Consider the following 229,510-nt stretch of genomic DNA (forward strand, 5'->3'; position numbering starts at 1 on the left):
ACAACATCGCGATGGAGGTGCACCTGATCGTGCCGATCGCGATGGAGGAGAAGCTGCGCTTCGCGATCCGCGAAGGCGGCCGCACCGTCGGCGCAGGCGTCGTCGCAACCATCATCGAGTGAGCTGAACCTTCTTGATTTGACCGCGGCGGGGCGCGCCGGACCATCCGGCGCCGCCCAGTCTCGTGGAGACTGACGAACATGAACGGCCAGAACATTCGGATCCGCCTCAAGGCGTTCGACCATCGCATCCTCGACACGTCGACCCGCGAGATCGTGTCGACGGCGAAGCGGACCGGCGCGACGGTCCGCGGGCCGATCCCGCTTCCGACCCGCATCGAGAAGTTCACCGTGAACCGATCGCCTCACGTCGACAAGAAGAGCCGCGAACAGTTCGAGATCCGGACGCACAAGCGTCTTCTCGACATCGTCGATCCGACCCCGCAGACCGTGGACGCGCTGATGAAGCTCGACCTCGCGGCCGGCGTGGATGTCGAGATCAAGCTCTGAACGGATATTTGGGAAGGGCGACGCAAATGCGGTCCGGACTCATCGCACAGAAGCTGGGCATGACCCGCGTCTTCACGGACGCCGGGGAGCATGTTCCGGTCACGGTGCTCAAGGTTGACCAGTGCCAGGTTGTCGGCCATCGCACGGTTGAGGCGCAGGGTTATGTCGCGCTTCAGCTCGGCGCTGGCTCGCGCAAGCCGAAGAACGTGAACCGCGCCGAGCGCGGCCACTTCGCGAAGGTGGAAGTCGAGCCGAAGCGGAAGCTCGTCGAGTTCCGCGTCAGCGACGACGCGGTGATCCCCGTCGGCGCCGAGATCACGGTCGACCACTTCCTCGTCGGCCAGCGCGTCGACGTGACGGGCACCTCGATCGGCAAGGGCTTCGCCGGCGCCATGAAGCGCCATAACTTCGGCGGCCTGCGCGCCACCCACGGCGTGTCCGTGTCCCACCGTTCGCACGGTTCCACCGGCGGCCGTCAGGATCCCGGCAAGGTCTTCAAGAACAAGAAGATGGCCGGCCATATGGGCGACGTCCGCGTGACGACGCAGAACCTGAAGATCGTGTCGACCGACGTCGACCGCGGCCTCATCCTCGTCGAGGGCGCCGTTCCCGGCGCCAAGGGCGGCTGGATCCTGGTTCGCGACGCCGTGAAGACCCGCCTTCCGGAGGGCGTTCCGATGCCGGGTTCGTTCCGCGCTCGCGGCGCGGCCGACGAAGCTGCTTCGACCCCGGTCGAGACCGCCGCGCCCGAAACCGCCGCAGAGACGGAGAACGCGTGATGGTTGAGATCGCGATCACCAATTCCGACGGCAAGGCCGGCGAGAAGATCACGTTGTCGGACGACATTTTCGGCCTCGAGCCCCGGACCGACATCCTGCACCGGATGGTGCGCTGGCAGCTCGCCAAGCGCCAGGTCGGCTCGCACTCGACGCTCGGCCGCTCGGACATCGCCCGCACGGGCAAGAAGATGTACAAGCAGAAGGGCACGGGCCGCGCCCGTCACGCCCAGGCTTCCGCGCCGCAGTTCCGCGGCGGCGGTCGCGCCTTCGGCCCGGTCATCCGCTCCCATGCGCATGACCTGCCGAAGAAGTTCCGCGCACTCGGCCTGAAGCACGCGCTTTCGGCCAAGGCCCGCGACCAGCAGATCGTCGTGGTCGACGCTTTCGCGCTGGCCGAGGGCAAGACCAAGGCGTTCAAGCAGCACATCGAGACGCTCGGCTTCTCGAATGCGCTGGTCATCGACGGTGCCGAGGTCGACGCCAACGTCAAGCTCGCGGCCCGCGCGGTCCACACCGTCGACGTGCTGCCCGTTCAGGGCATCAACGTCTACGACATCCTTCGACGCGACGTCCTCGTTCTGACGAAGGCGGCCCTCGATGCGCTGGAGGCGCGTTTCAAATGACGGATCTGCGCCACTACGACGTCATCCGGTCGCCGATCATCACGGAAAAGGCGACCTACGCGTCCGAGCAGAACAAGGTCGTGTTCCGCGTTGCGGACACGGCCACCAAGCCGCAGATCAAGGCGGCTGTCGAAAAGCTGTTCGACGTCAAGGTCGTCAGCGTCAACACGCTGGTCCGCAAGGGCAAGACCAAGCGTTTCCGTGGCCGCCTCGGCCAGCAGGGCGACGTCAAGCGCGCGATCGTGACATTGGCCGAAGGTCATTCGATCGACGTGACGACGGGTCTTTGAGGCAGGACGGGGAGGGAGCCTAAGCCATGGCGCTGAAGCATTATAATCCGATCACGCCGAGCCTTCGCCAGCTCGTGATCGTCGACCGGTCCGCGCTCTACAAGGGCACGCCGGTGAAGCAGCTGACCGAGGGGCTCTCGTCCTCCGGCGGCCGCAACAATCACGGCCGCATCACGGTGCGGTTCCGCGGCGGCGGTCACAAGCGGACGTACCGCCTGATCGACTTCAAGCGGCGCAAGCTGGACGTGCCGGCCAAGGTGGAGCGGATCGAGTACGATCCGAACCGTTCGGCCTTCATCGCGCTGATCCGCTATGCCGACGACGAGCTGAGCTACATCCTGGCGCCGCAGCGCCTCGCGGTGGGCGACAGCGTGGTCGCCGGCGCGCAGGTCGACGTGAAGCCGGGCAACGCGATGCCGCTGGGCGTCGCGCCGGTCGGCACGATCGTCCACAACGTCGAGCTGAAGATCGGCCGCGGCGGGCAGATCGCGCGCTCCGCCGGGTCCTACGCGCAGATCGTCGCCCGCGACCAGGGCTACGTGACGCTGCGCCTGAGCTCGGGCGAGCAGCGCATGGTGCATGGCCATTGCTTCGGCACGGTGGGCGCGGTGTCGAACCCCGACCACTCCAACATCAGCCTGGGCAAGGCCGGCCGTTCGCGCTGGCTCGGCCGCAAGCCGCATAACCGCGGCGTGACGATGAACCCTGTCGACCATCCCCACGGCGGCGGCGAAGGCCGCACCTCGGGCGGCCGTCACCCGGTGACCCCCTGGGGCAAGCCGACCAAGGGCAAGCGTACGCGCAGCAACAAGGCGACCGACAAGTTCATCGTGTCGAGCCGCCACGCCCGTAAGAAGAAGTAAGGAGAGCCGGCCATGGCGCGTTCAGTCTGGAAGGGTCCCTTCGTCGACGGGTACCTGCTCAAGAAGGCCGACAATGCGCGGTCTTCGACCCGCAGCGAGGTCATCAAGATCTGGAGCCGTCGCTCCACGATCCTGCCGCAGTTCGTGGGCCTCACCTTCGGGGTCTACAACGGCCACAAGCACATCCCCGTGTCGGTCAATGAAGAGATGATCGGCCACAAGTTCGGCGAGTTCGCCCCGACCCGTACCTTCTACGGTCACGCGGCGGACAAGAAGTCGAAGAGGAAGTAAGGTTATGGGCAAGCAGGCACGCGAGCGCGCGCTTCCCGACAACGAGGCGAAAGCTGTGCTGCGGATGGTTCGCATCTCGCCGCAGAAGCTGAACCTCGTCGCGCAGCTCATCCGCGGCAAGAAGGTCGACAAGGCGCTCGCCGACCTCACCTTCTCCCGCAAGCGGATCGCCGGCCAGGTGAAGAAGACGCTCGAGAGCGCCATCGCCAACGCCGAGAACAACCATGACCTCGACGTCGACGATCTCGTCGTCGCCCAGGCCTTCGTCGGCAAGTCGATCGTGATGAAGCGTTTCAGCCCGCGCGCCCGTGGCCGCGTCGGCCAGATCCAGAAGCCGTTCTCGCACCTGACGATCATCGTTCGTCAGGTCGAGACGGAAGCGGCGAAGGCCTGAGGAGAAGACGATGGGTCACAAGGTCAACCCGATCGGGCTTCGGCTCGGCATCAACCGCACCTGGGATTCGCGCTGGTTCGCGAGCGGCGGCGAGTATGTGAAGCTCCTGCAGGAGGACATCGCGATCCGCGACGCCCTCCTCAAGGATCTGAAGCAGGCCGCCGTCTCCAAGATCGTGATCGAGCGTCCGCACAAGAAGTGCCGCGTCTCTATCTACTCGGCCCGTCCGGGCATCGTGATCGGGAAGAAGGGCGCGGACATCGAGAAGCTTCGCAAGAAGGTCGGCTCGATGACGGCGTCGGAGGTCCACATCAACATCGTGGAAGTCCGCAAGCCCGAGATAGACTCGACGCTGGTCGCGGAGTCGATCGCCCAGCAGCTCGAGCGTCGCGTGGCGTTCCGCCGGGCGATGAAGCGCGCGGTTCAGTCGGCGATGCGTCTCGGCGCCGAGGGCATCCGCATCAACTGCGCGGGCCGTCTCGGCGGGGCGGAGATCGCCCGCACCGAGTGGTATCGCGAAGGCCGGGTGCCGCTGCACACGCTGCGCGCTGACGTCGACTACGGGGTCGCCACCGCGAAGACCGCGATGGGCACCTGCGGCGTCAAGGTCTGGATCTTCAAGGGCGAAGTCATGGAGCACGATCCCATGGCGCAGGATCGCCGCCTGAACGACGGCGACGGCGGTCGTCCGTCACGCCGCGACCACGCGTGAGCGGGGCGCCGGGAGTTTAAGTCATGCTGCAACCGAAGAAGACCAAGTTCCGCAAGCAGTTCAAGGGTCGCATCAGCGGCGCTGCGAAGGGCGGATTCAATCTCGACTTCGGCGCGTTCGGCCTGAAGGCGCTCGAGCCGGAGCGCGTCACCGCGCGTCAGATCGAAGCCGCCCGCCGCGCTCTGACGCGTCACATGAAGCGCGCCGGCCGCGTCTGGATCCGCATCTATCCGGACGTTCCGGTGACGTCGAAGCCGACCGAAGTCCGCATGGGCAAGGGCAAGGGCGCGACGGACTACTGGGCCGCCAAGGTGAAGCCGGGCCGCATCATGTTCGAGATCGACGGCGTCTCCATGGAGACCGCCAAGGAAGCCCTCGCGCTCGCCGCCGCCAAGCTTCCGATCCGCACGCGCTTCGTTCAGCGCATCGCCGAGTAAGGAGACACGTCATGGCAAAAGCGCAGGACTTCCGCGCAATGACCGTCGACCAGCTCGACGACGAACTCCTCAAGCTGAAGAAGGAGCAGTTCAACCTGCGCTTTCAGAAGGCGACGGGACAGCTCGACAACACGTCACGGGTTCGGCTCGTGCGCCGCGACATCGCGCGCATCCGCACCGTCGTGACGACCAAGCGCGGCGAAGCCGCCGCGAAGGTCTGAGGAGGACATCATGCCGAAGCGAGTCCTCCTAGGGACTGTCATTTCCGACAAGAACGCCAAGACCGTCGTGGTCAAGGTGGAGCGTCGGTTCACGCATCCGCTTCTGAAGAAGACGGTGCGGCGGTCCAAGCACTACCACGCCCATGACGAGGACCGCCGCTACAAGGTCGGCGACCTCGTGTGGATCGAGGAGAGCAAGCCGATTTCGAAGCTGAAGCGCTGGGTGGTGCGGGCCGACGTCACTGTCGATCCCGACGTCGCCGCTCCCGCGCCGTCCGCTTCCGAGTGAATTTCATCTGAAGAGTAAGGCCCGCCGGGCCAGGTCCGCCGAATAGCGGAAACCGGCTCCGAGCGAGAAAGAAAGGTTTACGGCCATGATTCAGATGCAGAGCAACCTCGACGTCGCCGACAACTCCGGCGCCAAGCGAGTGATGTGCATCAAGGTTCTGGGCGGCGCAGGCCGCCGCTACGCCGGCGTTGGCGACATCATCGTGGTGTCGATCAAGGAGGCGATTCCGCGCGGCCGCGTGAAGAAGGGCGACGTCATGAAGGCTGTCGTCGTTCGCACCGCCAAGGAAATTCGTCGCGTCGACGGCTCTGTGATCCGCTTCGACCGCAATGCGGCCGTTCTGATCAACAATCAGAAGGAGCCCGTCGGCACGCGCATCTTCGGGCCGGTTCCGCGCGAGCTGCGCGCCAAGAACCACATGAAGATCATCTCGCTCGCGCCGGAGGTGCTGTAATGGCCGCGAAGATCAAGAAAGGCGACAAGGTCGTCGTTCTCGCCGGTCGCGACAAGGGCAAGACCGGTGAAGTTCTGCAGGTGATGCCGAAGGACGAGCGCGCCATCGTGCGCGGCGTGAACCTTATCTCGCGTCACCAGAAGCAGACGCAGTCGCAGGAGGGCGGCATCATCCGCAAGGAAGCCACCATCCACCTTTCCAACATCGCGCTCGCCGATCCGAAGGACGGCAAGGCGACGCGCGTCGGCTTCAAGGTCCTGGACGACGGCCGCAAGGTGCGCGTCGCGACCCGTTCGGGGGAGCAGATCGATGCCTGAGGCAGTCTACACGCCGCGTCTCAAGCGGCATTACGACGAAGTCGTCCGGCCGCAGCTGATCGAAGAGTTCGGTTACAAGAACCCAATGGCGGTTCCGACGCTCACCAAGATCGTCGTGAACATGGGCATCGGCGAGGCTGTCGCCGACTCCAAGAAGGCGGCGATCGCAGCCGGCGAGCTCGCCAAGATCGTCGGCCAGAAGCCGGTGATCACGAAGGCCCGCACCTCGATCGCGACCTTCAAGCTGCGCGAGGGCCAGTCGGTCGGCGCCAAGGTGACGCTTCGTCGCCAGCGCATGTACGACTTCGTCGACCGCCTGGTCACGATCGCGCTGCCGCGCGTCCGCGACTTCCGCGGCCTGAACCCCAAGAGCTTCGATGGCCGCGGCAACTTCGCCATGGGCATCAAGGAGCACATCATTTTCCCCGAGATCGAGTACGACAAGATCGATCAGGTCTGGGGCATGGACGTCATCGTCTGCACGACGGCGAAGTCCGACGACGAGGCGCGCGCGCTGCTGCGGGCCTTCAACTTCCCCTTCAGGCAGTGACGGGAGGATCGCATGGCTAAGAAAAGCGCGATCGAAAAGAACGAACGTCGCCGCAAGTTGGTGGCCCGGGACGCTGCGAAGCGCGCCGAGCTCAAGGCGATCGCCAAGAACCCGAACCTCGACCTCGAGGATCGCTTCGCTGCGCGCCTGAAGCTCGCCGAGCTTCCCCGGAACGGCTCGAAGATCCGCATACGCAACCGTTGCGAAATCACGGGACGGCCGCGCGCGTACTACCGCAAGCTCGGCATCTCGCGGATCGCGATCAGGGACCTCGGCTCCAAAGGCCTGATCCCTGGTCTCACGAAATCGAGCTGGTGAGGAGGAGGGGCACATGTCAATGATCGATCCCCTCGGCGATATGCTGACGCGAATCCGCAACGCGCATATGCGGAGCAAGTCCACCGTGTCGACGCCCGGCTCGCGCCTGCGCCAGCACGTGCTCGATGTGCTGCAGTCGGAAGGCTACATCCGTGGCTACACGGAGACCGAGCTGACCAACGGCCGCACCGAGTTCGAGATCGAACTCAAGTACTACGACGGCGCGCCCGTCATCCGCGAGATCCAGCGGGTGTCGAAGCCGGGCCGGCGTGTGTACGCCTCGGTCAAGAACCTTCCGCGCGTGGCGAACGGCCTCGGCATCTCGATCCTCTCCACGCCGAAGGGCGTGATGGCGGATCACGACGCTCGCGACAACAACGTGGGCGGGGAGATCCTCTGCCGCGTCTTCTGACGCTGGCGGACGGGTCTTTCACGGAACAGGATACGGAGAGCGATCATGTCGCGCATCGGCAAGAAGCCGGTCGACGTGCCGTCGGGCGTCACCGCGGCGGTCGAAGGCCAGGATATCAAGGTCAAGGGTCCGAAGGGCGAGCTCGCCTTTCGGGCGCATGACGACGTCGTCGTCGAGTTCAAGGACGGCAAGGTTTCGGTCACGCCGCGCGAGCAGACGAAGCGCGCCCGGTCGATGTGGGGCATGTCGCGCACGATGGTGCAGAACCTCGTGACCGGCGTGACCCAGGGCTTCGAGAAGAAGCTTGAAATCACCGGCGTCGGCTACCGCGCGTCGGTTCAGGGCAAGAACCTCGTTCTCGCTCTGGGTTATAGCCACGACGTGATCTATCCGGTCCCGGAAGGGATCCAGATCACGTGCGCCAAGCCGACGGAGATCTCGATCTCCGGTATGAACTGCCAGCGGGTCGGCCAGGTGGCCGCAGAGATTCGCGACTTCCGCAGGCCGGAGCCCTACAAGGGCAAGGGCGTGAAATACGCGGGCGAATTCATCTTCCGCAAGGAAGGCAAGAAGAAGTAAGGGCCGGGACCATGGCGAAGAATCTTCAGACCGGGGCCCGCCGCAAGGCGCGCGTTCGCCGGGCTCTTCTTTCCGCTGCGAACGGACGTCCGCGCCTGTCGGTGCACCGTTCGTCGAAGCAGATCTATGCGCAGGTCATCGACGATGCGAAGGGCGTGACGCTTGCGTCCGCCTCGACGCTCGACAAGGACTTCCGCGCCGAGAAGAAGACCGGCGCCGACATCGCGGCGGCTCAGGCCGTCGGCAAGCTGGTGGCGGAGCGCGCAGCGGCCGCCGGCGTGAAGGACGTCGTGTTCGACCGCGGCAGCTACATCTATCACGGCCGGGTCAAGGCCTTGGCCGAGGCCGCCCGCGAGGGCGGGCTCAACTTTTGAAGCCCGCTCTGGCTGAGAGGATTTAAGACATGGCTCGTGAGCCTAGAGACAATCGCCGGAACGACCGCGATGACCGCGACAGCGAGTTCGTCGACAAGCTGGTGCACATCAACCGCGTCGCCAAGGTGGTGAAGGGCGGCAGGCGCTTCGGCTTCGCGGCGCTCGTCGTCGTGGGCGACCAGAAGGGCCGCGTCGGCTTCGGTCACGGCAAGGCCCGTGAAGTGCCGGAAGCGATCCGCAAGGCGACCGAGTCGGCCAAGCGCGGCCTGATCCGCGTGCCGCTGCGCGAAGGCCGCACGCTGCATCACGACGTCGACGGCCGCCACGGCGCCGGCAAGGTCGTGCTCCGCGCGGCTCCGGCCGGCACGGGCATCATCGCCGGCGGCCCGATGCGCGCCGTGTTCGAAACGCTCGGCGTCCACGACGTGGTCGCCAAGTCGCTCGGCTCGTCGAACCCCTACAACATGGTGCGCGCCACCTTCGACGCCCTCAAGGGCGAAGACAGTCCGCGCTCGGTCGCCGCTCGCCGCGGCCTCAAGGTTTCGACGCTGCAGGCTCGTCGCCGCGATGTCGACGCCGATGCGGTCGCCGAAGGCTGATCGGAACCTAAAGGAGCTTGATCATGGCAGACGCCGCCAAGAAGAAGAACGCCAAGGCTGGCAGCGTGACGGTGGTCCAGACCGGCTCGTCCACCCGTCGCCCGGCTGACCAGCACGCGACCCTCGTCGGCCTCGGCCTCGGCCGTATCGGCAAGAGCCGCGAGCTTAACGACACGCCTGCCATTCGCGGCATGATCGCGAAGGTCGCGCACCTCGTGCGCGTCGAAGCCGCCGCGGGAGAGAAGTGATGGTGAAGCTCAACGATCTCCGGGACAATCCCGGCGCCACCAAGGACCGGATCCGCGTCGGACGCGGCATCGGTTCGGGCAAGGGCAAGACCGGCGGCCGTGGCGTCAAGGGTCAGAAGTCCCGCACGGGCGTTCGTGTGAAGGCTTTCGAGGGCGGTCAGATGCCGCTTTATCGTCGTCTCCCGAAGCGCGGCTTCCACAATCTGTTCGCGACCGACCTGAACGAGGTCAATCTCGCCCGGCTCCAGCAGGCGGTGGACGCCGGCAAGCTGGACGCGACGAAGCCCGTGACGGAGGCCGCGCTGATCGAGGCCGGCGTGCTGTCGAAGAAGCGGGATGGCGTGAAGGTGCTCGGCCGTGGCGAGTTGAAGACCAAGCTCGACCTCGAGGTCTTCGCGGTGTCGAAGTCGGTCGCCGACGCGATCGAGAAGCTCGGCGGCAAGGTGACGCTGCTCGCCCCGACGAAGGATGCGGACGCGGTCTGACGTCCCTATCTGAGGATCGTCTCGATGACGCCCCGATCTTCGGGGCGTCATGACGTCCTTTAGGGGGCGGCGCGTGCACTCTTTCCCTGGACGAACCCCATGGCTTCCGCTGCTGAGCAGCTTGCTGCGAACCTGAACTTCTCCGCCTTCTCCAAGGCGGGCGAACTCAAGAAGCGCATCTGGTTCACCCTTGGCGCGCTGCTCGTCTACCGGCTCGGAACCTATATCCCGATGCCGGGGATCAATCCTGGCGCGTTGGCCGAGGTGTTCCGCCAGCAGTCGACGGGCATCATCGGCCTGTTCAACATGTTCTCGGGCGGCGCTGTCGGCCGGATGGCGATCTTCGCGCTCGCCATCATGCCCTACATCTCCGCCTCGATCATCGTTCAGTTGATGACGACGGTCTCGCCGCACCTGGAGGCTCTCAAGAAGGAGGGCGAGCAGGGTCGGAAGATCATCAACCAGTACACCCGCTATGGCACCGTGCTGCTCGCGGCTGTGCAGGCCTACGGCATCGCCGCGGGGCTTGAGGGCCAGCAGGGGGTGGTCGTCGATCCGGGCTGGTTCTTCCGGCTCTCCACCGTGATCACCCTCACCGGCGGCACGATGTTCCTGATGTGGCTCGGCGAGCAGATCACCGCGCGCGGCATCGGCAACGGCATCTCGCTGATCATCTTCGCCGGCATCGTCGCCGAGCTTCCCCGCGCCGTCGCCGGCACGCTTGAGCTGTCGCGCCAGGGCGCGCTGTCGTCGGGTCTGATCCTCGCGATCCTCGTAATGGCGATCGGCGTCATCGCCTTCATCGTCTATATGGAGCGCGCGCAGCGGCGCCTGCTGATCCAGTATCCGAAGCGGCAGGTTTCGCAGAACCGGATGACGGGCGGCGAGTCCTCGCATCTGCCTCTGAAGCTCAACACCGCCGGCGTCATCCCGCCGATCTTCGCCTCGTCGCTGCTGCTTCTGCCGACGACGATCGCGAACTTTTCCGCCCATGGCGGCGGTCCGGCCTGGCTGGCCGCGATCACGACCTATCTCGCGCACGGCCGCCCGCTCTACATGGTGCTGTACGTCGCCCTGATCCTGTTCTTCTCGTTCTTCTATACGGCGATCGTGTTCAATCCGACCGAGACCGCCGACAACCTGAAGAAGTATGGCGGGTTCATCCCTGGCATCCGTCCGGGCGAGCGCACCGCGGAATATATCGACTATGTGCTGACGCGCATCACCGTGGTTGGCGCGATCTACATCGCGCTAGTGTGCGTCATTCCGGAGATTCTGATCTCCTACGCCGCGGTGCCGTTCTATTTCGGCGGGACCTCGCTGCTGATCGTCGTGTCGGTCACGATGGATACTGTGGCGCAGGTCCAGGGTCATCTCTACGCTGCGCAATATGAGGGCCTCATCAAGAAGGCCAAGCTCAGAGGAAAGCGCAGATGAGACTCATCCTGCTTGGCCCCCCCGGAGCCGGGAAGGGCACTCAGTCCGAGCGGCTGGTCGAGAAGCACGGTTTGGTCCAGCTCTCGACCGGCGACATGCTGCGCGCAGCCGTCGCCGCAGAGACGCCGATCGGCCTCGAGGCGAAGGATCTGATGGCGCGTGGACAGCTCTGTCCCGACAGCCTCGTCGTTCAGATCGTCTCGGACCGCATCGAGCAGCCGGACGCCCATAACGGCTTCATCCTCGACGGCTTCCCGCGCACGCTGAAGCAGGCCGAGGCGCTCGACCGCATGCTCGAAGGCAAGCATTACGGACTCGACGCGGTGATCGAGCTGACGGTCGACGAGCGCTCGTTGCTCGATCGGGTCGAGCGTCGGGCACGCGAACTCGCCGCCGCCGGCAAGCCCGTCCGCACGGACGACGCGCCGGAGGTCGTGCACCGCCGGATCGCCGACTACAATGCGGTCACCGCCCAGTTGCGTCCGTTCTACAAGCAGCGCGGCATCTACTCCTCGGTCGACGGCATGGCGCCGATTGACGAGGTGGCGCGGTCGATCGACAGCGTTCTCTCCGACGTGAAGGCGTCCGTCTGAGGGCCGTCTTCACGTTTTTGGGTTGACGCCGGGCCGTTAAGGCGCTACGCGCACGTCTTCACCGAGAGCAAACGGGGACTCAGGCGCTGAGGCGCGCCTTGCCTTCGTTCCGCTTTTCAAAGCGCGCAAGGGCCGGACTCCACCGGACGCGCGCTCTTCCCGGCCATGCGCCGGACATTATGGAGAATGCCTCGTGGCACGTATCGCCGGCGTAAACATTCCGACGAACAAGCGCGTCGTCATCGCGCTTCAGTATATTCACGGCATCGGCGCCCAGAAGGCGACGGAGATCTGTGAGAAGGTCGCGATCCCGGCCGAGCGTCGCGTCAACCAGCTGACCGACGCCGAAGTCATCCAGATCCGCGAGACGATCGACCGCGATTATATCGTGGAGGGCGATCTTCGCCGCGAAGTCACGATGAACATCAAGCGGCTGATGGATCTCGGCTGCTATCGGGGTCTGCGTCACCGTCGCGGCCTGCCGGTCCATGGCCAGCGCACGCACACCAACGCCCGCACCCGCAAGGGCAAGGCGAAGCCGATCGCCGGCAAGAAGAAGTAATTCGTTTTATAGAGCGGCGCGTCGTCCCATCGTGGACGGCGTCCTGTCCCGAGCGCCTGGCATTACGGGCGCGCCTGAAGGATCGAGATCGATATGGCTAAAGAAGCCCAGCGCATTCGCCGTCGCGAGCGCAAGAACATCGCGTCGGGCGTCGCCCATGTGAACGCGACGTTCAACAACACGATGATCACCATCACTGACGCGCAGGGCAACACGGTGTCCTGGTCGTCCGCCGGCGCGCAGGGCTTCAAGGGCTCGCGCAAGTCGACGCCCTACGCCGCCCAGGTCGCGGCCGAGGACGCCGCCAAGAAGGCGGCCGAGCACGGCATGCGCACCCTCGAGGTCGAGGTCCGCGGTCCGGGTTCGGGCCGCGAGTCGGCGCTTCGGGCTCTTCAATCGGCGGGCTTCATGGTGACGTCGATCCGCGACGTGACGCCGATCCCGCACAACGGCTGCCGGCCGCGCAAGCGCCGGCGCGTCTGAGCCGACGAGCATTTGCGTGCGCCCCTCCGCTCTCGGGGCGCGTGTCCGTTTCAGGCCCCCGCACCGGCGGCGAGGCCTTCTCTGTGGCGACGCCGGCGCGTTTCCGCGGTGACTGACGAAGGATGCAGTCCGTGATCCAGAAGAATTGGCAAGATCTCATCAAGCCGAACAAGCTCGAGGTCGCCGCGGGAGGCGACGGGAAGCGCACCGCGACCATGGTCGCGGAGCCTCTCGAGCGCGGTTTCGGCCTGACCCTCGGCAACGCGCTGCGCCGGGTGCTGCTGTCGTCGCTGCAGGGCGCCGCGGTGACGTCGATTCACATCGACGGCGTGCTGCACGAGTTCTCCTCCATCCCCGGCGTCCGTGAGGACGTGACCGACATCGTCCTCAACATCAAGGACGTCTCGATCAAGATGCAGGGCGAAGGCCCGAAGCGGATGGTGCTGCGCAAGCAGGGCCCCGGTCAGGTGGTCGCGGGCGACATTCAGGTTGTGGGCGACGTCCAGATCCTGAATCCGAACCTGCCGATCTGCACGCTCGACGACGGCGCCGAGATCCGCATCGAGTTCACCGTCGACACGGGCAAGGGCTACGTCCCCGCCGACCGCAATCGTCCCGAGGACGCGCCGATCGGCCTGATCCCGGTCGACAGCCTCTATTCGCCAGTGAAGAAGGTCTCCTACCGCGTTGAAAACACGCGTGAAGGCCAGATCCTCGACTACGACAAGCTGACGCTTTCGGTCGAGACCAACGGCTCGATCTCGCCGGAGGACGCGGTCGCCTACGCCGCCCGCATCCTGCAGGATCAGCTCGAGGTGTTCGTCAACTTCGAGGAGCCGAAGAAGGAGAGCGTCCAGTCCGCCATTCCGGAGCTGGCCTTCAACCCGGCGCTGCTCAAGAAGGTCGACGAGCTCGAGCTTTCGGTCCGCTCGGCGAACTGCCTGAAGAACGACAACATCGTCTACATCGGCGACCTGATCCAGAAGACGGAAGCCGAGATGCTCCGGACGCCGAATTTCGGCCGGAAGTCGCTGAACGAGATCAAGGAGGTGCTCGCCCAGATGGGTCTGCACCTCGGCATGGAGGTCGGTGGTTGGCCGCCGGACAACATCGACGAACTCGCGAAGCGTTTCGAAGAGCATTACTGAGGTCGCCGGACCTGCAGCCGTTAGCGGCGCGGGCCTGAAGGAGAAGACGAAATGTCCATGCACGCCCGGCGGGGACGCCGTTTCAACCGGCTCCAGAGCCATCGTAAGGCGATGTTCGCGAACCTCGCGCTCTCGCTGATCGAGCACGAGCAGATCGTGACGACGCTGCCCAAGGCCAAGGACCTGCGTCCGGTGGTCGAGAAGCTGGTGACGCTGGCCAAGCGCGGCGATCTGCACGCACGCCGTCTGGCGCTCGCTGAGCTTCGCCATGTCGCGACGGTCCGCAAGCTGTTCGACACGATCGGCCCCCGCTACAAGGAGCGCCAGGGCGGCTACCTCCGCATCATCAAGGCGGGCTTCCGCCATGGCGACAACGCCGCGGTCGCGGTGATCGAGTTCGTCGACCGCGACGTCAGCGCCAAGGGCGCCGCCGATCGCGCCCGCGTCGAAGCGGAAGGCGCCGAGGCGGCTTGAGTCGCTGAGGCTCGCTTGATCTGACTGAAACGAGCGGCCGGCGACGGCCGCTTTTTTCGTTTCGGCGCGCGAACGACCTGCGGCAATGTCGGCCTCCGGCTTTCGGCGGGGCATGATCGACGTTATCTCAAGCGCCGCCTGACCGATCTCAGCAGGAGCATTCTCCCATGCGTCGCGTCGCCGTCATCGCGCTGATCGCAGCGGCCGTTCTAGCGCCGGCCGCCGGCGCCGAAGAGCGCCGTCTCCCGGAAAGCCGGCAGGAGGTGAAGCTCTCCTTCGCTCCCGTCGTGCACGCCGTCACTCCAGCGGTCGTCAATATCTATGCGAGCCGCACCGAGAAGCGGCAACGAAACGCGCTGTTCGACGATCCGTTCTTCCGTCAGTTCTTCGGAGAGGGCGGCCCGATGCCCCGCGAACGGGTGCAGCGCTCGCTCGGCTCCGGCGTGATCGTGGGCGACGACGGCCTGGTCGTCACCAACAACCACGTCGTCGAGGGCATGACGGAGGTTCGCGTCGCGCTTTCGGACAAACGCGAGTTCGAGGCGAAGATTCTGCTGAAGGATCAGAAGGCCGACATGGCGGTTCTGAAGATCGGCGACGGCTCCGAGAAATTCCCGAAGCTCGATTTCGCGGATTCGGACGCGGTGCAGGTCGGGGATCTCGTGCTGGCCGTCGGCAACCCGTTCGGCGTCGGCCAGACCGTGACGTCCGGGATCGTCTCGGCGCTCGCCCGCACTCAGATCGGCATCGACGACTTCCAGTCCTTCATCCAGACCGACGCGTCGATCAATCCCGGCAACTCGGGCGGCGCGCTGGTCGATCTCGAAGGCAAGCTGGTCGGCATCAACACCGCGATCTTCTCGCAGTCCGGCGGGTCGGTCGGCATCGGCTTCGCGATCCCGGCCAACATGGTGCGGGTGGTGCTGTCCTCGGCTCGGTCGGGGGCGAAGTCGGTCGTGCGACCGTGGTTCGGCGCTTCGCTGCAGCAGGTGACGCCCGAAATCGCGGAAAGCCTCGGGCTCAAACATCCGAGCGGCGCTCTCGTCTCGAACGTCGCCGCCGGCTCGCCGGCGGCGACTGCGGGCGTCGAGCAGGGCGATCTGCTGACCGCCGTCGACGGCCAGCCGATCGATGGCGTCGAGGGGTTCAACTACCGCTTCGCGACCCGGCCGATCGGCGGCAAGGCGGAAGTCACGGTCACCCGTCAGGGGGCCGAGAAAAAGTTCGCCGTGGCGCTCAGCCCCGCGCCTGAAGTTCCTCCCCGCGAGACCCGGACGCTGAAGGGCGAGTCGCCGTTCACCGGCGCGACGATCGCGAACCTGTCGCCTGCGCTGACCGACGAGATGTCGCTCGACCAATCCTTGCGCGGCGTCGTCGTCATGGACGCCGCGGACGGCTCGATCGCCCAGCAGCTCGGCTTCCAGAAGGGGGACATCGTGCGGGCCGTAAATGACAGGAAGGTGCAGAGCGTGCGGGATCTCGTGATCATCGCGGGGTCGCAGCCCAGCGCCTGGAAGGTCACGATCGAGCGCGACGGCCGCACCATCACCTCCGTGTTCGGGGGCTAGAGCCATCGTGGCGAACCTGTTCGAGGCGGCGGGACTGGAGCGCGAGGCGCCGCGTCCGCTGGCGGACAGGCTGCGTCCGCGGACGCTCGACGAGGTCATCGGGCAGGAGCACCTGCTCGGCGCCGACGGCGCGCTCGGCCGTCTGGTGGAGGCCGGCAGCTTGGGAAGCCTGATCTTCTGGGGGCCGCCGGGCACCGGCAAGACCACCGTCGGGCGTCTGCTCGCCGACGCGACGAACCTCGCCTTCGAGCCGATCTCGGCGATCTTCACGGGCGTCGCCGACCTCAAGAAGGTGTTCGAGGCCGCGCGCGGCCGCCGCGCGATGGGGCAGGGCACGCTGCTCTTCGTCGACGAGATCCACCGCTTCAACAAGGCCCAGCAGGACAGTTTCCTGCCGGTGATGGAGGACGGCACCGTCACGCTGGTCGGGGCGACGACCGAAAATCCCTCCTTCGCGCTCAACGCCGCTCTGTTGTCGCGGGCCCGTGTGCTGGTGTTCCGGCCGCTTGACGCCGAGGCGCTGGAGAAGCTGCTCGCGCGCGCCGAGGAGATCGAGGGCAGGGCGCTCCCGCTCGACGAGGAGGCGCGCGCCTCGCTGATCCGGATGGCGGACGGCGACGGCCGGGCGTCTCTGACGCTTGCCGAGGAGATCTGGCGCGCGGCGCGCAAGGGCGAGGTGTTCGACGCCGCCCGCGTTCAGGACGTCGTGCAGCGCCGCGCGCCGATCTACGACAAGTCGGCGGACGGCCATTACAACCTGATCTCGGCGCTGCACAAATCGGTCCGCGGCTCGGATGCGGACGCCTCGCTCTACTGGCTTGCCCGGATGCTGGACGCGGGCGAGGACCCGCTCTACCTCGCGCGCCGGCTGATCCGGATGGCGTCGGAGGACATTGGCCTCGCCGACCCGCAGGCGCTCGTCGTCGCGATCGCCGCGCGTGACGCCTATGAGCAGCTCGGCACGCCGGAGGGGGAGCTCGCGCTCGCCGAATGCGTGGTGCACCTCGCGACGGCGCCGAAGTCGAACGCGATCTACGTCGCCTACAAGCGCGCGCGGGCCGCCGCCAAGGAGCACGGCTCGCTCGTGCCGCCCAAGCACATCCTCAACGCCCCGACCAAGCTGATGAAGTCCGAGGGCTACGGCTCCGGATACGCCTACGACCACGACGCGCCCGAGGGGTTCTCCGGCCAGGACTACTTCCCCGAGGAGATGGGCCGCCGCGTGTTCTACGACCCGCCCGACCGCGGCTTCGAGCGCGAGCTCCGGAAGAGGATCGACTACTGGGCGAAGCTGAGGGCCGAGCGGGAGTAGGGCGGCTGTGGCGGGTCCAGCTGCGACGGTGTAGTTTTGGCGAAGCGATCGAGGACGGTCCGATGACTGAACTTCTCAGCAAGGCCTTCGAAGAGCTTTCCAAGCTGCCAGCCGCCCGCCAGGACGAACTGGCTTTGATGCTGATCGACGTCGTCGAGAACGATCGGCTGCTTTCAGAGGGCGAATCCCGCCTGACGCCCGAGCAGAGGGCGGAGGTCGACGCGGCGCTCGCGGAAGATGGGCCTTACGCGACGGACGAAGAGATGGAGGCGTTCTTCGCACGATACCGGGCGTGAAGGTTCGTTACACGATCCGGGCGGAACGCCACCTCAAAGCCATCGCGGAGCATATCGCGCAGGACAGTCCGGCCGCAGCCGGCAAAGTCGTTTCAGGAATCAAAGCGTCCGTCGAACGCCTCGAACGATTTCCTGAGAGCGGGCGCGTCGGCGGACAAGGCGCCTGGGAGCTTCCTGTTCCCGACTGCCTTACGTTGTGATCTATCGTATCCGCTTCGAACATGTGGACATTCTCGGCGTCTTCCACACGTCCCGGGATCCCTCCGTCCGGAACCGCCCATGATCCCCGTTCTCCTCGTAGCTGTCGGCGGCGCGCTCGGCTCGGTCGCGCGCTACCTGGTCAATGTCTGCGCGACGCGCATGTTCGGGCTTGGCTTTCCATGGGGCACTCTGACGGTGAACGTCGTAGGCGGCTTCGTCATGGGCATGCTCGCCGCTCTGCTCGCGCTGAAGGGCGGCTCGCAGGAGCTGCGGGTGTTCCTGCTGACAGGCGTGCTCGGCGGATTCACGACGTTTTCCGCCTTCTCGCTCGATACGGTCACGCTCTGGGAGCGAGGTGAGATCGGGCTGGCGGGCGCCTATGTGGCGGCGTCCTTCGCGCTCTCTATCTGCGCTCTCGTCGCCGGCCTCGCTCTTGGGCGCGCGCTGGGGTAAAAGGCCGGTTCTGCTCAATCGAAACGTAAGTCGTCGACGCGCCGCGAGCGGGCGTCGCGGCCGTATCGGCGAACCGAAAGCACGTCCCCGATGGCCGACCGCCCCTCCCGCGGACCCAGGAAGACTGGAGCCCGACCTCCGGTCCGAACCAAGACCGGCCGGCCCACCAAGGCCGCGGCGCGCGCCGCGGCCGGAGCCGCGTTCCGCAACCCCGTTAAAAAGCCCGTCGCGCAGAAGTCTCCGGGCGCGCCGCGCTCTGCGGTCGAAAAAAGCATCGCGATGGCGGCGAAGCCGCTGCCCGCGCTGCCGGGCAAGGCCGCCGGGGTCCAGATGATCCCGGTCCGCGAGGCCGAAGAGGGCATGCGGCTCGACCGCTGGTTCAAGGAGCGTTTTCCCGCGCTCGCCTTCGGCCATCTCCAAAAGCTCTGTCGCACCGGCCAGATCCGGGTCGATGGCGCGCGCGCCAAGACCGCCGCGCGACTTTCCGTCGGCATGACCGTTCGCGTGCCGCCTCTGAAGGCCGAGGGCGACGTTGGTGAGGATGGCGTAGCCGCCCCAGCCGTCCGGCGACCGAACGAGGACGACAAGGACGCGAAGTTCCTCAAGGACATCACGATCCACGAGGATCGCGACATCCTGGTGCTCAACAAGCCCTTCGGCCTCGCGGTGCAGGGGGGCTCGGGGATCGCGCGTCATGTCGACGGTCTCCTGGAATCGCTGCGCGACCGGCAGGGCCAGAAGCCCCGTCTCGTCCACCGCATCGACAAGGACACCGCAGGCGTCCTCGTCGTCGCCAAGACGCGGCTCGCTGCGTCGGAGCTCGCCCGAGCCTTCCGCTCGCGGCTGACGCGGAAGATCTACTGGGCGCTCGTCCAGGGCGTTCCCCGCGTCCGCCAAGGCCGGATCTCGACCTATCTCGCCAAGGGCGAGGGAGAGGGCGCCGAAGGCGAGCGGATGCGGGTCGCCGAACACGGCGACGACGGCGCAGCCCATGCGCTGACCTATTACGCCGTGGTCGACCAGGCCGCGCAGAAGCTCGCCTGGCTGTCGCTCAAGCCCGTCACAGGGCGGACCCATCAGTTGCGCGCACATGCCGCTCATATCGGCCACCCGATCATCGGCGACCCGAAATACTTCGACGTCGAGAACTGGGAGTTCCCCGGCGGCCTGCAGAACCGGCTGCATCTGCTCGCGCGCCGGCTCGTCGTGCCGATGCCGAACGGCGACGTCCTCGACGTCTCCGCGCCGCTGCCGCCCCACATGGCGCAGTCCTGGGCGGTGCTCGGCTTCGACGCCTCCGACTACGACCCGATCGTCGACGCGCCGGAGTGACGGCCCCGCTTGTGCGCCTGCCCACCGCGACATAGTTCAGCGCCATGAAGCTGATCATCTTCGACGTCGACGGCACCCTCCTCGACAGCCAGCACGCGATCGTGGCCGCGATGGCGGAAGCCTACACGCAGCATGGCCTGCCCGCGCCTTCGCGCGAGGCGGTGCGCGCAATCGTCGGGCTGTCGGTCGCCGAGGCCGTCGCTGAGCTGTCGGCCGAGGCCGCGGACCATCCGCAGGCCGAGATCGGCGAGGCGTTCAAGCTCAGCTTCATGCAGAGCCGCGCGCGCTCGCCGGACGGCATGGCGCTCTATCCGGGCGCGCTGCAGATCATCGAGCGGCTCGCCGCCCGCGGCGACGTCACGCTGGGCCTGGCCACGGGCAATTCGCGGCGCGGCGTGGCTCATTTCATCGAACGTTTCGGGCTCGAGAATCATTTCGTCACGCGCCAGACCGCCGACGACGCTCCCTCGAAACCACATCCCGGCATGATCCTCCAGGCGGCGGCGGAAGCCGGCGTACGCCCGGAGGAGGCCGCGATGGTCGGCGACACCACCTTCGACATGGCGATGGCGCGCGCCGCGGGCGCCCGCGCCATTGGGGTGGCCTGGGGCTACCACCCCAGAGACCGGCTTATGGCGGCGGGCGCGGAGACCATCATCGAAGGCTTTGCGGATCTGCCGGCGGCGCTCGGCCTTCCCGAAAAGGCCATGGCGTCATGAGCGAGCGGCCTGACGCCCTGATCGAGAAGCCCAGGTTTCCGAAGCGCTTCTACAAGACCGCCGAAGTGCTGGAGGAGGGCGGCGTCTTTCTTCTGACGCTCGACGGCCTCAAGGCGCGCACCCCCGGCAGAGCCCTTCTCGCCTGTTCCTCGCCGGCGCTTGGCGAAGCGCTCGCGCACGAATGGCGTGAACAGGGCGAGTTCATCGACCCGACGACGATGCCGCTGACGCGTCTCGTCAACGTCGCGATCGACGGCGTGGCGGCCGCGCGCGAGGCGGTCGCGGCGGAGATCGTAAAATACGCCTCGAGCGACCTCGTCTGCTATCGCGCCGAGGGGCCGGAGCGGCTGGTCGGACGTCAGGGCGAGCACTGGGACCCGGTGCTCGCATTCGCCCGCGACGAGTTAGGCGCACGCTTCGTGCTGGCCGAGGGCGTGATGTTCGTCGAGCAGCCGGAAGGAACGCTGGAGGCGGTCCGCCACGCCGTGCCCAAGGACGATCCTTTCGTGCTGGCGGCGCTCAGCACCATCACCACGCTGACAGGCTCGGCGCTGCTCGCGCTCACGGTGCATCGCGGCAGGCTGTCGGCGGAGCAGGCTTGGCTCGCCGCCAATGTCGACGAGGACTGGAACGTCGAGCTTTGGGGCGAAGACGCCGAGGCGACCCAGCGCCGCGCCGGGCGCTGGCGTGAGATGGAGGCCGCCGCCCGGCTGATAGCGCTCGCGACCGACAGGTGACGGCGGTGCCCCAGGTGATCTTCCGGCCACATGCTGTGGAAAGGGACGGCGCGTAAAGGGTTCTGCGGACGCCAAAAGGCCGCAGGCCCATCCAGAACGTGACGCGTCCACCGATGGAGCCGTCATGCGATTCGCCGTTTATCCCGCCCTACCCGTCGTCGCCCTCGCGCTCTCATTGTCGGGGGTCTGAGTAGTAACGGAGCAGAAAACCTATTCTCAGCCTTCTAGCCACAAAGTGGAGAAATATTCTTTGATCCAAGCTCTAAATAATACCTCACCCGTTGCCCTCGTGACCGGTTCCACGTCCGGCATCGGCGCCGCGATAGCCCGCCGGCTATCCAGCGAGGGGTATGCCGTAGTCCTGCACTCGCGCAATTCCGCTGAAACTGGATTCGCGTTAGCCGCTGAATTGGGAAAAGCTACGTACATCCAAGCCGATTTGGCCGATGACGCTGACAGGATCAGGCTTGTGCGGGAGGCTATATCCTGGGGAGGTCGGCTTGATGTCCTTGTCAACAATGCCGGCACCAGCCGCGTTATTCCCCATGCCGATCTTATGGCCGCCTCGCCTGCCGTCTGGAACGAGCTGCATGAGGTCAACGTGGTAGCCCCATTTCGCCTCGTGGCGGAAGCCGCAACAGCCTTGAGAGATGCAGCCCGACGCGGCCGACCGGCCTGTGTCGTCAACGTCAGCTCACATGCTGGCGTCCGGCCCAAGGGCGCATCAATCCCTTATGCCGCATCCAAAGCCGCGTTGAACCATGTCACTCGCCTGCTCGCCGTATCGCTTGCACCGGATATCAGAGTGAATGCCGTTGCCCCTGGTTTGGTGGATACGCCTCTGACGGCGGATTGGACCGCTGCCCAACAGTTGTGGCGGGAGCGCTCGCCCATGCGCAGAGCCGCCAGACCGGAGGATATCGCCCAAATCGTCGCTATGCTGGTAGCCTCGGACTACCTGACCGGCGAAATTTTGCTGTCGGATGGCGGGCTGAACCTGACATAGCGCACCATCAGATATGCATGACAGCGAGCTTATGTAGGTTTTCTGTTCCGTTGCTACTCAGACCCCTTGTCGGCCTGCGCCACTTACCCGGCGATAGTCCCGCAGGCGTCGTTCGTCGACAAGGTGGACGTCGAGCTGAAGCAGGACGTCACGTCGCACACCAGCGCCGGCATCGTCGCCTCCAAGACGTGACGGGAGTCGACGCGCTACGGCCATGACGGCGCGCCCAAGCAGCTGCGCATCGCGATTCCTCGTCTGCACTACAAGAACGCCCTGCAGTCCGCGCTGATCGGCGACGCCAACTCGTTGGCGCGCACGTCGCGGTGTTCGACGCCGAGAGCGGCAAGCCGAACGGCAAGTTCGACGTGGTCGCGATCGATCAAGCGGCGCTCAATGGCCTCGCGGGCGTCATGATCTCCGCCATGAAGGACAAAACGAGGCCGATCAGCGCCTCGCCCAGCAAATCGCTGCGGACGTCATGGAGCACGTCTATGGCTCGGCCGTCGCCAGGGAGGCCAGCCAGCGCCCTGTCGTCGAGGCTCCCGAGCCGCCTCCGGCCGTCGCGCCGGCAGCGCCCAAACCTGCGCCTGCGAAGGCCAAGACCCACCAAACGGCGATGCTCGCGCCGCCCGCCGCCCGCTGAGGTTCTCGGACCTTCGTCGGCGTTGCGGCGCCGCACACACCGCTATACGGCTCTCCGATCGGTTGTGAGAGGACGGGAGCTGCGGCGCGATGAAGGACGTTCTGATCGAGCTTGAACAGCGCCGCGCGACGGCCCGCCTCGGCGGCGGGCAGAAGCGCATCGACGCCCAGCACGCCCGGGGAAAGCTCACAGCGCGGGAACGGCTGGAGATCCTGCTCGATCCAGATTCGTTCGAAGAATACGACATGTTCGTGGAGCATCGCTCCAGCGACTTCGGCATGGAGAAGCAGAAGATCCCGGGCGACGGCGTCGTCACCGGCTGGGGGACGGTTAACGGCCGAAAGGTGTTCGTGTTCGCGAAGGACTTCACGGTGTTCGGCGGCTCGCTCTCCGAGGCGCACGCCCAGAAGATCATCAAGATCCAGGACATGGCGATCCGCAACCGCGCGCCTGTCATCGGCCTGTTCGACGCCGGCGGCGCGCGCATCCAGGAGGGCGTGGCTGCGCTCGGAGGCTATGGCGAGGTGTTCCAGCGCAACGTGCTGGCTTCGGGCGTCATCCCGCAGATCTCGGTGATCATGGGGCCCTGCGCGGGCGGCGACGTCTATTCGCCGGCGATGACCGACTTCATCTTCATGGTGCGCGACCGCTCCTACATGTTCGTCACCGGGCCGGACGTGGTGAAGACCGTCACCAACGAGACGGTGACCTCCGAGGAGCTCGGCGGCGCGAAGATCCACACAACCAAGTCGTCGATCGCCGACGGCGCTTACGACAACGATGTCGACGCGCTGATCGACATGCGCCGGCTGATGGATTTCCTGCCCGGCAACAACATCGAGGGCGCGCCGGAATGGCCGTCGTTCGACGATCCCGACCGCTACGACCCATCGCTCGACAGGCTCATCCCCGACAATCCGAACAAGCCCTACGACATCAAGGAGCTGATCCTGAAGACTGTCGACGAAGGCGACTTCTTCGAGATCCAGGAGGCCTTCGCCCGCAACATCGTCACCGGCTTCGGCCGGCTCGAGGGCCGCACCGTCGGCGTCGTGGCGAACCAGCCGATGGTGCTGGCGGGCGTCCTCGACTCGGACGCCAGCCGCAAGGCTGCGCGCTTCGTGCGTTTCTGCGACTGCTTCGAGATCCCGATCGTCACCTTCGTCGACGTGCCGGGCTTCCTTCCCGGAACCGCGCAGGAATATGGCGGTCTCATCAAGCACGGCGCGAAGCTTCTATTCGCCTACGCCGAGGCGACGGTTCCGAAGGTGACCGTCATCACCCGAAAGGCCTTCGGCGGAGCCTACGACGTCATGGCGTCGAAGCATCTGCGCGGCGACGTGAATTACGCCTGGCCGACGGCGCAGATCGCGGTGATGGGCGCAAAAGGAGCGGTCGAGATCATCTTCCGCGGAGCCGACGCCGAGGGAATCGCGAGCAAGACCAAAGAGTACGAGGACCATTTCATGTCGCCCTTCGTGGCGGCCGAGCGCGGCTATATCGACGAGGTCATCCAGCCGCGCTCGACGAGGCGACGGGTCGCCCGGGCGCTGGCGATGCTTCGAGGCAAGCGGCTCGAAAACCCCTGGAAAAAACACGACAACATACCGCTCTAGGATCGACTTCTGACCCGCAGGGCTGACGCGCGCGCGATCCGCAGCTAGTCTCTCATTAGAACGCAGCTAAGGAACGGTCCGACTGACCGCGTCCAAGCGCGTCGTCGGGAGGCGGCCGGTCTGACACTCGAAGAGCAGGACGATGACGGCGCGGCGCCCCCGCTGGAAGATTGCGAGGCCACGCAGGCGGTTCGTCGTCGTCATGTCCTCTTCATCCCAGGTTATCTGCCGCAGGCGCCCGTGCAGCAACGCAGGTTGGCCGGCCTTAATCTGAGGCGCTTCGCCAAGCTCTGGAATGTCGAGGTTGATGCAGGCCGGGAGCTGACCGAACACCCGGAGACGCCGAGCGCTTCCTGGCAGATCGAGATGCGTTCAGGGGACGCTCGGGTGTCGGTGGTCTACGAGATCCTGCGGTGGGACGATCTTGTCGCTCGGGATTTTGCGGTCCCCTTGGCTCATAAATTTCTGCAAGGCTTCGGAACGCTCTGGCTGGTCGTGACGTCCGGCCTGCTGTGGCGTCTGTGGCGCACCGCTCCATGGTATGCCGGGGCCTGGCTCTACCCGATCGCAGTCTTCATCGGCGCGGGCGCCCTCGGCGCCGCCGGAGGCAGTCTCGTCGAGGCTGGAGCGGTTGAACTGGAGTTCGAGGAAATCAGCGTGCTGCTCGGCGTCGCGACCTGGGCGTTGAGTTGGCTTGGCCTGCTGCATCTCCTGCGCCGATCGGGCGGTTTCGTCGTGCATCTGATGGACGACGGTCGATCGCAGCTTCGTTACGCCCGCCAGAAAGAGGCCGACCTTCACGATAGGGTCGGCGCCTTCGCGGATCGCATCCGCGCCGTCGTCCAGGAGGGGGCCGCCGACGAGGTGCTCGTCGTCGGGCACAGCAGCGGGTCGTTCCTCGCGATAGACGCGGTGTCGCGCGCCTATGAGGCCGAGCCCGGCTTCAGCCACACGGCGCCGTCATTCGCGCTTCTGACGGTCGGCGCGACGGAACTGATGGTCGCGCTCCACCCGGCGGCGGGCTGGTTCCGCGAGCGGATACGCCGTCTCGCCGTCGAACCCGCGCTGTTCTGGGCGGAGGTCGTCGGGCCGTGGGACGCTCTGAACTTTCCGCGCCGGGATCCGGTGTCAGAGCTCGGACTACAGACGCCGCCTGACAGACCCAATCCGGTCTTTCGACGAGCCTTCCTCACGAAGATGCTCAAGCCAGCGACCATCAAGTCTCTAAGACGCGGGATCAAGGTGTTCCGCCTGCACTTCCAGTTCATCATGGCGAACGAAGTGCAGGGGCCATACGACTACTTCGGCCTCGTCTGCGGCCCGCACTTCGCGCGAACCCAGTTCGCGCGGACAGCCATCGGCGGCGCGACCCGCATGAGTCCGCATCTGCAGGCGCTTGGCGACGATCGAGGTCCCGTTTTGGAACGGCGACCGACCCAGGACGCCACCCTCTGAGGGACGCTTTGATCGATCAGTAAGATTCGACTCGATTTCATCGTCTGTTTACGCTTCCTTAACCATTAGCGGGTCGTGCGGCTGCAGCGACGCTCGGGAGTTCGATCCCGGCGTCGGCGCCTTTGCGACCACTGGGCGGTGACAGGAACGGCAGATGGTCGCACTCGATTTTGCGCCGCTTGGCGGCGAAACAGCCGAAATCATCCATCCGCGCGCAGGCGTGAAGGTGGGCGGCCCGGCCGCGCTGAGGAAGCGGATCGAATACGGAACGCTGGTCGGCAGCATGGCGACGGGGTCGCTGTTCGCCGTCTGGTGGCTTCTGAACCATTCCATGACGTGGATAGAGTGGACCTCGCTCGGCGTCGGCTATGTCATCATAAATGTCGGCGTTGGAATGGGTTACCACCGCTACTTCACGCATAAGAGCTTCGAGACATCGAAGCCGATGCGCTACGCGATCGGCGTTCTGGCGCAGCTCTGCTGCCAGGGTTCGGTGCTCCGCTGGGTGGCCGATCATCGCCGCCATCACGCCCACGCCGATCACTGCGGGGACGTCCACAGCCCGGTGGTCGATGGCATGTGCAACAATGAAGGCACGCTGAAAGGCCTCTTCCACAGCCACATCGGCTGGCTGATGGACCCGACCACGACGGATCTCGACGTCTTCGCCCGCGACCTGCAGCAGGATCCCGTGGTGATGTGGTGCCATCGCACCCGCTGGTTCTGGGCGTTCTTCTCGCTGGCCGGCGCCCCGTTCGCGTTCGGCTACGCCTTCGGCGGATGGGAGCACGGCGTCGGATCGATGCTGGTCGGCGGTTTTCTCAGGACCTTCCTGTTCCTCAACATGGTGCTCGCGGTGAACTCGATCGGGCACACCTTCGGCACCGAGCGCTTCGACAATCACAGCCACGCCAAGAACAACTGGGTGCTGGCGCTGCTCACCTTCGGCGACGGCTGGCACAACAACCACCACCGCCATCCGCGCAACGCCTATGCCGGCCTCACCTGGTGGGAGATCGACGTCAACGGCTACATCATCTCCGGGCTGGAGAAACTCGGGCTGGTCTGGAACGTGGTCCGAATCCCCGCCGCCGCGAAAGCGGACTGATCGTCCGGATCAGACGCGGAAGCGCCGTTGAACCCTCGCGGATTTGTGGTCCGCAAATGAATCCGGTCGCGTCCGGGGCTGTGGATCTGCTGGGATCCGCAGCCCCTTTTTTTAGCCGCCGGCCTGGAGCCGCCTTGCGACGGCGGGGGCGAAGTAGGTCAGCACGCCATCGGCGCCTGCGCGCTTGAACGCCATCAAGCTCTCGAACATCGCGGCGTCGCCGTCGATCCAGCCATTGTCGGCCGCCGCCCGGATCATCGCGTACTCGCCGGACACCTGGTAGGCGTAGGTCGGCATCCGGAAGCGCTCCTTCAGCCGCCACACGATGTCGAGATAAGGCATCCCTGGCTTCACCATCAGCATGTCGGCGCCTTCGGCGACGTCGAGTTCCGCCTCGCGCAGCGCCTCGTCGCTGTTCGCCGGGTCCATCTGATAGGTCTTCTTGTCGCCGATCAGCGCCTTCCTGGTGCCGATCGCATCGCGGAACGGCCCATAGAAGGCGGACGCGTACTTCGCGGCGTAGGACATGATCTGGACGTCAGCCCGCCCGGCGTCGTCGAGCGCGCCGCGGATTGCGCCGACCCGACCGTCCATCATGTCGGAAGGAGCGATAACGTCCGCGCCGGCCTCGGCCTGCGTCAGCGCCTGACGGACCAGCGCGGCGACTGTGGCGTCGTTCAGGATTCGCTCCCCCGCCATCAGGCCGTCATGGCCATGGCTGGTGTAGGGATCGAGCGCGACGTCGGTGATCAGACCGATCTCGGGGACCGCGGCCTTGAACGCTCTTAAAGCCGTGCAGACGAGATTGTCGGGGTTCTCGGCCTCCGACCCCTGTGCGTCGCGAAGCGCCGGATCCGTGTAGGGGAACAGGGCGATCGCGGGGATGCGGAGCTTCGCCGCCATTTCGACGTCGCGGACGGCCTCGTCGACCGTCAGGCGTTCGACGCCCGGCATCGCCGACACCGCCTCGCGGCGCCTCTCGCCGTCGATCAGGAAGATCGGCCAGATCAGATCGTCGACGGTCACCTGGTTCTCGCGCACGAGCCGCCGGGACCAGTCCGCGCGGCGATTGCGCCGGAGCCGCGTGGGGAGATCGAGCGCGCCGTCGGGCGTCCGGTTGTCGCTCGTCGCGCGAAGATTTCCGATCGCGTCGTGCATCGATCGAGTCCTCCAAACCAGGGACGCCGGCGGCGGCCGCACCCCCCGCCCGCGTTTGTAGGGCCATATCACCTGGAGCACCTGATGGACATGGCGAGCGCGCAGACGCGCCATCTCAGGCGCGCAGGCGTCGGCCGTTTGCGCCATCGGCGGGAGTCGGGGAGATTGCCCCCGGACGTCGCAGCGTTGCGACCGCCCCAGATGCGGATCGGAGAGGCCATGGCGGCTGAGCAGGACAAGGCGGGCCTTCCCGGCATCTCGCTGATCGACACGGTGCTGTCGGGGGATCGCGTCGCGCGGCCCTGGAGCTACCGGCTGGTTCTGATGGTGCGTGGGCTGGCGGTGTTCGAACTGCTCAAGGGTCTGGCCTATTGGGCTGCTCTGATCGGAGCGGGCGGTTCGCCCGATCCGCTTTCCGGGATGACGACGCCGTGGCTCGTCGCCTGCCTGTTCTTCGCGGTCGCTGATCCGGTGGCCGCGGTCGGACTGTGGCTTGGAGCGGCGTGGGGGGTCGCGATCTGGCTGCTCGCCGCCATCGGCCAGATCGTTGTCGCGTCGGTAGAGCCGGCGGCGTCCGGCGGTCGCTGGTTCATGACGGCGTTCACGCTGCTGGCTATGGCGGCCTACGTTTTTCTCTCTATGAACGCTCGGCGGGAAGCCCCTTGAGCCCAAGACGATCAGCGCCTTTCCCGCTCTGCGCAGTCACCGTTTATGGCCATTCAGATTTCAGAAGGCAAAATGAAGATCGATTCACGTTTATCCAGGTAAGATCTTGTTGACTTACGCAGGAAACGGTTTGTTCAGTCTAAGAAATAAATACAAATTTCATCACGTCATTTAAGCGCATTTTCACGTGCCCGGACTATCTTCGGTATCAACGAGGCGCGGGACAGGACGACGCCTCAAGTTGATCTGGAATATAGGAAGGCGTCTGCCATGAAGAACGTTGCCCGCCGGGCCGAGCCCGCCGCCGCCGATCCTCGTCAGGGTGAAGTCCGCCCGCTTTATCTTGAGGCGCTCACTTTGGTCGAGCGGCTTCATCGCAGGCTGCTGGACGTCATCAAGGATGAGTTCGACCGGCGCGGCCGCTCCGACATCAACAGCGTCCAGGCGCTTCTTCTCTATAACATCGGCGACGCCGAGCTCACCGCCGGCGAACTCCGGACCCGCGGCTACTATCTCGGCTCCAACGTCTCCTACAACCTCAAGAAGCTCGTCGAGATGGGCTACCTGCACCACCAGCGTTCGCGGATGGACCGCCGCTCGGTCCGGATCAGCCTGACGGAACAGGGCCGCGAGATCCACGACGTGGTCGACCAGCTCTACGCCAAGCACGTCCGCACGATCGAGCAGGTCGGCGGCGTCAACGCGGAAGACTTCAAGACGCTGAACGTCGCTCTGGTTCGCCTCGAGCGCTTCTGGACCGACCAGATCCGCTTCCGACTTTGATGACGGCCGGCGCCTGTCGCGCCGCGAAACAAAAAGCCCGCCGCAAGCGCCTGCGGCGGGCTTTTTGTTTGCCGCTAGACTCTGCGCGGGCGACCCTCAGGCGCTGGGTCGAAGCAGGACGTGCTTCTTGCGACCGAGCGATAGCTTGATCACGCCTTCCGGCGTCAGATCGGCTTCCGTCAACTGCGCTCTCTCGTCGGCGACCGGCTTGTCGTTCACACGAAGTCCGCCGCCCTTGACCTGACGGCGCGCCTCGCCGTTCGAGGCCACGAGGCGCGCGAGCTCCGCAAACGCCGACAGGACGCCGATGCCCGAAGTCAGCGCGTCGCGCGCGACCTCGACTGTGGGCAGCGTCTCAGCGAGAGAGCCTTCCTCGAAGGTCTTCCGGGCGGTCGCTTCGGCTTCTTCAGCCGCTGCGCGGCCATGGACGATGGCGGTCGCCTCGGTCGCCAGAACCTTCTTGGCCTCGTTGATCTCCGCGCCGTCCAAGGCGCCGAGCCGCTTAATCTCGGCAAGCGGCATGTCCGTGAACAACTTGAGGAAACGGACGACGTCGGCGTCTTCGGTGTTCCGCCAGTACTGCCAGAACACGTAAGGCGAGGCCATGTCGGCGTTGAGCCAGACCGCGCCGCCGGCGGTCTTGCCCATCTTGGCGCCGGACGACGTCGTAATCAGCGGGCAGGTCAGCGCGAACAGGCTCGCGCCGTCGACGCGGCGGCCGAGCTCGATGCCGTTGACGATGTTGCCCCACTGATCCGAGCCGCCCATCTGCAGCCGGCAACCGTAGCGGCGCTGAAGCTCGAGAAAGTCGTAGGCCTGCAGGATCATGTAGTTGAACTCGAGGAACGAGAACGGCTGGTCCTGCTCGAGCCTCGACTTGACGCTGTCGAAGGACAGCATGCGGTTGACCGAGAAGTGCCGGCCGATCTCGCGCAGGAACGGCACATATTCGAGCCTGTCGAGCCACTCGGCGTTGTCGACCATGATGGCGTCGGCGACGCCGTCGCCGAACGTCATGAACTGGGTGAAGACCGATTTGATGGTCTCCTTGTTCGCTGCGATCTGGGCGTCGTCCAGCAGCGGTCGCTGGTCGTTTCGGAACGACGGGTCGCCGACCTTTGTGGTGCCGCCGCCCATCAGCACGATCGGCTTGTGGCCGGTCTGCTGCAGCCGCCGCAGCATCATGATGTTCGCCATATGCCCGACATGCAGGCTCGGAGCCGTCAGGTCGTAGCCGATATAGGCCGTGACTTTTCCCTCGGTCGCCAGCGTGTCGAGCGCCGCCGGATCGGAAACCTGGTGGATCTGGCCGCGCTCGTCGAGAAGGCGCAGGAAATCGGAACGGTAGGTCGTCATCGGGTCAGGCGGCTCTTCCGGACGGTTCGGCGAATAGGCGCGGGGATGTAGCAGGTTCACGTTTCACGTGCCATCGCACGTGACAGTCCGCCCGACGCCGCAGTGCGGACCCGCCGGAGGCGCGCAGGCCGACGCGCGCAGCCTCGAAGTCGCTTTGAAGACCTCGGTAAGATGGTTAACGACTTTGGCGCACACTCCAAAGCAACATCGCTTCAAGGCAAGGCGCGCTGAGGCGCCGAAGTCCGCCGCGATGTCTCGTGTGTAACCGACCGCGCCGTTGGCGTTTTGGGGAAGCCGGTCGATGAGTGTAAGCGTTCGCGTCGCGCGCCGAGGCCGCCTGTTCCGCCGAGGGGCTGTCCTGTTTCTGACGGCCGGCGCCTCGGTGACGGCGTCGCTCAGCGTCATGTCCATCGCGGCGAGCGGTCTCGCGACCCTCGCGACGAACCGCCCCGGCGTGCTCGACGACTGGCGCGAGCCTCCATTCCAAAAGGACGCCGCCCTGCGGGCCGCTCAACGCGGCGCGGCGCTCGCCTCGCTTTTCGCTGAATATGACGCGGCGTTCGGCGCCTCTGACGTGGCAGGGCTTGGCGACCGGCTCGCCGCGCTGGGCGCGAAGCTCAGGGGAGCGGAGCCGATGGTCGTCGCGTCCGGAAACGCCTCGACCGTCGCGTCCGCCACGCCAAGGTCGGAGCGCGCGGCCGTCCCGACGCCCCGAGTGATCGCGATCCCCGACGAGGTAGAACTCGCAGGCTCGATCCCGCAACCGTCGGTCATCCGGCTCGCGTCCCTCGAAGACACGCCGCAGCCGTCGCCGGGGGGCGCCCCGGCCGAGGTCTCCGCCGCGCCCGCGGACGTCTCCGCCGAAGCCGCTCCCGCTCCCGTCGTGCCGCTGCCGCCGCTGCGGCCGGCCGATCTCACGCGCATGGCGCAGGTCCGCGAGCTCGCGCGGTCTCCGGCCTCGCCGCTCCGGCTCGACGCCGCGGCCCCCGCGCCGCGGCCCGCGCGACCGATCGCGCTCGCCTACGCGCCGTCGCCGGAAGCCGAGGGCGGACGTGGCGCCGGGGATTTTCTGCGGAACCTGTTGAGCCCGGGCGACGTCGCGAGGCCGCTTGGCGGACATGGCGGCGTCGCGGTCTACGACATCGAATCCGCCACCGTGCGATTGCCGGACGGCGAGCGGCTCGAGGCGCATTCCGGTCTCGGCCACAGGCAGGACGATGCGTCATACGTCCGGGAGAAGAACCGCGGACCGACGCCGCCTAACATCTACGATCTCCGGATGCGCGAGGCCCGTTTCCACGGCGCCGAGGCGATCCGCCTGCTCCCGCGGGACCAGAAGAAGGTCTTCAACCGCGACGGTCTGCTCGCGCATCCCTACATGTATGTGGGCGGCGGCGACCGCTCTCAGTCGAACGGCTGCGTGGTGTTCAGGAACTACGATCGCTTCCTGAGAGCCTTCAAAGCCGGCCAGATCGCACGGCTGATCGTGGTGCCGAGCATGAGGGAGCTGCCGACCTATCTGGCGGCGCTGTGATCCGGGTGCGCGGCCGGTCGCGGTTGGCGTAAGGTGGACCGACGGATTCTCGAACGCGGGACGGTCCCTCGATGCGTGCGATCGGACTAATGAGCGGGACATCCTGCGACGGCGTCGACGTTGCGCTGGTCGAAACGGACGGGGAGCGGATCGAGCGCTTTGGCCCGACCAGCTACCAGCCATACGGCGCCGCCGAACGCGCGGTGCTCGCGCGGGCGCTCGGCGACGCCGCCGCGCTCACTGACCGCACAGCGCGACCCGGATCGCTTGCGATCGCGGAGGCGATCGTCAACGGCGCGCACCGCATCGCCGTCGAGAGCTTTCTATCGGGAAACGACATCGACATGGCGAGCATCGACGTCGTCGGCTTCCACGGTCAGACGGTGCTGCACAGGCCTGAGCGGCGTCTGACCGTGCAGATCGGCGACGGCGCCGCGCTCGCCCGCTCGCTCGGACGACCGGTCGTCTATGATTTTCGCGCCGCGGACGTCGCCGCCGGCGGGCAAGGCGCGCCCCTCGCCCCGACCATTCACCCCGTGCTGATCCGCGACCTCGACCTGCCTCGGCCGCTCGCGGTGCTGAATCTCGGCGGCGTCGGCAACGTCACCTTCATCGGCGAGGATGACGCGCTTGTCGCTTTCGACACGGGCCCGGCGAACGCGCTGATGGACGATCGGCTGGCCCGCGAGACCGGCGAGGCGTTCGACCGGGACGGCGCGATCGCAGCGTCCGGACGGGTCGATGAGGAGATCGTGCGAAAGCTGATGTCGCACGCCTATTTCGACGCGCCCCCGCCGAAGTCGCTGGACCGCAACGCCTTCGACGCAATGGCGACGGATGGTCTGCCGCTCTCCGACGCGCTTGCGACGCTTGCCGCCTTCACCGCCCAGTCGGTCGCGCATGGCGCGCGGCATCTGCCGGCTCCGCCGGCGCTCTGGATCGTTGCGGGAGGAGGGGCTCGTAATCCCACGCTGCTCGGGATGCTCCGGGAGCGTCTTGGCGCCGACGTCATGACCGCTGACGAGGTCGGCCTGTCGTCGGACGCGATGGAGGCGCAGGCCTTCGCGGTTCTCGCCGTGCGCAGCCTGAGAGGCCTGCCGCTCACCTATCCCGGCACGACCGGCGCGCCGCGGCCGATGACGGGCGGGGTTCTGGCGCAACCGTAAGCGTCCGCTGACTTTCCAGAACCATGTCGCCCGAAGAGCCTTGAGCTCGAACATCGTCCTCCGGTCAAGCTGGAGGACGATGAGCGTTTTGGCCCCATGCGCTCAGGCGGCGTCTTCGCCGCCCGACGTGATCGCCGGAACCGGGGCGGGCGCCGGCGCCGGCTCGACCGCGCCGAGGCGCTTGTCGAGATAGGTGTTCACTTCGACCAGCAACTCGTCGATGCGGTTCTCGAAGAAGTGGTTGGCGCCGGGGATGACCGCCTGGTCGATGACGATGCCCTTCTGCGTCTTCAGCTTCTCGATCAGCACCTGCACGTCGCGCATCGGGGCGACGCGGTCCTGGTCGCCGTGGACGAACAGGCCCGAGGACGGGCAGGGGGCGAGGAACGAGAAGTCGAAGCGGTTCGCAGGCGGGGCGATCGAGATGAAGCCTTCGACCTCGGGGCGGCGCATCAGAAGCTGCATGCCGATCCAGGCGCCGAACGAGACGCCGGCGATCCAGCAGGCGCGGGCGTCCGGGTTCAGGGTCTGCGCCCAGTCGAGCGCGGAGGCCGCGTCGGACAGCTCGCCTGAACCATGGTCGAACGCGCCCTGGCTTCGGCCGACGCCGCGGAAATTGAAGCGAAGAACGGAGAACCCGCGGTTCAGAAACGCGTAATAGAGATTGTAGACGATCTGATTGTTCATCGTGCCCCCGAACTGCGGATGGGGATGCAGGATGAGCGCGATCGGAGCGCGACGCGTTTTCGCGGGGTGGTATCGGCCCTCGAGCCGGCCAGCCGGTCCGCTGAAGATCACCTCGGGCATAGTGGGTCCTTCATGGTCGCCGCGCGGGCCTGGGGTAAGCCGTTCAGGCCCGGAAGCATCCGCTGCTTCCGGGACGAGACCAGCGCTGCCCACCGGGGCGGTCTTGCGTGTTTAATCGCCTGTCTCTAGCACGGAAGGGCTCACCAAAAGCAAGGATCACGAGAGCCTGGTCCGGCGTTACGGCAGAGACAGGAGGCTGGAGGATCGATGACTGAGCCTCGCGTCTATCTTGACCACAACGCCACGACGATAGTGCGTCCGAACGTGATCGCGCTGATCGCCGAGACGCTTGGCGCGACCGGAAACCCGTCCTCCATCCACGCGGAAGGCCGCGCGAAACGCAGGATCGTCGAAAACGCTCGCAAACAGGTCGCGGCGCTGGTGGGCGGTTCCCCGTCCTCCGTGACATTCACGAGCGGAGGCACAGAGTCCTCCAACATCGCGCTCACTCCGTCGATCCGCGACGCCCGCGACCCGCGGCCGGTGACGCGCCTCCTGGTCTCGGCCGTCGAGCATCCGGCGGTCGCGGCCGGCGCCCGCTTCCGCTCCGCGGCGGTCCAGAGCGTCCCCGTTGACCGCCGAGGGGTGGTGGACCTCGAGAGCGTCGAGGCGGCCTTCGGCCGGCACGCTGTGGCTCGCCCGGACGAGCGCGCCATGCTCGCGCTGATGCTCGCGAACAATGAGACGGGCGTGATCCAGCCGGTGGCCGAAGCCTGCCGCATCGCCAGGCGGTTCGGGGGCCTCGTTCACGTCGACGCCGTGCAGGCCGCGGGCAAGATCCCCGTCGACATTGGCGAACTCGGCTGTGACTTCCTCGCGCTTTCCGCCCACAAGTTCGGCGGACCGCAGGGCGTCGGCGCGCTGGTGCGGGCCGAAGAAGGGCTGCACGTCGAGGAGCCTCTGATCCGCGGCGGCGGCCAGGAGCGCGGTTGGCGCGGCGGGACCGAGAATGTCGCCGGCGTTGCAGGGCTCGGACTGGCCGCCGAGGAGGCGAGGGCGGGCCTCGACGCCTTCGGGGGTCTGTTTGTCCTGCGCGACGCGCTCGAGCGCGGAATCCGGGCGCTCGACAAGGTCGTGGTCTTCGGCGAGGGCGCCTCGCGGCTGCCGAACACGTCCTGCTTCGCAAGCCCCGGCGTCGCCTCGGATCGCGCGATCATCGCGCTCGACCTCGCCGGGATCGCGGTTTCCTCGGGATCGGCCTGCTCTTCCGGCAAAACCAAGGCCTCTGCAGTGCTTGAAGCTATGGGGATCGAACCCAATCTGTCGTCTGGGATGATCCGCGTCAGCTTCGGCTGGTCGTCGAAAGCGACGGACGTGGAGCGTTTCCTTTCGGCATGGTCGGACATCGTCCGCAGAAGTGCGCGGAAGCCATCGGTCTCCGCCGCTTAAGTTAGCCGGAGGCGTTCCGCAGACGCCGAAGCCCTGCTAGAAGGTTTCCAACAAACGCCGCGGTCGCCCGCGGCGCCATGGAGCAAGGAATTATGCCGGCAGTTCAGGAGACAGTCGCTCGCGTCCGCTCGATCGACGTCGACCAGTACAAGTACGGCTTCGTGACCGAAATCGAATCCGATCGCGCCGATAAGGGCCTGTCGGAGGATACGGTGCGCTTCATTTCGGCCAAGAAGGGCGAGCCGGAGTGGATGCTGGAATGGCGGCTCGACGCCTACCGCCGCTGGCGGACGATGGCGGAGCCGAAATGGGCGCGCGTCGACTATCCCGCGATCCCCTATGAAGAGCTCTATTATTATTCCGCGCCTAAGGGCTCCTCGGGCCCGAAGACGCTCGCCGACGTCGATCCCGAACTGCTGCGGACCTACGCCAAGCTCGGCATTCCTCTCCAGGAGCAGGAGATTCTGGCAGGCGTCGAGCAGCGCCGCGTCGCGGTCGACGCCGTGTTCGACTCCGTCTCCGTCGCGACAACCTTCAAGGAAGAGCTCGGCCGGGCCGGAGTGATCTTCTGCCCGATCTCCGAGGCGTTGCGCGATCATCCTGAACTTGTACGGAAGTATCTCGGCACGGTGGTGCCGGCGACCGACAACTTCTTCGCGACGCTGAACGCAGCGGTGTTCTCAGACGGCTCGTTCGTCTACGTGCCGAAGGGCGTCCGCTGCCCGATGGAGCTCTCGACCTATTTCCGCATCAACGAGCGCAACACCGGGCAGTTCGAGCGCACGCTGATCATCGCCGACGAGGGCTCCTATGTCAGCTATCTCGAAGGCTGCACGGCGCCGATGCGCGACGAGAACCAGCTGCATGCGGCGGTCGTCGAGCTCGTCGCGCTCGACGACGCCGAGATCAAGTACTCCACCGTCCAGAACTGGTACCCAGGCGACGCTGAGGGCAAGGGCGGCATCTACAACTTCGTGACCAAGCGCGGCGATTGCCGGGGCAGGAACGCCAAGATTTCCTGGACCCAGGTCGAGACCGGCTCGGCGATCACCTGGAAATATCCGAGCTGCATCCTGCGCGGCGACAACTCTCGCGGAGAGTTCTACTCGATCGCGATCTCGAACGGCCGCCAGCAGGTCGACTCGGGCACCAAGATGATTCACCTCGGCAAGAACACGAGCTCCAAGATTATCTCGAAGGGGATCTCGGCCGGCCGCTCGCAGAACACCTATCGCGGGCTGGTGTCAGCCCACCGCAAGGCGACCAACGCGCGCAACTTCACGAACTGCGATTCTTTGCTGATCGGCGACAAGTGCGGGGCCCATACGGTGCCCTATCTCGAAGCCAAGACATCCACCGCGGTGTTCGAGCATGAGGCCACGACGTCGAAGATCTCCGACGACCAGATGTTCTATTGCCAGCAGCGCGGACTGTCGTCCGAGGAGGCGGTGGCGCTCATCGTCAACGGCTTCGTCAAGGACGTGCTTCAGCAGTTGCCGATGGAGTTCGCGGTGGAGGCGCAGAAGCTGATTTCGATCTCGCTCGAAGGCAGCGTTGGCTAGCGCAGGAGACGATCCCGGACGGCTTTCACGCCGAGCCGACATCGTGCGCCCTATATTCGGATGACGATCCCGGCGCTCGCTTCGCTCGGCCGGGATGATGAATGGAACCGGACGTAAAAATGTTGCTCTCGATCAAGAACCTCCACGCCTCCATCGAGGACAAGCCGATCCTTCGCGGGCTGGACCTCGATGTGAAAGCCGGCGAGGTTCACGCCATCATGGGCCCGAACGGGTCGGGCAAGTCGACGCTGAGCTATGTGCTCGCAGGCAAATCCGACTACGACGTCACGGAAGGCTCGGCGACGCTCGACGGCGCCGATTTATTCGCAATGGAGCCCGACGCGCGGGCCGCCGCCGGGCTGTTCCTCGCCTTCCAGTATCCGCTGGAAATTCCTGGCGTCGCAACGATGACCTTCCTGAAGACCGCGCTCAACGCGCAGCGCCGCGCGCGCGGCGAGGCGGAGTTGCCCACGCCGCAGTTCATAAAGCTGGTGCGTGAGAAGGCCGATGGCCTCGGCATCTCGACCGACATGCTCAAGCGCGGTCTGAACGTCGGGTTCTCCGGCGGCGAGAAGAAGCGCAACGAGGTCCTGCAGATGGCGCTGCTCGAGCCCAAACTCTGCGTGCTCGACGAGACCGACTCCGGCCTCGACATCGACGCGCTGAAGATCGTGGCCGAGGGGGTCAATGCGCTGCGCGCCAAGGATCGCGGCTTCGTGGTGATCACCCACTACCAGCGCCTGCTCGACCACATCGTACCCGACGTCGTCCACGTGATGGCGAAGGGCCGCATCGTTCGCACCGGCGGCAAGGAACTCGCTCACGAGCTCGAAGCCCGCGGATACGCCGATTACGTCGAAGAAGCCGCTTGAGGACCGACCACGCGATGAACGCGGATGTCCGCCCCATACGAACCGCCGCCGAGACCGGCCTGATCGAAGCCTTCGAGGCGGTTCGCGCCGCGCTGCCTGGCGGTGAGCGGGGAGCGCAGCTGCGCGACGACGCCTTCGCGACGATCGCGAGCCGCGGCCTGCCGAACCGCCGCGTCGAGGAATGGAAGTACACCGACCTTCGCGCCCTGATGCGCGAGGCGCGTCCCTTGGCTGGGCCGGTGACGCCCGCCGAGCTCGCTGCGGCCGAGGCGCTTCTGCCGATGGCGGACGTGGAAGCGCTGCGGATCGTCTTCGTGAATGGACGGCTGGCGCCCAGCCTGTCTCAGCTCGCCGGCGCGCCGTCCGGCGTGGCCATCTCGCCGCTCTCCGACGCCCTTGAAGGCGACGCGCCGCATGCTCTCGTCCTCGAAGGCGCGCCCGCGGACAACGCCCTGGTCGCGCTCAATACTGCGTTCGTGGCGGACGGTCTGATGATCGCGGTCGATGAGGGCGTCGCCGCCAGCCGTGCGATCCATGTCGCGAACGTCCAGACCGGGGCGGCGCATTCGTCCTACGGACGCCTTCTGGTGTCGGTCGGGAAGGGCGCCTCGGTGACCCTGATCGAAAGCCATTCCGGCGACGCCGCAGGCCACCAGACCAACACGCTTGTCGGCCTTGATCTTGCGGACGACGCCAAGGCCAATCTCGTGAAGCTGCAGGACGAGGGGCTCGGCACGCTGCACCTCGCGACGCTCGCGGTTCGGCTGGGCCGAAAGGCGGAGCTGAATTCGCTCGCGCTTTCAGCCGGCTCGCTGGCTGCGCGCCAGCAGATCTTCCTCGCCTTCAAGGGCGACAAGGCGACGGCGAACGTCAGCGGGGCCGGTTTCGCCGGCGCCAGGCGCCACCTCGATACGACGTTGGTCATCGATCACGAGGGGCAGGGCTGCGTCAGCCGCGAACTGTTCAAGACCGCTCTCGACGGCCAGGCGCGCTCGGTGTTCCAGGGCAAGATCGTGGTGCGCCCAGGCGCGCAGAAGACCGACGGCAAGATGATGGCGAAGGCGCTGCTGCTGTCCGAAGGGGCCGAGGCCGACGCCAAGCCGGAGCTCGAGATCTTCGCCGACGACGTCGTCTGCGGGCACGGGGCGACTGTCGGGGCCATCGACGATGAGCTGTTGTTCTACCTCAAGTCCCGCGGCCTGCCGCAGGTGGAGGCCGAGGCGCTGCTCGTCCAGGCCTTCGTCGGCGAGGTGATCGAGATGATCGAGGACGAGCCGCTGCGCGACGCGCTGACCGCCCGAGCCGAACGGTGGCTGCGGGAGCGCGACTGAACGGTCGACCACGTTACGGCCTTGCGTTCGCGACGGCAGCGGTTAGATCAGGGATATGTCCTTCGCCGAAGAGCTCTCGCCTGTCGCCGCGCCCTATGATGTGGAGCGGCTGCGCGCCGATTTTCCTGCGCTCAAGATGCAGATCCACGGCAAGCCGCTCGTCTATCTCGACAATGGCGCGTCGGCGCAGAAGCCGGTGCAGGTTCTCGACCGGATGCGGCGGGCGTACGAAACCGAATACTCCAACGTCCACCGTGGCTTGCACTATCTTGCGAACGCCGCGACTGAGGCGTTCGAGGGCGGCCGCGAGAGCGTCCGCGATTTCCTCAACGCAGCCTCGATCGACGAGATCGTTTTCACCCGTTCAGCGACGGAGGCGATCAATCTTGTCGCGAACGGCGTGGGACTCGCGGGGATCGAGGAGGGCGACGAGATCGTGCTCTCGATCATGGAGCACCATTCCAACGTCGTGCCGTGGCATTTCCTGCGCGAGCGCAAGGGCGCGGTGCTGAAATGGGTGCAGGTCCGCGAGGACGGATCGTTCGATATCGAGTCCTTCGAGGCCGCGCTGACTGAACGCACCAAGTTCGTCGCGATCACGCATATGTCGAACGTGCTCGGCACCGTCGTGCCGGTGAAGGAGGTCGTACGGCTCGCCCATGAGCGGGGGATCCAGGTCCTCGTCGACGGCAGCCAGGGCGCGGTCCATCTGGCTCCGGACGTTCGCGACATCGGCTGCGACTATTACGTGTTCACGGGCCACAAGGTCTATGGGCCGACCGGGATCGGCGTCCTCTACGGAAAATCCGAGCGGTTGCAGGAGCTTGCGCCGTTCAATGGCGGCGGCGAGATGATCCGCGACGTGACGGAGGAGAACGTCACCTATGGCGACCCGCCTCACCGTTTCGAAGCCGGTACGCCGCCCATCGTCCAGGCGATCGGGCTCGGCGCCGCGCTGGCGTACATGAAGACAGTCGGGCTTCCCGCGATCGCGGACCACGAGGCTGCGCTCGGCCGCTATGCGCAGGAGCGGTTAAGCGCGATTAATTCTGTGACAATTTTCGGTAAAGCGCCGGGTAAGGGCGCGATCGTCTCGTTCAATGTGCAGGGCGCTCACGCCCATGACGTCGCGACGGTGCTCGACCGATCGGGCGTCGCGGTCCGCGCCGGCACCCATTGCGCCCAACCGTTGCTGAAGCGGCTCGGGGTCACGTCGACCTGCCGGGCGTCCTTCGCCCTTTACAACACGACCGACGAGATCGATCGTCTCGCGGACGCCCTGACCAAGGCGCGAGACCTGTTCGCGTGAGAAAGGCTCGACCATGAGCGACGCTGCGACGGCCTCCAAGCCGGAAGAGACCTCCGCGATTCCCGCGGACGAGCTTGCGCGCCTGACGGACGAGATCGTGGGCGCGCTGAAGACGGTCTACGATCCCGAAATCCCGGTCGACATCTACGAGCTCGGTCTCGTCTACCGGATCGACATCGCTGACAGCCGCGACATCGTGATCGACATGACGCTGACCGCGCCCGGTTGCCCGGTCGCCGGCGAAATGCCGGGCTGGGTCGAGAACGCCGTCGGGGCCGTGCCGGGCGTCGGCAAGGTCGACGTCAACATGGTGTTCGACCCGCCGTGGGATCAGAGCCGCATGTCGGACGAGGCCCGCGTCGCGCTCGACATGTGGTGAGGCGTGGAGCCGCTGGCGGAGGCGAGGCCGTCGATCGACGGCGTGGTCGAGACGGCGGTCTATGTCGACGACCTCGATTGCGCCTCCGCGTTTTACGACGCTCTCTTCGGCTTCCCGCATCTTTTCGCCGACCAGACCATGGTGGCCTACGACGCCGGCCGCCGCAGCGTGTTCCTGCTGTTCAGGCGGGGATCGTCGGCGGAGGCCAAGCATCAGCCCGGCGGCGGCGTGATACCCGGCCATGACGGGACGGGGTCCCTGCATTTCGCCTTCGCGACGTCGGCGGACGACATTCCGAGATGGCTGCGGCGTCTGGAAGACCATGGCGTCGCGCTCGAGGGCCGGGTCGACTGGCCGCGCGGCGGCGTCAGCCTCTATTTCCGCGACCCCGACCGCAACCTCGTGGAGATCGCCTCGCCGGGGCTTTGGGCGAGTTATTGAAGGCGGCTCGATTTTCGCCGCGCCTCGGCTTATCTATGTCAGGTCGAAAAAGGAGTTCAGGCCGCCATGGCGTCCCGTCCGCGTCCCGCAGTGATGACCCTCACCGAACGCGCCGCCGCGCGCGTGCGCTCGATCGTTGAACGCTCCGACACGCCGCTCACTGGCCTGCGCATCGGCGTGAAGACTGGCGGCTGCGCCGGCATGGAATACACGCTTGATTACGCGGCCGAGCCCCAGCCTCTCGACGAGGTCGTGGTCGACAAGGGCGCCACGGTGCTAATTGACCCCAAGGCGATCCTCTATCTGCTCGGGACCGAAATGGATTTCGTCACCGAGAAGCTGACGCAGCGCTTCGTGTTCAACAACCCGAACCAGACTTCGGCCTGCGGTTGCGGCGAGTCGGTCGCGATCACGCCGGCGCGGCCGGAGACCTACGTCCCCGCCGCCTGATGCTGGACGTCGAACGGGCGGGGGAGCTGTTCGAAGCTTTCGGCCCGGTCCGCTGCCGGCCGATGTTCGGCGGGACCGGCGTCTACGCGCGGGATGTCATGTTCGCGCTCGAGGTTCGGGACGTCCTCTATCTCAAGACCGACGCGTCGACCCAGGCCGCCTTCCAGGCGGAAGGCTGCGGCCCGTTCAGTTATGACACAGCCAGAGGACAGCGGACGATCGCTTCGTATTGGCGCGCGCCTGATCGCCTGCTCGACGATCCAGAAGAGTTCGCGGTGTGGGCGAGGAGGGCGCTCGCCGTGGCGCTGTCGCGCAAGCAGCAGGCCCCGCGCAAGCAGTCGAAAAAGACCTGACGCGTTCGCGCCGCTGCAAGTCGCCTCGTGCGCGTCGAACAAGCCCATGAGGGGTGCGGCGCAGCATGGCCGACCCTATGTCTTAGTCAGACGATGGCCGGCCGACGCCGGCGTTCATAGTGCGGAGCCGCTTTCCCATGTCCCAGACCAATGTCGACGTCCTGTTCAAGCCGTTCACGCTTGGATCCCTCACGCTTCCCAACCGCATCGTCATGGCGCCGCTGACCCGCTCGCGCGCCGACCACAAGACCCTCGCGCCGCGGCAGATGAACGCCGACTATTACGCCCAGCGCGCCAGCGCCGGTTTGATCATCGCGGAAGCGACGCAGATCATGCCTGAGGGTCAGGGCTACGCCTGGACGCCCGGCGTCTATTCGGACGAACAGATCAAGGGCTGGAGGCTCGTGACCGACGCCGTCCACGCCAAGGGCGGACGCATCGTCCTGCAGCTTTGGCACGTCGGCCGCATCTCGCATCCTGACCTTCAGCCAGGCGGCGTCCTGCCCGTCGCGCCGTCGGCGATCAAGCCGGAGGGCCAGGCCTTCACCGAGACCGGCTTCAAGCCGCACGTGACGCCGCGCGCGCTTGAGACCGACGAGATTCCCGGGATCGCCGCCCAGTACGGCAAGGCGGCCTCGAACGCGATCGCGGCGGGCTTCGACGGCGTCGAGGTGCATGCGGCCAACGGCTACCTGCTCGACCAGTTTCTGCGCGACAAGACGAACAAGCGCACGGACCGTTATGGCGGCTCCATCGAGAACCGCGCACGCTTCCTGATCGAAGCGACCGAGGCCGCAGCCAAGGCGATCGGCGCGGATCGGGTCGGGGTGCGCCTGTCGCCGCTGAGCCCGTTCAACGACATCTCGGATTCGAACCCTGAGCCGCTCTTCACCTACGCCGTGGAGCAGCTTTCAAAGCTGGGCGTGGCCTATATCCATGTGATCGAGGGCGAAACCCAGGGGAACCGCGCGCCGGAAGGCGGCTTCGATCTTTCGGTTCTGCGCCGGGCCTTCAAGGGCGCCTATATCGGCAACAACAATTACAACTCGGCGCTCGCCGCCGAGCGCATCGCCTCGGGCGAGGTCGATCTCGTCGCGTTCGGTCGTCCCTTTATCGCCAACCCCGACCTTGTCGAACGCATCCGTACGGATGCGCCGCTGGCCGAAGGCGACAAGGCGACCTTCTATGGCGGGGACGAGCAGGGCTATACCGACTATCCGTCTCTTGCGGAGACCGCTGCTTCGAAGGTGGCCTGAGGGCTCGAACCAGCGCTGGCCCTAGTAATCTCGGCGCGGGCGACAGCGACTTGCCCGGCCATGATCCCGGAGTGATCCCGCTCAGGCGACCTTCGCGCGAAGGTCGCCTGAGCGCGCGGCTCGGCGTCGGCGTGAGATCTGCGTCGCGCGGGGATCGTCTTCGGTGACGACCAGGTTTCGGCCGTCGCGCTTTGCGGCGTACATGCAGCGGTCCGCCCGGTCGAGGATGGTCTGGGCGCTGTCGCTGCGTCGCCATTTGGCGACGCCGATCGGTTAAGTGGAGCGGAGACGGAAGTTCAGGCGCTGTTGCGCGTCGATCGCAGAAGAAAAGCCGGAACATGGTCGCCGAGCCCGAGCACACGCTCCTCGGCGCCCTGTGGAACGGGACGACGTTCGGCCGGACGGCGGCTTTCGACCTTGGCGGGAGCAACGGGCTCCTTCTCTGCAGCGACCCGCGCGGGACGACGCGGAGTCTTCGGCGTACGGACGGGAGCGGGGACGTCCTCCACCGCCACGGCTTCGACCTCGACAGGGACGGGGACTGGCTTGGAGGCGCGCGGAGCGGCGCGATCGGCCCCGCCGCGACGGGGTCCGCGAGCGGGCGCCGCGCCGCCTTCGGCGCCGCGGGAGGCTCCGCCGCGGGAGCGACCACCGCGCGGGCGGGCTTCGGAGGCCGCCTCGGGATCGAGCGCCGCGCCCTGCCAGGTGATCGAGGTCTTGGTCAGGCTTTCGATCGCCGCGAGGTTTTTCGCGTCGGCCGGCGTGACGAGGCTGATCGCGACTCCGCTGCGTCCGGCGCGGCCGGTCCGGCCGATGCGATGGACGTAATCCTCGGCGTGGATCGGGATATCGTAATTGATGACGTGGCTGACGTCCGGAATGTCGAGGCCGCGGGCTGCGACGTCGCTCGCGACCAGCAGCGCCACCTCGCCCGTCTTGAAGCTGTCGAGCGCCGCCATGCGGGCGCGCTGATCGAGATCGCCATGCAGCGCCGCGACCTTGAAGCCGTGCTTCTCAAGCGACTTGTGCACCACGCCGATGTCGCGCTTGCGGTTGCAGAATACGATCGCGTTCTTGAAGTTCTCGGCGCCGTCGACCGCGCGCCACAGCGCGTCGCGTTTCTCGGCGGGATCGTCGCTGACGGAGATCAGCAGCTGTTTGACCAGAGCCGCCGTCGTCGAGGGGCGAGCCACCTCGATCCGCTCCGGGTTGCGCAGGAACTGCTGGGTCAGGCGCTGGATCTCGGGCGGCATCGTCGCGGAGAAGAACAGCGTCTGCCGCGACGGCGGGATCAGCTTGCAGATGCGCTCGATGTCCGGGATGAAGCCCATGTCGAGCATGCGGTCGGCCTCGTCGATGACGAGGATCTCGATGCCGGTGAGCAGCAGGCGGCCGCGCTCGAAATGATCGAGCAGCCGGCCCGGAGTCGCGATCAGCACATCGACGCCGCGGGTGAGCTTGGCGTCCTGATCGCCGAATGACACGCCGCCGATCAGCAACGCCATCGAAAGCTTGTGATTCTGCCCGTATTTGCCGAAGCTTTCCTCGACCTGCGCGGCGAGTTCGCGCGTCGGCTCGAGGATCAGCGTGCGGGGCATGCGGGCGCGGGCGCGGCCCTGTTCCAGGCGCGTGAGCATCGGCAGCGTGAACGATGCGGTCTTGCCGGTTCCCGTCTGGGCGATGCCGAGCACGTCGCGGCCGGCGAGCACATGCGGGATCGCAGCCGCCTGAATCGGCGTGGGCTCCGTGTAGCCGGAGGATTCGACGGCGGCGAGCACCTTCGCGCTCAGTCCGAGTTCTGAAAAGGTCATGACGTCCTTGAAACGGCCGACAGCTAGATGGCGCGACGCGAGGCTCCGCGTCCGTCGCCTGGATCCCGCGCGTGTCATACCGCGGCGTCCATAATTTACGTTGGGAAATGAGGCTTTCGGCGCGGTTTGTCAATCGCCGGGCCCCGCGAACGCCTCATCGTCACCCAACCTGCGGCGTCATGGACGCGGCGGCTGCGGTGAAGATCCGCCGCTGGTTTGCGCAATGCGAACCGCGGAACGCCGCGAATTTCTTCGGCGGTTCAGTTCGTGGCGGGCCCGAAACGCACGTCGCCCGGCTCTCCGATCACCATCACCCAGGTGTCGCGCATGCCGTCCTTGTCGGGAACGGTGTCAAGGAACACCGTCACCCCCTCGTCGCCCGGCTCGGTGCGGACGTCGCCGAACGTGACCTTGGCGGCTTCGTCGTCGACCACTTCCTTGGTCGCGACCACCTGGCCGTCCGGCTCACCCAGCCACTGGACGTAGAAGTGCTGAGCGCCGTCCTGCGTCACGCCGACGACCCGCGAGAACCCTTTCTTGCCGTCGGCCTGCCACGGCCCGGCGACCCGGACCGCGAACACCCTGGCGGGCACGTCGAGCGTGTCGGCTGAAGGCGTCGCCTCCTTCGCCTGGGAGCCGCCTTCCGGCGGCGCGGGAGTCTCGGGCCGGACCGGGCCCGGATCGATCTTGTCGGGGGGCGTCGTCACCGGCGGCGCCTGCGCGAAGGCGGGCGCGGCGGCTGCTGTAAGGAGGAACGACAGGATCAGTCCCGAGCGGCGTCGCATGATCGGCTCTGGTGCTCTTGTGCGCATCACCCGGATATAGGGCCGCCCTGCGCAAAGGCACGGGCTGCCCGCCTCACACGTCGATGAGGTCGCCTGCGAACGGCGCGCGCTCCTGGATGAAGCGGAAGCGAGCTTCCGGCTTTACGCCCATCAGCCGGTCGACAGCGTCGCGGGTCGATTCCGCATCGCCTTCCGGAATCGCGACCCGGAGAAGCGTGCGGCGGGCCGGCGCCATCGTGGTGTCGCGCAGCTGCGCCGGCATCATCTCGCCAAGGCCCTTGAAGCGGCCGATCTCGACCTTCTTGCCCTTGAAGCGCTTGGCGAGCAGCTCGTCCTTGTGGGCGTCGTCGCGGGCGTAGACCGTGTCGCCGCCGTGGCTCAGCCGGTAGAGCGGCGGCACGGCCAGGAACAAATGGCCGTTGCGGATGATCTCCGGCAGCTCGCGGTAGAAATAGGTCATCAGCAGCGAGGCGATGTGGGCGCCGTCGACGTCGGCGTCGGTCATCACGATCACGCGGTCGTAGCGCAGGTCGGATTCGACGTAGCGGCCGCGGGCGCCGCAGCCGAGCGCGAGCAGCAGGTCGGAGAGCTGCTGGTTCTGGGCGAGCTTGTCGGCGCCGGCGCTCGCGACGTTCAGGATCTTGCCGCGGAGCGGCAGCACGGCCTGGGTGGCGCGGTCGCGGGCCTGTTTCGCCGAGCCGCCGGCCGAATCGCCCTCGACGATGAAGAGCTCCGAGCCCTTGGAGCCGGCCTGGCTGCAGTCGGCGAGCTTGCCCGGCAACCGGAGCTTGCGCGTCGCGGACTTGCGCTGGACGTCCTTCTCCTGGCGACGGCGGAGCCGGTCTTCGCCGCGCAGGATGATGGTCTCGAGCAGCCGGTTCGCCTGCTGGGGGGAGGCGGCGAGCCAGTGGTCGAAGGCGTCCTTCACCGCCGCCTCGACGATGCGCGAGGCCTCCTGCGTCGCGAGCCGCTCCTTGGTCTGGCCCTGGAACTCGGGTTCGCGGATGAAGGCCGAGAGCATGGCGGCGGCGCCCGCCATCACGTCGTCGCCGGTCAGGATCGCCGCGCGCTTGTTGCTGACGCGCTCGGCGTAGGATTTCAGCCCGCGCAGCAGCGCGATGCGCAGACCCTGTTCATGGGTGCCGCCCTCGGGCGTCGGAATGGTGTTGCAGTAGGAGCGACTGAAGCCGTCCTCGCCGTCGTCGGCCCAGGCGATCGCCCATTCGACCGAGCCGTGGCCGCCAGGCTTTTTGTGCGATCCCGCGAAGATCTCGGCCGTCAGCTCGCGGCCTGCGAGGCTCGCGGCGAGATATTCCTTCAGACCGCCCGCGAAGTGCAGCGTGGCGCGCTCCGGCACGTCCTCGAGATTTGCGAGCAGCTCGGGCGCGCAGGTCCAGCGGATCTCGACGCCGGAGAACAGGTAGGCCTTCGAGCGCGCCATCCGGAACAGCCGCGCCGGCTGCAGCCGCGCGTCCGCGCCGAAGATCTGGCCGTCGGGCAGGAAGCGCACCCGCGTGCCGCGTCTGTTGTGGACGGGGCCGACCTCTTCGAGCGGCCCCAGCGGAACGCCGCGCGAAAACGACTGGCGATAGAGCTTCTGGTTCCGCGCGACCTCGACGTCGAGCTTTTCCGACAGCGCGTTCACCACGGAGACGCCGACGCCGTGCAGGCCGCCTGACGTCTCGTAGACCTTGCTGTCAAATTTTCCGCCGGAATGCAGCGTCGTCATGATGACTTCGAGGGCGGACTTCTGCGGAAATTTCGGGTGCGGGTCGATCGGCACGCCGCGGCCGTTGTCGGTGACCGCGACCGAGCCGTCGGCCATGACGTCGACCGCGATGAAGCTGGCGTGGCCGGCGACCGCCTCGTCCATCGCGTTGTCGATCACCTCGGCGAACAGGTGGTGCAGCGCCTTCTCGTCGGTGCCGCCGATATACATGCCCGGCCTGCGCCGCACCGGCTCCAGGCCTTCGAGAACCTCGATGTCCGCCGCGGTGTACCCCGCCTCGGGCTCCGGAGGGGAGGCGGGCGGGATGCGAGGGCTTCTGGCGGCCGGGGATCGCCTGGGACTCTCCGGCGCCGCGCCTGCGAAAAGGTCGTTCGACTTAGCCATTCTTCGCCTGATCGTATGATTCGCGGCCGACATGCGACGGACGTCATTCTTGCATAAGCGAAGGGATCGCGCCGCCACAGGCGGCGTTTAAGACCCGAGGCCCTCGAATTGCCGCCAATCTGCGTTTGGATGCATAAGAGGCGGGCGGGCTGCAAGGACGAGTTTCGATGACGTCACACGTCAGCGGTCGCGCGCATCTGCTTCGCTTCTTCATGCGGCACGCGATCAAGACCCGCATGCACGCGACCCCGGATATCGATCGTATCCGAGCGTCGATGGAACGCGTGGCGCGATTCGCGCCGGATCGACCCAAGGGCGTAACCGTCAGAAAGACCGTGATCTCGGGCGTCGCGGCCGAGTGGAGCGCTCCCGTTGCGACCTCGACCGACCGGCGTATCCTCTATCTCCATGGCGGCGGCTTCGTCTCCGGTTCGCCGAGGACGCATCGCGGCATCGCGGGCCGGCTCGCTCGCGGAGCAGCGGCCCGGGTCGTAGTGCCGGACTACCGGCTGGCGCCTGAGCACCCGTTTCCGGCGGCTCTCGACGACGCCGCCGCGGTCTATCGCGCGCTGCTCGATCACGGCGTGCCGCCTGCGCGGATCGCCGTCGTCGGCGATTCCGCCGGCGGCAATCTGACGTTCGCCTTGCTTCTGAAGCTCAAGGCGGAGGGCGCGCCGATGCCGGCAGCCGCGGTCGGCATGTCGCCCTTTGTCGACATGACCGGGAGCGGAGAGAGCCTGCTCACCAACGCCGCGCTCGACCCGTTGCTCCACGCCGCCGGCTTCCCGTCCGTCGTCAGCGCCTATGCGCCGGGCCTCGATCCCGCAAATCCGCTGCTCTCGCCATTGTTCGGCGACCTCGCGGGGCTGCCTCCCTGCCTCATCCAGTGCGGCAGCGACGAGATCCTGCTCGACGACGCGGTGCGCCTCCAGCGCGCGCTGGAGGCCGCAGGGGTTTCCGCCGAACTCGAGGTCTGGACCCAGATGCCGCATGTCTGGCAGGTCTTCGCGCGCCTGATCCCGGAAGCGAAGACGGCGATCGACCGCATCTCTCAGTTTCTGCGGGCGCGGCTGGGCGAGGGCGAGCACATGGGCAAGGCGGCCTGAGCGGAGCGCCGGCGTCTTCGAAGTCGAAACGGAGAGCTTCGAAAAGGCCGGGCCGCTGAGGGCCTGCTAGCTCGGTTTCCCGGTCGGCTTGTCGGTCGCGACAGCGACCGCGAGATTATCGGCGAGGTCCCGCAACACCAGAATAAGGTCTTCGAGCTGCCTGGCCGTCGCCACCAGCTGGACCGCGTCGCTGGTCCGCATCGTCGGGTCGAGCGCGAACTCGATCCTGAGCATTCCGGCCATGCCGTCGGTCATGGCGGCGGTTTCGTAGCCGACGATCGGATTGATCGCGAGGCCCCCGCCGGGATGCCGCTTCCAGTCCTTGAGAGCCACTTGGCAAATCCGATCACGATGAACGTGGCGGACGTAATCAGGGATGGCTCGCGGCGGCAAGGAGACGGCTGGCCGGGGCGGCTTCTGATGCACTACTGCGAGCGCCTGGGCCTCGCTCCTACGCCGCACCGCGATTCATTCAGCGGCTCTGCGCTCGGCCGCCTTCGCCTCGTTCCACAGCCCGTCCATCTCGGTGAGGTCGCTGTCGGCGGGGGTTCTGCCCTCCGCCGCAAGGGCCCGCTCGATCGAACGGAAGCGGCGCTCGAACTTGGCGTTTGAGCGGCGGATCGCCGCTTCCGGATCGACGCCGGCGTGACGGGCGAGGTTCGCGACCGCGCACAGAAGGTCGCCGATCTCGTCCTCGATCGCGTCCGTGTCCCCGGAGGCCACGGCCTCGGCGACCTCGTCGGCCTCCTCGCGGACCTTGCCGACGACGAGCGCGACATCGTCCCAGTCGAAACCGACGGCTGCGGCCTTCTCCTGCAGCTTGGTCGCGCGCGTGAGGCCGGGCAGGGCGACCGCCACCCCGTCGAGCAGACTTCCGGGGCCGTCGGCGGTCTCGCCACGGGCGGTCTTCTCTCCGGCTTTGACCGTCGCCCAGAGGCGCTTCACCTCGTCGGCCGAGAGATCGCGCGCGTCGCCGAAGACGTGCGGATGGCGGCGGATGAGCTTGGCGGTGATCGCCTCGACCACGTCGGGGAAGGAGAACGAGCCCTGTTCCTCGGCCATGCGCGCATGGGACACGACCTGCAGCAGCAAGTCGCCCAACTCGTCGCGGAGTTCGGAGACGTCGCCGCGGGCGATCGCGTCCGCAACCTCGTAGGCCTCTTCGACCGTATAGGGCGCGATGGTCGCAAAGGTCTGTTCGAGGTCCCACGGGCAGCCGGTGCCCGGCGTTCGAAGCGCGGCCATGATCTCGATGAGACCGGCAATGTCCCTGGACGGCGTCATGAGGAGCTCCGGCTGGATGCGCCGAGGTGGCGCCGCTGCGGCCCAGGGGTCAAGACCCCGATCCGCCGTTCGCGCGGCTCCCTCACTTTTTTGCTGCGCCAAGCGGCCGCCATGTTATAGACGCCGCGCGTTCGGAGGCCTCAACCGCCGAGGGGCGCATGCGCCCGGCGCGGGCGTGGTGGAACTGGTAGACACGCGGGATTTAGGTTCCCGTGGCGCAAGCCGTGGGGGTTCGAGCCCCTCCGCCCGCACCAAACCGGACCGACAAGCCCGCCGCCACCCGTTTATCTTTCAGCGCGGGCGCGCGCCTCGAAGGCGCGGCGTCCGGCAGAGATTCGAACAAAAGAGAACGACGCCATGCAGGTGACGCAGACGCTCGACGAAGGCCTCAAGCGCGAGTTCAAGATCGTCGTCCCCGCAGCCGATCTCGACACGCGACTGATTGAGCGGCTCAACACCCTCAAGGACCGCGTCAACATCAACGGCTTCCGCAAGGGCAAGGTGCCGCTCGCGCATCTCCGCAAGCTCTACGGCCGCTCCGTGATGGCGGAAGTGGTCGAGCAGGTGGTCGCCGACGCCAACCGCAAGATCATCGACGACAACGGTCTCAAGCTCGCGATGCAGCCGAAGGTCAGCCTCGCCGAGGACGAGGAGAGCGTCGAGGGCGTGATCGCCGGCAAGCACGATCTCGCGATGACGGTTGCGATCGAGGTGCTGCCGAAAGTCGAGCTGAAGGAGCTGTCGGAGCTCAAGGTCGAGAAGCTGACGGCCGAGGTCACCGACGCCGAGGTCGACGATGCGGTCGAGCGGGTGGCCAAGTCCAACCGCAGCTTTGCGCCGAAGGCGGAGGGCGAGGCCGCCGCGAACGGCGACCGCGTGATCATCGACTTCGTGGGCAAGATCGACGGCGAACCCTTCGAGGGCGGCGCCGGCGAGGATCAGCCGCTGGAGCTCGGCTCCGACACCTTCATCCCCGGTTTCGAGGGACAACTCGTCGGCGCCAAGGCGGGCGACAGCAAGGTCGTGTCGGTCAGCTTCCCCGAGGGCTACAGCGCGTCGCATCTCGCGGGCAAGGCGGCGAAGTTCGACGTCACCGTGAAGGCCGTCGAGGCCGCAGCCGAGGCCAAGATCGACGACGAACTCGCCAAGAGCCTCGGCATGGCCGACCTCGCGGCCCTCAAGGACGCGGCGCGCTCGCAGATCGCGGCCGAGTTCGACCGGGTCTCGCGCCAGCGCGTGAAGCGCCAGGTGCTCGACGCCCTCGACGCGCAATACGCTTTCGATCTGCCGCCGACGCTGGTCGAGCAGGAGTTCGAGAACGTCTGGCGCCAGGTCACCGTCGACCTCGCGCAGTCCGGCAAGACGTTCGAGCAGGAAGGCACCACCGAGGACGCGGCTAAGGCGGACTACCGCAAGATCGCCGAGCGTCGCGTGCGTCTCGGCCTCGTCCTTGCGGAGCTCGGCGAGAAACACGATGTGAAGATCACCGAGGACGAGGTCCGCGACGCTCTCATCGCCCGCGCCCGCCAGTTCCCCGGTCAGGAACAGCAGGTCTGGGACTACTACCGCAAGAATCAGGAAGCGATCGCCGAGCTCCGCGCGCCGATTTTCGAGGACAAGGTCGTCGACCAGATCCTCGCCGGCGCGACGGTCACCGAACGCTCGGTGTCGAAGGACGAGCTGCTTGCGTCCGACGACGAGGACGCGGACAAGTCGTCGAAGGAATGAGATTCGGCGGGCGGCGCCACGGCGCCGCCCTCGCCTACGAGGAGGGAAGACCACAATGGACATCTACGCCCAGGCGACGAACTTCCTCATCCCGATGGTGGTCGAGCAGACCAATCGCGGCGAACGCTCCTACGACATCTACTCGCGGCTGCTGAAGGAGCGCATCATCTTCCTGTCCGGCCCGGTCCACGACGACATGGCGGCGGTGATCTGCGCCCAGCTGCTGTTCCTCGAGGCCGAGAATCCGAAGAAGGAAATCTCGCTCTACATCAACTCGCCGGGCGGCGTGGTCACCTCCGGCCTCGCGATCTACGACACGATGCAGTACATCCGCCCGCCGGTCGCCACGCTCTGCATGGGGCAGGCGGCGTCGATGGGCTCGCTGCTGCTGACCGCGGGCGAAAAGGGCATGCGGGCCGCGCTGCCGAACGCGCGCATCATGGTCCACCAGCCCTCCGGCGGCTTCCAGGGCCAGGCGAGCGACATCGAGCGCCACGCCGAGGACATCGTGAAAATCAAGCGCCGGCTGAACGAGATCTACGTCAAGCATTGCGGCCGCTCCTACGAGGAGATCGACCGCACGCTCGACCGCGACACGTTCATGACCGCGGACGTCGCGAAAGAGTTCGGGCTGATCGACCAGGTGTTCGAGCGTCGCCCGACGGACGGCGAGTCCGAGCCGAAGGCGGCGTGACGAAAACGCATCGTCCCCGATGTTCGACAAGCGCAGCCGCCTCAGGCGGTTGCTGCGCGCGCACAATCGCCTATCATCGAGCCACGGCGTTGCGTCGCGGGCTTCCTGTCCTTACGTGACGGCGCCGATTGGTTAAGGTCGGTCGGCGTATGACGTCATGATGAAGCGGCGCGAGGTCTCTGCGGCGGCTTCGACCCGAAAGGGACTTTAGAGATGAGCAAGGTCGGCGGCGGCGACGCCAAAAACACCCTGTACTGTTCCTTCTGCGGCAAAAGCCAGCACGAGGTGCGCAAGCTCATCGCCGGACCCACCGTCTTTATCTGCGACGAGTGCGTCGAGCTGTGCATGGACATCATTCGCGAGGAGAACAAATCCTCGCTGGTGAAGTCGCGTGACGGCATCCCGACTCCGAAGGAGATCCGCAAGGTCCTCGACGATTACGTCATCGGGCAGGACCACGCGAAGAAGGTGCTCTCGGTCGCGGTCCACAACCACTACAAGCGGCTGAACCACGCGACCAAGCACAACGACGTCGAACTCGCGAAGTCCAACATCCTGCTGATCGGCCCGACCGGTTGCGGCAAGACGCTGCTCGCGCAGACGCTCGCCCGCATCCTCGACGTGCCGTTCACGATGGCGGACGCCACGACTCTGACCGAAGCCGGCTATGTCGGCGAGGACGTCGAGAACATCATCCTGAAGCTGCTGCAGGCCGCCGACTACAATGTCGAGCGGGCGCAGCGCGGCATCGTCTACATCGACGAGATCGACAAGATCAGCCGCAAGTCGGACAACCCCTCGATCACCCGCGACGTTTCGGGCGAGGGCGTCCAGCAGGCGCTGCTCAAGATCATGGAAGGCACTGTGGCCTCCGTGCCGCCGCAGGGCGGCAGGAAGCATCCGCAGCAGGAGTTCCTGCAGGTCGACACGACGAACATCCTGTTCATCTGCGGCGGCGCGTTCGCAGGCCTCGACAAGATCATCTCGTCGAAGGGGCAGGGCACGTCCATCGGCTTCGGCGCCAAGGTGAAGGGTCCCGACGATCGCAAGACCGGCGAGATCTTCCGCCACGTCGAGCCCGAGGATCTGCTGCGCTTCGGCCTTATCCCCGAATTCGTCGGACGTCTGCCGGTTCTGGCGACGCTCGAGGATCTCGACGAGGCGGCGCTCAAGACGATCCTGACGGAGCCGAAGAACGCGCTGGTGAAGCAGTATCAGCGGCTGTTCGAGATGGAGAACGTCGAGCTCTCGTTCAACGACGAGGCCCTGACGGCGATCGCGAAGAAGGCGATCGACCGCAAGACCGGCGCCCGCGGCCTGCGCTCGATCATGGAGCAGATCCTGCTCGACACGATGTTCGACCTCCCCGGTCTCGAGGGCGTCGAGCAGGTGGTGATCTCTGGCGACGTCGCCGACGGCAAGGGTCGGCCGCTCTACATCTACGCCGACCGCGCGAGCGAGGCCGGCGGCGCCAGCGCCTGACGTCAGGCTCCTTGAAGGTTCGGACGCCCGCGGCGCAAGTCGCGGGCGTCTTCGTTTGTGGAAGACCCATTCTCTCGGGCCGCGACGACGCCCGGATAGTCCCCGGATTTTCAATCCCCCGGCGCCGCGTCTGCTGCGGCGCGAAAAGGGCGGGCTTCGGCGTCCTTGACACCCCCCCGCCGGGTGGCCACCTAATCAGCGCGACGCGCCGACGCACCCCGTGAGTCCAAGGGGCGCGGCGAGCGCACCCCCCTCGGGCGGCCGTTCGCGAGGCCTCAAAAGGCTCGCGAGAGCGCCGCGCCGGCAAAGGCCTGTTGCGTCACCCTCCCTGACGTCGCAAGCGCAGTCGAAAGGACATGAGCATGACCGCCGCCAAATCGCGCGCGCCCGGCAAATCGGGCGAAGCCTCCGTCCATCCCGTGCTGCCGCTTCGCGACATCGTGGTGTTCCCGCACATGATCGTCCCGCTGTTTGTGGGGCGGGAGAAGTCGATCCGCGCGCTCGAAGAGGTGATGAAGGCAGACAAGCCGATCCTCCTCGCGACGCAGAAGAACGCCACCGACGACGAGCCGACCCCGGACGCGATCTACGAGCTCGGGACGCTGGCCACCGTGCTCCAGCTGCTGAAGCTGCCCGACGGCACCGTGAAAGTGCTGGTCGAAGGGCAGTCCCGCGGCCGCGTGGTCGGCTACACCGACCGCGCCGATTTCTTCGAAGCCGAGATCGCTCTGGTCGACGACGTCATCGAGAAGCCGGTTGAGGTCGAGGCGCTCGCGCGCTCGGTCGTGTCCGACTTCGAGAACTACGTGAAGCTGAACAAGAAGGTCTCGCCCGAAGTGGTGAGCGCCGTCAGCCAGATCGAGGATCCCTCGAAGCTCGCCGACACCGTCGCCTCGCATCTCGCGGTCAAGATCCCGGAGAAGCAGGGCGTGCTGGAGCTGGTCGACGTGTTCGAGCGGCTGGAGAAGGTGCTCTCGCTGATGGAGAGCGAGGTCTCGGTCCTTCAGGTCGAGAAGCGCATCCGCACGCGCGTCAAGCGCCAGATGGAGAAGACCCAGCGCGAGTACTACCTGAACGAGCAGATGAAGGCGATCCAGAAGGAGCTGGGCGACGACGACGGCCGCGACGACCTGGCCGAGCTCGAGGAGCGCATCGCCAAGACCAAGCTCTCCAAGGAGGCCCGCGACAAGGCCGAGGCTGAGTTCAAGAAGCTGCGCCAGATGAGCCCGATGTCGGCGGAAGCGACCGTCGTGCGGAACTATCTCGACTGGCTGCTGTCGATCCCGTGGGGCGTGAAGTCGAAGGTCAAGAAGGACCTGCCGGCGGCCGAGAAGATCCTCGAATCCGATCACTTCGGCCTGGAGAAGGTCAAGGAGCGGATCATCGAGTATCTCGCGGTCCAGAGCCGGGCGAACAAGCTGACCGGACCGATCCTGTGCCTCGTCGGGCCTCCCGGCGTGGGCAAGACCTCGCTCGCCAAGTCGATCGCGAAGGCGACCGGCCGCGAATATGTCCGCATGTCGCTCGGCGGCGTGCGCGACGAGGCGGAGATCCGCGGTCATCGGCGCACCTATATCGGCTCGATGCCCGGCAAGGTCATCCAGTCGATGAAGAAGGCGAAGAAGGCCAATCCGCTCTTCCTGCTCGACGAGATCGACAAGATGGGCATGGATTTCCGGGGCGACCCGGCGTCCGCGCTGCTGGAGGTGCTCGACCCCGAGCAGAACAGCTCCTTCAACGACCATTATCTCGAGGTCGACTACGACCTGTCGAACGTGATGTTCGTGACGACGGCGAACACGCTGAACATCCCCCCGGCCCTGATGGACCGGATGGAGGTGATCCGCATCGCCGGCTACACGGAGGAGGAGAAGGTCGAGATCGCCCGTCGTCACCTGCTGCCGGAGGTGCTGAAGAAGCACGGCCTGGCGGAGAAGGAGTTCTCGATCGACGACGAGGCGCTGCTGACCGTCATCCGCCGCTACACGCGGGAGGCGGGCGTCCGCAACCTGGAGCGTGAACTGGCGAACCTCTGCCGCAAGGTCGTGAAGGAGCTGATGCTCGCGACCCGCAAGAAGTCGGTGAAGGTGACCGAGGCCAAGCTCGCCGACTATCTCGGCGTGCAGCGCTATCGCTATGGCGAGGCCGAGGCCGAGGACCAGGTCGGCGTCGTCACCGGTCTCGCATGGACCGAGGTCGGCGGCGAGTTGCTGACGATCGAAGGCGTCATGATGCCGGGCAAGGGCAAGATGACGGTGACCGGCAACCTCAAGGACGTGATGCGGGAATCGATCTCCGCGGCGGCGTCCTATGTCCGCAGCCGGGCGATCGACTTCGGCATCCAGCCGCCGAAGTTCGAGAGCCGCGATATCCACGTCCACGTGCCGGAAGGCGCGACGCCCAAGGACGGGCCATCGGCGGGCGTGGCCATGGCGGTCGCCATCGTCTCGATCATGACGGGCATTCCCGTCCGCAAGGACGTCGCGATGACCGGCGAGATCACGCTGCGCGGCCGGGTGCTGCCGATCGGCGGCCTGAAGGAGAAGCTGCTCGCCGCGCTGCGCGGCGGCATCAAGACGGTGCTGATTCCGGAGGAGAACGCCAAGGATCTGGCGGACATTCCGGACAGCGTGAAGAACCGGCTCGAGATCGTTCCGGTGCGTGTGGTGGACGACGTGCTGCAACGTGCGCTCGTCCGCCAGCCGGAGCCGATCGAATGGGACGAGGATCAGGCCGCGCCGCCGCCGGCGGTGGCGGTGGTCGAGGAAGACGGCGCCGCGATCAGGGCGCACTGAACGGCGGTCCCATTCTGGGACAGCCACTACCGACTGAACAAAGGCCCGGGATCGCATCCCGGGCCTCTTTTATTGATCGTCCGATCGCTGAATCTGGTCGAAATAGACTGATTTTTCGGGTTCCGTCCTTGCGCCCGCAGCGTTTTCGCGAAAGGGTGCGCGCCTTATTCGGGGGGAGCCGCTGAACGTGGCGAATCCCCTCGCGCTCATGGAGGTAACGATGAACAAGTCCGATCTCATCGCCGAAGTCGCCGAGACGTCCGGTCTTACGAAGCTCGATGCGGCCAAGGCCGTCGACGCGACGTTTGACGCCGTCATCGCCGCTCTCAAGAAGGGCGACGAAGTCCGTCTCGTAGGCTTCGGCACCTTCGCCGTCGTTCAGCGCGCCGCCGGCGTCGGCCGCAACCTGCGCACCGGCGAAACCATCAAGATCCCGGCCTCCAAGACGCCGAAGTTCAAGGCCGGTCAGGCCCTGAAGGACGCCGTCAACGGCTGACGAGGACCGGGGCCCGGGCGTATTTCCTTCGAGGGGAAGCGCATCCGGGCCGCTTCGTTCGTTCGGTCGGCCCCTTCGCGGCGGACCGGGCGACCGTCCAGTCGGAAAGCCCGCTGGCGCGGCTTCGGGCGGTTAGCTCAGCTGGTAGAGCATCTCGTTTACACCGAGAGGGTCGGCGGTTCGAGCCCGTCACCGCCCACCATTCCGAGCGATCAGATCGCATTCCAATAGTGTCGCGGGCCGGGTGCGGCCCCGACGACGCATGTCCGGACCGCCGTTTGCGAACCATCGGATAATGCGTTGCGGGCGGAGGTCCGTGAGCTTGACACGACCTGTCGGCTCCCGTACCAACCGCCCACTTCGTCGGGGCTTCGCGGCCCCGATTGGGGGTGTAGCTCAGTTGGTTAGAGCGCCGGCCTGTCACGCCGGAGGTCGCGGGTTCGAGTCCCGTCACTCCCGCCAAGTTATTCTTGGCTTCATTGCGACAGGCGATCGAGGAGTTTGAGCTCTTCGAATCGCAAAGTCTCAGATTTTCTTATTCTTCAGTTTGTTTTCTATGTCGCGCGGCACTGGATGCTGCGTGCACGCTTGAGAGATTTTGGAAGCGCTTGTTCAGGGCGCTCATTTTCTTCGCCATCTTGAGGTCCTGGCGCGGCGCCTGCGCGACCATGCGGGCCGCGCGGGAGAACGCCGGGAAGGCGGCCTCCGCCTTGAGAAGCGGTTTGCCGCCGTCGGCGTCGCAGTCAATCGGACCCCTTCCAAAGAGCGCCAGACCGTCGAGCGCGATTCGGGCGGCGTCGCTCGCGCTGATTTGGAGCGCGTTTCAACGACGGTGAAATCCGCTCCTGACGCTCGTGCGTATCCCGTAAGTCGCGGTCGCAGCGGCCTCTTGCGAGGCCGCTTTGGAATTCTTCTGTTTCGCGTCTGGCGCGCCTTGCGCCTTTAGTCTCAGGGGTCTAAGCGTCGGCTCAAGCGACTGACGGTCGCTGCGCTGCAATGACGCGGCGCAGCATAGTGACCCGCCGGTGTAACGCGACGACCTGAGGCGCGCTGACGCGATGACGGATCTCCTCGCCGATTACCTCCCGCTGGTGATTTTTCTCGGCGTGGCCCTGCTCATAGGCATGGCGCTGCTGATCTCGCCGTTCATCGTCGCCTACCAGAGCCCCGATCCGGAAAAGCTCTCGGCCTACGAGTGCGGTTTCAACGCGTTCGACGACGCGCGCATGAAATTCGACGTGCGGTTCTACCTTGTCGCGATCCTCTTCATCATCTTCGACCTGGAGGTCGCGTTCCTGTTCCCCTGGGCGGTGGCCTTCAAGTCGGTGGGCCTGTTCGGGTTCTGGTCGATGATGACGTTCCTCGGCGTCCTGACTGTCGGGTTCGTCTACGAGTGGCGGAAGGGCGCGCTGGAATGGGATTGAACGACACCCGCTCCGAGACGCTGGTCGCGCCGGCCCCCAAGGGGCTGGTCGATCCCTCGGGCAAGCCGGTCGGCCATGACGACCGCTTCTTCGGCGAGGTCAGCGCGGAGCTTTCCGACAAGGGGTTCCTGGTGACGTCGGCCGAGGATCTCGTGACCTGGGCGCGCACCGGGTCGCTGATGTGGATGACCTTCGGGCTGGCGTGCTGCGCTGTCGAAATGATGCAGGTCTCGATGCCGCGCTACGACGTCGAGCGCTTCGGCTTCGCGCCGCGCGCGAGCCCGCGCCAGTCGGACGTGATGATCGTCGCCGGCACCCTGACCAACAAGATGGCTCCCGCGCTGCGCAAGGTCTACGACCAGATGCCGGAGCCGCGTTACGTCATCTCGATGGGATCCTGCGCCAACGGCGGAGGCTATTATCACTACTCCTACGCGGTCGTGCGCGGCTGCGACCGGGTGGTGCCGATCGACATCTACGTGCCGGGCTGTCCGCCGACGGCCGAGGCGCTGCTCTACGGCGTGCTTCTGCTTCAGAAGAAGATCCGCCGCACCGGCACGATCGAGCGGTGAGGCCATGAGCGAGGGATCGAACGTTTCGCCTCACGACGTCCTGCCCGCGCCCACAGCCCATCTGCGGGCTCTGGCCGCGCACGTCGCGACGGGACTGGGCGCGAAGCTCATTTCCGCCTCCGTCGCGTTCGGCGAATTGACGCTCCTTTGCGAAGCGACCGAGATTGTCGACGTCGTCACCTTCCTGCGTGACGACCCCGAGTGCCGGTTCGTCTGCTTCATCGACGTCTGCGGCGTCGACTGGCCGGCCCGCGAGAAGCGCTTCGACGTCGTCTATCACCTGCTGAGCCCCTATAAGAACACGCGCATCCGCGTGAAGGTCGAGGCCGACGACGAGACGCCGGTGCCGTCGATCACGGGGGTCTTCCCGGGCGCGCTCTGGTTCGAGCGCGAAGCTTACGACCTGTTCGGCATGCTGTTCACCGGTCATCCGGACCTGCGCCGCCTGCTGACCGACTACGGCTTCGAGGGCCATCCGCTCCGCAAGGATTTCCCGACCACGGGCTTCGTCGAGGTGCGCTACGACGACGAGGCCAAGCGCGTGGTCTACGAGCCCGTCCGGCTCAATCAGGAATTCCGCAACTTCGACTTCCTCTCGCCTTGGGAGGGCACGGACTACGTGCTCCCCGGAGACGAGAAGGCGAAGCAGCCGAACTGAGGGCGGCATGGCGGCGGGCGAGCGCATCACCGGGCGGTGCATCTGCGGGGCGGCGACGTTCGCCGCGACGCTGAAGGACGGCGCGATGCACGCGTGCCACTGCGACATGTGCCGTCGCTGGACCGGCGGCGTGCTGCTCTATCTGCCGGTCGAGGCCGAGGACTTCGAGCTTTCGGGCGGCGACGCCATCGGGATCTACCAATCGTCGGAATGGGCCGAACGGGGCTTCTGCAAGCTCTGCGGCACGTCGCTGTTCTGGCGGATGCGCGACGGCAGCAGCGCCGACGTCTCCGCCCAGGCTGTCGACGATCCCGGACGCTTCCCCTTCGAGAGCGAGATGTTCATCGAGGAGAAGCCCGCCAACTACGCCTTCGCGAACGACACGCTGAAGCGGACCGGCGCGGAGGTCATGGCCGAACATCACGGGATCGGAGCGGCCGGTGGCTGAACAGGACATCCGCAACTTCACGATCAACTTCGGGCCCCAGCACCCCGCGGCCCACGGCGTGCTGCGCCTGATTCTCGAGCTCGACGGCGAGGTCGTGGAACGCGTCGATCCGCATATCGGGCTGCTTCACCGCGGCACCGAGAAGCTGATCGAAACCAAGACCTACCTGCAGGCGATGCCCTATTTCGACCGGCTCGACTACGTCGCGCCGATGAACCAGGAGCACGCCTTCTGCCTTGGCGTCGAACGGCTGCTCGGCGTCGAGGTCCCGATCCGCGCCCAGCTGATCCGGGTGCTCTATTGCGAGATCGGCCGGATCCTCAGCCATCTTCTCAACGTCACCACGCAGGCGATGGACGTTGGCGCTCTGACGCCCCCGCTGTGGGGCTTCGAGGAGCGCGAGAAGCTGATGGTGTTCTACGAGCGCGCCTCGGGCTCGCGCATGCATGCGGCCTATTTCCGGCCCGGCGGCGTGCATCAGGACCTGCCGCCCGAGCTGATCGAGGACATCGACCGCTGGTGCGACGGCTTCTTCGTGGCGCTCGCCGACATCGACCGCCTGCTGACCGACAACCGCATCTTCAAGCAGCGCAACGTCGACATCGGCGTCGTGCCGCTGGACGAGGCGTTCGCCTGGGGCTTCTCGGGCGTGATGGTGCGGGGCTCGGGCGCCGCGTGGGACCTGCGCAAGTCGCAGCCCTACGAATGCTACGCCGACATGGATTTCGACATCCCCATCGGCAAGAATGGCGACAACTACGACCGCTACCTCATCCGCATGGAGGAGATGCGCCAGTCGGCCCGCATCATGAAGCAGGCCTGCGCCAGGCTTCGGACGGAGCGCGGCCGCATCGCGACGCTCGACGGCAAGGTCGCGCCGCCGAAGCGCTCCGAGATGAAGCGCTCGATGGAAGGCCTCATCCACCACTTCAAGCTCTACACCGAGGGCTACCGGGTCCCCGAGGGCGAGGTCTACGCCGCGGTGGAGGCGCCCAAGGGCGAGTTCGGCGTCTATCTCGTCTCCGACGGAACCAACAAGCCATACCGCTGCAAGATCCGCGCGCCGGGCTTCGCCCACCTGCAGGCGATGGACCATCTCTGCAAGGGCGTGATGCTGGCGGACGTCTCGGCGATCCTCGGCTCGATCGACATCGTGTTCGGCGAGGTCGATCGATGATGGCCGGACGTCGCAACTACGTTGAGGATTGCGCCTGATGTCGGTTCGTCGCCTCGCCGAGATCCAGCCCGAGAGCTTCGCCTTCACGCAGGACAACCTGCAGTGGGCGGAAGGGCAGATCGCGAAGTATCCGGAAGGCCGTCAGGCCTCGGCCGTGATCCCGCTGCTGTGGAAGGCGCAGGAGCAGAACGGCGGATGGGTGCCTGAGCCCGCGATCCGCGCGATCGCCGAGATGCTGGCTATGCCGACGATCCGCGTGATGGAGGTCGCGACCTTCTACACGATGTTCAACCTGAGCCCGGTCGGCGAGCACTTCGTCCAGCTGTGCGGCACGACGCCCTGCGCGCTGCGCGGCGCGAACGCGCTGAAGGACGTCTGCCGCAAGGTCATCGGCGAGGAGCGCCACGTCACCGGAGACGGCAAGCTCAGCTGGCTCGAGGTCGAGTGCCTCGGCGCCTGCTCGAACGCGCCGATGGTGCAGGTGAACTACGATTATTTCGAAGACCTGACGCCGGAGAGCTTCGAGGCGCTGCTCGGCGATCTCCGTGCGGGCAAGGCGGTCAAGACCGGTTCGCAGACCGGCCGCTCGTGCTCGGCGCCGTCCGGCGGCGACACCTCGCTTCTCGACGAGGCGCTTTACGACGGCTCGGTCGTGGGCGCGTGGCGCAAGCGGTTCGACGAGCAGGCTGCGGGCGACGCGACGGAATCCGATTCGGCCGCCAAGCCCGCCCAGAGCGCGCGACCGGAAGCCAAGGCGTCCAAAGGAAAAGCCGACGCGGACGCCAAGCCTGCAGACGCCAAGCCCGCCGACGACCGGCCGAGCGACCGCAGCCGTCGCGAGGGCCAGCCGGCCTGGGCCGGCGGCAAGGGCGGCGTGGCCGATCTCCCCCGGCCGTCGAAGCCGAGCGGCGAGGAGGCCTGACCATGCTGACCGACCGCGACCGGATCTTCACCAATCTCTACGGCCGCCAGGACGCGGGCCTGAAGGGCGCGCTGCGCCGCGGCGCGTGGGACGAAACCAAGTTCCTGCTCGAGAAGGGCAAGGACTGGATCATCACCGAGATGAAGGCGTCGGGCCTGCGCGGCCGCGGCGGCGCCGGCTTCCCGACCGGCCTGAAGTGGTCGTTCATGCCGAAGCCCCAGGAGGGCCGGCCCCACTACCTCGTGGTCAACGCCGACGAGTCCGAGCCCGGCACCTGCAAGGACCGGGAGATCATGCGGAACGACCCGCATCTCCTGATCGAAGGCTGCCTGATCGCCTCCTTCGCGATGGAGGCGAACGCCTGCTACATCTACGTCCGCGGCGAATATGTCCGCGAGCGCGAGGCGCTCGAGCGCGCCGTCGCCGAGGCCTATGAGGAGAACCTCATCGGGCCGGACAACAAGCACGGCTATCCCTTCGACCTCTACGTGCACCATGGCGCGGGCGCCTACATCTGCGGCGAGGAGACGGCGCTTCTCGAGAGCCTCGAGGGCAAGAAGGGCATGCCGCGGCTCAAGCCGCCGTTCCCGGCCAACATGGGCCTCTACGGCTGCCCGACGACGGTGAACAACGTCGAGTCGATCGCGGTCGCCGGCACGATTCTGCGGCGCGGCGGCTCGTGGTTCGCAGGGCTCGGCAAGCCGAACAACACGGGCACCAAGCTGTTCTCGATCTCCGGCCATGTCGAGAAGCCGTGCAACGTCGAGGAGGAGATGGGCATCTCCTTCCGCGAGCTCGTCGAGCGGCATTGCGGCGGGATCCGCGGCGGCTGGGACAATCTCTATGCGGTGATCCCCGGCGGCTCGTCCGTGCCGGTGCTGCCGGAGCACCAGTGCCAGGACCTGTCGATGGACTTCGACACGCTCAAGAACCTGAAGACCGGCCTCGGCACCGCGGCCGTGATCGTGATGGACAAGTCGACCGACATCGTCCGCGCCATCGCCCGCATCTCGTATTTCTACAAGCATGAGAGCTGCGGCCAGTGCACGCCGTGCCGCGAGGGCACGGGCTGGATGTGGCGCGTGCTCGACCGCATGGCGCATGGCCGCGCCGAGAAGCGCGAGATCGACATGCTGCTCGAGGTCACGACGCAGATTGAGGGTCACACCATCTGCGCGCTCGGCGACGCGGCGGCGTGGCCCGTGCAGGGCCTGATCCGCCACTTCCGCCACGAGATCGAGAAGCGCATCGACGACTATGCGGCGAACCCGACGCCTCCCGACTACGCCATAGCGGCGGAGTAATCAGCCATGACCAAGATCATCGTCGACGGCGCCGAGGTCGACGTTCCCGCCGAATACACGATCCTGCAGGCCTGCGAGGCGGCGGGCGCGGAGATTCCGCGCTTCTGTTTCCACGAGCGGCTGTCGATCGCAGGCAACTGCCGGATGTGCCTCGTCGAGGTGAAGGGGGGCCCTCCGAAGCCCGTCGCCTCCTGCGCGATGGGGGTGCGCGACCTTAGGCCCGGCCCGAACGGCGAGCCGCCGGTCGTGATGACGCGCTCGCCGATGGTGAGACGGGCGCGCGAGGGGGTGATGGAGTTCCTGCTCATCAACCATCCGCTGGACTGCCCGATCTGCGACCAGGGCGGCGAGTGCGATCTGCAGGACCAGGCGATGGCCTATGGCGTCTCCGGCACGCGGTTCTTCGAGAACAAGCGCGCCGTCGAGGACAAGTATATCGGTCCGCTGGTCAAGACGACGATGACCCGCTGCATCCACTGCACGCGCTGCGTGAGGTTCGTCGCCGAAGTCGCCGGCGCGCCGGAGATCGGCGCGATCGGGCGCGGCGAGGACATGGAGATCACGACCTATCTCGAAAGCGCGATGTCCTCGGAGCTGCAGGGCAACGTCATCGACCTCTGCCCGGTCGGCGCGCTGACCTCGAAGCCCTACGCCTTCAAGGCGCGGCCCTGGGAGCTGTCCAAGACCGAGTCGATCGACGTCATGGACGCGCTCGGGAGCGCGATCCGCGTCGACGCCCGAGGCCGGGAAGTCATGCGCATCCTGCCGCGCGTGAACGAGGACGTGAACGAGGAGTGGATCTCGGACAAGACCCGCTTCGTCTGGGACGGCTTGCGCGCCCAGCGGCTCGACCGCCCTTACGTCCGTGAGAACGGCCGGCTGCGCGCGGCGTCCTGGGGCGAGGCTCTGACTCTTGTCGCGACCAGGATTAAGACCGCGGACAAGACCCGCGTCGGCGCGATCGTCGGCGATCTCGCCGCGGTCGAGGAGATGTTCGCGCTCAAGGATCTGCTCGCCCGCCTCGGCGTGACGAACGTCGACGCGCGCCAGGACGGCTCGGCGCTCGATCCCGCTCTCGGCCGCGCGAGCTACCTGTTCAACGCGACGATCGCCGGGATCGACGAGGCGGACGCGATCCTGCTCATCGGGACCAATCCACGCCTCGAGGCGCCGGTGCTGAACGCGCGCATCCGCAAGCGCTGGCGGCGCGGGTCGCTGCGGGTCGGCCTCGTCGGTGAGCGCGCAGACCTGACCTACGGCGCCGAGCACATCGGCGCGGGCGCGGATTCGCTCACCGAACTGGTCGAGGGCAAGCATTCCTTCGCCAAGGCTCTGGACGGCGCGGCGAAGCCGCTGATCATCGTCGGCGCCGGCGCTCTCGCCCGCAGCGACGGGGCGGCGGTGCTGGCCGCCGCCGCGAAGCTCGCCGCAGGTCCCGGCGTCGCGGACGGCTGGAACGGCCTGTCGGTCCTGCATTCCGCGGCGTCCCGCGTGGGCGCCCTCGATCTCGGCCTCGTGCCGGGGCAGGGCGGGCTCACCGCGCGCGAGATGGCGGAGGCCGGCGCGCTCGACGTCGCGCTTCTTCTCGGGGCGGACGAGATCGACGTCGCGCCGGGCGCCTTCGTCGTCTATGTCGGCGCTCATGGCGACCGCGGCGCGCATCGCGCCGACGTCGTCCTGCCGGGCGCGGCCTATGTCGAGAAGACCGGCCTCTACGTGAACACCGAAGGCCGTGTCCAGCTCGCGAACCGCGCCACCTTCCCGCCCGGGGAGGGACGCGAAGACTGGGCTATCCTGCGGGCGCTGTCCGAGCAGGTCGGCGTCACGCTGCCCTACGACACGCTGGCGCAGCTGCGCGCCGCGCTGTTTCAGGCCTATCCGCACATGGCGGCTGTCGGCGAGATCGCGGCGGGCGATCCGGCGGATCTCGGCCGCCTCGGCGCCGGCGCCGGTTCGCTCTCGAGCGACGCGTTCCGCAACGCGGTCACCGACTTCTACCTGACCAACCCGATCGCGCGCGCCTCCGCCATCATGGCCGAGATGAGCGCGCTCCGGCGCGGCGCGTTGGCGGAGGCGGCGGAGTAAGACATGGAAGCCTTCCTCCACGTCCTGCTGATCATCGTCCAGAGCGTCGCGCTGCTGGTCGCGCTGCTGGTGTTCATCGCCTACATCCTGCTCGCCGACCGCAAGGTCTGGGCGGCGGTGCAGCTGCGCCGGGGACCGAACGTGGTGGGGCCGTTCGGCCTGCTGCAGTCCTTCGCGGATCTGCTCAAGTTCGTGCTCAAGGAGCCGGTGATACCGGCGAGCTCCAACAAGGGCATCTTCCTGCTGGCGCCGCTGGTCTCGTGCTTCCTGGCGCTCGGGGCCTGGGCGGTGATCCCGCTCGCCGACGGCTGGGCGATCGCCGACCTCAATGTCGGCGTGCTCTATATTTTCGCGATCTCGTCGCTCGGCGTCTACGGCGTGATCATGGCCGGCTGGTCGTCGAACTCGAAATACCCGTTTCTCTCCGCGCTCCGCGCCGCGGCGCAGATGGTGTCCTACGAGGTCTCGATCGGCTTCGTGATCATCACCGTGCTGCTCTGCGCCGGCTCGCTCAACCTCTCCGACATCGTGCGCGCGCAGGACTCCGCCGCCGGCCTGTTCGGCTGGTACTGGCTGCCGCTGTTCCCGATGTTCGTCATCTTCTTCATCTCCGCGCTCGCCGAGACCAACCGGCCGCCCTTCGATCTGGTCGAGGCCGAGTCCGAGCTCGTCGCAGGCTTCATGACGGAATACGGCTCGACGCCCTATCTGCTGTTCATGCTCGGCGAGTACGTGGCGATCCTGACCATGTGCTCGCTGACGACGATCCTGTTCCTCGGAGGCTGGCTGTCGCCGATCCCGTTCGTCCCCTTCACCTGGGTGCCGGGCGTGTTCTGGTTCGTCGGCAAGATGACGGCGGTGTTCTTCATGTTCGCGATGGTGAAGGCCTTCGTGCCCCGCTACCGCTACGACCAGCTGATGCGGCTCGGCTGGAAGGTGTTTCTGCCGATCTCGCTGTTCATGGTCGTGGCTGTCGCGGGGGTGCTTCAGTTCACGGGCTGGGCGCACGGCTGACATGCCGACGGGCGCGCTCGGCGCAGTTCTCGGCGCGCTCGTCGGCCTTGGTCTCGGCCTGCTCGGCGCGAAGGCGCTGAACGCCGGGCTGGACGGGCAGATCGAAACGGCGTCTCCCGAGGACGCCGGGAAGTTCACGACGATCCGCCGGCTCGCCGGTCCGATCGTCATCGCGACGACGATCGTGGAGGTTGCGGTCGTCGGCTACGTCGCGGTTGAAATGCTTGCGGGCTGATCGCCCGGGACGTGAGAAGGGTTCGGAATGCGGCTCGATCAAGCGGCGCGTTCGCTTTTCCTGAAGGAGTTCGTATCGGCGTTCTTTCTGTCGATGCGCTACTTCTTCCGGGAGAAGGCGACCATCAACTATCCCTACGAGAAGGGCGCGATCTCGCCGCGCTTCCGGGGAGAGCATGTGCTTCGCCGCTATCCGAACGGCGAGGAGCGCTGCATCGCGTGCAAGCTGTGCGAGGCGATCTGCCCGGCGCAGGCCATCACCATCGAAGCCGGCCCGCGCCGCAACGACGGCACGCGGCGCACCACGCGCTACGACATCGACATGGTGAAGTGCATCTATTGCGGCTTCTGCCAGGAGGCGTGTCCAGTCGACGCCATCGTCGAGGGTCCGAATTTCGAGTTCGCCACCGAGACGCGCGAGGAGCTCTATTACGACAAGGAGCGCCTGCTCGCGAACGGCGACCGCTGGGAGCGCGAAGTCGCCCGCCGCATCGCGCTGGACGCGCCTTACCGGTGAGCGGCGTCATGACAACAGAGGTCTCGCCTTTCGCGCAGGCGTTCGCTGTCGTAAGCAGCAGAGGCGTCTCCGGGCTCGGCCGAAGGATCCGCGCATGAGTCTCCCCGCTTTGTTCTTCTACCTGTTCGCGAGCGTGACGGTGGCCTCGGGCCTCATGGTCATCTCGTCGAAGAACCCCGTGCACTCGGTGCTCTTCCTGATCCTGGCCTTCGTCAACGCGGCCGGGCTCTTCGTGCTTATGGGCGCGGAGTTCCTCGCGATGATCCTCGTGGTCGTCTATGTCGGCGCGGTCGCCGTGCTCTTCATGTTCGTGACGATGATGCTCGACGTCGACTTCGCGGAGCTTCGCAGCGGCGTGCTGCAGTATCTGCCTGTCGGCGTGCTGATCGGGCTGATCATGCTGGCGGAGCTCGTGCTGGTCGTGGGCGGCTGGGGGGCCTCCGGCGCGCTGCCGACGACCAGGGGCGGTTCGCCGATCCCGACCGACATGACCAACGCCGAGGCGCTCGGCCGCGTGCTCTACACGGATTATCTCCTGCTGTTCCAGACGGCCGGCCTGGTGCTGCTCACCGCGATGATCGGCGCGATCGTGCTGACGCTGCGCGACCGCAGGACGGACGTGAAGCGTCAGGACGTGACGCTCCAGAACGCGCGGAAGCCGTCCGAGGCGATCGAGATCGTCACGGCGCCGACGGGGCAGGGCATCGCTGAGGGGAGGGGCGTCAGATGATCGGGCTCGAGCACTACCTCATCGTCGCCGCGATTCTGTTCACGCTCGGCGTGTTCGGCATCTTCCTGAACCGCAAGAACGTCATCGTCATCCTGATGTCGATCGAGCTGATCCTGCTTGCGGTTAACATCAATTTCGTCGCGTTCTCGACCCATATGGGCGACCTCAAGGGTCAGGTGTTCGCGCTGTTCGTGCTGACGGTCGCGGCCGCCGAAGCCGCCATCGGCCTCGCGATCCTCGTCGTCTACTTCAGAAACCGCGGCACGATCGCGGTCGCCGACATCAATCGGATGAGGGGCTGACAGCGATGTATCACCTCATCGTCTTCCTCCCTTTGCTGGGCGCCGTCATCGCGAGCGTGATCGCGCTGACGGGCGCTCGCCGGCGGCACCCGGGCGCGGTCGGCCCGGTCGACGCCTTCCACGACGGCCACGACCACGCGCATCACGCGGCCCATGACGCGCACGGCCACGACGATCATGGCGGCCACGACGACCACGCGCACGGGCCCGTCGAGCCCGCGGCCTACGGCTCGCGCGCTGCGGAATATGTCACGACCGGATTGCTGATCGTCTCGGCCGTCCTGTCCTGGATCGCCTTCGTCGACGTCACGCTGAACGACGCCGACGCGCATGTGAGGGTGATGCGCTGGATCTCGGCGGGCGGCCTGCAGCTCGACTGGGCGTTCCGGATCGACACGCTGACCGCCGTCATGCTGGTCGTCGTCAACTCGGTGTCGGCGCTCGTCCACGTCTACTCGATCGGTTACATGCACGAGGATCCGCATCGGCCGCGGTTCTTCGCCTACCTGTCGCTGTTCACCTTCGCCATGCTGATGCTGGTGACGTCCGACAACCTCGTGCAGCTGTTCTTCGGCTGGGAGGGCGTGGGCCTCGCGAGCTACCTGCTGATCGGATTCTGGTACCAGAAGCCGTCGGCCTGCGCGGCCGCGATCAAGGCGTTCGTCGTCAACCGGGTCGGTGACTTCGGCTTCTCGCTCGGCATGTTCGCGACCTTCGTGGTGTTCGGCAGCGTCTCGTTCGAGACGATCTTCGCGGCCGCGCCCGGCGTCGCCGACAAGACGATCCACTTCCTCGGCCATGACTGGCACGCGCTGACGGTGATCTCGTTCCTGCTGTTCATCGGCGCGATGGGCAAGTCGGCGCAGATCGGCCTGCACACCTGGCTGCCGGATGCGATGGAGGGCCCGACGCCGGTCTCCGCGCTGATCCACGCGGCGACCATGGTGACGGCCGGCGTGTTCCTCGTCGCGCGGATGTCGCCGATCTTCGAGCACGCGCCGGACACGCTGGCCTTCATCACGGTCATCGGAGGAACCACCGCGATCTTCGCCGCGACGATCGGGCTTGTGCAGACCGACATCAAGCGCGTCATCGCCTATTCGACCTGTTCGCAGCTCGGCTACATGTTCGCCGCGCTCGGCGTCGGGGCCTATGGCGTCGGCGTCTTCCACCTCTTCACCCACGCCTTCTTCAAGGCGCTGCTGTTCCTCGGCTCCGGCTCGGTCATCCACGCGATGCACCACGAGCAGGACATGCGGAAGATGGGCGGCCTGCGCCGCCTGATCCCCGTGACCTACTGGATGATGGTGATCGGAACGCTGGCGCTGACCGGCTTCCCGCTGACCGCCGGCTACTTCTCCAAAGACGCCGTAATCGAGGCGACCTACGCCGCCCATACCGGCGTCGGCGCCTACGCCTTCGCGATGACGGTCCTCGCCGCGCTGCTGACCTCGTTCTACTCGTGGCGGCTGATCTTCCTCACCTTCCATGGCGCGCCGCGGGCCTCGCTCGAGACCATGAGCCAGGTCCACGAGAGCCCGCGTGTGATGATCGCGCCGCTGCTGATCCTGTCGGTCGGCGCGCTGTTCGCGGGGCTCGTGTTCCACAGCGCCTTCGTCGGGGAGGGCCAGGGCGAGTTCTGGCGCGAAGCGCTGTTCACGGGCGAGGGCAACGAGATCCTGCATCACATGCACGAGGTCCCGGCGTTCGTGGTCTATGCGCCGTTCGTGGTGATGGTCATCGGCTTCGCGCTCGCCTGGCTGTTCTACATCAAGCGGCCGGACCTGCCGGGCCGGCTCGCCTCCGAGATGCGGCCGCTCTACGAGTTCCTGCTCAACAAGTGGTACTTCGACGAGCTTTACGACCGGATCTTCGTGCGGCCTGCGAAGTGGATCGGGCGTTTCCTCTGGAAGACCGGAGACGGCAAGATCATCGACGGCCTGGGGCCGGACGGGGTCTCGGCGCGCGTCCTGGACGTGACCGGCCAGGTGGTGAAACTCCAGACCGGCTACCTCTACCACTACGCCTTCGCCATGCTGATCGGCGTCGCGGCGATGTTCACCTGGTTCATGGTTCGGGGGATCTGACGGGGATGACCGATTGGCCCATCCTTTCGCTCGTCACCTTCCTTCCGCTCGTCGGCGTCTTCTTCCTGCTGGTCATCCGCGGGGACGACGAGGCGGCGCTCAGGAACGTGCGGCACGTCGCGCTGTGGACGACGGTCGTCACCTTCGCGGTCTCGCTGGTTCTGTGGGCGAAGTTCGACACGACGAATCCCGGCTTCCAGTTCGTCGAGCAGGCCGAATGGCTGGGCGGCGCGATCAAGTACCGGATGGGCGTTGACGGCATCTCCACGCCGTTCATCATCCTCACCGCCTTCCTGATGCCGTTCTGCATCCTGGCGTCATGGACCTCGATCAAGCTCCGCGTCCGCGAATACATGATCGCCTTCCTGGTGCTGGAGACGCTGATGATCGGCGTGTTCTCCGCGCTCGATCTGGTGCTGTTCTACCTGTTCTTCGAAGGCGGCCTGATCCCGATGTTCCTGATCATCGGGATCTGGGGCGGGACGCGGCGGATCTACGCCAGCTTCAAGTTCTTCCTCTACACGCTGCTCGGCTCGCTGCTGATGCTGGTCGCGATCCTCGCGATGTACGGCGTCGCCGGCACGACCGACATCCAGGCTTTGCTCGCCTACAAGTTCCCGGCGGAGATGCAGACCTGGCTGTGGCTCGGGTTCTTCGCCTCCTTCGCGGTGAAGATGCCGATGTGGCCAGTGCACACCTGGCTGCCGGACGCCCATGTCGAGGCGCCGACGGCGGGGTCCGTCATCCTCGCCGGCATCCTGCTGAAGATGGGCGGCTACGGCTTTCTGCGCTTCTCGCTGCCGATGTTCCCGCTCGCGAGCGAGTATTTCGCGCCGTTCGTGTGGACGCTCTCGGTCGTCGCGATCGTCTACACCTCGCTGGTCGCGCTGATGCAGGAGGACATCAAGAAGCTGATCGCCTATTCGTCCATCGCCCACATGGGCTTCGTCACGATGGGTCTGTTCGCGATGAACGCCCAGGGGGTGCAGGGCGCGGTGTTCCAGATGGTGAGCCACGGGCTGGTGTCGGGGGCGCTGTTCCTGTGCGTCGGCGTCGTCTACGACCGCATGCACACCCGCGAGATCGCGGCGTTCGGCGGCCTCGTGAACAAGATGCCGTGGTACGCCGCGGCCCTGATGGTGTTCACCATGGCGAACGTCGGGTTGCCAGGCACCTCGGGTTTCGTCGGCGAGTTCCTGACGCTGGTCGGCGCCTTCCGCGCCAACACATGGGTCGCGCTGTTCGCGACGACGGGCGTGATTCTTTCGGCGGCCTATGCGCTATGGCTCTATCGCCGCGTCGTGTTCGGGACCATCAGGCCCGGCCTCGAGGCGATCCCGGATCTTTCGGGCAAGGAGATCGCGCTGCTGGTCCCGCTGGCGGTTCTGACCGTGATCTACGGGCTCTGGCCGGCGCCGATCCTCGACATGTCGGCCGCGTCCGTCGACAACCTGATCCAGTCGGCCCAGGCCGCGGTCGATTCCGCGGGCAAGGCTGCAATGGCGACGACGCCATGAGCGTCGGCCTGCGGGCGGATCGCCTTTCCAAGAACGGGTCCTGAAAGCCACATGGACGCCTCAGCCCTTCCGCTGTTCAGCCCTGCGCTGCCCGAGATCGTGCTCGCCGCGGGGGCGCTCGCGCTCGTCCTGATCGGGGCCGTCGCCGGGGAGCGCGCGACCGCGCTCATCAATGCGCTCGCGCTCGCGGTGATCGCGCTCGCCATGGCGTTGGTGCTGATCGCGCCGGTCGACGGGCCGGCGACCTTCGGCGGCTCGTTCAAGCTCGACGCCTTCGCGCGCTTCATGAAGGTTCTGGCCTATATCGGCGCCTTCGCCGCGCTCGCGCTGTCGTTCGACTACATGAAGCGCGAGAGGTTCGCGCGCTTCGAATACGCCATCCTCGTCGTGCTCTCGACGCTCGGCATGTCGCTGATGATCTCGGCGAGCGACCTGATCGCGCTCTACCTGGGCCTCGAGCTGCAGTCGCTGGCGCTCTATGTGATCGCCGCCATCCACCGCGACGACGTCCGCTCGACGGAAGCCGGCCTGAAGTACTTCGTTCTCGGCGCGCTCTCCTCCGGCATGCTGCTTTACGGCGCGTCGATGGTCTATGGCGCGACGGGCGCGATCGGCTTCGCCGACATCGCCGTCGCCCTGAAGGACGGGCATTCGTCGATGGCCCTGATCTTCGGGCTGGTGTTCCTACTGTCGGGCTTCGCCTTCAAGATCTCGGCCGTTCCGTTCCACATGTGGACGCCGGACGTCTATGAGGGCGCGCCGACGCCGATCACCGCCTTCTTCGCCTCAGCAACCAAGGTCGCGGGCGTCGCGATGTTCGTGCGCGTGGTGTCCGAAGCCTTCCCGTCGGCGGCGATCGAGTGGCGGCAGGTGGTGGTGTTCGTCTCGATCGCCTCGATGGCGCTCGGCTCGTTCGCGGCGATCGGGCAGACCAACATCAAGCGGCTGATGGCCTATTCCTCGATCGGCCATATGGGCTACGCGCTGGTCGGTCTCGCCGCGGGCACGTCGGAAGGCGTCAGCGGCGTGCTGATCTACGTCGCGATCTATGTCGCGATGACGCTTGGCGCCTTCGCCTGCATCCTCTCGATGCGGATCGGCGACGCCTATGTCGAATCGATCGACGATCTTTCGGGGCTCTCGCGCACGAATCCTGCGATGGCGTTCGTGCTCGCGATGATCCTGTTCTCGCTCGCCGGAATCCCGCCGCTTGCGGGCTTCTTCGCGAAGTTCTACGTCTTCTACGCCGCGGTTAACGCAGGGCTTGCGCCGCTCGCGGTCATCGGCCTCGTGCTGAGCGTGATCGGCGCGTTCTACTATTTGCGGATCGTGAAGATTATCTATTTCGATGAGCCAAAGGTCGCGTTTGCGCCTATGACAGCCGTCGCGACGGCGGTCCTCACGGTCGCCGGCGGCTTCACGATGCTGTTCTTCGTCTATCCGGCCCCGCTGACGGCGGCCGCGGCGACGGCTGCGCAGTCGCTGTTCTGAGAGACGGGATGACGAGACCCTTCAGCGCGGCGCGTCCGCGGAGAGACCGCGGACGCCGTTCCGCACCGCATCCGGCGCGCGCCTCATGAGCTTCGCGCTCGGGGCGGTCGCGGTGGCAGCCGGGCATTCGCTGCAGGCGTTCGACACCGTCGGCTCGACCAACGCGGAAGGCCTGGCGCTCGCCCGCGAGGGCAGGGGCCCGGCCTGGGTCGTCGCGCGCTCGCAGACCGCCGGGCGCGGCCGCCGGGGCAGGGAATGGTCGACGGAGCGCGGCAATCTGGCCGCGAGCTTCGCGACCACGCTCGACGTGGCGCCGGCGACCGCCGCGACGCTCGGCTTCGTCGCAGGTCTCGCGCTGGAGACCGCGCTCCGCCAGGTCGCCAAATCGCTCCAGGCGCGGGACGCGCGGCCCGAGCTCAAATGGCCGAACGACGTGATCGTGGACGGCGCGAAGCTCGCCGGCATCCTGCTCGAGGCCGACGCGCTCGCCGACGGCAGGCTCGCCGTGGTGGTCGGGATAGGCGTCAACGTCGTCTCCGCGCCGGAGGACCTGCCATACCCCGCGACTTCGCTCGCCGCCCGTGGCGACGAGGTGGAGGCGGAGCAGCTGTTCACGGCGCTTGCGGATTCTCTCGTCGGCTGGCTCGAAGTGTGGGATAGCGGGCGTGGACTCGCCGCCGTCCGCAAGGCCTGGATGGCGCGCGCGGCCGGGTTGGGCTCGCAGGTCGCGGTCGAGCTTGGCGGTCGCACGATCCGCGGCAGATTTGAATCGATAGACGACAGCGGCCGGCTCGTGATCCGCGCCCAGACAGGCGTCGCGACGGCGATCTCCGCCGGCGACGTATATTTCGGCTCGGCGTCAAGCCACGCCGCGCAAGGATAAAGATGGCTACGGATCTGATTTTTGCGCCCCTCGGAGGAGTGGGCGAGATCGGCATGAACGCCGGCTTGTATGGTTTTGGAGAAGGGGCGAAGCGCCGCTGGCTGATGGTGGACTGCGGCGTGCTGTTCGGCGACCCTGCGGGCACGCCCGGCATTGACCTCATCATGCCGGACATCCGCTACGCGAAGGCGCGGCGGAACGAGATCGAAGCGCTGGTGCTGACCCACGCGCATGAGGATCACTACGGCGCGCTGCTCGATCTCTGGCCCGAACTCCGGTGCCCGGTCTACGCGACGCCATTCGCCGCCGCGATGCTGGAGTCGAAACGCGCCTCGGAGAAGGGCGCGCCCAAGATCGACGTCCGCGTGATCCCGCAGGGCGGGTCGTTCAAGGCGGGTCCGTTCGAGGTCGAGTTCGTCGCGGTGGCGCATTCGATCCCCGAATCCTGTGCGCTCGCGATCCGGACGCCTGCGGGCCTCGTGGTTCATACCGGCGACTGGAAGATCGACGCCACGCCGGTGCTCGGCCGGCCGACCGACGAAAAGCGGCTGCGCGAGCTCGGCGAAGAAGGCGTGGCCGCGGTCATCGGCGATTCGACCAATGCGACGCGGCCGGGGCTCTCGCGCTCGGAGACCGAGGTCGCGGCGAGCCTCGCCGAACTGATCCGCGGCTCGAAGGGCCGCGTGGCGGTCACCACCTTCGCATCGAACGTCGGTCGCCTTCGCGCGGTCGCCGATGCGGCGCTCGCGGCCGACCGGCAGGTCGTGCTGATCGGACGCGCCATGCGCCGCGCCACCGACGTCGCCCGCGGCCTCGGCATGCTCGAGGGCGTGCCCGAGTTCCTCGAGCCCGACGCCTATGGCTACCTTCCCCGCGACAAGGTCGTGGCGCTGATGACGGGCAGTCAGGGCGAGCCGCGCGCGGCGCTCGCCCGCGTCGCCTCGGGCGATCACCCGCAGGTGACGCTCGCCAAGGGCGACCGGGTGATCTTCTCGTCGCGCGCCATTCCCGGCAACGAAAAGGCGGTCGGGCAGATCATCAACGGCCTGATCCGAGGCGGGGCCGAGGTCATCACCGACCGCACCCATTTCGTCCATGTCTCCGGCCATCCGCATCGCGAGGAGCTCGCGCTGCTCTATGGCTGGCTGAAGCCGCAGCTGCTCGTGCCGGTACATGGCGAAGAGCTGCACATGGCCGAGCACGCCGAGCTCGCGAAATCGGTCGGCGTGCCGCGCGTGGCGCGCGTGCATGACGGCGAGGTGATCCGCGTCGCCGGCGGCCCGCCCGACGTGGTCGACGAAATCGTGACCGGCCGGATGCTGAAGGACGGCAAGGTGCTGATCTCCATGTCCGAGCCCACGATCGGCGAGCGGCGCAAGCTCGCTTTCGCCGGCGTCGTCACGATCGCGATTGCGATCGACAAGGCCGGCGACGTCCAGGGCCCGCCGGAGGTCCGGTTCACCGGCCTTCCCCCGCGCGACGACGAGGGCACGCCGATGCTGGAGGTGTTGCGCGACACCGTGCTCGACTGCCTCGACGGACTGCCCAAGCAGAAGCGCCGCGACACGGGCCTGGTGACGACGGCGATCGAGCGGTCGATCCGCAGCGAGCTGTCGCTGGTCTGGGGCAAGAAGCCGGTTTGCCACGTCGCCGTGCTGAAGGTATGAGCGGGCGAAAGCCGCTCGGAGCCTCGATATGATCGGTCGCCTTAACCACGTCGCCATCGCGGTGCCGGATCTGGAGGCCGCGACCGCGGTTTACCGCGACACGCTCGGCGCCGCCGTGACGCCGGCGACTGACCAGCCCGAGCACGGCGTGACCGTGGTGTTCATCGAGCTTCCGAACACCAAGATCGAACTCCTTGCGCCACTTGGAGAAAAGTCTCCCATTGCAGCTTTCCTCGACCGCGCGCCGGCGGGCGGGATTCATCACGTCTGCTATGAGGTGGACGACATTCTCGTCGCCCGCGACCAGTTGAGGGCGCAAGGCGCGCGGGTGCTCGGCGACGGCGAGCCCAAGATCGGCGCGCACGGCAAGCCGGTGCTGTTCCTTCACCCGAAGGACATGCTCGGCACGCTGGTGGAGCTCGAACAGGCTTGATCTTTTCGGCGGTCAGCTGGGTTGCGATCTATTTTGTCGTCTGGTGGACGACGCTGTTCGTCGTGCTGCCCTTCGGCGTCCGCAGTCAGGCGGAAGACGGCGACGTCGTGCCGGGATCGGAGGCGGGCGCCCCGACCCGAACCCGCGTCGGCCGCATCGTCCTCATGACGACGATCGTCTCGGCGCTCGTGTTCGGCGGCATCGTCCTGCTGCTCACGCAGGAGGTCTTCGGACTGGACGACATCCCGTTCCTGCCGAAGTTCCAGCACGCGGCATAGGTCTTTCAGCGCGGCCCAGAGACGGCGTTGCCGTGAGCCGGCGGCTTCGCGGGCAAAAAAAAGCAAGGCCGAAGCCTTGCGTATGCGAGTTCGTCGTCCGTTCAAATCCAACGCCGCGAGCGGTGCGGGACTTCGGCGCAGGATCGTCGCCCTAAGGCGAGCAGAACGAACATTCCTCCCAAGCGTAGGGCCGGGGCTTGTCCGGCGAGGCAACGTCGCCGGTTGGCCCTTTTCTTATGGCCTGACCTTAGCGACGCCTTTGAGACTTGTCATCTCTTTGTGCACCAGGCGCCAAAAAAACAAGCGACGGTCAGACCGGCTCGCCAGGCGTCGTCGCGCTTGTGTTTCCGGGCGCCTTCGGCTTTCGTGCGCGCCTTCCCGGTTCCGGCCGGACCGTGTTCAAGATTCGCCTGGAGCCCGTGAGTTCGATGCGCCTCAGCCGCTATTTTCTGCCCATCCTGCGCGACGCGCCGAAGGAAGCGGAGATCGTCTCCCACCGCCTGATGCTGCGGGCCGGGATGATCAGGCAGGAGGCCGCCGGCATCTATGCCTGGCTTCCGCTTGGCCTTCGCGTTCTCAACAAGATTTCAGACGTCATCCGCGAAGAGCAGAACCGGGCGGGCGCGATCGAGCTGCTGATGCCGACGCTGCAGCTCGCCGATCTCTGGCGCGAGAGCGGCCGCTACGACGCCTATGGCGAGGAGATGCTGCGCATCAAGGACCGCAACGAGCGCGATCTGCTCTACGGGCCGACCAACGAGGAAATGATCACCGAGATCTTCCGCGCGGGCGTGCGCTCATACAAGGACCTGCCCAAGAACCTCTACCATATCCAGTGGAAGTTCCGGGATGAGCGCCGTCCGCGTTTCGGCGTGATGCGGTCGCGCGAGTTCCTGATGAAGGACGCCTATTCCTTCGATCTGGACCAGGCCGCCGCCCGCGTCTCGTATAACCGGATGTTCGTCGCCTATCTGCGGACCTTCGCGCGTCTTGGCCTCAAGGCGATCCCGATGGCGGCCGACACCGGCCCGATCGGCGGCGACCTCAGCCACGAGTTCATCATTCTGGCGAAGACCGGCGAGAGCAAGGTGTTCTGCCACAAGGATTTTCTCGGCCTTGAGGCGCCCCCCGCCGACGTCGACTTCGACGACGCGGCCGGGCTTCAGGCGATCGTCGACCGGTGGACCGGCTCCTACGCCGCGACCGACGAGATGCATGATGAGGCGGCCTTCGCCGCAATTCCTGCGGACAGCCAGGTTACGGCGCGCGGGATCGAGGTCGGGCATATCTTCTATTTTGGCACGAAATATTCCGTGCCGATGAAGGCGCTCGTCACCGGACCGGACGGCAAGGACACGCCCGTGCACATGGGATCCTACGGCATCGGCCCGAGCCGGGTCGCGGCGGCTGCGATCGAAGCCGGCCATGACGACGCCGGAATCATCTGGCCGGATGCCATCGCGCCGTTCAGGGTCGGCCTGGTGAATCTGAAGCCGGGCGACGCCGCGGTGGACGCCGCCTGCGAAGACCTTTACGGCAAGCTGATGGGACAGGGCATCGACGTGCTTTATGACGACACCGATGATCGCCCGGGCTCCAAGTTCGCGACGATGGAGCTGATCGGCCTGCCGTGGCGGCTGGTGGTCGGACCCAAGGGGCTCGCCGCCGGCACGGTGGAGCTGAAGCGCCGCGACGGCGGCGCGGCGGAGGCGATGAGCGTCGACTCCGCGCTTTCCGCGATCATCGGCTGAGGGCCGGATGGCGGCCACGAAGAAGGCGGCGACCCCCTCTGAGCTCGGCGGCACCAGGCCGTTCGCGCCGTTCGAATGGCTGATCGCCGGCCGATATCTTCGCGCGCGCCGCAAGGAAGGCTTCATCTCGGTCATCGCCGGGTTCTCGTTTCTCGGCATCACGCTCGGGGTCGCGACCCTGATCATCGTGATGGCCGTGATGAACGGCTTCCGGACCGAGCTTCTCAACAAGATCCTCGGCATCAACGGCCACGTCGTCGCGCAGCCGCTCGACGGCCCGCTGACGGACTACGCGGCGGTCGCGGATCGCCTCGCCAAGGTCTCGGGCGTCAAGTTCGTGATTCCGCTTGTCGAGGGACAAGCGCTCGCCTCCTCGCCGGCCGGCGCGGGCGGCGTGCTGGCGCGGGGCCTGCGCGCGCAGGACCTCGGCAAGCTCCAGCTCGTCTCCCGGACCATCCGCGAAGGCAGCCTCGAGAATTTCGACGACGGCGGCGGCGTGCTGATCGGCAAGCGTCTCGCCGAGCAGCTGGGGCTGCACGCTGGCGATACGCTGACTTTGGTCAGTCCCCGCGGCGCGGTGACGCCCATGGGCGTCACGCCGCGCATCAAGGGCTACCGGGTCGCCGCGATCTTCGAGATCGGCATGTCGGAGTACGACGCCGCCTTCGTGTTCATGCCCTTCGCCGAGGCGCAGGCCTATTTCAACCGTGACGACGACGCGACCGGCATCGAGATCTACCTCGACAATCCCGACAAGGTCGACGAGGCGCGCCCCAAGCTGCAGGACGCCGCGGGCCGGCCGCTCTATCTTCTCGACTGGCGGGATCGGAACAAGACGTTCTTCTCGGCGCTGGAGGTCGAGCGGAACGTCATGTTCCTGATCCTCACTCTGATCGTGCTGGTGGCGGCGCTCAACATCATCTCCGGCCTCATCATGCTGGTGAAGGACAAGGGCCGCGACATCGCGATCCTGCGAACGATGGGCGCGACGCGCGGCGCGATCATGCGCATCTTCCTCATCACGGGCGCCAGCATCGGCGTCGTCGGCACGCTCGCCGGCTTCGGACTCGGCATGCTGGTGTGCTGGAACGTGGAGTCGATCCGCGCCTTCCTCGCCTATCTCACGGGCACGGAGCTGTTCTCGCCCGAGGTCTACTTCCTGAGCCGCCTGCCGGCCGATCCGGACGCCCGGGAGACCCTGACGGTCGTGCTGATGGCGCTCGTGCTCTCGGTGCTGGCGACCGTTTATCCCTCGTGGCGCGCCGCCAAGCTCGAGCCCGTGGAGGCTTTGCGCAACGAATGAGCGAAAGCGCCGACGCAGACGCCCAGGTCTATTCGGACGAAATCTTCGACGCGGAGGCAGCGAGCCCGCCGCTGCTCGTGCTCGACCGCGTGGCGCGCCGCTACGTCCAGGGCGACGAGACCGTCGACGTTCTGCTCGAAGCCTCCGCCGTCATCGAGTCCGGCGAGGTCGTCGCGCTGATCGCCCCCTCGGGCACCGGCAAGTCGACGCTGCTTCACATCGCAGGACTGCTCGAACGGCCGGACGGCGGCGAGGTCTACTTCGACGGCGAGCCGACCGTCGGGCTTTCCGATTCCGCCCGCACCGCGCTCCGCCGCAATCAGGTCGGCTTCGTCTATCAGTTCCACCACCTGCTCCCAGAGTTCTCCGCGCTTGAAAACGTGGTGATGCCTCAGCTCATCCGGGGGCTCTCGGCCGCCGAGGCAAGGAGCCGGGCCAAGGATCTGCTGTCCTATCTCGGGCTCGGGGCGAGGCTCAGCCATCGCCCGTCGGAGCTCTCCGGTGGCGAGCAGCAGCGCGTGGCCATCGCCCGCGCGGTCGCGAACGCGCCGCGGCTGCTGCTCGCCGACGAGCCCACGGGCAACCTCGATCCGGTGACGTCCGCCCATGTGTTCGCGACGCTCACCGCGCTCGCCCGCGCCTCGGGCCTGGCCGCGATCGTCGCGACCCACAATCTCGACCTCGCCGGCACGCTCGACCGTCGCCTCACGCTGCGGGACGGCGTGGTCGTGGAAGCCTGAACTCCCGTAATTCCTCTTAGAACGAAGATGGGCCGCGCCGGCGCGGTGGGGGCGCTTGACTCGATGGGATGGTCGTGGAACAAAACAGGAACATTATATGTGGGAGAGTTCCATGGCCGAAATTCGTGTGTTGCGTTCGCTGGCGATCGGGTGCCTGGAGCTGGGGTCGGTCGCAGTTTTCATCGGCGCGCTCTGGGTGTGGGCCGCTGCGCTCTCGATGGCCTGACGCTTTCCTGTGGAGAGGCGCGCTGGACGTCTCCGGCGCGCGGAGGCCAGGCTAAGCTGGCGCCGAGGCAGGAGAAGGCGATGAACGACGGACTGAAGGCCGATCCAGGCTTCGTGCATCTCAATGTGCGCTCCTCCTTCTCGCTGCTCGAAGGCGCGCTGACGATCGCCAAGCTCGCCTCGGCCTCGAAGGCCGACGGACGGCCTGCGATCGCGCTCACCGACGATAATCTGTTCGGCGCGCTAGAATTCTCCGAAAAGCTGTCGGGCTCGGGGGTCCAGCCCATCGTCGGCCTCACGCTCGCGATCGACTTCAAGGACCGGGAGCAACGCACGGGTCGGCCGGCCCGCGACCCGCGCCGACCCTCGATCGTTCTGTTGGCGAGGTCCGAGACCGGCTATCGCAACCTGATGGCGCTGAGCAGCCGCGCCTTTCTCGACGGCGACCCCGACGGCTCGCCGCACGCGACGCTCGCGATGCTCGACGGACGCTGCGACGGGCTCATCGCCCTGACCGGGGGCCCCGAGGGGCCGATCGACGGGGCCTTCGCCGACGGGACGGACGACATCGCCGCGGCCCGGCTCGGCCGCCTCGCGGACCTGTTCGGCGACGCGCTCTACGTCGAGCTGCAGCGGCATGACGTGGCGCGCGAAAAGGCGGTGGAGGGCGCGCTCGTCGGCCTCGCCTATGACCGCGGCCTTCCGATCGTCGCGACCAACGGCGCGCGGTTTGCGGAGCGCGGGGATTACGAGGCGCATGACGCCTTGATCTGTCTCGCCGACGGCCGATTCCTCGCCGAGAGCGACCGCCGCCAGATGACGCCGGAGCATTATCTGAAGACCGGCGCCGAGATGGCGGCGCTGTTCGCCGACCTTCCGGAGGCGCTTGAGAACACCGTCGAGATCGCGCGGCGCAGCGCATACCGGCCGCGCACCGCAAAGCCGATCCTGCCGCGCTTCACGGTGGGCGCAGGCTCCGGAGACGACAGCGCGGAGGAGGCGTTCGAGCTGCGCCGGCAGGCGATGGCCGGTCTCGAGGCCCGTCTTGCGGCGCACGGGCCGGCGCCCGGCCTCGACGTCGCGACCTATACGGACCGGCTGGAGTTCGAGCTCGGCGTGATCGAGCGGATGAAATACCCCGGTTACTTCCTGATCGTCGCCGACTTCATCAAGTGGGCGAAGGCTCAAGGGATTCCCGTCGGTCCGGGCCGCGGCTCGGGCGCAGGTTCGCTCGTCGCATACGCGCTCACTGTCACCGACCTCGACCCGCTGCGCTTCGGCCTGCTGTTCGAGCGCTTCCTCAACCCCGAGCGCGTGTCGATGCCGGACTTCGACATCGACTTCTGCCAGGACCGCCGCGAGGAGGTGATCCGCTATGTCCAGCGGCGCTACGGCGAAGATCGCGTGGCTCAGATCATCACCTTCGGCACGCTCCAGGCCCGCGGCGTGATGCGCGACGTCGGCCGTGTGCTCGAAATGCCCTACGGGCAGATCGACAAGCTCTGCAAACTCGTGCCGCAGAATCCGGCCAATCCCGTGACGCTGAAGCAGGCGGTGGGCGACGAGCCCAAGCTCGCCGAAGCGCGCGCTGGCGATCCCGCCGTCAGCCGCATGCTCGACATCGCGCTCAAGCTGGAGGGCCTCTACCGCCACGCCTCGACCCACGCGGCCGGAATCGTCATCGGCGACAGGCCTCTGATGGAGCTGGTGCCGCTCTATCGGGACCCCCGCTCGGAGATGCCGGTCACGCAGTTCAACATGAAGTGGGTCGAGCCGGCGGGCCTCGTGAAGTTCGACTTTCTCGGCCTCAAGACGCTGACCACGCTGACCGGCGCGGTCGCGCTGCTGAAGAAGCGGGGAATCACGCTCGATCTCGAGAGCATCCCGATCGACGACAAGGCCACCTACGACATGCTGGCGCGCGGCGAGACGGTCGGCGTGTTCCAGCTGGAAAGCGCAGGCATGCGGCGCGCGCTCGCCGACATGAAGCCCGACCGCTTCGAGGACATCATCGCGCTGGTCGCGCTCTATCGGCCAGGCCCGATGGCGAACATTCCGACCTATTGCGCGCGGAAGCACGGGCACGAGAAGTCCGAATACCTGCACCCGAAGCTGGAGCCGATCCTCTCCGAGACCTTCGGGGTCGTGATCTACCAGGAGCAGGTGATGCAGGTCGCCCAGACGCTCGCCGGCTATTCGCTAGGCGAAGCCGATCTGCTGCGGCGGGCGATGGGCAAGAAGATCCGCTCCGAGATGGACGCCCAGCGCGAGCGTTTCGTCTCCGGCGCGGTCGAGCGGGGAATCGGCAAGGCGGATTCCGCGACGATCTTCGAACTGCTCGCGAAGTTCGCCGACTACGGCTTCAACAAGAGCCACGCGGCGGCCTATGCGCTCGTCGCCTACCAGACCGCCTATCTCAAGGCGAACTATCCGGTGGAGTTCCTCGCGGCTTCGATGACGCTCGACATGGGGTCGACCGACAAGCTCGCCGAATTCCGTCAGGAGGCGATGCGCCTCGGCATCGCCGTCAAACCGCCATGCGTGAACCGGTCGAGCGTCAGCTTCGACGTGGAGGAGGGGGCGATCCTCTACGCGCTCGCGGCGCTCAAGGGCGTCGGGGGGCAGGCTGTCGAAGGCGTGGTCGCCAGCAGGCGCGAGCGGCCGTTCAAGGATCTGCGCGATTTCGCAAGGCGTCTCGACGTCAAGGCGCTGCCGCGGCGCGCGCTCGAGAGCCTCGTCCAGGCCGGAGCGCTCGACGCGCTGGAGCCGGAGCGGGCGAGGGCGCTCGCAAGCGTCGACGCGGTCATGGCGATCGCCTCGCGGACCAAGGGGGACGAGGCGGTCGGCCAGTTCGGATTCTTCGAGGCGGTGGAGGAGCCGATCCGAGCGCAGCCGCACGAGCCCTGGCCTGCGGGCGAGCGGCTGAAGCGCGAATACGAGGCGGTCGGCTTCTTCCTCTCCGGCCATCCGCTCGACGATTATCGCGATCTGCTCGAAAAGCTGCGCGTGCGGCGCTACGCGGAGTTCGCGGCGGCGGCGAAGGCCGGCGCCACCGCAGGGCGGCTCGCAGCGACCGTGCTCACCCGGCAGGAGCGCAAGACCAAGAGCGGCAACCGGATGGGCATCTTGACCCTGTCGGACCCGACGGGGCACTACGAGGCGATCATCTTCTCCGAGGGCCTCGCCAGCTATCGCGATCTTCTGGAGCCGAACACCCCGGTCATCGTGACGGTGGCGGCCGCGATGGAGGGCGAGGAGCTTCGCATCCGCATCGAGCATGTCGAGCCGCTCGATAAGGCGGCCGAGAAGATGCAGCGCTCGGTTCGCATCTTCATGCGGGCGCCGGAAGCGTTCGAGGCGGTGTCTCGGCGGCTCGAGTCGGGTGACGGCGAGGTTTCGGTCGTCCTCATGCTCGACGAGGAGGAGACGGAGGTCGAGATCAGGCTGCCGGGCCGGTACCGGGTGTCGCCGCAAATCGCCGGCGCGTTGAAGACCGCGCCGGGGGTGGTGGCCGTCGAGGCGGCCTGAATGGCGGACGAAAGGCGCTTTGGCGCCCGCGACGGCGTCGCGCTGCTTGCCTTTGTAGCGGCTCTTCGCCTATAAGCCGCGCCATCCCACACGCGGGTTAGCGGCGATAACCAAGCCGTTCCGGCGCCGGGCTCGGTTGGCGAGCTCCGGTGAGCGCCCGCGAAGGTCAACCGGAGAATACCGAAATGGCGCTTCCCGATTTCACCATGCGTCAGCTTCTTGAGGCTGGCGTGCACTTCGGCCATCAGGCCCACCGCTGGAACCCGAAGATGGGCTCGTACATCTTCGGCGCCCGCAACAACATCCACATCATCGATCTCGCGCAGACCGTGCCGCTGCTGCACCGCGCCCTCCAGGCGGTGAGCGACGTCGTCGCCGGCGGCGGCCGCGTGCTGATCGTGGGCACCAAGCGCCAGGCCGCCGGCGTCGTCGCCGACTCGGCGCGCCGCTCCGCGCAGTATTTCGTGAACTCCCGTTGGCTCGGCGGCATGCTGACCAACTGGAAGACCATTTCCGGCTCGATCCAGCGCCTGCGCAAGCTCGAGGAGATGCTCGCCGGCGAGGCGGCTCACGGCTTCACCAAGAAGGAGCGGCTGACGCTGTCGCGCGAGCGCGACAAGCTCGAAAAGACGCTCGGCGGCATCAAGGACATGGGCGGCCTGCCGAACCTGATCTTCGTGATCGACACGAACAAGGAGCAGATCGCCGTCAAGGAGGCGCAGCGCCTCGGCATTCCGGTGGCCGCGATCCTCGACACCAACTCCGATCCGGACGGCATCACCTATCCGATCCCCGGCAATGACGACGCTGGCCGGGCGCTCGCGCTTTATGGCGATCTGATCGCTCGCGCCGCGATCGACGGCATCGGCCGCGGTCAGGGCGACGTCGGCGTCGATCTCGGCGCCCAGGAAGAGCCTGCGATCGAGGAGCCGGCGGTGGCCGAGATCGTCGGCACCGAAGTGCCGGAGGACAAATACGAGCTGCTCGCCGCTCCCCGCGGCGCGCCCGACGACCTGTCGAAGCTCACGGGCGTCGGCCCGCAGCTCGAGCAGAAGCTGAACGAGTACGGCATTTACCACTACTGGCAGATCTCGGCGATGAGCGCCGACGACGTCGCCAAGGCGGACGCCGACATGAAGCTCAACGGCCGGTTCGATCGCGAGGGCTGGGTCGCTCAGGCGCGCGAGCATCTCGCTGGCCTCGCGGCCTGACGCATCGATCGGCGGGCCTTGCGCGGCGTGACGCGCGGGCCCTAACGGCATTCGTCGCCTCGAGGGGCGACGCGAGTTCAGAGGAAGACATGGCGAACATCACCGCGGCCATGGTGAAGGAGCTTCGCGAGAAGACCGGCGCCGGCATGATGGATTGCAAGAACGCGCTCGGCGAGGTCGAGGGCGACATCGAGGCGGCGGTCGATTGGCTCCGCAAGAAGGGTCTCGCCAAGGCCGCCAAGAAGGCCGGCCGCGTCGCCGCCGAAGGTTTGGTGGCGCTCGCCGTCGACGGGACCAGGAGCGTCGCCGTCGAGGTGAACTCCGAGACCGATTTTGTCGCGCGCAATCCCGAATTCCAGGAGATGGTGGCGACGATTTCGACCGTCGCGCTCTCGGTCGGCGGCGACGACGTGGCTGCGATCGAGGCGGCCGCCTATCCCGGCGGCGGCTCTGTCGCGGACAAGATCCAGGCGACCGTCGCGAAGATCGGCGAGAACATGACGCTCCGCCGCGCGGCGCCGCTGTCGGTGTCGAAGGGCGTCATCGGCGCCTATGTCCATGGTCAGGTCGCGCCGAACCTCGGCAAGATCGCGGTGCTGGTCGGACTGGAGTCCGAAGGCAAGGCCGAGCCGCTGCTGGCGCTTGGCAAGCAGATCGCGATGCATGTCGCGGCGACCAACCCGCAGGGTCTCGACGCGGCCTCGATCGATCCTGCGATCGTCGAGCGTGAACGGGAAGTGCTCGCCGCCAAGGCGCGCGAGGGCGGCAAGCCCGAGGCTGTGATCCAGAAGATCGTCGAGAGCGGCATCAAGACCTACTACAAGGAAGCGACGCTGCTCGAGCAGCCCTTCGTCCATGACGGCTCCAAGACCGTGGCTCAGGCGGTGAAGGCCGCCGAGGCCGAGGTCGGCGCGGCCATCAAGGTGACGGGCTTCGTCCGTCTGGCGCTCGGCGAGGGCGTCGAGAAGGAAGAGAACGACTTCGCCGCCGAAGTCGCGGCCGCAGCCAAGCAAGGCTGACGATGACGAGCTCCGGAACCATGGCGACGCCGCTGTATTCCCGCGTTCTCGTCAAGGTTTCGGGCGAGGCCCTGATGGGGCCCTCCGCTTACGGCCTTCACCAGCAAACGGTCGACCGCATTGCGGCCGACCTCGCCGCGGCCCACGAACTCGGCGTCGAGCTCGCGGTCGTAGTCGGCGGCGGCAATATCTTCCGTGGCGTCCAGGTCTCGACCCAGGGCGTCGACCGGGCGACCGGCGACTATATGGGCATGCTCGCGACCGTGATGAACGCGCTCGCGCTCGCCGCAGCGATCACGCGGCAGGGCGCGCAGGTGCGGGTTCTGTCGGCGCTCGACATGCCGGCCGTCTGCGAGACCTATACGAGGCCTCGCGCGCTCGCTCATCTGGAGCGGGGCCGCGTCGTCGTGTTCGCGGCCGGCACCGGCAACCCGTTCTTCACCACCGACACCGCGGCGGCGCTGCGCGCGATCGAGATGGGCTGCGGCGCGCTTCTGAAGGCCACCCAGGTCGACGGCATCTACACCGCCGATCCGAAGACCGATCCGACCGCCACCCGTTTCGATCGCGTGACGCATGACGAGGTGATGCAGCGCGATCTCAAGGTCATGGACGCCGCGGCCTTCGCGCTTGCCCGCGAGAACGCACTTCCGGTAATCGTCTTCTCCATTCACGAGCCCGGGTCGATCCCGGCGGTCATCTGCGGCGGAGGACGCGCGACGACCGTGGCGAGCTGAAGAGGCGAGAAGACCGCCCTCGGGCCAAACGCAGGAACAGCCGATCCCATGTCCGCAGCTTCGCTCGATCTGGATGACATCAAACGTCGGATGCAGGGCGCGGTCGCGTCTCTGAAGACCGATCTCGCGGGCCTTCGCACCGGCCGCGCGTCGGCGAACCTGCTCGATCCCGTCACCGTCACCGCCTATGGCGCCGAGATGCCGCTGAACCAGGTCGCGACCGTCAGCGTGCCGGAATCGCGCATGCTGAGCGTTCAGGTCTGGGACCGCAGCATGGTCGGCGCGGTGGAGAAGGCGATCCGGGAGGCCAATCTCGGCCTCAACCCGATCACCGAAGGCCAGTTGATGCGGATTCCCCTGCCCGAGCTCAACGCCGACCGGCGCAAGGAGCTCGTCAAGGTCGCCCACAAATACGCCGAGGCGGCGCGGGTCGCCGCGCGTCACGTCAGGCGCGACGGGCTCGACCTGCTGAAGAAGCTCGAGAAGGACGGCGAGGTCAGCAAGGACGATCACGACCGCCTGGCCGATCAGGTCCAGAAGGCGACCGACGCGACGGTGAGCGAGATCGACCAGGCGGTCGCCGCCAAGGAAAAGGATATCCTGCAGGTGTGATATCCTCCGGCCAGGTCGACTCGCGGTCTTGCGGGCGGCGTGGCTTGGAGAGCGACCGGCTGTCCAGCCCGCGCCGGCTCGAAAGCCGGCGTTCAGGAATGATCGAGGCCCGCTAAGGAGCGGGTCGGCTTTTGAGCACTCTCGCCCGGGCGCCTCATCCATGCCGTCGACGAACGCGACACGACTGACGGACGGCGCCGTCGGAGGCGCCGGCGAAGGCGCGCCTCCGCGACACGTCGCGATCATCATGGACGGCAATGGCCGCTGGGCCGCCGCGCGCGGGCTGCCGCGGCTCGAGGGGCACCGGCGGGGAATGGAGGCTCTGCGGCGCGCCGTGAAGGCCGCCTACGAGCTCGGGGTGCGGTACCTCACTCTGTACAGCTTCTCGGCCGAGAATTGGTCGCGCCCGGCCGAGGAGGTCTCGGATCTTCTCAACCTGCTGCGCATCTTCATCCGCCGCGACCTCTCCGAGCTTCACCGTGAGAACGTCCGCGTCCGCGTGATCGGCGAGCGCGCCGGGCTGCCGCGCGACATCGCCGCGTTGCTCGTGGAGGCCGAGACGCTGACCATGGCGAACACCGGCCTCACGCTCGTCGTTGCGTTCAACTATGGCGGCCGCCAGGAGATCGTCTCCGCGGTGCGCCGGATCGTCGAGGCCGCGCAGGCCGGCAAGATCACGGCGCAGGACGTCGACGCCGCCCTGGTCGCCGACCATCTCGACACCGCCGACATCCCGGACCCCGACCTCGTGATCCGCACCAGCGGGGAGCTTCGGCTGTCGAATTTTCTTCTTTGGCAAAGCGCCTATGCGGAGTTCGTATTCCTGCCGCTTCACTGGCCCGACTTCGACCGGAGCGCTTTCGAAGAGGCGATCGCGAGCTTCCGTGCGCGGCAGCGGCGCTATGGCGGTCTGACGGCCCGGGCGGGCGCGTGACGGACATCCGTCCGACCCCGGGAGCGGCCGCCGAGCTTCGCCGCCGCGTCGTGTCCGGTGTGGTCATGATCGCCGCCGCTCTGCTGGCGGCGTTGCTCGGCGGGCTTGTCTTCGCGGTCTTCTGGACGGCGGCAGGGATCGCGGTCGGCGTTGAATGGGCGTGGCTCGCAGCCTCCGAGCCGCGGGCGCGACGCTGGTCCGCCCGCCTCGTCGCGGTCACGCTCGGCGCGGCGGGCGCGCTTGTCGCCCTGTCCTCGATTCTCTCGATCGATCCCTGGGTGGTGGTCGCCGTGCTTTGCTTCGGAGCGGCCGCCGCGGCGATCGCCGCATATCCTGCCTGGGTCGCAGTTTTTGGCGCGCCTTACGGCGCGGCGGTTTTCATTGGCGCGATCGTCCTGCGCCGCGACCCCGCCGACGGCCTGCTCGCAGTGTTCTGGCTGTTCGCCGTGGTCTGGGCGACCGACATCGTCGCCTATTTCACCGGCAGGGCCCTCGGGGGGCCGAAGCTCGCGCCGCGAATCTCTCCCAACAAGACCTGGTCCGGCGCCTTCGGGGGCGCCCTCGCGGGAACGGCTGCGGGAACTGCGGTCGCGGCCTGCGGCGGCGTCGCGGCGCTACTGCCGGTCGCCATCGTTTCGCTCGCGGCATCCGTGGCGTCGGAATTCGGCGACCTGTTCGAATCCGGCGCCAAGCGCGCCTTCGGGGCCAAGGATTCGAGCCAGCTTATCCCGGGCCACGGCGGGCTGATGGATCGGCTCGACGGCTTTCTGGTCGCGGCGACGCTGGCGGCGATCATCGGGCTGACGCGCGGCGGTTTCGACGCGGCGGGGCAGGGCCTTCTGAGATGGTGACGGCCGCTGCGCCCAGGCGCCGCGTCTCGCTGCTCGGCGCCACCGGCTCCGTCGGCCGGGCGACCGTCGACCTCATCGAGCGCCACGCCGACCTGTTCGACGTCGAGGCGGTGGTGGGCGGCGGCGACGCCGATGCGCTCGCCGGGATCGCAGTTCGGCTCGGAGCGCGGGTGGCTGTCGTCGCCGACGCGGCGAAGGGCGGCGCGTTGGCTCGGGCGCTCGAAGGATCGGGCGTGGAAGCCGCGGCGGGGCCAAGCGCCGTGATCGACGCGGCGTCGCGTCCCGTCGACTGGACAATGGCCGCGATCTCGGGCGCGGCCGGCCTGTCGCCGACGATCGCGGCCGTCCGCCGCGGCGGCGTCATCGCGCTCGCGAACAAGGAATGCCTGGTCTGCGCGGGCGTGGCCTTCATGAGAGAGGTCGCCCGCGCCGGCGCGACGCTTCTGCCGGTGGACTCCGAACACAACGCGCTGCTTCAGGCGCTCGGGGGGCAGGGACTCGACGCGGTCGAGACGATGACGCTGACCGCGTCGGGCGGTCCGTTCCGCAGCTGGAGCGCGGAGCGGATCGCGGCGGCGCGGCCCGAGGACGCGCTCAAGCACCCGACGTGGTCGATGGGCGCGAAGATCACGATCGATTCGGCGACATTGATGAACAAGGGCCTCGAACTAATTGAAGCCCATCACCTTTTTGCAATAGGGCAAAACCGGTTCGACGTCGTGGTGCATCCGCAGTCCGTGATCCACGGTCTTGTCACGTTCCGGGACGGCGCCGTGACGGCGGGACTCGCGTCGCCCGACATGCGCGTCCCGATCGCCCACACGCTCGGCTTTCCGAAGCGAATCTCGACGCCCGCCGCTCGGCTCGATCTGGCGCGCATCGGCGCCCTCACCTTCGAGGCCCCGGATCTCCAGCGGTTTCCCGCGCTCCGGCTCGCCCGTGAGGCGCTCGCCGCGGGCGATGGGGCGGCGACGGTGCTGAACGCCGCGAACGAGGTCGCGGTCGCGCTCTTCCTGTCTCGCCGCATCGGTTTCGGGGACATCCCGGCGATCGTGGCCGAAACGCTCGACCGGGCCGAGGCGATCGGGCTGTCGCGCGCTCCGGCGACCGTCGAGGATGCGCTGGCGCTCGATTCGGAGGCCCGCGCGATCGCCTCTGAGCGCTTGCCAGAGGCCGAGTTCCGGGCGCACTAACGGCGCTGGCGAACGCCGCCCGCCTCTGCCGGGCGGGACGAACCGGGCTGGATCGAGGGCATGATGTCGTTTCTGAACGAGATGGTCGGCGCAGGGTCCGCGACGCTTGGCTACCTCCTGCCGTTCCTGTTCGTGCTCACGCTGGTGATCTTTTTTCACGAGCTCGGACATTTCCTGGTCGCGCGCTGGACGGGCGTGAAGGTGCTCGCCTTTTCGCTCGGCTTCGGTCCCGAATTGTTCGGCTTCGACGACAGACGCGGCACGCGCTGGCGGATCGCGGCGATTCCGCTCGGCGGCTATGTGCGCTTCGCCGGAGACGAGAACGCCGCAAGCGCCCCCGACGTCGACGCGCTCGAACGGATGGGGCCGGAGGAGCGCCGCGGCAGCTTCTTCTTCGCGCCGCTGCCGAGCCGGGCCGCGATCGTCGCGGCTGGCCCGATCGCCAATTTTCTGCTGGCCATCGTGATCTTCGCCGGCATCTTCCTGATCGCGGGCCGTCCGGTGACCGACGCCATGGTCGATGAGGTCGAGCCTGGCAGCGCGGCGGCGGCCGCCGGATTCGCGCCGGGCGACCTCGTCCTCGCGATCGACGGCGAGAAGATCGCCTCGTTCGGCGACATGCAGAGAATCGTCGAGACCAGCGCCGACCGGACGCTGCGCGTGACGGTCGAGCGCGCAGGGACGCAGCTCGATCTCCAGGCGACGCCGAAACTGAAGGAGATTTCAGACGGCTTCGGCAACAAGCTCAAGATCGGTCTGCTCGGCATCAAGCGCTCGACCAACGCCCAGAACGTCAGGGTCCAGCATTACGGCCCCCTCCAGGCGATCGGGGCGGGCGCGCAGGAGACCTGGTTCCAGGTCGCGCGCACAGCGAACTATCTCGGCCGCATGGTGGTGGGGCGGGAATCGACCGACCAGATCGGCGGCCCGATTCGGATCGCGAAAACCTCGGGCGATTTCGCCACCCTCGGCTTCGTCGCCCTCCTGAACCTCGCCGCGATTCTGTCGGTCTCGATCGGCCTGCTCAACCTGGTGCCGATTCCGATGCTCGACGGCGGCCATCTTCTTTTTTACGCGATCGAAGCGCTCCGGGGCCGGCCGCTCGGCGCCCGCGTCCAGGAGATGGGCATGCGGATCGGTCTGGCTCTTGTGCTTGCGCTGATGATCTTCGCCACCTGGAACGACATCATTCATCTTTCGGCGCTAGGCTGAATTTTCGGTGGCGTTGCCTCGCCGCAACGGCGGGCCCCAAACGTCTCGTGTGCGTTGAGTAGCGAGTTTGCACGTGGCTGAAACTTCTATAGAAGCGGACGGGGTCGCCCCGCGGCGTCACACCGTTCTGAACGGTTGCGGGAGCGCGATATACGGCACGGGGGTCCGTCAGCCCATGAAGCGTATGGTTAGAGTATTCGGGCGGCTTGCCCTTGCCTCATCGGTGGCCGCGCAGGCCCTCGTCGCGGGCGCCGGGGTCAGCGTCCTCGGCGTGGCGGAAGCGAACGCCCAGAGCGCGAGCAACATTTCCGTCCGCGGCAACCAGCGCGTCGATGCGGAGACTGTTCGCTCCTACTTCACCGGCCGCGGTCCGTTGACCCAGCCCGTGATCGACGAGGGCATCCGGGGGCTCTACGCCTCGGGGCTGTTCTCCGACGTGCGCGTCACCCGTTCCGGCGGCGGCATCGTGGTGTCCGTCAGCGAAAACCAGGTGATCAATCGAGTGGCCTTCGAGGGCAACTCGAAGGTCAAGGACGCTGTGCTGACCGCGGAGGTCCAGTCCAAGTCGCGCGGGCCGTTCAATCCGGCGGTCGTGCAGTCGGACGCCCAGCGCATCACCGAAATCTATCGCCGCTCCGGCCGCTACGAGGCGACCGTCACGCCGAAGACGATCAACCAGCCGAACGGCCGCGTCGACCTCGTGTTCGAGATCAACGAGGGCGACAAGACCAAGATCCAGGCGATCACCTTCGAGGGCAACGAAGCCTTCGGAGACGGCACGCTGCGCGACCAGATGACGACCACCGAGTCGAACTGGCTGAGCTGGATCAAGACGTCCGACGTCTATGACCCGGATCGGGTCAACGCCGACCTCGAACTCCTTCGCAAATTCTACCTCAACCATGGTTACGCCGACTTCCGCGTGATTTCGGCGAACGCCGATCTCGACAAGACGACGAACGCCTTCACGCTGAAGATCGCCGTCGAGGAAGGCCAGCAGTACCGGTTCGGCGCGATCAACGTGGAGTCGAACGTTCCCGAGATCGACGGCGCCACGCTGAAGAGCAAGATCGTCTCCTCCGCCGGCTCGATCTACAGCGCCCAGGACGTCGACAAATCCGTCGAGGCGATGTCGCTCGAACTCGCCGCCCGCGGCTACGCCTTCGCCCAGGTCCGTCCCCGCGGCGACCGCAACCTCTCGGAGCGCACGATCGGGCTCACCTACGTCGTGGAGGAGGGCGCCCGGGTCTATGTCGAGCGCATCAACATCCGCGGCAACACCCGTACGCGCGACTACGTCGTTCGCCGCGAATTCGATATCGGCGAAGGCGACGCCTACAACCAGATCTTCATCGACCGCGCGGAGCGGCGCATCAAGGCGCTGGGCTTCTTCAAGACGGTCAAGATCACGACCGAGCCCGGCTCGTCGCCGGATCGCGTCATCGTCAACGTGGACGTCGAGGATCAGCCCACCGGCGAGTTCTCGGTCGCCGGCGGCTACTCGACCTCGGACGGCATCATCGGCGAAGTGGCGCTCGGCGAGCGCAACTTCCTCGGCCGCGGACAGTATGCGCGCATCGCCGCGCAGTTCGGCCAGAACGCGTCGGGCTTCGACTTCTCCTTCACCGAGCCGTACTTCCTCGGCTACCGCGTCTCGGCGGGCTTCGACGCCTATGTGAAGCGCCGCGACGACACCGACTACACGTCCTACAAGGTCGACACCTATGGCGGCGGCATCCGCTTCGGGTTCCCGGTCTCGGAAGAGTTCACGATCGGCACCCGCTACCAGCTCTATCAGCAGGATCTGAAGATCCCGGGCCGGTATCGTGACATCTACAACAAGAACGGCAACGTGAACGAAGACCGTGCGTCGGCGGCGATCTTCGAAGCCGAAGGCAAGACGATCACGTCGCTCGCCGGTCTTTCGCTGATCTACAACACGCTCGACAACCCGGCTGATCCGACGCTCGGCTTCTACGCCGAACTGAAGGGCGACGTGGCCGGTCTCGGCGGTGACGCGAAATACGTCCGCGCCACATTCGATGGACGCTACTATCACCCGCTGGTGCTCGATAACGTCATCGGCATGCTCCGCGTTCAGGGCGGCCACGTGAAGGCGTTCGGGAGCGACGACCTCCGCGTGCTGGATCACTTCCCCGGCGGCCCGGATCTCGTTCGCGGTTTCGAGCCCCAGGGCTTTGGCCCGCGCGACGTTCGCTCGAGATATGCGAACGGCAGCATCAACCCGTTCAAGGGCAGCCCGAACGACGATCCGCTGGGCGGCACGACATATTTCGGCGCATCCGCAGAGGCCCAGTTCCCGATCTTCGGTCTTCCGAAGGAAATCGGGCTCAAGGGCGCTGTCTTCGCCGACGCAGGCACGGTGTTCAACTACGAGGGCATCCGGAGCATCAGCGGCGTACGCAACGGGGACGGCGCGCCCGGGAATCTTGCCGGCGGGACTAGCAAGATCGAGGTCAACGCCATGGACAGCAAGAAAATCCGGTCCTCGGTCGGCGCCTCGCTCCTCTGGAATTCGCCGCTCGGACCGATCCGCTTCGACTTCGCCAAGGTTCTCACCAAGGAGAAGTACGACGAGACCCAGTTCTTCCGGTTCTCCGGCGGAACTCGCTTCTGAAGCAGGCCGTCTAACGTCCTGGATCGATTGCATAAACGGGCGGCGGAATCATCCGCCGCCCGTTTCGCATTGAGGGCGCGAAGCCCGGCGGAGGCTATGATCGAACCGCGTTTCTTCGTCAGCCCGGAGCCGCTCGACATCGACCGACTGCTTGAGCTGACCGGCGCGACGGCGGCCGGCCGCGACGGCGCCGGCCTCGCCATCCGCGGCGTTTCGTCGATCGAACGCGCCGGCCCGTCGGACCTCTCTTTGGTCATCGACGGCGCGCCGCCGGTGACGCTCGGCGAAAGCCGCGCCGGGGCGCTGCTTCTATCTCCCGAACACGCCGGCCATGCGCCCGCGGGCGCGGTCGCGCTGGTGACGGCCGATCCGCTCGGGGCCTTTGCGCGCGTCGCCGCGGCGCTCTATCCGGCTGCGGCCCGTCCGCAGGCTATTTTCGGTCCAGGCGTCGCGCCCGGCGCCGTCGTCCACCCCGAGGCGCGGCTCGAGCCCGACGTCTCGGTCGATCCGGGCGCCGTGATTGGCCCGCGCGCCGAAATCGGCCGGGGCGCGGTCATCTGCGCCAATGCGGTGATCGGCGCCGACGTCAGGCTCGGACGCGGGGCTGCAGTCGGCCCCGGCGCCTCGATCGTCCATGCGCTGATCGGCGATCGCGTGACCATTCAGCAGGGCGTCCGGATCGGGCAGGGCGGCCTCAGCCTGCTGCGGCCGCACGAGCGCCTGCCCACGGCGCCGCAGATCGGGCGAGCGATCGTGCAGGACGACGTCGAGATCGGCGCCAACGCCACAATCGACCGCGGATCGGATCGCGACACTGTGATCGGCGAAGCCGCAAAGATCGACAACCTCGTCCATATCGGACAAAACGTCGTCATCGGTCGCCATTGCGTGATCTTCGCTGACGCAGTCATCGAGGAAGGCGCGCGACTGAAGGACTATTCGGTGCTCGGCCGGTCCGACGGTCGGTCGGCCGCGGTAATGTCAGCCCCGGGCGTGAGACGCGCCCCGAGCGCCTGAGCGGCCGCCACAGAGCGGCCCATGGCGCGCGCGCCCCAGGAAGATTGCAGCATGAATGACCTGACGCCCCTCACCACGCCCACCACCACGTTGGGCGCGGCCGATATCATGACGATCCTGTCCTACCTGCCGCACCGTTATCCCTTCCTGCTGGTGGACCGCATCATCAACATCGACGGCGACCGGTCGGGCGTCGGGATCAAGAACGTCACGTTCAACGAGCCGCACTTCCAGGGGCACTTCCCCGGCGCTCCGGTGATGCCGGGCGTCCTGCTGGTGGAGGGCATGGCCCAGACGGCGGGTGCGATCTGCGTGGCGTCGCGCACCAATCCGAACGCGCCGCGGATCGTCTATTTCATGACGATCGACAAGGTGAAGTTCCGCAAGCCGGTCGTCCCCGGCGACGTGGTCGAGTACCACATGACCCGGCTGCGCAACCGCGCCAGCATGTGGTGGTTCCGGGGCGAGGCGAAGGTCGCCGGCGCGCTGGTCTGCGAGGCCGAGATCTCGGCCATGCTGGTCGACAAATAACGGCGTTTCTCTGCGCGCTCTTTAGGTCGGATGCGGGCGGCCGCCGCCCGCATCCGACCTGCGGTCAGCGCCGCTGGCCGATGTGGATGTATTCGCGCTCGGGGGCGCCGGTGTAGAGCTGGCGGGGACGGCCGATCTTCTGCGACGGGTCCTCGACCATCTCCTTCCACTGCGCGATCCAGCCGACGGTGCGCGCGAGAGCGAACAGCACCGTGAACATCTCGGTCGGGAAGCCCATCGCCTTCAGCGTGATGCCCGAATAGAAGTCGATGTTCGGATAGAGCTTCTTCTCGATGAAGTAGTCGTCCTTGAGCGCGATCTTCTCGAGCTCCATCGCGACGTCGAGCAGCGGGTCGTCCTGGATGCCGAGTTCGCCGAGGACCTCGTGGCAGGTCTTCTGCATGATCTTGGCGCGCGGGTCGTAGTTTTTATAGACCCGGTGGCCGAAGCCCATCAGCCGGAACGGATCGTTCTTGTCCTTCGCCTTCTTGACGTAGGCGTCGACCTTGTCGGGCGTTCCGATCTCGGCGAGCATCTTCAGCGCCGCCTCGTTCGCGCCCCCGTGGGCGGGTCCCCAGAGGCAGGCGATGCCCGCCGCGATACAGGCGAAGGGATTGGCGCCAGACGAGCCGGCGAGCCGCACCGTAGAGGTCGAGGCGTTCTGCTCGTGGTCGGCGTGCAGGATGAAGATGCGGTCCATGGCGCGCGACAGCACCGGGTTGACCTTGTACTCCTCGCACGGCACGGCGAAGCACATGTTCAGGAAGTTCGCCGAGAAATCGAGCGAGTTCTGCGGGTAGATGAACGGCTGGCCGATCGAATATTTGTAGGCCATGGCGGCGAGCGTCGGGGTCTTCGCGACCATGCGGATCGACGCGATCAGCCGCTGCTCGGGGTCCGTGATGTCGGTCGAGTCGTGATAGAAGGCCGACAGCGCGCCGACGACGCCGCACATCACCGCCATCGGGTGCGCGTCGCGGCGGAAGCCGCTGTAGAAGCGCGACATCTGCTCGTGCACCATGGTGTGGCGCGTGACCTGATGGTCGAAATCGGCCTTCTGCGCCGACGTCGGCAGCTCTCCGAACAGCAGGAGGTAGCAGGTCTCGAGGAAGTCGCCGTTCTCCGCGAGCTGGTCGATCGGGTAGCCGCGGTAGAGAAGGACGCCCTCGTCGCCGTCGATGTACGTGATCTTCGACTCGCAGCTCGCGGTCGAGGTGAAGCCGGGGTCGTAGGTGAACAGGCCGGTGTTCTTGTAAAGGGTCTGGACGTCGAGCACCGAGGGGCCGACGGAGCCATGGCGGATCGCGAGATCGAGGTCCGCGCCTCCTACGCTGAGCCGTCCGACGTTCGGATCATCCTGCTGGATCTTGGCCGTGCTGGTCGTCATGCGCCATGCCCCTTCTGCTGGAAACAGCCTCGTCGCGCCGCGTAGGAGATATGGTCCTTTGGCTCTGGGGCGAGCAGCGGGACGCAGACCGGCGCGGTGGGCGCGGTTCCGCTTTTGTTGCAGTGCGAATTAGCGCTGTCAAACGACCGCGCAAGGGAGCGCTTCAGCCGGCGGCCGGGGCGGGCGTCTGATCCGCGATACGCCCGATGCTCTCCTCGCGGCCAAGCGCCACGAGAACGTCGAAGATGCCAGGAGACGTCTTCCGGCCGGTCAGGGCGACCCGGAGCGGCTGGGCGACGGCCCCCAGCTTGACGCCAGATTCGTCCGCGACGCTCCGCACGATCTCCTCGGCGCCCGCCGCGGTCCACGGATCAAGCGCAGCCAGACGCGACCCGAGGGTCGCCAGCAGAGCGCGGGCCTCGGGAGTGAGCAGAGCCTGCGCCGCGGGCTCGACGGCCAGCGGCCGCTCGTCAAGCAGGAACCGGGCGCCGTCGAGCAGCTCGACCAGCGTCTTCGCGCGTTCTTTGAGACCGGGCAGCGCGCTCTCGAGCGCCGGCCAGCGGCCGGTCGCCTCCAGACGCTCCGCAGCGGCCGGGCCGCCCGGAAGATAGGGCAGCGCCTGCCGCAAGGCCGCCATCAGCTCGTGGTCGGGCGTGGCGCGCATGTAGTGACCGTTGAGATTCTGCAGCTTGGCCTCATCGAAGCGCGCCGCGGAACGCCCGACGTCGCCGATCTTGAACCACTCGATCGCCTGCTCGCTCGAAAAGATCTCGTCGTCGCCGTGGCTCCAGCCCAGGCGGGCGAGATAGTTGCGCAGCGCCGCCGGCAGGTAGCCCATCTCGCGATAGGCCTCGACGCCGAGGGCGCCATGGCGCTTGGAGAGCTTGGCGCCGTCGGGACCGTGGATCAGCGGGATGTGCGCCATCTTCGGCACGACCCAGCCGAGCGCCTGGTAGATCTGCGTCTGGCGGGCGGCGTTGGTGAGATGGTCGACGCCGCGCACCACGTGGGTGACGTCCATGTCGTGATCGTCGACGACGACGGCGAGCATGTAGGTCGGCGTGCCGTCCGAGCGCAGCAGCACGAGATCGTCGAGATCCTTGTTCGGAATCACGACGCGGCCCTGAACGAGATCGTCGACGACCGTCTCGCCCTCGGTCGGCGCCTTCAGTCGGATGGCGGGCGAGCGGTCCGTCGGGCGCTCGCTCTCCGGGCGGTCGCGCCAGCGGCCGTCATAGCGCGGCGGCCGGCCCTCGGCCTGCGCGGTCGATCGCATCTCCTCGAGCTCGGCCTGGGTGGCGTAGCAGGGGTAGGCGCGGCCGCTGGCGAGCATCTGGTCCACCACCTGCCGGTGGCGGTCGGCGCGCGCGAACTGAAAGACGGCGTCGCCGTCCCAGTCCAGTCCGAGCCACTTCAGCCCGTCGAGAATGGCGTCGATCGCGGCGTCCGTGGAGCGCGCCCGGTCGGTGTCCTCGATCCTCAGCAGCATCTTGCCGCCGAGGCTGCGCGCGAGCAGCCAGTTGAACAGGGCCGTGCGCGCGCCGCCGATGTGCAGGAAGCCGGTCGGCGAAGGCGCGAAGCGGGTGACGACGGTCTCGGTCACGGGCGTTCAGTCTCTTGGGAAATCGGGGAAGGCGGCGTTCGGCTCGACGACGCGGCGCGTGGGTGTAGCATGCGGGGCCAAGCGGGGGGAAGGCGCGCTCATGGCCGGGACGCCGGAGCAGCAGCGGAGAAGGCGCGCGCAGGCCGCGGCCTTGCCCGACGACGCGCGCGTGGCGGACGGCGGCGCGGGATCTTGGACCGCCCTGGTCTTCGGTTGGCTGAGCGCGCGTCTTGCCGAGGAGGCGGAGGCTGGTCGCTTCGCGCTTTGGCTCCCGGTCGCCTTCGGCGTGGGCGTCGCGACCTATTTCGCGGCTTCACGCGAGCCTGCGCTCTGGGCGGCGACAGCGCTGGCGATCGGGGCGGGCGCACTGAGCCTGCTCGCGCGCCGGCGCTTCATCGTGGCGTGGCTGGCGCTTGCGCTGCTGTTCGGAGCGGCGGGCTTTCTGTCGGGCAAGCTTGCGACGATCCGGATGGGCTCGCCGGCGCTTGCGGCTCCGCTGCGCGCCGAAGCGGTCGGGCGCGTCGTCACGATCGAGCCGCGAGCGCGCGGCTGGCGGCGCGTCACGATCGACCTGGAGCGCCTGGGTTCGCTCCCTGTCGAACGCCGTCCGGCGAAGGCTCGCATCACGATCGGCTTCAAACCGCCGATCACGGTTGGCGACCGCATCTCGCTCGCCGCGTATTGGCGCCCGCCGGAGGGTCCGGTGCGGCCCGGCGGCTACGACTTCGCCCGCGTCGCCTTCTTCCAGGGCGTCGGCGCGACGGGGCTTGGGGCGAGCGATATCAAGGCGCACGGTCCCGACGTCGACATGGGCCTCCGGGCGTCGATGTCCGCTGCCCTGGAGCGCCTTCGCGCCTCCCTCACGGAACGGATTACGACCGCCATAGGGGGTCCCGAGGGCGCGGTCGCGGCGGCGCTCGTCACCGGCGTGCAGGGCCCGATCCCGCAGGACGTGCAGGACGACCTGCGGGGCGCGGGGCTCAGCCACATCCTGTCGATCTCCGGTCTTCACATGGCGCTGGTCGCGGGCACGATGTTCTGGCTGGCGCGGGCGCTTCTCGCGCTGTCGTCCCGCGCCGCCCTGAACTGGCCGGTCAAGCAGATCGCCGCCGCCGTCGCGCTCGCCGGAGCGACGTTCTACCTCGCGCTGTCCGGCGCGGAGGTCGCGACCCAGCGATCCTATGTGATGATCGCGATCGCCTTCCTCGCCGTGATGATCAACCGGCCGGCGCTCGCGCCGAGGAACTTCGCGCTCGCCGCCCTCATCGTGCTGGCGCTGACGCCGGAGGCGATGTTGGGTCCGAGCTTCCAGATGTCGTTCGCAGCGGTCGCCGGCCTCGTCGCATGGTTCGAGACGCGGCGCGATCGCGAGCCTGCGCCGCCGCCGCCAAACGCCGTGGCGCGCGTAAGACGCAAAATCGCGACCGCCGTCACGCTCGCTCTGATGACGACGCTGGTCGCGGGCCTCGCGACCGCGCCGTTCGCCGCCTATCATTTCCACCGGGTCACGCCCTATGCGATCGCAGGCAACGCGCTGGCGGAGCCGATCATGGCGCTCGTCGTCATGCCGTCGGTGCTTGGCGGACTGCTGTTTGCGCCGCTCGGCCTCGACGGGATCTTCTGGCGGGCGATGGGGGGCGGCCTGCGTGCGGTGCTTGCGATCTCTCACACCGTCGCCTCCTGGCCGGGCTCCGAGCGCAACGTGACGGCGTTCGGCGAAACGTCGCTCGCGCTGTTCGCTCTCGGCATCGCCTGGCTGTGCCTTTGGAGAACCAAGCTCCGCTGGGCGGCCTTGCCGGCGTTGGCCGCGGCCCTCGGTCTCGCTGCGTGGCCGTCGCGTCCGGATGTCGTCATCGACCCGTCCGGCCGGTTTGCGGCGGTGCGATCGCCGACCGGCGAACTGGCGCTCCTCGGCGCGGGACAGCCGGGCGGAAGCTTCGCGGCGAAGGTGTGGTTCGCGGCCGACGCCGCCGAGCCCCCGGTCAAAGGCGCGCTGAGCGACGTGCGCTGCGACGCATACGGCTGCACGGCTCCGCTGATCGGCGGCGGGATCGTCGCCCTGTCGTGGGACGCCCGCGCGCTGGAGGAGGACTGCAAGCGCGCCGTGCTCGTCGTCACGCGGCTCGATCCGCCGGAGGCCTGCTCGGAGACCACGGCCGTGGTCGGCCGCCGCGCGCTCGCCGCCACCGGCGCGCTCAGCCTCTCGCGCGACGGACCCTCGTTCAGCGCGACCGCCGCGCGCGATCCCGGCGGTCTTCGGCCATGGACTGGACCGCCAAACGCGATCGCCCCGCCCGAACAAGCGCTAAGACTGACGTTCAGTCCACGCCTGAGGCAAGCCTCGGCCGATGCGCAGCAGCCGGTCGATCCGACTGATCCGGACGACGAACCCGGCGTCGAGGATCAGTAGCGGCGGATCAGCCCGACGAGACGACCCTGGATCGCCACGCGATCCGGGCCGAAGATGCGGGTCTCATAGGCCGGATTAGCGGCCTCGAGCGCGACGGAGGCGCCGCGCTTGCGCAGCCGCTTCAACGTCGCCTCCTCCTCGTCGACAAGCGCCACGACGATGTCGCCGCTGTCGGCCGTGTCCTGGCGGCGGATCAGCACGAGATCGCCGTCGAGGATGCCGGCCTCGATCATCGAGTCGCCTCGAACCTCCAGCGCGAAGTGCTCTCCGGTCGACAGGATGTCCGGGGAGACCGCGATCGAGTGGCTCCGGGTCTGGATCGCCGAGATCGGCACGCCGGCGGCGATCCGGCCCATCACCGGCACCATCACCGAGCGATTCTCGTCCTCGTCGTCGCGTCCGCTTACGGGCCGCACTCGTCCGAGGCTGCCTTCGATCACGTTCGGCGCGAACCGGCCGGTGGGGCGCGTCACCGGCGGCGCCGCGGCCTCAGGCATCTTGACGACCTCCAGCGCTCGGGCCCGGTTCGGCAGGCGCCGGATGAAGCCGCGCTCCTCGAGCGCCATGATCAGACGGTGGACTCCCGACTTGGATTGAAGGCCCAGAGCGTCCTTCATCTCCTCGAAGGAAGGCGGAACGCCGCTCTCCTTCAGCCGCTCATGAATGAAGCGCAGGAGCTCATACTGCTTGCGGGTCAACATGGCCGGGTCCGCGCTGAATCAAAACAAATCATGAACATACGTGTAGCTGTTCTAGATGTGTTCCGCAACAGTTAACGTCCGGTCAACGCCGCGCGCGAAGCTGCAAACCCTAGAGCGGATGAGCTAAGGCCATGATGCTGCAGGCGTCGCCGGCCCGGGCGGCCGGAGCGTGCGCGGGGCGGATCAGCAAACATTCCGCGTCGGCGAGCGGACGAAGCATCGACGAATCCTGCCGGGGGAAAGCCGTCGCAACCGCGATCCCGTCCGAATCAAAGGTGAGGGCGGCGCGCATATAGTCTTCGCGCTGGTCGTTCTCGGGCATGTCGCGCCCGAGGCGCGCCGGAGCGAGCGGGGGTTCGACGTCCGGCCGGCCCGACAGCTTCCGGATGGCGGGGGCGAGGAACAGCAGCGAGCACACGATCGCCGATACCGGATTGCCCGGCAGGCCGAGCGCGAGCATTCCCCCGCGGCGCCCGGCCATCATCGGTTTGCCGGGCCGCATCGCGATTCTCCAGAAATCGAGCGCGACCCCGGCTTCCTCAAGGAGGGGCTGGACGAGGTCGTGGTCGCCCACCGAGGCGCCCCCGAGCGTCACCAGGACGTCGACCTCGTCGTCGATCGCGCGATTGATCGCGGCGAGGATCGCGGACCGCTCGTCGGGGGCGATCCCGAGATCGACGGCGACGCCGCCTTCGGCCGCGACGACGCCCGCGATCGCATAGCTGTTGGAAGCCACGATCTGGTCTGCGCCCGGGAGTTCGCCCGCGGCCACAAGCTCGTCGCCGGTGGCGAGGATGGCGACGCGGGGACGGCGCGCCGCGTCGATCGCGCCATGTCCGAGCGCCGCAGCCAAAGCGAGATCGCGCGCGCCGAGCCGCCGTCCGGCGGGCAGCAACGTCTCGCCCTCGCTAAAATCCAATCCGGCGCGGCGGACGTGGCGTCCGGTTCTCGCGGCCTCGTTCAGCACCACGAAGTCGCCGTCTCGCGTCGCATCCTCCTGGATGACGACCGCGTCGGCGCCGGACGGAAGCGGCGCGCCCGTGAAGATGCGCAGGGCCTCGGCTTGCCCGAGGCGGCCGCCGAAACCTCTCCCGGCCGCGGCCTCGCCGACGACTCGAAGGCGTGCTGGCGCGGACGCCGCGTCGGCGGCGCGCACGGCGTAGCCGTCCATAGCCGAACAGTCCCATGGCGGCTGCGTTCGCAGGGCGGCGAGCGGCGCAGCGAGGGTCCGCCCGAGCGCATCAGCCAGGACGACGCGTTCGGCGGGAAGGGCTTCAAGGCCGCTGAGGATGCGTGCGCGGGCTTCCGGAACCGGCAGAAGTCCGCTCACGCGGTTTTGTCCGCGTGGAAATCGCCGGACCGTCCGCCGGATTTCGCCAGCAGTCGGACGCCCTCGATTCGCATGCCGCGGTCGACTGCCTTGGTCATGTCGTAGACGGTGAGGCAGGCGACCGTGACCGCGGTCAGCGCCTCCATCTCGACGCCTGTCGGTCCGCTCACGCGGGCGGTCGCCGTCACCACGACGCCCGGCAATGAGGCGTCCGGCTTGAGGTCGACCGAGACCTTGGAGAGCGCCAGCGGATGGCAGAGCGGGATCAGTTCATGCGTCCGTTTCGCCGCCATGATGCCGGCGATGCGGGCGGTTCCCAGCACGTCGCCCTTCTTCGCGTCGCCGGCGAGGATGAGCGCCAGCGTCTCGGAGGCCATCACGACCCGGCCTTCAGCCGTGGCCTCGCGGCGGGTCGACGGCTTGTCGCCGACGTCGACCATGTTGGCCTCGCCGGAGGCGGAAAGATGGGTGAGGCGATGGTTCGCCATTCGGGTCATTTCAGCCCTAAGAAGAACGCCGAGCCGGCGTCGAGCGCGACCGCGGAGAACACGCCGAGACCGGTCAGCACAAGGCCCCAGAGGAACAGTCTGGTCGCCTTATCATAGACCGTCTTGTGCAGTCCCTCGATCGGCAGGAGCAGCGCCAGCGCTCGGATCTGCAGCGTTATCCCGATGAACATCGCGGCCACCGGGGGCGTGTCGTAGGTGTGCCAGACGCCGGGACTCGCCGCCCATTGCGCCAGAAAGTTGAGCGAGAACGAGACGACGATGCCGAACGCGGTGATCGAGCCGTTGCGAAAGACAGCGTCAATGCTCTCGACACGCATTTCCTTCAACTCGCCGTCGTCTTCGCTCATGAGTCGTTCTTCCGATCTCCCCCGCGCTCGGCCAGAAGCCTAGTCAGCAGATCGATCTGCTCCTTCTGCTGGGCGAAAAGCCCGGCGAGGTGCTCCTCCCGCATGGCGTCGAGCTTGTCGTGCAGGGCCATGATCTCGATCTCGGCCTTCAGGTTCACTTCATAGTCGAGAGCGGCGTTCTCGCGGTCCTTCAAGGCTTGGCGGTTCTGGCTCATCATGATGATCGGGGCCTGCAGGGCCGCCACCATCGAGAGCATGAGGTTGAGGAAGATGAAGGGGTAGGGATCGAATGGCTGGGACAGCAGCCAGACGTTCGCTCCGGTCCACAACACCAGAAACACGCCGAACAGGATGATGAACGTCCAGGAGCCGCCGAACGTGGCGACCTGGTCGGCGAGGCGTTCGCCGAACGTCTGGCTCCCTCCATTCTGCTCAAACGGGCGTCGCGCGAGGACGCTGCGATGCTTGGCGTTACGAAGGACGCGAGATTCCGCCTCGTTGAGGGCGTCAATCTCCTTGCCGAACCAGCGCCGCGCCGCGTGGCGGAGATCGGAATGAAGTTCTTCACTCATCCCGTCGGCCTTCGGCCGATCCTCCGGCGCTTTCACGATTGGGCCGGAGCGAGCAGCGCCCGGGTCGCCGCCGCGACGTCGGGCTGCCGCATCAGGCTTTCGCCCACCAGCAGCGCTCGGCATCGGACGGCTGAAAGCCGCGCGACGTCGGCCGGTGTGAAGATGCCGCTTTCGCCGACGATGATGCGGTCTTCGGGGATGCGGGCGGCGAGGCGCTCCGTCGTCTCGAGCGTGACGTCGAAGGTGCGCAGGTTGCGGTTGTTGACGCCCACCAGCGCGGTCCCGAGCGGCAAGGCGCGGTCGAGCTCGGCGTCGTTGTGGACCTCCACCAGCACGTCCATCCCAAAATCGGCGGCGGCGGCCACGAGGTCCCGCGCTTCGAAGTCGGTCAACGCCGCCATGATGACGAGGATGCAGTCGGCGCCGAGCGCGCGGGATTCGGCGACCTGATAAGGCTCGTAAAGGAAATCCTTGCGGATCGCGGGGAGCGCGACCGCCTCGCGCGCGGCGACGAGGTAATCCGGCGCGCCCTGGAACGACGGGCCGTCCGTCAGCACCGAGAGGCATGTCGCGCCGCCCTCGGCGTAGGCGCGCGCCAGCGCCGGCGGATCGAAATCGGCCCGGATCAAACCTTTCGACGGGCTCGCCTTCTTGATCTCGGCGATGAGAGCGGGTCGCCGCTCGTCGAGCGTCCGGCGGATGGCGGCGACGAAGCCGCGCGGAGGGGAGGCGGCGTCAGCCGCGCGGCGGACCTCGGCATAGGGACGCGCGCTCTTGGCGTCTGCGATCTCGCGACGCTTGTAGGCTTCGATCCGGTCGAGAATGTCGCTCACGCCGCGCGCTCCGCGTTGGAGATGCGGACCAGCGCGTCGAGCCGGGCCGCGGCCGCGCCGCTGTCGATCGCAGCAGCGGCGAGCGACGCCCCGTCGCTGAAGGTCTCCGCCTTGCCGGCGACCACCAGCGTCGCTGCGGCGTTCAGGATCGCGACGTCGCGATAGGCGCTGGGCTGCCCGTCCAGCACGCGGCGGAGCGCTTTGGCGTTCTCCTGCGCGTCGCCGCCTGAAAGCGCGCCGACCGGATGCGGCGTGAGGCCTGCGTCCTGCGGGGTGATCTCGAAGGTCGTGATGCGGCCGTTCTCGAGCGCCGCGACCGCGGTCGGTCCCGACGTCGTGATCTCGTCCAGCCCGTCGGAGCCGTGAACCACCCAGGCGCGCTCGGAGCCCAGCCTCGCCAGCGCCTCGGCGATCGGCTCGACCCATTTGCGCGCGAACACGCCGACCATCTGGCGTCTGACGCCCGCAGGGTTGGAGAGAGGGCCGAGCAGGTTGAAGATCGTCCGGACCCCCAGTTCGGCGCGGGCGCGGCCGACGTGGCGCATCGCTGAATGATGGCTCGGCGCGAACATGAAGCCGATGCCGGCCTCGGAGATGCAGGCGGCGATCCGGTCAGGCCCGATGTCGACCTCGACGCCGAGCGCCCGCAATACGTCAGCCGACCCGGATTTGGAGGAAAGCGCCCTGTTGCCGTGCTTGGCCACCGGCACGCCGCAGCCCGCGACGACGAAGGCGGCGCAAGTCGAGACGTTGACCGAGCCCGCGCCGTCGCCGCCGGTGCCGACGACGTCGACGGCGTCGGGAGGAGCGACGACCGTCGTCATCCGTGCGCGCATCGCGGCGACCGCGCCGGCGATCTCGTCGACTGTCTCGCCACGGAGGCGAAGCGCCATCAGGAACGCGCCGATCTGCGCCTCGGTCGCTTCGCCCGACATGATCCGGCCGAAGGCGGCTTCGGCCTGAACCTGGTCGAGCGTCTCGCCGTCGGCGATTTGGGCGATCACCGCTTTGAATCCGTCCATCGCGGAAACGCTCAGCTCGCGCGCGCGGCGGCGAGGCGCCGTCGGCCGAGATTGAATTCCGCGGCCTCGTTCAGGAAATTGCCGAAGATCGTCGCGCCGTGCTCCGAGGCGATGCTTTCGGGATGGAACTGCACGCCATGGACGGGAAAGTCGCGATGCGACAGCGCCATGATCAGCCCGTCGTCAGTCTCGGCCGTCACTTCCAACGTCGCGGGCAGGTCGTCGCGCCGCACGACGAGGGAATGATAGCGCGTCGCGCGGATCGGGTCGTTGACGCCGCGGAACAGGCCGCGGCCGCTATGCGTCACCGTCGCGACCTTGCCGTGGACGGGAGAGGGCGCGCGCACCACGACGCCGCCGAAGACCTCGCCGATCGCCTGATGCCCGAGGCAGATGCCGAACAGCGGCGTATGGCCCGCCGCGCGCGCAATCAGCTCGCATGAAATTCCCGCCTCGGTCGGCGTGCAGGGGCCGGGCGAGATCACAATCGCGTCGGGACCTTCGGCGAGCGCCTGATCGACGGTGATCTTGTCGTTGCGATGGACGGTCACGGTCGCGCCGAGAGCGCCGAGCGCATGCACGACGTTCCAGGTGAAGCTGTCGTAGTTGTCGATCAACGTGACGGCGGTCATCGCACGGTCTCTCTCAGAGTGCGCGCACTGAACGCATCGCGTCCCGACGCGTCAAGTGCGACGGGCCGCGACGCTACTGCTCGGGCGCGCGCTCGACGTCCGGACCGTCGAGCGGACGGCGCTGGACCCCGCCGCGGTCGAGCGGCGGCTGGTCCAGGATGATCACGTCGTCCGGCACGCCGCTGCGTTGCGCCGCGCCTGTCGGCTGCTGCTCATCGGCGGGCGGCGGGCTTGGCGGGGCAGGAGCCGGCGTACGCGGAGCGGGGGGCTTCGACAGCCGCATCTGCGCCTGCGTCTCCGCCTCATCCTTCGGCCGCGACATCTCGTGGGCCTTCTGCTCGTCGACGACGATGTCGCCCTTCTTGACGGTCTTGTCCTCGACGCCCGAGAGCGCCTGGGCCCAGCTCATGCCTTCCGGCTTGCACGAGCAGCCGGAGACGAACTCCTTGCGGTAACGGAAGGCGTTTTCGAGCTTGGTGTAGGGCTCGCCGTCCACGCTCGCCGCCTGCTCCATCTGTCCGCCGGGATTGGGATAGGCGAACAGCTTGGCCTCCGCCCCGGGACACGTCGCCTGGCAGATCGCCTCGTCGCGCTCGAAGGCGTTGCGTGAGGTCTGGTACGAGATCGGGAAGAAGAAGCCGTCGCAGGTTCTCACGCAGACGGTGCGGTAGGTGGAGACGCGCGGGGTCGACTGCGGGTCCATCTCCGGCTCGATCACCGTCTCTTCGTGCTGCTGCTCCGATTGGCCGCCGCCGAACAGGAAGGAGAAGAAGCCCTTGCGCTCGGGCTGCGTGACGATCTTGCGTTCGACGAGGCGGTACTGAGGCCCGCACTGGCCGCGCGCAAGCGCGATCAGCAGATCGCGCCGGCGGGGGTCGCCGGAGGACGGGTTTTGCGCGGCTTGAGACGCCTGCGCCTGCAGCCGGTCGAGATTCGCCTGCATCTGCCGGATGCGGTCGCTCAAGGGGCGGCACTCGGCGGGCGGGTCGGGCATGAAGAACAGCCGAGGGCCGCAGCCGAGCTGCTTGGCGTATGCGGTGGTGCGCTCGAGCTCGGATTGCTGCTTGGCGGCGGCCTGCGCCATCTGGCGCGGATCCTGCCCTTTGGGGCGCCCGAGCGAGGCGAGCTGGGCCTCGAGCCGCAGACAGTCCTCCGAGCCTTCCTGGGCGAGCGCGTCCGAAGAGACGGTCGCCGAGGCGAGCAGAGCTGCCGCCAAAGCGGCGAATATCGACCTCATGAACATTCCCATGCGCGAGTCAGGGCCGCGCCTGCGCGTCCAAACTCCGACTCTTTACCCGCTCAGGGCGGCCGCGCACAGAGGCGCCGGAATGAGATCGAAGTGAGGCGTCACTCCACCGGCGCGTTGTTGCGCGTGATCTGGACCCGCGCATTGCCCGGCGTCGCATTGAAGCGGCGGTAGATGTAGTCCGGCGCGTCCGCCACCGCGTCCTTGATCGCGAGCGCCGTGATCTTGGCGTGGAAAGGCGACAGCGAGCAGGCCGGGTCGGCCTGCGCCGGATCGCCCGTGATCGCAAGCGCCTGGCAGCGGCAGCCGCCGAAGTCGATCTCCTTGCGCGGACAGGAGGTGCACGGCTCCTTCATCCAGCTCGTGCCTCGATAGGCCTCGAAGGCCGAGCCGTTCGCCCAGATGTCGGGCAGGCTTCTGTCGGTCACGTAGTCGAACTGCAGGTGCTTGATCGTCTCCGCGGCGTGGCACGGCAGCACCTTGCCCTGCGGCGTGACGTTGAGCGACTGGCGGCCCCAGCCGCCCACGCACGGCTTCGGGCGGCGCGCATAATAGTCCGGCACCACGGCGTCGATCACGAGCTTGCCCTTGAGCTCGTCGCGCAGACGTTCGACGGTGCCGGCGGCGCGCATCACCTGCTCGCGGGTCGGCATCAGATTGCGGCGGTTCTCGAGCGCCCAGCCGTAATACTGCGAATGCGCGATCTCGACGCGGCGGGCGCCGAACTCGAGCGCGATGTTCACCAGCGCCTCGATGCTCTCGATGTTGCCGCGATGGATCACGGCGTTGATCGTGAGCGGCAGGCCGAGCTCCAGCACCCAGCTCGCGAAGATGCGCTTCCTGCTGTGGGCGCCTTTCAGGCCTGCGATCTTGTCGGCGTTGTCCGCGTCGGCGTCCTGGATCGACAGCTGGACATGGTCGAGGCCGGCGGCTGCAAGCTCTTCCAGCTTCTCGCGCTGCACGCCGATGCCGGAGGTGATCAGGTTGGTGTAGAGCCCGACCTGCACGGCATGGGCCGTCAGCTCGACGATGTCCTTGCGCGCAGTCGGCTCGCCGCCGGAAAGGTGGAGATGGAGCACGCCCATGGAGGCGGCCTCCGAGAAAACGCGCTTCCACGTCTCGGTGTCGAGCTCTCCGGAGCGCTTGTCGAGCTCCACGGGGTTCGAACAATACGGGCAGGACAGCGGGCAGCGGTGGGTCAGCTCCGCGAGCATGCCGAGAGGGGCGGGCGGCGCGACGCGCGCGGCTTTGGCCGGGTCCGGCAGGGTCATGTCGTTCATGTCGCCCTCCTCCTCCTATGGATCAGGCCAGGTCGAGCACGCGCTTGACCTGGAGATCCGCCAGCATCGCCTTGACGTCCGTTTCGATCTGCTCCCGCGGCGCGGCGTAGGCGGTCGCGAGATCGTCGACGATCTCCGTCACCGTCCTGACCCCGTCGCAACGCTCCAGAACGGCCACGGCGATCGCGTCGGGGTGCAGCACGCGCTCCGGCGCCAGAAGCAGCCACTGGTCGCGCACCTCGTCCCGACGCAGGCGAACGCCACGCGGCAGTCTCGGCGTCGCGTCGGAAGAAACATCGGTCATTCCGCGGCCTGCCGTTCGCCCCGTTCGGACGCCTGGAACGCGTCCGGCCAGGGCTTGGCGTAGAGATAGGCATGCTCGAGCGCGTCCAACATGGCCCACAGCATCGAGCATTTGAATTCGAGCGCGCCGATCACCGCCCGCTGTTGTTCGGGCGTCCTGGCGTGGGTCTTCACGTAATCGAGCGCGAAGTCGCTATCCCGCTTGGCCTGCACCGGCCGCGCAGTGAAATAGGCGAGCGTGTCCTTGGTCACGTAGTCGTAGTTCGCGAGCATTCCGGAGACGCGGGTCGCGATCACCATCGGCGAGAACAGCTCGGTCAACGACGAGGCGATCGCCTCGAGCAGCGAGCGGTCGCGCACGAAGCTGAGATAGGCGTTGACCGCGAACTTGGTCGCGGGAAGGGCGAGCCTGCCGGACATCACGGTCTCGCGGTCGAGGCCGAGGTCGTCGGTCAGCTTCAGCCACTTCGCGATGCCGCCCTCGCCCTCGCGCTCGCCGTCATGGTCGATGATGCGCTGGCGCCATTCGCGGCGGAGCGGCGCCTCGTCCATTCGCGCGAGGATGATGGCGTCCTTCTGCGGGATGCAGGCCTGGTAGAGATAACGGTTCAGCGCCCACGCCTCGACCTCGCCGCGCGAGCACGCGCCGGACTGAAGGCGAAGCTGGAACGGGTGAAGGTGATGGTAGCGAGTCGCGCCGACCTCGCGGAGCGCGTCTTCAAGCTGTTCCTGGGTGAGCAGTCCGGTCATCGCGTCCTCCGCAGTCTCAGGCCGCGGTTGACCCGCGATCGTCACGTTTATCGATATGCAGACCGGCGCCGACGACGACCTCCAGTCCGTCTTCCGACACCTCCCAGCCCTTCTCCTCCACCGCGCGTCGCTGGGGCGAGCCCGCGATCAGGATCGGGTTGGTGTTGTTGATGTGAATGTAGATCTTCCGACCGATCTTCACACCATCGAACGCGCCCATCGAGCCGCCGGAGCCCGAAAGCGGCACGTGTCCCATGCGTCGGCCGGTCTTCACGCCGACGCCGGCCTGCCGCATCTCGTCGTCCTCGAACACCGTGCCGTCGAACATCAGAACGTCGGCGCCGTCGACCCGGGCGAGCACGTCGTCATTCACGACCGCGCACCCCGGAATGTAGACAAGGCGCTTGCCGTCCTTGCGGACATCGACGCCGACCGTATCGCCCGAGCTGTCGCCGATCCTGAGGTCTTCGGTCTCGAGATAGAGCGGCACCTTGCCGGGCACGGCGAAGAATTCGATTCGCGACTGGTCGATCTCGAATGGCCGGCCGAGCTCCACGGTGCAGCGCTCGACGACGTCGGCGGCCAGCACGCCGAAAATCGGATTGGCGTCCAGCACCGACGAAATCTGCTCGGTTGCGTAAACCTTTAGCGGCGAACGCTCGCGCAAGGTGATCAGTCCGTCGATGTGGTCGACGTCGCCGTTCGTCAGCACGACCGAACGGATCGGGGTCTCGCGCAGCCCGGTCGGTTGAATCTTCGGAGTGGCGAGGATCTGCGACCGCAGGTCCGGCGACGCGTTGAACAGCGTCCAGGCGCCTGCGCCGGTCTCGATGGCGATCGACGACTGGGTGCGCGGTTTGACCCGCGGATCGCCATCCCAAGCGAGAGAGCACACCGGACAGCGGCAGTTCCACTGGGGAAAGCCGCCGCCGGCGGCTGATCCGAGGACAATCATGCGCAAAGACATGGCTTCAGCCCGCACTCACGCAGATCGCCCCACGGTCAGTCACGGCTTAAGCTCAGAGCTCGGCCGGGCTGTAGGACGTGACTTCGAGACCGACGGGGGTCTCTTCAACGATCGGAGCGGTCCAGATGGCCATTGTAGCCTCCTATGTGTTTCCTAAGACTTCACGCCTGGGAAGAAGCGATCGCTTCTCCTTGGCGCAGCTCTAAAGATAGCTTCGCAAGGGGCGGGGCGCCAGCGAGGGTCGCCTTAAATCTTGGTAATGCGGGCGCAGAATCCTCAAGAAGTTCTTAGACTTCGCCCGCGGCCCGACAGCCTCCGCACCCCGGATCGCCACGATTTCGCCAGGTTTCGGAGCGCTTTACGGGCTGTGGTGACGTCCTGCTTGACGAGCGCGGCGCGCCTCAGCATTGTCCCGCGCCATGAAAACCGCCCGAAGCGCCGAGACGATCAACCCGATCGTCATCATCTGCGGATAGCTGAAAGGCTGGCCGCGGCGGTTTTTTTCTTGATTCTTTGAGAGAAGAGCGACACCCCGGCCGACGAGGAGGACGGGCGTGACTGCGCTCAAGCTTTACAACTCTCTGACGCGCGCGAAGGACGCCTTTGCGCCGATCGATCCGCGCGACGTCCGCATGTATGTCTGCGGACCGACGGTCTACGACCGCGCGCATATCGGCAACGCCCGGCCCGTTATCGTCTTCGACCTGCTGTTCCGGCTGCTGCGGCACGTCTATGGCGAGAGCCATGTCGCCTATGTCCGCAACATCACGGACGTCGACGACAAGATCAACGCGCGCGCCGCCGAACGCGGGATCACCATCCGCCAGCTGACCGACGAGACTGCCAAGGGCTTCCACGAGGACGTCGCCGCCCTCGGCTGCCTCAGGCCGACGGCGGAGCCGCGCGCGACCGAGTTCATCTGCCGGGGCGCAGGCGAGCTCGACATGGTCAAGCTGGTCGAGCGCCTGATCGAACGCGGCCACGCCTATGAGGCCGACGGCCACGTGCTGTTCGACGTCGCCTCGATGCCCGCCTATGGGCGCCTCGCGCGCCGCACGCTCGACGAGATGGAGGCCGGCGCCCGCGTCGAGGTCGCGTCCTACAAAAAGGGCCCGATGGACTTCGTGCTGTGGAAGCCGTCGAAGGCAGACGAGCCGGCGTGGGACAGCCCATGGGGCAGGGGACGTCCGGGCTGGCATCTCGAGTGCTCCGCTATGTCGGCGGCGCTGCTCGGCGAGGTGTTCGACATCCACGGCGGCGGCATCGACCTGATCTTCCCGCACCATGAGAATGAGATCGCCCAGTCGACCTGCTGCTTCGGCACGGAGACGATGGCCAATGTCTGGCTGCACAACGGCTTCCTGCAGGTCGAAGGCGAGAAGATGTCGAAGTCGCTCGGCAACTTCGTCACCATCCGCGACGTGCTGGCCGACTGGCCGGGCGACATCGCGCGCCTCGCGATGTTCTCCGCGCATTACCGCCAGCCGATCAACTGGACGCTGAAGAGCCTTCAGGAGGCGGAGCGGACGCTCGGCCAGTGGTTCGACGCCGCGGCCGAGGGCGCGGAGCCCCGCCCCGCGCCGGGCGTCGTGGACGCGCTTGCGGACGATCTGAACACACCGAGGATGATCGCCGAGATCCACCGGCTGAAGGCTGAAGGCGGCCGCAAGGCGCTCGCCGGCACGCTCGGCTTCCTCGGCTTCCGGCCCGACGTGTTCGAAGACTGGCGCGCCGCCCGCGCGCCGAAGGCCGGCCTGCCGCGCGAGGAGATCGAACGCCTGATCGACGCCCGCATCGAAGCGCGCCGCGAGAAGAATTTCGCCGAGGCGGACCGCATCCGCGACGAACTGCTGGCGGGCGGCGTCGTGCTGAAGGACGGCGCGGCCGGCACGAGCTGGGAGGTCGCGAGATGACGCGCGAGCGCGTCTATCTCTACGACACCACGCTCAGGGACGGCGCGCAGACGGCGGGCGTCGACTTCACGCTGCAGGACAAGATCGTGGTCGCGGAGATGCTCGATCGTCTCGGCGTGGACTATGTCGAGGGCGGCTATCCCGGCGCCAACCCGACGGATACGGAGTTCTTCTCGGAACATCGGACGAAGCGCGCTGTCTTCACCGCCTTCGGCATGACCAAGCGGGCCGGGCGTTCGGCCGCGAACGATCCCGGCCTGCAGGGCGTGCTTCAGGCGAAGGCGGCGGCGTGCTGCTTCGTCGCCAAGGCCTGGGATTTCCACGTCAGCAACGCGCTCGGGATCTCGCTCGACGAAAACCTCGTGCAGATCCGCGAGACGGTGAAGGCCGCCGTCGAGGCTGGACGGGAGGCGCTCGTCGATTGCGAGCACTTCTTCGACGGCTTCAAGGCGAATCCCCGCTACGCGCTCGACTGCGCGCGCGCAGCGTTCGAGGCCGGCGCGCGCTGGGTCGTGCTCTGCGACACCAATGGCGGAACCACGCCCGACGAGATCGCCGCGATCGTGGAGAAGGCTTCGGCGGTGGTTCCCGGCGGCAATCTCGGCGTCCACGCCCATGACGACATGGGTCTGGCGGTGGCGAATTCGCTGGCGGCGGTGATGTCCGGCGCCCGGCAGATCCAGGGCGCGCTGAACGGTCTCGGCGAACGCTGCGGCAACGCCAACCTGACGACGCTGATCCCGACGCTCAAGCTGAAGCCGGAGTTCGCGGAACAGTTCGAGATCGGCGTCGACGACGAGGCGCTGAGCGGCCTTTCCCAGCTCTCCCGCTCCTTCGACGAACTTCTCAACCGGACCTCCGACCGCTATGCGCCCTATGTCGGCGCCAACGCCTTCGCGACCAAGGCCGGAATCCATGCCTCGGCGATCCTGAAGGACCCTCGAACCTACGAGCATGTCCGGCCCGAAAGCGTCGGCAACCGGCGGCGGCTGCTGATCTCCGACCAGGGCGGCAAGTCGAATTTGCTGTCGGAGCTCGCCCGCATCGGCTTAGAGGTCGACAAGGACGATCCCCGGCTCAACGCGCTGCTGGCGATGGTGAAGGAGCGCGAAGCGCAGGGCTACGCCTACGAGGGCGCGGAGGCCTCGTTCGCGCTCCTGGCGCGGCGGGCGTTGGGCCGCGTGCCGGATTTCTTCACGGTCGAGAGCTTCCGGGTGATGGTCGAGCGGCGTCACAACGCGCATGGCGAACTCGTCACGATGTCGGAGGCGGTGGTGAAGGTGATCGTCGACGGCCAACCCCTGATCACGGCCGCCGAGGGCATCGGTCCGGTCAACGCCCTCGACGTCGCGCTCCGGAAGGATCTCGGGCGCTACCAGCCGTTCATCGCCGACCTCAGGCTCTCCGACTACAAGGTCCGCATCCTGAACGGCGGCACGGAGGCCGTCACGCGGGTGCTGGTGGAGTCGACCGACGGCGACGAGTCCTGGACGACGGTGGGGGTGTCTCCGAACATCATCGAGGCGTCGTTCGAAGCGCTCGTCGACAGCGTCGCCTACAAGCTGCTGAAGGCGGGCGCGTCGCCGCCCTGAGGGTCAGTCGCCATAGCTTGCGGCCCTGAGCGGTTCGGAATCGAACTGGCGACGGTAGAGCACGACGAACACGGCGACGCTGGCGGCGATCAGTACCGCGGGGCTGACGAACCAGCCGAGATAGGCGAGCACGAAGAACAGCGCGCGCAGACCGCGGTTGAAGTGCCGCCCGGCCTCAATGTTCATCCGCGCCGCGCGCTCGACCGCGAGATCCATCTCCGACGTCCCCACCAAGGCGGGCGGGGGCGCGGCGACGATGAGGATCGAGCAATAGTTGAACAGCCTGTACGCCCAGACGAACTTGAAGAAGGCGTAGACGAAGATCGCTGAGAACCCGAGCGCCTTGACGTCGTAGAGCTGCGCCGTGGTGGTGATGCCGAAGGGCAGCGAGGCGAACACCTCGATCGCCTGATCGCTGGCGCGCAGCGCAGCCAGCCCGCCGCCGATCGCGAGCAGCGACGTCGAGGCGAAGAACGCCGAGCCGTTCTGCAGGCCCTGCATGGTGATCGAATCCGGCATGCGCGCCTCGCGGCCCGCCATCCGTCCCATCCAGCTCCGCCGTCGTCGCGCCATCACGGCGTTGAGGCTCAGCGACGACCGTTCGGACAGGACGTGCTGCAGGATCCACGTCCCAAGGAACGCAGCGATCGCGACGGCGTCCATCCACGAGAAGACGTCGATGATCCGGGTCATAGCAGTCCGAGCGTCCTGAGCTCGGCCGCGAGGTGCGCCGGCAGCCCCGGCGCGGAGCGCTCGTCGTCCGCGAGGTCCGGCGGCGCGTCGCCGGACGGCAGATACCGCCAGCCCTGGAAGGCCCGTCGCGGCGTCGGCCGCACCGCCACGAGGTCCGGGGTCAGCACGAGTTCGCAACGCTCGATCCCGTCGGCGCCCCTGACCGGCCTGAGGTCGACCAGCGGTTGCCGCACGAGGATCGCGCCCTTGATCACCCAGTAAAGCGAGCCGCCGTCGAGCAGTTCGACGGCGCGCTTCGGCGCCATTCGCGTCGTGTGCACCTGTTCCGCCGGCGCGCCGCGGCGGCGGCGTTCGGCCATGCGCTCGTCGATCCATTGCCGGAGGTCCTCCGGCGAATCGCATCCGACGCAGAGCTTTTGCAGGTGAAGCGTCATTGCGCGGTCGCTATGGCCGACTCAGTTGTCTAAACCCGGGGCGGTCTGCCAGCCGGCGACGGTCATCTGGTGCCTCAGGCTGCGGCACGAAGCGACCTGCACGCCGGGCAGCACCGGCACGCGGCGCTTGTTCGCCTTCGACAGCAGGTCGATCGTCTCCTTGCAGGCGACGACGCCAAGTCCCGAAGCGCCTCGCAGGATCGGCGGCAGGTCGCGCTGGACCAGCGCCATTCCGGGAATCGCCACGATCACTCCGCCGTTCGCGAGGATGATCCGGAACTGCCGCCCGCGGCCGCTCTTCACGAAATCGGCTCCGACCCGCACCGCCCTCAGGAAGGCCGACGGGTCGTGGCTCTCGATCGTGATGAACTGCCGGTCTCCCGGCGCGGCGGCCGACGCTTCCGTGGTGGCCGCCGCCGCGACGAGAATCGCCGCCGCCCATCGCCAGGTGGTGTTCATGCAGGCGCTCCGAGATCGCGCGTCCTCAGTCGTCGTTCGACAGCAGGCCCTTGAACATGTGCTCGATGAAGTTCGTCTCCTGGCCCGCAGTCGGCGTGACCTGGCCGATGAAGTCGAACACGCGGCCGTCCTTGAGGCCGTAATTCGCGATCCGGGACACTTTGTGATTCTGGTCGAAATAGACCGCGAGCACCCGCTGATCCGAGATGGTCGGGTTCATGAAGGCCACCGCGCGGTGGGTCTTCTGCGAGATGTAGTAGAAGACGTCGCCCTTCAGAGTCGCCGTGGTCGAGGGCGTGCCGAGCACGACGAGCACCTGCTCCTGGCTGGAGCCGACGGGCACCTGCTGGAGGGCGCTCTCCGAGAGCACGTAGCCTTTGGACTGGTCCTCGGCGCAGCCCGCGGCCGAGGCTGCGAGCGCCGTCGCGGCGATCAGGCCGGCCACCCGGACGCCCGACGCGAAACTCTTGATGGTCATGTGCGAAGCTTCCTCCCGAAACGCGACTGAAGAGGGCTCACAATCCTGCCCCGAGAAGGCGCGCCAACGCCGCTCAGGCTTGCTCCTCCGCCGCTCTTGGCGTACCTCGCGGCAGGCTCCAGTTCAACAGGGGCGCGCACAGCGATGATCTTCGGTCTCCTCAGGAAGCGGTCGCCCGCCGAGCTTTCGGTCGCCGAGACGGTCTATGCGGGGATCGTGGCCGACGCGCGGCGACCCGCGTTCTACCGCGACCTCGGCGCGCCGGACACGTTGCCGGGCCGCTTCGAGCTCATCGTGCTGCACGTCTCTCTCTACCTGCGCAGGCTGAGCGGCGAGGGCCCCGAGGCGGCGGCCCGGGCGCAGGGCGTTCTCGACGCCATGTTCGCCTCGCTCGACGCCTCGCTGCGTGAGATCGGGGTCGGGGATCTCACTGTCCCGAAAAAGATCAAGGCGATGGCGAGCTCGTTCTATGACGGCCTCGCGCTCTACGACGCGGCGTTGTCGTCCGGCGACCGGGAGGCGCTCGCCTCGGCGCTTCGGCGAATCGTCTATCGCGACGCCGGGGCCGGCGACGGACCCGAGCGCCTCGCCGATTATGTTGCGCTCGCCGCCGACGCGCTGTCGGCGCAGCCCGTCGAGACGCTCGTGTCGACGGGGCCGAGCTTTCCTGCCATCGAGGGCGAAGCATGAGCACGCTTCCATTGTCACGGCCGCTCGCCGCCGCCGCGGTTCCCTCCGAAGGGATCGACGTCGAGGTGGTCGCCACCGGCGACGAGCGCGCGGCGCTCGCGGCCTTCAACGAAACGGTCTCGGTCGACTCGTTCGTCGCGCGGCTGCACGTCTCGCCGCTCGGTCGGGATGGCCTGCGGGTCCGCGGAACGCTGGCGGCCGAGGCGACGCGCACCTGCGTGGTGACCCTCGACCCGTTCCCGGAGAGGATCAATGAGGACATCGACGTCCGCTTCGTTCCCGGCGCAGACGCCGCGGACGAGCGCGACGACGCTCCCGAGCCGCTCGTCGGCGGCGCGATTGACCTGGGCCAGCTCGCCGCGGAATTCTTCGCCCTCGCGCTCGATCCCCATCCGCGGAAGCCTGGCGCCGTGTTCGCGCAAGACGGCGACGGCGTCGGAGATTCGCCGTTTGCTGCGCTGCGGCGTCTGAAAGAAGGTCCCGACGGGCGCTGATTTCAGGGTTGACGGCGAGGGTTGCGACTTGTGAGACAGCCGCTATGGTCCGCCCGCGCCTGAACCGTCGCCCGCCGCCGGGCCACCGTGGCGTCTCTCGAGCCCAGGGCGCCGGTCGACGGCAACGGAACGAATGACAGACAAGGTTCGCATCGCGCTCGACGCCATGGGGGGCGACTTCGGCCCCGAGATCGTGGCTCCTGGAGCGGCCCTCGCGCTCTGCCGCAAGCCCGACATGACGTTCCTCTTCGTGGGGGATGAAGCCCGCATCCGCCCGCTGGTCGAAGCCGATCCCCGGCTGAAGGCGGTCTCCGAGATACTGCACACCGATGTCGCGGTGCGGATGGAGGACAAGCCGAGCGTCGCGCTTCGGCAGGGCCGCCGCAGATCCTCGATGTGGCTCGCGCTCGACGCCGTGAAGGCGCGCCAGGCGCATGTGGCCGTCTCAGCCGGCAACACCGGAGCGCTGATGGCGATGTCGCGCTTCTGCCTGCGGATGCTGCCTGGCGTCGAACGCCCGGCGATCGCCGCGATCTGGCCGACGCTGCGCGGCGAGAGCATCGTGCTCGACGTCGGCGCGACCATCGGCGCGGACGCCAAGCAGCTCGTCGACTTCGCGGTGATGGGCTCGGCGATGGCCCGAATCCTGTTCGACATCGAGCGCCCGACCGTCGGGCTGCTCAATGTCGGCGTCGAGGAGATCAAGGGCGTCGAGCAGGTCAAGGAGGCCGCGCGGCTGCTTCGCGAGGGCGGCTTTCCCGCGATCGATTTCCGCGGCTTCGTTGAAGGCGACGATCTCGGCAGAGGCACGGTCGACGTGGTCGTGACCGAAGGGTTTTCCGGCAACATCGCGCTCAAGACCGCCGAGGGCACGGCGCGCCAGATCGCGGAATACCTGCGCGCCGCGCTATCTCGGACCCTGATGTCGAAGATCGGATATCTGCTCGCCAAGCACGCCTTCGACGAGCTCCGCGACAAGATGGATCCGCGCAAGGTGAACGGCGGCGTGTTTCTCGGCCTCGACGGCGTCGTGATCAAGAGCCATGGCGGAACCGACGCCGAAGGCTTCGCGTCGGCCGTCGAGCTCGGCTACGACATGGCGCGCTACGATCTCACCCAGAAGATCCAGCAGGGTCTCGTGCATGGCGCCGGCTCGACCGTCGCTGAGATTTCCACCCGGCGCGACGACGCGCTCGTAGAGGCCGCTTCGTGACCCAATTGCGTTCCGTAGTCCGGGGTTGCGGCGCCTATCTCCCGAGCAGGATTCTCACCAACGAGGAGCTGGCGCAGACCGTCGACACCTCCGACGAGTGGATCGTCCAGCGCACCGGCATCCGACAACGCCACATCGCGGCGGAGGGCGAAATGACCTCCGACCTCGCGATCGGCGCAGCGAAGGCGGCGCTGGCGGACGCCGGGATCGACGCGACCGACATCGATCTGATCGTTCTCGCGACGTCGACCCCCGACAACACTTTCCCCGCGACCGCAACCGCCGTCCAGGCGGCGCTTGGCATGACGCAGGGCTTCGCCTTCGACGTGCAGGCGGTGTGCTCGGGGTTCGTCTACGCGCTCGCGATCGCCGACAAGTTTCTCGTCTCGGGACAGCACAAGCGCGCCCTCGTGATCGGCGCGGAGACCTTCTCGCGCATCCTGGACTGGACGGACCGCACAACCTGCGTGCTGTTCGGCGACGGCGCCGGCGCGATCGTGCTGGAGGCGGCCGAGGACGCCGGCGATCGCGGGGTGCTCACCACGCATCTCCGCTCCGACGGCCGACACAAGCTGAAGCTCTATGTGGATGGCGGCCCGTCCTCGACGCGCACGACGGGGCTGCTGCGGATGGAGGGCCGTGAGGTCTTCCGCCACGCGGTGGGCATGATCACCGACGTGATCCGCGACGCCTTCGCCGCGACCGGCGAGACGGCGGAGACGATCGACTGGTTCGTGCCGCATCAGGCGAACCGCCGGATCATCGACGCCAGCGCCCAGAAGCTCGGCATCGCGCCGGAGAAGGTGGTCGTCACCGTAGACCAGCACGGCAACACCTCCGCCGCCTCGATTCCTCTGGCGCTTGTCGCCGCGCGGCAGGACGGCCGTATCGCACAAGGCGACCTCGTTCTGCTCGAGGCGATGGGCGGCGGCTTCACCTGGGCTTCCGCGCTCGTTCGCTGGTGACGGACGAAAGCACGATCTCTCAATGCGATCCGAGCGTTGACCGCCGTCGAGCAGGCACATAGCCTGACCTTGGCCGGGTAGAGACGCGAACTCCGATATCGCGCGATCGGCCGGAAAAGCAGGGGGAAGGCACGGGATGACTGGGCGCACGGTGACGCGCGCGGATCTTTGCGAAGCGGTCTACCAGAAGGTTGGACTGTCGCGCACGGAGTCTGCGGCGCTGGTTGAAATGGTGCTGGCGGAGATCGGCGATTGTCTGGAGCGGGGGGAGACGGTGAAGCTGTCGTCCTTCGGCTCGTTCGTGGTTCGCGACAAGGGCCAGCGGGTCGGGCGTAATCCGAAGAGCGGCCAGGAGGTCCCGATCCCGCCCCGCCGTGTGATGGTGTTCAAGCCGTCCAACATCCTGAAGAGCCGAATCAACGGCATCGACGAAGAGCTTCCGGCCAAGAGGAACGGCACCGCTTGACGACCGACCCCGGCGACATCGAGAGCGAAGGCGTCGGCAAGGGGCCGGACGCCTTCCGCACGATCAGCGAAGTCGCCGAGGAGCTCGGCCTGCCACAGCACGTGCTGCGGTTCTGGGAGACGCGCTTTCCTCAGGTCAAGCCGATCAAGCGCGGCGGCGGCCGGCGCTATTACCGCCCGAACGACGTCGACCTGCTGCGGGGCGTCAAGCAACTGCTCTATGGCGAGGGGTACACGATCCGCGGCGTCCAGCGGATCCTGCGGGAGCAGGGCGGCCGGAAGGCGGCCAGCGCGGCCGGCGCGTCCGTCGGTGCGGAGCCCCGACGTGATCCGTCTCTCGAGGCTCCGGCGAGCGGCGAGCGGGCCAGAGGCCTGATGCAGGCCGACGCCGGTCCCGACTTCTGGGCTCCGGCGGGGAAGACCGCGGCGGCCCCGGCGCCGGCTGATCCGGAGACCGTCCTCGAGTCGTATGGCGTTCGAAGCGAGGCCGAGCCGTTTCCGGAGTCGGTCGAGCCGCCTGCGGCCGGCCTGACCGAAAGGCAGATCGCCCGGTTGTCGTCCGCGTTGGACGAGCTTCGGGCGTGTCGCCGTTTGCTGGACGGGCGGTCCTAAGCAGGCGTTAGCTTCCGGCTTTTACCTTGTGCCCCGCTCCGTCGAATGGGTATGACGGTATCGGGGTGTCGATGCGGGGACTGCGAGTGGGCGTGGGGCAGGGACGACGACACGGCGGTTTGCCGGCATTGCTGGCCGCCGGGATCCTGGCCTGTACGCTTGATCATGGGGCTCTGGCTCAGGCCGCGCCGTCCGGTCCCCCGCCGGCGGCCGCGGCCGCCGTTCCGGGAATCCCCTACGTCACGACCTTCGCCGTCGACGGCGGCGACGCGGACGTCGAGAAGATCGCGAGCGAGACCTCGTCGCTCAAATCGTTGGAAAAAGAAGTTCCTCCGGGCCCTCCCGGCCTCGTCGGCCGCGGCAAGGCGGACATCGAGCGCATCGCCGCGGCGCTGACGGCGACGGGCCGCTACGCTGCGCTGGTTGAGGTGACGATCGCCGGAGTGTCCGTTGCTTCGGAGAGCGCAGCGGACGCCGCCCAGCGCGCGCGTCGCCCGGCGCAGGTCGTCGTTCGCGTCCATCCCGGGCCCGTCTTCACGCTCGGAAACGTGCGCATCCAGAGTCTGGACGCCGGCTCGAGCCAGGTGGCGTCGATCGATCCGGCCAAAGTGGGCCTCGTTCCCGGCCAGCCTGCGCCGTCGTCAGTCGTCTTCGCCGCGGAATCGCGGATCGTCGACAAGCTGCGCAACGAGGGCTACCCGTTCGCGGCGGTGAAGGGCCGCGACGTCGTCGCCGATCACTCACGCAACCAGCTCGACGTCACAATACGGGTCGAGGCCGGCGTCCGCGCCCCCTTCGGCGACGTGACGGTGACGGGAACCCGGGAGGTCGACCCGAAGGTCGTCCTCGGCCGTGTGCCGTTCAAGCCGGGCGACCGCTACAGCCCGAAAAAGGTCGCGGAGCTTCGCGACGAGGTGAACAAGCTCGACGTGTTCGGCTCGATCCGCATCCGCGAGGCGACCGCCCCGGACGCCTATGGCCGCGTGCCGATCACGATCGAGGTCGAAGAGAAGAAGTTCCGCTACGTCGGCGCGTCGGCGTTGTACGACTCGATCGACGGCGCCAGCCTCGGCGCCTATTGGGGCCACCGCAACCTGTTCGGCGGGGCGGAGAAGCTCAGGATCGACGCCGGCGTCTCGCGCCTGATCTCGAATTCGCCGCAGGACTACGAGTACAGCCTGAAGGCGCATTTCGAGAAGCCCGGAGTCTGGACCGGATTCGACGACCTCCTTGTCGACGTCGAGGCGCTGCGCGAGCGGCCCGACGCCTATGACCGCGACGGCATTCGCGCCGCCGCCGCCATCCGCCGCCGGCTCACGAGCGAACTCTCGATCCAGGGCGGCGTCGAGGCCGAGGGCTCGACGATTCGCGACACCTTCGGAGAGAAGGACTTCCTGCTCGTCGGCCTGCCGGTCAGCGCCACCTTCGACAACACCGACAGCAAGCTCGATCCCTCGCGCGGCGTCCGCGCCACGCTGAGCGCTGCGCCCTATTACAACTTCCAGGGCGAGTCGAAGTCGCTCAACATCTTCAAGGGGCAGGTGTCGAGCTATCTCAGCTTCGACGAGGCCCACCGCTTCATCCTGGCGGGCAAGATCGGCTTCGGCTCGATGGTTGGACCGAAGACGCTCGCGGACGTCCCGGCGAACCGGCGGTTCTTCGCCGGCGGCGGCGGCTCGATCCGGGGCTTCGCCTATCAGAGCGCGAGCCCGTTCTGCACGCCGATCAATCCTAGGCCGAAGCGGGCCCTCGCCTGCAAGGACGACACGCCGATCGGCGGCCGCAGCCTGATCGAGACGTCGCTCGAGGCGCGCGTGAAGATCACCGATACGATCGGCATCGTTCCGTTCGTCGACGCGGGCGCCGCCTTCGACAAGTCGATCCCTGACTTCAAGGAGGACATCCGCGTCGGCGCCGGTATCGGCCTGCGGTACTATACGGCGATCGGTCCGATCCGCGCCGACATCGCGACGCCCGTGATGGGGCGCAGCAAGAATGATCCGCGGGTCGCCTTCTACATCAGCATCGGGCAGGCGTTCTGATGGCCATCATGAAACGCGCCCTCATCGTCCTCGGCGTGCTGCTGCTGATCCCGGTCGTGGTTCTCGGCGCTATCCTGGTCTATCTGACGACCGCCCCCGGGCTCGCGACGATCGCCAGCCTGACGTCGAAATATGCGAGCTCCGACGACACCAGGATCGCCATCGGCAAGATCGAGGGAACGTTCCCGACCGATATGACGATCCGCGACGTCAGGCTCTCCGACCGCAAGGGCGAGTGGCTGACGGTCGATCGCGTGCGGGTCGAATGGTCGCCGCTCCAGCTCTACAACCGCAAGCTCGTCGTGAACCTCGTGGATGTCGGCGAGGTCAAGGTCGCCCGGCAGCCGGACTATCCCGAACAGAACGAGCCGGTCGCCCCGCCTGATCCGAACGCGCCGCTGTTCCCCGAGCTGCCGATCGAGATCCATCTCGAGAAGTTCACGCTCGCCGCGCTCGACCTGGCGGCGCCCGTTATGGGGGTTCCCGCCAAGCTCGCGGCGACCGCCGCCGCCACCCTCCGGCGACCGGCAGAGGGCGTCTCGGCCGAATTCGATCTTCGCCGCATCGACGACACGCCCGGTCAGATCGCAGGCCATGGGCGGTTCGTCCCGGCGACGAACGGAATCGAACTGTCGCTGCGGGGGAGCGAGCCCGCGGGCGGACTGGTCGCCCGCATGGCGCAGATTCCCGGTCTGCCGCCGATCAATATCGGGATGGACGGCGCCGGCACGCTCGATGCGCTGCGCACCCAGCTCGTGATCACCGCCGGCGATCAAGGGCGGATCGACGGCGCAGCCGACGTCAAGCGCGAGGGCAAGGCGCGCCGTTTCACGCTCGGGCTTACCGGCGACGTCGGACGGATGGTCTCGCCGGGCTACGCGCCGCTTGTCGAGGGCGCGACGAAGATTTCCGCAGAGGCTCTGGCCCCCGATGAGGGGCCGATCGACCTGATCGATCTGAGCGTGGAGGCGCCCTCGGCGCGGTTCAGCGCCCGCGGCAAGATCGACGCCTCGGCCGAGACGGTCGACCTGTCCTACGACGCACGCGCCGGCGAGCCCGCACGCTTCGCCGCGGTGCTTCCGGCCGACGTGAGCTGGGCGTCGCTCAGCCTGCTTGGAACCGCGAAGGGTCCGCTCGATCATCCCGTGATCGACGCGACGATCGACGGCGGCGGACTGGCGGCCGAGCAGGGCGGCGCCGAGACGGCGAGGATCGCGCTCAAGGCGACGCCGGACGGCGCGCTGTCCTCCGACCGGACGCGAGTGGCGATCGTGGTCGACGCCAAGGCCGACGGCGTGAAGTTCGCCGACGACCGGCTGTTCAGTCTCGGCCGAACCTTCACGATGTCCGCCGCCCTCAACACCACGCTCGCCGGCGACGCGCAGATCGAGCGCTCGGAAGTCAGGCTCGCGGACGTCGTCGCGGCGACTTACGCCGGCGCGGTGTCGCCCGACGCGGCCAAGGGCCATGCGACGCTCAAGGCGAGCGACCTGTCCACGTTGTCGCCGCTCGCCGGACGCACGCTCGCCGGCGCGGTCGACGTCGCCTCCGACATCGACGTCGCTTTCGACCTTTCGCGCCTGGGCGCGGCGGTCAACGGCACGGCGAGCGGGCTGAAAACGGGCGTCGCCCAGGTCGACGCGCTGACCGGAGGCGCGCTCATGATAAAGGGCGGCGTCACCCGATCGCCCGACGGTTCGTTCGCCTTCCAGGGTTTCGATGCGCGCGGCGACCATGTCGTCGTCACGGCCGACGGCTCTGCGACGCGAGAACGCGCGGACGTCAGGGCGAAAGCGGAGGTCGACGACCTGTCGCTCGTCGATCAGCGCGCCGCCGGCAAGGCGACGATGGACGCGACGCTGACTGGCAGGCTCGACGATCTCGGCGTGAAGGCCGTGATCCAGATTCCCGACGGCCGCGCGATGGACCGTTCGCTGAAGGACGTGAGGCTCGACCTCGACGCGACCGACGTCACCGGAGCGGTCGGTGGAACGTTCCGTCTTGCGGGCTTGCTCGGCGGCAAGCCGCTCCGGGGAACGGGCGGGCTCAGCACAGACGATAGCGGCGCCCGCCATCTCACCGCTCTCGACCTCCAAATCGCCTCGACCAGCGTGAAGGGGGACCTCCTCGTCACGCCTGCGGCGCTCGCGACCGGCAAGCTGTCGGTCGACGCGCCCGATCTGTCCGACGTCGGCGCGATTGCGCTGATGGAGCTGGCCGGTACGCTCAAGGGCGACGTCGACCTCTCGGTGGAAGGCGGCGTCCAGCGCGCGGCGATCGGGGCGACGGGCCAGAACATCGTCGCCCCCGGCGCCAAGATCGGCGCGATCGACGTCGCGGCGACCGTGATCGATCCGACGGGCAAGCTGACCCTCGACGGGACCGCGCATGGCTCCTCGATCGCGGTCGGCGGCCAGGTGATCGACAAGGCCGCGGTCGTCGCCAAGGGCGCGCCGGACGGCATGGACGTGTCGCTCGACATGAGCGCGCGCGGATCGTCGGCGGTCGCGCAGGGCCGCGTGGTCTATGCGCCGGCCGAAACCCGCATCGACCTTTCGAAGCTCGACATCGCCGGCGGCGGCAAGACCGCGCGACTCGCGTCTCCCGCCCGGGTCCGCGTGGTCGGGTCCGACGTCGCCATCGACGTCTTCTCGCTGCGCGCGAGCGACGGCGGACTGCTCACCGTGAAGGGCAAGGCCGGCGCCCAGCTCGATCTCGATATCGCTCTGAGGGAGCTTCCGCTCGCGCTTGGCAACGCCTTCACCCCCGATCTCGGTCTTGGCGGCGTGGTCGAGGGCGACGCCAAGGTGACGGGGCCGTCTTCCGCGCCGCAAGCGACCTTCGACGTCCGCGGGACCGACCTGTCGATCGCGCAGCTCCGCGACGCCAAGGTTCCCCCGCTCACGCTCGCCACCAAGGGCCGGCTTGAGGGCGACCGCATCGTGACGGATACGACCGTCACCGGCGCTGGCGGTCTCAGCCTGAGCGCTCAGGGCTCGGCGCCGATGGGCGACGGCGACCTCGACATGACGGTCGCGATGCGCAGCGTGCCGCTGGCGCTCGCCAATGTGTTCAGGCCCGACCTCAAGCTCGCGGGTTCGCTGCAGGGCGACGCGAAGATCGCCGGGCCGGTCTCGGCGCCGCGCGGGACCTATGACGTCAGGATCGCGGGCCTCGCCAGTGGTCAGGCCAAGGGCGTGCCCGTCCTCTCCATTGCCGCGAAGGGCGCGCTGGAAGGCCAGCGCGTGACGACGGACGCCGCCCTGACGGGCGCGGGAGGCGTGAGCCTCGTCGCCAAGGGCGCCGTCCCGCTCGGCAGGGGCGACGTCGACATGGTCGTCACGATCCGCGAATTGCCGCTCGCCATCGCGAACGCCGCGCAGCCGGAGCTCGGGCTCAAGGGCGCGCTGCGTGGCGATGTCCGGGTCAGCGGTCCGATCGACGCGCCGCGCGGGACTTACGACCTCAAGATCACTGAGCTCGAGGCGGCCGCGGCGCGCGGCCTGCCGCCGCTCAGCGTGGCGGCGCGCGGCGCTCTCGAGGGGACGCGCGTCACGACGCTGACGACCGTCGCCGGCGGCGGGATCGATCTGGCGGCGCAGGGAGCTGCGCCGCTCGGCGATGGGCCTCTCGACATCAACGTCGCGATCCGAGCCCTGCCGCTCAATCTCGCCAACGCCTTCGCGCCGGACGTCGACATCGACGGCGTGCTGCGCGGAACGGCGCATGTCGCCGGCACGGCGAAGTCGCCGGTCGCCGCCTACGACCTCGCCGTCTCCGGCCTCACCTCAAGCCGCGCCCGAGGAGTGGCGCCCCTTGGCGTCGTCGCCAAGGGGACGGCCGACGCCAAACGCGTCGCGACCGACGCCGTGCTCTCCGGGGGCGGAGGCGTGCAGGCCAGCGTGAAGGGCTCCGCGCCGCTCGGTGAGGGCGACCTCGACATGGCGGTCTCGATCCGGGAACTGCCGCTCGCGATCGCCAACGGCGTGCGGCCGGAGCTGGGCCTCGGCGGCGTGCTGCGCGGCGACGTCAAACTCGGCGGACCGGTCAAGCGTCCGGTCGGAACGTACGACCTGCAGATCGCGAACCTCGTCGCCGCTGAGGCGAAGGGCGCGCCTCCGCTCCAGGTCGCGACCAAAGGCGAGCTTCAGGGCGACAGGGTCACGACCGACACGACGGTGACGGGGCAGGGCGGCGTGAACCTCGTGGCCCGCGGCTCGGCGCCGCTCGGCGACGGCGATCTCGATATGGCGGTGACGATCCGGCAGCTCCCGCTGTCGCTCGCAAACGGCTTCAGGCCCGAGCTCGGGCTCAGCGGCGTCCTGACGGGCGACGCCAAGGTGACCGGTCCCGTAAAGGCGCCGCGCGGAACCTACGACCTCAAGATCGCCGATCTGCTCGCGACGCCTGCGCGCGGCGTGCCGGCGCTTCAGGTCGCGACGAGCGGGACGCTGGAGGGCGAACGCGTCACGACCGACACGACCGTCTCTGGCGGCGGCGGCATCGAGTTGACCGCGAAAGGCTCGGCGCCGCTCGGCGACGGCGATCTCGACATGACGGTGGCGATCCGGCAACTGCCCCTCGCCATCGCGAACGCTTTCCGGCCGGAGCTCGGCCTCACCGGCACGCTGAAGGGCGACGCCAAGGTGGCCGGCCCTGTGAAAGCGCCGACCGGAACTTACGATTTGACCGTGACGGGCCTGACCTCGGCGCAGGCCAAGGGCGTGCCCGCGCTGGAGATTGCGGCGAAGGGCGACCTCCAGGGCGAGCGCGTGACGACCGACACCGTCGTCACAGGCGGCGGCGGCCTCAGTCTCACCGCGAAAGGCGCCGCGCCGATCAACGGCACGGGCGCGGTCGACATGGCGGTGACGCTTCGCGACGTTCCGCTCTCTCTGGCCAACGCCTTCCAGCCGGCGCTCGGCCTCGGCGGCAAGCTTAAGGGGGCCGCCAAGGTGGGCGGCACGATCGCGGCTCCGCTCGGGACTTACGATCTCTCGATCGCCGACCTGACGGCCGCGCAGGCGAAGGGCGTGCCCGCGCTTCAGATCGCGACCAAGGGCACGCTCGAGGGCCAGAAGGTGACCACCGACACCGCGATCACCGGCGGCGGCGGCGTGCGCGCAGTTGCGCGCGGCGCAATCCCCATCACGGCCGCGGGCGGCGACGTCGACCTGACGGTGGACATCGCGGAGCTTCCGCTTGCGATCGCGAACGGCTTCGTCCCGAGCCTCGGCCTCGGCGGCAAGCTCGCCGGGGGCGCAAGGATCGGCGGCTCGTTCTCCGCGCCGGCGGGGACTTACGACTTCAGGGTCGCCAATCTGACGGCGGCGCAGGCGAAGGGCGTCCCGCCGATACAGATCTCCGCCAAGGGAGACCTGGCCGGAGGACGCGTCACGACCGACACCGCCGTCACGGGCGGCGGCGGCCTCCGCATCACCGCGAACGGCTCGGCACCGGTCGGCGCGACCGGCGATCTCGATATGACGATCGCGATCCGCAGCGTTCCGCTCGCCCTCGCCAACGGCTTCTCGCCGGGACTTGGCGCCAATGGAACGCTGCAGGGCGACGCCAGGGTGGGCGGGCCGGTCTCCGCGCCTACCGGGACCTATTCGCTGAAAGTCACGGGACTGTCGACCGCGGCCACCCGCAGCGCGGGCGTGCCGGCGGCGGCGATCGATTCCAAGGGCCGGCTCGAAGGAAGGCGCGTCTCCACCGACACGGTGGTGACCGCCGCCAGCGGGTTGCGCGTCACGGCGCGCGGCTCGGCCCCGCTCGGCGCGGGCGATCTCGACCTCGCGGTCGCCGGCCGCGCGCCGCTCGCCTTCCTCAACGACACGCTGTCGGTCTCGGGCGATCGGGTCGACGGCACGGCGACCTTCGACGTCAAGGTCGGCGGCCCGACTTCCGCGCCCCGGATCAACGGGACAGGCTCGCTCGCCAACGGCTCCTACTTCAACCGTGCGGCAGGGCTGCAGCTCAAGGGCATGACGGCGTCCGTCGCGGCGAACGGCGCGACCATCGACGTCCGCAGCCTGAAGGCGACCACGCGCAACGGCGGCTCGATCTCGGGCTCCGGCCGGGTGGAGGTGGATCCCGCCGCGGGCTTCCCTGGTCAGATCGCGTTCAAGGCGAGCAACGCCGAGATCGTCGGCACCGACATCGTGACGGCCATCACCGACGCCGACCTGCGTCTCGAAGGCCCGCTGGCCCGCCGGCCGGTCGTCAGGGGAACGATCAGCACCCGCTCGGTCGAGATCCAGATCCCGGACCGGATTCCGGCGCGCTATACGCCGCTGCCGGATGTGCGCCATCGCGGAGCGCCGGCGGCCGTGATGAAGCAGTACACGGCGGTCAACACTGGAAAGGCGAAGGGCAAGAAAGACGACGCCTTCGTCGCGACGCTCGACATCTCGGTCGAGGCTAACGACCGCATCTTTATCCGCGGTCTCGGCATGCAGGCGGAGGCCGGCGGCAAGATCACCGTTGGGGGCACGTCCGTGGACCCCGAAGTGGTCGGCGCATTCAACTTGCGTCAAGGCCGGAGCCAGATCACGGTGATCGGCCACAAGCTCGACTTCACCCGCGGCGCCGTGTCGTTCGCAGGCGATCTCGATCCGACGCTCGATTTCGTCGCGGAGACAAAGGCGAAGGACATCACCGCGCAGGTGCTGATCACGGGCACGGCGTCCGCTCCGCAGATCGCTTTCGGGTCCAACCCGTCCGTCCCGACAGACGAGGTTCTGTCGCGGCTGCTGTTCAACAAGGCCTCCGGCGAGCTTTCCGCGAGCCAGGCGCTCCAGCTTGCTCAGGCGGTCGCGCAATACAGCGGCGTCGGCGGCGGCGGCGGGGGCCCGCTCGAGAGCCTGCGCAAGGGTCTCGGCGTCGACAGTCTGGACCTTGGGGCAGGCGAGAGCGGCGGCTTCGGCCTTGGCGTCGGGCGCTACATCGCCGACAACATCTATCTCGGCTTCACCTCCGGCACGACGCCGCAGGACACCGGCGTGACCGTCAACATCGATCTGACGGATCACATCAAGGCGCGCGGCCAGGCGGGAGCCGCCGGCAACACGTCGGCCGGCGTCGCCGCCGAATGGGACTACTGAGCGGCGCCAGGGGCGCCATGCGATGATGAGCGATACGAGCGACCACGGAGCGGCGCGCGCCCGGCTCTCCGACAGCATCGCCGGCATCCGGGCGCGGTTCGTCGAGGGCTTCGCCGAACGGGCTCACGAACTCTCCGCCCTCGCGCGTGAGGCCGGCCAGCCGGACGGCGCCTCCGCTCGCCAGACGTTGCGGCTGAAACTCCACAATCTGGTTGGCTCGGCGCCGACCATCGGTCTGCCCGCGCTTGGCCTCCGGATCACGCAGATCGAGGCGGCGCTCGCCTCGGCGCCGCCGGGCTCATTGGACGCCCGCCTCGCCAACCGTCTCGCCGGCGAGATCGAGGCGCTGGCGCAGGATCGGAACGTCCTGCGGCAATCGAATCAATAGCGTTGCTTTTCTGTCCTGAAACACGGCAAAATTGTGTCGTATGCGCGCGCCGTCAGAACCGACGAAGCCGCCGCGCCTGCCGTGATCGGGAGGAGGCATGGCGCCGCGCCGGCCCCGCATATGCATGGCCGCACTATGCGCCGTCGCGCTGTCCTGGCAGACGGTCGACCACGCTCACGCCGGCGCCTTCACCCTGAAGCCGGGCGAGGCGAAGCTTTTTCTCTCCGGCCTGCTCACCTCGGGCGACAAATATTACGACGGCGGGGGAAAGCTTCGGTCACGGGGAAAATACCGGAAATACGATCTTCAAACCTTCTTGGAATACGGCCTCGCCGATGGCGTCACGCTGCTTGCGTCCACCGGACTGCAGCGCATCGAGGCGAAGGACGGAGGGACGTTCAACCGCAGCGGCCTCGGGCGCTCCGAGATCGGCCTCAGAGCGCGCGTGATCGAATCCGGAGACTGGATCTGGAGCGTCCAGGGCTCGGTCGTGATCGCCGGCGCAAAACGGGGGGAGGGAATAGCCGCGATCGGTGAGACCGACGATCAGTTCGACGTTCGCGGACTGGTGGCGCGCACCTTCGAGGCGTTTGGCAAGCCGGCGTTTCTTGATCTTCAGCTGGGATATCGCGCGCGCGGCCAGGACCCGGCGGACGAAATCCGGGTCGACGCCACGTTCGGGCTGCGGCCCTCGCCGCGATGGCTGTTGCTCGCGCAGAGCTTCAACACAATAGGGACTGGCCGGTGGCGCGGGCCCTATCCTCTCGAACAGCGGATATTCAAGCTCCAGGGCGCGGCGCTCTTCGATCTGACGGAGCGGTTGACGCTGTTTGGCGCGGCGTTCTTCACGCCTGTCGGGCGTGATGCGCTCGACGAGCGCGGAGCCACGATCGGAGTGGGCTACCGGTTCTAGGTCGCCTTCGGACGGAAACCTTCGAACACGATCTGGTCGGCGTAGTCGCGGGCTCGCGTCTCGTCCGCGGGAGTCTTGACGGTCCAGACCACGACCGGCTTGCCCGCTGCGCGCAGCTCGGCGACGCGCGGGCGTTCGATATCCGCGATGTCCCACGACAGGAAGTCCGGTCGCGTCAGACGGATGTGCTTCAGCCCCCGCGCCGACTCCCGCCGTCGCTTGCCGAGATGCGACCATGCCGGATCATCGTCCGCGAAGGCTTCGCCGATGACGCCGCGGGGCACCTGCGGCGCGACCTCGAACGCTGCGCGGACCGCACGCGGGTTGAAGGACTTTATCGCGATCGGCCGATCGCGCGCCGCGACCCGTTCGACCACGCGGCGGGCGTGGCCGACGTCCCTGTTCCAGGGCGATTTGATCTCGATCACCAGCGCGCCGCGGTCACCGACAAGGTCGAGGCACTCGTCGAGCGTCCAGATCCGCTCCGTCGTGTCACGCAGCGGGATCCTCCGAAGCTCGGCCAGGGTTCGCGCCCTGATGGGGCCGGTGTCCGCAGTCAGGCGGTCAAGCGTCGCGTCATGGAAGACGACCGCCTCGCCGTCGGCTGTTTCACGAACATCGATCTCCACCGCATAGCCCCCGTCCAGCGCCCGCGACACGGCGGCCGGCGTGTTCTCGACCACGCCGGCCGCGCGATCGTGCAGGCCCCGATGGGCGATCGGCCGCGCAGTGAGCCAGTCCAGACGGCCCATGGCTCGCTCCGCGATCCTCAGGCGATCTCGATGATGGCCTCGACCTCGACTGCGGCGCCGAGCGGGAGCGCTGCGACGCCTACGGCCGAGCGCGCGTGCCGTCCCTTGTCGCCAAGAACGGCGACCAGGAAGTCGGACGCGCCGTTCACGACCTTGGGCTGGTCGCCGAAGCCAGGGGCGGAGGCCACGAAGCCGGTGAGCTTCACGATGCGGGCGATCCGGTCGAGATCGCCGAGCGCCGCGCGCGCCTGGGTGAGGATGTTGATGGCGCAGAGCTTCGCCGCCGCGTTCGCGGCCTCGATTTCCACGCCCGCGCCCAGCACGCCTTTGAGCATGGCCCCGTCCGGGCCGAACGGAAGCTGGCCGGAGACGTAGAGCATGCCGTTCGAGACCACAGCCGGGATGTAGTTCGCCGCCGGAGCGGGGGCCTGCGGCAACGTCACGCCAAGTTCCTGAAGCCGCGTCTCTATTTCGCCCGACATATTCCGTCTCCTTAACGCATGCGTTCCGGGGGCTGCGGCGCGCGGCCTCGCGCGTGTTCCGATGGCCCCTTCTCATTGCCTTTAGACGAGCGCGGCGCACAATGGAAACGACATCAGGGCGAGGCTTCGCACGTGACCAGATTCCGTCTTTTCGAAAGCTCAGCCGCGGTCGTCGCGATGCTGCTGGCCGGGGCCCCCGCGTACGCCGGCGTGCTGCTTGCGCCGCACCGCGCGGTCTATGAGCTCAAGCTCAGGGAAAGCCGCGGCTCGACCCAGGTCGATCAGGTGCGCGGTCGAATCGTCTACGAATTCACCGGCGATTCGTGCGGCGGCTATGCGTTGAACTTCCGACAGGTCACCGAGATCGGCAGCGATAGCGGCGACACCAACGTCTCCGACCTGCGGTCCGAAACCTGGGAGGACGGCCGCGCGCGCAGCTTCCGCTTCGCCGCACGGAACTACCTGAATCAGAAGCTGGACCGGGACACTGACGGGCGCGCCGAACGCTCGCCGGACGCGATGAAGGTCACCCTGTCGAAGCCGGAGAAATCCTCGAACTCCTATGACGCGCGGACGCTGTTCCCGACCGAACACCTTATGCGCATCATCGAGGCCGGTCGCCGCGGCGACCCGCTGCTCGAGGCCAGGGTCTATGACGGTTCGGAAGCGGGCGACAAGACGTTCGACACGCTCACCGTGATCGGCAAGCCGAGCGACACGCCCCCCGCGGACATCGAGGCGCCCGCGAAAACCAGCGAGCTCGCGAGCGAGCGGCACTGGCCGGTGACGGTCAGCTATTTCGAGAAGGGTAAGAAGGCGGACGGCGAGCAGACCCCCGACTACGAAATGAGCTTCGATCTCTACGAGAACGGCGTCAGCCGCGCCCTGAAGATCGATTACGGGGAGTTCGTGCTGGACGGCGAACTGAAAGAGCTCAGGTTTCTGAAGGCCACGGACTGCGGCGCGAAGGCCGCTCCCTAGCGCTTCGGCCGTCTCGCGAAGGCGCGGTCGACGGAGTCCGGTCCGAAGCGGCCGCGCAGGTCCGCGACCGCCTTCTCGATCGCGCCGAGCTTCTCCAGCCGCCGTTCGAGATCCGGAGGGTCTGCGGCGGCGGCCGGTCCGAGATCCGACACCGCGACGCCGATCAGCCGGAACGCCGTGCCGTCGGCCTCGCGCTTCAGCAACGGGCGCGCCGCCTCGAAGATGCGAGCCGCGAGCAGGGTTGGCGAGCGCAGCGCCTGCGCCCGCGTCCGCAGGCGAAAATCCGACGTCTTCAGCTTGAGCGTCACGGTCGAGCCTGCGATCGAATCGACGCGCATCCGGTCGGCGACCTTCTCACAGAGCCGGAACAGCCGAGCGGCGAGCTCGTCGGGATCGCGGACGTCGACATCGAACGTGGTCTCCGCCCCGACGCTCTTGCGGGCGCGGTCGGGCTCGACCTGGCGGTCGTCACGGCCGAAGGCGAGGCGGGCCAGCCTCAAGCCCTGCTCGCCGTAGCGCCGACCCAGGTCGCGCGGCTCGGCGCGCTGAAGGTCGCCGATCGTGCGGAGTCCGTCGCGGGCGAGCGTCTCGGCGAAGGCGGGACCGACGCCCCAGAGAAAGCCGATCGGCCGCGGCGCGAGAAACGCAGACGCTTCGTCGATCGACAGCGTCGCAAAGCCGCGCGGCTTGTCGAGGTCGGAGGCGATCTTGGCGAGGAACTTGTTCGAGGCCAGCCCGACCGAGACCGTTATGCCGACGTCGCGCTCCACATCCCTCGCGAAACGGGCGAGGACCATGGCCGGCCGGGCCTGATGCAGCCGCTCGGTGCCGCTGAGATCAAGGAACGCCTCGTCGATCGACAGCGGCTCCACGAGCGGCGTCAGCGCGAGCATCTTGGCGCGCACGGCGCGGCTCGCCTCGACGTATTTCGCGAAGTTCGGCTTGATGACGACGGCGTCGGGACAGAGCTTCAGCGCCTTGAACATCGGCATGGCCGATTTCACGCCTTTGATGCGGGCGATGTAGCAACAGGTGGAGACCACGCCGCGCTTGCCCCCTCCGACGATCACCGGCTTGTCGGCGAGCGAAGGATCGTCGCGTTTCTCGATCGTCGCAAAGAACGCGTCGCAATCGACATGGGCGATGTGCAGGGACCCGAGCGCCGGATGCCGCGCGATCCGCGGACTGCCGCACCGCGCGCAGCGCAGCGCCGCCGCGGACGGCGCCAGGCAGTCGCGGCAGAAGGCGAGGGGCGTGGAGGCGTTGGCCATGGCGGCGCTCGTAACACGGGTCGCGCTCTCGAGGCGCACGGCTGGGATATTGTCTCGGCGCACGGGTGGAAGAGAAAGGTACTTGCGCCCTCAGTCGAGATCGTACGGCTGGTCTTCGAACGCCCTACGAGCTTCCGCCACCGTTTCGGGACGCAGCCCCTCGCTCTCCGAAAAGGCGAGGAGAAGCCGCTCGTCGCCGAGCAGATGGTCGAGGACGGCGGGCAGGAACGCGGGGTCCCGGGCGGCCTGACGGATCGTGGCCGGGTCGAGCCCCGACAGGGCGAGGAAGCGGCCGAGTCGCTCGAAGTCGGCCGCCAGGAAGCTCAGCGCCCGCGTCGCGACAGTCTCCGGAGAAAGCGTATCAGACACGCGTTTCATTACGTCCGTTCGCCTTTTCGCAACGAATGATCGATACGATTTAGTGAAACAAAGAGAGATCTGCCCGGGCGTGGAGGACGGCGCCTCCCCGGCCCGCGACCATCCGGACGGCGTAGGGCCGCGCGGCGTTGATGCGCGAGAGAGTGCAGGATCGACATGCCCAAAACCGTCCTGATCGTAGAGGACAATGAGCTCAACATGAAGCTCTTCCACGATCTGTTGGAGGCGCATGGCTACGCCACGATAGAAACGCGGAACGGCATCGAGGCGCTCGAACTCGCGCGCGCCCACCTGCCAGACCTGATCCTCATGGATATCCAGCTTCCCGAGGTCTCGGGCCTCGATGTGACGCGCTGGATCAAGGAGGATGAGCGCACCCGCGCCATCCCGGTGATCGCCGTGACCGCGTTCGCGATGAAGGGCGACGAGGAGCGCATCCGCGGCGGCGGCTGTGAGGCCTATCTCTCCAAGCCGATCTCCGTCTCGAAGTTTCTAGAAACCGTGCGTCATTTTCTCGGCGAAGGCTGACCGGCCGACATGACCGCTCGGATCCTGGTCGTCGACGACGTTCCGGCGAACCTGAAGCTGATCGAGGCGCGTCTGTCCGCGGAGTATTTCGACGTGGTCTGCGCGTCCACCGGCGTCGAGGCCCTCGATATCTGCGCGCGTGCGCAATGCGACATCGTTCTGCTCGACGTGATGATGCCGGGCATGGACGGCTTCGAGGTCTGCCGCCGGCTGAAAGCCGATCCGAAGACGCATCATATCCCCGTCGTCATGATCTCCGCGCTTGACCAGCCGTCGGACCGGCTTCAGGGGCTCGAGGCCGGCGCCGACGATTTTCTGACCAAGCCCGTCGCCGACGTCGCGCTGTTCGCCCGCGTCCGCTCTCTCACCCGCCTCAAGATGCTCGGCGACGAATTGCGACTGCGCGCACAGACGTCGCGCGAGCTCGGGATGTCCGACGCGCTGATCGCCGCCGTTTCGGACGCAGGCCTCAACGGCCGGGTGCTTCTCGTGGACGACCGCGAGGGTTCGTCGGCGCGCATCCGCTCCGTGCTCGCCGCCTCGCAGACGGTCGAGGTCGAGACGGAACCCCACGAGGCGCTGTTCCGCGCCGCGGACGGCGATTACGACGTCGTCATCATCGCGCTGTCGCTGACCAATTTCGACGCGCTCCGGCTCTGCGCCCAGATCCATTCGCTCGAGCGCACGCGCATGACGCCGATCGTTCTGATCGCGGATCCCGAGCAGAACGCGCGGGTGCTCCGCGGGCTCGAGGTCGGCGTCAACGACTATCTGATGCGGCCTATCGAACCCAACGAGCTGATCGCGCGCGTCCGCACCCAGGTCCGGCGTCGCCGCTACACGGATCAACTGCGGTCGAACCTGCAGGCCAGCATGGAGCTCGCCGTCACCGACGGCCTGACCGGGCTTCACAACCGCCGCTACATGGAGATGCATCTCCAGAGCCTGCTCGATCAGGCGGTGAGCCGCGACAGGCCGCTGGCAGCGCTCGTCGTCGACATCGATTTCTTCAAAAGGGTCAACGACACCCACGGCCACGACGCCGGCGACGATGTGCTGCGCGAGTTCTCGCGCCGGCTGAGATCGAGCGTGCGCGGAATCGACCTCGCCTGCCGCCTCGGCGGCGAGGAGTTCGTCGTGATCATGCCGGAGACGGACGCTGCGGTTGCGCGCCTGGTCGCCGAGCGCATTCGTTCCAAGGCGGCGGAGGCAGGCTTTGCGATCGCCCACGGGGAACTCATGATCGACGTCACGGTGTCCGTCGGCGTGTCGACCTTCATGGGCGCCGACGATGTGCCGGCCGCCCTCCTCAAGCGCGCCGACCTCGCGCTCTACCGGGCGAAGACCGCCGGCCGCAACCAGGTCGTCACCGACGCGGCGTCGCTTCGATTTTCCGAGGCGGGAAGCGTCGGACCCCCAAACGAAAAAGGCGCCCCTGAGGGCGCCCATCCGCAAAGCCGCCGGGGCGGCTAATCCAAGATCACTTGACCTTGGTCTCCTTGAAGTCGACGTGCTTGCGCGCGACCGGATCGTACTTCTTCAGCACCATCTTTTCGGTCTTCGTGCGCGAGTTCTTGCTGGTCACGTAGAAGAAGCCGGTGTCGGCCGTGCTCAGCAGCTTGATCTTGATGTTGGCGGCTTTCGCCATGGCGGAGAACCTCGGGCGGGCGGGCGTGAAACGCGCCGCAGTCTGGAATTCGAGCGAGGGCGCAACCTACTCACACGCAGCGTTGTGTCAAGGACTCCGGCGCCGGATCGCAAGCATCACGGCGTAGGAGCCGAGCAGCAGCGCCATCGCCAGCGGCGCGCCATGCGGATTCCACACGTCGAAGCCCGCCCCGAGCATCGGAGGGCCCACAAGCATGCCCAGCGCGTACATGACCACAAAAGCGGCGTTCGCCGTCGCGAGGTCGACGCCTGCGAAGCGTCCGCCGATCAGCGCGAGCCCGATCATGTAAAGGCCGGAGACGATTCCGCCCCACGCCGCGAGCATCAAGTAGAGCGCGATCGGCCATTGCGCGACCAGAGGAATGGCGGCCGCGCCGATCGCGCCAACGACGCCGATGAGCAGCAGCAGGCGAGCGCGGTCCATGCGGTCGCTGAGAATGCCGAGGGGCACCTGGCAAAGCATGTTGCCGAGCGCGATTGCGGCGCCAAGCAGGGTGGCGCTCGCCGGATCCAGGCCGACCCGCGTCCCGTAGAGCGGCAGAAAGGTGAAGCCGCCTGTCTCGATCGCGCCGAAGACGAAGCCGGCGAAGGTCGCCGCCGGCGCGAGCCGGATGAAGAAGATCACGCCGCGGCCTGCTTCCGGTCGTTCGATCCGGGGCGCGGAGCCGCCGGCCGCGAACACCGGCCCCGCCGCCGCCGCGAACAGGCCGGCGCAGATCGCGTAAGGGGCGAAACTGGTGAAGCCGGTTGACGCGACGATCGCCGGTCCGAGCGCAAATCCCAGCGACAGCGCGGTTCCGTAGAGGCCCATGACCAGGCCGCGCGACTTCGGCGGCGCCAGCGCGTTGATCCAGAACTCCGAGACGACGAACAGGACCGCGAACGACGCCCCGAACAGGAAGCGCAGCGGGAACCACAGCCACAGCGGTTCGACAACGTAAAAGGCGAGGATCGTGACCGCGCCGACGGCGAGCGCCCCGAACAGCAGCGCGCTCACGCCGACGGTCGCCGCGGCCCACGGGATGACCGGCGCGACGGTCAGCACCGCAAGCCCCGCAAGCGCCGTGTTAAGGCCTATCAGCGAACCGGAAGCGCCGCGCGTCTCCATGGAAAGCGCGATCAGCGGAATGGACAGGCTGAGGCTGACGCCTGCCAGCGTGATGCATGCGATGGCGGCGGCGATGCCGAGGCGGTCGCCGCTGGCGGTTGTTGAAATGGACTGGTGGGACATGACGCCGTGCCAAGAGCACAGCCCGCGAATTAACGCCAGCCCTCTCGCGGGAGGGCTGATCGGTTCACGTCAGATCAGCTCGCGTTCCGACTTCGAGCCCTGGCGGTAAAATGGCGTTGGAAGGTCGCGCTCCAGGCCGTCCTCCAGACGCTTCTCGAGGTCCGCCAGCACCATCCGGGTGATCGCCGGCAAATCCAGGGCGCGCGCGTCCTTGAGGCTGACCCAGACCATTTCGACGAGCTCGGCATCGGCGGTCACGACGTCGGGCAGGGTCTTCGCGATCAGCGCGGAATCGGCTGCGAAGAAGCGCGTATCGAACCGCCGTGGACGTCCCGGGGGCGTCACTGCGCGGGCCACGAAATGCAGACCTTCGAGAGATGGAAACACACCGCCTTCGGCGAACGGCCGCCAGGCCTCGCTCCGGGGGTTGAATCCATCGGTATCGGTCTCGCCGATCAGCAGGCCGGTCTCCTCCGCAAGTTCGCGGATGGCGGCGAGCCCGTAGGCTCGCGCCCGGGTGATGGAAGGGCGGGCGACGTTCGCCTGGAGGCGGCGCTCGACATGCGGCGCATAGGCGCCGGCGATGTTCACCAGGCCGTCCTCGCGCTCGACCCGGCCGCCGGGGAAAACATATTTGCCGGGCATGAAGCGCAAGCCTTCGTGGCGCTTGCCCATCAGCAGTTTCGGCGTCCGGCGCGACCTGTCGATCACGATCAGCGTCGCGGCGTCACGGATCGGCTGACGCTTTGGCGCTGACGCCTTGTCGACCACGGCTTCGGCCGCGCTCATTCCGGCCGGGCGGGGCTCAGTCCGCCGTCCTTCGACGGCAGCTCGTCGGATTCTCCGCCGAAGCCGTGCATCCTCAGCGCCCATTGCATCCCGATGAGGGCGCCCTTCACTGGCGGCAGCAGCGCGAGCGACATGATGATCGTGAGCGGCAGCCACAACGCCATGTGCAGCCACACAGGCGGGTGATAGGCGACTTCGACCGCGAGGAGGGCGCTGATCACGACGTGGCCGACGATGAAGATGACGACGTAGGGCGGAGCGTCGTCGGCGCGCTGATGGTGCAGCTCCTCGCCGCAATCGGGGCAGACCGGCGCGACCTTGAGGTAGCCCGAATACATCCTGCCGTCGCCGCATCGGGGGCAGCGGCACATCAAACCGCGCAGCATGGAGCGCCCGACAAGACGCTCCTCGGCCGGCTCTCCGGCTATCGCCTGAACGCTCACCTGCGACCTCCCTTGCGGCTGTCGGCGGGCTTCTTCTTGGCCGACCCCGACGGTTTAGACCCTCGTCCGGCCTTTTGCGAGGCGGCCGTCCGGCGCACGCCACGCTTCCCGCGGCCGGTCGGCTTTCCCTCGCGGCCTTCCGACAGCATTTCGAACCGGAGCGCTCCCGCCACCGGCGCGGCGTCGATCAGCCTGACATGAACATGGTCGCCGAGGCGGAAGCTTTCGCCGGTCCGCGTTCCCACCAAAGCGCGCGCAGCCTCGTCGTGGGCGAAATAATCCTCGCCCAGCGTCGCTGCGGGGATGAAGCCGTCGGCGCCGGTCTCATCGAGCTTCACAAACAGCCCCGATCGCGTGACGCCCGCGATGCGGCCGTGGAAGCTTGCGCCGACCTGGTCTGCGAGGAAGTGCGCGATCAGCCTGTCGACGGTCTCGCGCTCGGCCGCCATCGCCCGGCGCTCGGCGGCGGATATCCGGGCCCCGATCTCGCCCAGGGTCTCGGGCGTCGTCCCGTCCGGCAGGCCGTCGCTTCCGAGATCCAGCGCCCGGATCAGCGCGCGGTGGACGATGAGGTCGGCGTAGCGGCGGATCGGAGAGGTGAAATGCGCGTAGCGGCGCAGGTTCAGCCCGAAATGCCCGTAATTGTCGGCGGCGTACTCCGCCTGCGCCTGCGTGCGCAGCACGACCTCGTTGATCAGGCTTGCGTTCTCCGTGCCCTCCATGCGGGCGAGGATGCGGTTGAAGTGCATCGGCCGCAGGTTGCCGGACTGAGCGAAGTCGATGTCGAGCGTCTTGAGCAGTTCGCGCAGCGCGGTCAGCTTCTCGAGCGACGGCGCGTCGTGGACCCGGTAGACGAGCGGCGTCCGCTTCGACTCGAGCGTCTCGGCGGCGGCCACGTTCGCCTGGATCATGAACTCCTCGATCAGACGATGGGCGTCGAGGCGCGGCGGCACGATCACGCGGTCGACCGAGCCGTCCGGCTTCAGCAGCAGCTTGCGCTCGGGCAGATCGAGATCGAGCGGACCGCGCCCGTCGCGCGCCGTCTTCAGCGCGGCGTAGGCCGCCCACAGCGGCTGAAGCACGGTCTCGAGCAGCGGCCCCGTCGTTTCGTCCGGCGCGCCGTCGATGGCCGCTTGGGCCTGGTTGTAGGAAAGCTTGGCCGCCGACTTCATCATCACGCGGTGGAACGAGTGGCGGATCTTCCGGCCGTCCTTCGCAAGCCACATCCGGACCGCCAGCGCAGGCCGGTTTTCCTTCTCACGCAGCGAACAGAGATCGTTCGAGATCCGCTCGGGCAGCATCGGAACGACGCGGTCCGGGAAATAGACAGAGTTGCCGCGGTCGAGCGCTTCCCGGTCGAGCGCGGAGCCCGGCCGGACATAGGACGCCACGTCTGCGATCGCGACGGTGACGATGTGCCCGCCGGAATTGTCTGGATCGGGGTCGGGCTCGGCGTGGACGGCGTCGTCGTGATCCTTGGCGTCGGCCGGATCGATCGTCACGAGCGGCAGCCGCCGCCAGTCCTCGCGGCCGCGCATCGTGGCGGCGGGCGCGGCCTCGGCTTCCGCCAGCGCGGCGGCGGAGAACACGTGAGGGATGGCGTGAGCGTGGATCGCGATCAGGCTCACCGCCCGCTCGCTCTTCAGCGAGCCGAGGCGCTCGCGGACGCGGGCGCCGGGCATGCCGTAGCGGCCCTGCTTGACGATGTCGGCCGCGATCAGGTCGCCGTCGACGGCGCCGTTGGCGTCGCCCGGTCCGATCGTAAGCTCGCGGCCGGCGTTGCGCTTGTCGACCGGAACCAGCCGTCCGGAGCCGTCAGGCAGCGCGCGGAAGACGCCGAGCACCCGTGCGGACTGCTTCGACAGGACCTTGACGACACGTCCCTGATGGCTCGGACCGCCGGGCTCAACCTCTTCGAGCGGCTCCGCGCGAACCAGCACCCTGTCGCCAACGCCCGCGACGAGGTCTGGCTTGCGGTTGCGGGAGGGGACGTCGACCAGGATCTTCGGGGGAGCGCCGTGCTCCTCCTCGTCCCATTCAACCGGGACCGCAATCAGTTCGCCGTCCCGGTCGCGGCCGATGACGTCGGCGAGCACGATCGAGGGCAGGGCGCCGGCGCGGCCCAGCCGCTTGCCGCGGCGGTCGACCACGCCCTCCTCCTGAAGCTCGTGCAGCATGCGCTTGAGCTCGACGCGCTCCGCGCCGGAAATCCGGAAGGCGCGCGCGATCTCGCGCTTGCCGACCTTGCCGCCTTCCGCCGCGATGAAGGCGACCAGTTCCTCGCGCGACGGCAGCCCGCGAGAGACGGGGCGAGGCGAGGGCGCGGCGGCGGTCTTCAGGCGGCGTGCCAAGTTCTGCTGACCTTCATGGTTGAGCCCCGGCGCGTTCGTGAAACGCCGGGCGCTATTTCTCGCCGCCGAGGCGGCCGAGAAGCGCGACCACCGCCCGTTCGATGCTCATCCGGGGATTCGCCTCGCAATAGTCGTCGAGCCACTTCAGCACGCCGTCGCGATCCATGCTCGCCTTGGTCATGATCGCGCCGCCGCGTTCGAATCCGGCGCCGGTCAGAAAACCGTGCGCCCAGGTCTCGTAAGCCGCGCGCTGAACCTTGTCGGAGCTCCGTTTGGCGTCGACCCACGCCGCGCATCGCTCGGCCCCGATCCCCCAGACCACATAGGACTGCGCGCTAGCCGCCGACGACCAGAGCGCCGCGGCGGCCATTGCCATGGCGGCGAGTGCGCCTTGTCTCATAGCAGCGTTCCCCTGAGCTTATTCAGCCGCGCGTTTCGCGGTCTTCGCCGGCTTCTTTGGCGCGGCCTTCTTGGCCGCCGGCTTTTTCGCAGGAGCGGCCCTGCGCGCCGGCTTCTTCGCCCCGCCGCCGCTGGCGGCCTTCGCTTCGATCACCTTGAGCGCCTCGTCGAGCGAAACCGTCTCCGGGTCGACGCCCTTCGGCAGGGTGGCGTTGATCTTGCCGTGCTTCACATAAGGTCCGTATTTGCCGGCGTGCACGGTGACGGGGCCGCCGTCCGGATGGTCGCCGAGCGCCCGGCCCGCCGGAGAGCCGCCGCGTCCGCCGCGTTTCTCCTTCTTCTCTGCGAGCACCGAGACCGCGCGGTTGAGGCCGACCGAGAACACCTCCTCGGCCGAATCGAGGTTCGCGTAGACGCCGTCATGGCTGACGTAAGGGCCGTAGCGGCCGATATTCGCCTCGATCGGCTTGCCGTTCTCTGGATGCGGGCCGACCAGGCGCGGAAGTGACAGCAGCTTGAGCGCCGCCTCGAGATCAAGCTCGGCGGCGGACCAGCCCTTCGGCAGCGAGGCGCGCTTCGGCTTCTCCTTCTCGACGGGCTCGCCAAGCTGGACGTAAGGGCCGAACCGCCCGGCGCGCAGCGTCACCTGGAGCGAGGTCTCCGGGTCCGTTCCCAGCACCTTCACGCCGTCGGGGCCGGCGGCCGAGCCTTCCTCGCCCTCGGGCTCCCCGCCGAGCGGGCGGGTGAATTTGCATTCGGGATAATTCGAGCAGCCGACGAAGGAGCCGTATTTGCCGAGCTTAAGGGACAGCTTGCCCGTCCCGCAGGTCGGGCAGACGCGCGGATCCGAGCCGTCCGGCTTCGGCGGGAAGACATAGGGGCCGAGGATTTCATTGAGCGCGTCGAGCACCTCGGTGACGCGCAGCTCCTTGGTCGCGTCGACCGCGCCGGTGAAGTCCCGCCAGAACGCGCGCAGAACCTCTTTCCAGTCGAGCTCGTGGTTCGAGACCTTGTCGAGCTGCTCCTCGAGGCTCGCCGTGAAGTCGTATTCGACGTAGCGGGAAAAAAAGCTCTGGAGGAACGCGATCACCAGCCGTCCCTTGTCGTCGGGGACCAACCGCTTCTTGTCGAGATTGACGTATCCGCGATCGCGGAGCACGGCGAGCGTCGCCGCATAGGTCGACGGCCGTCCGATGCCGAGCTCCTCCATGCGCTTCACAAGCGCGGCTTCGGTGTAGCGCGGCGGAGGCTCGGTGAAATGCTGGGTCGAGGCGACGGGGCCGACGCGCTTCAGGGCGTCGCCGCGCGCCATTGCGGGCAGGCGCTTCGCCTCCTCGTCGTCCTCGTCGTCGCGGCCTTCCTGATAGAGCGCGAGGAAGCCGTCGAAGGTGACGACCGTGCCGGTCGCGCGCAGCTCGATCGCGCGGCCCGATCCGGTCGCGGCGATGTCCACGGTGGTGCGCTCGACCTCGGCCGATTCCATCTGGCTCGCGACGGTGCGCTTCCAGATCAGCTCGTAGAGCCGCGCCTGCTCGTCGTCGAGGCGTTTCGCCATCTCCTTCGGCGTGCGCTGCGGATCGGTCGGACGCACGGCCTCATGGGCCTCCTGCGCGTTCTTGGCCTTCACCATGTATTTGCGCGGCGCGCCGGGCACGTAGCGGGCGCCGTAGTCCGAGCCGATCAGCGAGCGCACGGCCGTGACCGCGCCGGGGTCCATGTCGACGCCGTCGGTCCGCATGTAGGTGATGAGGCCGACCGTCTCGCCGCCGATGTCGACGCCCTCGTAAAGCCGCTGGGCGATTTGCATCGTGCGGTTGGGAGCAAGACCGAGCTTGCGCGAGGCCTCCTGCTGCAGCGTCGAGGTCGTGAAGGGCGGCTGCGGATTGCGCCGGCCGGGCTTCGCCTCGACCGACTCGACCTTGAGGTCGGAGGCCTCGATCGCCTGCTTCAGCGCGGTCGCGGTCGCCTCGTCAGGAACGTCCAGCCGGCCCAGCTTCTTGCCGTCGGCGGAGGAGATGCGCGCCTCGAACGATTCGCCCTTCGGGGTCGAGAGGCTCGCGATCAGCGACCAGTATTCGCGCGGCGTGAAACGCTCGATCTCGGCTTCGCGATCGCAGACCAGCCGGAGCGAGACCGACTGCACCCGTCCTGCCGACCGCGCGCCGGGCAGCTTGCGCCAGAGCACCGGCGAAAGCGTGAAGCCGACGAGGTAGTCGAGCGCGCGGCGGGCGAGATAGGCGTCGACCAGCGCGACGTCGATCTGGCGCGGATTCTTCATCGCTTCGAGAATCGACTGCTTGGTGATCGCGTTGAAGACGACGCGCTCGATTGGCTGGTCCTTCAGCGCCTTCTTCTGCCGCAGCACCTCCAGCACGTGCCACGAGATCGCTTCGCCTTCGCGGTCCGGGTCGGTCGCGAGGATCAGGCGGTCGGCGGCCTTAACGGCGCGCGCGATCTCGTTCAGCCGCTGGGAGGACTTGCCGTCGACCTCCCAGAGCATGTGGAAATCCGCCTCGGGATCGACCGAACCATCTTTCGCCGGAAGGTCGCGGACGTGGCCGTAGGAGGCGATAACCTCATAATCCGAGCCGAGATATTTGTTGATCGTCTTCGCCTTTGCTGGCGATTCGACGATGACGACGCTGTGCATGAGGAGGGAGCCTTTCGCCGGCCGTGCTGCCTTCGGCGGCGGCGGGAAAATGGGAGAGCGCTCGAGGCGTGTCAAATGAGGGTCGAAACGGCGCCTTTCGAGGCTGGTGTAAAAAGCCGGGTTGCACCGATAGCCAATGTACAATCTAAGGTATATTTTATGGGTTCGGCACAACCATATGGGGCGGACTCGTGCACAAGACCGGCGACCCTCGGCCGTGGGCTAAAACGGATCGCGAAGAGATCGCGGCCTACGTCGCCTCCCTCGCCAGCGACCTGCGCGAGCTTGCGCGCCGGAGCGATCTGCCGACGCTCGCTTACCTGCTCGACATGGCGCGCCTTGAGGCGGAATCGGCCGCGCGTCAGAAGACCGGCGACTCAGACCCAGTCTTCGGCCGGTCGTAGGCGGACCCGGCCGCCGGCGTGACGCTCGATCCGGCCGGCGAGCTCCAGTTCGAGCAGCACGATCTGGACGGTGCGGGCGTCGGCGCCGGACTGGCGTACGAGATCGTCGACCAGGGCGGGGGAGGGGCCGAGCAGTTCGACGACGCGCGCCCGGTCGTCGGCCGCCGGCTCTTCGTTGTCGAAGCCCGCCGCCTCGGCCTGCGCCAGCGAGATCGGCTGAGGGGGAGGCTCGCCGCGGTCGATCAGCGGAGCGAGCGCCTCGATCACGTCGTCGGAGCGCGTGATGAACGTCGCGCCTTCCCGCAGCAGCGCGTTCGAGCCTTCGCAGCGCGGGTCGAGCGGCGATCCGGGCGCAGCCATGACCTCGCGGCCCATCTCAGTGGCGAGCCGCGCCGTGATGAGCGAGCCCGATCGCACCGCGGCCTCCACGACGACGACGCCGAGCGACATCCCGGCGATGATCCGGTTGCGACGCGGAAAGTCGCGACCGCGCGGTTGCCAGCCCATCGGCATTTCCGAGACGAGCGCGCCTTCCGCGCAGATCCTGTTCGCGAGGTCGGCGTGCTCGGGTGGATAGAGGCAGTCGAGGCCGCCGGCGAAGACGGCGACCGTCCCGGTGCTGACGGAGGCCGAATGGGCGGCCGCATCGACGCCGCGCGCGAGGCCGGACACCACCACCCAGCCGGCGCCGCCGAGCTCCGCCGCCAGCCGTGTGGCGAAGGACCGGCCTGCCGACGACGCATTGCGGCCTCCCACGATCGCGACCATCGGACGGTGGAAAACTCCGGCGTGACCGGCGACCGTGAGCAGCGGCGGCGCGCCGTCCGCAGCCGCGAGCGCCGGAGGATAATCGGGCTCCCCAAGCGCGATCAGGCGGGCCCCGCGCGCGACGATCTCGGCGATTTCATCTTCGGCCCGTGCGCGGGCGCAGATCACCCCGCTCCGGCCGCCGCGCCGCGCCAGTTCAGGAAGCGCCTCGAGCGCCGCGACCGCTCCGCCGAAATGGTTGACCAGGCTGCGGAAGGTGTGGGGACCGACGTTCTCCGACCGGATGAGCCGGAGCCACGCGATCCGTTGCTCGTCGCCCAGCCGGACGGCCACGGCGGCTCAGCGTCCGCCGGACGCAGCGGGACGCTGTCCGATGCGGCTTTCCTTGCCTGCGAGCAGGCGGGTGATGTTCTCCCAGTGCAACGCCCACAACACCACGCTCAGTCCGACGAAGACCAGCGCCAGAGGCTCCGGCGCCCAGATCGCAAGGACGACGGGCGCGATCGCGCTCGCGGCGAGCGCCGATGCCGAGGAGTAGCGGGTGACGGCTGCGACCGTGATCCAGACCACCGTGAACAGGAGCGCGACGGGCCATGCGACGCCGATCAGCGCGCCGAGATAGGTCGCGACGCCCTTGCCGCCCTTGAAGCGAAGCCAGATCGGGAAGACGTGGCCGACGAAGGCCGACGCGCCCGCGACGATGCCTGCCGGCTCGCCCCACAGGTGGTTCGCGATGAGCACCGCCGCCGTAGCCTTGAGGGTGTCGCCGAGCAGCGTCAGCACGGCGAGCTCTTTTCGTCCCGTACGCAGCACATTGGTGGTGCCGATGTTGCCGGAGCCGATCTTGCGGACGTCTCCGCCGCCGCCGGCGTAGGTCACGATGACGCCGAATGGGATCGAGCCGAGGATGTAGCCAAGCGCGACCGCGAGCAGCAGGGACGACATTGCCGTTGGCTTCTTTTCTGCCGCGCTATCCGCAGCGGCGCCGATACGTTGTTGGCGTGTCCGAGAAGATTGGTAGCCTAAGCGTAGGTGTAGACTGTCTCGCCTGCAACGATGGTCCTCAACACGCGTCCTTGAAGACGCGCGCCGTCGAACGGCGTGTTCTTGGACTTCGATCGGAGCCGGTGGGCGTCGAGAACCCATGGCGCGTCGACGTCGACGACGACGAGGTCCGCAGGCGCGCCGACCGCGAGCGAGCCGCCGGGCAGGCCGAGCAGGGCGGCCGGACGGGTCGACATGGCGGCGAGCAGGCGGCCGAGCGGCACGTCGCCGGAGTGCACGAGCCGCAAGCCGGCGGCAAGCATGGTCTCCAGCCCGATCGCGCCATCCTCGGCTTCGGCGAAGGGACGGCGCTTGGTCTCGACGTCCTGCGGGTCGTGACCGGAGACGACGACGTCGATCAGGCCGTCGGCGAGCCCCTGCACGAGGGCGCGGCGGTCGTCTTCGCTGCGCAGCGGCGGCGCGAGCTTGAAGAAGGTGCGGTATTCGCCGACGTCGTTCTCGTTCAGCGTGAGATGCGCGATGGAGGCGCCGCAGGTGACCGCCGCGCCCGCCTTCTTCGCCCTGGCGACGATATCGAGGCTTTCCGCGCAGGTGATCAGGCTCGCGTGGTAGCGGCATCCGGTGAGCGTCGCGAGGCGGACGTCGCGCTCGAGGATCAGCGCTTCCGCCGCCTTCGGACGCCCGGGCAGACCGAGCCGGGTTGCGAACTCGCCCTCGTTCATCGCGCCGCCGGCGATCAGGTCGGAATCTTCGGCGTGGCAGCAGACCAGCGCGCCGAAATCGCGCGCGTAGGTCATCGTGCGGCGCATCACCCGGGCGTTCGGGATCGAACGCGGACCATCGGAGAAGGCGACCGCGCCAGCCTCGAGAAGAAGGCCGATCTCGGTCATCTCGTGGCCGGCGAGCCCCTTGGTCAGCGCGGCCATCGGATAGACGTTGACGCTCGCCGTGTCGCGGGCGCGGCGTTTCAGATAGTCGACGATTTCCGGAGCATCGACCGGCGGGGTCGTGTCGGGGCGCGTGACGATCGTCGTCACGCCGCCTGCGGCCGCGGCGTCGCTCGCGGTCGCGATGGTCTCGCGGTGCTCCGCGCCAGGCTCGCCAACGAAGGCGCCGAGATCGATCAGGCCGGGTGCAAGCGCCGCGCCCCGGCAATCCACCATTTCGGCGCCGCCCTCGGTCCGGAGCTCGCGGCCGAGCGCCGCGATCACGCCGCCCTCGACCAGCAGCGAGCCGACCTCATCGAGCCCGCTCGCGGGACAGACGAGCCGCGCGTTGACGAACAGCGTTCGGGCGGGGGCCTCAGTCATTGGGCAAATGTCGCGAGAGCGCCTCGAGCACGGCCATACGGACGGCGACCCCCATCTCGACCTGGTCGCGGATCAGCGATCGCGGCCCGTCGGCGACCTCGGACGCGATCTCCACGCCGCGGTTCATCGGGCCCGGATGCATCACCACCGCGTCCGGCGCGGCGTAAGCGAGCTTCGCCGCGTCGAGCCCGAAATGCGCGAAATACTCCTTCACCGAGGGCACGAAGGAGCCGTTCATCCGCTCGAGCTGCAGTCTGAGCATCATGACGACGTCGGCGCCCGCGAGCCCTTCCCGCATGGTCCGGTGCGCGGTGACGCCGAGCCGCTCGACGCCTTCCGGAAGCAGGGTCGAGGGAGCGACGACGCGGACCCGGGCGCCGAGCGCATTCAGCAGGATGATGTTCGACCGCGCCACGCGGCTGTGAAGCACGTCGCCGCAGATCGCGACCGTCAGGCCCTCGATCCGGCCCTTGGCGCGCTTGATGGTGAGCGCGTCGAGCAGCGCCTGCGTCGGATGCTCGTGCGCGCCGTCGCCGGCGTTCACCACCGAGCAATCGACCTTCTGTGCGAGCAGGGCGACGGCGCCGGCGGCGTGGTGGCGCACCACGATGATGTCCGGCCGCATGGCGTTGAGGGTCGCCGCGGTGTCGAGCACCGTCTCGCCCTTCTTCATCGACGAGGCGCCGACCGACATGTTCATGACGTCGGCGCCGAGCCGCTTGCCCGCGATCTCGAAGGACGACTGAGTCCGGGTCGAATTTTCGAAGAACAGGTTGATCTGGGTGCGGCCGCGCAACGTCGAGCGCTTCTTCTCGACCTGGCGACTGAGCGCCACCGCCTCCTCGGAGGCTGCGAGCAGCCCCTCGATCTCAAACGCCGACAGCCCCGCCACGCCAAGCAAATGCCGGTGAGGGAAAACGAACGGCGGGCTCGGCTCGGGGCGCATCAAGGTCGGTCTCTTAAGCCCAGGGCGACATGCGCGGCAAGCGCGCAGGCCATCTTGTCCACGGGCGTGAAAATCCCATGTCTCATTTCGAGAGGCTCGTCGGGTCGTGGCGCGACGCCATGGCCCGAAAAACGCGACGTCCGGCTTCGCAGGATATGGCGGACGTTCGTCAGGAGGTTGTTCGATGACATCCTTGCACAATGCAATAATCGCCGGCGTTTCCGCCCTCGGTCTGGGAGCGGCGACGCTCCCTGCGGAGGCCGCCTCGCCATCGTCCGGCAAGACGATCGCTGGCGTGAACTACAGCGACATCCAGCCCGTCGCCTTCCGTGGCGGTCATGGAGGCGGACACGGCTGGGGCGGCGGCGGCGGTCGTGGCTGGGGCGGCGGTCACTACGCCGGCCGCGGTTGGGGCGGCGGCGGTCGGCACTGGGGCGGCGGCGGATGGGGCGGCCCGCGCTACGGCTATTACCGTGGCTACCGCCATCATAACTACGGCGGGTACGCCGCGGCCGGCATCGTCGGTCTCGCCGCCGGAGCGGCTCTCGCCGGCCCTTATGGCTATGGATACGACGACGACTACTATGACCGCGGCGGTTACGGCGGCCGCTATGGCTACAGCCGGGCCTACTACGGCGGCGCGGAGTGCCAGGTCATCACCCGGGGCCGCGACTATAACGGGCGGCCGGTCCGGGTGATCCGCTACCGTCCCTGCTGAGGTCGGAACAGAGGCGGCGGGCTCCGCCGCCTCTTTTTTCAGCCGATGGGCGGGGCGCTGAGGTTTCGCCGGATCGTCGACAGGCGGTCCAACGCGCCCTGAAGGATATAGGCCGCCGCCAGTCGGTCCACCTGCTCCGCGCGCTTCTTCCGGCTGGTGTCGAACGAGATCATCAGGCGCTCCACGGCGGCCGTCGACAGGCGTTCGTCCCAAAACCCGATGGGCAGATCGGTTCGCCGCGTCAGATTGCGCGCGAAAGCGCGCGTCGCCTGGGCCCGCGGGCCCTCGCTGCCGTCCATGTTGACGGGAAGACCGAGCACGAAGCCCGCGCATCGCCGGCTTTCCGACAGCCAGAGCAGCCGGTCGACGTCCGCCGTGAACCTGGTGCGGGCGATGGTCTCCAGCGGCGATGCGACCGTGCGGCCGGGATCGGAGACCGCCACGCCGAGCGTCTTGGTGCCGAGATCGAGCCCGGCGATCGACCCGACCGGCGGCAGAGCGGCGCAGAAGGTCGTGAAATCGTCGAACACTGAGGTCATAACCGCGTTCGCCTAGCACGCCGGATGCGGCTTCGGCGAATGCGCGTCACGCCGTTCCGCTTGCTTCCGGCGGGCGACCGCTTAGTTGTTCGCACGCACTCGCAACCGGACAAGGAACACGCGCCCTCATGCGAATCACCTGGTACGGCCACTCCGCCTTCAAGCTCGAGTTCGGCCCGAGCGTGGTCCTGGTTGACCCCTTCCTCGACAATGGGGTGTTCAAAGGCGACAGGACGGCCGCGACCGCGGGCACGACCCACATCCTGCTGACGCACGGCCATTTCGATCACGTCGGAGAAACGGTCGAAATCGCCAAGCGAACAGGCGCGACGCTGGTCGCGGACTTCGATCTCGCGCAGTGGATCGGCGCCCAGGGCGTGGAGAAGCTCGAGCCAATGAACACGGGCGGCTCGATCGTGCTCGGCGGCTTCCGGGTGACGATGACGCAGGCGTTCCACTCCTCCGGCAAGCTCGACAATGGCGTGTCGCACTATCTCGGCGACCCGCACGGACTGATCATCGCTCCGGAAGGCGAGGACGAACCGGTGGTCTACGCCATGGGCGACACCGGCATCTTCGGCGACATGAAGCTGATCAACGAACTTTATGCGCCGACCGTGGGCTTCGTGCCGATCGGCGACCGCTTCACCATGGGCGCGAAGACCGCGGCCTACGCATGCCGCCACTTCTTCGACTTCGACACGGTCGTGCCCTGCCATTATGGCACGTTCCCGCTGATCGATCCGTCCGCCGACCGCTTCGTCGAGCTGATGGACAGCGTGCGCGGCACCACCGTGAAGGTTCCGGGCGTCGGCGAGTCGTTCGAAACCGAATCCTGATCGGGCGTTCCTCCAAGGTCGAGGCGGCGTTGCCGGGCCGAAGGACGGTGTGTTAAAGCGCGCCGTCGCCTCCAAGCCCGCCCGAAAGCCGCCGATGTCCGTCGACGAATCCACAGTCCGCCGCGTGGCGAAGCTCGCCCGCATTGCGGTCGAAGACGAGGAGATCGCCAAGCTCACCGGCGAGCTCGACGCCATTCTGGCGTTCGTCGAGGAGCTTTCGGCGCTCGACGTCGAGGGCGTCGAGCCGATGACCAGCGTCATCCCGACCTCGGTCCGCCTGCGTGAGGACGTCGTGAACGACGGCGGCGACGCCGAACGCGTCCTCATGAACGCTCCGGCCCGCGAAGGCGACTTCTATGTCGTGCCGAAAGTCGTCGAATGACCGATCTGCTTGACCTGTCCTTCGCCCAGGCGCGCGCTGCGATGCGCGCCAAGGACGTCTCCGCCGTCGAGCTGACGCGCGCTTATCTCGACGCGATCGAGCAGGCGCGGACGCTTAACGCCTATGTGCTCGAGACGCCGGAAATCGCGCTCGAGCGCGCGCGCGGCTCCGACGAGCGCATCGGCAAAGGCGAGGCGGGCGCGCTCGAAGGTCTGCCGCTCGGGGTGAAGGACCTGTTCTGCACCGAAGGCGTCCGGACGACGGCGTGCTCGAAAATCCTCGGAGACTTCACGCCGCCTTACGAGTCGCACGTCACCGACCGGATGCGACGCGCCGGCGCCGTCATGCTCGGCAAGCTGAACAATGACGAGTTCGCGATGGGCTCGTCGAACGAGACCTCGTGCTTCGGCGCGCCGGTCAATCCCTGGCGACGGACCGGCTCCGACGCGGCGCTGGTCGCAGGCGGTTCGTCGGGCGGCTCGGCTGCGGCGGTCGCGGCGCGCCTGTGCCTCGGCGCGACCGCCACCGACACCGGCGGCTCCATCCGCCAGCCCGCCGCCTTCACCGGGACGGTCGGGATCAAGCCGACCTATGGCCGTTGCTCGCGCTGGGGAATCGTCGCCTTCGCCTCGTCCCTCGACCAGGCGGGCCCGATCGCCCGCGACGTCCGTGACGCCGCGATCCTTCTGGGCGCCATGGCCGGCTACGATCCGAGGGACTCGACGTCGATCGACCGCGAGGTCCCGGACTACGAGGCGGCTGTCGGCCGTTCGGTGAAGGGGCTGAGGATCGGCATTCCGCGCGAATACCGCGTCGAAGGCATGCCGGCCGAGATCGAACAGCTCTGGACGACGGGCGCGGCCCAGCTCAAGGCCGCGGGAGCCGAAATCGTCGACGTCTCGCTGCCGCATACGAAATACGCGCTGCCGGCCTATTACATCGTTGCGCCGGCCGAGGCGTCGTCGAACCTCGCGCGCTATGACGGCGTGCGCTACGGCCGTCGGGTTCCTGGACCCGACATCACCGCAATGTATGAGAACACCCGCGCTGAAGGCTTCGGTTCCGAGGTGCGCCGTCGCATCATGATCGGGGCCTATGTGCTGTCGGCCGGCTACTACGACGCCTATTACGTCCGCGCCCAGAAGGTGCGAACGCTGATCAGGCGCGATTTCGAGACGGTCTTCGCCGATGGAATCGACGCCATCCTCACCCCGGCCACGCCTTCCGCCGCCTTCGGGATCGGCGAGAAGGCGAACGCCTCGCCTGTCGAGATGTATCTCAACGACGTCTTCACGGTGACGGTCAACATGGCCGGACTGCCGGGGATAGCGGTTCCTGCCGGGCTCTCCGGCGAGGGGCTTCCGCTCGCGCTGCAACTGATTGGTCGACCGTTCGACGAGGAGACTCTGTTCGCCACGGCGTCGGTGATCGAGGACGCCGGCGGCGGCGGCTTCAGCCCCGAGCGCTGGTGGTGAGCGAAGCATCGCGTCCGACCTACTCGTCGATGGACGAGGTCCGCGCCGCGATCGACGCGCTGGACGAGCGGCTGATGCCGCTGATCGCCGAGCGCACGCATTGCATCGCCGAGGCCGCGCGGCTGAAGGGCGATCCCTCGATCGCGCTGGTGCCGTGGCGGGTGGAGCAGGTCGCCGCCCATGCGCGAGAGCTGGCGGAGAGGCACGGGGTCGATCCCGATCTCGCGGAGCGACTTTGGCGTGCGATGATGTCAGAATTCATCGCGCATGAACGTGAGCTTATGGAGCGGGCGACCCGTTCCTGACGCGGATGGCGCGACCGACCCACCGCCGACCTCAGCCGAGGCGCGCCGAACCCGAACGCCTCGCCGGAATGACGATGCCCGACACCCAGTCCGAGAAGACCGCCGAACAGCTCGAAGAACTGGCGGCCTCGCCAGAATTGGTAGAGGCGCTTGAATCGGAGCGGTTCAAGCAGTTCCTCGACCACATGCCGGTCGCCATTCTGGTCAGCGAAATCCGCGGTGCGAACGCCGAGCGCATCGTCTACGCCAACCATGAGGCGGAGCTCGTTCTGGGGGCGGCGTTCAGCGACGTCGAAGGATGCGATTGGAGCCGGCTCGACGAGATCGTCGAAGGGAAAATCCGGCCGAACTTCACCGAAGCGATATTCGATGACCGGATGGCGACGAGCGTGCTGGTCTTGCGATCGGCCAACGGGGCGCCGGGGCGCCATGTGGAGCTTCAAACCGCGATCGCCGCCGACGAGAACGATCGCGAACGATTCCGCCTTGTGGCGCTGATCGACGTGACGGAGCGCAACGAGCCCCAGCGTCAGGCCTTCGAGCTTCAACTGCGCGACAAGGACCTGCTGCTGCAGGAAATACAGCACAGGGTGAAGAACAACCTCCAGATCGTGACGGCGCTGATCCGCATGGAGGCGCGCCGCGCCGGATCCCAGATCGGCACCGGGCCGTTCGAACGCCTCGCCGGCCGGATCGAGGCCCTCGGCCTGCTGTACAAGCAGCTCGCGCTGGACGAGGGGAGCGCAACCGTCGACCTCGGCTCGTTTCTCAGCCAGATGGTTGGCTCCGTCATGGGGGCCCAGGCTCCGGAGGGCGTCAAGCTGGACCTGCAGGTCGAGGCCTGCCTCGCGGGGATCGACGTCGCAATGTCGGTCGGGCTGCTCGTCAACGAACTGCTCACAAATGCGATGAAATACGCTTTCGACGGCCGGCCCGAGGGGGTCGTGAGCGTCCGCTGCCTGAAGGACGATCAGAACAACTGCGTCATCTCGGTGTCCGACGACGGCGTCGGCATGCCGGATGGGGTGACCTGGCCGCAGTCTGGAAAGCTCGGCTCACTGATGGTCCGTTCGCTGACGGACAATGCGAAAGGGACTATCGAGCAAGCGGCTTCGCCCCAAGGCGGCGTCATGACGACGATCCGGTTTCCCCTGCCGGCCTCCGCCTCCTGAGACGCAGGCGGCCAAGACGGGGTCGTTGTGCTCGCTCCCGCCTTGCCGCTAACACTGTCGTCGACATCGCAATCCAAGGCCCCCGATAGATGAACGCGCCCTCCCGCCTGCCGACCCCCTCCAAGCTCATTCCCGGCGCGACCGGCGACTGGGAGGTGATCGTCGGCCTCGAGATCCACGCGCAGGTCACCTCCGAGGCGAAGCTGTTCTCGGGCTCCTCCACCGGCTTCGGCGCTGCGCCGAACAGCCATGTCAGCCTGGTCGACGCCGCGATGCCCGGCATGCTGCCGGTGCTGAACCGTGAATGCGTGCGCCAGGCGATCCGCACCGGCCTCGGCGTCAAGGCGCAGATCAACCTGCGCTCGACCTTCGACCGGAAGAATTATTTCTATCCGGACCTGCCGCAGGGCTATCAGATCTCGCAGTACAAGAGCCCGATCGTCGGCGAAGGCGAGGTCGTCGTCGACATGGGCGAAGGCGAGAGCGTCACGGTCGGGATCGAGCGCATCCATCTCGAGCAGGACGCCGGCAAGTCGATCCACGACCAGGACCCGCGCTCCTCCTTTGTCGACCTCAACCGGTCCGGCGTCGCGCTGATGGAGATCGTCTCCAAGCCCGACATGCGCTCGTCCGAAGAGGCCAAGGCATACGTAACCAAGCTCCGGACCATCCTGCGCTACATCGGGTCGTGCGACGGCGACATGGAGAAGGGCAATCTCCGGGCCGACGTGAACGTCTCCGTCCGCAAGGCCGGCGATCCGCTCGGCACGCGTTGCGAGATCAAGAACGTCAACTCGATCCGCTTCATCGGCCAGGCGATCGAGACCGAGGCGCGTCGCCAGATCGGCGTTCTGGAAGATGGCGGCGCGATCGACCAGGAGACGCGGCTGTTCGACCCCGTGAGGGGCGAGACGCGCGCCATGCGCTCCAAGGAGGAAGCGCACGACTACCGCTACTTCCCGGACCCGGATCTGCTGCCTTTGGTCGTGGAGCAGTCCGAAGTCGACGCGCTCGCGGCCGCGCTGCCTGAGCTTCCGGACGCCAAGAAGGCCCGCTTTATCCGCGATTATGGCGTCACCCCTTACGACGCCATGGTGCTGACGCTGGAGCGGGAGTCCGCCGACTTCTTCGAGGCGGTGGCCGCGGGCCGCGACGCGAAGCAGGCTGCGAACTGGGTGATCAACGAGCTGTTCGGCCGGCTGAACAAGCAGGGCGTCGCCATCCAGGACAGCCCGCTGTCGGCGGCTCAGCTCGGCGGGCTGGTCGATCTCGTCTCCGAAGGCGTGATCTCCGGCAAGATCGCGAAGGATCTCTTTGAAATTCTCTGGAGCGAGGGCGGCGATCCCCGCGAACTCGTCGAAAGCCGCGGTCTCAAGCAGGTCACCGACGCCGGCGCGATCGAAAAGGTCGTCGACGAGGTGATCGCCGCCAATCCCGAAAAGGTCGAGCAGGCGAAGGCCAAGCCGACATTGATCGGGTGGTTCGTCGGTCAGGTCATGAAGGCCTCTGGCGGCAAGGCCAACCCGCAGGCCGTCAACGACATCCTGAAGGCGAAACTGGGGATCTGAGGCGGCGCGCAACATGGAGGCGTTCGGCGGCGTCGGCGGATTTCCGGCTGAGAACGCCGTTCGTCTGCTCGCCGCCGTGCTGTGCGGCGTCCTCATCGGCTTCAATCGCGATCGCAAACAGAAAGCGGCGGGCGTACGCACGCTCGGGCTGGTCGCGCTCGGCGCCTGCCTCGTGTCGCTCGCCGCGCTCCACGAACCGTCGCTGCACGACAACGCGGATGCGCTGAGCCGCATCATTCAGGGCGTGCTGCAGGGTGTGATGACCGGCGTCGGCTTCATCGGCGCGGGCGTCATCCTGAAACAGGACGGCAGCATGCGCGTGCGCGGCCTGACCACCGCCGCGGCTGTCTGGCTGACGGCGGCGCTCGGCATCGTCTGCGCCCTCGCCGACTGGACGCTCGCGGCGATGGGGGTCGTGCTCGCCCTCCTCGTGCTGTCGCTGCCGCGCCATGTCGCCCGGATCTTCGGCGACACAAGGCCGGACGACGACTACGACGAATGAGACCGCCGTGTCAGGGAGCCTTTGGCGGCCCCCGGCTCAGTGCCCGTCGATCTTGTTCTGCACGCCCTGCCACGCAAGGAAGTTCTTCCGGGCCTCCTGCACGAACGGGCTTCGGCGCACCGCGCCCATGAAGGTCCGTCCGATGGCGCGGCCGGGCTGGCGCATCGGACGTTCGAACTGGACGAGCAGCACGACGCGCGTCTCGTCCGTCTCGTTCCAGACCTCGTGGAAATAGGTGTCGTCGAACACCATCGTCTTGCCCTCGCGCCAGTGCACCATGTCGTTGTGCACAGCCATGCGGCAGCTCTTCCAGTCCTTCGGAACCTGCAGTCCGAGATGGCAGGTGATCAGTCCCTTGGTTACGCCGCGATGCCGGGGAATGCGCGCGCCGGGCGCGAGGATCGAGAAGAACGCGCTGTTCAGCCCCGGAACCCGGCTGACGAGGCGGGCCGTTTCAGGGCACTTCGCGCAATTGTCTTCGACGCGGTATCCGTAGCCGTAGAGGAAAAACGACTTCCACTTCCGGTCCTTGCCCAGTCGCCCGTGGTCGGGAGAGATCTCGGCCAGAACAGGAATGTCCTCGGTCTGAAGCACCGTGAGCGCCTCGCGGCGGATGGCTTCCCAGTTGGCCTCCAGCCCCGCGGTCCAGGCGAACAGTCCGGTATCGAACACAGGCGGATTGCCGACCAGGGACGACTTCGCAAGAACATCGTCGAACCATGGACGCATGCGCTTGCCCATCCGGTAGAACCAGCTGCGCTTCGGCTTCGCCTTCTTGAGTTCGGCTGTGACTTCGACCATGTTATCAATCGCTTAATTAGTCGCCGTCGAGGGCGTCCGCCCAAGATGACTGTCATAATTCGATTCGACGGTTGCATAAATCAGACCGCGCGCCCCGTCATGTCATAGAAGCGCGTGCGGAGGCGTCGGTTCCCGGCCTCAGCTCTTTTCCGCGGGCCCGGTGGCCACCGGACGGCCGCCGGCGCCCCATTCGGCCCACGAGCCGTCATAGACGCCGTCGGCTTTCGCTCCGAGGCTCTCCAGCGCGAGCGCAACGATCGACGCCGAGACGCCCGATCCGCACGAGGTCACGATCGGCCTGGAGACATCGATTCCGGCGGCTTCGAACGCCCGCCGCAGTTCGGCTTCCTCGGCCAGTCGGCCGTCGGCGCCGACGATCTGCTGGAACGGCAGATTGAGCGAGCCCGGGATGTGCCCGGAGGCGAGACCTGGGCGGGGCTCCGGCGCCTCGCCGCGGAAGCGGGCGGCCGGCCGGGCGTCGACGATCTGGGCCGATCCGGCGCCGAGCGCCTGGGCGACGTCGTCGGCGGACTTTACGGCATGAGCGTCGAATGTCGCATGGAAGCTCTGCGGCGCGCGGTTCGATGGTCCGCTTTCGACCGGACGGCCTTCCGCAAGCCATTTGGGCAGACCGCCGTCGAGCACGAAGACCTTCGTCGCGCCCATTGTCCGGAACGTCCACCACACGCGGGCCGCGGAGAACAGGCCGGCGCCGTCATAGGCGACGATCGTCGCCCGGTCTGCGACGCCGAGCTTCCCGACCGCCTCGGAGAACGCGTCCGGAGAGGGGAGCATGTGGGGCAGACCGGACGAGACGTCCGCGACCACGTTGATGTCGAAGAACACGGCGCCCGGAATATGCCGTTCGAGGAACTCGGCAGGGCCGTCCCGATTGGCGTCCGGCAGATACCAGGAGCCGTCGACGGCGATCACGTCCGGATCGCCGAGCCGTTCGGCGAGCCATCCGGTGGAGACAAGGTTCGGGTTGCTCATCGCATCACCTCCGCGAGGTCCACAACGCCCGGCTTCTCCAGCCAGCCGGGGACCGGCAGGTTCTTCGACCGCAAAAAGGTCGGGTCGAACAACTTGGACTGATAGCGCGTGCCGTAGTCGCAGAGGATCGTCACAATGGTATGGCCGGGTCCCATCTCGCGCGCGAGTCTGATCGCACCGGCGACGTTGACGCCCGACGAGCCGCCCAGGCACAGGCCTTCGTGCTCCAACAGGTCGAACACGATCTGCACCGATTCCGCGTCCGGAATCTGGTAGGCGAAGTCGACCGGCGCGTCCTCCAGATTGGCGGTGATGCGGCCCTGCCCGATGCCCTCGGTGATCGAGGAGCCCTCGGCCTTGAGTTCGCCGGTCGTGTAGAAGCTGTAGAGCGCGGCGCCGGGGGGATCGGCGAGGGCGATCTTAACGTCCTTGCTGCGCTCCTTCAGCGCCATGGCGGTTCCCGCCAGCGTGCCGCCGGTGCCGACGGCCGAGACGAAACCGTCGACCTTGCCGTCGAGATCGTCCCAAATCTCCGGCCCGGTCGAGTCGATATGCGCCTGGCGGTTCGCGACATTGTCGAACTGGTTCGCCCAGATCGCGCCGGCCTTCTCTGTCTTCGCCAGGCTTTCCGCCAGTCGCCCCGACAGCTTCACGTAGTTGTTCGGATCCTTGTAGGGGACGGCGGGGACCTCGACGAGCTCGGCGCCGGCAAGGCGCAGCATCTGCTTCTTCTCGTCCGACTGGGTGTCGGGAATGACGATCACGGTCCGGTAGCCGAGCGCGTTGGCGACGAGCGCCAGGCCGATGCCGGTGTTGCCCGCCGTGCCCTCGACGATCACTCCGCCGGGCTGCAGCGCGCCCCGGCGCACCGCATCCTCGATGATCCAGAGCGCGGCGCGGTCCTTGACCGACTGGCCCGGGTTCATGAACTCGGCTTTCCCGAGTATCTCGCACCCGGTCGCCTCGGACGCGCCCGCGAGGCGGATGAGCGGCGTCCGGCCGATGGCGTCGACAAGTCCGCGACGAATGCGCATGGATAAGGTCCGGTCGTTTGCTGGATCGGGAGCTGTGGGGCGGCCGGACACGTTATTCGCGGCGGCTCGCGATGAAAAGCGTGCGAGGGATCTTGGCGTTCGCGCGCCCTTCATGATGATCCATCGACGGACGCGCGACGTAGCGATTCACTGGAATTCGGCGGGTCTGCGCGATCGGCATGCGCTTCAATCGGCGGCGGGGCAGTTTTGACGTGACAATGCCGATGACGCCAATGGCGGGGCGCGAAGGGGGGCCAGCCCCGATCAGGCCGCTGCTGGCCGGCTATGCGCTCGGCTCGCTCGAGCCCTTCATGCATGCGCTGATCGAATCGCACCTCATCCTCTCGCCGAAGAACCGCGACTTCGTGCGGGCGATGGAGGAGGCCGCGGGGGCGGAGATCGACGGCATGTCCGTTCCGTCCATGCCCCACGCGGCGCGCGACGAGGTTCTCGGAGCGATCTACGCCGGCAGTTGGTACGGACGCCCGCGGCCCGAGAAGATCGATCCGGACGTGCCGGAGCCGCTGATGCGGCTGATCGGGCGCGAGCTCGATGACATCCCGTGGCGATTCTACGGTCCCGGTCTCCGCGAGCACTGCCTGCATGAGGACGAGGGCGTCACAGCCCAATTATTTAAAGTGAAGCCTGGCAAGGCGTTGCCGCAACATACGCATAATGGACTTGAGGTCACCCTGGTGCTCAGGGGTTCATATGGCGACGGCGTCGGCGCCTATCGCCGCGGCGATGTGGCGATCGCGGATGAGTCCGTCGACCACCGCCCCGTCGCCGATCCCCGCGAAGGCTGCGTCTGCTTCGCCGTCACGGAGGGGCCGGTGCGGCTGACGGGGCCGGTGGGGCGGCTGATCGAACTCGTGCTTCGCCGGTGACCCGGTCGCTGCGCGACTTAGGCGTGCGGGTCGCCTGGGTCACGGGAGCGAGCTCCGGGATCGGCGAGGCGCTGGCGCTTGAACTCGCCGCCAAGGGCGTGACGGTCGCGGCGACCGCGCGCCGCGCGGACGCCCTGGATGCGCTCGCGACGAAGGCGGCCGCCCTTGGCGGATCCATCACGGCGCTTCCGGGCGACGTCACTGACGCCGGGGACATGATCTCGATCGCGCGGAAAATCTCCGAAGCGCACGGACCGATCGACCTCGCCATCCTGAACGCCGGCCTCTTCATACCGGTTAGCGCGGACCCCTTCGATCTCGACGCGTTCCGCAGGACGTTCGAGGTCAACCTCGGCGGAACCGCAGCCTGCCTTGCGGCCGTGCTGCCCGCGATGACGGCAAGGCGGGGAGGGCGCATCGTGGTCGTGTCGTCGGTGACCGGCTATGCCGGCCTGCCGAGCTCGGCCGCCTATGGCGCCAGCAAGGCCGGCCTGATCAACCTCGCCGAAAGCCTGAAGTTCGACCTCGACAGGCGCGGGGTGGCCATCCAGGTGGCGAATCCCGGCTTCGTCGACACTCCGGCGACCGCCGGGAACGCATTCGCTATGCCGGCGCTGATCCCACCTTCCGAGGCGGCGCGGCGCATCGTGGCGGGCGTCATCCGCGGCGGCTTCGAGATCACCTTCCCCAAGCGCTTCACCTATGTCCTGAAGCTGCTGCGGCTGCTGCCCTATCCCGCCTATTTCTGGCTCGTGACGAAGGCGACCGGCTGGGACAAGCGCGAGGACTGAGGGCTCAGCCGCGCGCGAAGACCAGTTGGCGCACGTCGATGTTGCGGGAGCGGAAGCCCGCCTCGCAGTAGGAGAGGTAGTACTCCCAGAGCTTCCGGAAGCGCTCGTCGAAGCCTTGCGTCTGAATCGTCGGCCAGGCGGCGCGGAAGCGCCGACGCCATTCGGCGAGGGTTTCTGCATAGTCGAGCCCGAAGATGCGCTCGCTCGCGACCGTCAGCCCGGACGATTCCGCGAGTTCGTGGAGCACGCGGGGGGAAGGCAGCATGCCGCCCGGGAAGATGTAGTGCTGGATGAAGTCGACCTCGTTCTTGTAGGATTCGAAGTAGCGATCCTGGATCGTGATCACCTGCACGCCCGCCGCGCCGCCCGGCTTCAACCGCTCGCGCATCTGGCGGAAGAACGTCGGCCACCACTGCTCGCCCACCGCCTCGAACATCTCGATCGAGGCGATCCGGTCGTAGACGCCGCGCTCGTCGCGGTAGTCCTCCAGCCTCAGGTCGACCTTGTCAGCAAGGCCCGCCTCGAAGATGCGCTTCCGGGCGTATTCGAGCTGGGAGGGGCTGATCGTCAGGCCGGTGACGCGGCAGCCGATCTCCTTCGCCGCGAACTCGGCGAAGCCGCCCCAGCCGCAGCCGATTTCGAGCACGTGGTCGCCTGGACCCATGCCGGTCGATCGGGCGAGCGCCTCGTATTTGCGGTTCTGCCCGGCCTGGAGCTCACCGTTGGTCCCCTCGAACAGAGCCGAGGAATAGGTCATCGAGCGGTCGAGCCATTGCTCGTAGAAGCGGTTGCCGAGGTCGTAATGCGCCTCGATGTTCCGCCGGGCCCGTCTCTTGGTGTTCCGGTTCAGCCAGTGCCGGAACGACTGCAGCGCCCGGTAGAGCGGCTTGGCCATCAGGTAGCCGTTGACGTGGTCGGCGTTGGCCGAGAACAGCTCAAGGAACGCCGGCAGATCCGGACTGTCCCACTCGCCGCGGAGGAAGCCTTCCGCGACGCCGAGGTCGCCGCTGCGCAGGATGCGGCGGGCGAAGCGGCAGTCCTTGATGAGGAGCGTCGCCCGCGGGCCGGGGTTCGATCCCTCGAAGATCAGCGTACGGCCGTCGGGCGTGCAGACCGTGAGTCCGCCATTGGCGAGCCGCGCGCAGACCTGGAGCGCGAGCCGCACCTCGAGGGGCAGCCCGCGGGTGGCTTCCGCCACGGTCTCGGTCGTGACCCTCTGCGGGCCGGCCGGCGGAGAGACGTCGCATGTCGTCATAGCGATGAAGCCGGTTCCGGACGCCGGGCGGCAGGCCTTGCGCCCCGCCGGGCCGCGCCGCCGTGGCTGAAGGGACCCGGCGCATCGAAGCTCGCGGCGTCCGCGGGAGGCGAGGGATGGTCGGCGAGACGCGCGCCCCTGATCCAGAGCCGCGCCGCCTCCCAGTGGATCGCGGCCATCACTTTCAGCGTCATCAGCGGGATCCTGGCGCAGAGTCGCGCGATAACGGCGTCCGTCACGTCGCGACGGTCGCCGGCGAAGCTCGCAGAAAGTAACGGACCTTCCGCGTCGCTTTCAAGGATTCCGAGCCGCACGGTCTCGCCGGGCGGTCTGAGCCGGAATGCGTAGCGCATGTCCATTTCGATAAAGGGCGAGACATAGAGCAGCTTGTCGCGCGACTGGCGCAGGCCGTCGGAGCTCAGCTCCCCGTCGCGCACCGGCGCGACATAGGCGTGGCGTTCGTGGAAGGTGTTCGTGACCTCGTAGATCAGCGCCTTCAGGGCGCCGTCGGCGCCGTAGCACCAATAGGTCGCGATCGGGTTGAACACGTAACCCAGGATCCGGGGGTAGCAGAGCAGCAGCACTCGTCCGCCGTCGAGATCGACGCCGCCGCGGGCGAGCAGGCTGCGGGCGTGGGCCGAAAGCGACGCGCCGTCGCCCGCCCCGTGGTCGCGTTCGAAGAAGCTGACGAGATTGAACCTGCCGACGGAAAACAGCCGCGACAACCGATTCGCCTCATCGAGCGCGTCGAGGTCGATCAGCAACGAGAATACGTCATAGGCGAAGCGGCGGCGCCTCGGCTTCAGCCGCGTGTGGCGAACCACGCCCTTGTAGAGCGACGCCGCGCCGGCGGGCGGCGGAAAGTGGGGCTGGCCGTCGGTCACTCCGCGGCCTCGGCGAAGACCGGATCGCGCCACGGAATGCTGCACCCCAGCCGTTCAGCCACGTCGAGACCGGACGTAAGCCCGTCCTCGTGGAATCCGTAGCCGGTCCACGCGCCGCAGAACCACGTCCGGCCCAGCCCCTGCACCGACGGCAGACGGCGCTGCGCCGCAAGCGCTGCGGCGTCATATTGCGGATGGGAGTAGCTGAAACGTCTGAAGATCTTCGAAGGCTCCGGCTCGATGGGCGGGTTCAGGGTGATGAACAGCGGGGTTCTGCGGTCGATGCCCTGAAGCTCGTTCATCCAGTATGTCACGGCGACGTCGCGCCGGCCGGCGGCCGCGCTGTTCCGCGTCCCGAGATAGTTCCACGCCGACCAGACGGCCCGCCGTTTCGGCATCAGGCGCTCGTCGCGATGCAGAACCACATCGTTGGGCCGGTAGCGGATGGCGGAGAGAATCTCGCGCTCCGCGTCCGAGGGTTTCGCGAGCAGACGGAGCGCGTCGTCGGAGTGGCAGGCGACGACCACCTGGTCGAACCGGTCACGTTCGCCGCGCGCATCGACGATCGTGACGCCACGATCGTCGCGCTCGATCCTAGAAACTTCGGAACCAAGCCGGATGCCGTCCCGGAACCGCCTGGTCAGGCGCTCGACATATGCCCTGCTGCCGCCATCGACGGTCCGCCAGAGCGGACGGTGGGCGTCGATCAGCCTGTGGTTGTCGAAGAAGGCGATGAAGCTTTCGGCGGGGAAGTCGAGCACATGTATCGAGGGAGTAGACCAGATCGCGGCCGCCATCGGGATCAGATAGTCGTCGCGGAATCGGCGGCTCAGCCTGTGACGATCAAGCCATGCGCCAAGGCTCAGTCCCGACAGCACGCCTGCGGCGAGGTCTTCGCGACACAGCCGGTTGAACCGCAGCACCTCCCGAAGCATCCACAGGTAGGAGAGGGCGACGAGATTGCGGCGCTGGGCGAACAGCGTGCCGAGCGTCTTGCCGGACCATTCCAGCGCTCCGCCGTCGAGCGACAGGCCGAAGCTCATCTCGCTGCGCCGGGTGACGACGCCGAGCTCTGCGAACAGCGCCGTCAGGTTCGGATAGTTCAGCTCGTTGTAGACGATGAAGCCGGTGTCGACCGCGATGGGGACGCCGTCGTAGTCGATGTCCACGGTGTGGGAATGACCCCCCGGGCGGAGCTCGCGCTCGTAGACGACGACATCGTGCCGTTCGCTCAGAGCCCAGGCCGCGGCGTTGCCGGCGATGCCCGAACCCACGACGGCGATACGCATCGGTCTCTCCCTCATCGCCGCTTCACGCGGTTCTCGTCTTCAATGAGCCGAAGGCGGCCAGCGCGCGGCTCCGCGCAGCGTCGTGGTCGACGATCCGCTTGGGGTAATCCCGCCCGAGCGACACGCCCGCGGCTTCGAGCACGCCGGGCGGCGCGGCCCACGGGGCATGGATCCATTTCGCCGGAACCCGGGTGAGCTCCGGCACGAAGGCGCGAACGTAAGCGCCGTCGGGGTCGTGCCTGGCGCCCTGGAGCGAGGGGTTGAACACGCGAAAATACGGCGCAGCGTCCGCGCCCGTGCCCGCCACCCACTGCCAGCTCGCGGCGTTGTTGGCGGGGTCGGCGTCGACGAGCGTGTCCCAGAACCAGGCCTCGCCTTCGCGCCAGTCGATCAGCAGGTCCTTGATCAGGAAGGACGCCACGATCATCCGGACCCGGTTGTGCAGCCAGCCGGTCGTCCAGAGCTGGCGCATGCCGGCGTCGACGATCGGGTAGCCGGTGAGGCCTTTCCGCCAGGCGCGCACATCGCCTTGCGTCGGCGCGCTCCATGGGAAGTCGTCGAAGCGCTGCTGCACGTTCCGCGACGCCAGGTCGGGGAAGTTCTGCAGCAGATGATAGGAGAACTCGCGCCAACCGAGCTCCGCCCGGAACTTCTCGACATCTCCGGCGCGCGCCGAGCCGTCGGCCGCAGCCGCCTCGACCGCGTGCCAGAGCTGATGCGGACTAACCTCGCCAAAGCGCAGGTAGGGCGACATGCGCGAGGTCGCGCTCATGTCGGGGCGGTCGCGAGTCTCGGCGTAGCCCTTTAGACCACTATCGAGGAAGGCTCCGAGCGCCTTGCGCGCGCCAGCTTCGCCCGGCTCCCAGGCGTTTCGCAGACCGCCCGCCCAGTCCGGTTTCGTGGGATCGAGCGCGAGCGACTCGACGTCCACTCCGTCGAGCGCAGGCCCCGCCGAGACGCGGGAGCTCGTCGGCCGGGGCAGGGGCGCCCTGGGCTCGCCGCGGGTCATCGCGGCGCGCCAGAATGGCGAAAACACCCGGAGCGGCTCGCCCGCCCTGGATTTCACGTCCCAAGGCTCGTGCAGCAGGCGGCCGTTGAAGTCCTCGACGGCGATCCCCTCGCCCTCGAGCTCCGCGCGGATGGCGACGTCCGCACGGGCCTCCGCCGCGCCATAGCGCCGGTTCCAGAACACCGCGCCGACGCCCGTCTCGCGCGCGGCGTGTGGGACGGCGATCCCCGCCTTTCCGCGCCGGATCGCGAAGGGCAGGCCGATCGCCGCGCAGTCCTTCGCGAGCGAGCGGAGGGACCGAGCGAGCCACCAGCGGGAAGCGCCGCCGAGCGCCCTCTGGCCCTCCGTTTCGTCGTCGAGCACATAGAGCGCCGTCACGGCCGCGCCGGAACGCAGCGCGGCGTCGAGCGCGGGGTTGTCCGCGAGCCTGAGATCCTCTCGGAACCAGAGCAGGGCGGCAGGCGCGCGTTTTCCGTTCCGGGTCATCGAGCTCGCGACGGATCGAGGGGCGGTCAGAACTACGGGACCCGGAGGATCCCGGATCATGACCGGCGTCGAGAGCAGTTACGAGAACGGCGGCCGGCTGGTTCAAAGCGACCGCGAAACGAAACAGGGGGCCGACCCTAAGGCCGGACCCCCTGTCGAAATGGCTCCCCGGGCAGGATTCGAACCTGCGACAACTCGATTAACAGTCGAGGGCTCTACCGCTGAGCTACCGAGGAACGGGGCGCGCAAAGCCGCGTCGCTCCGAGGAGCGGCGCTATACCAGACGCATTGCCGGGGCGCCACCCCGTTTCGACGTCTCGTTCAGCGTTCGGCCGCCCGCGAGGCGCTGATCGTCACGCCGTGGCCTTGGGCGACGGCGGCGGCGGCGGCGCAGGCAGGCGGCGCAGCGACTCGCGCAGCGCCCAGGCGGCCCAACGCCCCATCCGCCGGGCGCTGCCGAGGTAGCCGTAGTCGCGCAGCGTCAACAGCATGAAGAACGCCTCGACGCGGCGGGGCGCCGTGCGGCCGTCCAGATGGACGCTGGTGAACATCGGGATGCAGAGGTCGCCGACATGGCCGAAGGTCAGCGCCTCCTTGAGCGCGAGCGGCGGAATCGTCAGCCGGAAATGGCCTGTGGTCGGGCGGCGCTCGAGGCGTCCCCGGCGCGGATCGTAATGCAGCGAGAGACCGCCTGCCGTGACGCCGAATCCGCGCGGGAACAAGGCGAGCAGGAACACGCGCAACTCGCCGAGCTGCGCCCGCAGGCGATCGAGATCGGCGTCCTCCAGCGTGACCGCCGCGTTCGCGGCCTCCTGTTCGGCGATCAGCGCCCGGGTCTCCGGCGTGTCGTGCGGGTCGAAGCTCGCGGGATCGCGCGAACTGGTCTCGCCGGTCGCGAGGTCGAGCCTCGTATAGGGCGGCAGCAGCCGCGTGGGGGCGTCCCGCCAGTGCCTGCGCAGGTCGCTGAGGCCGACCTTGTAGGCGTTCGCCCATTCGCTGTCGCTGCGACGGAACACGGACTGGCTCGCGAACGGCATGAAATCGGTCGCGCCGATGCGCCGGCATGCGTTCCGGGCCGCGCGGACGAACTGCGCCTTCGACGTCCGCTCCAGCCGTCCGCCGTCGACGAAGAAGCTGTTGGCGGGACTGGCCGGCGAATGGCTGCGCAGCACGACGCATCGCCGGCCTGGGGCGGTCGCCCGCAACGCCGCCAGCTTGCGGAAGATCCGCTGGTCCGGCTTGGCGTCGTTCAGGTCGACGATGAACGCTTCCGGGGTCGAGAGGATCAGGATCGAATCGTTGTTCCAGATCGGCAGGCTCATGGCGGCGACCTCCGGATCGAGCTCGGTCCAGACGCCGGGCGCCAGCCGCCGCACGCGAAAGCCTTCGCCGCGAAGAAAGCCGTCCATCTTCATCTCGAGGAAGTCCGGCGTCAGGATCTCCGGGCCGTCAGGCCCGAGCAGACGCAGGCTCGGCAGATGCAGGTGATCGGGATGCTCGTGGGTGAGATAGACGTAGCGGGCGGCGCGCAGCCTCGCGAGGTCCTCGGCCGAGGGGTAGTTCTCAATCCACCAGCTCCTCCAGTAGCAGGAGCCGGTCAGCCAGGGATCGGTCAGCAGGACAGGGCGCTCGCCATCGCGGTAGAGAGCGAGGGTCGCGTGTCCCATCGTCTCTATGAACATCGCGGCCTCCGCTCGACGCTGTTCCAGCCGCGTTGATGCCTCAACACGCGGCCTGCGCGCAATCCGTCAGACGGATTTGCAGCCACACAAAGCCGTATCTGTCGGCGATCCGCGGTCGCCGCTCCGTCACTGAAGGAAAATAAGGTGGAGGCCACGCCCGGAATCGAACCGGGATACAAGGATTTGCAGTCCTCTGCGTAACCACTCCGCCACGTGGCCCCGTGAGCGGGCGTTCAGGGCATCGCCCCGAAAACCCCCAGCTTTTGCGGATGGGCGCTCTCCATAGCGCGCGCTTCCGATCGCCGCAACATGCGCAGGGGAATGCTTGCCACTGAGGCCGGGCTGTCGCAGAAGAGGCCTCAATGCGGCGGGACGACGCCCGCCGGCCGGGAGCACTGCGCTCATGACCGATTTCGAGCGTCTCAGGCATGGAATGGTGGACGGCCAGATCCGTGTCGCCGACGTGACCGACCATCGAATCCTGGCGGCCTTCCTGTCGGTCCCGCGAGAGAAGTTCGCGCCCCCGGGTCGCGAGGTCCTCGCGTACCTCGACGCCCGCATCCCGCTTGGGCCTCCCGGACGTGCCATGCTCGATCCGATGACGCTCGCCAAGCTGGTTCAGCTTGCGGCGCCGGAGAACAGCGAACGCGTGCTGGTCGTGGGATCCGGGCTTGGCTACTCCGCCGCGATATTTTCCGAGCTTGCGGGTCGAGTCGTCGGGCTCGAATCGGACCCGAACCTCGCCGCCGCGTCTCGTGAGAATCTGTCGGACCGTCCGAATGTCGCAATCGTGACCGGGCCGCTGACGTCCGGCGCCCCCGAGGAGGGGCCGTTCGACCTGATCTTTTTCGATGGCGCGGTGACGGCGGGCCTCGAGACGCTCGCAGCCCAGCTTGCGCCGACCGGGCGGCTGGTGGGGCCGGCGGGGCCCGGCCGCGCGACTAAGGCGACGGTGTTCCGGCCAAGCGAAACAGAGCTTACAGCCGCGCCTGCGTTCGACGCCTACGCACCGGCCTTGCCGGGCTTCGAGCCCGCCGAGGCCTTCGCATTCTGAGGCCCGTCCGCCGCCGCTGTGGCCGCGTTGCGCCACTCCCTGCGTCTTTCGACCAAGTGGACGCAGCGTGGTTTTCACCCGTCCTTCGCCCCGCTACGGTAGGGTGGGGTCGCATCACAGGCTGAGCCGTAACGGAAGATCCGGCGGGGAAGCGTTCGAAATCCGGTGTGTAACGATGTCGACGAGCGTCTCGTTTCGTCGTCGTGCTGGCGCGCTCTGCGCCGGGGCGGCGTTTGGTTTGGGGATCGCTCTGTCCTTCAGCGGGACTGCGCGCGCGCAGACCCTTGAGGACGCCCTTGCTCGCGCTTATGGCGCAAATCCTACCCTCAACGCTCAACGCGCCTCTGTCAGGGCGACTGACGAGCAGGTTCCCCAGGCGTTGTCCGGGTACCGTCCGACGATCACCGCATCGGCGGATGTCGGTATCGAGCGCAGTCAGCAGGTGACCCCGTCGAGTTCGCTCGGGGAGGTCTTGACGATTCCCAAGGCCAAGACGACGACGAACTCGTCCCCGCGCGGTTTTGGCGTCACCGCCGACCAGACGATATTCGACGGTTTCCGCCGTCAGAATCAGCTGCGTTCGGCCGAATCGAACGTGCTCGGCGCGCGGGAGCAACTGCTCAACAGCGAGCAGAACGTGCTGTTCGACACCGCGCAGGCCTATATGGACGTGCTGCGCGACTACGCGATCCTGGACGTGCGGCGGAACAACGTCGACGTGCTGCGCGAGGAGCTGAAGGCGGCGCGCGAGCGTTTCCAGGTGGGCGAGGTGACCCGCACCGACACGGCCCAGGCGGAAGCCGCGCTCGAGGGCTCGCACACCAACGTCAGTCAGGCCGAGGCGCAGCTCAACACCAGCCGCGCCACCTATCGGCAGATCGTGGGCGAGGATATCGCCCGTCCGCGCCCCGCCCGCTCGATCGACCGGCTGCTGCCGAGGGGGCTGAACGAGGCGATCAACCTCAGCCAGGCGCAGCACCCCGCGATCCTCGCCGCGTTCCACGGCGTCGACGCCGCGAACCTGCAGATTCGCGTCTACGAATCGCAGCTCTATCCGCAGATCGGCGTCGAGGCCGCGTTCCAGCGCCGCTACGACGACAGTTCGTCCGTCAACAGGGTCACGGCCGGTTCGCTGGTCGGGCGCCTGACGATCCCGATCTACGCCGGCGGCTCTTATTCCTCGCAGGTTCGCCAGGCCAAGGAAGTCGCCGGGCAGCGCCGGCTCGAAGCCGACGTCGCGCGCGATCAGGTCCGTCAGGCCACCGTTTCGGCCTGGGGGCAGGTGCAGGCGGCGACCGCGCAGATTTCCTCCGCGCAGGCGCAGATCCAGGCGTCCCAGACCGCCCTCAACGGCGTGCGGGAAGAAGCCAAGGTGGGCCAGCGCACCACCCTCGACGTCCTCAACGCGCAGCAGGACCTGCTCAACGCCCGCGTCACGCTGATCCAGGCGCAGCGGGACCGCATGGTCGCGTCCTACGCTTTGCTGTCGGCCGTCGGCTGGCTGACCGCCGACCGGCTCGGCCTTCGCGTCGCGCGCTACGACCCGAACGTCCATTACGATCAGGTCCGCGACAAATGGTACGGCTTGCGCACCCCAGACGGGCGCTGAACGGCCGGACGACCTGTGGGCGAGCGCTTTGCGGCGCTTGTCCGCGAGCCCTGCAGTGCAATACTCGCCGATGACGAGGGGCCGGCGTCCCCTGGTGATTCGTGGATCCGGGCGCGGAGCGCGCGCGGCCCCGCCAGGGACGTTCCAACGACGCGGCGATGGAGGGCGCATGAGCACGGCTGCTAAGGCTCACGAGCCGACGATGGAAGAGATCTTGGCGTCGATCCGTCGCATCATCTCCGACGACGAACCAGGACAGTCCATGGCGGCGCCAAAGCCTTCGCTCGCAAAGCCGGCCGCAGCGCCGGCGTCCGAACCGGAAGCCCCCGAAGCCGTCGCCGAAGAGGCGCTCGGACAGGACGACATCGACGCGATGTTCGCCTCGTTCGACGCTCCTGCGCCGAAGGACGAGGCGAAGCCCGCGCTGACGCCGCCTGCGTCCCGATCCGCGGCCTCGCAGGCTCCGGACGATCTCGACGTGTTCGAGCTGACGGAAGACATGGCCGATGAGCCGCTGGCTGCGCCGCAGCCGGCGCCCGCGCAGCCCGTCCCCCCGTCGCCGGTCCGCGCCGCGGCGCCGGCCTCCGCCTTCGACGAGCGGTTGTTGTCGTCCGCGACCGACGATGTCGTCACGAACGCCTTCGGTTCGCTCGCGAACACGATTCTCACCAACAACGCCCGCACGCTCGACGACATCGTCAAGGAGATGCTGCGGCCGATGCTGCGGTCGTGGCTGGACGACAACCTGCCGCCGCTGGTCGAGCGGCTGGTGCGCCACGAGATCGAGCGCGTCGCGCGCGGCGGCCGCTAGCCGGACGCGCTCGGAAGCCCGCCGTTGACACCCGCGGCGCGCTTCGCTTCAAGGGCTGGCTTCGGTCCGTGGCGCGCCCCGCCTCGGACCCCGCATGCCCGAAGGTGTTCCGTCCTATGCTCGAAAAGACCTATTCGCCGTCCGAGATCGAGCCTCGGATAGCGGCCCGCTGGGAGCAGGCCGAAGCCTTCAAGGCCGGCGCTGGGGCCGCGCCCGGGGCCGATCCGTTCTGCATCGTCATCCCGCCGCCGAACGTCACCGGCTCGCTCCACATGGGGCACGCGCTCAACAACACGCTGCAGGACATCCTCGCGCGTTTCGAGCGCATGCGCGGCAAGAACGTGCTGTGGCAGCCCGGCATGGACCATGCAGGCATCGCGACGCAGATGGTCGTCGAGCGCCAGCTGATGGAGCGCCAGCTTCCCGGACGGCGCGACATGGGCCGCGCGGCCTTCGTCGAGCGGGTGTGGGAGTGGAAGGCGGAATCCGGCGGCCGCATCTTCGAGCAGCTCAAGCGCCTCGGCGCCTCGTGCGACTGGTCGCGCGAGCGCTTCACCATGGACGAGGGCCTGTCGCGGGCGGTCGTCAAGCTGTTCGTCGACCTGCACAGGAACGGGCTGATCTACCGCGACAAGCGGCTGGTGAACTGGGACCCGAAGCTGCAGACCGCGATCTCTGACATCGAGGTCCAGTCGATCGAGGTGAAGGGCCACCTCTGGCATCTGCGGTACCCCGTCGAGGGCTCAGACGAGTCGATCGTCGTCGCCACCACGCGGCCCGAGACGATGCTCGGCGACGCCGCGGTCGCGGTGCATCCGGAGGACGAGCGCTATCGCCATCTCGTCGGCCGCAACGTCGTGCTGCCGCTCGTCGGGCGCAAAATCCCGATCGTCGCCGACGAGTACTCCGATCCGGAGAAGGGCACCGGCGCGGTCAAGATCACCCCGGCGCACGACTTCAACGACTTCGAGGTCGGCAAACGCCATGGGCTGCCGCTGATCAATGTGCTGACGTCGGATGGTCGGCTGGCGCTTGCGGGCAACGAGGCCTTCCTCGCCGGCGTCCCGTCTTCGGCAGACCTCGACGCCGTCCTCGCGCTCGACGGCGTCGCTGTCGCCGAGGCGCGCAAGCGCGTGCTCGCGCTGATGGAGGAGCGTGGCCTGATGCTGGAGGCTGAGCCCCACGTCCATCAGGTCCCGCATGGCGACCGGTCCGGCGTCGTCATCGAGCCCTTCCTGACCGACCAGTGGTATGTCGACGCGCAGAAGCTCGCGGTCGACGCGATCGCCGCCGTGCGCGACGGGCGCACCAGTTTTGTGCCGGAGAACTGGTCGAAGACCTATTTCGAGTGGATGGAGAACATCCAGCCTTGGTGCGTCTCGCGCCAGCTTTGGTGGGGGCACCAGATCCCGGCGTGGTTCGGGCCTGACGGCGCGATCTTCGTCGAGGAGAGCGAGGAGGCGGCGCTCGCCGCCGCCGCCGCGCATTACGGCGCCCCGACGCCGCTGACCCGCGACGAGGACGTCCTCGACACCTGGTTTTCCTCGGCGCTCTGGCCGTTCTCGACGCTCGGCTGGCCGGACAAGACGCCCGAGCTCGGCGCTTACTACCCGAACGCCGTCCTCGTTACCGGCTTCGACATCATCTTCTTCTGGGTCGCCCGGATGATGATGATGGGCCTCTACGTGATGAAGGAGGTGCCGTTCCGCGACGTCTACATCCACGCCCTCGTGCGCGACGAGAAGGGGGCCAAGATGTCGAAGTCGAAGGGCAACGTCATCGACCCGATCGATCTGGTCGACGCTTACGGCGCAGACGCGCTGCGCTTCACGCTGGCGGCGATGGCGGCTCAGGGCAGGGACGTCAAGCTCGCCCGCGCGCGCGTCGAGGGCTATCGCAACTTCGCGACCAAGCTCTGGAACGCTTCGCGCTTCGCCGAGCTCAACGGCAGCGCGCCGGTCGCGAGCTTCGATCCGAGAAGCGTCACCACGACGCTCAACCGCTGGATCCTCGGCGAGGCGGCGAGAGCCGCGGCCGAGACGACCGCCGCGATCGAGGCCTACCGCTTCAACGAGGCGGCGTCGGCGGTCTATCGGTTCGTCTGGAATGTCGTGTGCGACTGGTATGTCGAGCTCGCCAAGCCGGTTCTGCAGGGCGAGGGGCAGGGCGACGAAGCGGAGGAGACACGCGCCACGCTCGCTTTCGTGCTCGACCAGTCGGCCGCCCTGCTGCATCCATTCATGCCCTTCGTGACCGAGGAGCTGTGGGCCGCCCGCGCCGGCGACGCGCCACGCGAGCGACTGCTCGCGCTCTCCGAATGGCCCGTCCTCGGCGATCTCGACGATCCCGACGCCGAGGCCGAGATCGGCTGGCTGGTGGAACTCGTCACCGAGCTCCGCTCCGCGCGCGCCGAGATGGGCGTGCCGGCGTCCGCGACGCTTCCGCTCGTGATCGTGGGCGCCGACGCCGCGACCCGCGGCCGGGCGGAGCGCGCCGAGGCGACGCTCGCCCGCATCGCGCGGGTCTCCAGCGTGACCTTCGCCGATCAGGCGCCGGGCGGCGCGATCCAGCTTCTGGTGCGCGGCCAGGTCGCTGCGCTGCCGCTCGAAGGCGTCGTCGACATCGCGGCCGAGAAGGACCGGCTTGCGAAGGAGCGCGACAAGACGCTGGGCGAGATCAAACGAATTGACGGCAAGCTCGCGAACGAGAGCTTCGTCGCGCGCGCCCCCGAAGACGTGGTCGAGGGCGAGAAGGAGAAGCGCGCAGGCTATCGGGATCGCCTCGCCAAGATCGAAGCCGCGCTCCGCCAGCTCGGGCAGGAATAGGGCCACGACGTCGCGGGCCGCCGTCGGCCTCTCGCATCCGCGTCGCCGCGCCATAGAAACCAAGCGTCACAGAACGGGGAGTTCGATCGAGCGATGTTGAGCCGACGCGACGCCGTGGCGCTTCTCGGAGCCGGCGCGGGAAGCGCGCTCGCTCCCTCCTTCGGATGGGCGCAGGAGCCGCGCGCTATTTTCGATCATGGTCTCGTCATCGAGCGGGCGCGTCAGCTCGCCCAGACTCCCTATCAGGAGCCGCGCGCCGAGTTGCCGAAGGCGCTGGACGATCTGTCGTTCGACGCCTATCGCGACATCCGCTTCAAGCCGGACAAGGCGTTCTTCGCCAAGGGCCGCAGCGATTTCCGCATGCAGCTCTTCCATCTCGGCTTCCTCTACAAGACGCCGGTGGTGGTCAATCTGGTGCGCGAGGGCGTGCCCGCGCCGATCCCCTACGATGCGTCGCTGTTCGATTTCGGCCAGACGAAGCTTGCCGGCCGGCTGCCGATCGATTTCGGCTTCGCCGGTTTCCGGTTGCACTACCCGCTCAACAAGCCGACCGTGATGGACGAGCTCGGCGTGTTCCTCGGCGCAAGCTATTTCCGCGTGCTCGGCGCCGGCCAGCATTACGGCATTTCAGCGCGAGGGATCGCGATCGGGACGGGCGAGACGGAGCCGGAGGAGTTCCCGATCTTCCGGGAGTTCTGGATCGAGGAGCCGGGCCCGAGCGCTGCCGAGATCGTGGTCCATGCGCTGCTCGACGGCCCGTCGCTGTCGGGCGCCTACCGCATGGTGATCACCCCCGGCGACGAGACGACGGTCGCCGTCGGCTGCACGTTGTTTCCGCGCGTGGACATCCCGAAGCTCGGCGTCGCGCCGTTGACCAGCATGTTCTTCTATGGCGAGAACGACCGGCGGCAGTATCGCGGCTTCCGGCCCGAGGTGCACGATTCGGACGGGCTGCTGGTCCACTCGCAGAACGACGAGTGGGTGTGGCGTCCGCTGGTGAATCCCGACGCAGTCAAGAAGACGGCGTTCCCCGATCCCGCGGTCCGCGGCTACGGCGTGCTCCAGCGCGACCGGTTGTTCGAGCACTATCAGGACCTCGAGGTCCGCTACGATCTTAGGCCGAGCTACTGGATCGATCCGCAGGGCGACTGGGGGTCGGGCCGGGTCGAACTGGTCGAAATTCCGACCGACAACGAGACCTTCGACAACATCGTCGCGTACTGGACGCCCAACGCGCAGCCCAAGGCCGGCTCGCTGCTGCGCTATTCCTACGTCATCCGCTCCCTCAAGCTCAGCGAGCGGCTGACGCCGAAGGCGCGCGCCATCCACACCTTCGTCACCGAGCCGCAGGCGTCGGGCGGCTCAGGGCCGGGGTCGCTCTCCGCCCGGCGCTTCGTCATCGATTTCGCCGGCGGCGAGCTCGACTACTGGCTCGACGATCCCAAGCGCGTCGTGACTGAGACCGCGGCGAGCTCGGGCAAGATCAATGCGGCCTACGTCGTCCCCAACCCCGAGATCAACGGTTTCAGGCTGTTCCTCGACCACGAGATCGAACAGCCGAACACCGAGGCGGTGCTGCGCGCCGTCCTCAAGGTTGGAGACAGGACGTTGACCGAGAGCTGGACCTTCCCATGGACGCGGAAGGAGTGAGCGCGTCTCACCCCTCCTGAACGAGCGTGGCGGCTCCGCGCCGAACGGGCGGCTCGATGATTTGCGCGTGCGGCGAGCCGTGCTAAAGGTCCGCGCCAACTTCCCCAAACCGCGCTCCGGCCTTCTAAGCCGACGCTCAAGGGGCCGGACGCCGTATTGGCGGCGCCGGGCGCTCGCGCGCACATCCGCATCAGGAGGGTTCGGCATGGCCAGGATTGACGACATTCTGGGGAGCGAGGCGCTCACCTTCGACGACGTCCTCCTGCGGCCCGGCCTCTCTGAAGTGATGCCGGGCGAGGCCGACCTTCGCTCCCGGGTGACGCGGACGATCTCGCTCAACATACCGATCCTGTCGTCGGCGATGGACACGGTGACCGAGTCGCGTCTCGCGATCGCCATGGCTCAGGCCGGCGGCATCGGCGTCGTCCACCGCAACATGACGCCCGAAGAGCAGGCGGCGGAAGTCCGGCAGGTCAAGAAATTCGAGAGCGGCATGGTGGTGAACCCCGTCACCATCGCCCCGGACGGCACCCTCGCCGAAGCCTTCGACCTGATGAAGCGCAACGGCATCTCCGGTATTCCAGTGGTCGAGCGCGACGGGGCCGGCCGGCCGGGCAAGCTCGTCGGCATCCTGACCAACCGCGACGTTCGCTTCGCGACCAATCCGCGCCAGCCGGTCTCCGAACTGATGACGCGCGACAACCTCGTCACCGTTCATGAGGGCGTCAGCCAGGACGAAGCCAAGCGCCTGCTCCACGCACATCGCATCGAGAAGCTTCTGGTGGTCGACGACGCGTACCACTGCGTCGGGCTCGTCACCGTGAAGGACATCGAGAAAGCGGTCACCAACCCGAACTCCAACAAGGACGCCCAGGGCCGCCTTCGGGTCGCGGCCGCGACGACCGTCGGCGACAAGGGCTTCGGACGCGCCGAGGCGCTGATCGACGCCGGCTGCGACCTGATCGTGGTCGACACCGCGCATGGCCATTCGCAGCACGTGCTCGACGTCGTCGCGCGCATCAAGCGGCTGTCCAACGAGGTCCAGATCGTCGCCGGCAACGTCGCGACCGGCGACGCGACGCGGGCGCTGATCGACGCGGGCGCCGACGCCATCAAGGTCGGCATCGGTCCGGGCTCGATCTGCACGACTCGGATCGTCGCCGGCGTCGGCGTGCCGCAGCTCACCGCCATCATGGAGTCGGTCGACGTCGCCCGGCGCGAGGACGTGCCGGTCATCGCCGACGGCGGCATCAAATATTCCGGCGATCTCGCCAAGGCGATGGCGGCGGGCGCCGACGCCGCCATGGTCGGATCGCTGCTCGCGGGCACCGACGAGAGCCCCGGCGACGTCTATCTCTACCAGGGCCGCTCCTACAAATCGTACCGGGGCATGGGCTCGGTCGGGGCGATGTCCCAGGGCTCTGCGGACCGCTACTTCCAGCAGGACGTCAACGACCGCCTGAAGCTCGTGCCCGAGGGCATCGAAGGCCAGGTGCCCTACAAGGGGCCGGTCGCGGCGGTGCTGCACCAGCTCGCCGGCGGCCTCAGGGCGGCGATGGGCTATGTCGGCGCGGCGACCATTCAGGAGCTTCACGACAAGGCGCGCTTCGTCCGGATCTCGGGCGCCTCGCTGCGCGAAAGCCACGTCCACGACGTCACGATCACCCGCGAAAGCCCGAATTACCCGAGCATGGTGTGAGAAGCGCCTGCTGAAAGGCGTCCCCGATGACTCTTCCCGCCATCCTCGCCCCGGTCTTCGCGCAGGTGCTGCTGGTCTTCTTCCTGCTGTTCTGGATGGGCGGGACGCGGGCGGCCGCCGTGCGCGCCGGCGAGGTGAGGCCCCGCGAGGGATCGCCGCGCAATTATGGCTGGCCGGCGAAGGCGCAGCAGGTTTCGGACTGCTTTCATCATCAGTTCGAGATTCCGACGCTGTTCTTCGCGCTGGTTCCGCTCGCGATCCTGTCGCGCAAGGCCGACCTGCTGTTCGTCACGCTGTCCTGGGTGTTCGTCGCGACGCGCTTTCTGCACGCCGTCGAGCATACGGGGGCCAACCGGCTGAAGTTCCGCTTCCCGCTGTTCGCGGCCGGCGTGATCGTGCTCGCCGTCATGTGGGCGGTGTTCGCCGTTCGCATTCTGCTCAACGCCTGAAGGACGACGCGTGACCCCCGCCGCCCACGCGCTCGCCGCGATCGAAGTCCTGTCCGAGATCGAGAGCCGCCACCGGCCGGCGCCGCAGGCGCTGAAGGACTGGGGCGGCTCGCATCGCTTCGCGGGCTCGGGCGACAGGGCGCGGATCGCGAGCCTGGTCTACGACGCGCTCCGCTCGCGCGCCTCGATCGCCTGGCGGATGGGGGCCGAGACGCCGCGCGCGCTCGTGCTCGGCGCGCTCGTCTTTACGCGCAGCGCCGACGCGACGGCGCTTGCGGCTGCGTTCGGATCGAGCCCTCATGCGCCGGAGCCGCCGAGCGACGCCGAGCGGTCGGCCATGACGTCCGGCGATTCGCTCGAGGGCGCGCCGGCCCATGTCCGCGGCGACTATCCGGAATGGCTCGACGTTCCGCTCGCCCGCGCCTTCGGCGACGAGAGGGCGGAGGAGGGGGAGGCGCTCGCGCGTCGCGCGCCGCTCGACCTGCGCGTCAATGCGCTGAAGGGAGACCGCGCCAAGGCGGAGCGCTCGCTGGCGCATCTCAAGCCGATCCCCACGCCGCTATCGCCATGGGGCCTGCGCATCCCGCTCTCCGACGACGGACGCGGGCCGCCGGTGCAGGCGGAGCCGGCCTATCTCAAGGGGCTGGTCGAGGTGCAGGACGAGGGCTCGCAGATCGCGGCGCTCATCGCAGCGGCGGCGCCGGGAGAACAGGTCGTCGACCTCTGCGCCGGCGCCGGCGGCAAGACGCTCGCACTGGCGGCCGGCATGCGCAACACCGGCCAGATCTACGCCCATGACAGCGACGTCAGGCGCCTCGCCCCGCTGAACGAGCGGGCGACGCGGGCGGGCGTCCGGAACTTCCAGTTTCGCTCGCCGCGCGGCGGCGCTGACGTGCTGTCCGATCTCGTCGAGCGGGCCGACCTTGTCCTCGTCGATGCGCCCTGCACCGGCGCCGGCACATGGCGCCGCAACCCGGACGCCAAGTGGCGGATGCGGCCGTCGGCTCTCGAGCAGCGCATGGTCGAGCAGGACGCCGTCCTCGAAGCCGGCGCGCCGCTGGTGAAGCCGGGCGGCCGGCTGGTCTACGTCACCTGTTCTGTGCTGTCGGAGGAGAACGAGGATCGCATCGCCGCCTTCCTCTCCCGGCATCCGGAATTCCGCTCCGTCCCCGCCGTGGAGGCCGCGGTCTCAGCCGGTCTGCCGGCCGTGGCGGCCCATGCGAACGGCGCGGGCGACGCGCTGCTTCTCACGCCGCGGCGCTCCGGCACGGACGGCTTCTTCGTCGCGACGCTCTCGCGCTCTTGACCGACGGGCTCTGCGGTCCATGTCCCACTCTCGGGGCGTATAAACGGTTTCGGCGGAGCAGATGCGGACAGTCAGCGGCCTTCTTCAGCTTATCGGCCTTCTGGTCATCATCGTCGCCGGCTACTGGGTCTGGTACGCGAATTGGGGCTCGAACCCGCACGACCGCATCGGCGCGACCATCGGGCCGATGCTGCCGACTCCATTCCGGGACTGGGGCTGCAGCAAGCTCAACCAGCGCTTCGCGACCGAGGCGCCGACCATGTGCAGCCCCGTCGCCGACCAGACGACGCCCGCGCCCTCGAATCCCGACGGCGGCGGCAGGCTCTAGCCAGCTCGTCGAAATTTTCAGAGTAGCCGCGACCTTCTCGGCGTTGCGGGGACTTGCGTGTTCGGAGTACGGACACGCATGACCGCCGAACCCTCCCACGACCGCATCCTCATCATCGATTTCGGGTCGCAGGTGACCCAGCTGATCGCGCGACGCGTCCGCGAGGCGGGCGTCTATTGCGAGATCGTGCCGTTCAACGCGGCGCCCGACGTTTTCCCCGGCTATGGGGCGAAGGGCGTCATTCTCTCCGGCGGCCCCGCCTCCGTCGCCGAGATGGGGACGCCGCGCGCGCCGCAGGCCGTGTTCGACTCGGGCGTGCCCGTCCTCGGCATCTGCTACGGCCAGATGACGATGGCCGAGCAGCTCGGCGGCGTCGTCGAAGCGGGCCACCACCGCGAGTTCGGCCGCGCGGATCTCAGCGTCGTGGCGCCCTCGCTGCTGTTCACCGGCGTCTGGGAGGACGGCAGCCGCAATCAGGTGTGGATGAGCCACGGAGACCGCATTACGCAGATGCCCCCGGGCTTCCGCATCGTCGGCGTTTCCGAAAACGCGCCCTTCGCCGCGATCGCCGACGAGACCCGGCACTATTACGGCCTGATGTTCCACCCCGAGGTCGTGCACACGCCGCAGGGCGGCAAGGTGCTGTCGAACTTCGTGCGCAACATCTGCGGCTGCGCGGGCGACTGGTCGATGGCGGCCTATCGCGAGGAGGCGATCGCAAGGATCCGCGCGCAGGTCGGCGACGGCAAGGTGATCTGCGGGCTCTCGGGCGGCGTCGACTCCTCGGTCGCCGCCGTTCTGATCCACGAGGCGATCGGCGAGCAGCTCACCTGCGTGTTCGTCGACCATGGGCTGATGCGCAAGGACGAGGCCCACGAGGTCGTCAACCTGTTCCGCGGCCACTACAACATCCCGCTCGTCCACGTCGACGCGGCGGACATGTTCCTTTCCGCGCTGCAGGACGTCGAAGACCCGGAAGCCAAGCGCAAGGCGATCGGACGGTTGTTCATCGACGTGTTCGAGGAAGAGGCGCGCAAGATCGGCGGAGCCGGATTCCTCGCGCAGGGCACGCTCTATCCCGACGTCATCGAGAGCGTCTCGTTCTCCGGCGGCCCCTCGGTCACGATCAAGTCGCACCACAATGTCGGCGGCCTGCCCGAACGCATGAACATGAAGCTCGTGGAGCCGCTGCGCGAGCTGTTCAAGGACGAGGTCCGCGCGCTCGGTAAGGAGCTCGGACTGCCGGACGCCTTCGTCGGCCGCCACCCCTTCCCGGGACCGGGCCTCGCCATCCGCTGCCCCGGCGCGGTGACGAAGGAGAAGCTCGACATCCTCCGCCAGGCCGATGCGATCTATCTCGATGAGATCCGCAAGGCCGGCCTCTACGATGTGATCTGGCAGGCCTTCGCCGTCCTGCTGCCGGTCAGGACCGTCGGCGTCATGGGCGACGGCCGCACCTACGACTTCGTGCTCGCGCTCCGCGCGGTCACCTCGGTCGACGGCATGACGGCCGATTTCTACCCGTTCGACATGAACTTCCTCGGCCGCGCCGCGACCCGCATCATCAACGAGGTGCGGGGCGTCAACCGCGTCGTCTACGACGTGACCTCCAAGCCGCCCGGCACGATCGAGTGGGAATGAATTGAGATTTCAAGTTATTGATTTCGCTTGGTAAATTTCAAGAAAACAATAACTTATCCCGCATCATCAATGGTACTTTTCATGGCATCGGAGCGACATTCGCTTGAAGCGTTTGCCGATGCCATGAATGGGAATACGGCTCGGTCATGGTATCAGATGCTCGATTGGAGCCGTGCGCAGCTTAGTAACCCACTGAAAGTGTAGAACATTCCTTTTCTGCTTCAGCCGCCGTTCAGGGCCTGCGCGAGCATGGTATTTCGGGTGTTTTGGCGCATTTTGAGAGGGCGATCTGTATTCCTCAGTCCCCCCTTGCTTCGCGATAGTCGGTCAGGCGCGAGATAGATTCTGACCACGACGGGATCACCGAGGAGGGGTGGGAAGCGGAACGGCAGCCTCCGGGGGGACTGGTGCATAAAACTGTCGCTGACTAGCTGTCCTTGGTAGTCATGAAAGCAATCATTCAGCTACTAATAAGGTTATCGATTCTCGAAGGAATTTGCGTTGCCACTTCCTATTAATCTTCAGCTAACCGGCGCGAGCGTACCCGTCCAATTGCGTGCTGGTATGTCGACGATCATCGTTGGCGCGAACGGCAGCGGGAAAACACGTCTCGCGATGGAATGTGAACGGCAGGCTGGTGCAACCGCTCACCGGATTTCAGCGCAACGGATGCTCGCACTTGACCCCTCTATCGAGAAAATCAGCGAGCAAACAGCTCGCAATCAATTGCGATACGGATACAACGATCCACAGCAATATGGTGGAGTCCAACAGGCGCGTGACGTAAATCGATGGGGTCAAGCGCAGCCTCGTTTCATCCTCAATGACGCTGGATCACTGCTTCAAGTGCTTTTCGCGGAACAAGCAAACGTCGGAGTAGCAGTGAACGATGCGGCCGAAGCGGGAATGCCCGTAGTAGGCCGCGAAACCGTATTACGCAAATTGAAGGCAATTTTTCACCGAGTGCTACCGACCCGTAGCCTAGCAACTACCGCAGACGATATCACTGTAATAGCCCGTGATGCTGAAGGCTCTATGAGTGATCCGTACAACATCACGCAGATGAGCGACGGCGAGAAGGCCGTCTTCTACATTATTGGACAGGTGTTAGTCGCCGACTTTGGCTCTGCCTTCATTATGGACGAGCCTGAGATTCACGTTCATCGCTCAATTTTAAGTCGATTGTGGGACGAGTTGGAGGCGGCACGACCAGACTGTGCGTTTCTCCTTATCACGCACGACCTAGAATTTGCTGCTGCAAGAGCAGGCCGAAAGTACGTTGTGCGGAGCTATGCGCCTACGACTGGTTGGATGATCGAGGACGTGCCGGAGGCGGAAGGATTCAGCGAGGAACTGGTCACGCTAATTCTCGGCAGCCGGAAGCCAGTGCTATTCGTTGAGGGCGAACAGGGTAGTCTCGACATCGCCTTCTACCGTGCCTGCTATCCAGATTGGACAGTGATCCCGCGAGGCGGATGCGAGAGTGTCATTCACTCGGTCGCTACGATGCGGCGCAACGCGGCCTTCACCCGCATCACCTGTGCCGGTCTGGTCGACGCGGATGGACGCGACACGGACGACCGGGCGTATCTCGCCGGCATCGGCGTATCGGTGCTACCTGTCGCTGAGATCGAGAATCTGCTGTTGTTACCCACGGTGTCGCAAATCATTCTGGCGAAGAACGATTTCAGCGGCGCTGAGTTGGAGAGCAAGCTAGCCGAGGTGAAGGCGGCAGTATTCGCTGACGCGATGGTGCCGGAGAACGTTAATGAGGTAGTGCTCGGTTACTGCCGCCGGCGCATCGATCAGATGCTGAAGCGGATCGACTTCTCGGCCGACAAGTCAGTCGTCGACCTCTCTACCAGCTACGTCACCCAAACGGGTGCGCTCGACGTCGCCGCGATTGCCGCAGGGATCGAAAAGATAATAACCGACGCAATAGCGGGCGACGACCTACCTGCACTGCTCGCTATTTACGACCGCAAGAAGCCGCTGCTGGCGCTCGCCGCACGGATGCGTGCTGGCAGCGTCAACGAATTCACTGCCTGGGTCACGCGTGCCATTCAGAGCAAGGAAGATGACAGGCTGCGAATGGCAATCGAGGCTGTGCTACCGACGCCTTCTGCGGCATAGGTTGTGGGATCATCGTCCGATTGAATGTCCGCTTCCGTGCAAGAGGACATTCAATCGGAACGGCAAGGCCGGGGTCGAAAGCTGTCAGGACGGCTATGGCGTCACCTTTACGGCAGGTCGACGTGATCAATGGTCGGCCAGCGTTCTTCGGCAGCTTGCGTGATTGCGTCACGATCGTCCATCGGCCCAATCACGCCGAGGGTTTCACTAGCCTCGCGGGCGATAGCGTAGAGCCCGGCGTCTTCGGTGACGATTTCAAGCGTCGGGCTGCTCATGCTCAATCCTCGTTCAAATGGGTACGAGGCTCCTTATAAGCTTACTGCTCTGTACATTGCATTAAATTGCACAAGACAGAACCGGTGGATCAATGAACGGAAGCAATTTTCGTAGCGGTTATTTGCGGGTTCCTGTCGTGGTACTTTTCATGGTATCAAACGACGAGTCGTTTTCAAGATATTGAAATATAAAGCAATTTATGGAATTTTATAATTGAGTGGGAATGACGGGTCGTAGTTTCGGATAGTGTGGGATGGTCTAGCGTAGAATTGTCGGATAGTTTGTTCCGATAGTTCTGGAATGTATTGAGCGGATCGCCATACGTCGTTTTGCTTGGGTGGGTTCGAACGAATATAACTCGGTTGTGCCTAGGAGCCGGAGCGCGTCGTCCGTGATCGAAGCCACCGATCACCGGTTGAACCAGGATCATTTCGAAGTCGTTTTTCGCGCGCCTCGCCGTTTCCTAAAATAGGCGAGGTGTTTCATGCCGCCCTTCAAAAATCGGTTTGCGCCCGCTCTAGCTCATGTCCCGTGGCGGCGTTTTAAATCACGATAAAGCGTGGAAGGCCCGTCAAGGACAAGTATTCCGGCAAAGCATGCGGTAACGAGCCTTTCGCTGTTCTCCCTGCGCACGCGCGACCACCATCAGGCATCGAGCCTCTCGGGCATGAGTTCATCGGCTATCTCGGTGCGGCAGCCGTTCCCCCGCTCGTCGTTTCCGGCCGCCGCAGCCGGCGGTCCGAGATACCCGATGACGGCGACCGTCACCGCAGGTCCCTCCGCGGCGATCGCCAGCCGGTGGCGGTCGGTCGGCCGCATGGTCAGGAAGGTCCAGGAGGCGGCGTCCTGCGGCGCGCGAGCGAGCCGCCATCCCCCGTCACAGGGTTCGAAGACGATCTCGGGGAAGGGCAGCGACAGGCCGAAGCCCCGCGCCTTGGCGTAGGCCTCCTTCAGCGTCCACAGCGTATAGAAGCGCTCCAGCCGCTCGTCCGGCGCGAGCTTTTCGAACGCGCTCCGCTCCTCGGGCGCGAGCGCGAGCGGCGCAAGCTCCGCGATGTCGAGCGGGCGGATCTCCTCGACGTCGACCCCGACTTCGAAGCCCTCGCATACCGCGAGCGCCACGAGGCTGCGCGTGTGCGAAAGGTTGAAGCGCAGGTCCTGCGGGATAGTCGGCGAAGCGATGCGGGGCTTGCCATGGGCGTCGGCGCCGAAGCGCCAGCGCTCCGGCGTGATATCGGCGCAATCGGACAGCGCGCTGCGTAGAAGCCCCCGCCCGACGAGGAACTGCGCCGCCGCCTCGCGCGAGCGGAAGCCGCGCCAGCGGCCGCGCTCGTCTTCCGACAGCAACCGCTCGAAGCGCTCGAGCTCGGACGCGTCGAGCGCCTCCGGCTTCGCGAGACGCAGCGCCACGGCCCCGGGTTCGGCGCGCCGGCAACCGCTCTCCAAATCAGAATTATTCCAGTTCGAATTCGTGGTCATCCGAAAACTATAAATACTCTAAGGAGTAGCTTATGCTGGAAATAGACGACCTATAGATTGTTGTATGGCTGCAACATAGCGCGAAGCTTCATGGTATCAAGAAATTATGAGTTTGATTCGATGCGATCCATGGCTTTTGTCTCGCGGGGTCGTCTATAGCGGACGTTACATTCGGGGGACTGTCGATGATGGTGCGGGTCAGGCGCGGCCGTGGGGCGCGCTTCCTTGGGGTTTCAGTGCTGGCGCTCTGCGCCGCGCAGATCGTCGCCGCGCGAGCGCAGGATGGCAGCGCCGTGCCGCTCGAGGAGATCAACGTCCAGGGGAAAGGCCAGGGCGAGACCGCCGAGGGGCCGGTCGAGGGCTACGTGGCCTCCCGCAGCGCCTCCGGCACCAAGACCGACACGCCGATCGTCGAGACGCCGCAGTCGATCTCGGTCGTCACCCGCGACGAGTTCACGGACCGCGGGGCGACCACCTTGCAGGACGCGATCTCCTACACGCCGGGAGTGGCGTCGTTCTCGTCCGGCCGGTCGATCGCGCTCGACGAATTCCTAGTGCGCGGTTTCGACACCGCCAACGGCAACCTCGGCCAGCTTCGCGACGGCATGAAGCTGCAGGCCAATCTCTATGACGGGTCGCAGGAGCTCTACGGGCTCGAGCGCCTCGAGATCCTGAAGGGGCCGGCCTCGATTCTCTACGGCCAGCTCGGGCCGGGCGGCATCGTGAACTCGGTCACCAAGCGGCCGAGCTTCACGCCGATCGGCGAGATCAACCTCACGGGCGGCAGCTTCGACAACAAGCAGCTCTCCGCTGATGTGTCCGGTCCGATCGGGACCAGCGGCGACTGGGCATACCGGATCACCGGCCTCGTGCGCGATTCAAACAGCTGGATCGACCATGTGCCCGACGACCGCCGCTACATCGCGCCCGCGATCACCTGGAAGCCGACCGACGCCACCTCGCTCACCCTGCTCGCCTATTACCAGGAGACCCGGACCCGCTTCACCGCCCCCATGGACGCCGAGGGCACGGTGTTCCGCAACGCCGGCGGCCGTCGCGTGCCGCGCGACTTCTTCATCGGCGATACTGATTTCGATCGCTACAACATCAATTCCGGCGCTCTCTCCTATATCTTCGACCACGCGTTCAACGAGAACGTCTCGTTCAGTTCGCGCGGTCGCTATTACGAATCGAAGGCCGACTGGGATTATCTGACGTTTCTCCGCTTCGCCGGGCCGACCACGATCGCGCGCGGCCGCAGCGCGCGGACGGAACATTCGAAGGTCTGGACCTCCGACAACCACCTCCAGTTCAAGTTCGACACGGGCCCGGTGGAGCACACCGCGATCGTGGGCGTGGACTACGCCCGCCAGACCTACGACACCGAGCGCTATCGCGACAATTTCGGCGGCTTCGCCGACTTCGACGGCCCCGATTCCGCCCCCATCTCGGGCGGCTATGGGGCCAACCGAGGCTTCGACCGCAAGATCAATCAGGTCGGAGTCTATGCGCAGGATCAGATAAAGATCGCGGACAAGTTCATCTTCCTAGCCGGCGGCCGCCAGGACTGGGCGTCGACCGACCTGAAATACGATACGCCTGCGTATGGAATCTATCCAAAGCAGAAAGACCACGATTTCACGGCGCATCTCGGCGCGGTCTACCTGGCTCCTTACGGCTTCGCGCCGTACGTCTCGTACAGCGAATCCTTCTCCCCGGCGATCGTGGCCGAACAGACGGCCGGTACGGGGCTCAGACCCTCCTTCAAGCCGACCACCGGAGAGCAATACGAGGGCGGCCTGCGCTGGACCTCGCCCGACCAGAAGACGTTGCTGACGGCCTCGGTCTTCCGGATCAAGCAGCGCAACGTGGTCGGGTTGGACTCGAATTACGAGTACAAGCAGACTGGCCTCGTCCGCTCGAAGGGGTTCGAGTTCGAGGCCAAGAGCCGGCAGGGCGCGTGGGAGTTTCTGGCGTCCTATGCCTATACGGACGCCAAGACGGTCGAGGACGAGGACACGGCGCTCATCGGCCAGCAACTCCCCACTGTTCCCTGGCATCAGGCCGCGGTCTGGGCCAAATACGACCTGACGTCGATCGGCGTTCCGGGCCTCACGCTTGGAGCGGGCCTGAAATATTTCGGGAAGACCAACATCGACGAGCCGAAGTCCGTCGATCCCGTGAACGGCAAAGTTCTAGAGCGTTATGGGAACGTGCCCGGCTACGTCACTGTCGACGCCCTCGCCCGGCTTGATCTCGGAGCGCTGAACCCGAAGATGCAGGGCTTCCAGGCGCAGCTTAACGCCAAGAACCTGCTCGACAAGAAGACGTATTCCTGCGTCTCCGCGAAAGCCGGCTGCAACTACGGCCAGCCGCGCACGATCCTCGCCACGCTGTCCTACAAGTGGTGACATCCTCGCTCAGCCGCCGGGGCGCGCTGAGGGCCCTTGCCGCAACGGCCGCTTCGGCGGCCGTCTGCGTTTCGCCGGCGCGGGTCTTCGCCGCCGAGCCGCGCGTCGTGTCGCTCGAACTGCAACTCACCGAAATCCTCGTCTCGCTCGGCGCGCCGCCGGTCGCGGCCGCGGACAACAGGCTCTACCGTCGCCTGGTCGGGCAGCCCGAGTTGCCGGCGAGCGTGCTCGACCTCGGGCCGATCCAGCAGCCCAATCTCGAATTCCTGCAGTCGATCGCGCCGAACCTCATGGTGCTCCCGGCCTGGGAGGCGAGCGGCAGCCGCGCGACGCTCGCCCGCGTCGCGCCGGTCGAGGTGCTGGGCGACCTCCAGCGCCGGCCGCCGCTCCAGACGCTCGACATGATCTCGCGGCGGCTCGCAGACATCGTCGGTCGCGAGCGCGAACGGGCGGCGCTCGCCGCTGCGCTTGACGCCGCCTGCGACCGGGCGAAGGCCATGGTCTCGGACCAGCCGACGCTGCTTTGCCGCTTCTTCGAGGACGGACGCCACCTCGCCGTCTTCGGGTCGAACAGCGTCCTCGGCGCGGTCGCCGAACGCTGCGGGGTGGCGAACGCCTGGAAAGGGCGTCAGAACGCCTTCGGAACCGCGCTCGCCGCGGTCGAGAACCTCGCGTCGATTCCGGAGGCGCGCATCGTGCATTTCCATCGCGGGGCCGAAACCGAACGCGCGTTCGCCCGTCTCGACCGGAGCCCACTCTGGCGCGCGCTTCCGTCAGTCGCGCGCGGCGAGGTGATCGCCATGCCGGTGGTCCATCCGAACGGCGGCCTCGCCTCCGCGGCCCGCCTCGCCGATCAGCTCCGCCTCGCGCTCGGGACGCATGGCTGAGACCATGGCCGCGGGCGCCGCGGCCCGTCGGCCCGCGGCCGGCGCCGGCGCGGTCGCGCTCGGGCTGCTCGCGGCGGCGCTCGCGGTCGCGGCGTTCAATCTGGCGGCCGCGGCGCCGGTCGGGCGCTGGCTACAGGCGTTGCTCGCGCCCGATGTGACCGATATGCGCGAGCTCGTCCTGCGATACAGCGCGCTGCCGCGGATCGCGGTCGCGCTGCTCTGCGGCGCGGGGCTCGGCCTGTCGGGCGCGCTGCTGCAGCAGGTGCTGCGTAATCCGCTCGCGGAGCCCGGCACGCTCGGCGTCTTCGCAGGCGCCCGCTTCGCGCTCTACGCCGGGACGCTGTGGGCGCCGGGCCTGCTGGCTTACGGCTACGAGCCGCTCGCGCTCGTCGGCGGCGCGGCGAGCATGGCGCTGGTGCTCGCGCTCGCCCGCGGCCGGGGCTTCGCGCCTTTCGCGGTGGTGCTCGCCGGCCTGATCGTCTCGCTCGCGCTCGAGGCCGCGAACAAGATGCTGGCGATCGGCAATTTCGAGCAGTTGTCGGACCTCATGATCTGGCAGGCCGGGTCGCTCGCGCAGAACGACTGGTCCGCCGCAGCCGGTCTCGCCCCGCGGATCGCGGTCGCGGCGCTGGCGGCGGCGCTGATCTCCCGTCCGCTCGCTGTGCTTGATCTCGATGAGTCCGGCGCGAGGAGCCTCGGCGTCCCGCTGGCCTGGACGCGGTTCGCGGCGGTGACGGTGGCGGTCCTGGTCAGCGCCTCCGTGGTCGGCGCGGTCGGAGCGATCGGCTTCGTGGGCCTTGCGGGACCGGCGATCGCGCGCGCGGCCGGCGCGCGGAGCCTCAGACAGCGTCTCGTCTGGGGGGCGGGCGTGTCGGCGGGCGTGCTCCTCCTGACCGATCAGGCCCTGGTGGCCACGACCGGCGGCACGCTGCCGCCGACCGGCGCAGTGACGGCGCTGCTTGGCGCGCCGCTGCTGCTCTGGCTCGTCTGGCGCTTCCGGTCGACCGGCTCCGGGGAACGCGGCGGCGAAGCGCCGGGACGCCGGGGCGTCTCGGCGGCGGGCATCCCCCGCGTGCTGCTGACGCTGGCTCCGCTCGCGGCCGTCGCGGTTCTGCTCGCGCTGTCCCTCGGCCGGACGCCAGACGGCGGCTGGCGCTGGGCGACCGGCTCCGAGATCGCGGCGCTCTCGACCTGGCGCGGGCCGCGGGTCGCGGCGTCCTTAGCGGCGGGCTTCATGCTGTCGGTCTCGGGCGGGATTCTCCAGCGCATCAGCGGAAACCCGATGGCGAGCCCCGAGCTTCTCGGCGTCTCGGCCGGCGCCGCGATCGCGCTCATCGCGACGGCCTTCCTGGCGCCCGGCCTCGGCTATGGCGGATCTCTCGCCATCGCCGCGCTGGGCGCCTTCGCGAGCCTCGCGATGGTGCTCGCGATCGGCCGCCGTTCGGCCTTCGCTCCCATGCGGATGCTGCTGATCGGGGTCGGGCTGACGGCCCTGCTCAACGCGGCCGTCGAGTCGCTCCTCGTCGCCGGGGATCCGCGGACCGCGCAGCTGCTGACATGGCTTGCGGGCTCGACCTACGCCGTGACGGCGTCGCTCGCGGCCGGCGCCTGCGTCGCGGCCGCGCTTGCGGCGCTCGCGCTGCCCTTCGCCGCGCGCTGGCTTGCGATCCTTCCGCTCGGCGATCCGCCGGCGCAGGCGCTCGGGCTTTCCGTCGGGCGGAGCCGGCTCGCGCTCCTTGTCTTCGCATCCGCGCTCACGGCGGTGTCGACCGTGCTTGTCGGACCACTCAGCTTCGTCGGGCTGATGGGTCCGCATCTCTCCCGGCTGTTTGGCGCGCGGACGGCGCTCGCCGAAAGCCTCGCCGCCGGGCTGATCGGCGCGATTCTGATGGCGCTCGCCGACTGGATCGGCCGCAACGCGATCTATCCGTGGCAGATCCCGGCCGGCGTGGTCGCGACAGCGCTCGGGGGGCTCTATTTTCTCTGGCTCATGAAGTCGAAGCGATGACGATTTCCGCGCTCGCACCGCTGTTCAGGGGGCCGCTCGAGCCCTTCTCCGACAGCCTGACGCTCGCGCCCGTCGAGGGCGCGCGGGCGGCGGCGGATCTGCTCAACCGCGAGACGCTCGGCGCGCTGATCGAGCGTCTCGCGGTTGATTACGGAGACGGCGACCGTCGCGCGGTCGCTTCGATATGGTCGAAGAGCCACTTCTCGGCGCTAATGCCGGCGGTGCTTGCGGCCAATCTACTGCTCGACCTTGACCTGCCCGTGACGCTCGGCGAGGTGGCGCTGGTCGCCGACGAGCGCGGCCGCACGCGTCGTTTCGCGCTGCCGCACGGGGGCGAAGCCCTCGGTCCCGAGGCCGGCGAGACGCGTTTCGACCGGCTGATCGAGGGGCATCTGGAGCCGCTGATAGCGGCGCTCGCGGCGGTCAGCGGCGCGTCTCCGAAGGTGTTCTGGAGCAACGCCGGCAACGTGTTCGATTTCATCGTCCGCGGCGCGGGCGATCTCGGCGCGGACGCCGCGGGCGTCGAGGCCGGGCTGGCCCTCATGGCCGAGCGACGCCGGCGCGGGCGCCCGAACCCGCTCTACGCCCCCGTGAGCTATCCGGCGGGCGGGCGGGTCCGCCGCGTCTGCTGCCTGCGCTATCTCGCGCCGGGCGCCGGCTATTGCGGAACCTGTCCCGTCATTCCCGAAGGCGTCGCGGCTGACGACTGACGACCGGTCAGCCGGCCTGGGCCATCCAGCCCGGATCCGAGGCGGCCTGGGCGAGGCGGTGGCGCTTCGATTCCACCAGCGACAGGGCGATCTCCTGCGAGCGGATCGCGAGCACCGAGAGCAGCGTGTCGCTGAGGCCGTGGGTGTCCTCCGAAAACCCCTGGACGTGGACCCGCGGCCAGAAATCCGGGTGCGCCCTCAGCCGGTAGTCGCGCCCGACCTCGAAGTCCTCGAGGTGCTCGGCGAGGGGAGCGAGCAGCGGATGCCGGATGTCGCGCTCATAGCCGGTCGCAAGCACCACGGCGTCGTAACGGCGCGTCGTCCGCTCGCCGCCGCCTGAGCGGACGACCGCCATGCGGACGCCGTCGTCGGCGAGCGCGGCGTCGGCCACCTCGATCCGGCCCTGGAGACGCAGCCTGGCGTCGCCGAGCACGCGCTGCTGATAGAGGATTTCATAGAGCCGCCCGAGCAGGTCGGCGTCGATCACCGCGTAGTTGGTGTCGCGGAACTCGGCGATAATCTCGCGCCGCCGCTCCTCCGGCTGCGAGAAGACGAGGTCGGTGAACTCGGGGTTGAAGATCTCGTTGACGAAAGGCGTGTCGTCCGCGGGCTTCAACGTCGAGCCGCGGAACAGCATGTCGATGGTGGCCTCGGGAAAGCGCCCGTGGAGGTCCAGGGCGATCTCGGCCGCGCTCTGGCCGGCGCCGACCACCGCGATCGTCGCGCCAGGCTTGCGCTCGAGCCCGAGGCAGGCGACCGCCCGCAGATAGCGCGACGAATGAAACAGGCGCGGGTCTCGGGCGAGGTCCGCGAAGGTCGGCGGGACATGAGGCGCGCCTCCGACCGCGAGCACCAGGTCGTGGGTCCGCCTTACGATCTCCTCGCCGCCGGCGCCGCGCGTCCGCACCGCAAGCGACCGCACGACGCCGTCGCTCGAAACCTCCGGCTCGATCGACAGCGCCTCCTCGCCGTAGCGGCAGCCGTCCTCGAAGCGGGCGGCGGCCCAGCGCAGATAGTCATTGAACTCGATCCGGCTCGGAAAGAAGGACTTGCGGTTGATGAAGGCCTCAAGCCGGCCCTTCTCATGCAGGTAGTTCATGAAGCTGAACGGGCTTGTCGGCTCCCTCAGCGTCACGAGGTCCTTGATGAAGGAGATCTGCATGTCGCTGTCCGGCAGCAGCATGTCGCGATGCCAGACGAAGCCGTCCTGCCTCTCGACGAAGACGTAGGAGCAGGCCGGCCGCAGTCGCCTGTTGCTCTCCTCGATCGCGATCGCGGTCGCGAGGTTCGAGGGGCCGAAGCCGACGCCAAGGACGTCGAGAGGGGCCGCCGGGTTAGGCTTCATGGTGGAGCGCTCCGGGCGTTCTCAGGCGGCGCCTGCGAGGGGGAGGGGAGCGGCCGACGCGGGCGATCCGACCTCCCGGCCTTGCGCGGGCAGCCATAGCCTGTCGGCGAAGAACCGCTCGCGCAGCAGGCTCACGAGCGCCGCGCGCTTGTGAGGGAAGTCGAAGGTTTTGATCCTCGCGAAGCCGGACCGCTCGAGATTCCGGATCTGCTGGACGTGCGAAGCGGCAGGTTCGCCGACGATGCGTCGCGTGCGCGGATCGTCGAGGAACATGAAGTGCATGAGCGAGGGCAGCCAAGCGGCGATATAAGCGCCGCCGCGCCGGCTCGCCTCGCCAACCGCCACGTGCCAGCCGCGGTCATAGTCGTCCACGTCGTAGAACGGCGCGAGGCGGTTCTCCTTGGCCCAGTAGATCTCGAAATAGGCGAAGGGGACGCCGTCGAAGGCGCTGATCATCGGGATCATGTGCGGATCGGCGATCAGGTCCTCGAGGTAGCGGCGGTGGTGTTCGAGGTCGCCGCTCTCGCTCCAGAAGGAGGCCACCCGCGGGTCGTTCATCCAGCGGTGGAATACGTCGAGATCGTCCTCCACCGCGGCCGCCCGGAACGTCAGGGTCTCGCCGAGCCACGGGATGAACCGGGCGTAGGTGACGCCCTCGGGCTTCGGCCGCCGCAGGGGATGGCGGCGGTCGCCCGAAAGAACGAAGCGCTCCGGGAACGGCGGCTCCTCGCCCCGTGCGAGCCAGAGGGCCGGCTGCTGCATGAGGGCGTCGGCGCGGGCCAGCAGGCGGTTGTCCGCGCGCGTCAGGACGCCGCGCGCGACGAGCGGCTCGAACCAGGCCTCGCGCGCCGGCGCTTCGACCGCGAGGACGTCCCTGTCGGGAAACCAGGCGAAGGCGGCTTCGAGCGCTGCGAGGGCGGCGTCGCGGAAATCCCCCGGATCGGACGGCGGGTCGGAGACGAGCCGAAGCGTGTCGCCGCCGTCTGGACAGGCGAAGTCGACCCCGGCCCCGGCCCGTCGCGCGTCGCCGACCGTCACAGCCCCGTCGCGGCCGACGATCCTGAGCGGGCGGCCGCGCGCCGAGAAGGCGACGAACTCCCGTGCGGACGCGAGGTGATCCTGCATGCTTCGTCTCCCGAGCCCAACCGGGCCGGTCCATAGAGCCGTGAGTGGACGTCCGCCCGGACGCCGATATCGCCGCCGGCCGAAAACAAACCCGCCCCGGACGCTGCGAGGGGCGCGAACACCATCGGCCTTTCGAAAGCAATGTAAAGTCCAAATCATCGCCTAATTCGTAATCATCGCCTCTATAGAACTCTTCTTATAATAATTACAAATTCGATCCCTAAGTCATAAGTCTTACAAAGGGTGTATATAGAAATTTCACTTGATATTGGCGTTGGCGCGTGCTTATTCCTGCGCCATTCAAGACTAGTAAATAGCTTGTGGATGGTTCCCATCATGGCGTTTGACCGCGAAGACGGCGTGTTCCATGTGGTCGTAAACCACGAAGAACAATACTCGATCTGGCCGACTTACCGCGACGTTCCGGCGGGCTGGCGCACAGTCGGCAAGACCGGGCCTAAGGCCGAATGCCTCGCCTATATCGACGAGGTCTGGACCGACATGCGTCCGCTCAGCCTCCGTCGGCACATGGACGCCGCCGCTGATTCAGACCGGCCGAGCTGAGCGCCGTGAGCGACACGATCCGGCTTTTCTGCCTGCCGCATTCCGGCGCGACCGCCCAGGGCTATCTGCGATGGACGAAGGCGCTGCCGTCGTGGATCTCAGTGCGTCCGGTAGAGACGCCGGGGCGCGGCGCGAGAGCCGGCGAAGCGCCGCGGACCGATCTCGTCGCGCTGGCGCAGGATCTCGCCGCGGAGCTTCGGCCGCATGTCGGCTCGCGCTACGCGCTGTTCGGCCATAGCATCGGCGCGGTCGTGGCCTTCGAACTCGCGCACGCGCTGATCGATCGCGGCGCGCCGCCGCCGTTGCGCCTGTTCGCCTCCGCCTCGGCTGCGCCTGCGCTGCGGGACGACCGCGGCAGGGCGGCGCCGATGTCGGACGAAAGGCTTCTCGACGAGCTTCGCCGCCTCGGCGGAACGCCCGAGGAGGCGCTCGCCGCCCCCGAGCTGATGGCGCTCGTGCTGCCGGCGCTGCGGGCCGATTTCCTGATGTCCGGCGGATATGTCCGCCGGCCGCGCGCCCCGCTGCCTTGCCCGATCACGGCGCTCGGCGGCGCCCAGGACGACGTGGCGCCAGACGCGATCGCGGCGTGGGAAGCCGAAACTTCGGCCGGCTTCGCGATGCGCCTGTTCGAGGGCGGTCACTTCTTCATCCACGGCCAGGAGCGCGAAGCGCTCGACTTCGTCGCAGCCGGCCTCTCGGCCATGACCGCCGCCCGCGCCGCGGCCTGAGTTCCGGGGCTCCCAAACGTCAAGGAGCGAATGACAGATGACCGATGTTCTCGATCGCCGGGCGCTGACCGCGAAGCCGCTCTCCGAGGGGGCGGCGCTTCCGCTGCTGGTGGAGGCGGACCCCGCCGGCCTGTCGCTGATCGACGCCCTCCCGGAGCTCAAACGGCTCGCCGACCATCACCTTCCCGTCGCGGGCGGGCTGCTGTTCCGCGGCTTCCGGCTGAACGGAGCCTCGGCCTTCCGGGAGTTCGCGGCCGGCTTCGGCCATGATCTGCTGACCTACGAGTTCGGCTCCACGCCGCGCTCCAAGGTCGAGACCGGCGTCTACACCTCGACCGAATACCCGCAGCACCAGCACATCCCGCTGCACAACGAGCAGTCCTATACGCGGGACTGGCCGATGAAGATCTGGTTCTACTGCGAGGAAGCCGCGCCCGAGGGCGGAGAAACGCCGCTCGCCGATAGCCGCCTGGTCTATCGCGACATGCCGGAAGACATCCGCACGCGTTTCGCCGAGCGGGAGCTGACCTACGTCCGCAACTTCGGCGCAGGGCTCGACGTCTCCTGGACCGACGTGTTCGGGACGGACGACCGGGCTGAGGTCGAGGCCTTCTGCGGTCCGCGCGGCATCGAATGCGAGTGGAAGGACGACGGCGAGCTGCGGACGAAGCAGCGCTGCCAGGCGGTCGCGGCGCATCCGAAGACCGGCGAGATGGTCTGGTTCAACCAGGCGCACCTGTTCCACGTCTCGAACCTCGAGCCCGAAGTGCGCTCGACGCTGCTTGACCTCGTCGACGAGCACGATCTTCCGCGCAACGTCACCTATGGCGACGGCTCGCCGATCGAGGACGAGACGCTCGACGTCGTGAGGGGCGTGCTCGAACGCCGCAAGATCGCCTTTTCCTGGCGGCCCGGCGACGTCGCGATGCTCGACAACATGCTCGTGGCCCACGGCCGCGCGCCGTTCAAAGGGCCGCGGAAGGTCCGCGTCGCCATGGCTGAGGCGCAGGGCTCGCGCTGAGGCGCGGGTCGCCAGGCAACCACTGGAGACGACTCGGTGTCTCTGATCGCGATCCTTCGGCGCGCGTCCCCCGCGCTGTTCGCCGCCGCACTAGCGGCCGCCTTGCTCTGCGGAGTCGGCGGCGCCGCGCTCGTGATGCTGATCAACGAGGCGCTCAACGCGCCCGTCGAGCGGCTGACGGGGCTGCTCGCGCCCTTCGCGGCGATCGCGGTCGCCGTGATGGCGGCGCAGTCGGCGTCCTGGGCGCTGTTCGCCCATCTCGGCCAGACCTGCCTCGCCCGCCTTCGCCTCGAGATCGCCGAGGCGATCCTTCGGACGCCCTATCGCAACCTCGAAACCATCGGGCGCGCCCGGATCCGTTCCGCGCTCGCCGACGACGCCGTCAACATCGCGAATTTCGGCGTCGGCTTCCCGGTGCTCGTCACCAACGTGGTCGTGGTGTTCGGCGCGCTCGGCTATCTCGCCTGGCTGTCGCTCGGCATTTTCCTCGTGGCGCTCGCGCTGATCGCGGCCGGGTCGTTCGGCTACCATCTGAGCCACCGCAGCGTGGTCGACCACCTGCGCCGGGCGGGCTTCAGCCAGGACAAGCTTTACGGCGATTTCGACCAGCTTCTCGGCGGAGCCAAGGAGCTGAAGCTCAACGAGGCCAAGGCCCGCCGCTTCCTCGACCGCGATCTCGCGGCTGCGATCGCCGCGGTCCGTCGAGACCGCGCGCGCGGTCTCGCGCTGCTGTCGCTCTCCGACGGCTGGGGCCGCTTCCTCTTCATGTTCCTGATCGGGATGGCGCTGTTCGCGCGGCTCTGGCTGCCGCAGGAGAACGCCGGCGTCGTCACGGGATATGTGGTTGCGTTCCTCTATCTCATGGGCCCGCTCGAAGGCGTTCTTGCGCAGCTTCCCTATGTGAACCTCGCGCGCGTTGCGATCGGCCGCATCGAGGGCGTGCTGGCGGAGCTGAAGGCGGAGCCCGCGGACCTCTCCGGCGCGCCGGCCGCCGCCCCGCGCACCATCACGCTCGAAGGCGTGACGCACGGCTACTTCCGCGAGCGCGAGGAGGACGTCTTCACGCTCGGGCCGATCGACCTCACGCTGCCGGCCGGCGAGACGCTGTTCATCGTCGGCGGCAACGGCTCTGGCAAGACCACGCTCGCCAAGCTTCTCACAGGCCTCTACGCCCCCGAGGGCGGCCGCATCCTGGTCGACGGCGTTCCGGTCGGCGAGGGTGGCCGCCACGCCTATCGCCAGCACTTCGCGGCGATCTATCCCGACTTCCAGCTGTTCGAGACGCTGCTCGAAGCCGCGGACGGGCGGCTCGACGATCGCGCGAACCGGTGGCTCGCGCGGCTTCAGCTCGATCACAAGGCCGCGGTCCGCGGCGGCGCCTTCACGACGCGCGACCTGTCGCAGGGTCAGCGCAAGCGCCTCGCGCTGGTGGCGGCCTGCCTCGAGGACAAGCCCGTGATGGTGTTCGACGAATGGGCGGCCGACCAGGACCCGGCCTTCAAGGAGGTGTTCTACCGCGAGGTGCTGCCCGAGCTGAAGGCATCTGGCAAGGCGCTCGTCGTCATCACTCATGACGACCGCTACTTCGACCTCGCCGACAGGATCGTGAAGCTCGAGGGCGGCCGGGTGATCTCGGAAGGCGCCTCCGCGCCGCGGTCCGCGCCGGCCCCGGAGCCGTCCCTTCGGCTCGCGCCCTGGCGGGCCGCGTCATGATGCTCGACGTCACGCCCGATTCACCCGCGGCCCGCCGCCCCCTGGACGTGCGCGAGCGGACCGTCCTGGCCTTCCAGGACGCCAAAACCCTGGCGGAGGCGCTCGCCGCCCGAGCGGAGCACGACGGCGACCGGATCGCGCTTCGATTCCTCGGGCCTGACGGCGCGCCCGTCGAGACGCTGGACTACCGCGCGCTCGAGGCGCGCGCCCGCGAGATCGCCGCCGCCCTCGGGCGCGTCGCGGCGCCCGGCGACCGCGCGCTCATCCTGCTGCCGAGCGGGCCGGATTACGTCGCATCGTTCTTCGGTTGCTTCTATGCGGGCGTCATCGCGGTTCCCGCCTATCCGCCCGAATCGCTCCGGCCGCATCACGTCGCCCGTCTCTCCGGGATGATCGCCGACGCCGCGCCGCGTCTCGCGCTGACGGACGCGGCGTCGCTCTCCGCGGTCTCCGCGCTCTGCGCCGAGCACGGCGTGCTTGCGGCCGATGTCGCCCTCATGCGCGAGCGGCCGTCGCCCGGCTGGACGCCGGCGCCGGTTTGCGCCGGAGACGTCGCCTTCCTGCAGTACACCTCCGGCTCGACCTCGGCCCCGAAGGGCGTCGAGGTCACCCACGCCAATCTGGTCGACAACCAGCTCATCATGGTGCGCGGCTTCGGCGTGCGCGCGGACGACGTCGTGGTCAGCTGGCTGCCGCTCTATCACGACATGGGGCTGATCGCCGGACTGGCGCTGCCCGTCTTTTGCGGCGTCCCCCTCAACCTGATGCCCCCGGAACAGTTCCTCGCGCGTCCGGCGCGCTGGCTTCAGGCGATCCATCGCTTCGGCGGCACGATCAGCGGCGGACCGGACTTCGCCTTCCGTCTTGCGGTCGAACGCGTGTCGGACGCCACGCTCGCCGGCCTCGACCTTTCCTCCTGGCGCGTCGCCTTCTGCGGGGCGGAGCCGGTAAGAGCCGACACCATGGCGGAGTTCGCCGGGCGCTTCGCCGCCGCGGGCTTTGTCGCGGACGCGCTGCATCCGAGCTACGGCCTGGCCGAGGCCACGCTGATGGTGAGCGGCGACCGGCGCCTCCATCCCTATCGGACCGCGCGCGTCGACCCCGGCGAACTGGCGCGGGGCAGGGTCGCCGCCAGCCCGCTCGGCGTCGAGCTCGTGGCGAGCGGGCTGCCGGTCGAGCCGGACCGCGTGCGCATCGTCGATCCCGAGACATTCGGCGTCTGCGGGGAGGACGAGATCGGCGAGGTGTGGGTCTCGGGCGCGAGCGTCGCCCGCGGCTACTGGCGCAACAGGGAAGCGACCGCCGCGGCCTTTCTCGACAGGCCCGACGGCCGCTGGCTGCGCACCGGCGATCTCGCCTTCCTGCGCGACGGCTACCTGTTCGTCTCGGGACGGAAGAAGGACGTCATCATCGTCCGCGGCCAGAACCTCTACCCGCAGGACATCGAGCAGGCGGTGGAGCGCGGCGTCGCGGCGGTGCGCAAGGGACGCGTCGCGGCTTTCTCCGTGCTGCGCGACGGCCGCGAAGGCGTGGGGGTCGCCGCGGAGATCGGCCGCGGCGTCCGCCGGACCTCGACGGCCGCCGAGATCATAGCCGCGATCGACGCGGTCGTGGCCGAGACTCTGCAGGAGCCTGCGAGCCTGATTGCGCTGCTCGAGCCGGGCGCCTTGCCTAAGACGACGAGCGGCAAGCTGCAGCGGTCGAGCTGCTCGGCCGGCGTCGCGAGCGGTGAGATCGCCGCGTTCGAGGTCTATCGTCGTCCCCTCGTCGAGAAGCGCGTCGAGGAGGCGGGCGAGGCTTCGCCGCGCTCGAAGACTGAGCGCCGCCTCGCTGCGATCTGGACCGAGGCGCTCGAGGTCGACGCGGTCGGACGCTTCGACCGGTTCCTCGCGCTCGGCGGCCATTCGCTTCTCGCCGCCAAGGCGGCCGCGCGCATCCGTGAGGAGTTCGGGGTCGCGGTCTTGCTGCGCGATATGTTCTCGCCGCGGACGCTCGCCGATTTCGCCGCCTGGCTCGACGCCGCGCCGCGAGAGGAGGCGGCCGGTCTTCCGCCGCTGACGCGTGCGCGCCGCGCGCCGGGGGCGCGCGCGCCGCTGTCGCTCGCCCAGCAACGCCTCTGGGTCGCTCAGAAGTTCGGCGGCGAGGCCGGGGCCTACAATGTCGTCGGCCGGCTCGAACTGCGCGGGCCGCTGTCGCATGACGCTCTCGCCCTGGCGCTGACCGCGCTGGTCGCCCGGCACGAGGTTCTGCGCACCGCCTTCGTCGAGGACGACGAGGGCGAGGCGCGCGCCTTCGTCCGCGACGCGCGCGGCTTCAATCTCGGGGCGCTCGATCTTTCCGGCCTCGCCCTCCCGCAGCGCCGCGCCGCGCTCGCCGAGGCGGAGGCGGAGCAGGGGCGCGCTCCCTTCGATCTCTCTTCCGCGCCGCTCATGCGGGCGACGCTTTGCCGGCTCGGCGAAGACGAGAACGATCTTCTGATCGCGCTCCACCACATCGTCTGCGACGGCTGGTCGATGGGCGTGATGGCGCAGGACCTCGGCGCCTTCTATCGCGCAGCGCTGCAGGGCCGGCCTGCGATCCTGCCGCCGCTCGCCGCGCAATACGCCGATTTCGCGCTGTGGCAGCGGAAGCTCGACGCCTCCGGCGCGCTCGCGCGCGAGGAGGCGTTCTGGCGCGAACGCCTCGACGGCGCGCCGACCGCGCTCCCGCTGCCGACCGACTTCGAGCGGCCGCCGGTCGCTTCGTTCGCCGGCGCGAGCGTCCGCTTCGCGCTATCGCCCGCGCTGGTCGGCCGCCTCGAGGCGCTCGGCGCGGCCCATGGCGCGACGCTCTATATGACCGCGCTCGCGGGCTTCGAGACGCTGCTCCACCGCTGGACCGGCGCCGCCGACATGCTCATCGGCGCGGACGTCGCGGGCCGGCCGCTGCCTGAGCTCGACCGGCTGATCGGCTTCTTCGTCAACGTGCTTCCCTTGCGCGCAAGGCCCGCGCCCGACCTTTCCTTCGAGGCGCTGCTCGCCGCGACGCGCGACGAGGCCATGGCGGCGTTCGACCGGCCGACGCTGCCATTCGACCGGATCGTCGAGGCCGTCCGCGCGCCGCGCGACCGCAGCCGAAATCCGTTGGTTCAGCTCCTGTTCGTGCTGCAGAGCGCGCCGCGCGGCGACTTCGGCGTCGAGGGGCTTGAAGCGACGCTCGTCCCGGCCCCCGCGCAGAGCTCGAAGTTCGACATGGCGCTGTTCCTCGAACCGGACGGCGCGGGCGGCCTCTCCTGCGAATGGGCCTTCGCCACCGCGCTGTTCAGGCGCGGGACCATCGAGCATCTCGCCCGCGCCTTCGAACAGTTGCTCTCCGAGATCGTCGAAGCGCCGTCGCGCGCCCTCGGCCAGTTTTCCCCGCCGTCACTGGAGGACGCCAAGATGTCCGTCGCCCCGTCGCCCGTCTCCTCGGCTTCCGGCGCCCGCATGGGCTCCAAACTCGACAAGCTGAAGAAACTCTCGGCCGGCGGCCCGCGGCCGGCGGCGCCCGCGGGCCTGGTGCGGGAATCGACGCTCGCTCCCGGCGCGGATTTCCCGCTGGTGATCGAGCCGACGAGCCCCGACCTCGACGCGCCCGCCTGGGCCTCGGCCAACCGCGACCTCGTCGAGGACAGGCTGCGCCGCCATGCGGGCCTGCTGTTCCGCGGCTTCGGCCTCGCCGGCCCCCGCGACTTCGAAGCCTTCGCCGAGGCGCTCCAGCCCGGCCTCTACGGCGGCTACGGCGACCTTCCGAAGAAGGAGGGCGGCCAAAACACCTACCGCTCGACGCCCTATCCGGAAGACAAGATGATCCTCTTCCACAACGAGAGCTCGCACCTGCCGCGCTGGCCGCGCAAGCAATGGTTCTTCTGCGAGCAGGCCGCGCCGGTCGGCGGCGCGACGCCGATCGTCGACTGCCGCGAGATGTTCCGCCGCCTGCCCGCGGCCCTCGCCGAAAAGTTCGAGCGGCTGGGGCTCGCTTACGTCCGCACCTTCACGCCGCGGCTCGACGTCGACTGGCGCGACTTCTTCCGCACGAGCGACAAGGCCGAGGTCGAGGCGCGCTGCCACGCCGAGGGCGTGGAGATCGCATGGCTCGACGGCGACGCGCTGCAGACCCGCACGCGCTGCCCCGCGGTGATCGTCCACCCGCTCACCGGCGACACGTCGTTCTTCAACCAGGTGCAGCTGCACCACACCCGTTTCCTCGACGCCGACGTGCGCGAGGATCTGATCGGAATGCTGGGCGAAGACCGCCTGCCGCGGCAGGTGCTGTGGGGCGACGGTTCGGTGATCGACGACGCGACCATGGATCTGGTCGGCGAGCTCTACGAGGCCTGCGCGGTGCGCTTTGACTGGCGCAAGGGCGACGTCGTGATGCTCGACAACATGTTGGCCGCCCATGCCCGCGACCCGTTCCAGGGCACGCGCCGCATCGTGGTCGCCATGGGCGACATGACCGACCGCGCCGACGTCGCCGCGCGCGCGCCGGAGGCGTTCTCGTGAGCGGCGCCGGGAGCGCGGCGGCGGTGTTCGAGACTTGGCCGCTGAGCCCCGAGCAGCGCGCCGCGGGCGCGTCGCCCGAGGCGATCGTCGCCCAGTTCGCGATCGACGGCCCGGTCGACGAGGCCGGGCTCCGGGCCGCGCTCGCCGCGGTCGCGGCTCGGCACGACGTCCTGTCGAGCGCCTTCGTGGGCGCGGCGGGCTTTCGGGGATTGCGCCGGGCGCGGATCGACGGTCCGGCCGTCGCAGCCTGGACCGTCCGCGACCTGCGCGGGCGGCCGGAGTCCGAGGCCGAGATCGCCGTCGACCTGGCGGCGCTGAAAGCCGCGCCCTTCGACCTGTCGCGCGGCGAGACCTTGCGCGCCGGGTTGTGGCGGCTCGGGGATGACGCGTGGCGGCTCGCGGTGGCGGCCTCTCCGCTCGCGGCGGATCGCACGACGCTGATCCTGATCGCCGCCGCGCTTCAGGGACGCGCGGCGGCGTCCGACGACGACGCGTCTTACGCGCAATACGCCGACTGGCGCTCCGAGATGGAGGCCGACGAGGACGCTCCGCGGGGCAAGCTCCACTGGTCGGAGGAGGGCAGGGACGCGCCGCCCGCGCCGAGGCTCGCCTATCGCCGCGCGGGCGAGGGCGGCGCGCGCGAGGACCACCGCGTCGCGATCGACCCGGCGCTTGCGGCGCGCTTCGCCGAACGCGTCGGCGAGGCCGGCCTCGAGCTCGGCCTGCTCGCGATCTGGACCGCGCTGCTCGGACGGATCTCGGGCGACGGGCGCTTCCGTCTCGGCTGGCGGCACGACTGCCGCCGGGACTACGCCATGTTCGCCGGCGTGGCCGGGCCGTTCGAGAAGATCATGCCGGTCCGCGCGTCCTACGACCCCGCCGCGCCGTTCGAGCGGCATCTCGCAAGCCTGGTCGAGGCGGTCGCAGGCCATCTCGACTGGCAGGAGCATCTCGCCCTCGACGGTCCGGAGGCGCCGGAAGGCCTCGTCGTCGGCTTCGGGCTCGATGCGGGCGTCGACGCCTGGCGCCGCCTGTCGCTCGACGGACCGTCGCCCTTCGAGCTGGAGTTCCGGCCGGAGATCGGTTCGTCCGGCGCGCTTTCGGCGCTTTCGATCGGCTGGGACGCCGGCCGCTACGGCGCAGAGGCTGCCGAGACCTTGCTCGAGCAGGCCGCCGCGCTGATCGCCGCGATCGCCGAGGCGCCGGCCGTTCCGCTCGGCGAACTGCCGGTCGCCGCTCCTCGGGAGCGCGCCCGGATGGCGGAGCTGGACCGGACGAACGTCGCCCCGGTCGGACGCGCGCCGCTCCTGCCTCAGATGCTCGGCTGGGCGGAGCGCACGCCCGACGCTCCCGCCGTCTCCGGCGGCGGAGCGGCGCTGACTTACGCCGAGCTCGCCGGGCGCGTCGAAGGGGTGGCCCGGTCGCTTGCCGCCCGCGGCGTCGGGCCGGAGACGGTGGTGGCGCTCGACATGGCGCGGTCGGTCGACATGATCGTGGCGCTGCTCGCGGTGTGGCGAGCCGGCGGCGCCTATCTTCCGCTCGACCCCGCTTGGCCCGAAGCCCGCCGCCGGCAGCTCGCCGAGGCAGCCGGCGCGGCGATGGTGATCCACGACGGCGGGGCCGGCGCCCCGGCGTCGGGAATCCCGGCGCTCGCCTTCGCGGATGCGCTCGCCGGCACGGAGGCGGCGGCGCTGCCCGATCCCGACGCGCCGGCGCACCGCGCGGCCTATGTGCTCTTCACCTCGGGCTCCACGGGAACGCCGAAGGGCGTCGTGGTCGAGCACGGCCAGCTCGCGAACTATGTCGCGGCGGCCCGCGAGGCGCTCGGGCTCGACGAGCGTCGGCGCTTCGCGCTCGTCTCCACGGTCGCGGCCGATCTCGGCAACACCACGCTGTTCGGCGCGCTCGCCGGCGGCGCCTGCATTGCGGTCGCGGGCGACGACGAGGCGCGCGACCCGGCCGGCTTCGCGGCCTTCCTGCGGGCGAACGCAATCGACTGCGCCAAGCTCGCGCCGTCTCATCTGTCGGCGCTGCTCGAGGCCGAGGACGCGACCGTCCCAGCCGCCCTGATCCTCGGCGGCGAACCGGCGTCGCCGGCGCTCGTCGCCCGCATTCGCGCAGTCGATCCCGCCTGCAGGATCTTCAACCACTACGGCCCGACCGAGACGACGGTCGGCGTGCTGGTCCACGAAGCCGCGCCGTCCGAATCCGGCCCGCTTCCGCTCACCCGCGCGCTGGACGGCAACGTCGTCCTCGTGCTCGACGCCCACGGCCGTCCCGCCCCGACGGGAGAGCTCGGCGAACTCCATATCGGCGGCGCCCAGCTCTGCCGCGGCTATCTCGGCGCGTGCGGCGCAGGCTTCGTCGACGATCCGACGACGCCGGGCCGCCGGCTCTATCCGACCGGCGATCTCGCCCGCTATCGTCCCGAGGGCGGCGTCGAGATCGCGGGGCGGGCCGACGGCCAGGCGAAGATCGCCGGCCATCGCGTCGAGGTCGGCGAGGTCGAGGCGGCGCTCGCGGCGCTCGACAGCGTCCGCGAGGCGGCCGTGATCGTGCGCCGGGACGAGGGCGGCGCCTCGCTCGTCGCCTTCGCGACGACGCATGGGGCCGACGCCGCGGCGCTGAAGGCCGCGCTCGCCGCGCTTCTGCCGGCGCCGATGGTTCCGGCGCGGATCGTGCCGGTTGAGCGCATGCCACTGCTCGGCAACGGCAAGATCGACCGCGCCGCGCTCGCGGCGCGGCCGCTTGACGAGGCGCCCGCGGGGCTCGCGCCGCGGGACGCGCTCGAAACCACGCTGCGTGACCTTGCGGCCGAGCTTCTCGGCCGCTCTAGGGAGGCGGTCGGCGTCACGGACGACTTCTTCGACCTCGGCGGCAACTCGCTGCAGGTCATCAAGTTCGTGGCCAGGATCAGGAAGCTCTTCGGCGTCGACCTCGCGCCGGGCGCGGTGTTTGACCATCCGAGCGTTGCCGAACTCGCCGCAGCGCTGCGGGCGGAGGCGCCCGACGGGCGGATCGACCGAGTGGCCGAGATGCGGGCGACGCTCGCCGGGTTGCCGGAGGAGGAGCGGGCCGCGCTTCTTGCGGAAGCAGGCGGCGCGGGCTCGTGAGCGGCGCGGGGATCATGGACAGGGCGGCGCTCGCCGCCCTGATGCGCGCGGACGCGAGCGGCGAAGGCGCGCTCGTCGCCCGTTCCGACCCGTTCGCGCCTGCGCCGCTGTCCTTCGCTCAGCAGCGCCTGTGGTTCCTCCATCGCTTCGATCCCGCCGACGCCGCCTACAATTCCGCGCGCGCCTTCCGGCTTTCCGGCGACCTCGACGTCGAGGCGCTGGAGCGCGCCTTTCAGCGCCTGATCGCGCGCCACGGGGCGCTGCGCACGCGCTTCTTCGAGACCGCGGAGGGGCCGCGCCAGAGCGTTCTGGCCGACGCGCCTTTCGCGATCGCCCGCAACGGACCCGTTTCCGCCGAGACGCTCGCCGACTGGGCGCGGTCCGGCGCGAGCGAGCCCTTCGATCTGTCCGCGCGGCCGCTGTTGCGCGTCCGCCTCGCGCCGGTCGAGGAGGGCGGCTGGGCTTTGCTGATCGCGCTGCACCATGTGGTGGTCGATGCATGGTCGGCGGAGGTCATTCTCCGCGACGTCGAAGGGTTTTATGCGCAGGAGATCGGTACGACGGTCGCTGGAACTCCGCCCGATGGCGGGATCGGCGCCTTTTCCGAGATCGACGCAGTCGATCATGCGATCTGGCAGCGGGAGACGTTTTCGGGGGACGGCGGCGAGGCGGCCGTCGCCCGCTGGCGCGAGCGCTTCGGCGACGGCGTCCCCCCGCCGCTCGTCCTTCCGGCCGAGCGACGGCCAGCAGCCGACCGCGCCGCCGGCCGCGTCGCGCGCAGGCTGCCGCCCGAGCTCGCCGCGGCGCTCAAGGCTTTCTGCCGCCGCGAGCGTCTGACGCCCTTCGCCGTCCTGCTCGCCGCCTTCCAGCTCCTGCTCGGGCGCCTGTCGGGCCAGGAGGACTTTGCGATCGGCTGCCCCGCAGCCACACGCGGCCGCGCCGAGACCGAAGGCGTCGTCGGCTTCCTGGTCAACACGCAGGTGTTCCGCACGCGGCTCGATCCGGCGCTCACGATGCGCGCGCTTTGCCGCCGGCTGCGCGGCGAGGCGATGGCCGCGCTCGCCGACGCCGAGCTGCCCTTCGAACTCCTGCTCGACGCGCTCGGCGTGGAGCGGGACGCCGACCGCGCGCCGCTGTTCCAGGCGCAGTTCAACTTCCGCCCCCGCCGCGACGCCCGCCCGCTCGCGCTGAGCGGACTGGACATCGAGAAAATCGACCTGCCGCCGCTCAGCCCCCAGTTCGACCTGACGCTCGACGTCGCGGCCGATGGCGAGGGCGCCGACATCGAGCTTGAATACGACGCCGCCCGCTTCGACGCGGCGACCGCCGAACGCTGGGCGGAGACGTATCTGCCACTGCTCGGAGCGGCGCTCGCCGCGCCCGACGCGCCTTTGGGCTCGATCGCCGGTCTCGACGCGGCGGGGCTTGCGCAGGTTCGCACCTGGGGCGAACCGAGCGAGCGCGTCGAAGACGACGGACTGTTCGTGCATGAGCGGATCGCAGCCTTCGCGAAGGCCGCGCCCGATCGTCCCGCCATCGTGTTCGGCGCCGACACCGTCTCGCGCGGCGTGCTCGATGCGCGCGCGAACGAGATCGCGGCGGCGCTCATCGCGGCGGGGGTCGGCGCCGAGGACCTTGTCGGCGTCTCGCTGGAGCGGACGCCGGGCCTGATCGCGGCGCTGCTCGGCGTGCTGAAGGCCGGCGCGGCCTTCCTGCCGCTGCCGCTCGAGTGGCCGGATGCGCGGCTCGCCGAGGCCGCGGCCGACGCCGGCGCGGCCGTGATCCTGGCCGAGGTCCGGTCGGCGGACCGTCTCGCGGCCGCGGGCGCGCGGCTGCTGTTCGTGGATGGGGACGACGCGACGGGCGCGCCCGTCGCCCCGCGTGCGGCGCGGCCTCATGCCGGGTCGCTCGCCTACGCGCTCTATACTTCGGGCTCCACGGGGCGGCCCAAGGCCGTCGCTGTCCCCCACGGTCCGCTCGCCATGCATTCGGCCGCGGCGGCGCGGGCCTTCGGCCTGTCCGAGGCGACGCGCGAACTGCACCTGCTGTCCTTCGCCGTCGACGCGGCGCATGAGCGCTGGATGGGCGTTCTCGGCGCCGGCGGCGCGCTCGTCCTGAAGGACGAGGAGCTGTGGGCGCCCGAACGCGCCCTCGCCGAAATTGCGAAGGCCGGCGTCACCAACGCCGACCTTCCGCCCGCCTATCTCGCCGCGCTCGCGGCTCATGCCCGCGCCGCCGGCGCCGCCGTTCCCGAGGGCGTGCTGTGGTCCTTCGGCGGCGAGGCGACCTCGCGGGCGAACTTCGAGCTGGTCCGCGAGGCCCTGCGGCCGCGCGCGCTGATCAACGCCTACGGGCCGACCGAGACGGTGATGACGCCGCTCGCCAGGCGCTGGGGGCGGGACGACGCCGCCTTCGACGCGCCCTACGCGCCGATCGGCCGGCCGCTCGGCGACCGGCGCGCTTATGTGCTCGACGGCGCGCTGCAGCCGGTCGGGCCGGGCGTGGCCGCCGAGCTCTATGTCGGCGGCGACGGCCTCGCGCGCGGCTATCTCGGCCGACCGGGCCTGACCGCCGAACGCTTCCTCCCCGATCCGTCCGGGGCGCCCGGCGCACGGATGTACCGGACCGGCGACCTCGCGCGCTGGGACGCCGCAGGCGAGCTTCTGTTCGTCGGCCGCGCCGACGACCAGCTCAAGATCCGCGGCCACCGTATCGAGCCCGGCGAGGTCGAGGCGGCGCTCGCGGAGATCGAAGGCGTGGTCGAGGCCGCCGCCGTCGCCGTCGAGGGGCCGGGCGGGCGCAGGCTCGTCGCCTATGCGGCGGGTCCGGCTTCGTCTGAGACGATCCTCGCGCGGCTCAAGGCGCGGCTTCCCGCCCATATGGTTCCGTCGCGGGTCGTGACGCTCGACGCGCTGCCGCGGCTCGGCTCGGGCAAGGTCGACCGGCGGGCGCTGCCGGCGGTCGATTGGTCCGGGGATGGCGCTCGCGCGGCGCCTGAGGGCGCAGCCGAGGCGACGCTCGCGGCGGTCTGGGCCGAGGTCCTCGGGCTCGCCGAGGTCGGCGCGACCGACAATTTCTTCGCGCTCGGCGGCGACTCGATCCTGTCGCTCCAGGTCGTCTCGCGGGCGCGCGCCGCAGGCTTGCGGATCACGCCGCGGCAGATGTTCGAACGCCAGACCGTCCGCGACCTCGCCGCCGTCGCGGCGCCGGTCGAAGCCGACGAGACGGCTCCGGAGGCCGCGGAGACGGGCGAGGCTGAGCTGACGCCGATCCAACGCTGGTTTTTCGCGCAGGACATCCCGAACAGGTCGCGCTGGAACCAGTCGGTCACGCTGTCAGCCGCCGCCGCGGTCGACGACAGCGCGCTCGCGGCCGCCTTTGCGGCGCTGGTCGCGCGCCATGGCGCCCTGAGGCTGCGGTTCGCGCCCGCAGCGGAGGGCTGGCGGCAGGCTTACGGGCCGGTCGACGCGGAGGCCGCGCTCGTCGTCCGCGACGTCGCCGACGAGGCCGCCTCGGCCGCGCTGGCGGAGGAGCTTCAGACCGGTCTCGATCTCACGACCGGACCGCTCATCCGCGCCGCGCTGGAACGCAGGGCGAAGGGCGCGCGGCTGATGATCGTCGTCCACCACCTCGTGATCGACGGCGTTTCCTGGCGCGTCCTGCTGCAGGATCTTGAAACGGCCTATGGCCAGGCCGCGGCGGGACGGCCAATTGATCTCGGCCCAACGCCAGCGCCGTTTTCCGCCTGGGGCGCGCGGATCGCGGCATTCGCCCGCTCTCCACAAGCCGAGGCGCAGCTTCCGTTCTGGCGCGAGGCGGTCTCGGGCGCGCGCGCCTTCCCACCGGCGCGGCCCGACGGGGCCGACCGGATCGGCGACGTCTTCGTCCATCGCCTCGCCTTCGACCGCGCGACGACCGAGCGGCTTGCCAGCGCGCCGCGTTCCGTCCGGGCGCGGCTCGACGAACTGCTGGTCGCGGCGCTCGTTTGCGCGCTGACCGCCCGGCCCGGCGCGCCGGCCGTGACGATCGCGCTCGAAGGCCACGGACGCGACGGGGGCCTGGCCGACGGCGCGGACCTCGGCGGCACGGTCGGCTGGTTCACGGCGATCCACCCGCTGCGCCTCGCGCCGGCAGAGGGCGGCCCGCTCGCGGCGCTCAAGGCTGTGAAGGACCAGATGCGCGCCGCGCCCGACAGGGGCCTCGGCTACGGCGCGTTGCGCTGGATGGGCCGCGAGGACGTCCGCTCCGAGCTTGGCGCGACGCCGGAGCCGGACGTGCTGTTCAACTATCTCGGCCGGCTCGACGGAGCGACTTCGGACGGCGGCTTGTTCCCGCTGGCGGCGCTCTCGGCCGGCGTCGACCGGGACGCGGAGGCTCCCTGCGGGGCCGAACTCGTCGTCAACGGGCGCACGCTCGACGGCGAACTTGCGCTGGACTTCTCCGCCTCAGCCGCACGCCACGACCTCCGCGACGTCGAGGCGCTCGCGGAGCGCGTCGCCCGCGAGGCTAAGGCGATCGCGGACGCCTGCTTGGCGCCGGGCGCGGATGGCCTGACTCCCTCCGACGTCCCGCTCGCAGCGCTCGACCAGCATGCGCTCGACGGGCTGCTTAGGCGCCTGCCTCATCGCCCGGCGGAGATCGAGGACGTCTTTCCGCTTTCCCCCATGCAGGAGGGCATGCTGTTCCACGGGCTGGAGACGCCCGAGCTTTACGTCACCCAGACGCTGGTGGCCGCCGACGGGCTCGATCTCGAGCGCTTCGCCGCGGCGTGGGAGGCGGCCGCCGCGCGCCACGCGGCGCTGCGGACCGGCTTCGCCCATGAGGGGCTGGAGCGGCCGTTGCAGTTCGTCGTCGGGTCCGTTCCGTCGCCCGTCGAGATCCATGACTGGCGCGGCCGCCCCGACGATCCGGACGAGGCCCTGAGGGAACTGGGCCGCGAGGAGCGTCTCCGCGGCTTCGACCTCGAGCGGCCGTCGCTGCTGCGCGTCGCTCTCGTGCGGCTGGACGGCGGCCGCGCGCGGATCGCGCTCACCGCCCATCACCTTATTCTCGACGGCTGGAGCACCTCGCTGCTGATCGGCGAGGTGCTGGCGCGCTACGACGGCCGCGCGGTTCCCGCGGCCGGCGGCCGGTTCCGCGACCACGTCGCCTGGCTCGAAACGCGCGACGCCGAGGCAGCGGCCGCCGCCTGGCGCGAGCGCCTGGCGCCGCTCGACGAGCCGACCTCGCTCGCCGCCGCGATCGGCCGGCGGGAGGACGCCGCGGACGGCGTCGGCGTCTTCCGCCACGCGCTCGGCGCGGGCGAGACCGCCCGGCTGATGGATTTCGCGAAGCGGGAGCGGATCACCCTCAGCACGCTCGTCCAGGGCGCCTGGGCGTTTCTCCTGTCGCGCCTCACGGGTGAGCGCACGGTCGCCTTCGGCGCGACCGTCGCGGGACGGTCGTCCGAGGTTCCGGGCGTTGAGACCGCGCTCGGCCTGTTCATCAATACGGTCGCGGAGGTCGCAACGGTCGATCCCGCGGCCCCTGTCGGGGACTGGCTCCGAGGCGCGCAGGCGCAAAGCGCCGCCATGCGCGAGCACGAGCACGTCGCCCTCCACCTTGCGCAGGCGCTCGCGGGGCGGCCCGGCGCGCCGCTGTTCGATACGCTCATCGCCTTCGAGAACTACCCCGTGGCCGAGGCGCTGAAGACGCGCTACGGCGACGGCCTGGCGCTCCGCCAGCTCTCGAACCTCGAGGCCACCAACTATCCGCTCGCGATCACGGTGGCCGAGAAGGTCGGCGTCCTCGATTTCGGTTGGACGTTCTCGCGCGAGGTCTTCGACGACGCGACGATCGAAAGTCTCGACGCGCGGCTGAAGCGCGTCCTGCTCGCGATGGCCGGGGACGCCGGGGCGCCGCTCGGCCGGCTCGACCTGCTCGACGACGGCGAGCGCGCGGCCCTCGGCGCGGGCGACGGCGCCGCCAAGGACTACGGCTGCGGAAGCGTGCTGGAGCTGATCGAGGCCCGGATCGCCGCGGCGCCCGAGGCTCCGGCCGTGACCTTCGGGAGCGAGACGATCAGCTACGCCGAACTCGGCCTGCGGGCCGACCGTCTCGCGGCGCGGCTGCGGCGCCTCGGGGCGGGGGCCGACGCCGTCGTGGGCGTCGCGCTCGAGCGCTCGCTGGAGCTCGTCGTGGCGCTGCTCGGGATCATGAAGGCGGGCGCGGCTTTCCTGCCGCTCGATCCGGAGCTTCCGCCGGCCCGGCTGCAGGACATGGCCGAAGACGCCGGCGCGCGCATCGTGGTGAGCGTCGCCCGCCTCGCCGAGGCTTTCCCGGAAACGCCGGGCGTCCAGGTCGTGGCCCTCGACCGGATCGGCGGCGCCGAAGACGCGCGGTCCGACGCGGCCCCGCGGACGGACCGCCGGTCGCTCGCCTATGTGCTGTTCACGTCGGGCTCGACCGGCCGCCCGAAGGGCGTCGGCAACACCCATGCGGGCCTCCACAACCGCATCGCATGGATGCAGGAGCGCTACGGTCTCGCGCCCGGCGACGCGGTGCTTCAGAAGACCCCGATCGGCTTCGACGTCTCGGTCTGGGAGTTCTTCTGGCCGCTGGCGTTCGGCGCGCGGCTCGTCGTCGCCGCCCCCGGCGCGCATCGAGACCCTGCGGCGCTCGGCGCGCTGATCCGGGCGGAGAGGATCACGACGCTGCATTTCGTGCCCACGATGCTCGCGGCCTTCGTTGCCTCCGGGGAGCTGGGCCGCTGCCCCAGCCTCAGGCGGATCATGGCGAGCGGCGAGGCGTTGCCTCCGGACCTCGCCCGCGCCACGCTCGCCGAAACATCCGCCGAGCTGCACAACCTCTATGGCCCGACCGAGGCCGCGATCGACGTCACGCACTGGACCTGCGCGGCCGACGACGACGTGATCCCAATCGGGCGGCCTATCGCCAACACCGCCATCCGCATCCTCGACGCCGATCTCGGCCTTGCGGCGCCGGGCGTTCCGGGCGAGCTCGCGATCGCGGGCGTCAATCTCGCGCGCGGCTATCTCGGCCGGCCGGGGCTCACCGCAGAGCGCTTCGTACCCGACGCCCACGGCGCGCCGGGCGACCGGCTGTATCTGACCGGGGACCTCGGGACGCTCGGCCGGGACGGCGCGATCCGCTATCTCGGCCGCCTCGACCGCCAGTTGAAGCTGCGCGGCATGCGGGTCGAGCCCGCCGAGATCGAGGCGGAGCTGCGCCGCCTGCCCGGCGCCCGCGACGCGGCCGTGCTGCCGTGGAGCGACGCGCTTGTCGCCTATGTCGCGGCCGACGCGCTCGACGAGTCCCAGGCGACCGCGATCCTCGCCGCGCGCCTGCCCGGCCACATGGTGCCCGCGCGGATCATCGCGCTGCCGGCTCTTCCCGCGACCGCCAACGGCAAGCTCGACCGGCGCGCGCTGCCGCCCCCGGACGTCGCCGCCGCGTCCGACGAACCGCCGCTTCCCGGCGTCGAGCGCTCGGTCGCGGACATCTGGGAGGCCGCGCTCGGCGTCGCTGCCCTCGGCCGCCACGACGACTTCTTCCAGCGCGGCGGCCATTCCCTGCTCGCGATGCGGGTCGTGTCGCGGCTGCGGGCCGACCACGGGATCGATCTCCCGGTGAGTGCGCTGTTCGAGGCCCGCACGCTCGCCGCCTTCGCTGCGCGCGCAGAGAGCGCGGGAGGCGGCGTCGAGGACGATGTCGCAGCGATGACCGAACTTTTGGACGTCCTCGAGGTCGCCGAATGAACGATTTGTCTCCCGGCCGCGCCGCCCAGCTCAAGGCCGTGGCCGACCGCGTCGTCGCCCTCCCGCAGGACAAGCGCCGGGCCTTTCTCATGCAGCTCCGCGACAAGGGGATTTCGCCCGCCTCGCTGCCGACGCCCCGCGCTCCGGAGCGCGAAGCCCGCGGGCTTTCCGACGCCCAGCGCCGCTTCTGGACGCTGTGGCGGCTCGATCCGGCGAGCGGCGCCTACAACATCGCGGCGGGGCTCCGCCTTCGGGGCATGCTCGACGAAGGCGCGCTCGCGGCCGCCCTCGACGCCGTCGTCTCGCGGCACGGCCAGCTGCGCGCGGTGTTCGCCGAAGAGGACGGCGAGGTCGTCCAGCGCATCCTCCCGACGGCGAGGGAAACGCTCGCCGTCGTGGATCTGACCGGACTGCCCGACGCCGAGCGCGCCGCCCGGTTCGAGACCCTGTCGAAGGCCGACGCCGCTGCGCCGTTCGATCTCGCGAGCGAAACGCCGTTTCGCGCCCTGCTCGTGCGCGAGACGGCCGACAGCGCCGCGCTGCTGCTGACGCTCCACCACATCGCCGCCGACGGCTGGTCGCTCGAACTGCTGGTCGCCGACCTCGCGGCGGAATACGGCCGGCGTGTCGCGGGCGGCGGCGCGGACCGGCCGGCGCCGGTCATCGACTACGTCGACCACGCCTGGTGGCGCGGCCAGTTGCTCGACGCCGGCGAGGGCGAACGCGAGCTCGATTTCTGGCGCGAGACGCTCGGGGACGTCCACCGGACCCTGGATCTGCCCGCCGACCGGCCGCGCACCGGCCGCAGCGACGTCGACGCCGGCGTGCTGCGCTTCGATCTTCCGCCCGAGACCGCGTCGGCGGTCGCGGCGCTCGGCCGCGATCTCGGGGCGACCGGCTTCATGGTTCTGCTCGCGGGCTTCGCCGTCCTGCTCGCGCGTCTCGCAGGCCAGCCGGAGCTTCGCGTCGGAACCGCGGTGGCGAACCGCTCCAGCCCAGACGTCGAGGGCGTGATCGGCTGCTTCGTCAACACGCTCGCGCTGCCGCTGCGCGTCGATCCGTGGCTCAGCTTCGCCGTGCTCGTGACGGAGACCCGGCGGACGGTGCTGTCGGCGCAGGCGAACCAGACTCTTCCGTTCGAGCGGCTGGTGCAGAGCCTCAGTCCGGAGCGCAGCCTGACGCGCGCGCCGCTGTTCCAGGTCATGTTCCAGCACGACCGCGCCGCGGCTGCGCACAGCGTCCGGTTCGAGGGGCTTCGGAGCGAACCGCTCGCCCGCGAGGGCGGCGCGGCGCAGTTCGACCTCACGCTGACGACCGTCGAGGACGCGGACGGGCGGCTGCGCGGCTCGTTCGAATATGACGCCGCGGTTTTCGACCGCGGGACGGTCGCTGGCTGGGCGTCGCGTTTCGAGCGCCTCATCGGCGAACTGCTCCGCCATCCCGACGCGGCGCTCGGTGGGGCGACGCGTCTCGACGACGACGCGTTCGCCGAAGTCATGCAGTGGGGCGCGCCGGGCTGGCGGACCGAGGCGGACGGCCTGCTGGTCCATGAGCGGATTGCGGCCTTCGCCGCGACCGACGCCGGGCGCGACGCCATCCTGTTCGGCGAACGCGTGGTGACGCGGGGGGCGCTGGAGGCGCGGGCGAACCGGATCGCCGCCGCGCTGGTCGAAGCCGGAGTTGGGCCGGAGGACCGGGTCGCCGTCGCGCTCCCGCGCTCGCCCGAGCTGATCGCCGCCCTGCTCGGCGTGCTCAAGGCGGGCGCCGCCTTCCTGCCGCTGCCGCTCGACCAGCCGGACCGGCGGATCGCCGAGACGGCCGCCGACGCGGGCGCGGTCCTCGTCGTGACGGAAGCGGCGGCCGCGCCGCGGCTGCAGGGCGCAGGCGTGCGCCTTCTCGTTCTGGAGCGCGACGCGGCCGGGGAGCAGGACGCGCCGCCGGACGTTGCGCGACCGCATCCGGACCAGCTCGCTTATGTGCTCTACACGTCGGGCTCGACCGGCAGGCCCAAGGGCGTCGCCGTGGCGCACGGGCCGCTCGCGGCGCATTCGGCGGCGGCCGCCGTCGCCTTCGGCCTGTCGGAGGCGACACGGGAGCTCCATGTGCTGTCCTTCGCCTTCGACGCCGCCCACGAGCGCTGGCTCGGCGCGCTCGGCGCGGGCGGGGCGCTCGTGCTGAAAGACGAGGAGCTCTGGGCGCCGGAGCGGACGCTCGCCGAAATCGCCGGCCGCGCAATCACCCATGCGGATGTTCCGCCCGCCTATCTCGCCGCGATCGCCGAGCATGCCGAGCAAAGCGGAGCGGAGGCGCCCGGAGGCGCGCTCTACTCCTTCGGGGGCGAGGCGACCTCGCGCGCCGCCTTCGAGCTGATCATCCGCGCCCTGAAGCCCCGCGCGCTCGTCAACGGCTACGGACCGACCGAGACGGTGATGACGCCGCTCGCCTGGCGATGGGACGGCGGGGCAGGCTTCGAATCCGCCTACGCGCCGCTCGGCCGTCCGATCGGAGAACGGCGGGCCTATGTGCTCGACCACGCGCTCCAGCCGGTCGCCCCGGACGCGGCGGGCGAGCTCTACATCGGCGGCGACGTGATCGCCCGCGGGTACCTCGATCGGCCCGCGGCCACCGCCGAGCGCTTCACGCCCGATCCGTTCGGGGCGCCGGGCGCCCGCATGTACCGCACCGGCGATCTCGCGCGCTGGACCCGCGGCGGCGAACTGATCTTCCTCGGACGGGCGGACGACCAGGTGAAGATCCGCGGCCATCGAATCGAACCCGGAGAGGTCGAGGCGGCGCTGCTCGCGGAGGACGGCGTGCGGGAGGCGGTCGCGGTCGCGGTCGAGGCGCCGGAGGGGCGCCGTCTCGTCGCCTACGCCGCGCCTTCGGGCGACGGCGAGGCGCTTCTCGCCGCGCTGAGGGAGCGCCTTCCCACCCACATGGTCCCCGCGCGGGTCGTGACGCTCGACGCGCTTCCACGGGCGGGCTCCGGCAAGGTCGACCGGCGCGCCTTGCCCGCGGTCGACTGGTCGCAGGCGAGCGGGCGGGTTGCGCCCGAGGGGCAGATCGAGACCGCGCTCGCCGAGATCTGGGCGCACGCGCTCGGCTTCGACGCGGTCGGCGCGACCGACAACTTCTTCGCGCTCGGCGGCGACTCCATCCTGTCGCTCCAGGTCGTCTCGCGCGCCCGGGCCAAGGGCCTCGCCGTCTCGCCCAAGCAGATCTTCGAACGCCAGACCGTCCGCGAACTCGCGGAGGTCGCCACTTTCGCCGGGGACGACGTTCGGCCGCGTGCCGGCGCCGCGGGCGAGGCGCCGCCGCTTTCCGATGCCGACCTCGAGGCGCTTGGCGTCGCGCGCGGCGCGGTCGAGGCGGTGTTCCCGCTGTCGCCGCTCCAGCGCGGGCTGCTGTTCCATGCGGCGGAGGATCCCGAGGGCGCGGCCTATGTCGAGCAGAGCGTCGTCACGGTCGACGGGCTCGACGCCGAACGCTTCGCGCAGGCCTGGCGCGAGACCTTCGCGCGCCATCAGGCGCTGCGCAGCGTGTTTATCGCGGACAACCAGGTCGTGTTTCGCGACGCCGCCTGTCCGATCGAGATCGTCGACGCCCGCGGCCTCGGCGACGCCGCCCTCGCGGCGATCGCGAGCGAGGAGCGCGCGCGCCGCTTCGACCTCGTCCGCGGGCCGCTGTCGCGCCTCAAGCTCCTGCGCTGCGACGAGGCCCGCTGGCGCCTCGTCTGGACGTTCCATCACGTCATTCTCGACGGCTGGAGCGCCTCGCTGGCGATCGGCGAAGCGCTGACGCGCTATGCGGGCGGCACGCTGCCGGAGGTCGCGCCCTACGCCCGCTACGTGGACTGGCTGTCCCGCCGGGACGCCGCGGCCGACGAGGCGTTCTGGCGCGAAGCCCTGGCGGGGGTCGACGAGCCGACCCTGCTCGGGGCCGCGGCCGCCAGCGCGGGCGGACAGTCGGAGCACGGCCTGCTGCGCCGCAGGCGAGACCACGCCGCGACGGCCCGCCTCGTAGCCTTCGCCAGGCGGGAGCGCGTCACGCTCAACGCCCTGATCCAGGGCGCGTGGGCGCTGCTGCTGTCGCGCCGGACGGGCCAGGAGACCGTGACGTTCGGCGCTACGGTCTCGGGCAGGCCGGCTGAGCTCGACGGCTGCGAGACGATGATCGGGCTGTTCATCAACACGCTGCCGGTCGCGGTCTCCGCGCCGCCCGGCCGCCGCGTCGGCGAGTGGCTGCGCGACCTGCAGGCGTGGGGAGCCGCGCTCCGCGAACATGAGCAGACGCCGCTCAACGACGTCCAGCGCTGGGCCGGGCATCCGGGCCGGCCGCTGTTCGACACGCTCCTCGTGTTCGAGAACTATCCGGTCGACCGCGCGGCGCGGGACGGATCGGGACTGACCGTCGAGGCGGTGGAGGCCGAGGCGGCCGCCCTGACCCATTATCCGCTCACGCTCGGGATCGACGCCGGCGAGGCGCTCGACATCGCCTTCGGCTACGATCGCGCCGTGTTCTCCGACGAGCGCGTCCGCGAGCTGGCGCGCAGCCTGGACGCGCTGCTCGACCGCCTCGCGGCGGATCCGGACGCGGCTCTCGGGTCGCTCTCCCCGCTGTCGGAGGAGGACGCGGCGATCCAGGCGCCCTGGACGCGCGGCCAGTGGGAGAAGCAGGCGCCGCAGTTCGTCCATGAGCGGATCGCCGCCTGGGCGGCCGCGGATCCGGACCGTCCCGCGGTGCTTTTCGGCGACCTCACGGTGACGCGCGGCGAGCTCGACAGGCGCGCCAACCGGATCGCCCGCGCCCTCGTCGACCGCGACGTCGGGCCGGACCGGATCGTCGGCGTCATGCTCGGCCGATCGCCCGACCACCTTGCGGCGCTGCTCGGCGTGCTGAAGGCCGGCGGCGCCTTCCTGCCCCTGCCGCTCGACTGGCCGGCGGCCCGGCTCGCTGAAACGGTTGCGGATGCGGGCGCCTGGCTCGTGATCGCCGAGGCGTCGACGCTCGACCGGGCGCGTGCGACCGGCGCCGCCGTGGTCGGGATCGACGGCCCCGACGGGTCGGGCGCGGCCGCGGCGCCGCTCCCATCCGCGCTCCACGCCGAAAGCCTCGCCTATGTCATCTACACGTCGGGCTCGACGGGACGGCCGAAGGGCGTCGGCGTCGGCCACGCCGCGATCGCCATGCACTGCGCGGCGACCGCGCCGCTTTACGACATGGACGAGCGCTCGCGCGAATTCCACTTTATCAATCTCGCCTTCGACGGCGCGCACGAGCGCTGGCTGACCGCGCTCATGACGGGCGGAAGCCTCGTGCTGCGCGACGACGAGCTCTGGACGCCCGAGCGCACGCTCGAGGCGATGGGCCGGCACGGCGTCACCAACGCCGGCTTCCCGCCGGCCTATCTCACCGCGATGGCCTCGGGCGCCGCGGGCGCGCCGCCGCCGGCCGTGGACCTCTACTCGTTCGGCGGCGAGGCGATGCCGCGCGCCGGCTTCGAGCTGGCGCGATCGGCGCTGAAGCCGCGCGTCCTGATCAACGGCTACGGTCCGACCGAGGCGGTGGTGACGCCGCTGCTCTGGCGCGTCGAGACCGCCTCCGATGTCGTCTTCGAGGGCCCCTATGCGCCGATCGGCCGCCCGGTCGGCGACCGGCGCGCCTATGTCCTCGACGACGCGCTCCATCCGGCTCCGGAAGGCGCGACCGGCGAACTCTGGATCGGCGGCGCGGGGCTCGCGCGCGGCTATCTCCGCCGCGCCGCGCTCACGGCGGAACGCTTCGTCCCGGATCCGTCCGGAGAGCCGGGAGCGAGGATGTTCCGCACCGGCGACCTCGTGCGCTGGGGGGCGGACGGCGCGGCGATCTATGTCGGGCGCGTCGACGAGCAGGTGAAGATCCGCGGCTATCGCATCGAGCTCGGCGAGATCGAGGCGGCGCTGGTCGAGGCGGGAGCCCGCGAGGCGGTGGCGCTCGCCGTCGAGACGCCCCGCGGGCGGCGGCTCGCCGGCTATGCAGCGGGCGCAGACGGCGCGGCCCTGCTTGGGGCGCTGAAGCTGCAGCTGCCCGACTACATGGTCCCATCGCGAATCGTCACGCTCGCGGCGCTACCACGGCTGTCGACGGGCAAAATCGATCGCCGCTCCCTGCCTCAGATCGACTGGGAGGCCGACGACGCCGGCGCGGTCAAGCCGGCTGGCGAGGTCGAGACGGCGCTCGCCCGTGCATGGGCCGAAACGCTGAACCTTCCGGAAGTCGGCGTCACCGATAATTTCTTCGGGCTCGGCGGCGACTCCATCCTCTCCCTGCAGGCGGTGTCGCGGGCCCGGGCCTCGGGCGTGGTCGTCACCCCGCGCCAGATTTTCGAGCGGCCGACGATCCGTGAGCTCGCCGAGGTCGCGGAGCGGGCCGCGGTGGCGGCAGCGCCGGCGGGGCCCGTTCAAGGGCCTGCGGTCCTGACGCCGATCCAGCGCTGGTTCTTCTCGCTTCAGCTGGCGCGGCCGGCGCGCTGGAGCCAGTCGGTGGAGCTTTCGGCGCAAGGAACGGTGGACGTCGCGGCCCTTGGGCTGGCGTTCGACGCGCTCGTCGAGCGGCACGACGCGCTGCGGCTGCGCTATCGGCGCAACGACGCGGCGGGCGAATGGCGTCAGGATTACGCGCCCGCAGAGACGGTGCGTGACACGCTTGGGGTCCGGGACGTCGCGGACGACACGGAGCTTGCGGACCTGTGCGAGACGCTGCAGACGGACCTTGACCTCGAGCACGGCCCGCTCGTCCGCGCCGCGCTCGCGCGGCTTCCGGACGGAACGGCGCGGCTGCTCGTCGTCGTCCATCATCTTGTGGTCGACGGCGTCTCGTGGCGCGTGCTGCTCGAGGATCTGGAGCAGGCCTATGATCAGGCCCGATCGGGCGCGGCCGTTGCGCTCGGCGCGAGAAGCGCGCCGTTCTCTGCCTGGGGCGCGCGGCTCGAAACCTACGCCGCGAGCGCCGGGCTAGAGGCCGAGCGGCCGTTCTGGCGCCGGGCGGCCTCGAGCGAACGCGCCTTCCCGCCCGCGCGCCCCGAGGGCGCGGACCGGATCTCGGAAGCGGAGCGGGTGCGCGTCTCATTCGACCGCGCCGCGACGGCGCGGCTTGCGGCGGCGCCCCGCGCCGTCCGCGCGCGGGTCGACGACCTGCTGCTCGCGGCGCTGGCGCGGGTTCTCGCGCGACGGCGCGGCGCCGAGGCGCTGACGGTCGGGATGGAGGGCCACGGCCGCGACGGCGGTCCGTCCGATGGGCTCGACCTCAGCCGCACGGTCGGCTGGTTCACGAGCGTCTTTCCGCTCCGGCTGGAGGGGTTGACGGGCGAACCGCTCGCCACGCTGAAGGCGGTCAAGGACGCCGCGCGGGCGGCCCCCGGGAAGGGCCTCGGCTATGGCGTCCTGCGCTGGATGGGAAGCGACGAGGCGCGCGCCGAGCTCGCCTTGCTTCCGGCGCCGGACGTGCTGTTCAACTATCTCGGTCGGTTCGACGTCTCGGGCGCACCAGCGGGCGCGTTCGTGCTCACCGGACGCAGCGCCGGAGATGACCAGGATCCGGACTCTCCCCTGGGCGCCGAGCTGACCATCAACGGCCAGACGCTCGACGGCGAACTGACGCTCGACCTCGTGTTTTCCGCCGCGCGCCACGACCGCGCCGTAGTCGAGGAACTCGCGGGGGCCCTGAGATCGGAGGCGATCGCGCTGGCGGCGGCCTGCGAGCGGCCGGACGCTGAAGGGCTGACGCCTTCCGACGTCGCGCTGGCGCGTCTCGACCAGCCGCGTCTCGACGCGCTGCTCCAGCGCCTGCCGCTTCGGCCGGGGGAGGTTCAGGACATCTATCCCCTGACTCCGATGCAGCAGGGCATGCTGTTTCACGGCCTCGACGAGCCCGAACTTTATGTCACGCAGATCTCGGTCGCGGCCGAAGGGCTCGACTGCGCCCGCTTCGCGGCCGCCTGGGACGCAACCGTCGCCCGGCACGCGGCGCTGCGCACCGGCTTCGTGTCCGATGGCCTCGAACGGCCGCTCCAGTTCGTCGTCGAGAAGGCGGCTTCCGTGGTCGAAACGCTCGACTGGCGGGGCCGGGACGTCACGGAGGACAATCTCGCCGCCCATGCCGAGGGGGAGCGCCAGCGCGGCTTCGACCTGCTCAGGCCGCCCCTGCTGCGGATCTCGCTGGTCCGCCTCGACGGCGGACGCGTGCGCGTCGTTCTGACGAGCCATCATCTCATCCTCGACGGCTGGAGCACCTCGCGCCTGACGGCCGAGGCGCTCGCCCGCTACGAGGGCCGCGCCGTCCCGGCGGCGGGCGGGCGTTTCCGCGACCACATCGCCTGGCTCGAGGCCCGTGACGCCGAGGCCTCCGCCGCCTTCTGGAAGGAGAGGCTCGCGTCGCTCGACGGGCCGACGCTGCTCGCCGAAATCTTCGGCAGGCCGCCCAAGGGCGAAACCGGCTTCGGCCACGAGGCTTTCACCCTAGATCCCGGCGCGACCGCGCGGCTCAAGCGTTTCGCCCGCGAGCGCAACGTCACGCTGAACACCGTTGTCCAGGGCGCCTGGGCGCTGTTGCTGTCGCGCCTGACCGGCGCGCGGACCGTCGCCTTCGGAACCACGACCTCCGGCCGCTCGTCCGACGTCCCCGGCGTCGGCGAGGCCGTCGGCCTGTACATCAACACGCTGATCCAGGCCGAGACCGTCGATCCATCCCAGGGCGCGGCGGACTGGCTCGCCGACGTTCAGGCGCGCGCGGCCGCGATGCGCGATCACGAGCACGCGCCGCTCTACGCGACCCAGGCGCTCGCGGGCTTCGGCGGCGCGGCGCCGTTCGACACGCTGCTGGTGTTCGAAAACTATCCGGTCTCGGCGGCGCTTCACGAAGGGCGCGGCGTGAAGCTCGCACCGCTCGGAGGCGTCGAGACCACCAACTATCCGCTGGCGCTCACAGTCATGGAGACCGGCGCGGGGCTCGAATTCGGTTGGACCTGGAGCCGCGAGGCCTTTCGCGGCGAGACGGTCGCCGGTCTGGACGCCAGCCTGAAGCGGGCGGTGCTGGCGATCGTCGCCGATCCGGACGCTCCGCTCGGCGCGGTCGACCTGCTCGACGCCGCCAAGAGCATGGCCGACGCCTCGACGGCGCGCGACTGGGGGGGCCGGGCGACCGTGCTCGACCGCATCGCGGGGTGGATCGAGCGGACGCCGGAGGCGCCGGCGGTCGCCTTCGAAGGCGAGACGCTGAGCTACGGCGAACTCGGCCGGCGCGTCGATGACCTCGCGGCCCGGCTCGCGGGCCGCGGCGTGCGCGAGGATCATGTGGTCGGGATCGCGCTCGAGCGCTCGCTCGAACTCGTGGTCGCGATCCTCGCGATCATGAAGGCGGGCGCCGCCTGGCTGCCGCTCGAGCCCGATCTGCCGGCGGCGCGCATCGCCGAGATGGCGGCGGACGCGGGCGCGCAGGTTGTACTAAGCGCGTCGAGTCTCGCTGGCCGGCTCCCGGCCGGCGCCGGTTTCGAGGTTCTGCTGCTCGACCGGCCGGACTCCGATCCGCACGTGACGCCCTCTCCGCGGCTCCATCCCAAGTCGCTCGCCTATGTCATCTACACCTCGGGCTCGACCGGCAGGCCGAAGGGCGTCGGCAACACGCACGAGGGGCTCCGCAACCGTGTCGCCTGGATGCAAGACCGCTACGCCCTGACGCCCGACGACGCGGTTCTGCAGAAGACCCCCATGGGCTTCGACGTCTCGGTCTGGGAGTTCGTCTGGCCGCTCTTCGCGGGCGCCCGGCTCGTGGTCGCGCCGCCCGGCGCCCATCGCGATCCCGCTGCGCTCGGCGCGCTCATCAGGGCCGAGGGCGTGACGACGCTGCACTTCGTGCCGTCCATGCTGGCGGCCTTCCTCGCTTCGGGCGAGCTGTCGTCCTGCCCGACCCTCCGGCGCATCCTCGCGAGCGGCGAGGCGCTTGCGCCAGACCTCGCCCGGGGAACGCTGGCCGCGACCGGAGCGGAGCTGCACAATCTCTACGGTCCGACCGAGGCGGCGATCGACGTGACGCACTGGACCTGCGCTTCCGACGAGCGGCGAACGCCGATCGGCCTGCCGATCGCCAACACCGCGATCCGCATCCTCGACGCGGACTTCCACGAGGCGCCTCCGGGCGCGGCCGGGGAGCTCGCGATCGCGGGCGTCAATCTCGCGCGCGGCTATCTCGGCCGGCCGGGGCTGACCGCTGCGCGCTTCGCGCCCGATCCTGGAGGGGCGCCCGGCGACAGGCTCTATCTGACCGGCGACCTCGCCCGCCGGGATCCGGACGGGGCGCTGATCTATCTCGGCCGCGTCGACCGGCAGGTGAAGCTGCGCGGAATGCGGGTGGAGCCGGGCGAGGTCGAGGCGGCGCTCCGGGGCTTCCCAGGCGTTCGCGAGGCCGCTGTCATCGTGGTCCGCGACGCGCTCGTGGCCTATGTCGCGACCGGGGACGGAGCTTGCGCGCCCGAGGACGAGATCAGGGCCTCGCTCGCCGAGCGGCTCCCCGCGCATTTCGTGCCGGCGCGGGTCGTCGTCCTGCCGGCGCTGCCGACCACGCGGAACGGCAAGCTCGACGTTTCGGCCCTACCGAATCCGGACGGCGGCCGGAGCTCAGAGGCGGAGCCGCCGGAGACCGAGACCGAACGCGCCGTCGCGGAGGTCTGGGAGGAGGCGCTGGGCGTCGCCCCCGGCCGCAGCGACGACTTCTTCCACCTCGGCGGCCATTCGCTGACCGCCATGAAAGCGCGTGCGCTCCTGCTCGAACGCCACGGGCTCGACGCGCCGATCCGCCGGTTCTTCGAGCGTCCGCGGCTCGCCGATTTCGCGGCCTCGCTGCCGCAGCTCGGCGAGCGCCCGCAGGGCCTGCTCGACGACATGGACCGCTGGATGAGCGAGATCGAAGGATAGAGCGATGACCATCGACGCCCGCCAGATCAGCATGCGTTACGCGGCGCTCGCGCCCGAGGCGCGGCGCAGATTCCTGGAGAAGTTGAAGGAGAACGGCGTCGACTTCGCCGCGCTTCCGATCTCGCCGGCCCCGCGCGGCGGCGACGTCCCCTTGTCCGAGGCGCAGCGCGGCCTTTGGCTCACATGGCAGAGCGATCCGTCGAGCCCGGCCTACAACATAGGCGGCCTCATCACTGTCCAGGGAGAACTCGGCGAGGCCGCGATGCGTCGGGCGCTCGCCGCGCTCGCCGAACGGCACGAGCCGCTGCGCACGACCTTCGGCCTGAGCGCCGACGGCGAGCCGGTCCAGCGCCTCGACGCGTCGGCGGCGCCGACCCTCGTCGCGCGCGATGTCGCCGATGACGCGGAAAGCGCCGCGGCGGCCGAGGCGCTCGTGCGGAAGCCTTTTGACCTTGAGACGGGTCCGCTGCTGCGCGTCGAGCTGCATCGCCGCGGCGACGGCCAGTCCGCGATCGCGCTGTCGCTTCACCATGTCGTCGCCGACGGCGAGGCGATCGGCCTGATCCTCGAAGAGCTGTCGGTTCTCTACCAAGCTGCCCTGGCCGGCGTCCCTGCGGAGCTGAAGCCGCTTCCTATCCAGTTCTCCGACTATGTCCGTTGGCTGCGCGACTGGCTCGACGCCGGCGAGAAGGAGCGGCAGATCGCCTTCTGGCGCGACGCGCTCGGCGAGGAGCGAGCCCCGCTCGAGCTGCCGTTCGACCGCAGGCGGCGCGCGCCGCGCGGACCGGTCGAAGGCCGCGGCCATATGGTCCGGCTGTCGCCCGAGCTGTCGGGGCGCCTGCGGGCGACCGCCCGCAGCGGCAACGCCACGCTGTTCATGGTCGTGCTCACGCTTTTCCGGCTGACGCTCGCGCGGTGGAGCGGGAGCGACGATGTCCGCGTCGGCGCTCCGCTTTCGAACCGTCGCCGCGCCGAAACCCATGGGGTGGTCGGCTATTTCGCCGCGACCGCCACGCTCGGCGGCGCGCTCGACCAGCGGCTGAGCTTCGCGGAGGCGCTCGCCGGGGAAAAAGAGCGTCTGCTCGCGGCGTCCGAGAATGTCGACGTTCCGTTCGACGCGGTTGTCGAGGCGCTTAGGCCCGCCCGCGTCGACGGGGTCCATCCGCTGTTCCAGACCAAGTGCACGGAGCAGCGCGCGGGCGACGTCTCGCATTTCGGCGGCCTGCCGGCGGAGGCGCGCAGCCTCTCGGCCGGCGAGGCCCATTTCGACCTCAGCCTGGACGTCGCCGACGGACCGGATGGCCTCGACTGCCATTTCGCCTTCGCGCGCGATCTTTTCGACCTCGCGACCGTCGAGCGTTTCGCCGCCGACTTCACGGCGCTCGCGGACGCCGCCTCGCGGGATCCGCGCCGGCGGCTCGTCGACCTGCCGCTCGTGTCAGGGCGGCCGGCGGCGACCGTTCGAGACTCCGCGCCCGCCGAGGACGTTGTGGACGCCTGGCGCCGTCATGCGGCCGCGGCGCCCGACGCGACCGCGCTCGCGGACGGCGTGCGGAGGATGTCGCGCGGCGCGCTCGACGCGGCCTCCGACAGGCTCGCGCGGCGGCTGGCCGCCCGCGGCGTCGGACCGGACGTCGCGGTCGCGCTCGACGCCGACCGCTCGGCCGAATGGGTTCTCGGCGCGCTCGCGATCCTGAAGGCCGGCGGCGCCTATGTCGCGCTCGATCCCGCCGCGCCCCGAAGCCGCCGCGCCGCGCTCGTCGCCGACAGCGGCGCCCGGCTCGTCGTCTCCGCTCCGGGCCGCGAGGACGATCTCGGCTGCGAACGGCTGACCGCCTCGTTCGACCACGCGGACGATGAGCCCGGCGCCGCCCTGCCGAGCCGCCCGCATCCCGAACAGGCCGCCTATGTCGTCTACACCTCCGGCTCGACCGGCGAGCCCAAGGGCGTCGTCGTCACGCGCGGCGGTCTCGCTCGCTATGTCCGGGGCGCGCTGGAGCTGCTGGCGCTGCCCGAAGGCGCGCGGCTCGGAATGGTCTCGACCGTCGCGGCCGATCTCGGCAACACCGTGCTCTACGCCGCGCTCGCCGACGGCGGCGAACTCCATCTCGCGGCCGCGGACGACGTGTTCGACCCGGACCGCTTCGCCGCCTGGATGGCGGACCGCCGCATCGACGCCCTCAAGATCACGCCGAGCCATCTGCAGGCGCTGACGCACGCCCGAGCGCGCGAGTCCGCGCTCCCCGGCAAGGTTCTGGTCCTCGGCGGCGAGGCGGCGGGCTGGGAGTTCGTCGACCGCGTCCGGGCGCTCTCGCCGGAGCTGAGGATCGTCAATCACTACGGCCCGACCGAGACGACCGTGGGCGCGACGCGCCAGCGCGTCGAGGCCGCCGACCGGAAGGCCGGGACCGCGCCGATCGGTGAGGCGTTCGGCGCGGCCGAGGCACATGTGCTCGACCGATATCTCAACCGGGCGCCGGACGGCGTCGCGGGGGAGCTGTTCATCGGCGGAGGAAGTCTCGCGCGCGGTTACGCCGGGCGGCCCGGCCCGACGGCCGAGCGCTTCGTCCCCGATCCCTTCGGCGCTCCGGGCACCCGTCTCTATCGGACCGGCGACCGCGTCAGACGGTTCGCGGACGGGGCGTTGGAGTTCCTCGGCCGCGTCGACGACCAGGTGAAGATCCGCGGGTTCCGGGTCGAGCCCGGAGAGGTCGCGGCCGCGTTGAAGCGGATCGAGGGAGTCTCCGACGCCTTCGTGACCGCGGTCGAGGCGGACGGCGCGAGAAGGCTCGTCGCCTATGTGGCCGGCGCCGCGATCCCTAAGCCCACCGCGCTGGCGGCGCGG

Annotated in this window: 204 protein-coding genes and 5 tRNA genes (1 of these 209 cut by a window edge); 150 read left to right on the top strand and 59 right to left on the bottom strand. The window is 68.3% G+C overall.

Features of this window, described 5'->3' with window-relative positions:
• From PKE75_RS15470 to PKE75_RS15665, 41 genes are all read left to right on the top strand, one after another.
• Positions 1–122 (top strand): EF-Tu C-terminal domain-related protein (locus PKE75_RS15470; protein ID WP_487326347.1); only part of this gene is annotated, 122 nt, incomplete at its 5' end.
• Between the two features lie 78 nt (positions 123–200).
• The gene (rpsJ, locus tag PKE75_RS15475; RefSeq protein ID WP_131001665.1) at positions 201–509 is read left to right on the top strand and encodes a 30S ribosomal protein S10; all 309 of its coding nucleotides are present in this window, start codon (positions 201–203) and stop codon (positions 507–509) included.
• Positions 510–535: 26 nt separating this feature from the next.
• Positions 536–1,288, top strand: a complete 753-nt coding sequence (gene rplC / locus PKE75_RS15480) for a 50S ribosomal protein L3 (protein WP_271169645.1) — start codon at positions 536–538, stop codon at positions 1,286–1,288.
• A complete protein-coding gene (rplD, locus tag PKE75_RS15485; RefSeq protein ID WP_271169646.1) occupies positions 1,288–1,911 on the top strand; it encodes a 50S ribosomal protein L4 in 624 nt (207 codons plus the stop codon). The genes rplC and rplD overlap by 1 nt, the downstream gene beginning before the upstream one ends.
• Positions 1,908–2,201, top strand: a complete 294-nt coding sequence (locus PKE75_RS15490; protein ID WP_271169647.1) for a 50S ribosomal protein L23 — start codon at positions 1,908–1,910, stop codon at positions 2,199–2,201. The genes rplD and PKE75_RS15490 overlap by 4 nt, the downstream gene beginning before the upstream one ends.
• A gap of 26 nt (positions 2,202–2,227) precedes the next feature.
• The gene (gene rplB, locus PKE75_RS15495) at positions 2,228–3,064 is read left to right on the top strand and encodes a 50S ribosomal protein L2 (RefSeq protein ID WP_271169648.1); all 837 of its coding nucleotides are present in this window, start codon (positions 2,228–2,230) and stop codon (positions 3,062–3,064) included.
• Between the two features lie 12 nt (positions 3,065–3,076).
• Positions 3,077–3,355, top strand: a complete 279-nt coding sequence (gene rpsS / locus PKE75_RS15500) for a 30S ribosomal protein S19 (RefSeq protein ID WP_271169649.1) — start codon at positions 3,077–3,079, stop codon at positions 3,353–3,355.
• 4 nt (positions 3,356–3,359) lie between these two features.
• Entirely contained in the window at positions 3,360–3,749 is a 390-nt protein-coding gene (gene rplV, locus PKE75_RS15505) for a 50S ribosomal protein L22 (RefSeq protein WP_271169650.1), read from the top strand.
• A gap of 10 nt (positions 3,750–3,759) precedes the next feature.
• On the top strand, positions 3,760–4,461 hold the full coding sequence (gene rpsC, locus PKE75_RS15510; protein ID WP_271169651.1) for a 30S ribosomal protein S3: 702 nt from the start codon (positions 3,760–3,762) through the stop codon (positions 4,459–4,461).
• Between the two features lie 23 nt (positions 4,462–4,484).
• Complete coding sequence (gene rplP, locus PKE75_RS15515) at positions 4,485–4,898, top strand: 50S ribosomal protein L16 (RefSeq protein WP_271169652.1); 414 nt, start codon at positions 4,485–4,487, stop codon at positions 4,896–4,898.
• Positions 4,899–4,909: 11 nt separating this feature from the next.
• Positions 4,910–5,119, top strand: a complete 210-nt coding sequence (rpmC, locus tag PKE75_RS15520; RefSeq protein WP_271169653.1) for a 50S ribosomal protein L29 — start codon at positions 4,910–4,912, stop codon at positions 5,117–5,119.
• A 10-nt stretch (positions 5,120–5,129) separates the two neighbouring features.
• Positions 5,130–5,408, top strand: coding sequence for a 30S ribosomal protein S17 (gene rpsQ / locus PKE75_RS15525; RefSeq protein ID WP_271169654.1), 279 nt, complete (start codon positions 5,130–5,132; stop codon positions 5,406–5,408).
• 85 nt (positions 5,409–5,493) lie between these two features.
• The gene (gene rplN, locus PKE75_RS15530; RefSeq protein WP_271169655.1) at positions 5,494–5,862 is read left to right on the top strand and encodes a 50S ribosomal protein L14; all 369 of its coding nucleotides are present in this window, start codon (positions 5,494–5,496) and stop codon (positions 5,860–5,862) included.
• A complete protein-coding gene (rplX, locus tag PKE75_RS15535; protein WP_271169656.1) occupies positions 5,862–6,179 on the top strand; it encodes a 50S ribosomal protein L24 in 318 nt (105 codons plus the stop codon). The genes rplN and rplX overlap by 1 nt, the downstream gene beginning before the upstream one ends.
• A complete protein-coding gene (gene rplE, locus PKE75_RS15540; protein WP_271169657.1) occupies positions 6,172–6,729 on the top strand; it encodes a 50S ribosomal protein L5 in 558 nt (185 codons plus the stop codon). The genes rplX and rplE overlap by 8 nt, the downstream gene beginning before the upstream one ends.
• 12 nt (positions 6,730–6,741) lie before the next feature.
• Entirely contained in the window at positions 6,742–7,047 is a 306-nt protein-coding gene (gene rpsN, locus PKE75_RS15545) for a 30S ribosomal protein S14 (RefSeq protein ID WP_271169658.1), read from the top strand.
• 13 nt (positions 7,048–7,060) lie between these two features.
• Entirely contained in the window at positions 7,061–7,459 is a 399-nt protein-coding gene (gene rpsH, locus PKE75_RS15550) for a 30S ribosomal protein S8 (RefSeq protein ID WP_271169659.1), read from the top strand.
• A 45-nt stretch (positions 7,460–7,504) separates the two neighbouring features.
• Positions 7,505–8,038 carry a 50S ribosomal protein L6 gene (rplF, locus tag PKE75_RS15555; RefSeq protein WP_271169660.1) on the top strand — a complete coding sequence of 178 codons (534 nt, stop codon included), beginning with the start codon at positions 7,505–7,507 and terminating at the stop codon, positions 8,036–8,038.
• 11 nt (positions 8,039–8,049) lie between these two features.
• Positions 8,050–8,412 carry a 50S ribosomal protein L18 gene (gene rplR / locus PKE75_RS15560; protein WP_271169661.1) on the top strand — a complete coding sequence of 121 codons (363 nt, stop codon included), beginning with the start codon at positions 8,050–8,052 and terminating at the stop codon, positions 8,410–8,412.
• Between the two features lie 29 nt (positions 8,413–8,441).
• A complete protein-coding gene (gene rpsE, locus PKE75_RS15565) occupies positions 8,442–9,011 on the top strand; it encodes a 30S ribosomal protein S5 (RefSeq protein WP_271169662.1) in 570 nt (189 codons plus the stop codon).
• A 23-nt stretch (positions 9,012–9,034) separates the two neighbouring features.
• Entirely contained in the window at positions 9,035–9,259 is a 225-nt protein-coding gene (gene rpmD / locus PKE75_RS15570; protein ID WP_271169663.1) for a 50S ribosomal protein L30, read from the top strand.
• Between the two features lie 2 nt (positions 9,260–9,261).
• Complete coding sequence (gene rplO / locus PKE75_RS15575; RefSeq protein ID WP_271169855.1) at positions 9,262–9,744, top strand: 50S ribosomal protein L15; 483 nt, start codon at positions 9,262–9,264, stop codon at positions 9,742–9,744.
• Between the two features lie 99 nt (positions 9,745–9,843).
• Positions 9,844–11,181 carry a preprotein translocase subunit SecY gene (gene secY, locus PKE75_RS15580; protein WP_271169664.1) on the top strand — a complete coding sequence of 446 codons (1,338 nt, stop codon included), beginning with the start codon at positions 9,844–9,846 and terminating at the stop codon, positions 11,179–11,181.
• Positions 11,178–11,774 carry an adenylate kinase gene (locus tag PKE75_RS15585; RefSeq protein WP_271169665.1) on the top strand — a complete coding sequence of 199 codons (597 nt, stop codon included), beginning with the start codon at positions 11,178–11,180 and terminating at the stop codon, positions 11,772–11,774. The genes secY and PKE75_RS15585 overlap by 4 nt, the downstream gene beginning before the upstream one ends.
• Positions 11,775–11,967: 193 nt before the next feature.
• On the top strand, positions 11,968–12,336 hold the full coding sequence (gene rpsM, locus PKE75_RS15590; RefSeq protein WP_271169666.1) for a 30S ribosomal protein S13: 369 nt from the start codon (positions 11,968–11,970) through the stop codon (positions 12,334–12,336).
• A gap of 93 nt (positions 12,337–12,429) precedes the next feature.
• Positions 12,430–12,819 (top strand): 30S ribosomal protein S11, encoded by a 390-nt coding sequence (rpsK, locus tag PKE75_RS15595; RefSeq protein ID WP_271169667.1) that lies wholly within the window; start codon positions 12,430–12,432, stop codon positions 12,817–12,819.
• Positions 12,820–12,941: 122 nt separating this feature from the next.
• The gene (locus PKE75_RS15600) at positions 12,942–13,967 is read left to right on the top strand and encodes a DNA-directed RNA polymerase subunit alpha (RefSeq protein WP_271169668.1); all 1,026 of its coding nucleotides are present in this window, start codon (positions 12,942–12,944) and stop codon (positions 13,965–13,967) included.
• Positions 13,968–14,018: 51 nt separating this feature from the next.
• Positions 14,019–14,441, top strand: a complete 423-nt coding sequence (rplQ, locus tag PKE75_RS15605) for a 50S ribosomal protein L17 (RefSeq protein ID WP_271169669.1) — start codon at positions 14,019–14,021, stop codon at positions 14,439–14,441.
• A gap of 167 nt (positions 14,442–14,608) precedes the next feature.
• Complete coding sequence (locus tag PKE75_RS15610) at positions 14,609–16,009, top strand: DegQ family serine endoprotease (RefSeq protein ID WP_271169670.1); 1,401 nt, start codon at positions 14,609–14,611, stop codon at positions 16,007–16,009.
• Between the two features lie 7 nt (positions 16,010–16,016).
• Positions 16,017–17,321 carry a replication-associated recombination protein A gene (locus PKE75_RS15615; RefSeq protein WP_271169671.1) on the top strand — a complete coding sequence of 435 codons (1,305 nt, stop codon included), beginning with the start codon at positions 16,017–16,019 and terminating at the stop codon, positions 17,319–17,321.
• Positions 17,322–17,383: 62 nt separating this feature from the next.
• Positions 17,384–17,617 (top strand): hypothetical protein, encoded by a 234-nt coding sequence (locus tag PKE75_RS15620; RefSeq protein WP_271169672.1) that lies wholly within the window; start codon positions 17,384–17,386, stop codon positions 17,615–17,617.
• Positions 17,614–17,817, top strand: a complete 204-nt coding sequence (locus PKE75_RS17955) for a type II toxin-antitoxin system RelE/ParE family toxin (RefSeq protein ID WP_428979152.1) — start codon at positions 17,614–17,616, stop codon at positions 17,815–17,817. Before PKE75_RS15620 ends, PKE75_RS17955 begins: the two co-directional genes overlap by 4 nt.
• Before the next feature lie 79 nt (positions 17,818–17,896).
• Positions 17,897–18,271 (top strand): fluoride efflux transporter CrcB, encoded by a 375-nt coding sequence (gene crcB / locus PKE75_RS15625; RefSeq protein WP_271169673.1) that lies wholly within the window; start codon positions 17,897–17,899, stop codon positions 18,269–18,271.
• A 90-nt stretch (positions 18,272–18,361) separates the two neighbouring features.
• The gene (locus PKE75_RS15630; protein ID WP_271169674.1) at positions 18,362–19,603 is read left to right on the top strand and encodes an RluA family pseudouridine synthase; all 1,242 of its coding nucleotides are present in this window, start codon (positions 18,362–18,364) and stop codon (positions 19,601–19,603) included.
• A 44-nt stretch (positions 19,604–19,647) separates the two neighbouring features.
• Positions 19,648–20,322, top strand: a complete 675-nt coding sequence (locus tag PKE75_RS15635) for an HAD-IA family hydrolase (RefSeq protein WP_271169675.1) — start codon at positions 19,648–19,650, stop codon at positions 20,320–20,322.
• Positions 20,319–21,059 carry an ATP12 family chaperone protein gene (locus PKE75_RS15640; RefSeq protein WP_271169676.1) on the top strand — a complete coding sequence of 247 codons (741 nt, stop codon included), beginning with the start codon at positions 20,319–20,321 and terminating at the stop codon, positions 21,057–21,059. Before PKE75_RS15635 ends, PKE75_RS15640 begins: the two co-directional genes overlap by 4 nt.
• 250 nt (positions 21,060–21,309) lie before the next feature.
• Positions 21,310–22,065, top strand: coding sequence for an SDR family NAD(P)-dependent oxidoreductase (locus PKE75_RS15645; RefSeq protein ID WP_271169677.1), 756 nt, complete (start codon positions 21,310–21,312; stop codon positions 22,063–22,065).
• 66 nt (positions 22,066–22,131) lie between these two features.
• Positions 22,132–22,257, top strand: a complete 126-nt coding sequence (locus tag PKE75_RS15650) for a hypothetical protein (RefSeq protein WP_271169678.1) — start codon at positions 22,132–22,134, stop codon at positions 22,255–22,257.
• Positions 22,258–22,797: 540 nt separating this feature from the next.
• On the top strand, positions 22,798–24,324 hold the full coding sequence (locus tag PKE75_RS15655) for an acyl-CoA carboxylase subunit beta (protein WP_271169679.1): 1,527 nt from the start codon (positions 22,798–22,800) through the stop codon (positions 24,322–24,324).
• Positions 24,325–24,564: 240 nt separating this feature from the next.
• Positions 24,565–25,779 carry a hypothetical protein gene (locus PKE75_RS15660; RefSeq protein WP_271169680.1) on the top strand — a complete coding sequence of 405 codons (1,215 nt, stop codon included), beginning with the start codon at positions 24,565–24,567 and terminating at the stop codon, positions 25,777–25,779.
• Between the two features lie 154 nt (positions 25,780–25,933).
• Entirely contained in the window at positions 25,934–26,887 is a 954-nt protein-coding gene (locus PKE75_RS15665) for an acyl-CoA desaturase (RefSeq protein WP_271169681.1), read from the top strand.
• A gap of 111 nt (positions 26,888–26,998) precedes the next feature.
• On the opposite strand, the gene hemB is transcribed toward PKE75_RS15665, so the two are convergent.
• Complete coding sequence (hemB, locus tag PKE75_RS15670; protein WP_271169682.1) at positions 26,999–28,045, bottom strand: porphobilinogen synthase; 1,047 nt, start codon at positions 28,043–28,045, stop codon at positions 26,999–27,001.
• A 219-nt stretch (positions 28,046–28,264) separates the two neighbouring features.
• Between hemB and PKE75_RS15675 the strand changes: the two genes are divergently transcribed.
• Both PKE75_RS15675 and ldtR read left to right on the top strand, forming a co-directional pair.
• Positions 28,265–28,711: a DUF6163 family protein gene (locus PKE75_RS15675; RefSeq protein ID WP_271169683.1), complete on the top strand. Its 447-nt coding sequence runs from the start codon at positions 28,265–28,267 to the stop codon at positions 28,709–28,711.
• Between the two features lie 270 nt (positions 28,712–28,981).
• The gene (gene ldtR / locus PKE75_RS15680) at positions 28,982–29,494 is read left to right on the top strand and encodes a transcriptional regulator LdtR (protein ID WP_271169684.1); all 513 of its coding nucleotides are present in this window, start codon (positions 28,982–28,984) and stop codon (positions 29,492–29,494) included.
• A 96-nt stretch (positions 29,495–29,590) separates the two neighbouring features.
• Here the strand turns inward: ldtR and tyrS are convergent, their stop codons facing one another.
• On the bottom strand, positions 29,591–30,850 hold the full coding sequence (gene tyrS / locus PKE75_RS15685; protein WP_271169856.1) for a tyrosine--tRNA ligase: 1,260 nt from the start codon (positions 30,848–30,850) through the stop codon (positions 29,591–29,593).
• Positions 30,851–31,151: 301 nt separating this feature from the next.
• Here tyrS and PKE75_RS15690 point away from each other — a divergent pair, with 301 nt between their 5' ends.
• Together PKE75_RS15690 and PKE75_RS15695 are read left to right on the top strand one after the other, a co-directional pair.
• The gene (locus tag PKE75_RS15690; protein ID WP_271169685.1) at positions 31,152–32,384 is read left to right on the top strand and encodes a DUF2778 domain-containing protein; all 1,233 of its coding nucleotides are present in this window, start codon (positions 31,152–31,154) and stop codon (positions 32,382–32,384) included.
• 71 nt (positions 32,385–32,455) lie between these two features.
• Positions 32,456–33,550 (top strand): anhydro-N-acetylmuramic acid kinase, encoded by a 1,095-nt coding sequence (locus PKE75_RS15695; RefSeq protein ID WP_271169686.1) that lies wholly within the window; start codon positions 32,456–32,458, stop codon positions 33,548–33,550.
• Positions 33,551–33,652: 102 nt separating this feature from the next.
• Here PKE75_RS15695 and PKE75_RS15700 read toward each other — a convergent pair whose 3' ends face one another.
• Entirely contained in the window at positions 33,653–34,357 is a 705-nt protein-coding gene (locus PKE75_RS15700; RefSeq protein WP_271169687.1) for an alpha/beta hydrolase, read from the bottom strand.
• Positions 34,358–34,564: 207 nt separating this feature from the next.
• Here PKE75_RS15700 and PKE75_RS15705 point away from each other — a divergent pair, with 207 nt between their 5' ends.
• The 10 genes from PKE75_RS15705 (at position 34,565) to PKE75_RS15750 (ending at position 43,699) form a co-directional block, all read left to right on the top strand.
• A complete protein-coding gene (locus PKE75_RS15705; protein ID WP_271169688.1) occupies positions 34,565–35,746 on the top strand; it encodes a cysteine desulfurase family protein in 1,182 nt (393 codons plus the stop codon).
• 92 nt (positions 35,747–35,838) lie between these two features.
• Positions 35,839–37,308, top strand: coding sequence for a Fe-S cluster assembly protein SufB (gene sufB / locus PKE75_RS15710; RefSeq protein ID WP_271169689.1), 1,470 nt, complete (start codon positions 35,839–35,841; stop codon positions 37,306–37,308).
• 122 nt (positions 37,309–37,430) lie between these two features.
• On the top strand, positions 37,431–38,180 hold the full coding sequence (gene sufC / locus PKE75_RS15715) for a Fe-S cluster assembly ATPase SufC (protein ID WP_271169857.1): 750 nt from the start codon (positions 37,431–37,433) through the stop codon (positions 38,178–38,180).
• The gene (sufD, locus tag PKE75_RS15720; protein WP_271169690.1) at positions 38,177–39,511 is read left to right on the top strand and encodes a Fe-S cluster assembly protein SufD; all 1,335 of its coding nucleotides are present in this window, start codon (positions 38,177–38,179) and stop codon (positions 39,509–39,511) included. The genes sufC and sufD overlap by 4 nt, the downstream gene beginning before the upstream one ends.
• A 55-nt stretch (positions 39,512–39,566) precedes the next feature.
• Positions 39,567–40,820, top strand: coding sequence for a cysteine desulfurase (locus PKE75_RS15725; RefSeq protein WP_271169691.1), 1,254 nt, complete (start codon positions 39,567–39,569; stop codon positions 40,818–40,820).
• A 13-nt stretch (positions 40,821–40,833) separates the two neighbouring features.
• Positions 40,834–41,199: an SUF system Fe-S cluster assembly protein gene (locus tag PKE75_RS15730; RefSeq protein WP_271169692.1), complete on the top strand. Its 366-nt coding sequence runs from the start codon at positions 40,834–40,836 to the stop codon at positions 41,197–41,199.
• Between the two features lie 3 nt (positions 41,200–41,202).
• Positions 41,203–41,640, top strand: a complete 438-nt coding sequence (locus PKE75_RS15735) for a VOC family protein (RefSeq protein WP_271169693.1) — start codon at positions 41,203–41,205, stop codon at positions 41,638–41,640.
• Positions 41,641–41,706: 66 nt separating this feature from the next.
• Positions 41,707–42,090, top strand: a complete 384-nt coding sequence (locus PKE75_RS15740; protein WP_271169694.1) for a HesB/IscA family protein — start codon at positions 41,707–41,709, stop codon at positions 42,088–42,090.
• Positions 42,090–42,443, top strand: coding sequence for a TfoX/Sxy family protein (locus PKE75_RS15745; protein WP_271169695.1), 354 nt, complete (start codon positions 42,090–42,092; stop codon positions 42,441–42,443). Before PKE75_RS15740 ends, PKE75_RS15745 begins: the two co-directional genes overlap by 1 nt.
• Positions 42,444–42,580: 137 nt before the next feature.
• A complete protein-coding gene (locus PKE75_RS15750) occupies positions 42,581–43,699 on the top strand; it encodes an alkene reductase (protein WP_271169696.1) in 1,119 nt (372 codons plus the stop codon).
• Positions 43,700–43,995: 296 nt separating this feature from the next.
• Here PKE75_RS15750 and PKE75_RS15755 read toward each other — a convergent pair whose 3' ends face one another.
• The 3 genes from PKE75_RS15755 to parE all read right to left on the bottom strand — a co-directional run bounded on the left by PKE75_RS15755 (position 43,996) and on the right by parE (position 48,408).
• The gene (locus tag PKE75_RS15755) at positions 43,996–45,510 is read right to left on the bottom strand and encodes a DEAD/DEAH box helicase (protein ID WP_271169697.1); all 1,515 of its coding nucleotides are present in this window, start codon (positions 45,508–45,510) and stop codon (positions 43,996–43,998) included.
• A gap of 260 nt (positions 45,511–45,770) precedes the next feature.
• On the bottom strand, positions 45,771–46,295 hold the full coding sequence (locus PKE75_RS15760) for a hypothetical protein (RefSeq protein ID WP_271169698.1): 525 nt from the start codon (positions 46,293–46,295) through the stop codon (positions 45,771–45,773).
• 73 nt (positions 46,296–46,368) lie between these two features.
• On the bottom strand, positions 46,369–48,408 hold the full coding sequence (gene parE / locus PKE75_RS15765; protein WP_271169699.1) for a DNA topoisomerase IV subunit B: 2,040 nt from the start codon (positions 48,406–48,408) through the stop codon (positions 46,369–46,371).
• A 167-nt stretch (positions 48,409–48,575) separates the two neighbouring features.
• Between parE and PKE75_RS15770 the strand changes: the two genes are divergently transcribed.
• The gene (locus PKE75_RS15770) at positions 48,576–49,514 is read left to right on the top strand and encodes an alpha/beta hydrolase (RefSeq protein ID WP_271169700.1); all 939 of its coding nucleotides are present in this window, start codon (positions 48,576–48,578) and stop codon (positions 49,512–49,514) included.
• A 66-nt stretch (positions 49,515–49,580) separates the two neighbouring features.
• Here the strand turns inward: PKE75_RS15770 and PKE75_RS15775 are convergent, their stop codons facing one another.
• Both PKE75_RS15775 and mazG read right to left on the bottom strand, forming a co-directional pair.
• Entirely contained in the window at positions 49,581–49,847 is a 267-nt protein-coding gene (locus tag PKE75_RS15775) for a hypothetical protein (protein WP_271169701.1), read from the bottom strand.
• 135 nt (positions 49,848–49,982) lie between these two features.
• Positions 49,983–50,798 (bottom strand): nucleoside triphosphate pyrophosphohydrolase, encoded by an 816-nt coding sequence (gene mazG / locus PKE75_RS15780; protein ID WP_271169702.1) that lies wholly within the window; start codon positions 50,796–50,798, stop codon positions 49,983–49,985.
• Between the two features lie 169 nt (positions 50,799–50,967).
• Here mazG and PKE75_RS15785 point away from each other — a divergent pair.
• From PKE75_RS15785 to fabZ, 43 genes are all read left to right on the top strand, one after another.
• Positions 50,968–51,052, top strand: a tRNA-Leu gene (locus tag PKE75_RS15785).
• A 103-nt stretch (positions 51,053–51,155) separates the two neighbouring features.
• A complete protein-coding gene (tig, locus tag PKE75_RS15790) occupies positions 51,156–52,526 on the top strand; it encodes a trigger factor (protein ID WP_271169703.1) in 1,371 nt (456 codons plus the stop codon).
• A gap of 55 nt (positions 52,527–52,581) precedes the next feature.
• Positions 52,582–53,220, top strand: coding sequence for an ATP-dependent Clp endopeptidase proteolytic subunit ClpP (gene clpP / locus PKE75_RS15795; RefSeq protein WP_271169704.1), 639 nt, complete (start codon positions 52,582–52,584; stop codon positions 53,218–53,220).
• A 213-nt stretch (positions 53,221–53,433) separates the two neighbouring features.
• On the top strand, positions 53,434–54,702 hold the full coding sequence (clpX, locus tag PKE75_RS15800; RefSeq protein ID WP_271169705.1) for an ATP-dependent Clp protease ATP-binding subunit ClpX: 1,269 nt from the start codon (positions 53,434–53,436) through the stop codon (positions 54,700–54,702).
• A gap of 362 nt (positions 54,703–55,064) precedes the next feature.
• Entirely contained in the window at positions 55,065–57,497 is a 2,433-nt protein-coding gene (lon, locus tag PKE75_RS15805) for an endopeptidase La (protein WP_271169706.1), read from the top strand.
• 220 nt (positions 57,498–57,717) lie between these two features.
• Positions 57,718–57,993: an HU family DNA-binding protein gene (locus PKE75_RS15810; RefSeq protein WP_271169707.1), complete on the top strand. Its 276-nt coding sequence runs from the start codon at positions 57,718–57,720 to the stop codon at positions 57,991–57,993.
• A 126-nt stretch (positions 57,994–58,119) separates the two neighbouring features.
• Positions 58,120–58,195: transfer RNA gene (locus tag PKE75_RS15815), tRNA-Val, on the top strand.
• Between the two features lie 183 nt (positions 58,196–58,378).
• Positions 58,379–58,455: transfer RNA gene (locus tag PKE75_RS15820), tRNA-Asp, on the top strand.
• A 596-nt stretch (positions 58,456–59,051) separates the two neighbouring features.
• Positions 59,052–59,417 carry an NADH-quinone oxidoreductase subunit A gene (locus PKE75_RS15825; RefSeq protein ID WP_271169708.1) on the top strand — a complete coding sequence of 122 codons (366 nt, stop codon included), beginning with the start codon at positions 59,052–59,054 and terminating at the stop codon, positions 59,415–59,417.
• Complete coding sequence (locus tag PKE75_RS15830) at positions 59,408–59,989, top strand: NuoB/complex I 20 kDa subunit family protein (protein WP_271169709.1); 582 nt, start codon at positions 59,408–59,410, stop codon at positions 59,987–59,989. The genes PKE75_RS15825 and PKE75_RS15830 overlap by 10 nt, the downstream gene beginning before the upstream one ends.
• 4 nt (positions 59,990–59,993) lie before the next feature.
• Positions 59,994–60,647, top strand: a complete 654-nt coding sequence (locus PKE75_RS15835) for an NADH-quinone oxidoreductase subunit C (protein WP_271169710.1) — start codon at positions 59,994–59,996, stop codon at positions 60,645–60,647.
• A gap of 7 nt (positions 60,648–60,654) precedes the next feature.
• Entirely contained in the window at positions 60,655–61,095 is a 441-nt protein-coding gene (locus tag PKE75_RS15840) for a GFA family protein (RefSeq protein WP_271169711.1), read from the top strand.
• Positions 61,088–62,272: an NADH-quinone oxidoreductase subunit D gene (locus PKE75_RS15845; RefSeq protein WP_271169712.1), complete on the top strand. Its 1,185-nt coding sequence runs from the start codon at positions 61,088–61,090 to the stop codon at positions 62,270–62,272. The genes PKE75_RS15840 and PKE75_RS15845 overlap by 8 nt, the downstream gene beginning before the upstream one ends.
• A 37-nt stretch (positions 62,273–62,309) precedes the next feature.
• A complete protein-coding gene (nuoE, locus tag PKE75_RS15850; RefSeq protein WP_271169713.1) occupies positions 62,310–63,194 on the top strand; it encodes an NADH-quinone oxidoreductase subunit NuoE in 885 nt (294 codons plus the stop codon).
• A gap of 2 nt (positions 63,195–63,196) precedes the next feature.
• Positions 63,197–64,498: an NADH-quinone oxidoreductase subunit NuoF gene (nuoF, locus tag PKE75_RS15855; RefSeq protein WP_271169714.1), complete on the top strand. Its 1,302-nt coding sequence runs from the start codon at positions 63,197–63,199 to the stop codon at positions 64,496–64,498.
• Positions 64,499–64,504: 6 nt separating this feature from the next.
• A complete protein-coding gene (gene nuoG, locus PKE75_RS15860) occupies positions 64,505–66,583 on the top strand; it encodes an NADH-quinone oxidoreductase subunit NuoG (RefSeq protein WP_271169715.1) in 2,079 nt (692 codons plus the stop codon).
• 3 nt (positions 66,584–66,586) lie between these two features.
• Positions 66,587–67,597: an NADH-quinone oxidoreductase subunit NuoH gene (gene nuoH / locus PKE75_RS15865; protein WP_271169716.1), complete on the top strand. Its 1,011-nt coding sequence runs from the start codon at positions 66,587–66,589 to the stop codon at positions 67,595–67,597.
• Between the two features lies 1 nt (position 67,598).
• Positions 67,599–67,832 (top strand): hypothetical protein, encoded by a 234-nt coding sequence (locus PKE75_RS15870; protein ID WP_271169717.1) that lies wholly within the window; start codon positions 67,599–67,601, stop codon positions 67,830–67,832.
• Positions 67,833–67,859: 27 nt separating this feature from the next.
• Positions 67,860–68,348, top strand: coding sequence for an NADH-quinone oxidoreductase subunit NuoI (gene nuoI / locus PKE75_RS15875; RefSeq protein ID WP_271169718.1), 489 nt, complete (start codon positions 67,860–67,862; stop codon positions 68,346–68,348).
• A gap of 94 nt (positions 68,349–68,442) precedes the next feature.
• Positions 68,443–69,078, top strand: coding sequence for an NADH-quinone oxidoreductase subunit J (locus tag PKE75_RS15880; protein ID WP_271169719.1), 636 nt, complete (start codon positions 68,443–68,445; stop codon positions 69,076–69,078).
• Positions 69,075–69,380, top strand: a complete 306-nt coding sequence (gene nuoK, locus PKE75_RS15885; protein ID WP_271169720.1) for an NADH-quinone oxidoreductase subunit NuoK — start codon at positions 69,075–69,077, stop codon at positions 69,378–69,380. Before PKE75_RS15880 ends, nuoK begins: the two co-directional genes overlap by 4 nt.
• Before the next feature lie 5 nt (positions 69,381–69,385).
• Positions 69,386–71,467: an NADH-quinone oxidoreductase subunit L gene (gene nuoL / locus PKE75_RS15890; RefSeq protein ID WP_271169721.1), complete on the top strand. Its 2,082-nt coding sequence runs from the start codon at positions 69,386–69,388 to the stop codon at positions 71,465–71,467.
• A 5-nt stretch (positions 71,468–71,472) separates the two neighbouring features.
• Positions 71,473–72,984 (top strand): NADH-quinone oxidoreductase subunit M, encoded by a 1,512-nt coding sequence (locus tag PKE75_RS15895; RefSeq protein WP_271169722.1) that lies wholly within the window; start codon positions 71,473–71,475, stop codon positions 72,982–72,984.
• A 51-nt stretch (positions 72,985–73,035) separates the two neighbouring features.
• Complete coding sequence (nuoN, locus tag PKE75_RS15900; protein ID WP_271169723.1) at positions 73,036–74,475, top strand: NADH-quinone oxidoreductase subunit NuoN; 1,440 nt, start codon at positions 73,036–73,038, stop codon at positions 74,473–74,475.
• A gap of 85 nt (positions 74,476–74,560) precedes the next feature.
• Positions 74,561–75,358, top strand: a complete 798-nt coding sequence (locus tag PKE75_RS15905; protein ID WP_271169724.1) for a biotin--[acetyl-CoA-carboxylase] ligase — start codon at positions 74,561–74,563, stop codon at positions 75,356–75,358.
• A gap of 2 nt (positions 75,359–75,360) precedes the next feature.
• On the top strand, positions 75,361–77,025 hold the full coding sequence (locus tag PKE75_RS15910) for a ribonuclease J (protein ID WP_271169725.1): 1,665 nt from the start codon (positions 75,361–75,363) through the stop codon (positions 77,023–77,025).
• Positions 77,026–77,053: 28 nt separating this feature from the next.
• Positions 77,054–77,458, top strand: coding sequence for a methylmalonyl-CoA epimerase (gene mce, locus PKE75_RS15915; RefSeq protein WP_271169726.1), 405 nt, complete (start codon positions 77,054–77,056; stop codon positions 77,456–77,458).
• Positions 77,455–77,736 (top strand): DUF1467 family protein, encoded by a 282-nt coding sequence (locus tag PKE75_RS15920; RefSeq protein WP_271169727.1) that lies wholly within the window; start codon positions 77,455–77,457, stop codon positions 77,734–77,736. Before mce ends, PKE75_RS15920 begins: the two co-directional genes overlap by 4 nt.
• 428 nt (positions 77,737–78,164) lie before the next feature.
• A complete protein-coding gene (proS, locus tag PKE75_RS15925) occupies positions 78,165–79,487 on the top strand; it encodes a proline--tRNA ligase (protein ID WP_271169728.1) in 1,323 nt (440 codons plus the stop codon).
• Between the two features lie 7 nt (positions 79,488–79,494).
• On the top strand, positions 79,495–80,790 hold the full coding sequence (locus PKE75_RS15930) for a lipoprotein-releasing ABC transporter permease subunit (protein WP_271169729.1): 1,296 nt from the start codon (positions 79,495–79,497) through the stop codon (positions 80,788–80,790).
• Positions 80,787–81,530: an ABC transporter ATP-binding protein gene (locus PKE75_RS15935; RefSeq protein ID WP_271169730.1), complete on the top strand. Its 744-nt coding sequence runs from the start codon at positions 80,787–80,789 to the stop codon at positions 81,528–81,530. Before PKE75_RS15930 ends, PKE75_RS15935 begins: the two co-directional genes overlap by 4 nt.
• 306 nt (positions 81,531–81,836) lie before the next feature.
• Positions 81,837–85,283 carry a DNA polymerase III subunit alpha gene (dnaE, locus tag PKE75_RS15940; RefSeq protein ID WP_271169731.1) on the top strand — a complete coding sequence of 1,149 codons (3,447 nt, stop codon included), beginning with the start codon at positions 81,837–81,839 and terminating at the stop codon, positions 85,281–85,283.
• A gap of 185 nt (positions 85,284–85,468) precedes the next feature.
• Complete coding sequence (locus tag PKE75_RS15945) at positions 85,469–86,494, top strand: 30S ribosomal protein S2 (RefSeq protein WP_271169732.1); 1,026 nt, start codon at positions 85,469–85,471, stop codon at positions 86,492–86,494.
• 89 nt (positions 86,495–86,583) lie between these two features.
• Complete coding sequence (gene tsf, locus PKE75_RS15950; protein ID WP_271169733.1) at positions 86,584–87,513, top strand: translation elongation factor Ts; 930 nt, start codon at positions 86,584–86,586, stop codon at positions 87,511–87,513.
• 20 nt (positions 87,514–87,533) lie between these two features.
• On the top strand, positions 87,534–88,250 hold the full coding sequence (pyrH, locus tag PKE75_RS15955) for a UMP kinase (protein ID WP_271169734.1): 717 nt from the start codon (positions 87,534–87,536) through the stop codon (positions 88,248–88,250).
• A 48-nt stretch (positions 88,251–88,298) separates the two neighbouring features.
• Entirely contained in the window at positions 88,299–88,862 is a 564-nt protein-coding gene (gene frr, locus PKE75_RS15960; protein ID WP_271169735.1) for a ribosome recycling factor, read from the top strand.
• Positions 88,863–89,022: 160 nt separating this feature from the next.
• Positions 89,023–89,796: an isoprenyl transferase gene (locus PKE75_RS15965; protein ID WP_271169736.1), complete on the top strand. Its 774-nt coding sequence runs from the start codon at positions 89,023–89,025 to the stop codon at positions 89,794–89,796.
• A complete protein-coding gene (locus PKE75_RS15970) occupies positions 89,793–90,647 on the top strand; it encodes a phosphatidate cytidylyltransferase (protein WP_271169737.1) in 855 nt (284 codons plus the stop codon). Before PKE75_RS15965 ends, PKE75_RS15970 begins: the two co-directional genes overlap by 4 nt.
• The gene (gene dxr, locus PKE75_RS15975) at positions 90,641–91,840 is read left to right on the top strand and encodes a 1-deoxy-D-xylulose-5-phosphate reductoisomerase (RefSeq protein ID WP_271169738.1); all 1,200 of its coding nucleotides are present in this window, start codon (positions 90,641–90,643) and stop codon (positions 91,838–91,840) included. The genes PKE75_RS15970 and dxr overlap by 7 nt, the downstream gene beginning before the upstream one ends.
• Before the next feature lie 63 nt (positions 91,841–91,903).
• On the top strand, positions 91,904–93,052 hold the full coding sequence (rseP, locus tag PKE75_RS15980) for an RIP metalloprotease RseP (RefSeq protein WP_271169858.1): 1,149 nt from the start codon (positions 91,904–91,906) through the stop codon (positions 93,050–93,052).
• Between the two features lie 184 nt (positions 93,053–93,236).
• Positions 93,237–95,690: an outer membrane protein assembly factor BamA gene (gene bamA, locus PKE75_RS15985; protein WP_271169859.1), complete on the top strand. Its 2,454-nt coding sequence runs from the start codon at positions 93,237–93,239 to the stop codon at positions 95,688–95,690.
• Between the two features lie 96 nt (positions 95,691–95,786).
• A complete protein-coding gene (locus PKE75_RS15990; RefSeq protein WP_271169739.1) occupies positions 95,787–96,707 on the top strand; it encodes a UDP-3-O-(3-hydroxymyristoyl)glucosamine N-acyltransferase in 921 nt (306 codons plus the stop codon).
• A 51-nt stretch (positions 96,708–96,758) separates the two neighbouring features.
• Complete coding sequence (gene fabZ / locus PKE75_RS15995) at positions 96,759–97,238, top strand: 3-hydroxyacyl-ACP dehydratase FabZ (RefSeq protein WP_271169740.1); 480 nt, start codon at positions 96,759–96,761, stop codon at positions 97,236–97,238.
• A gap of 64 nt (positions 97,239–97,302) precedes the next feature.
• Here the strand turns inward: fabZ and gltA are convergent, their stop codons facing one another.
• Both gltA and gltX read right to left on the bottom strand, forming a co-directional pair.
• The gene (gltA, locus tag PKE75_RS16000) at positions 97,303–98,625 is read right to left on the bottom strand and encodes a citrate synthase (protein ID WP_271169741.1); all 1,323 of its coding nucleotides are present in this window, start codon (positions 98,623–98,625) and stop codon (positions 97,303–97,305) included.
• Positions 98,626–98,788: 163 nt separating this feature from the next.
• Entirely contained in the window at positions 98,789–100,228 is a 1,440-nt protein-coding gene (gltX, locus tag PKE75_RS16005; protein WP_271169742.1) for a glutamate--tRNA ligase, read from the bottom strand.
• 100 nt (positions 100,229–100,328) lie between these two features.
• Between gltX and PKE75_RS16010 the strand changes: the two genes are divergently transcribed.
• Positions 100,329–102,638: a ComEC/Rec2 family competence protein gene (locus tag PKE75_RS16010; protein WP_271169743.1), complete on the top strand. Its 2,310-nt coding sequence runs from the start codon at positions 100,329–100,331 to the stop codon at positions 102,636–102,638.
• On the opposite strand, the gene lexA is transcribed toward PKE75_RS16010, so the two are convergent.
• From lexA to PKE75_RS16080, 15 genes are all read right to left on the bottom strand, one after another.
• Positions 102,632–103,339, bottom strand: coding sequence for a transcriptional repressor LexA (gene lexA, locus PKE75_RS16015; protein ID WP_271169744.1), 708 nt, complete (start codon positions 103,337–103,339; stop codon positions 102,632–102,634). The two genes, PKE75_RS16010 and lexA, sit on opposite strands and share 7 nt — an antisense overlap.
• 109 nt (positions 103,340–103,448) lie before the next feature.
• Positions 103,449–104,669, bottom strand: coding sequence for a molybdopterin molybdotransferase MoeA (locus PKE75_RS16020; RefSeq protein ID WP_271169745.1), 1,221 nt, complete (start codon positions 104,667–104,669; stop codon positions 103,449–103,451).
• Positions 104,666–105,157 carry a cyclic pyranopterin monophosphate synthase MoaC gene (gene moaC / locus PKE75_RS16025; RefSeq protein ID WP_271169746.1) on the bottom strand — a complete coding sequence of 164 codons (492 nt, stop codon included), beginning with the start codon at positions 105,155–105,157 and terminating at the stop codon, positions 104,666–104,668. The genes PKE75_RS16020 and moaC overlap by 4 nt, the downstream gene beginning before the upstream one ends.
• Before the next feature lie 5 nt (positions 105,158–105,162).
• Positions 105,163–105,525, bottom strand: a complete 363-nt coding sequence (locus PKE75_RS16030) for a hypothetical protein (protein ID WP_271169747.1) — start codon at positions 105,523–105,525, stop codon at positions 105,163–105,165.
• Positions 105,522–106,097, bottom strand: coding sequence for a DUF1003 domain-containing protein (locus tag PKE75_RS16035; RefSeq protein ID WP_271169748.1), 576 nt, complete (start codon positions 106,095–106,097; stop codon positions 105,522–105,524). The genes PKE75_RS16030 and PKE75_RS16035 overlap by 4 nt, the downstream gene beginning before the upstream one ends.
• 32 nt (positions 106,098–106,129) lie before the next feature.
• Positions 106,130–106,930: an indole-3-glycerol phosphate synthase TrpC gene (gene trpC, locus PKE75_RS16040; protein ID WP_271169749.1), complete on the bottom strand. Its 801-nt coding sequence runs from the start codon at positions 106,928–106,930 to the stop codon at positions 106,130–106,132.
• Positions 106,927–107,952, bottom strand: coding sequence for an anthranilate phosphoribosyltransferase (gene trpD / locus PKE75_RS16045; protein WP_271169750.1), 1,026 nt, complete (start codon positions 107,950–107,952; stop codon positions 106,927–106,929). Before trpD ends, trpC begins: the two co-directional genes overlap by 4 nt.
• Before the next feature lie 11 nt (positions 107,953–107,963).
• Positions 107,964–108,584 (bottom strand): anthranilate synthase component II, encoded by a 621-nt coding sequence (locus tag PKE75_RS16050; RefSeq protein WP_271169751.1) that lies wholly within the window; start codon positions 108,582–108,584, stop codon positions 107,964–107,966.
• Positions 108,585–108,657: 73 nt separating this feature from the next.
• On the bottom strand, positions 108,658–109,821 hold the full coding sequence (locus PKE75_RS16055) for a DUF2865 domain-containing protein (protein WP_271169752.1): 1,164 nt from the start codon (positions 109,819–109,821) through the stop codon (positions 108,658–108,660).
• Positions 109,822–109,931: 110 nt separating this feature from the next.
• Entirely contained in the window at positions 109,932–111,101 is a 1,170-nt protein-coding gene (gene pqqE / locus PKE75_RS16060; RefSeq protein ID WP_271169860.1) for a pyrroloquinoline quinone biosynthesis protein PqqE, read from the bottom strand.
• Positions 111,102–111,132: 31 nt separating this feature from the next.
• The gene (gene pqqD / locus PKE75_RS16065; RefSeq protein WP_271169753.1) at positions 111,133–111,414 is read right to left on the bottom strand and encodes a pyrroloquinoline quinone biosynthesis peptide chaperone PqqD; all 282 of its coding nucleotides are present in this window, start codon (positions 111,412–111,414) and stop codon (positions 111,133–111,135) included.
• Entirely contained in the window at positions 111,411–112,163 is a 753-nt protein-coding gene (pqqC, locus tag PKE75_RS16070; RefSeq protein ID WP_271169754.1) for a pyrroloquinoline-quinone synthase PqqC, read from the bottom strand. The genes pqqD and pqqC overlap by 4 nt, the downstream gene beginning before the upstream one ends.
• A 16-nt stretch (positions 112,164–112,179) precedes the next feature.
• Complete coding sequence (pqqB, locus tag PKE75_RS16075; protein WP_271169755.1) at positions 112,180–113,124, bottom strand: pyrroloquinoline quinone biosynthesis protein PqqB; 945 nt, start codon at positions 113,122–113,124, stop codon at positions 112,180–112,182.
• A 58-nt stretch (positions 113,125–113,182) separates the two neighbouring features.
• Positions 113,183–113,263, bottom strand: a complete 81-nt coding sequence (gene pqqA, locus PKE75_RS17960; RefSeq protein WP_128776471.1) for a pyrroloquinoline quinone precursor peptide PqqA — start codon at positions 113,261–113,263, stop codon at positions 113,183–113,185.
• Between the two features lie 225 nt (positions 113,264–113,488).
• A complete protein-coding gene (locus PKE75_RS16080; RefSeq protein WP_271169756.1) occupies positions 113,489–113,698 on the bottom strand; it encodes a hypothetical protein in 210 nt (69 codons plus the stop codon).
• Here PKE75_RS16080 and cysS point away from each other — a divergent pair.
• Entirely contained in the window at positions 113,685–115,043 is a 1,359-nt protein-coding gene (gene cysS / locus PKE75_RS16085; protein ID WP_271169757.1) for a cysteine--tRNA ligase, read from the top strand. The two genes, PKE75_RS16080 and cysS, sit on opposite strands and share 14 nt — an antisense overlap.
• The gene (cimA, locus tag PKE75_RS16090; RefSeq protein WP_271169758.1) at positions 115,040–116,635 is read left to right on the top strand and encodes a citramalate synthase; all 1,596 of its coding nucleotides are present in this window, start codon (positions 115,040–115,042) and stop codon (positions 116,633–116,635) included. The genes cysS and cimA overlap by 4 nt, the downstream gene beginning before the upstream one ends.
• Positions 116,636–116,638: 3 nt before the next feature.
• Here the strand turns inward: cimA and PKE75_RS16095 are convergent, their stop codons facing one another.
• From PKE75_RS16095 to PKE75_RS16110, 4 genes are read right to left on the bottom strand one after another with little or no spacing between them, the layout of a single operon-like run.
• Positions 116,639–117,328 carry a DUF599 domain-containing protein gene (locus PKE75_RS16095; RefSeq protein WP_271169759.1) on the bottom strand — a complete coding sequence of 230 codons (690 nt, stop codon included), beginning with the start codon at positions 117,326–117,328 and terminating at the stop codon, positions 116,639–116,641.
• Positions 117,325–117,762 carry a DUF1489 family protein gene (locus tag PKE75_RS16100; protein WP_271169760.1) on the bottom strand — a complete coding sequence of 146 codons (438 nt, stop codon included), beginning with the start codon at positions 117,760–117,762 and terminating at the stop codon, positions 117,325–117,327. The genes PKE75_RS16095 and PKE75_RS16100 overlap by 4 nt, the downstream gene beginning before the upstream one ends.
• Positions 117,763–117,783: 21 nt before the next feature.
• Complete coding sequence (locus tag PKE75_RS16105) at positions 117,784–118,221, bottom strand: hypothetical protein (protein ID WP_271169761.1); 438 nt, start codon at positions 118,219–118,221, stop codon at positions 117,784–117,786.
• 25 nt (positions 118,222–118,246) lie between these two features.
• Entirely contained in the window at positions 118,247–118,699 is a 453-nt protein-coding gene (locus PKE75_RS16110) for an outer membrane protein assembly factor BamE (RefSeq protein WP_271169762.1), read from the bottom strand.
• Between the two features lie 144 nt (positions 118,700–118,843).
• Between PKE75_RS16110 and PKE75_RS16115 the strand changes: the two genes are divergently transcribed.
• From PKE75_RS16115 to PKE75_RS16160, 10 genes are all read left to right on the top strand, one after another.
• Positions 118,844–119,389 carry a ubiquinol-cytochrome C chaperone family protein gene (locus PKE75_RS16115; protein ID WP_271169763.1) on the top strand — a complete coding sequence of 182 codons (546 nt, stop codon included), beginning with the start codon at positions 118,844–118,846 and terminating at the stop codon, positions 119,387–119,389.
• Positions 119,386–119,883 carry a YceD family protein gene (locus tag PKE75_RS16120; RefSeq protein WP_271169764.1) on the top strand — a complete coding sequence of 166 codons (498 nt, stop codon included), beginning with the start codon at positions 119,386–119,388 and terminating at the stop codon, positions 119,881–119,883. Before PKE75_RS16115 ends, PKE75_RS16120 begins: the two co-directional genes overlap by 4 nt.
• A 133-nt stretch (positions 119,884–120,016) precedes the next feature.
• Complete coding sequence (plsX, locus tag PKE75_RS16125) at positions 120,017–121,096, top strand: phosphate acyltransferase PlsX (RefSeq protein ID WP_271169765.1); 1,080 nt, start codon at positions 120,017–120,019, stop codon at positions 121,094–121,096.
• A complete protein-coding gene (locus tag PKE75_RS16130) occupies positions 121,093–122,061 on the top strand; it encodes a beta-ketoacyl-ACP synthase III (RefSeq protein WP_271169766.1) in 969 nt (322 codons plus the stop codon). Before plsX ends, PKE75_RS16130 begins: the two co-directional genes overlap by 4 nt.
• A 136-nt stretch (positions 122,062–122,197) precedes the next feature.
• Positions 122,198–122,527 carry an integration host factor subunit alpha gene (locus tag PKE75_RS16135; protein WP_271169767.1) on the top strand — a complete coding sequence of 110 codons (330 nt, stop codon included), beginning with the start codon at positions 122,198–122,200 and terminating at the stop codon, positions 122,525–122,527.
• Positions 122,524–123,138, top strand: a complete 615-nt coding sequence (locus tag PKE75_RS16140) for a MerR family transcriptional regulator (protein WP_271169768.1) — start codon at positions 122,524–122,526, stop codon at positions 123,136–123,138. The genes PKE75_RS16135 and PKE75_RS16140 overlap by 4 nt, the downstream gene beginning before the upstream one ends.
• A gap of 119 nt (positions 123,139–123,257) precedes the next feature.
• Entirely contained in the window at positions 123,258–125,180 is a 1,923-nt protein-coding gene (locus PKE75_RS16145) for an autotransporter assembly complex protein TamA (RefSeq protein WP_271169769.1), read from the top strand.
• An 8-nt stretch (positions 125,181–125,188) separates the two neighbouring features.
• The gene (locus PKE75_RS16150; protein WP_271169770.1) at positions 125,189–132,286 is read left to right on the top strand and encodes a translocation/assembly module TamB domain-containing protein; all 7,098 of its coding nucleotides are present in this window, start codon (positions 125,189–125,191) and stop codon (positions 132,284–132,286) included.
• Positions 132,287–132,311: 25 nt separating this feature from the next.
• On the top strand, positions 132,312–132,674 hold the full coding sequence (locus PKE75_RS16155; RefSeq protein ID WP_271169771.1) for an Hpt domain-containing protein: 363 nt from the start codon (positions 132,312–132,314) through the stop codon (positions 132,672–132,674).
• Positions 132,675–132,798: 124 nt separating this feature from the next.
• On the top strand, positions 132,799–133,587 hold the full coding sequence (locus PKE75_RS16160; protein WP_271169772.1) for a hypothetical protein: 789 nt from the start codon (positions 132,799–132,801) through the stop codon (positions 133,585–133,587).
• On the opposite strand, the gene PKE75_RS16165 is transcribed toward PKE75_RS16160, so the two are convergent.
• Together PKE75_RS16165 and PKE75_RS16170 are read right to left on the bottom strand one after the other, a co-directional pair.
• Complete coding sequence (locus PKE75_RS16165; RefSeq protein WP_271169773.1) at positions 133,584–134,339, bottom strand: glycerophosphodiester phosphodiesterase family protein; 756 nt, start codon at positions 134,337–134,339, stop codon at positions 133,584–133,586. The two genes, PKE75_RS16160 and PKE75_RS16165, sit on opposite strands and share 4 nt — an antisense overlap.
• A gap of 17 nt (positions 134,340–134,356) precedes the next feature.
• Positions 134,357–134,821, bottom strand: coding sequence for a RidA family protein (locus PKE75_RS16170; RefSeq protein WP_271169774.1), 465 nt, complete (start codon positions 134,819–134,821; stop codon positions 134,357–134,359).
• 132 nt (positions 134,822–134,953) lie between these two features.
• On the opposite strand from PKE75_RS16170, the gene PKE75_RS16175 reads away from it, so the two are divergent.
• A complete protein-coding gene (locus PKE75_RS16175; RefSeq protein WP_271169775.1) occupies positions 134,954–135,802 on the top strand; it encodes a cell envelope integrity EipB family protein in 849 nt (282 codons plus the stop codon).
• Here PKE75_RS16175 and PKE75_RS16180 read toward each other — a convergent pair.
• Positions 135,799–137,073, bottom strand: a complete 1,275-nt coding sequence (locus PKE75_RS16180; protein WP_271169776.1) for a DNA polymerase IV — start codon at positions 137,071–137,073, stop codon at positions 135,799–135,801. The genes PKE75_RS16175 and PKE75_RS16180 overlap by 4 nt on opposite strands.
• 90 nt (positions 137,074–137,163) lie before the next feature.
• The gene (locus PKE75_RS16185) at positions 137,164–137,451 is read right to left on the bottom strand and encodes a DUF3572 domain-containing protein (RefSeq protein WP_271169777.1); all 288 of its coding nucleotides are present in this window, start codon (positions 137,449–137,451) and stop codon (positions 137,164–137,166) included.
• Positions 137,452–137,607: 156 nt separating this feature from the next.
• Between PKE75_RS16185 and PKE75_RS16190 the strand changes: the two genes are divergently transcribed.
• Both PKE75_RS16190 and PKE75_RS16195 read left to right on the top strand, forming a co-directional pair.
• On the top strand, positions 137,608–137,979 hold the full coding sequence (locus PKE75_RS16190; RefSeq protein WP_271169778.1) for a response regulator: 372 nt from the start codon (positions 137,608–137,610) through the stop codon (positions 137,977–137,979).
• 9 nt (positions 137,980–137,988) lie between these two features.
• Positions 137,989–139,452 carry a PleD family two-component system response regulator gene (locus PKE75_RS16195; protein ID WP_271169779.1) on the top strand — a complete coding sequence of 488 codons (1,464 nt, stop codon included), beginning with the start codon at positions 137,989–137,991 and terminating at the stop codon, positions 139,450–139,452.
• 7 nt (positions 139,453–139,459) lie between these two features.
• On the opposite strand, the gene rpmG is transcribed toward PKE75_RS16195, so the two are convergent.
• The 7 genes from rpmG to topA form a co-directional block, all read right to left on the bottom strand.
• Complete coding sequence (rpmG, locus tag PKE75_RS16200) at positions 139,460–139,627, bottom strand: 50S ribosomal protein L33 (protein WP_271169780.1); 168 nt, start codon at positions 139,625–139,627, stop codon at positions 139,460–139,462.
• Between the two features lie 87 nt (positions 139,628–139,714).
• Positions 139,715–140,878 carry an MFS transporter gene (locus tag PKE75_RS16205; RefSeq protein ID WP_271169781.1) on the bottom strand — a complete coding sequence of 388 codons (1,164 nt, stop codon included), beginning with the start codon at positions 140,876–140,878 and terminating at the stop codon, positions 139,715–139,717.
• A 69-nt stretch (positions 140,879–140,947) separates the two neighbouring features.
• Complete coding sequence (locus PKE75_RS16210) at positions 140,948–141,667, bottom strand: NUDIX hydrolase (RefSeq protein WP_271169782.1); 720 nt, start codon at positions 141,665–141,667, stop codon at positions 140,948–140,950.
• Positions 141,664–142,053, bottom strand: coding sequence for a DUF983 domain-containing protein (locus tag PKE75_RS16215; RefSeq protein ID WP_271169861.1), 390 nt, complete (start codon positions 142,051–142,053; stop codon positions 141,664–141,666). The genes PKE75_RS16210 and PKE75_RS16215 overlap by 4 nt, the downstream gene beginning before the upstream one ends.
• A gap of 53 nt (positions 142,054–142,106) precedes the next feature.
• The gene (gene rnr, locus PKE75_RS16220; protein ID WP_271169783.1) at positions 142,107–144,461 is read right to left on the bottom strand and encodes a ribonuclease R; all 2,355 of its coding nucleotides are present in this window, start codon (positions 144,459–144,461) and stop codon (positions 142,107–142,109) included.
• Positions 144,462–144,513: 52 nt separating this feature from the next.
• Entirely contained in the window at positions 144,514–144,837 is a 324-nt protein-coding gene (locus tag PKE75_RS16225; protein ID WP_271169784.1) for a hypothetical protein, read from the bottom strand.
• A 42-nt stretch (positions 144,838–144,879) separates the two neighbouring features.
• The gene (gene topA, locus PKE75_RS16230; RefSeq protein ID WP_271169785.1) at positions 144,880–147,510 is read right to left on the bottom strand and encodes a type I DNA topoisomerase; all 2,631 of its coding nucleotides are present in this window, start codon (positions 147,508–147,510) and stop codon (positions 144,880–144,882) included.
• A gap of 191 nt (positions 147,511–147,701) precedes the next feature.
• Between topA and PKE75_RS16235 the strand changes: the two genes are divergently transcribed.
• Positions 147,702–147,914 carry a hypothetical protein gene (locus tag PKE75_RS16235; protein ID WP_271169786.1) on the top strand — a complete coding sequence of 71 codons (213 nt, stop codon included), beginning with the start codon at positions 147,702–147,704 and terminating at the stop codon, positions 147,912–147,914.
• Here PKE75_RS16235 and dprA read toward each other — a convergent pair.
• From dprA to PKE75_RS16255, 4 genes are all read right to left on the bottom strand, one after another.
• The gene (dprA, locus tag PKE75_RS16240; RefSeq protein WP_271169787.1) at positions 147,888–149,015 is read right to left on the bottom strand and encodes a DNA-processing protein DprA; all 1,128 of its coding nucleotides are present in this window, start codon (positions 149,013–149,015) and stop codon (positions 147,888–147,890) included. The genes PKE75_RS16235 and dprA overlap by 27 nt on opposite strands.
• A 6-nt stretch (positions 149,016–149,021) precedes the next feature.
• Positions 149,022–149,627 carry a glycerol-3-phosphate 1-O-acyltransferase PlsY gene (gene plsY, locus PKE75_RS16245; protein WP_271169788.1) on the bottom strand — a complete coding sequence of 202 codons (606 nt, stop codon included), beginning with the start codon at positions 149,625–149,627 and terminating at the stop codon, positions 149,022–149,024.
• A gap of 77 nt (positions 149,628–149,704) precedes the next feature.
• Positions 149,705–150,997 carry a dihydroorotase gene (locus tag PKE75_RS16250; RefSeq protein WP_271169789.1) on the bottom strand — a complete coding sequence of 431 codons (1,293 nt, stop codon included), beginning with the start codon at positions 150,995–150,997 and terminating at the stop codon, positions 149,705–149,707.
• Positions 150,990–151,943, bottom strand: a complete 954-nt coding sequence (locus PKE75_RS16255) for an aspartate carbamoyltransferase catalytic subunit (protein ID WP_271169790.1) — start codon at positions 151,941–151,943, stop codon at positions 150,990–150,992. The genes PKE75_RS16250 and PKE75_RS16255 overlap by 8 nt, the downstream gene beginning before the upstream one ends.
• A 184-nt stretch (positions 151,944–152,127) precedes the next feature.
• Here PKE75_RS16255 and PKE75_RS16260 point away from each other — a divergent pair, with 184 nt between their 5' ends.
• The gene (locus PKE75_RS16260; protein WP_271169791.1) at positions 152,128–152,661 is read left to right on the top strand and encodes a hypothetical protein; all 534 of its coding nucleotides are present in this window, start codon (positions 152,128–152,130) and stop codon (positions 152,659–152,661) included.
• A 38-nt stretch (positions 152,662–152,699) separates the two neighbouring features.
• Here PKE75_RS16260 and ruvX read toward each other — a convergent pair whose 3' ends face one another.
• A complete protein-coding gene (gene ruvX, locus PKE75_RS16265) occupies positions 152,700–153,200 on the bottom strand; it encodes a Holliday junction resolvase RuvX (RefSeq protein ID WP_271169792.1) in 501 nt (166 codons plus the stop codon).
• A gap of 128 nt (positions 153,201–153,328) precedes the next feature.
• Here ruvX and PKE75_RS16270 point away from each other — a divergent pair, with 128 nt between their 5' ends.
• The 7 genes from PKE75_RS16270 to PKE75_RS16300 all read left to right on the top strand — a co-directional run bounded on the left by PKE75_RS16270 (position 153,329) and on the right by PKE75_RS16300 (position 159,443).
• Entirely contained in the window at positions 153,329–154,039 is a 711-nt protein-coding gene (locus PKE75_RS16270; RefSeq protein ID WP_271169793.1) for a metal-dependent hydrolase, read from the top strand.
• 94 nt (positions 154,040–154,133) lie between these two features.
• Entirely contained in the window at positions 154,134–154,421 is a 288-nt protein-coding gene (gene gatC, locus PKE75_RS16275; protein WP_271169794.1) for an Asp-tRNA(Asn)/Glu-tRNA(Gln) amidotransferase subunit GatC, read from the top strand.
• A complete protein-coding gene (gatA, locus tag PKE75_RS16280) occupies positions 154,418–155,896 on the top strand; it encodes an Asp-tRNA(Asn)/Glu-tRNA(Gln) amidotransferase subunit GatA (RefSeq protein WP_271169795.1) in 1,479 nt (492 codons plus the stop codon). The genes gatC and gatA overlap by 4 nt, the downstream gene beginning before the upstream one ends.
• On the top strand, positions 155,893–156,201 hold the full coding sequence (locus PKE75_RS16285; protein ID WP_271169796.1) for a chorismate mutase: 309 nt from the start codon (positions 155,893–155,895) through the stop codon (positions 156,199–156,201). The genes gatA and PKE75_RS16285 overlap by 4 nt, the downstream gene beginning before the upstream one ends.
• 74 nt (positions 156,202–156,275) lie before the next feature.
• The gene (locus PKE75_RS16290; RefSeq protein WP_271169797.1) at positions 156,276–157,373 is read left to right on the top strand and encodes a sensor histidine kinase; all 1,098 of its coding nucleotides are present in this window, start codon (positions 156,276–156,278) and stop codon (positions 157,371–157,373) included.
• 89 nt (positions 157,374–157,462) lie between these two features.
• On the top strand, positions 157,463–158,941 hold the full coding sequence (gene gatB / locus PKE75_RS16295; protein WP_271169798.1) for an Asp-tRNA(Asn)/Glu-tRNA(Gln) amidotransferase subunit GatB: 1,479 nt from the start codon (positions 157,463–157,465) through the stop codon (positions 158,939–158,941).
• Positions 158,942–158,954: 13 nt separating this feature from the next.
• Positions 158,955–159,443, top strand: a complete 489-nt coding sequence (locus PKE75_RS16300) for an MgtC/SapB family protein (RefSeq protein ID WP_271169799.1) — start codon at positions 158,955–158,957, stop codon at positions 159,441–159,443.
• A gap of 36 nt (positions 159,444–159,479) precedes the next feature.
• Here the strand turns inward: PKE75_RS16300 and PKE75_RS16305 are convergent, their stop codons facing one another.
• The 3 genes from PKE75_RS16305 to PKE75_RS16315 form a co-directional block, all read right to left on the bottom strand.
• Entirely contained in the window at positions 159,480–160,244 is a 765-nt protein-coding gene (locus PKE75_RS16305; protein WP_271169800.1) for an aspartyl/asparaginyl beta-hydroxylase domain-containing protein, read from the bottom strand.
• 138 nt (positions 160,245–160,382) lie between these two features.
• Entirely contained in the window at positions 160,383–161,237 is an 855-nt protein-coding gene (sseA, locus tag PKE75_RS16310; protein WP_271169801.1) for a 3-mercaptopyruvate sulfurtransferase, read from the bottom strand.
• On the bottom strand, positions 161,234–162,271 hold the full coding sequence (locus tag PKE75_RS16315; protein WP_271169802.1) for a cysteine synthase A: 1,038 nt from the start codon (positions 162,269–162,271) through the stop codon (positions 161,234–161,236). The genes sseA and PKE75_RS16315 overlap by 4 nt, the downstream gene beginning before the upstream one ends.
• 233 nt (positions 162,272–162,504) lie before the next feature.
• On the opposite strand from PKE75_RS16315, the gene PKE75_RS16320 reads away from it, so the two are divergent.
• Both PKE75_RS16320 and PKE75_RS16325 read left to right on the top strand, forming a co-directional pair.
• Positions 162,505–163,158: a ChrR family anti-sigma-E factor gene (locus tag PKE75_RS16320; protein WP_271169803.1), complete on the top strand. Its 654-nt coding sequence runs from the start codon at positions 162,505–162,507 to the stop codon at positions 163,156–163,158.
• An 8-nt stretch (positions 163,159–163,166) separates the two neighbouring features.
• Complete coding sequence (locus tag PKE75_RS16325) at positions 163,167–163,949, top strand: SDR family NAD(P)-dependent oxidoreductase (RefSeq protein WP_428979154.1); 783 nt, start codon at positions 163,167–163,169, stop codon at positions 163,947–163,949.
• A 4-nt stretch (positions 163,950–163,953) separates the two neighbouring features.
• Here PKE75_RS16325 and PKE75_RS16330 read toward each other — a convergent pair whose 3' ends face one another.
• From PKE75_RS16330 to PKE75_RS16360, 7 genes are all read right to left on the bottom strand, one after another.
• Complete coding sequence (locus tag PKE75_RS16330; protein WP_271169805.1) at positions 163,954–165,204, bottom strand: SAM-dependent methyltransferase; 1,251 nt, start codon at positions 165,202–165,204, stop codon at positions 163,954–163,956.
• The gene (locus PKE75_RS16335; RefSeq protein ID WP_271169806.1) at positions 165,201–166,088 is read right to left on the bottom strand and encodes a DUF1365 domain-containing protein; all 888 of its coding nucleotides are present in this window, start codon (positions 166,086–166,088) and stop codon (positions 165,201–165,203) included. Before PKE75_RS16335 ends, PKE75_RS16330 begins: the two co-directional genes overlap by 4 nt.
• Positions 166,085–167,377 carry an NAD(P)/FAD-dependent oxidoreductase gene (locus PKE75_RS16340; RefSeq protein ID WP_271169807.1) on the bottom strand — a complete coding sequence of 431 codons (1,293 nt, stop codon included), beginning with the start codon at positions 167,375–167,377 and terminating at the stop codon, positions 166,085–166,087. The genes PKE75_RS16335 and PKE75_RS16340 overlap by 4 nt, the downstream gene beginning before the upstream one ends.
• A gap of 22 nt (positions 167,378–167,399) precedes the next feature.
• Complete coding sequence (locus PKE75_RS16345) at positions 167,400–168,872, bottom strand: cryptochrome/photolyase family protein (protein ID WP_271169808.1); 1,473 nt, start codon at positions 168,870–168,872, stop codon at positions 167,400–167,402.
• Between the two features lie 161 nt (positions 168,873–169,033).
• Positions 169,034–169,108 (bottom strand) — tRNA-Asn (locus PKE75_RS16350).
• 117 nt (positions 169,109–169,225) lie between these two features.
• Positions 169,226–170,554 (bottom strand): MBL fold metallo-hydrolase, encoded by a 1,329-nt coding sequence (locus tag PKE75_RS16355; RefSeq protein ID WP_271169809.1) that lies wholly within the window; start codon positions 170,552–170,554, stop codon positions 169,226–169,228.
• Between the two features lie 145 nt (positions 170,555–170,699).
• Positions 170,700–170,773, bottom strand: a tRNA-Cys gene (locus PKE75_RS16360).
• Positions 170,774–170,957: 184 nt separating this feature from the next.
• Here PKE75_RS16360 and PKE75_RS16365 point away from each other — a divergent pair.
• The 11 genes from PKE75_RS16365 to PKE75_RS16415 all read left to right on the top strand — a co-directional run bounded on the left by PKE75_RS16365 (position 170,958) and on the right by PKE75_RS16415 (position 186,059).
• The gene (locus PKE75_RS16365; protein WP_271169810.1) at positions 170,958–171,608 is read left to right on the top strand and encodes a protein-L-isoaspartate O-methyltransferase family protein; all 651 of its coding nucleotides are present in this window, start codon (positions 170,958–170,960) and stop codon (positions 171,606–171,608) included.
• A gap of 175 nt (positions 171,609–171,783) precedes the next feature.
• Entirely contained in the window at positions 171,784–173,217 is a 1,434-nt protein-coding gene (locus PKE75_RS16370; RefSeq protein ID WP_428979153.1) for a TolC family outer membrane protein, read from the top strand.
• Between the two features lie 202 nt (positions 173,218–173,419).
• Complete coding sequence (locus PKE75_RS17980; RefSeq protein WP_487326348.1) at positions 173,420–174,028, top strand: PopZ family protein; 609 nt, start codon at positions 173,420–173,422, stop codon at positions 174,026–174,028.
• A gap of 116 nt (positions 174,029–174,144) precedes the next feature.
• Positions 174,145–176,853 (top strand): valine--tRNA ligase, encoded by a 2,709-nt coding sequence (locus tag PKE75_RS16380; protein WP_271169813.1) that lies wholly within the window; start codon positions 174,145–174,147, stop codon positions 176,851–176,853.
• Positions 176,854–176,946: 93 nt separating this feature from the next.
• On the top strand, positions 176,947–178,503 hold the full coding sequence (locus tag PKE75_RS16385; protein ID WP_271169814.1) for an OpgD/OpgG family glucan biosynthesis protein: 1,557 nt from the start codon (positions 176,947–176,949) through the stop codon (positions 178,501–178,503).
• 205 nt (positions 178,504–178,708) lie between these two features.
• Positions 178,709–180,202 (top strand): IMP dehydrogenase, encoded by a 1,494-nt coding sequence (gene guaB, locus PKE75_RS16390; protein WP_271169815.1) that lies wholly within the window; start codon positions 178,709–178,711, stop codon positions 180,200–180,202.
• A gap of 26 nt (positions 180,203–180,228) precedes the next feature.
• Positions 180,229–180,651 (top strand): MAPEG family protein, encoded by a 423-nt coding sequence (locus PKE75_RS16395; RefSeq protein ID WP_271169816.1) that lies wholly within the window; start codon positions 180,229–180,231, stop codon positions 180,649–180,651.
• 10 nt (positions 180,652–180,661) lie between these two features.
• A complete protein-coding gene (locus tag PKE75_RS16400; protein ID WP_271169817.1) occupies positions 180,662–181,957 on the top strand; it encodes an RsmB/NOP family class I SAM-dependent RNA methyltransferase in 1,296 nt (431 codons plus the stop codon).
• A 61-nt stretch (positions 181,958–182,018) separates the two neighbouring features.
• Positions 182,019–182,285 carry a hypothetical protein gene (locus tag PKE75_RS16405; RefSeq protein WP_271169818.1) on the top strand — a complete coding sequence of 89 codons (267 nt, stop codon included), beginning with the start codon at positions 182,019–182,021 and terminating at the stop codon, positions 182,283–182,285.
• Between the two features lie 78 nt (positions 182,286–182,363).
• Positions 182,364–183,926, top strand: a complete 1,563-nt coding sequence (guaA, locus tag PKE75_RS16410; RefSeq protein WP_271169819.1) for a glutamine-hydrolyzing GMP synthase — start codon at positions 182,364–182,366, stop codon at positions 183,924–183,926.
• A 564-nt stretch (positions 183,927–184,490) separates the two neighbouring features.
• Positions 184,491–186,059 (top strand): AAA family ATPase, encoded by a 1,569-nt coding sequence (locus tag PKE75_RS16415; protein ID WP_271169820.1) that lies wholly within the window; start codon positions 184,491–184,493, stop codon positions 186,057–186,059.
• Between the two features lie 107 nt (positions 186,060–186,166).
• Here the strand turns inward: PKE75_RS16415 and PKE75_RS16420 are convergent, their stop codons facing one another.
• On the bottom strand, positions 186,167–186,334 hold the full coding sequence (locus tag PKE75_RS16420; RefSeq protein WP_271169821.1) for a hypothetical protein: 168 nt from the start codon (positions 186,332–186,334) through the stop codon (positions 186,167–186,169).
• Between the two features lie 646 nt (positions 186,335–186,980).
• Positions 186,981–187,745 carry a 4'-phosphopantetheinyl transferase family protein gene (locus PKE75_RS16425; RefSeq protein ID WP_271169822.1) on the bottom strand — a complete coding sequence of 255 codons (765 nt, stop codon included), beginning with the start codon at positions 187,743–187,745 and terminating at the stop codon, positions 186,981–186,983.
• Positions 187,746–188,002: 257 nt separating this feature from the next.
• On the opposite strand from PKE75_RS16425, the gene PKE75_RS16430 reads away from it, so the two are divergent.
• The 4 genes from PKE75_RS16430 to fhuF all read left to right on the top strand — a co-directional run bounded on the left by PKE75_RS16430 (position 188,003) and on the right by fhuF (position 193,830).
• A complete protein-coding gene (locus PKE75_RS16430; protein WP_271169823.1) occupies positions 188,003–190,225 on the top strand; it encodes a TonB-dependent siderophore receptor in 2,223 nt (740 codons plus the stop codon).
• 107 nt (positions 190,226–190,332) lie between these two features.
• On the top strand, positions 190,333–191,112 hold the full coding sequence (locus PKE75_RS16435) for an ABC transporter substrate-binding protein (RefSeq protein ID WP_271169824.1): 780 nt from the start codon (positions 190,333–190,335) through the stop codon (positions 191,110–191,112).
• Positions 191,105–193,120 carry a Fe(3+)-hydroxamate ABC transporter permease FhuB gene (gene fhuB / locus PKE75_RS16440; RefSeq protein WP_271169825.1) on the top strand — a complete coding sequence of 672 codons (2,016 nt, stop codon included), beginning with the start codon at positions 191,105–191,107 and terminating at the stop codon, positions 193,118–193,120. Before PKE75_RS16435 ends, fhuB begins: the two co-directional genes overlap by 8 nt.
• Complete coding sequence (gene fhuF, locus PKE75_RS16445; protein WP_271169826.1) at positions 193,117–193,830, top strand: siderophore-iron reductase FhuF; 714 nt, start codon at positions 193,117–193,119, stop codon at positions 193,828–193,830. The genes fhuB and fhuF overlap by 4 nt, the downstream gene beginning before the upstream one ends.
• Positions 193,831–193,837: 7 nt before the next feature.
• Here fhuF and PKE75_RS16450 read toward each other — a convergent pair whose 3' ends face one another.
• Positions 193,838–195,175, bottom strand: coding sequence for a lysine N(6)-hydroxylase/L-ornithine N(5)-oxygenase family protein (locus PKE75_RS16450; protein WP_271169827.1), 1,338 nt, complete (start codon positions 195,173–195,175; stop codon positions 193,838–193,840).
• A gap of 21 nt (positions 195,176–195,196) precedes the next feature.
• On the bottom strand, positions 195,197–196,300 hold the full coding sequence (locus PKE75_RS16455) for a GNAT family N-acetyltransferase (RefSeq protein WP_271169828.1): 1,104 nt from the start codon (positions 196,298–196,300) through the stop codon (positions 195,197–195,199).
• 336 nt (positions 196,301–196,636) lie between these two features.
• Between PKE75_RS16455 and PKE75_RS16460 the strand changes: the two genes are divergently transcribed.
• The 9 genes in view from PKE75_RS16460 to PKE75_RS16500 are tightly spaced (at most 37 nt apart) and all read left to right on the top strand, a layout consistent with a single transcriptional unit that may run on beyond the window.
• The gene (locus tag PKE75_RS16460; RefSeq protein ID WP_271169829.1) at positions 196,637–196,864 is read left to right on the top strand and encodes an MbtH family protein; all 228 of its coding nucleotides are present in this window, start codon (positions 196,637–196,639) and stop codon (positions 196,862–196,864) included.
• Between the two features lie 5 nt (positions 196,865–196,869).
• Positions 196,870–197,592 carry a thioesterase II family protein gene (locus PKE75_RS16465; RefSeq protein ID WP_271169830.1) on the top strand — a complete coding sequence of 241 codons (723 nt, stop codon included), beginning with the start codon at positions 196,870–196,872 and terminating at the stop codon, positions 197,590–197,592.
• Positions 197,593–197,629: 37 nt separating this feature from the next.
• Entirely contained in the window at positions 197,630–198,613 is a 984-nt protein-coding gene (locus PKE75_RS16470) for a TauD/TfdA family dioxygenase (RefSeq protein WP_271169831.1), read from the top strand.
• A gap of 36 nt (positions 198,614–198,649) precedes the next feature.
• Positions 198,650–200,326 carry a cyclic peptide export ABC transporter gene (locus PKE75_RS16475; RefSeq protein WP_271169832.1) on the top strand — a complete coding sequence of 559 codons (1,677 nt, stop codon included), beginning with the start codon at positions 198,650–198,652 and terminating at the stop codon, positions 200,324–200,326.
• Positions 200,323–204,849, top strand: coding sequence for a condensation domain-containing protein (locus PKE75_RS16480; protein ID WP_271169833.1), 4,527 nt, complete (start codon positions 200,323–200,325; stop codon positions 204,847–204,849). Before PKE75_RS16475 ends, PKE75_RS16480 begins: the two co-directional genes overlap by 4 nt.
• Positions 204,846–207,962 carry a non-ribosomal peptide synthetase gene (locus tag PKE75_RS16485; protein WP_271169834.1) on the top strand — a complete coding sequence of 1,039 codons (3,117 nt, stop codon included), beginning with the start codon at positions 204,846–204,848 and terminating at the stop codon, positions 207,960–207,962. The genes PKE75_RS16480 and PKE75_RS16485 overlap by 4 nt, the downstream gene beginning before the upstream one ends.
• Complete coding sequence (locus PKE75_RS16490; protein WP_271169835.1) at positions 207,959–215,719, top strand: non-ribosomal peptide synthetase; 7,761 nt, start codon at positions 207,959–207,961, stop codon at positions 215,717–215,719. Before PKE75_RS16485 ends, PKE75_RS16490 begins: the two co-directional genes overlap by 4 nt.
• Positions 215,716–226,665 (top strand): non-ribosomal peptide synthetase, encoded by a 10,950-nt coding sequence (locus PKE75_RS16495; protein ID WP_271169836.1) that lies wholly within the window; start codon positions 215,716–215,718, stop codon positions 226,663–226,665. Before PKE75_RS16490 ends, PKE75_RS16495 begins: the two co-directional genes overlap by 4 nt.
• A gap of 4 nt (positions 226,666–226,669) precedes the next feature.
• A protein-coding gene (locus PKE75_RS16500; RefSeq protein WP_271169837.1) for an amino acid adenylation domain-containing protein crosses the window boundary here: on the top strand, positions 226,670–229,510 show its 5' portion. Its footprint extends 1,218 nt past the window's final position; 2,841 of the gene's 4,059 nt are visible here — the first part of the coding sequence; its start codon is at positions 226,670–226,672; its stop codon lies off the right edge, out of view.

Source organism: Hansschlegelia plantiphila (genome assembly GCF_027922265.1).
Lineage (GTDB): Bacteria > Pseudomonadota > Alphaproteobacteria > Rhizobiales > Methylopilaceae > Methylopila > Methylopila plantiphila.

What these genes read in the sequence shown, in the direction of transcription:
- PKE75_RS15930 (WP_271169729.1), top strand. Translation starts at nt 79,495, where the DNA reads ATGGCGGCCACGAAGAAGGCGGCGACCCCCTCTGAGCTCGGCGGCACC.
- mce (WP_271169726.1), top strand. Translation starts at nt 77,054, where the DNA reads ATGATCGGTCGCCTTAACCACGTCGCCATCGCGGTGCCGGATCTGGAG.
- PKE75_RS15935 (WP_271169730.1), top strand. Translation starts at nt 80,787, where the DNA reads ATGAGCGAAAGCGCCGACGCAGACGCCCAGGTCTATTCGGACGAAATC.
- PKE75_RS16300 (WP_271169799.1), top strand. Translation starts at nt 158,955, where the DNA reads ATGGAGGCGTTCGGCGGCGTCGGCGGATTTCCGGCTGAGAACGCCGTT.
- PKE75_RS16270 (WP_271169793.1), top strand. Translation starts at nt 153,329, where the DNA reads ATGCGAATCACCTGGTACGGCCACTCCGCCTTCAAGCTCGAGTTCGGC.
- guaA (WP_271169819.1), top strand. Translation starts at nt 182,364, where the DNA reads ATGACCGCCGAACCCTCCCACGACCGCATCCTCATCATCGATTTCGGG.
- trpD (WP_271169750.1), bottom strand. Translation starts at nt 107,952, where the DNA reads ATGGACGGATTCAAAGCGGTGATCGCCCAAATCGCCGACGGCGAGACG.
- PKE75_RS16260 (WP_271169791.1), top strand. Translation starts at nt 152,128, where the DNA reads ATGACATCCTTGCACAATGCAATAATCGCCGGCGTTTCCGCCCTCGGT.
- PKE75_RS16345 (WP_271169808.1), bottom strand. Translation starts at nt 168,872, where the DNA reads ATGACCCGGAACGGAAAACGCGCGCCTGCCGCCCTGCTCTGGTTCCGA.
- rseP (WP_271169858.1), top strand. Translation starts at nt 91,904, where the DNA reads ATGTCGTTTCTGAACGAGATGGTCGGCGCAGGGTCCGCGACGCTTGGC.
- sufB (WP_271169689.1), top strand. Translation starts at nt 35,839, where the DNA reads ATGCCGGCAGTTCAGGAGACAGTCGCTCGCGTCCGCTCGATCGACGTC.
- frr (WP_271169735.1), top strand. Translation starts at nt 88,299, where the DNA reads ATGTCCGCAGCTTCGCTCGATCTGGATGACATCAAACGTCGGATGCAG.
- clpX (WP_271169705.1), top strand. Translation starts at nt 53,434, where the DNA reads ATGAGCAAGGTCGGCGGCGGCGACGCCAAAAACACCCTGTACTGTTCC.
- PKE75_RS15760 (WP_271169698.1), bottom strand. Translation starts at nt 46,295, where the DNA reads ATGCGACGCCGCTCGGGACTGATCCTGTCGTTCCTCCTTACAGCAGCC.
- rpsN (WP_271169658.1), top strand. Translation starts at nt 6,742, where the DNA reads ATGGCTAAGAAAAGCGCGATCGAAAAGAACGAACGTCGCCGCAAGTTG.
- PKE75_RS15635 (WP_271169675.1), top strand. Translation starts at nt 19,648, where the DNA reads ATGAAGCTGATCATCTTCGACGTCGACGGCACCCTCCTCGACAGCCAG.
- PKE75_RS15490 (WP_271169647.1), top strand. Translation starts at nt 1,908, where the DNA reads ATGACGGATCTGCGCCACTACGACGTCATCCGGTCGCCGATCATCACG.
- PKE75_RS16180 (WP_271169776.1), bottom strand. Translation starts at nt 137,073, where the DNA reads ATGGCCAACGCCTCCACGCCCCTCGCCTTCTGCCGCGACTGCCTGGCG.
- PKE75_RS15835 (WP_271169710.1), top strand. Translation starts at nt 59,994, where the DNA reads ATGAGCGAGGGATCGAACGTTTCGCCTCACGACGTCCTGCCCGCGCCC.
- PKE75_RS16320 (WP_271169803.1), top strand. Translation starts at nt 162,505, where the DNA reads ATGGCGGGGCGCGAAGGGGGGCCAGCCCCGATCAGGCCGCTGCTGGCC.
- PKE75_RS15745 (WP_271169695.1), top strand. Translation starts at nt 42,090, where the DNA reads ATGCTGGACGTCGAACGGGCGGGGGAGCTGTTCGAAGCTTTCGGCCCG.
- PKE75_RS15750 (WP_271169696.1), top strand. Translation starts at nt 42,581, where the DNA reads ATGTCCCAGACCAATGTCGACGTCCTGTTCAAGCCGTTCACGCTTGGA.
- PKE75_RS15630 (WP_271169674.1), top strand. Translation starts at nt 18,362, where the DNA reads ATGGCCGACCGCCCCTCCCGCGGACCCAGGAAGACTGGAGCCCGACCT.
- PKE75_RS16115 (WP_271169763.1), top strand. Translation starts at nt 118,844, where the DNA reads ATGATCTTCGGTCTCCTCAGGAAGCGGTCGCCCGCCGAGCTTTCGGTC.
- PKE75_RS17980 (WP_487326348.1), top strand. Translation starts at nt 173,420, where the DNA reads ATGGAAGAGATCTTGGCGTCGATCCGTCGCATCATCTCCGACGACGAA.
- rplF (WP_271169660.1), top strand. Translation starts at nt 7,505, where the DNA reads ATGTCGCGCATCGGCAAGAAGCCGGTCGACGTGCCGTCGGGCGTCACC.
- PKE75_RS16315 (WP_271169802.1), bottom strand. Translation starts at nt 162,271, where the DNA reads ATGCGCATTCGTCGCGGACTTGTCGACGCCATCGGCCGGACGCCGCTC.
- PKE75_RS16100 (WP_271169760.1), bottom strand. Translation starts at nt 117,762, where the DNA reads ATGACGCTTCACCTGCAAAAGCTCTGCGTCGGATGCGATTCGCCGGAG.
- PKE75_RS16190 (WP_271169778.1), top strand. Translation starts at nt 137,608, where the DNA reads ATGCCCAAAACCGTCCTGATCGTAGAGGACAATGAGCTCAACATGAAG.
- lon (WP_271169706.1), top strand. Translation starts at nt 55,065, where the DNA reads ATGACCGCCGCCAAATCGCGCGCGCCCGGCAAATCGGGCGAAGCCTCC.
- PKE75_RS16420 (WP_271169821.1), bottom strand. Translation starts at nt 186,334, where the DNA reads ATGAGCAGCCCGACGCTTGAAATCGTCACCGAAGACGCCGGGCTCTAC.
- dxr (WP_271169738.1), top strand. Translation starts at nt 90,641, where the DNA reads ATGGTGACGGCCGCTGCGCCCAGGCGCCGCGTCTCGCTGCTCGGCGCC.
- rplQ (WP_271169669.1), top strand. Translation starts at nt 14,019, where the DNA reads ATGTCCATGCACGCCCGGCGGGGACGCCGTTTCAACCGGCTCCAGAGC.
- PKE75_RS16195 (WP_271169779.1), top strand. Translation starts at nt 137,989, where the DNA reads ATGACCGCTCGGATCCTGGTCGTCGACGACGTTCCGGCGAACCTGAAG.
- PKE75_RS16205 (WP_271169781.1), bottom strand. Translation starts at nt 140,878, where the DNA reads ATGTCCCACCAGTCCATTTCAACAACCGCCAGCGGCGACCGCCTCGGC.
- pqqC (WP_271169754.1), bottom strand. Translation starts at nt 112,163, where the DNA reads ATGACCGGACTGCTCACCCAGGAACAGCTTGAAGACGCGCTCCGCGAG.
- PKE75_RS16135 (WP_271169767.1), top strand. Translation starts at nt 122,198, where the DNA reads ATGACTGGGCGCACGGTGACGCGCGCGGATCTTTGCGAAGCGGTCTAC.
- cimA (WP_271169758.1), top strand. Translation starts at nt 115,040, where the DNA reads ATGACGCGCGAGCGCGTCTATCTCTACGACACCACGCTCAGGGACGGC.
- PKE75_RS16160 (WP_271169772.1), top strand. Translation starts at nt 132,799, where the DNA reads ATGGCCGCACTATGCGCCGTCGCGCTGTCCTGGCAGACGGTCGACCAC.
- rplN (WP_271169655.1), top strand. Translation starts at nt 5,494, where the DNA reads ATGATTCAGATGCAGAGCAACCTCGACGTCGCCGACAACTCCGGCGCC.
- PKE75_RS15870 (WP_271169717.1), top strand. Translation starts at nt 67,599, where the DNA reads ATGCCGACGGGCGCGCTCGGCGCAGTTCTCGGCGCGCTCGTCGGCCTT.
- rplD (WP_271169646.1), top strand. Translation starts at nt 1,288, where the DNA reads ATGGTTGAGATCGCGATCACCAATTCCGACGGCAAGGCCGGCGAGAAG.
- PKE75_RS15965 (WP_271169736.1), top strand. Translation starts at nt 89,023, where the DNA reads ATGCCGTCGACGAACGCGACACGACTGACGGACGGCGCCGTCGGAGGC.
- PKE75_RS15585 (WP_271169665.1), top strand. Translation starts at nt 11,178, where the DNA reads ATGAGACTCATCCTGCTTGGCCCCCCCGGAGCCGGGAAGGGCACTCAG.
- nuoN (WP_271169723.1), top strand. Translation starts at nt 73,036, where the DNA reads ATGGACGCCTCAGCCCTTCCGCTGTTCAGCCCTGCGCTGCCCGAGATC.
- PKE75_RS15740 (WP_271169694.1), top strand. Translation starts at nt 41,707, where the DNA reads ATGGCGTCCCGTCCGCGTCCCGCAGTGATGACCCTCACCGAACGCGCC.
- PKE75_RS16225 (WP_271169784.1), bottom strand. Translation starts at nt 144,837, where the DNA reads ATGGCAATGGCCGCCGCGGCGCTCTGGTCGTCGGCGGCTAGCGCGCAG.
- PKE75_RS16105 (WP_271169761.1), bottom strand. Translation starts at nt 118,221, where the DNA reads ATGAACACCACCTGGCGATGGGCGGCGGCGATTCTCGTCGCGGCGGCG.
- PKE75_RS15945 (WP_271169732.1), top strand. Translation starts at nt 85,469, where the DNA reads ATGGCGCTTCCCGATTTCACCATGCGTCAGCTTCTTGAGGCTGGCGTG.
- PKE75_RS16365 (WP_271169810.1), top strand. Translation starts at nt 170,958, where the DNA reads ATGACCGATTTCGAGCGTCTCAGGCATGGAATGGTGGACGGCCAGATC.
- PKE75_RS15910 (WP_271169725.1), top strand. Translation starts at nt 75,361, where the DNA reads ATGGCTACGGATCTGATTTTTGCGCCCCTCGGAGGAGTGGGCGAGATC.
- PKE75_RS16215 (WP_271169861.1), bottom strand. Translation starts at nt 142,053, where the DNA reads ATGCTGCGCGGTTTGATGTGCCGCTGCCCCCGATGCGGCGACGGCAGG.
- PKE75_RS15840 (WP_271169711.1), top strand. Translation starts at nt 60,655, where the DNA reads ATGGCGGCGGGCGAGCGCATCACCGGGCGGTGCATCTGCGGGGCGGCG.
- rpsE (WP_271169662.1), top strand. Translation starts at nt 8,442, where the DNA reads ATGGCTCGTGAGCCTAGAGACAATCGCCGGAACGACCGCGATGACCGC.
- rplR (WP_271169661.1), top strand. Translation starts at nt 8,050, where the DNA reads ATGGCGAAGAATCTTCAGACCGGGGCCCGCCGCAAGGCGCGCGTTCGC.
- secY (WP_271169664.1), top strand. Translation starts at nt 9,844, where the DNA reads ATGGCTTCCGCTGCTGAGCAGCTTGCTGCGAACCTGAACTTCTCCGCC.
- PKE75_RS16210 (WP_271169782.1), bottom strand. Translation starts at nt 141,667, where the DNA reads ATGAGCGCGGCCGAAGCCGTGGTCGACAAGGCGTCAGCGCCAAAGCGT.
- pyrH (WP_271169734.1), top strand. Translation starts at nt 87,534, where the DNA reads ATGGCGACGCCGCTGTATTCCCGCGTTCTCGTCAAGGTTTCGGGCGAG.
- nuoL (WP_271169721.1), top strand. Translation starts at nt 69,386, where the DNA reads ATGTATCACCTCATCGTCTTCCTCCCTTTGCTGGGCGCCGTCATCGCG.
- PKE75_RS15700 (WP_271169687.1), bottom strand. Translation starts at nt 34,357, where the DNA reads ATGCCCGAGGTGATCTTCAGCGGACCGGCTGGCCGGCTCGAGGGCCGA.
- PKE75_RS16380 (WP_271169813.1), top strand. Translation starts at nt 174,145, where the DNA reads ATGCTCGAAAAGACCTATTCGCCGTCCGAGATCGAGCCTCGGATAGCG.
- PKE75_RS15620 (WP_271169672.1), top strand. Translation starts at nt 17,384, where the DNA reads ATGACTGAACTTCTCAGCAAGGCCTTCGAAGAGCTTTCCAAGCTGCCA.
- parE (WP_271169699.1), bottom strand. Translation starts at nt 48,408, where the DNA reads ATGGCTAAGTCGAACGACCTTTTCGCAGGCGCGGCGCCGGAGAGTCCC.
- PKE75_RS16185 (WP_271169777.1), bottom strand. Translation starts at nt 137,451, where the DNA reads ATGAAACGCGTGTCTGATACGCTTTCTCCGGAGACTGTCGCGACGCGG.
- PKE75_RS15730 (WP_271169692.1), top strand. Translation starts at nt 40,834, where the DNA reads ATGAGCGACGCTGCGACGGCCTCCAAGCCGGAAGAGACCTCCGCGATT.
- PKE75_RS16305 (WP_271169800.1), bottom strand. Translation starts at nt 160,244, where the DNA reads ATGGTCGAAGTCACAGCCGAACTCAAGAAGGCGAAGCCGAAGCGCAGC.
- PKE75_RS16050 (WP_271169751.1), bottom strand. Translation starts at nt 108,584, where the DNA reads ATGACCGCCGTCACGTTGATCGACAACTACGACAGCTTCACCTGGAAC.
- PKE75_RS15825 (WP_271169708.1), top strand. Translation starts at nt 59,052, where the DNA reads ATGACGGATCTCCTCGCCGATTACCTCCCGCTGGTGATTTTTCTCGGC.
- nuoH (WP_271169716.1), top strand. Translation starts at nt 66,587, where the DNA reads ATGGAAGCCTTCCTCCACGTCCTGCTGATCATCGTCCAGAGCGTCGCG.
- PKE75_RS16055 (WP_271169752.1), bottom strand. Translation starts at nt 109,821, where the DNA reads ATGAGGTCGATATTCGCCGCTTTGGCGGCAGCTCTGCTCGCCTCGGCG.
- PKE75_RS16395 (WP_271169816.1), top strand. Translation starts at nt 180,229, where the DNA reads ATGACTCTTCCCGCCATCCTCGCCCCGGTCTTCGCGCAGGTGCTGCTG.
- PKE75_RS15695 (WP_271169686.1), top strand. Translation starts at nt 32,456, where the DNA reads ATGCGTGCGATCGGACTAATGAGCGGGACATCCTGCGACGGCGTCGAC.
- rpmD (WP_271169663.1), top strand. Translation starts at nt 9,035, where the DNA reads ATGGCAGACGCCGCCAAGAAGAAGAACGCCAAGGCTGGCAGCGTGACG.
- rplB (WP_271169648.1), top strand. Translation starts at nt 2,228, where the DNA reads ATGGCGCTGAAGCATTATAATCCGATCACGCCGAGCCTTCGCCAGCTC.
- tsf (WP_271169733.1), top strand. Translation starts at nt 86,584, where the DNA reads ATGGCGAACATCACCGCGGCCATGGTGAAGGAGCTTCGCGAGAAGACC.
- PKE75_RS16340 (WP_271169807.1), bottom strand. Translation starts at nt 167,377, where the DNA reads ATGCGTATCGCCGTCGTGGGTTCGGGCATCGCCGGCAACGCCGCGGCC.
- PKE75_RS15895 (WP_271169722.1), top strand. Translation starts at nt 71,473, where the DNA reads ATGACCGATTGGCCCATCCTTTCGCTCGTCACCTTCCTTCCGCTCGTC.
- rplP (WP_271169652.1), top strand. Translation starts at nt 4,485, where the DNA reads ATGCTGCAACCGAAGAAGACCAAGTTCCGCAAGCAGTTCAAGGGTCGC.
- PKE75_RS16110 (WP_271169762.1), bottom strand. Translation starts at nt 118,699, where the DNA reads ATGACCATCAAGAGTTTCGCGTCGGGCGTCCGGGTGGCCGGCCTGATC.
- PKE75_RS16120 (WP_271169764.1), top strand. Translation starts at nt 119,386, where the DNA reads ATGAGCACGCTTCCATTGTCACGGCCGCTCGCCGCCGCCGCGGTTCCC.
- PKE75_RS16010 (WP_271169743.1), top strand. Translation starts at nt 100,329, where the DNA reads ATGGCCGGGACGCCGGAGCAGCAGCGGAGAAGGCGCGCGCAGGCCGCG.
- PKE75_RS16170 (WP_271169774.1), bottom strand. Translation starts at nt 134,821, where the DNA reads ATGTCGGGCGAAATAGAGACGCGGCTTCAGGAACTTGGCGTGACGTTG.
- nuoK (WP_271169720.1), top strand. Translation starts at nt 69,075, where the DNA reads ATGATCGGGCTCGAGCACTACCTCATCGTCGCCGCGATTCTGTTCACG.
- PKE75_RS16155 (WP_271169771.1), top strand. Translation starts at nt 132,312, where the DNA reads ATGAGCGATACGAGCGACCACGGAGCGGCGCGCGCCCGGCTCTCCGAC.
- PKE75_RS16385 (WP_271169814.1), top strand. Translation starts at nt 176,947, where the DNA reads ATGTTGAGCCGACGCGACGCCGTGGCGCTTCTCGGAGCCGGCGCGGGA.
- rplE (WP_271169657.1), top strand. Translation starts at nt 6,172, where the DNA reads ATGCCTGAGGCAGTCTACACGCCGCGTCTCAAGCGGCATTACGACGAA.
- rpsJ (WP_131001665.1), top strand. Translation starts at nt 201, where the DNA reads ATGAACGGCCAGAACATTCGGATCCGCCTCAAGGCGTTCGACCATCGC.
- PKE75_RS16370 (WP_428979153.1), top strand. Translation starts at nt 171,784, where the DNA reads ATGTCGACGAGCGTCTCGTTTCGTCGTCGTGCTGGCGCGCTCTGCGCC.
- PKE75_RS15665 (WP_271169681.1), top strand. Translation starts at nt 25,934, where the DNA reads ATGGTCGCACTCGATTTTGCGCCGCTTGGCGGCGAAACAGCCGAAATC.
- PKE75_RS16480 (WP_271169833.1), top strand. Translation starts at nt 200,323, where the DNA reads ATGATGCTCGACGTCACGCCCGATTCACCCGCGGCCCGCCGCCCCCTG.
- rpmC (WP_271169653.1), top strand. Translation starts at nt 4,910, where the DNA reads ATGGCAAAAGCGCAGGACTTCCGCGCAATGACCGTCGACCAGCTCGAC.
- rpsC (WP_271169651.1), top strand. Translation starts at nt 3,760, where the DNA reads ATGGGTCACAAGGTCAACCCGATCGGGCTTCGGCTCGGCATCAACCGC.
- PKE75_RS15755 (WP_271169697.1), bottom strand. Translation starts at nt 45,510, where the DNA reads ATGACCTTTTCAGAACTCGGACTGAGCGCGAAGGTGCTCGCCGCCGTC.
- moaC (WP_271169746.1), bottom strand. Translation starts at nt 105,157, where the DNA reads ATGGCGAACCATCGCCTCACCCATCTTTCCGCCTCCGGCGAGGCCAAC.
- PKE75_RS16495 (WP_271169836.1), top strand. Translation starts at nt 215,716, where the DNA reads ATGAACGATTTGTCTCCCGGCCGCGCCGCCCAGCTCAAGGCCGTGGCC.
- rpsS (WP_271169649.1), top strand. Translation starts at nt 3,077, where the DNA reads ATGGCGCGTTCAGTCTGGAAGGGTCCCTTCGTCGACGGGTACCTGCTC.
- PKE75_RS16290 (WP_271169797.1), top strand. Translation starts at nt 156,276, where the DNA reads ATGCCCGACACCCAGTCCGAGAAGACCGCCGAACAGCTCGAAGAACTG.
- PKE75_RS16150 (WP_271169770.1), top strand. Translation starts at nt 125,189, where the DNA reads ATGAAACGCGCCCTCATCGTCCTCGGCGTGCTGCTGCTGATCCCGGTC.
- rplV (WP_271169650.1), top strand. Translation starts at nt 3,360, where the DNA reads ATGGGCAAGCAGGCACGCGAGCGCGCGCTTCCCGACAACGAGGCGAAA.
- PKE75_RS16165 (WP_271169773.1), bottom strand. Translation starts at nt 134,339, where the DNA reads ATGGGCCGTCTGGACTGGCTCACTGCGCGGCCGATCGCCCATCGGGGC.
- fhuB (WP_271169825.1), top strand. Translation starts at nt 191,105, where the DNA reads ATGGCTGAGACCATGGCCGCGGGCGCCGCGGCCCGTCGGCCCGCGGCC.
- PKE75_RS15830 (WP_271169709.1), top strand. Translation starts at nt 59,408, where the DNA reads ATGGGATTGAACGACACCCGCTCCGAGACGCTGGTCGCGCCGGCCCCC.
- sseA (WP_271169801.1), bottom strand. Translation starts at nt 161,237, where the DNA reads ATGAGCAACCCGAACCTTGTCTCCACCGGATGGCTCGCCGAACGGCTC.
- gatB (WP_271169798.1), top strand. Translation starts at nt 157,463, where the DNA reads ATGAACGCGCCCTCCCGCCTGCCGACCCCCTCCAAGCTCATTCCCGGC.
- plsX (WP_271169765.1), top strand. Translation starts at nt 120,017, where the DNA reads ATGACAGACAAGGTTCGCATCGCGCTCGACGCCATGGGGGGCGACTTC.
- PKE75_RS16405 (WP_271169818.1), top strand. Translation starts at nt 182,019, where the DNA reads ATGCGGACAGTCAGCGGCCTTCTTCAGCTTATCGGCCTTCTGGTCATC.
- PKE75_RS16250 (WP_271169789.1), bottom strand. Translation starts at nt 150,997, where the DNA reads ATGACTGAGGCCCCCGCCCGAACGCTGTTCGTCAACGCGCGGCTCGTC.
- ruvX (WP_271169792.1), bottom strand. Translation starts at nt 153,200, where the DNA reads ATGACCTCAGTGTTCGACGATTTCACGACCTTCTGCGCCGCTCTGCCG.
- nuoE (WP_271169713.1), top strand. Translation starts at nt 62,310, where the DNA reads ATGTCGGTTCGTCGCCTCGCCGAGATCCAGCCCGAGAGCTTCGCCTTC.
- PKE75_RS15600 (WP_271169668.1), top strand. Translation starts at nt 12,942, where the DNA reads ATGCAGTCCGTGATCCAGAAGAATTGGCAAGATCTCATCAAGCCGAAC.
- tig (WP_271169703.1), top strand. Translation starts at nt 51,156, where the DNA reads ATGCAGGTGACGCAGACGCTCGACGAAGGCCTCAAGCGCGAGTTCAAG.
- dnaE (WP_271169731.1), top strand. Translation starts at nt 81,837, where the DNA reads ATGAACGACGGACTGAAGGCCGATCCAGGCTTCGTGCATCTCAATGTG.
- lexA (WP_271169744.1), bottom strand. Translation starts at nt 103,339, where the DNA reads ATGTTGACCCGCAAGCAGTATGAGCTCCTGCGCTTCATTCATGAGCGG.
- bamA (WP_271169859.1), top strand. Translation starts at nt 93,237, where the DNA reads ATGGTTAGAGTATTCGGGCGGCTTGCCCTTGCCTCATCGGTGGCCGCG.
- PKE75_RS16095 (WP_271169759.1), bottom strand. Translation starts at nt 117,328, where the DNA reads ATGACCCGGATCATCGACGTCTTCTCGTGGATGGACGCCGTCGCGATC.
- mazG (WP_271169702.1), bottom strand. Translation starts at nt 50,798, where the DNA reads ATGACGCCGTCCAGGGACATTGCCGGTCTCATCGAGATCATGGCCGCG.
- nuoG (WP_271169715.1), top strand. Translation starts at nt 64,505, where the DNA reads ATGACCAAGATCATCGTCGACGGCGCCGAGGTCGACGTTCCCGCCGAA.
- PKE75_RS16255 (WP_271169790.1), bottom strand. Translation starts at nt 151,943, where the DNA reads ATGCGCCCCGAGCCGAGCCCGCCGTTCGTTTTCCCTCACCGGCATTTG.
- PKE75_RS15880 (WP_271169719.1), top strand. Translation starts at nt 68,443, where the DNA reads ATGAGTCTCCCCGCTTTGTTCTTCTACCTGTTCGCGAGCGTGACGGTG.
- PKE75_RS15725 (WP_271169691.1), top strand. Translation starts at nt 39,567, where the DNA reads ATGTCCTTCGCCGAAGAGCTCTCGCCTGTCGCCGCGCCCTATGATGTG.
- PKE75_RS16415 (WP_271169820.1), top strand. Translation starts at nt 184,491, where the DNA reads ATGTCGACGATCATCGTTGGCGCGAACGGCAGCGGGAAAACACGTCTC.
- pqqD (WP_271169753.1), bottom strand. Translation starts at nt 111,414, where the DNA reads ATGACCGATGTTTCTTCCGACGCGACGCCGAGACTGCCGCGTGGCGTT.
- rplX (WP_271169656.1), top strand. Translation starts at nt 5,862, where the DNA reads ATGGCCGCGAAGATCAAGAAAGGCGACAAGGTCGTCGTTCTCGCCGGT.
- gatC (WP_271169794.1), top strand. Translation starts at nt 154,134, where the DNA reads ATGTCCGTCGACGAATCCACAGTCCGCCGCGTGGCGAAGCTCGCCCGC.
- PKE75_RS15640 (WP_271169676.1), top strand. Translation starts at nt 20,319, where the DNA reads ATGAGCGAGCGGCCTGACGCCCTGATCGAGAAGCCCAGGTTTCCGAAG.
- fabZ (WP_271169740.1), top strand. Translation starts at nt 96,759, where the DNA reads ATGAATGACCTGACGCCCCTCACCACGCCCACCACCACGTTGGGCGCG.
- nuoF (WP_271169714.1), top strand. Translation starts at nt 63,197, where the DNA reads ATGCTGACCGACCGCGACCGGATCTTCACCAATCTCTACGGCCGCCAG.
- topA (WP_271169785.1), bottom strand. Translation starts at nt 147,510, where the DNA reads ATGCACAGCGTCGTCATCGTCGAATCGCCAGCAAAGGCGAAGACGATC.
- pqqA (WP_128776471.1), bottom strand. Translation starts at nt 113,263, where the DNA reads ATGGCCATCTGGACCGCTCCGATCGTTGAAGAGACCCCCGTCGGTCTC.
- rplC (WP_271169645.1), top strand. Translation starts at nt 536, where the DNA reads ATGCGGTCCGGACTCATCGCACAGAAGCTGGGCATGACCCGCGTCTTC.
- PKE75_RS16355 (WP_271169809.1), bottom strand. Translation starts at nt 170,554, where the DNA reads ATGTTCATAGAGACGATGGGACACGCGACCCTCGCTCTCTACCGCGAT.
- rpsH (WP_271169659.1), top strand. Translation starts at nt 7,061, where the DNA reads ATGTCAATGATCGATCCCCTCGGCGATATGCTGACGCGAATCCGCAAC.
- PKE75_RS15705 (WP_271169688.1), top strand. Translation starts at nt 34,565, where the DNA reads ATGACTGAGCCTCGCGTCTATCTTGACCACAACGCCACGACGATAGTG.
- crcB (WP_271169673.1), top strand. Translation starts at nt 17,897, where the DNA reads ATGATCCCCGTTCTCCTCGTAGCTGTCGGCGGCGCGCTCGGCTCGGTC.
- PKE75_RS16330 (WP_271169805.1), bottom strand. Translation starts at nt 165,204, where the DNA reads ATGACGACATGCGACGTCTCTCCGCCGGCCGGCCCGCAGAGGGTCACG.
- nuoI (WP_271169718.1), top strand. Translation starts at nt 67,860, where the DNA reads ATGCGGCTCGATCAAGCGGCGCGTTCGCTTTTCCTGAAGGAGTTCGTA.
- PKE75_RS16030 (WP_271169747.1), bottom strand. Translation starts at nt 105,525, where the DNA reads ATGAGCGAAGACGACGGCGAGTTGAAGGAAATGCGTGTCGAGAGCATT.
- PKE75_RS16450 (WP_271169827.1), bottom strand. Translation starts at nt 195,175, where the DNA reads ATGAAGCCTAACCCGGCGGCCCCTCTCGACGTCCTTGGCGTCGGCTTC.
- PKE75_RS15810 (WP_271169707.1), top strand. Translation starts at nt 57,718, where the DNA reads ATGAACAAGTCCGATCTCATCGCCGAAGTCGCCGAGACGTCCGGTCTT.
- gltA (WP_271169741.1), bottom strand. Translation starts at nt 98,625, where the DNA reads ATGACGACCAGCACGGCCAAGATCCAGCAGGATGATCCGAACGTCGGA.
- PKE75_RS16035 (WP_271169748.1), bottom strand. Translation starts at nt 106,097, where the DNA reads ATGAGTGAAGAACTTCATTCCGATCTCCGCCACGCGGCGCGGCGCTGG.
- ldtR (WP_271169684.1), top strand. Translation starts at nt 28,982, where the DNA reads ATGAAGAACGTTGCCCGCCGGGCCGAGCCCGCCGCCGCCGATCCTCGT.
- PKE75_RS15675 (WP_271169683.1), top strand. Translation starts at nt 28,265, where the DNA reads ATGGCGGCTGAGCAGGACAAGGCGGGCCTTCCCGGCATCTCGCTGATC.
- gatA (WP_271169795.1), top strand. Translation starts at nt 154,418, where the DNA reads ATGACCGATCTGCTTGACCTGTCCTTCGCCCAGGCGCGCGCTGCGATG.
- PKE75_RS16470 (WP_271169831.1), top strand. Translation starts at nt 197,630, where the DNA reads ATGACCGATGTTCTCGATCGCCGGGCGCTGACCGCGAAGCCGCTCTCC.
- PKE75_RS15610 (WP_271169670.1), top strand. Translation starts at nt 14,609, where the DNA reads ATGCGTCGCGTCGCCGTCATCGCGCTGATCGCAGCGGCCGTTCTAGCG.
- guaB (WP_271169815.1), top strand. Translation starts at nt 178,709, where the DNA reads ATGGCCAGGATTGACGACATTCTGGGGAGCGAGGCGCTCACCTTCGAC.
- tyrS (WP_271169856.1), bottom strand. Translation starts at nt 30,850, where the DNA reads ATGACGACCTACCGTTCCGATTTCCTGCGCCTTCTCGACGAGCGCGGC.
- rpsQ (WP_271169654.1), top strand. Translation starts at nt 5,130, where the DNA reads ATGCCGAAGCGAGTCCTCCTAGGGACTGTCATTTCCGACAAGAACGCC.
- PKE75_RS16430 (WP_271169823.1), top strand. Translation starts at nt 188,003, where the DNA reads ATGGTGCGGGTCAGGCGCGGCCGTGGGGCGCGCTTCCTTGGGGTTTCA.
- PKE75_RS15770 (WP_271169700.1), top strand. Translation starts at nt 48,576, where the DNA reads ATGACGTCACACGTCAGCGGTCGCGCGCATCTGCTTCGCTTCTTCATG.
- PKE75_RS15690 (WP_271169685.1), top strand. Translation starts at nt 31,152, where the DNA reads ATGAGTGTAAGCGTTCGCGTCGCGCGCCGAGGCCGCCTGTTCCGCCGA.
- PKE75_RS16460 (WP_271169829.1), top strand. Translation starts at nt 196,637, where the DNA reads ATGGCGTTTGACCGCGAAGACGGCGTGTTCCATGTGGTCGTAAACCAC.
- clpP (WP_271169704.1), top strand. Translation starts at nt 52,582, where the DNA reads ATGGACATCTACGCCCAGGCGACGAACTTCCTCATCCCGATGGTGGTC.
- proS (WP_271169728.1), top strand. Translation starts at nt 78,165, where the DNA reads ATGCGCCTCAGCCGCTATTTTCTGCCCATCCTGCGCGACGCGCCGAAG.
- PKE75_RS15905 (WP_271169724.1), top strand. Translation starts at nt 74,561, where the DNA reads ATGAGCTTCGCGCTCGGGGCGGTCGCGGTGGCAGCCGGGCATTCGCTG.
- hemB (WP_271169682.1), bottom strand. Translation starts at nt 28,045, where the DNA reads ATGCACGACGCGATCGGAAATCTTCGCGCGACGAGCGACAACCGGACG.
- PKE75_RS15990 (WP_271169739.1), top strand. Translation starts at nt 95,787, where the DNA reads ATGATCGAACCGCGTTTCTTCGTCAGCCCGGAGCCGCTCGACATCGAC.
- pqqE (WP_271169860.1), bottom strand. Translation starts at nt 111,101, where the DNA reads ATGACCCTGCCGGACCCGGCCAAAGCCGCGCGCGTCGCGCCGCCCGCC.
- fhuF (WP_271169826.1), top strand. Translation starts at nt 193,117, where the DNA reads ATGACGATTTCCGCGCTCGCACCGCTGTTCAGGGGGCCGCTCGAGCCC.
- PKE75_RS16455 (WP_271169828.1), bottom strand. Translation starts at nt 196,300, where the DNA reads ATGCAGGATCACCTCGCGTCCGCACGGGAGTTCGTCGCCTTCTCGGCG.
- rpmG (WP_271169780.1), bottom strand. Translation starts at nt 139,627, where the DNA reads ATGGCGAAAGCCGCCAACATCAAGATCAAGCTGCTGAGCACGGCCGAC.
- rpsK (WP_271169667.1), top strand. Translation starts at nt 12,430, where the DNA reads ATGGCTAAAGAAGCCCAGCGCATTCGCCGTCGCGAGCGCAAGAACATC.
- PKE75_RS15655 (WP_271169679.1), top strand. Translation starts at nt 22,798, where the DNA reads ATGAAGGACGTTCTGATCGAGCTTGAACAGCGCCGCGCGACGGCCCGC.
- plsY (WP_271169788.1), bottom strand. Translation starts at nt 149,627, where the DNA reads ATGTCGTCCCTGCTGCTCGCGGTCGCGCTTGGCTACATCCTCGGCTCG.